This is a genomic window from Limisphaera sp. VF-2 (assembly GCF_049537125.1).
Classification (GTDB): Bacteria; Verrucomicrobiota; Verrucomicrobiia; order Limisphaerales; family Limisphaeraceae; genus Limisphaera.
This window is the reverse complement of sequence record NZ_JBMVQY010000003.1, coordinates 230,685-461,370: the sequence shown is the minus strand read 5'-3', so window position 1 is coordinate 461,370 and position 230,686 is coordinate 230,685. Positions and strand designations below refer to the sequence as shown.

Annotated in this window: 149 protein-coding genes, 3 tRNA genes and 3 pseudogenes (1 of these 155 running past the window's edge); 50 read left to right on the top strand and 105 right to left on the bottom strand. The window is 65.5% G+C overall.

The features are described 5' to 3' along the window. Window positions 1-237: 237 nt before the first annotated feature. From ACPDIT_RS11800 to ACPDIT_RS11790, 3 genes are all read left to right on the top strand, one after another. Window positions 238-1,176: an SCO family protein gene (locus ACPDIT_RS11800; protein ID WP_423443714.1), complete on the top strand. Its 939-nt coding sequence runs from the start codon at window positions 238-240 to the stop codon at window positions 1,174-1,176. Window positions 1,177-1,395: 219 nt separating this feature from the next. Beyond that, on the top strand, window positions 1,396-2,757 hold the full coding sequence (locus tag ACPDIT_RS11795) for a Gfo/Idh/MocA family protein (protein WP_423443712.1): 1,362 nt from the start codon (window positions 1,396-1,398) through the stop codon (window positions 2,755-2,757). A 5-nt stretch (window positions 2,758-2,762) separates the two neighbouring features. After that, entirely contained in the window at window positions 2,763-3,797 is a 1,035-nt protein-coding gene (locus tag ACPDIT_RS11790; protein WP_423443711.1) for a DUF6807 family protein, read from the top strand. Between the two features lie 40 nt (window positions 3,798-3,837). Here ACPDIT_RS11790 and ACPDIT_RS11785 read toward each other — a convergent pair whose 3' ends face one another. The 9 genes from ACPDIT_RS11785 to ACPDIT_RS11745 all read right to left on the bottom strand — a co-directional run bounded on the left by ACPDIT_RS11785 (window position 3,838) and on the right by ACPDIT_RS11745 (window position 9,968). After that, window positions 3,838-4,311: a metallophosphoesterase family protein gene (locus ACPDIT_RS11785; protein WP_423443709.1), complete on the bottom strand. Its 474-nt coding sequence runs from the start codon at window positions 4,309-4,311 to the stop codon at window positions 3,838-3,840. Window positions 4,312-4,375: 64 nt separating this feature from the next. After that, complete coding sequence (locus ACPDIT_RS11780; RefSeq protein ID WP_423443707.1) at window positions 4,376-5,020, bottom strand: DUF6580 family putative transport protein; 645 nt, start codon at window positions 5,018-5,020, stop codon at window positions 4,376-4,378. A gap of 95 nt (window positions 5,021-5,115) precedes the next feature. Next, window positions 5,116-5,868 (bottom strand): 3-keto-disaccharide hydrolase, encoded by a 753-nt coding sequence (locus ACPDIT_RS11775; protein ID WP_423443705.1) that lies wholly within the window; start codon window positions 5,866-5,868, stop codon window positions 5,116-5,118. A gap of 40 nt (window positions 5,869-5,908) precedes the next feature. Next, entirely contained in the window at window positions 5,909-6,772 is an 864-nt protein-coding gene (locus ACPDIT_RS11770) for a sugar phosphate isomerase/epimerase family protein (protein WP_423443704.1), read from the bottom strand. A 241-nt stretch (window positions 6,773-7,013) separates the two neighbouring features. Further along, the gene (locus tag ACPDIT_RS11765; RefSeq protein ID WP_423443702.1) at window positions 7,014-7,292 is read right to left on the bottom strand and encodes a hypothetical protein; all 279 of its coding nucleotides are present in this window, start codon (window positions 7,290-7,292) and stop codon (window positions 7,014-7,016) included. Between the two features lie 244 nt (window positions 7,293-7,536). Next, window positions 7,537-7,788: a hypothetical protein gene (locus ACPDIT_RS11760; protein WP_423443701.1), complete on the bottom strand. Its 252-nt coding sequence runs from the start codon at window positions 7,786-7,788 to the stop codon at window positions 7,537-7,539. 493 nt (window positions 7,789-8,281) lie between these two features. Next, window positions 8,282-8,551, bottom strand: coding sequence for a hypothetical protein (locus tag ACPDIT_RS11755; RefSeq protein ID WP_423443699.1), 270 nt, complete (start codon window positions 8,549-8,551; stop codon window positions 8,282-8,284). A gap of 152 nt (window positions 8,552-8,703) precedes the next feature. Further along, window positions 8,704-9,345 (bottom strand): hypothetical protein, encoded by a 642-nt coding sequence (locus tag ACPDIT_RS11750; RefSeq protein WP_423443697.1) that lies wholly within the window; start codon window positions 9,343-9,345, stop codon window positions 8,704-8,706. Next, complete coding sequence (locus tag ACPDIT_RS11745; RefSeq protein WP_423443695.1) at window positions 9,327-9,968, bottom strand: hypothetical protein; 642 nt, start codon at window positions 9,966-9,968, stop codon at window positions 9,327-9,329. The genes ACPDIT_RS11750 and ACPDIT_RS11745 overlap by 19 nt, the downstream gene beginning before the upstream one ends. Before the next feature lie 312 nt (window positions 9,969-10,280). Between ACPDIT_RS11745 and ACPDIT_RS11740 the strand changes: the two genes are divergently transcribed. After that, window positions 10,281-10,952, top strand: coding sequence for a PDZ domain-containing protein (locus tag ACPDIT_RS11740; RefSeq protein WP_423443694.1), 672 nt, complete (start codon window positions 10,281-10,283; stop codon window positions 10,950-10,952). A gap of 63 nt (window positions 10,953-11,015) precedes the next feature. Here the strand turns inward: ACPDIT_RS11740 and ACPDIT_RS11735 are convergent, their stop codons facing one another. The 16 genes from ACPDIT_RS11735 to ACPDIT_RS11660 all read right to left on the bottom strand — a co-directional run bounded on the left by ACPDIT_RS11735 (window position 11,016) and on the right by ACPDIT_RS11660 (window position 26,943). After that, window positions 11,016-11,435, bottom strand: a complete 420-nt coding sequence (locus ACPDIT_RS11735; protein WP_423443692.1) for an Hsp20/alpha crystallin family protein — start codon at window positions 11,433-11,435, stop codon at window positions 11,016-11,018. Between the two features lie 15 nt (window positions 11,436-11,450). Further along, window positions 11,451-11,903: an Hsp20/alpha crystallin family protein gene (locus ACPDIT_RS11730; protein WP_423443690.1), complete on the bottom strand. Its 453-nt coding sequence runs from the start codon at window positions 11,901-11,903 to the stop codon at window positions 11,451-11,453. Window positions 11,904-12,557: 654 nt separating this feature from the next. Further along, window positions 12,558-14,108, bottom strand: coding sequence for a two-component system sensor histidine kinase NtrB (locus tag ACPDIT_RS11725; RefSeq protein WP_423443688.1), 1,551 nt, complete (start codon window positions 14,106-14,108; stop codon window positions 12,558-12,560). Window positions 14,109-14,123: 15 nt separating this feature from the next. Further along, complete coding sequence (locus tag ACPDIT_RS11720) at window positions 14,124-15,266, bottom strand: type II secretion system protein GspD (protein WP_423443686.1); 1,143 nt, start codon at window positions 15,264-15,266, stop codon at window positions 14,124-14,126. A gap of 51 nt (window positions 15,267-15,317) precedes the next feature. Beyond that, the gene (locus ACPDIT_RS11715) at window positions 15,318-16,922 is read right to left on the bottom strand and encodes a secretin N-terminal domain-containing protein (RefSeq protein ID WP_423443684.1); all 1,605 of its coding nucleotides are present in this window, start codon (window positions 16,920-16,922) and stop codon (window positions 15,318-15,320) included. Further along, window positions 16,919-17,647 carry a hypothetical protein gene (locus ACPDIT_RS11710; RefSeq protein ID WP_423443682.1) on the bottom strand — a complete coding sequence of 243 codons (729 nt, stop codon included), beginning with the start codon at window positions 17,645-17,647 and terminating at the stop codon, window positions 16,919-16,921. The genes ACPDIT_RS11715 and ACPDIT_RS11710 overlap by 4 nt, the downstream gene beginning before the upstream one ends. Next, window positions 17,644-18,189, bottom strand: coding sequence for a GspMb/PilO family protein (locus ACPDIT_RS11705; protein WP_423443680.1), 546 nt, complete (start codon window positions 18,187-18,189; stop codon window positions 17,644-17,646). The genes ACPDIT_RS11710 and ACPDIT_RS11705 overlap by 4 nt, the downstream gene beginning before the upstream one ends. After that, window positions 18,186-19,682 carry a hypothetical protein gene (locus ACPDIT_RS11700; RefSeq protein ID WP_423443678.1) on the bottom strand — a complete coding sequence of 499 codons (1,497 nt, stop codon included), beginning with the start codon at window positions 19,680-19,682 and terminating at the stop codon, window positions 18,186-18,188. Before ACPDIT_RS11700 ends, ACPDIT_RS11705 begins: the two co-directional genes overlap by 4 nt. After that, the gene (locus ACPDIT_RS11695) at window positions 19,679-21,097 is read right to left on the bottom strand and encodes a hypothetical protein (RefSeq protein WP_423443676.1); all 1,419 of its coding nucleotides are present in this window, start codon (window positions 21,095-21,097) and stop codon (window positions 19,679-19,681) included. Before ACPDIT_RS11695 ends, ACPDIT_RS11700 begins: the two co-directional genes overlap by 4 nt. Next, window positions 21,094-21,864 carry a type II secretion system protein GspJ gene (locus ACPDIT_RS11690; RefSeq protein WP_423443674.1) on the bottom strand — a complete coding sequence of 257 codons (771 nt, stop codon included), beginning with the start codon at window positions 21,862-21,864 and terminating at the stop codon, window positions 21,094-21,096. The genes ACPDIT_RS11695 and ACPDIT_RS11690 overlap by 4 nt, the downstream gene beginning before the upstream one ends. After that, the gene (locus ACPDIT_RS11685; protein WP_423443672.1) at window positions 21,861-22,247 is read right to left on the bottom strand and encodes a type II secretion system protein; all 387 of its coding nucleotides are present in this window, start codon (window positions 22,245-22,247) and stop codon (window positions 21,861-21,863) included. The genes ACPDIT_RS11690 and ACPDIT_RS11685 overlap by 4 nt, the downstream gene beginning before the upstream one ends. Continuing rightward, window positions 22,222-22,878 carry a pilus assembly FimT family protein gene (locus ACPDIT_RS11680; protein WP_423443670.1) on the bottom strand — a complete coding sequence of 219 codons (657 nt, stop codon included), beginning with the start codon at window positions 22,876-22,878 and terminating at the stop codon, window positions 22,222-22,224. The genes ACPDIT_RS11685 and ACPDIT_RS11680 overlap by 26 nt, the downstream gene beginning before the upstream one ends. Beyond that, window positions 22,838-23,299 (bottom strand): type II secretion system major pseudopilin GspG, encoded by a 462-nt coding sequence (gene gspG / locus ACPDIT_RS11675; RefSeq protein WP_423443669.1) that lies wholly within the window; start codon window positions 23,297-23,299, stop codon window positions 22,838-22,840. The genes ACPDIT_RS11680 and gspG overlap by 41 nt, the downstream gene beginning before the upstream one ends. A 21-nt stretch (window positions 23,300-23,320) precedes the next feature. Further along, window positions 23,321-24,619 carry a type II secretion system F family protein gene (locus ACPDIT_RS11670; protein WP_423443667.1) on the bottom strand — a complete coding sequence of 433 codons (1,299 nt, stop codon included), beginning with the start codon at window positions 24,617-24,619 and terminating at the stop codon, window positions 23,321-23,323. Window positions 24,620-24,632: 13 nt separating this feature from the next. Continuing rightward, a complete protein-coding gene (locus tag ACPDIT_RS11665; RefSeq protein WP_423443665.1) occupies window positions 24,633-26,384 on the bottom strand; it encodes a GspE/PulE family protein in 1,752 nt (583 codons plus the stop codon). Between the two features lie 49 nt (window positions 26,385-26,433). Then, complete coding sequence (locus tag ACPDIT_RS11660) at window positions 26,434-26,943, bottom strand: hypothetical protein (RefSeq protein ID WP_423443663.1); 510 nt, start codon at window positions 26,941-26,943, stop codon at window positions 26,434-26,436. A gap of 811 nt (window positions 26,944-27,754) precedes the next feature. Here ACPDIT_RS11660 and ACPDIT_RS11655 point away from each other — a divergent pair. Beyond that, window positions 27,755-28,717 carry a class II fructose-bisphosphate aldolase gene (locus tag ACPDIT_RS11655; protein WP_423443661.1) on the top strand — a complete coding sequence of 321 codons (963 nt, stop codon included), beginning with the start codon at window positions 27,755-27,757 and terminating at the stop codon, window positions 28,715-28,717. Window positions 28,718-29,032: 315 nt separating this feature from the next. Here ACPDIT_RS11655 and ACPDIT_RS11650 read toward each other — a convergent pair whose 3' ends face one another. After that, a complete protein-coding gene (locus ACPDIT_RS11650) occupies window positions 29,033-30,121 on the bottom strand; it encodes a type IV pilus twitching motility protein PilT (RefSeq protein ID WP_423443659.1) in 1,089 nt (362 codons plus the stop codon). Window positions 30,122-30,569: 448 nt separating this feature from the next. Between ACPDIT_RS11650 and ACPDIT_RS11645 the strand changes: the two genes are divergently transcribed. After that, entirely contained in the window at window positions 30,570-31,406 is an 837-nt protein-coding gene (locus ACPDIT_RS11645; RefSeq protein ID WP_423443657.1) for a TIGR00282 family metallophosphoesterase, read from the top strand. Between the two features lie 12 nt (window positions 31,407-31,418). Here the strand turns inward: ACPDIT_RS11645 and ACPDIT_RS11640 are convergent, their stop codons facing one another. The 4 genes from ACPDIT_RS11640 to ACPDIT_RS11625 form a co-directional block, all read right to left on the bottom strand. Then, window positions 31,419-32,000 carry a GNAT family N-acetyltransferase gene (locus tag ACPDIT_RS11640; RefSeq protein ID WP_423443655.1) on the bottom strand — a complete coding sequence of 194 codons (582 nt, stop codon included), beginning with the start codon at window positions 31,998-32,000 and terminating at the stop codon, window positions 31,419-31,421. Window positions 32,001-32,374: 374 nt separating this feature from the next. Next, a complete protein-coding gene (locus ACPDIT_RS11635; RefSeq protein ID WP_423443653.1) occupies window positions 32,375-33,190 on the bottom strand; it encodes a TrmH family RNA methyltransferase in 816 nt (271 codons plus the stop codon). A 9-nt stretch (window positions 33,191-33,199) separates the two neighbouring features. Continuing rightward, complete coding sequence (locus ACPDIT_RS11630; RefSeq protein ID WP_423443651.1) at window positions 33,200-33,496, bottom strand: DUF2835 domain-containing protein; 297 nt, start codon at window positions 33,494-33,496, stop codon at window positions 33,200-33,202. Beyond that, complete coding sequence (locus tag ACPDIT_RS11625; RefSeq protein ID WP_423443650.1) at window positions 33,493-34,275, bottom strand: MBL fold metallo-hydrolase; 783 nt, start codon at window positions 34,273-34,275, stop codon at window positions 33,493-33,495. Before ACPDIT_RS11625 ends, ACPDIT_RS11630 begins: the two co-directional genes overlap by 4 nt. A 417-nt stretch (window positions 34,276-34,692) precedes the next feature. Between ACPDIT_RS11625 and ACPDIT_RS11620 the strand changes: the two genes are divergently transcribed. Further along, a complete protein-coding gene (locus ACPDIT_RS11620) occupies window positions 34,693-35,397 on the top strand; it encodes a FumA C-terminus/TtdB family hydratase beta subunit (RefSeq protein ID WP_423443649.1) in 705 nt (234 codons plus the stop codon). A gap of 132 nt (window positions 35,398-35,529) precedes the next feature. On the opposite strand, the gene ACPDIT_RS11615 is transcribed toward ACPDIT_RS11620, so the two are convergent. From ACPDIT_RS11615 to ACPDIT_RS11595, 5 genes and pseudogenes are all read right to left on the bottom strand, one after another. Beyond that, window positions 35,530-37,326, bottom strand: a complete 1,797-nt coding sequence (locus tag ACPDIT_RS11615) for a M2 family metallopeptidase (RefSeq protein WP_423443647.1) — start codon at window positions 37,324-37,326, stop codon at window positions 35,530-35,532. A 2,297-nt stretch (window positions 37,327-39,623) separates the two neighbouring features. Continuing rightward, complete coding sequence (locus ACPDIT_RS11610; protein ID WP_423443645.1) at window positions 39,624-40,145, bottom strand: phage virion morphogenesis protein; 522 nt, start codon at window positions 40,143-40,145, stop codon at window positions 39,624-39,626. 1 nt (window position 40,146) lies between these two features. Continuing rightward, window positions 40,147-40,386, bottom strand: coding sequence for a hypothetical protein (locus ACPDIT_RS11605; RefSeq protein ID WP_423443643.1), 240 nt, complete (start codon window positions 40,384-40,386; stop codon window positions 40,147-40,149). After that, window positions 40,383-40,997, bottom strand: a complete 615-nt coding sequence (locus ACPDIT_RS11600; protein WP_423443642.1) for a hypothetical protein — start codon at window positions 40,995-40,997, stop codon at window positions 40,383-40,385. The genes ACPDIT_RS11605 and ACPDIT_RS11600 overlap by 4 nt, the downstream gene beginning before the upstream one ends. Window positions 40,998-41,384: 387 nt before the next feature. After that, window positions 41,385-41,477, bottom strand: a pseudogene (locus ACPDIT_RS11595) (hypothetical protein); the annotation flags it as partial. A 490-nt stretch (window positions 41,478-41,967) separates the two neighbouring features. Here ACPDIT_RS11595 and ACPDIT_RS11590 point away from each other — a divergent pair. The 5 genes and pseudogenes from ACPDIT_RS11590 (at window position 41,968) to murJ (ending at window position 50,451) form a co-directional block, all read left to right on the top strand. Continuing rightward, window positions 41,968-43,575: a DUF4080 domain-containing protein gene (locus ACPDIT_RS11590; protein ID WP_423443640.1), complete on the top strand. Its 1,608-nt coding sequence runs from the start codon at window positions 41,968-41,970 to the stop codon at window positions 43,573-43,575. 305 nt (window positions 43,576-43,880) lie between these two features. Next, window positions 43,881-45,113 (top strand): annotated as a pseudogene (locus ACPDIT_RS11585) (dihydroxy-acid dehydratase); the annotation flags it as partial. A gap of 387 nt (window positions 45,114-45,500) precedes the next feature. Then, entirely contained in the window at window positions 45,501-46,145 is a 645-nt protein-coding gene (locus tag ACPDIT_RS11580) for a dihydroxy-acid dehydratase (protein WP_423443828.1), read from the top strand. A 931-nt stretch (window positions 46,146-47,076) separates the two neighbouring features. Then, window positions 47,077-48,432 carry a sugar isomerase gene (locus ACPDIT_RS11575; RefSeq protein ID WP_423443638.1) on the top strand — a complete coding sequence of 452 codons (1,356 nt, stop codon included), beginning with the start codon at window positions 47,077-47,079 and terminating at the stop codon, window positions 48,430-48,432. 435 nt (window positions 48,433-48,867) lie between these two features. Then, on the top strand, window positions 48,868-50,451 hold the full coding sequence (gene murJ / locus ACPDIT_RS11570; protein WP_423443637.1) for a murein biosynthesis integral membrane protein MurJ: 1,584 nt from the start codon (window positions 48,868-48,870) through the stop codon (window positions 50,449-50,451). A 131-nt stretch (window positions 50,452-50,582) separates the two neighbouring features. Here the strand turns inward: murJ and ispD are convergent, their stop codons facing one another. Continuing rightward, complete coding sequence (ispD, locus tag ACPDIT_RS11565) at window positions 50,583-51,281, bottom strand: 2-C-methyl-D-erythritol 4-phosphate cytidylyltransferase (protein ID WP_423443635.1); 699 nt, start codon at window positions 51,279-51,281, stop codon at window positions 50,583-50,585. A 113-nt stretch (window positions 51,282-51,394) separates the two neighbouring features. Here ispD and ACPDIT_RS11560 point away from each other — a divergent pair, with 113 nt between their 5' ends. Continuing rightward, window positions 51,395-53,761, top strand: coding sequence for a cation:proton antiporter (locus tag ACPDIT_RS11560; protein WP_423443633.1), 2,367 nt, complete (start codon window positions 51,395-51,397; stop codon window positions 53,759-53,761). A 38-nt stretch (window positions 53,762-53,799) separates the two neighbouring features. On the opposite strand, the gene recJ is transcribed toward ACPDIT_RS11560, so the two are convergent. The 5 genes from recJ to yajC are packed head-to-tail and all read right to left on the bottom strand — an operon-like array spanning window position 53,800 to window position 60,262. Continuing rightward, window positions 53,800-55,527 (bottom strand): single-stranded-DNA-specific exonuclease RecJ, encoded by a 1,728-nt coding sequence (recJ, locus tag ACPDIT_RS11555; RefSeq protein ID WP_423443631.1) that lies wholly within the window; start codon window positions 55,525-55,527, stop codon window positions 53,800-53,802. Then, window positions 55,524-56,192 carry an exopolysaccharide biosynthesis protein gene (locus tag ACPDIT_RS11550; RefSeq protein ID WP_423443629.1) on the bottom strand — a complete coding sequence of 223 codons (669 nt, stop codon included), beginning with the start codon at window positions 56,190-56,192 and terminating at the stop codon, window positions 55,524-55,526. The genes recJ and ACPDIT_RS11550 overlap by 4 nt, the downstream gene beginning before the upstream one ends. 52 nt (window positions 56,193-56,244) lie before the next feature. After that, on the bottom strand, window positions 56,245-57,276 hold the full coding sequence (locus ACPDIT_RS11545) for a TerC family protein (protein ID WP_423443627.1): 1,032 nt from the start codon (window positions 57,274-57,276) through the stop codon (window positions 56,245-56,247). A gap of 13 nt (window positions 57,277-57,289) precedes the next feature. After that, window positions 57,290-59,887, bottom strand: a complete 2,598-nt coding sequence (secD, locus tag ACPDIT_RS11540) for a protein translocase subunit SecD (protein WP_423443626.1) — start codon at window positions 59,885-59,887, stop codon at window positions 57,290-57,292. Window positions 59,888-59,932: 45 nt separating this feature from the next. After that, a complete protein-coding gene (gene yajC / locus ACPDIT_RS11535; protein WP_423443624.1) occupies window positions 59,933-60,262 on the bottom strand; it encodes a preprotein translocase subunit YajC in 330 nt (109 codons plus the stop codon). Window positions 60,263-61,403: 1,141 nt separating this feature from the next. Between yajC and ACPDIT_RS11530 the strand changes: the two genes are divergently transcribed. Beyond that, the gene (locus ACPDIT_RS11530) at window positions 61,404-62,840 is read left to right on the top strand and encodes an esterase/lipase family protein (protein ID WP_423443622.1); all 1,437 of its coding nucleotides are present in this window, start codon (window positions 61,404-61,406) and stop codon (window positions 62,838-62,840) included. An 89-nt stretch (window positions 62,841-62,929) separates the two neighbouring features. Here the strand turns inward: ACPDIT_RS11530 and ACPDIT_RS11525 are convergent, their stop codons facing one another. Then, a complete protein-coding gene (locus ACPDIT_RS11525; RefSeq protein WP_423443620.1) occupies window positions 62,930-64,471 on the bottom strand; it encodes a CocE/NonD family hydrolase in 1,542 nt (513 codons plus the stop codon). Between the two features lie 370 nt (window positions 64,472-64,841). Then, window positions 64,842-67,256 (bottom strand): glycoside hydrolase family 127 protein, encoded by a 2,415-nt coding sequence (locus ACPDIT_RS11520; protein ID WP_423443618.1) that lies wholly within the window; start codon window positions 67,254-67,256, stop codon window positions 64,842-64,844. Window positions 67,257-68,070: 814 nt separating this feature from the next. Here ACPDIT_RS11520 and ACPDIT_RS11515 point away from each other — a divergent pair. Continuing rightward, window positions 68,071-69,264 carry a glycoside hydrolase family 5 protein gene (locus tag ACPDIT_RS11515; RefSeq protein ID WP_423443616.1) on the top strand — a complete coding sequence of 398 codons (1,194 nt, stop codon included), beginning with the start codon at window positions 68,071-68,073 and terminating at the stop codon, window positions 69,262-69,264. Between the two features lie 48 nt (window positions 69,265-69,312). Here the strand turns inward: ACPDIT_RS11515 and ACPDIT_RS11510 are convergent, their stop codons facing one another. Next, on the bottom strand, window positions 69,313-72,363 hold the full coding sequence (locus tag ACPDIT_RS11510) for a DUF4091 domain-containing protein (protein ID WP_423443614.1): 3,051 nt from the start codon (window positions 72,361-72,363) through the stop codon (window positions 69,313-69,315). 696 nt (window positions 72,364-73,059) lie between these two features. Here ACPDIT_RS11510 and ACPDIT_RS11505 point away from each other — a divergent pair. After that, entirely contained in the window at window positions 73,060-74,052 is a 993-nt protein-coding gene (locus ACPDIT_RS11505; protein ID WP_423443826.1) for a malate dehydrogenase, read from the top strand. Between the two features lie 791 nt (window positions 74,053-74,843). On the opposite strand, the gene ACPDIT_RS11500 is transcribed toward ACPDIT_RS11505, so the two are convergent. The 20 genes from ACPDIT_RS11500 to ACPDIT_RS11405 all read right to left on the bottom strand — a co-directional run bounded on the left by ACPDIT_RS11500 (window position 74,844) and on the right by ACPDIT_RS11405 (window position 98,576). Next, the gene (locus tag ACPDIT_RS11500) at window positions 74,844-76,496 is read right to left on the bottom strand and encodes an aminotransferase class V-fold PLP-dependent enzyme (protein ID WP_423443612.1); all 1,653 of its coding nucleotides are present in this window, start codon (window positions 76,494-76,496) and stop codon (window positions 74,844-74,846) included. Window positions 76,497-76,505: 9 nt separating this feature from the next. Next, window positions 76,506-77,153 (bottom strand): glycerol-3-phosphate acyltransferase, encoded by a 648-nt coding sequence (locus ACPDIT_RS11495; RefSeq protein ID WP_423443610.1) that lies wholly within the window; start codon window positions 77,151-77,153, stop codon window positions 76,506-76,508. Between the two features lie 964 nt (window positions 77,154-78,117). After that, window positions 78,118-80,295, bottom strand: coding sequence for an elongation factor G (gene fusA, locus ACPDIT_RS11490; protein WP_423443608.1), 2,178 nt, complete (start codon window positions 80,293-80,295; stop codon window positions 78,118-78,120). 86 nt (window positions 80,296-80,381) lie between these two features. Beyond that, entirely contained in the window at window positions 80,382-80,855 is a 474-nt protein-coding gene (gene rpsG, locus ACPDIT_RS11485; RefSeq protein ID WP_423443606.1) for a 30S ribosomal protein S7, read from the bottom strand. Window positions 80,856-80,895: 40 nt separating this feature from the next. After that, window positions 80,896-81,297: a 30S ribosomal protein S12 gene (rpsL, locus tag ACPDIT_RS11480; RefSeq protein ID WP_423443605.1), complete on the bottom strand. Its 402-nt coding sequence runs from the start codon at window positions 81,295-81,297 to the stop codon at window positions 80,896-80,898. 92 nt (window positions 81,298-81,389) lie between these two features. Then, entirely contained in the window at window positions 81,390-85,601 is a 4,212-nt protein-coding gene (gene rpoC, locus ACPDIT_RS11475; protein ID WP_423443603.1) for a DNA-directed RNA polymerase subunit beta', read from the bottom strand. A gap of 55 nt (window positions 85,602-85,656) precedes the next feature. Further along, on the bottom strand, window positions 85,657-89,550 hold the full coding sequence (gene rpoB, locus ACPDIT_RS11470) for a DNA-directed RNA polymerase subunit beta (RefSeq protein ID WP_423443601.1): 3,894 nt from the start codon (window positions 89,548-89,550) through the stop codon (window positions 85,657-85,659). Between the two features lie 221 nt (window positions 89,551-89,771). Then, window positions 89,772-90,167 (bottom strand): 50S ribosomal protein L7/L12, encoded by a 396-nt coding sequence (gene rplL / locus ACPDIT_RS11465; protein WP_423443599.1) that lies wholly within the window; start codon window positions 90,165-90,167, stop codon window positions 89,772-89,774. Between the two features lie 139 nt (window positions 90,168-90,306). Next, entirely contained in the window at window positions 90,307-90,834 is a 528-nt protein-coding gene (gene rplJ / locus ACPDIT_RS11460; protein WP_423443597.1) for a 50S ribosomal protein L10, read from the bottom strand. A 42-nt stretch (window positions 90,835-90,876) separates the two neighbouring features. Then, a complete protein-coding gene (gene rplA / locus ACPDIT_RS11455; RefSeq protein WP_423443595.1) occupies window positions 90,877-91,584 on the bottom strand; it encodes a 50S ribosomal protein L1 in 708 nt (235 codons plus the stop codon). A gap of 55 nt (window positions 91,585-91,639) precedes the next feature. After that, window positions 91,640-92,065, bottom strand: a complete 426-nt coding sequence (rplK, locus tag ACPDIT_RS11450; protein WP_423443593.1) for a 50S ribosomal protein L11 — start codon at window positions 92,063-92,065, stop codon at window positions 91,640-91,642. 79 nt (window positions 92,066-92,144) lie between these two features. Beyond that, a complete protein-coding gene (nusG, locus tag ACPDIT_RS11445) occupies window positions 92,145-92,699 on the bottom strand; it encodes a transcription termination/antitermination protein NusG (RefSeq protein ID WP_423443591.1) in 555 nt (184 codons plus the stop codon). A gap of 13 nt (window positions 92,700-92,712) precedes the next feature. Further along, complete coding sequence (secE, locus tag ACPDIT_RS11440; protein WP_423443589.1) at window positions 92,713-92,973, bottom strand: preprotein translocase subunit SecE; 261 nt, start codon at window positions 92,971-92,973, stop codon at window positions 92,713-92,715. 10 nt (window positions 92,974-92,983) lie between these two features. Continuing rightward, a tRNA-Ser gene (locus tag ACPDIT_RS11435) sits at window positions 92,984-93,074 on the bottom strand. A gap of 11 nt (window positions 93,075-93,085) precedes the next feature. Next, window positions 93,086-93,161 (bottom strand) — tRNA-Trp (locus ACPDIT_RS11430). Between the two features lie 78 nt (window positions 93,162-93,239). Next, window positions 93,240-94,445 (bottom strand): elongation factor Tu, encoded by a 1,206-nt coding sequence (tuf, locus tag ACPDIT_RS11425; protein ID WP_423443587.1) that lies wholly within the window; start codon window positions 94,443-94,445, stop codon window positions 93,240-93,242. 48 nt (window positions 94,446-94,493) lie between these two features. Beyond that, a tRNA-Thr gene (locus ACPDIT_RS11420) sits at window positions 94,494-94,569 on the bottom strand. Window positions 94,570-95,393: 824 nt separating this feature from the next. Further along, the gene (locus tag ACPDIT_RS11415) at window positions 95,394-96,827 is read right to left on the bottom strand and encodes an ArnT family glycosyltransferase (protein WP_423443585.1); all 1,434 of its coding nucleotides are present in this window, start codon (window positions 96,825-96,827) and stop codon (window positions 95,394-95,396) included. 95 nt (window positions 96,828-96,922) lie between these two features. Continuing rightward, entirely contained in the window at window positions 96,923-97,372 is a 450-nt protein-coding gene (locus tag ACPDIT_RS11410; RefSeq protein ID WP_423443583.1) for a hypothetical protein, read from the bottom strand. Window positions 97,373-97,451: 79 nt separating this feature from the next. After that, complete coding sequence (locus tag ACPDIT_RS11405) at window positions 97,452-98,576, bottom strand: hypothetical protein (protein ID WP_423443581.1); 1,125 nt, start codon at window positions 98,574-98,576, stop codon at window positions 97,452-97,454. Window positions 98,577-99,917: 1,341 nt separating this feature from the next. Between ACPDIT_RS11405 and ACPDIT_RS11400 the strand changes: the two genes are divergently transcribed. From ACPDIT_RS11400 to ACPDIT_RS11390, 3 genes are all read left to right on the top strand, one after another. Then, window positions 99,918-100,760 carry an ion transporter gene (locus ACPDIT_RS11400; RefSeq protein WP_423443580.1) on the top strand — a complete coding sequence of 281 codons (843 nt, stop codon included), beginning with the start codon at window positions 99,918-99,920 and terminating at the stop codon, window positions 100,758-100,760. A gap of 396 nt (window positions 100,761-101,156) precedes the next feature. Continuing rightward, entirely contained in the window at window positions 101,157-102,266 is a 1,110-nt protein-coding gene (locus ACPDIT_RS11395) for a glycosyltransferase family 2 protein (RefSeq protein WP_423443578.1), read from the top strand. 61 nt (window positions 102,267-102,327) lie between these two features. After that, entirely contained in the window at window positions 102,328-104,916 is a 2,589-nt protein-coding gene (locus ACPDIT_RS11390; RefSeq protein ID WP_423443824.1) for a DUF3656 domain-containing U32 family peptidase, read from the top strand. Between the two features lie 172 nt (window positions 104,917-105,088). On the opposite strand, the gene ACPDIT_RS11385 is transcribed toward ACPDIT_RS11390, so the two are convergent. The 3 genes from ACPDIT_RS11385 to ACPDIT_RS11375 are packed head-to-tail and all read right to left on the bottom strand — an operon-like array spanning window position 105,089 to window position 107,604. Beyond that, the gene (locus ACPDIT_RS11385) at window positions 105,089-105,445 is read right to left on the bottom strand and encodes a PLDc N-terminal domain-containing protein (protein WP_423443577.1); all 357 of its coding nucleotides are present in this window, start codon (window positions 105,443-105,445) and stop codon (window positions 105,089-105,091) included. A 3-nt stretch (window positions 105,446-105,448) separates the two neighbouring features. Then, window positions 105,449-107,038, bottom strand: a complete 1,590-nt coding sequence (locus ACPDIT_RS11380; RefSeq protein ID WP_423443575.1) for a flotillin family protein — start codon at window positions 107,036-107,038, stop codon at window positions 105,449-105,451. Between the two features lie 11 nt (window positions 107,039-107,049). Beyond that, window positions 107,050-107,604, bottom strand: a complete 555-nt coding sequence (locus ACPDIT_RS11375; protein WP_423443573.1) for an NfeD family protein — start codon at window positions 107,602-107,604, stop codon at window positions 107,050-107,052. Between the two features lie 614 nt (window positions 107,605-108,218). Between ACPDIT_RS11375 and ACPDIT_RS11370 the strand changes: the two genes are divergently transcribed. Continuing rightward, window positions 108,219-109,577, top strand: a complete 1,359-nt coding sequence (locus ACPDIT_RS11370; protein ID WP_423443571.1) for a TolC family protein — start codon at window positions 108,219-108,221, stop codon at window positions 109,575-109,577. Between the two features lie 234 nt (window positions 109,578-109,811). On the opposite strand, the gene ACPDIT_RS11365 is transcribed toward ACPDIT_RS11370, so the two are convergent. The 9 genes from ACPDIT_RS11365 to ACPDIT_RS11325 form a co-directional block, all read right to left on the bottom strand. Next, window positions 109,812-115,220 (bottom strand): lamin tail domain-containing protein, encoded by a 5,409-nt coding sequence (locus ACPDIT_RS11365; RefSeq protein WP_423443569.1) that lies wholly within the window; start codon window positions 115,218-115,220, stop codon window positions 109,812-109,814. A gap of 63 nt (window positions 115,221-115,283) precedes the next feature. Then, window positions 115,284-116,183 carry an ornithine carbamoyltransferase gene (gene argF, locus ACPDIT_RS11360; protein WP_423443568.1) on the bottom strand — a complete coding sequence of 300 codons (900 nt, stop codon included), beginning with the start codon at window positions 116,181-116,183 and terminating at the stop codon, window positions 115,284-115,286. A 124-nt stretch (window positions 116,184-116,307) separates the two neighbouring features. Beyond that, window positions 116,308-117,354: a dipeptide epimerase gene (locus ACPDIT_RS11355; protein WP_423443566.1), complete on the bottom strand. Its 1,047-nt coding sequence runs from the start codon at window positions 117,352-117,354 to the stop codon at window positions 116,308-116,310. Between the two features lie 134 nt (window positions 117,355-117,488). Next, window positions 117,489-118,109, bottom strand: a complete 621-nt coding sequence (gene pncA / locus ACPDIT_RS11350; protein ID WP_423443564.1) for a bifunctional nicotinamidase/pyrazinamidase — start codon at window positions 118,107-118,109, stop codon at window positions 117,489-117,491. A 790-nt stretch (window positions 118,110-118,899) separates the two neighbouring features. Beyond that, window positions 118,900-120,369, bottom strand: a complete 1,470-nt coding sequence (locus ACPDIT_RS11345) for a nicotinate phosphoribosyltransferase (protein ID WP_423443562.1) — start codon at window positions 120,367-120,369, stop codon at window positions 118,900-118,902. A gap of 336 nt (window positions 120,370-120,705) precedes the next feature. Then, entirely contained in the window at window positions 120,706-121,446 is a 741-nt protein-coding gene (locus ACPDIT_RS11340) for a class I SAM-dependent methyltransferase (RefSeq protein ID WP_423443560.1), read from the bottom strand. Then, on the bottom strand, window positions 121,443-122,387 hold the full coding sequence (locus ACPDIT_RS11335) for an aspartate carbamoyltransferase catalytic subunit (protein ID WP_423443558.1): 945 nt from the start codon (window positions 122,385-122,387) through the stop codon (window positions 121,443-121,445). The genes ACPDIT_RS11340 and ACPDIT_RS11335 overlap by 4 nt, the downstream gene beginning before the upstream one ends. Then, complete coding sequence (pyrR, locus tag ACPDIT_RS11330; RefSeq protein ID WP_423443557.1) at window positions 122,384-122,917, bottom strand: bifunctional pyr operon transcriptional regulator/uracil phosphoribosyltransferase PyrR; 534 nt, start codon at window positions 122,915-122,917, stop codon at window positions 122,384-122,386. Before pyrR ends, ACPDIT_RS11335 begins: the two co-directional genes overlap by 4 nt. A 143-nt stretch (window positions 122,918-123,060) precedes the next feature. Then, the gene (locus ACPDIT_RS11325) at window positions 123,061-123,381 is read right to left on the bottom strand and encodes a hypothetical protein (protein ID WP_423443556.1); all 321 of its coding nucleotides are present in this window, start codon (window positions 123,379-123,381) and stop codon (window positions 123,061-123,063) included. A gap of 1,641 nt (window positions 123,382-125,022) precedes the next feature. Between ACPDIT_RS11325 and ACPDIT_RS11320 the strand changes: the two genes are divergently transcribed. The 12 genes from ACPDIT_RS11320 to ACPDIT_RS11265 all read left to right on the top strand — a co-directional run bounded on the left by ACPDIT_RS11320 (window position 125,023) and on the right by ACPDIT_RS11265 (window position 142,279). After that, window positions 125,023-125,277 (top strand): hypothetical protein, encoded by a 255-nt coding sequence (locus tag ACPDIT_RS11320; RefSeq protein WP_423443554.1) that lies wholly within the window; start codon window positions 125,023-125,025, stop codon window positions 125,275-125,277. A gap of 1,061 nt (window positions 125,278-126,338) precedes the next feature. Beyond that, window positions 126,339-127,172 (top strand): hypothetical protein, encoded by an 834-nt coding sequence (locus tag ACPDIT_RS11315; RefSeq protein WP_423443552.1) that lies wholly within the window; start codon window positions 126,339-126,341, stop codon window positions 127,170-127,172. A 380-nt stretch (window positions 127,173-127,552) separates the two neighbouring features. Next, window positions 127,553-128,101: a hypothetical protein gene (locus tag ACPDIT_RS11310; protein ID WP_423443550.1), complete on the top strand. Its 549-nt coding sequence runs from the start codon at window positions 127,553-127,555 to the stop codon at window positions 128,099-128,101. A 142-nt stretch (window positions 128,102-128,243) separates the two neighbouring features. After that, window positions 128,244-131,147: a glycosyltransferase family 2 protein gene (locus ACPDIT_RS11305; RefSeq protein WP_423443548.1), complete on the top strand. Its 2,904-nt coding sequence runs from the start codon at window positions 128,244-128,246 to the stop codon at window positions 131,145-131,147. Between the two features lie 516 nt (window positions 131,148-131,663). Next, entirely contained in the window at window positions 131,664-132,308 is a 645-nt protein-coding gene (locus tag ACPDIT_RS11300) for a phosphoribosylanthranilate isomerase (protein ID WP_423443546.1), read from the top strand. Between the two features lie 40 nt (window positions 132,309-132,348). Beyond that, window positions 132,349-133,374 carry a class I SAM-dependent methyltransferase gene (locus ACPDIT_RS11295; protein WP_423443544.1) on the top strand — a complete coding sequence of 342 codons (1,026 nt, stop codon included), beginning with the start codon at window positions 132,349-132,351 and terminating at the stop codon, window positions 133,372-133,374. Window positions 133,375-134,180: 806 nt separating this feature from the next. Continuing rightward, window positions 134,181-134,489, top strand: coding sequence for a 30S ribosomal protein S10 (gene rpsJ / locus ACPDIT_RS11290; protein WP_423443542.1), 309 nt, complete (start codon window positions 134,181-134,183; stop codon window positions 134,487-134,489). Between the two features lie 37 nt (window positions 134,490-134,526). Next, window positions 134,527-135,285, top strand: a complete 759-nt coding sequence (gene rplC, locus ACPDIT_RS11285; protein ID WP_423443540.1) for a 50S ribosomal protein L3 — start codon at window positions 134,527-134,529, stop codon at window positions 135,283-135,285. Window positions 135,286-135,294: 9 nt separating this feature from the next. Continuing rightward, window positions 135,295-135,921, top strand: a complete 627-nt coding sequence (gene rplD / locus ACPDIT_RS11280; RefSeq protein WP_423443539.1) for a 50S ribosomal protein L4 — start codon at window positions 135,295-135,297, stop codon at window positions 135,919-135,921. 40 nt (window positions 135,922-135,961) lie between these two features. Then, window positions 135,962-136,243: a 50S ribosomal protein L23 gene (rplW, locus tag ACPDIT_RS11275; RefSeq protein ID WP_423443537.1), complete on the top strand. Its 282-nt coding sequence runs from the start codon at window positions 135,962-135,964 to the stop codon at window positions 136,241-136,243. Between the two features lie 1,177 nt (window positions 136,244-137,420). After that, the gene (gene rsgA, locus ACPDIT_RS11270; RefSeq protein ID WP_423443535.1) at window positions 137,421-138,485 is read left to right on the top strand and encodes a ribosome small subunit-dependent GTPase A; all 1,065 of its coding nucleotides are present in this window, start codon (window positions 137,421-137,423) and stop codon (window positions 138,483-138,485) included. 1,034 nt (window positions 138,486-139,519) lie between these two features. Next, window positions 139,520-142,279 (top strand): family 78 glycoside hydrolase catalytic domain, encoded by a 2,760-nt coding sequence (locus ACPDIT_RS11265; protein ID WP_423443533.1) that lies wholly within the window; start codon window positions 139,520-139,522, stop codon window positions 142,277-142,279. Between the two features lie 185 nt (window positions 142,280-142,464). On the opposite strand, the gene ACPDIT_RS11260 is transcribed toward ACPDIT_RS11265, so the two are convergent. From ACPDIT_RS11260 to ACPDIT_RS11240, 5 genes and pseudogenes are all read right to left on the bottom strand, one after another. Further along, complete coding sequence (locus ACPDIT_RS11260; RefSeq protein ID WP_423443532.1) at window positions 142,465-144,027, bottom strand: hypothetical protein; 1,563 nt, start codon at window positions 144,025-144,027, stop codon at window positions 142,465-142,467. Window positions 144,028-144,164: 137 nt separating this feature from the next. Further along, entirely contained in the window at window positions 144,165-144,635 is a 471-nt protein-coding gene (locus ACPDIT_RS11255; RefSeq protein WP_423443530.1) for an NYN domain-containing protein, read from the bottom strand. 1,070 nt (window positions 144,636-145,705) lie between these two features. After that, window positions 145,706-149,809 (bottom strand): GEVED domain-containing protein, encoded by a 4,104-nt coding sequence (locus tag ACPDIT_RS11250; protein WP_423443528.1) that lies wholly within the window; start codon window positions 149,807-149,809, stop codon window positions 145,706-145,708. An 88-nt stretch (window positions 149,810-149,897) separates the two neighbouring features. Continuing rightward, window positions 149,898-167,885, bottom strand: coding sequence for a Calx-beta domain-containing protein (locus tag ACPDIT_RS11245; RefSeq protein ID WP_423443822.1), 17,988 nt, complete (start codon window positions 167,883-167,885; stop codon window positions 149,898-149,900). Between the two features lie 375 nt (window positions 167,886-168,260). Next, a pseudogene (locus ACPDIT_RS11240) lies at window positions 168,261-168,344 on the bottom strand (LEPR-XLL domain-containing protein); the annotation flags it as partial. Window positions 168,345-169,074: 730 nt separating this feature from the next. On the opposite strand from ACPDIT_RS11240, the gene ACPDIT_RS11235 reads away from it, so the two are divergent. Together ACPDIT_RS11235 and ACPDIT_RS11230 are read left to right on the top strand one after the other, a co-directional pair. Beyond that, window positions 169,075-171,297, top strand: coding sequence for a DUF6600 domain-containing protein (locus tag ACPDIT_RS11235; protein ID WP_423443527.1), 2,223 nt, complete (start codon window positions 169,075-169,077; stop codon window positions 171,295-171,297). A gap of 33 nt (window positions 171,298-171,330) precedes the next feature. Continuing rightward, window positions 171,331-172,386 carry a hypothetical protein gene (locus ACPDIT_RS11230; RefSeq protein WP_423443525.1) on the top strand — a complete coding sequence of 352 codons (1,056 nt, stop codon included), beginning with the start codon at window positions 171,331-171,333 and terminating at the stop codon, window positions 172,384-172,386. A gap of 1,154 nt (window positions 172,387-173,540) precedes the next feature. Here the strand turns inward: ACPDIT_RS11230 and ACPDIT_RS11225 are convergent. Next, the gene (locus tag ACPDIT_RS11225) at window positions 173,541-173,699 is read right to left on the bottom strand and encodes a hypothetical protein (RefSeq protein ID WP_423443524.1); all 159 of its coding nucleotides are present in this window, start codon (window positions 173,697-173,699) and stop codon (window positions 173,541-173,543) included. Between the two features lie 975 nt (window positions 173,700-174,674). After that, complete coding sequence (locus ACPDIT_RS11220; RefSeq protein WP_423443820.1) at window positions 174,675-174,998, bottom strand: RHS repeat-associated core domain-containing protein; 324 nt, start codon at window positions 174,996-174,998, stop codon at window positions 174,675-174,677. 1,850 nt (window positions 174,999-176,848) lie between these two features. Here ACPDIT_RS11220 and ACPDIT_RS11215 point away from each other — a divergent pair. From ACPDIT_RS11215 to secG, 3 genes are all read left to right on the top strand, one after another. Beyond that, a complete protein-coding gene (locus ACPDIT_RS11215) occupies window positions 176,849-178,129 on the top strand; it encodes a phosphoglycerate kinase (protein WP_423443522.1) in 1,281 nt (426 codons plus the stop codon). A gap of 80 nt (window positions 178,130-178,209) precedes the next feature. Beyond that, window positions 178,210-178,974, top strand: coding sequence for a triose-phosphate isomerase (tpiA, locus tag ACPDIT_RS11210; protein ID WP_423443520.1), 765 nt, complete (start codon window positions 178,210-178,212; stop codon window positions 178,972-178,974). 9 nt (window positions 178,975-178,983) lie between these two features. Next, the gene (gene secG, locus ACPDIT_RS11205) at window positions 178,984-179,433 is read left to right on the top strand and encodes a preprotein translocase subunit SecG (protein WP_423443518.1); all 450 of its coding nucleotides are present in this window, start codon (window positions 178,984-178,986) and stop codon (window positions 179,431-179,433) included. Window positions 179,434-179,972: 539 nt separating this feature from the next. Here the strand turns inward: secG and ACPDIT_RS11200 are convergent. The 3 genes from ACPDIT_RS11200 to ACPDIT_RS11190 form a co-directional block, all read right to left on the bottom strand. Then, window positions 179,973-180,236, bottom strand: coding sequence for a hypothetical protein (locus tag ACPDIT_RS11200; RefSeq protein WP_423443516.1), 264 nt, complete (start codon window positions 180,234-180,236; stop codon window positions 179,973-179,975). 113 nt (window positions 180,237-180,349) lie between these two features. Beyond that, the gene (locus ACPDIT_RS11195) at window positions 180,350-183,382 is read right to left on the bottom strand and encodes a LamG-like jellyroll fold domain-containing protein (protein WP_423443515.1); all 3,033 of its coding nucleotides are present in this window, start codon (window positions 183,380-183,382) and stop codon (window positions 180,350-180,352) included. A 971-nt stretch (window positions 183,383-184,353) separates the two neighbouring features. Continuing rightward, entirely contained in the window at window positions 184,354-184,974 is a 621-nt protein-coding gene (locus ACPDIT_RS11190; protein ID WP_423443513.1) for a riboflavin synthase, read from the bottom strand. A gap of 260 nt (window positions 184,975-185,234) precedes the next feature. Between ACPDIT_RS11190 and ACPDIT_RS11185 the strand changes: the two genes are divergently transcribed. From ACPDIT_RS11185 to ACPDIT_RS11175, 3 genes are all read left to right on the top strand, one after another. Next, entirely contained in the window at window positions 185,235-186,239 is a 1,005-nt protein-coding gene (locus tag ACPDIT_RS11185) for an AAA family ATPase (RefSeq protein ID WP_423443511.1), read from the top strand. 51 nt (window positions 186,240-186,290) lie between these two features. Next, the gene (locus tag ACPDIT_RS11180; RefSeq protein WP_423443509.1) at window positions 186,291-187,637 is read left to right on the top strand and encodes a DUF58 domain-containing protein; all 1,347 of its coding nucleotides are present in this window, start codon (window positions 186,291-186,293) and stop codon (window positions 187,635-187,637) included. Window positions 187,638-187,803: 166 nt separating this feature from the next. Continuing rightward, entirely contained in the window at window positions 187,804-189,954 is a 2,151-nt protein-coding gene (locus tag ACPDIT_RS11175; protein ID WP_423443507.1) for a DUF4129 domain-containing transglutaminase family protein, read from the top strand. 496 nt (window positions 189,955-190,450) lie between these two features. Here ACPDIT_RS11175 and ACPDIT_RS11170 read toward each other — a convergent pair whose 3' ends face one another. Then, window positions 190,451-192,778 (bottom strand): alpha-L-arabinofuranosidase C-terminal domain-containing protein, encoded by a 2,328-nt coding sequence (locus ACPDIT_RS11170; RefSeq protein WP_423443505.1) that lies wholly within the window; start codon window positions 192,776-192,778, stop codon window positions 190,451-190,453. Window positions 192,779-193,309: 531 nt separating this feature from the next. Beyond that, complete coding sequence (locus ACPDIT_RS11165; protein ID WP_423443503.1) at window positions 193,310-194,629, bottom strand: endo-1,4-beta-xylanase; 1,320 nt, start codon at window positions 194,627-194,629, stop codon at window positions 193,310-193,312. 217 nt (window positions 194,630-194,846) lie between these two features. On the opposite strand from ACPDIT_RS11165, the gene ACPDIT_RS11160 reads away from it, so the two are divergent. After that, entirely contained in the window at window positions 194,847-197,078 is a 2,232-nt protein-coding gene (locus tag ACPDIT_RS11160) for a PQQ-binding-like beta-propeller repeat protein (protein ID WP_423443501.1), read from the top strand. 298 nt (window positions 197,079-197,376) lie between these two features. Here the strand turns inward: ACPDIT_RS11160 and ACPDIT_RS11155 are convergent, their stop codons facing one another. The 8 genes from ACPDIT_RS11155 to ACPDIT_RS11120 form a co-directional block, all read right to left on the bottom strand. Next, entirely contained in the window at window positions 197,377-198,015 is a 639-nt protein-coding gene (locus ACPDIT_RS11155) for a response regulator (RefSeq protein WP_423443499.1), read from the bottom strand. Between the two features lie 69 nt (window positions 198,016-198,084). Continuing rightward, window positions 198,085-201,120 (bottom strand): sensor histidine kinase, encoded by a 3,036-nt coding sequence (locus ACPDIT_RS11150; protein WP_423443497.1) that lies wholly within the window; start codon window positions 201,118-201,120, stop codon window positions 198,085-198,087. Window positions 201,121-201,478: 358 nt separating this feature from the next. Further along, window positions 201,479-201,781, bottom strand: coding sequence for a metal-sulfur cluster assembly factor (locus tag ACPDIT_RS11145; protein WP_423443495.1), 303 nt, complete (start codon window positions 201,779-201,781; stop codon window positions 201,479-201,481). Further along, entirely contained in the window at window positions 201,778-203,223 is a 1,446-nt protein-coding gene (locus tag ACPDIT_RS11140; RefSeq protein WP_423443493.1) for a cbb3-type cytochrome c oxidase subunit I, read from the bottom strand. The genes ACPDIT_RS11145 and ACPDIT_RS11140 overlap by 4 nt, the downstream gene beginning before the upstream one ends. Window positions 203,224-203,236: 13 nt before the next feature. Continuing rightward, window positions 203,237-203,767, bottom strand: coding sequence for a DUF2249 domain-containing protein (locus ACPDIT_RS11135; RefSeq protein ID WP_423443492.1), 531 nt, complete (start codon window positions 203,765-203,767; stop codon window positions 203,237-203,239). Window positions 203,768-203,878: 111 nt separating this feature from the next. Continuing rightward, window positions 203,879-204,862 carry a tetratricopeptide repeat protein gene (locus ACPDIT_RS11130; RefSeq protein WP_423443491.1) on the bottom strand — a complete coding sequence of 328 codons (984 nt, stop codon included), beginning with the start codon at window positions 204,860-204,862 and terminating at the stop codon, window positions 203,879-203,881. Window positions 204,863-204,920: 58 nt separating this feature from the next. Continuing rightward, entirely contained in the window at window positions 204,921-205,493 is a 573-nt protein-coding gene (locus tag ACPDIT_RS11125; protein WP_423443489.1) for a gamma carbonic anhydrase family protein, read from the bottom strand. 92 nt (window positions 205,494-205,585) lie between these two features. Continuing rightward, the gene (locus tag ACPDIT_RS11120; protein WP_423443487.1) at window positions 205,586-205,954 is read right to left on the bottom strand and encodes a hypothetical protein; all 369 of its coding nucleotides are present in this window, start codon (window positions 205,952-205,954) and stop codon (window positions 205,586-205,588) included. 99 nt (window positions 205,955-206,053) lie between these two features. On the opposite strand from ACPDIT_RS11120, the gene ACPDIT_RS11115 reads away from it, so the two are divergent. From ACPDIT_RS11115 to tsf, 3 genes are all read left to right on the top strand, one after another. Then, window positions 206,054-206,989 carry an MBL fold metallo-hydrolase gene (locus ACPDIT_RS11115; protein ID WP_423443485.1) on the top strand — a complete coding sequence of 312 codons (936 nt, stop codon included), beginning with the start codon at window positions 206,054-206,056 and terminating at the stop codon, window positions 206,987-206,989. A gap of 507 nt (window positions 206,990-207,496) precedes the next feature. Further along, a complete protein-coding gene (gene rpsB / locus ACPDIT_RS11110) occupies window positions 207,497-208,381 on the top strand; it encodes a 30S ribosomal protein S2 (RefSeq protein ID WP_423443483.1) in 885 nt (294 codons plus the stop codon). Between the two features lie 56 nt (window positions 208,382-208,437). Next, window positions 208,438-209,277 carry a translation elongation factor Ts gene (gene tsf, locus ACPDIT_RS11105; protein WP_423443481.1) on the top strand — a complete coding sequence of 280 codons (840 nt, stop codon included), beginning with the start codon at window positions 208,438-208,440 and terminating at the stop codon, window positions 209,275-209,277. A 159-nt stretch (window positions 209,278-209,436) separates the two neighbouring features. On the opposite strand, the gene ACPDIT_RS11100 is transcribed toward tsf, so the two are convergent. From ACPDIT_RS11100 to bamD, 4 genes are all read right to left on the bottom strand, one after another. After that, window positions 209,437-210,183 carry an HAD family hydrolase gene (locus tag ACPDIT_RS11100; RefSeq protein ID WP_423443479.1) on the bottom strand — a complete coding sequence of 249 codons (747 nt, stop codon included), beginning with the start codon at window positions 210,181-210,183 and terminating at the stop codon, window positions 209,437-209,439. Further along, on the bottom strand, window positions 210,165-211,730 hold the full coding sequence (locus ACPDIT_RS11095) for a hypothetical protein (RefSeq protein WP_423443477.1): 1,566 nt from the start codon (window positions 211,728-211,730) through the stop codon (window positions 210,165-210,167). The genes ACPDIT_RS11100 and ACPDIT_RS11095 overlap by 19 nt, the downstream gene beginning before the upstream one ends. A 446-nt stretch (window positions 211,731-212,176) precedes the next feature. After that, window positions 212,177-212,698 carry an LPS assembly lipoprotein LptE gene (gene lptE / locus ACPDIT_RS11090; protein ID WP_423443475.1) on the bottom strand — a complete coding sequence of 174 codons (522 nt, stop codon included), beginning with the start codon at window positions 212,696-212,698 and terminating at the stop codon, window positions 212,177-212,179. After that, window positions 212,695-213,699, bottom strand: coding sequence for an outer membrane protein assembly factor BamD (gene bamD, locus ACPDIT_RS11085; RefSeq protein WP_423443473.1), 1,005 nt, complete (start codon window positions 213,697-213,699; stop codon window positions 212,695-212,697). Before bamD ends, lptE begins: the two co-directional genes overlap by 4 nt. 704 nt (window positions 213,700-214,403) lie before the next feature. Between bamD and ACPDIT_RS11080 the strand changes: the two genes are divergently transcribed. From ACPDIT_RS11080 to ACPDIT_RS11060, 5 genes are all read left to right on the top strand, one after another. Beyond that, window positions 214,404-215,837: a PKD domain-containing protein gene (locus ACPDIT_RS11080; protein WP_423443471.1), complete on the top strand. Its 1,434-nt coding sequence runs from the start codon at window positions 214,404-214,406 to the stop codon at window positions 215,835-215,837. Window positions 215,838-218,067: 2,230 nt separating this feature from the next. Then, window positions 218,068-220,185, top strand: coding sequence for a PQQ-binding-like beta-propeller repeat protein (locus ACPDIT_RS11075; protein ID WP_423443470.1), 2,118 nt, complete (start codon window positions 218,068-218,070; stop codon window positions 220,183-220,185). Window positions 220,186-220,400: 215 nt separating this feature from the next. Continuing rightward, a complete protein-coding gene (locus ACPDIT_RS11070) occupies window positions 220,401-220,700 on the top strand; it encodes an HPr family phosphocarrier protein (protein ID WP_423443468.1) in 300 nt (99 codons plus the stop codon). After that, entirely contained in the window at window positions 220,697-220,996 is a 300-nt protein-coding gene (gatC, locus tag ACPDIT_RS11065; protein ID WP_423443467.1) for an Asp-tRNA(Asn)/Glu-tRNA(Gln) amidotransferase subunit GatC, read from the top strand. The genes ACPDIT_RS11070 and gatC overlap by 4 nt, the downstream gene beginning before the upstream one ends. 379 nt (window positions 220,997-221,375) lie before the next feature. Then, window positions 221,376-223,586 (top strand): LPS-assembly protein LptD, encoded by a 2,211-nt coding sequence (locus ACPDIT_RS11060; protein WP_423443465.1) that lies wholly within the window; start codon window positions 221,376-221,378, stop codon window positions 223,584-223,586. A gap of 65 nt (window positions 223,587-223,651) precedes the next feature. On the opposite strand, the gene ACPDIT_RS11055 is transcribed toward ACPDIT_RS11060, so the two are convergent. The 5 genes from ACPDIT_RS11055 to ACPDIT_RS11035 form a co-directional block, all read right to left on the bottom strand. Continuing rightward, window positions 223,652-226,471 (bottom strand): PAS domain S-box protein, encoded by a 2,820-nt coding sequence (locus ACPDIT_RS11055; RefSeq protein ID WP_423443463.1) that lies wholly within the window; start codon window positions 226,469-226,471, stop codon window positions 223,652-223,654. After that, window positions 226,468-227,229 carry a substrate-binding periplasmic protein gene (locus ACPDIT_RS11050; protein ID WP_423443461.1) on the bottom strand — a complete coding sequence of 254 codons (762 nt, stop codon included), beginning with the start codon at window positions 227,227-227,229 and terminating at the stop codon, window positions 226,468-226,470. The genes ACPDIT_RS11055 and ACPDIT_RS11050 overlap by 4 nt, the downstream gene beginning before the upstream one ends. 359 nt (window positions 227,230-227,588) lie before the next feature. Next, complete coding sequence (ribD, locus tag ACPDIT_RS11045) at window positions 227,589-228,746, bottom strand: bifunctional diaminohydroxyphosphoribosylaminopyrimidine deaminase/5-amino-6-(5-phosphoribosylamino)uracil reductase RibD (protein WP_423443459.1); 1,158 nt, start codon at window positions 228,744-228,746, stop codon at window positions 227,589-227,591. Then, on the bottom strand, window positions 228,743-229,435 hold the full coding sequence (rdgB, locus tag ACPDIT_RS11040) for an RdgB/HAM1 family non-canonical purine NTP pyrophosphatase (RefSeq protein ID WP_423443457.1): 693 nt from the start codon (window positions 229,433-229,435) through the stop codon (window positions 228,743-228,745). Before rdgB ends, ribD begins: the two co-directional genes overlap by 4 nt. Before the next feature lie 115 nt (window positions 229,436-229,550). Continuing rightward, on the bottom strand, window positions 229,551-230,345 hold the full coding sequence (locus tag ACPDIT_RS11035) for a MazG family protein (RefSeq protein WP_423443455.1): 795 nt from the start codon (window positions 230,343-230,345) through the stop codon (window positions 229,551-229,553). A gap of 278 nt (window positions 230,346-230,623) precedes the next feature. Here ACPDIT_RS11035 and ACPDIT_RS11030 point away from each other — a divergent pair, with 278 nt between their 5' ends. Next, window positions 230,624-230,686: the 5' portion of a Calx-beta domain-containing protein gene (locus ACPDIT_RS11030; protein WP_423443451.1), read on the top strand. Its footprint extends 2,052 nt past the window's final position; the window shows 63 of its 2,115 coding nt (coding positions 1-63); it begins with the start codon at window positions 230,624-230,626; its stop codon lies beyond the right edge, outside the window.

The window sequence follows — 230,686 nt, the reverse complement described above, 5'->3', positions numbered from 1 at the left end:
TCGGCAGCGGCCCGCCGAGGAAAAGTGGGGCCGATCCTCCGCCTGTGCTGCGCCGCAGCCGCGCACCCGCGCATTCCCGAGCCGGTGGCGATCTCGAATCCGCGTCCCCTCGAAGGGAGCAGAAGCCGGAACGTTGCCCCTTCGCAGCCCCCAAAGGCAGCCGGCAACGGACGACCCCCTCCGGCAGAGCCTCAACCGGAGCTTGTGCGCGGTGGATTCCCGGCCCATGCTAAAAGCGTGAAGGGTTTTCTCCTCAGGGTGGTCACCGTGCTCCCGCTCCTGCTCTGGACCGGATGTTCGCGTCCCACCTCCTCGTCTGTCGACCGCACCGGCGGACCGTCCCGGGAATACGAGGTGCGGGGCGTGGTGCTGGAACTGAACCCGGCCCGCAGCAACCTGCTCGTCCGCCACGAAGAGATCCCCGGTTACATGCGGGCCATGACCATGCCATTTGCAGTTCGCGACACGAACCTGCTGACGGGCTTGTCCGTCGGCGACACCATCCGGTTTCGGCTCCGCGTCACCGACGACGACGGCTGGATCACGTCGCTGGAGAAGGTTGCTCCCGCCACGACCAACCGACTGCCCCTGACCGGGCCGTTTCGCGTCGTACGCGACGTGGACCCCCTGCAGCCCGGAGACCTTTTGCCTCCCTATCCGCTCACCAATCAATGGGGACAGGCCATCTCCACCACCAATTTCCAAGGCCGGGTCCTGGTCCTCTCTTTCTTGTACACGCGTTGTCCCTTTCCCACGTTCTGCCCGCGCACCATGCAGTTGCTGGTGCAGGCCCAACGCCGCCTGCGGAGCCTGGCGGATCCCTCGTTACGCTGGCACTTCCTGGTGGTGAGCTTTGACCCGGAGTTCGACACTCCCGAGGTGCTGCGGGCCTACGGCCAGACCCATGGGGCGGACACCAACCACTGCACGTTGGCCACCGGCGCGCTGATCGAGGTGACCGCTCTGGCGGAGCAGTTCGGGCTGACCTTCTGGCGCGAAGACGGTGGCTGGGCACACAACCTGCGGACCGCCGTGGTGGATCCAGAAGGCCGCATTCGACGCATTTTTCCAGGAAACGAATGGACGGCGGAGGAACTGGTCCAGGCCGTCCTCGAAGCCCACGATCCCCTCCGGCCAGCGGCGGATCCGGCGGCGCCCGGGCCCCCGACCCGCTGAACCCGCCGTCCCCAACGCCGTCGCCCGTGAAAGCGGCGAGGTTCCGGCAAAGTTTGTATTGGCAAGGCATGGAGCCTTGCCGCATTTTGACACTATCGAGACCGAGCTGGTGGGACGCTGATCGGCCCGCGCGCCCGGGACGTTTCCAGGTCGCGGTGCGAGCGAGTGTTGGATGTTGTCCCCCGCCCGGAAGCACCAAAGGTGTGCAAGAGGAAGGTCATGAAAGAACCGAACAGTGCATCGCCCGTCACACCGGATTCCCCGCCCCGAACTCTCTCGCGCCGCAGCTTCTTACGGCGCAGCGTGGCGTTGGCCGCCGCCTGTGCAGCACCGCAGATCCTGCCGCGCAGCGTCCTGGGCGCACCCGGCCGGCCGGGTGCCAATGAACGCATCGGCGTCGCCTTCATCGGCATGGGCCGCCAGGCGGGCAACCTGCTCCAGGGTCTGCTCCGGCTGCCGGAAGCGCAGCTGGTGGCCGTGGCCGACGTGAACCTGCCGCGTGCCCAGGCCGTCACCCAGAAGCACGGCGGCGAGGCCTATCAGGACTTTCGCCGGGTCCTGGACCGGTCCGACGTGGATGCGATCATCACCGCCACGCCGGAGCACTGGCGCGCCTACATCTGCATCAGTGCCTGTCAGGCCGGCAAGGACGTATACGCCGAAAAGCCGGTGTCGTTGACCATTCGGGACGGCCGCCTCATCGTCCAGGCCGCGCGCAAATACAATCGCGTCTTCCAAGTGGGCAGTCAGCAACGCTCCATGTGGGTGGACATCGAGGCCTGTCTGGCCCTGCGCCGCGGCGACTGGGGCAAAATCCAGAAGGTCTTGTACATGAACTACCCGACTCCCTGGGAATGCGCGTTGCCGGCCCAAAAAATCCCGGACGGACTCGACTGGGACATGTGGTGCGGCCCCACGCCGGTGGTACCCTACCACCAGGATCTCTACCTGCCCCGGGCCAATCCGGGTTGGTTGTCGTTCCGCCCCTACTCGGGCGGCGAGATGACCGGCTGGGGTTCGCATGGCTTCGACATGATCCAAATGGCGCTGGGGATGGACGAAAGCGGGCCGGTGGAGGTGTGGATCGAGGGCGAAAAACTGCAGCCGCCCGTGTACACCCAGCCGGAACCAAAGGACCGGGGCGACCGCATCTGCAGTGCGGCGCGCGTGTTCTTCAAGTACGCCAACGGCGTGGTGCTGGAACCCAGCGACAACCCCAAGCCGCCCGGCTTCGGCGCCATTTTCATCACCGACCGCGGTCAGTTCCGCGTGGATCGCGGCCGGGTCGAATCCGAACCGGAAGAGCTGGCCATCGAGCTGATGCGTCGTCGGCCGCGGGGCTTCAATGACGATCACCTGAAGAACTGGCTCGACTGCATCAAGACCCGGCAGCGTCCCAACGCGGACGTCGAGATCGGACATCGCTCCGCCACCGTCTGTCACCTGGGCAACATCGCCCGCTGGGTCGGTCGCCGCCTGCGCTGGGACCCGGTCCGGGAAATCTTCCCCGACGATCCGGAAGCCAACCAGTATCTCGAGCGCGAGCGCCGCAAGCCGTGGGTCCATCCGGAAAAGGTTTGAACCCCATGGAGAAGCCCCCGCCGGATCGCTTCGGGTCGCGCACTCGAAGCGTGTGGATCTCCGCCTGGACGGGCGCGGCGGCTCTCGGCGCATTTCTGCTCCTGGCGGCCTGCCGGCAAACCGCCCCCACCGACGCGGCGCCACCGGAGGTCCGTTTCCACGAAGAGCCGGCGCGCGGCCTTTTGCACGTGTGGATCGCCGGCCAACCCGCCCTCACCTACGTTTACGGACCGGAATGGGATCTGCCGCATTTCTACCCCATCTACAGCCCGGCCGGTCATTCCATGACCGTTCAGAAAACCGAGCCCTACCCGCATCATCGCTCCTTCTGGTTCGCGGACACGGTTCAACTGGCCGGCCACCGGAGCGCCTCTTTTTACAACGCCCTCTACTCCGGCCAGGGCGACCCCAAAAATCCGCAACCACCGTTCCGGGATCGCATCCGCCACAAATCCATCCAACTCCAGCAGCCGGGCCGCGGCCAGGGCCGATTGCACTGGGAGCTGGTCTGGGAAATGGACCATGGCCAAACCCCTGTGCTGGACGAATCGCGCCAGATGCGTGTGGTTGCCCTGGGAGCCGGAGAATACTTCCTCGACCTTGCCTTCGCCGTCACGGCGCGCTACGGAGCGGTGACCTTTCTCAGCGACGCCGCTCACTACGCCTGGCCCTATGTGCGCATGAACGACCGGTTCAACACCAACGGCATGGGCCGGCTGGTCAATTCCGAGGGAGGCATCGGACAGGCCGGGACCCACGAGCGCCCGGCCCGGTGGGTGGACTTCTCCCGCACCGGCGTGCCGGACGCAGAGGGCCTGGCGCTCTTCAGTCATCCCTCGAATCCGCAGCCCCACACCTGGCTGACGCGCGACTACGGCACCTTTGGTCCCCGCCGCGAAGCCGCTCGACACGGCAAACGCTTTACCCTGCCCCAGGGGGCCACGTTGCAGACGCGCGTCGGCGTGCTCGTTCACCGCGGCGATGTGACCCGCGGGCGCGTCGCAGAACGGTATCAGGCCTGGTGCGAAGGCCGGCTTTGAGCCTCCGCCAGCTCGCTCCTGGATCCTTCTGCGGCAACCGTCACCACGGATCCCCCAGACCGACGTGTTCCACCCGACAGCCCTCCGGGCCCACCGTCAGCAAGGCCACCGTGCGCGGCTGCCCGGCCCGAGGCCGGCCACAATAGCCCGGATTCAGAAACAACGCCCCGTGATGCCAGTTCCAATACGGCCGGTGCGTGTGCCCAAAGACCACGCCTTGAATCTCTCCCCGCGCGATCTCCTCCAGGAGCGCATCCCCGGGCCGTTGCGGATCCACGATGTGCCGCAGCAAAAACTTCATCTCCCCCGCCGCCACTCGTTCGGTCTCCCGCAACGGCATCCCCCAATCGTTGTTACCCAACACGGCCGTAACCGGCGCCAGCCGCTCCAGTTCTGCCAAAACACTCAACCGGCCCACATCGCCCGCATGCCAGATCGCATCCACTCCCGCGAACCACTCCAACACGCGCGGATCCAAAAACCCGTGGGTGTCTGACAGGATCCCGATGCGCATGAAACACACCCCGGAGGCGACCCGGCGCTTCGGTACCGGTGCGCCGCACTTCAACGGAGTTACCTCAGGCAGACTCTTTGGGCTCCAGCTCGGCCGGGGACTCCGACTCGGCCGGCGACGGCACCGGTTCCTTTTCCGCAGGCGATTCCGCCGGTGCCGTCAGCCTGGCCGCCACCGCAAACAACGCCGTGAACAATCCGCTGCTCAGGAGCGTGTTCCGGAAAAACTCCCACGTCGGCGGATAGCCATTGACGCCCAGGGTCAGTGCGCGCAGCCAGCCCTCGAGCGTCCGCGTATACTCCGGATTCCCGAAGGGATTGAACCACCACGAGGCCGTGTTGGTGATGAGGTAAAACAACACGGCCCCCAGGAGCCCGCCCCCCAGAAGCCACACCAGCGAACCCTGCGGCTGGAAGCAGCGCCCCAACAAAATCAGGGCGGCATAGGCAAGGTAATTCAACCCCAGCGCCGCGAAGGACGGGCCCGACAGCACCTCGTAACCCAATCCGAAATGGTAGTATGCCGTCAGGGCCAGGTCCGTCACCGCCAATGTGCCCAACGGGAGCCACCACGCCATGGCACCGGGGAAAAAGACGCCGGCACAAAACACAAAGGCGTACACCGCGCTGAAATTCGGCGGGAGCAGTCCCGGAACCCGCGTCAGCGCCAGGACCGCCGCAAACACCAAAGGCCAACCCAACTTGCGCATCCCGGCCGTCATCATATCCCCCGCCGCCGCCTTGACAAGCGGGCCGGCCCCGCGCGGGGTCCCCTCCCTCGAGGCCCCGCACCGGGCCCGCCGCTTCAACGCTTCTCCGCCGGCAGGACCTTCAGACGAATGTCCCGGAACTGTACCGTCATCGGCTCGCCCACGTGCAACTGGAATCCGAGCAACCCTTCGCGCGCCCCCCGCGGCGACTCATCGGTCACGTCCACGGTGAGATGCCCGTTGATGTAATGGCGAAGCCGGTTGCCCTCGGCAATGATCACGTACTCGTTCCAGTCGTTGCTGCGAATGGCCGCCTGAATCGCCGCCGCGTCTCCGATGCGCCCGGTGACCTCCTTGCGGTTCTCCGGAGTGAACCGTACCTGCTCGCCCCGCAGGGCCATGATGCCGCGCCCGCGTTCCTCGTACAGAATGCCGGAGTAGTTCGGGCCCGCGTCAATGTCGGCCTGATATCCCGCCAGCGCCACGTTCGTGCGGTCCACCAGCCGGCTTCGATACTGAATGCCCGAGTTGGCGAAGCCCTGGGGGTTGTTCGGCACGATGCGATAACGCAGGCGCAACTCGAAATCACGCACTCTTCCGCCGGTCCACATCAGAAACGTGTTGCCCGGGGCCGGTCGCTCCCGCGTGGTCCGACCCGTGATGGCCCCCTCTTCCACGCTCCAAAAACCCGGCAGGCCGTGCCAGCCGCTCAGGTCCCGCCCGTTGAACAGGGAGCGGAAGCCCGACTCGGGTTCCGCTCCGCTGACCGCGGCCCACCCAACGCCGATCATCCACAATCCCAGGCATCTCCACCAACAACGTGCCATCGCAAGTTCCAGGACTCTCATGACGCTCCGCACCGAGCCGAATCAAAAAAGCCGCATCTTCTCACGCCGAAGCCTTCCCGTTCCCCAGCACACGCCGCAAAAAGGCCAGGCCCTCCACCGCAATCTCGTCGCGGGTGGGCTCGATCTGACGCCAGATCGCCGCCGCCCGCGCCACCACTTCCACCTGTTGCGTGAAGGATTCGATCACCACGTCGCCGTCGTAACCGATGTCGCGCAGGGCCTGCGCAATCCCCACCCAGTCAATGTGGTCCTTGCCCGGCGTGCCGCGGTCACATCCGCAGGCGTGCAGATGGCCCAGCAAAGACCCCGCCTTCCGAATGGCCGCCGCCTGATTCTTCTCTTCGATGTTCATGTGAAACGTGTCGAGCATCACCTTCAGCGCGGGGCTGCCGACGTCGCGGACCATGGCCAGCGCCTGATCGCACGTGTTGATGAAGTCCGTCTCGAATCGGTTCAACGGCTCCAGACAGATCTGCACGCCCGCCTGCTCGGCGTGGCGGCACAACGTGCGCAGGTGCTTCACCACCGTGCGCCACTGCTGTCGGTACACCGACCGGGGCGTGGCCTCGGCCCGCCCCACCGCCGAATAGACCGGACCGATCACCGAACGCGCCCCCAACGTGACGGCCTGATCCACCAGCTTCATCAGGTACGTCAGGGCCGTCTTCTGCGCCTTCGGACTGCCCCGCAGGTCCCGATCCAACCCCAGACAAACACAAACGGACCCGCAGACCAACCCCTCCTCGTCCAAATGACGTCGGACATACGCCGGATCGATATGGGCCGGATCTTCCACGGGGATTTCAACCGTGTCGAAGCCCCACTTCTTGACCGTACGAAAGTGTCGTACGCTGCGGTTGGTGAACGGGGAGGTCAGAAGGAACGTGTTAATGCCGTATCGCATGGCGCCGGTCGGTTGCACTGGTTCGATTGGATCTTGCAAGGCCGGAGCCTACGGGGCAGGCCCCGGGCTGTCAAAGCCAATCCCCTCCCCCGAAATGCCGCCCGAATCTTTCGCGAGGAGTCCGCACGGTTTCTGAAGTGGGATTGGGAAGGCGGCCCAACGGAGTGCATCCCTCAAACGGCCGAAAGCGCCCGGTTCGGCGACGGGTCAGGCCAGCAATCATGGCTGGGCTATGCGCACGCTACTCATGACGATCCTGTCGAAGGACCGTGTCGATGCCCTTCTTGGCAGTGAAGCGGACGGGCTTGAAGGGGACGGCGGGGGCAGTGGCGCGCAGGGGTTCGCCGAAGGGGCCGCACTCGTAGCCAGCGGTCTCCGTGCCGGTGGACGCAGAGATCGGCCGCCCAATCTTCCCGTTGCGGTCGCAGGTCACAAAATGCGTTCCTGAAGCCGGAGCGCTCGCCAGCCGCACCCAGAGCAGACCATCCACGCCACCCGCACCATCCAGTGTTTTGCTCAAGTCCAATCCTCAAACGCAGGGGCGACGAAGCGCATTATTCGTTCCATTCAGATCCGCGATGGTCCGGCCAAACAGCATCGGGTTGCTCACCAACTTCCGGTCCTCCATAGCCCGCCAGACGTCGCTTTTCCAAAGGCGGGTGGTCTGCCGAATCCGACGACCCGGGCCGTCATACTGCCAGTCCACCCGCCGCCAGGATGCTGCCGGTGTGTCCCATCGGCTCTCGGCCTTCGCCAACCGACTCTCAGCGCCCCAAGTGGAGTTCCACCGCCCGTCGCTCGAGACGTTGCCAATCCGCAGCGTGGGTGAACGTTTCAGGCGTCCTGGACGCAAACACCTGGCCCCTGAGGTTGCTGAGCACGGATTGACCCGAACCGACCGGCGGCACCACCACGTCCGTGACGCCCGGCCAGACCGGATTGGCCGAATTGTTCACCGCCACTTCCGCCCGGAAGCAGCGCCCCTGGCGATGGCCCCGGATCGCATTAAGCGACACGCTGGCCGGGTTCGCCGCCTCGCCCGCCAGGATTACGAAGGCCGGTACAATACGATTGCAAGGTCGTCTGACAAAACACCTCGAGGCAGGCGACCTGTTCCGCTCACATCCAAGCCGGTTCCTTCCACTGCCTCCGCCACTCGGAGCGCTCGCCCCGCGCCAGCCCCTGGCGATAATCGGCTGCGCCTGCTGGCCATTGGAGGCCGGCAGCTGCTCTCCGGCACACCGTTTGCGTCGTTTACCCCTCACGACCAACGATGCGCCGCGCGGCAGTACACTCGCACCGGAAGACATCATCCGTCCCGGCCCCGTCAGGGAACGAACGACACCAGGGCCCGACTGCTTTTTTTCGGTAAGACCCGGGCCTGCGATGCCAAGAGCTCCGGGGCTTCCGTGTTTCCAACACCCCACCGACGCAGGGCTGCCGACCATGCCAGCGCTTTGCGTCGCCCGGGACTCCTTCCCACCCTTGCAACGGCACCGCCACAACAACTCACCCCCGGCCATCCCACAGCCCTCCTTCCAACTCGTTTACGTACTGGCGCACCTGGGTGGGCGTCCCCGTCCGCAACAGTGCCCGAAACTGCGAAATCCACTCCCGTGCTTCCGTCTCGCTCACATCGGCGAGTTCCAAAGCCCGCGCGAAGTGGTTCGCATCTGAAGCCACCCCGCCGTACCTGTAACAGAGGTAGCGAGTAGACAATCGACAAATCCCCAATTGCTTCTCAGCCGCCTTCTTCCCCTCCGCCGGTAACTCCTCCACACCGTACTTCTTGAGCAGTCGCGAGTAGTCTGTCTCCTCAATGGTCGTTTTGTACGTCCAACCGAAACTTTTCCACTCACGCTTGATGCAGGCGTTGGAGCTCTAAGAATACGTCAACTCGGGGGTCACCACCGGAAGGAACGCAACCGCGCTTACGATGAGTGCCGGGCACACGATACCCGGAGCAATCGCGACCATCCTCCATACGAGCCTGCTCGTGAGTCGGTTCGACTGCGTAGCTTGTCAGCCATTCTCTTGTCGCGTTTGAAAGGGCTCCAGTTCTCCGTGTCGAGGTGCATCAACGGTTCAAGGTCCCACGCGTTGTTATATCGACTCGGTACATTCTTGTCCTCTGCCCCCTGCCGATTCGTGAGTTCATGCAACATCGTGGAGTCTTGTTCATCGGCGCTCTGGTGGAACCACCTATTGCCCAAAGTGAGTGTATCGTCGTACCCCGGGACCGGCGAGTTCCAGGACTTTGCGCACTTCTCTCCCAAATCCCCGCGGTCGACTTCCAGATTCCAGCCCGGGTCTTCGGTCTCCCGGACCATGTCCTCCAGGATGCGCTCGACGTGTTCGAGATTCTTGATGCCCCGCCCGTACGCGGAGCTGGAACGCAGCGCTGACGGCTTGCGAATGTTGTCGTCCGTCTGCTTGATCCACGCCCAAGCCCTCTGCTTGACGCGCACGACGGAGTGCAAGATGGCCCGCTTCTCTGCGTGAGTGAAACTGCCTTCCCACTCGGATTCGTACTGCCCGAGCGGATCCAGGGCGCTCAGGGGATGGTTGCGCACGTCCCGGCAGCGATTCTTGCCCGCGCTCTGCACACCACCAGATCGCCGCCCCATAATTGCAAAGCCCTCCGCCTCGAGGGGATCGCGGCTGAGCCAGCGCCCCGGGTGGGCAAGTAAACGCGGTATTCGTACCGGACCAGACCCGTCGCGTGGTCCAACCGCTTGGTCGAGAACCGGAAGAGGTTTTCTTTGGCCACTGCACCCGTTACACGCATCGGTTCGCCAAACGGACCGTATTCGTAACGGGCAGTCTCACCGCCCTCAGGAGCCGATATCAGCGCTACGACGTTGCCATTGCCATCCTCACCGCGGAAATGCGCGCCAAGAGCATCGCCCGTGTGCTGCTTCACCCACAACAAGCTGCCCACGCCACCGGCGCCGTCCATCATCCCGCTCAAGTTCCGCCCCCAGACGCAGCTCCGCCACAGCGCGTGGTTCGTCGCGTTCAGCTCCGCCGTGTGCCGGCCGAACCACGCCGGATCGCTACCGAATCTCAGGTCCTCCGTCACCACCCAGACCCTGTTGCTCAACGCACAGCTCCTCTGCCGGATGCGCCCGCGGAGCGCATCGTACGCTCCGTCCACCCGACGCCAACTGGCCCGGTCCGCCGCTCGGGAGCTCATCACCCGCGCCCGCCGGTTGTCCTCGTCCCAACGCTGGATCCACCGCCCCTCGCCTTCAAGGTTGCCACCCCCGTCGCGAACGACAGAGGCGAATTTCCGTTTTTGAGCCCTGGATGCAGGCAGCCGCAACTACGGCTTCGCTGAGCCTTCGAAACCGGGGAGGTCCGAGGTCTCACCGAGCTTTCGGGGATGTCCGAAGCCTGTAATGCGCCCTTCGTTTTGAGGCGGGACGTCTGCCGGCTTGCCGGGTGGCCCCGCTGGCCTAGACTGGTCCGATGAAGGCAGAAAGAGGTGCCTTCGTCCGACCAAGAGATGCAGACCGGTTCAACAAGCCGATTGCCCTGGGTGCTCAGCGGCATCCTGGCCGTGGCGTTGTGCGCCCTCGGGGCATGGCACCTGCACCAGGTCGCTTTGGCCCGCAGCTGGAGGGCTCAACTCCGGGAGCAACACCAGCTGCTCGTCGAGCTGGAAACACTGCGACTCGAAAACGAGAGGCTTCGTGCGGCCACCGCGGCCGCCACGAATGAGTCATCCGCGGAAACGACCCGTGAATTGCTGCGTCTCCGGAGCGAGGTCACCCAGATGCGAAAGCAACTGGCCGAGCTCGAAACCTTGCGCGCCGCCAATGCGCGGCTGCTGCAGGCCCTCCAGAGCACGCCGCAGCTGTCGCCCACCCAGATGGCTCACGTGGTCGCGGCCCGCAAACAGGGGGCGATCCTCGGCGTGCTGATTCAACCCGCGCCGGCCGGACAAAGTGGCGTGCTCGTGGCCGGCTTCGATCCGCAGTCGCCCGCCGCCACCTCCGGCCTGCAGCCGGGGGACCTGATTTACGCGCTGGACGGCCGGCCCATTCCCAACGCCGGGGTGTTGCAAGCCGAAATGCTGACCCGCACTCCGGGCGAGACCGTGGTGGTGGATGTGCTCCGGAGCAACACCCCCATGCGATTCCACGTCCGCACCCGCGCCTTCCCCGCCACTCCGTGAGTGGCCGGGTTGGCCTGCGCGAGGTGGCGAGGCCCCCGGCGCAGGGAGCCGACCCCGCCTCGGTCAATCCGTCACGGGGATCCTGCGCGGCTGCAACTCCTGGGCCTTGGGCAAAGTGAGTCGGAGCAGACCCTGCTCGATCCGGGCGGTCACCCGACTGGTGTCCAGCATGGGATCCAGCTCGAACACCCGGCGGTATTCCAGCCCGGCATCCCGCTCTCGCAGGACAAACCGGCCGTCCACCGTCTCCGGCACGCGCCGACCATGAATGGTCAGTTCGTGCCCTTCCAGGGTGACTTCGAGCCCATCGCGATTCACCCCGGGCATTTCGGCCTCGATGACAAACTCCGTGGGTGTTTCGTAAATGTTGACGGCCGGCATTGCCCATTTCCGACGCGCGCCGGTCCGACTCACACGCCCCTCCGAAATCACCGTCCCTTTCATGGCATCCCCTCCGCTCTGAGCCGTTGGATTCAGTTCCATAGAGCCTCCCATGCCTCAGTCCGTTTGCACCTGGATCTGCTTTGGCCGGGCCTCTTCGGCCTTCGGCAACACAACCTCCAGCACCCCGTCTCGATAGCGAGCCGTGATCTGGTCGGCAGCCACCGGGACGGGCAGCGCGACCGTTCGCTGAAAGCGCCCGAACACTCGCTCGGCCCGATGCATTTGCGCCTGATTCAGCTTCTCGTCGGGTCGGACCTCCCCGGAGACCGTCAGGCATCCGTCGTGGAGGGTGACGTTGATGTCCTCTTTGCGCATTCCGGGCAGGTCCACCCGGACCAGGAGCCGGTCCGTCTCCTCTATGACATCCACGGGCGGTGCAAAGTCGCCCAACAGACTGGAGGTGTTCCCCACAGCGGCAAAGGCCGCGTCCAAGAGTCGGTCCATTTCCTCTTGCAGACTTTGCAGTTGCTCCCACAACGGCATCGTCCGCCGTTCCATTCGCTTCATCTGCAGGTTCATAGGCTGGTCAATGCAATGGTTCGTCACACGCCATTTCGCTCCATAGCCGGTTCGATGCCACAGGACACGCCACCGACCAACATCTTGATAATCAACATGATACGAGTTATTTCACAACGAAACCCGTGCGACGTCCTGTGCTATTTCGTCGCTTCATCCTATCCCTGAAGAGAACGCGAAGCGCCATTATGGCACAGTGGGTGCGGTTGGCCCTTCAGATTCGAAGGGCCAACGAAGGGAGGATTCGTCGTGCTGGCTGCTGAGCTTGCCCGACCAACAGCTAGAGTCGCAGCTCCCTGGATCATGCCCAAGGAGCCGGGGGTTCCTTGCGGGAAAAAGAGCCACGGGCTCTCAAAGCACCGGCACAAGTCGTTGATTGGGAAGGACGGTCCTTCCAAGCAAAAACCCACCTCCATCCGCGTGGGATGTGACCGCGGCAGGTCTTGCCTGGATGGTCATGGCTCGAGACCCGACTGTCTCGTCGTGCTTTCGGTCTCCACGAGGATGGGCCAGGGGTGCCCCCGGCGCGATTCCTTGAAATCGGCCCGCCGGCAGATCCTGTCGGTGCAGGACCGTTTCCCGGGGAAATGCCGCCAGCCCTGCGACGCATTGCGCGGCCGGCGACGAGTTCTCAGTGCCCGGTCAAGCACCGCCCACTGTCCGCACCGGCGCGATTCGGAAGATCGCACCCTGCGGCTGGTTGGGTACGTATTCAATGTCCCATCCATGGGCCAGGACAATCTGCCGAACCACCGCCAGGCCCAGGCCGGTCCCCTTGGGATGGGTGGTGAAGTAAGGTTTGAAAATCTCGGTGCGATGCTCGGGCGGCACGCCGGGGCCGTTGTCGCGAACCTCCAGGGCAATTTGCGAAGGGCCGATTCGCACCGCGGCGACTTCGATGCGTCCGCCGACCGGCACGGCCTGGATGGCGTTCAACAACAGATTGAACAACGCCTGACGGAGGAGCTGTTCGTCCGCTTCCACGGCCGGAAGACTGTCGTAATGCAGTTGCACCTGTTTGTCTTCCAAATCGTGACCGAGCGTGCGCCGCAGTTCTTCCAACACGCGTGACAGCGCCACGGTGGATCGCCGCACCTCCCGCGGCCGGGAGTAATTGATGAATTCGTTGAGTTGTGCGGTCACGCGGTCGGCCTCTTCGATGATTTGTCGTGCTTTTGCGCGGAAGGATTCCGGCAGGTCATGTTCCTGGGAGAGCAGTTGAGCGGTCGTGCGGATGATGTTGAGGGGGTTTTTGGTTTCGTGGGCCAGGCCGGCGGCCACGAGGTTCATTTCCTGTAACTGTCGGTTGATGGCGGCTGCACGGGCCAGACGCACTTCCAGATCGGCCGTTCGCAGCAGGTTTCGCCAGGCCAACCCGAAGGCCAGGCATGCCAGGGTGGCAAAGAAGGCGATGACACTTCGCTGCCAGAGGTCCTGGCGACAATGCTGCACCATGTTGGCGGTGGACAACATTAACACAAAGCTGTGCAGCCCCTGGCGACGGATGGCCTCCTGGTACTCCTCCTCGCTCATCCAGAAGGGGCGGCCGAAGGGCGGCCGGCGATCCCCCCGGGACCGGCGGTTGCGGGAGCGATCCTCATCGCGGTCGGCGGGGCCGGTTCCGTCGCGCGGCGGCGGGGGAGTCGGGACCACCGACGGCGGGGGCGGGCCCGGACGCGGCTGGGGTCTGCCCTCGGCCTCGGACGACGGGGGGCCCGGGCGATCCCGGCCGAAGGGAGGCAGTTCATCCCGGGGCAGCACCAGGGTGGGGTGAGGCGGCTCGGGCTCGGCCGTGAGATTGGTCCCCAGGTCCACCAGGTTCATGAGGGCCACGAAGTTTGGACCCCAGTGCTGGCCGGTGGGGACCAGTCCGCGGAGCTCGAAATCGATGGGAGTGCCGGCAGAGGCGACGACCTCGCCCGCGGCGTTCAGCATCGCCACTCCCATCAACTCATCCGGTTTGACCAGCTCCTGGAGAGTCGACTCGAGCCGATCCTTGGGGATGATTCCGAACCGGCGCTGGGACCGGAGCACCACGCCCAGCGTGGTGGAAATGTCCTGAGCCCGCCGAATGAGCGCCTGCCGCGCGTTGTGCCGGACCCGTTGATGCTCGGCCGCCTGCCAGGCCAGCAGGCCCAGCCAGGCCAGCAGGAGCAATCCGTACACCCATCGGCTTTGCCGGGTGGGATCCATGCGCAGGCCGCGACTTCAACGAACGCCGGATCCGGAAGACTTCACCGGCAGACTGTCCAGGAACCGGTTCAACTCCGGTTCGTTGAAGGCCCTGGGGAGGGTCTCGGAGCCGGTGCGCTCCCGATCGGAGACCATGATCAGCTCGGTCGGATCCTTGATGATGTAAGGGGTCAGGAAGATCAGAAGCTCGGTCTTGGCGTCGTTCTGCACCTTGCGTTTGAAGGCATGGCCCAACAGCGGAATGTCGCCCAGGATGGGCACCTTGCTTTCCGTGGCCATCTTGCTTTTCTGCATGAGCCCGCCAATGACCACCGTCTGGCCGTTGGGCGTGACGACCACCGTGTCCGCGGAGCGGATGTTGATGACCGGTGCCGCTGCGGCGGCGTTGGTGCCGGAGGCAATGGCCACGCTTTGCTCGGACAGGGCCGAGATCTCCGGGGAGATGATCATCTCCACCAGATCCTCCGAAGTGATGAAGGGCGTGACGCGCAGGATGATGCCCACGTTCTCATAAGTGATGGAGTTGATCTGGTTGCCGAAGTTGTCGTAGCGCGTCGCGGTGATGAGGGGCACTTGTTGGCCCACGACGATCACCGCTTGCTGATTGTTCCGCGCCAGGATGGTCGGGCGTGACAACACTTCCAGTTTCCCGCCCTCGGCGATGGCGCGCAGGGTGACTTCCCAATCGGCCCCGAGGAAGCCGAAGTTCAGGGCGCCACTGGTGGGCCCACCGGTCAACGCCCGGAATGCCTGGTCGACGGTCATGGTGGTGTTGCCTCCGATGTTCTTGGTGCGGCTGCCCTGAATGCCGAAATCGAAGCCATCCCGGTAGGTCGCCTCCAGGAAGGTCACCTTGATGAGGACCTGCGGTTTGGGTCGATCGAGATTGGAGATGACCTGGCTGACGGCCTCGGCGGTTTCCTCATCCGTGATGACGATCAGCCGTCGTGTCTCCGGGTCGCTGGTGACGATCGCCTCCCCCACGGCGGTGGGACTGGGGTATCCGCCCGTGCCCAGTCGGGCACCCCCGGTGGCGGCCCGAGCCGCAGTGGTCCGGGTTGTGGTCGTCGCGCGCTGCTGGGCTTGGCCCCAGAGGTCCGCCGCGCAGGCCAAAAGGAGGAAACCGCTGCACAAACGAAGAAGCGTGGAGGTGCGCATGGCCAATCGTCCCTTTCCCATCCCAACTGTGCGGTTCGAGTCCGGCCCGTGTCATCGGAGCCCCTGGCCCCGCACGCCGCCGCCGGTGGTGGTGCCGAATCCCTGGTTGAACGTCTGCTGATTCAGCATCTGCTCTTCACGGGCCTCCAGGGCACTGCGATTCTGCGTGGTGGAGGTCCGGCGGGTGTTCTGACCTTCGAAGAGTCCGCGCACAATTTCCTCCGCGCGGCCCGGCTCGGCGTTGCGGAGGTCGTACACGAAGACCTTCTGCTTGCGGGCCGGGTTGCTGTCGAGTTGCTCGATCATGTTGGCGATCTGCGGCATCAGCTGTCGCGAGGCCGTGACCACCACGGAGCTGGTGCGCAGGTCGGCCACGGCGATCACGCGGCTTTGTTTGCGGACCCGTTCGCTGGGCGTGTTCGCATTGGCCGCCTGATTGCCGGGGAAGCCGGGCGGGCCAAAGAAGCCGAACCGGCGCCCGCCGCCCGCGGTGTTCTGGGTGGTCTCGTCCGGGAACAGACTGGTAATCAAATCGGCCATTTCCTGAGGGTCCGAGTGTCGCAGCGTGAAGACCCGGATCTCGGTGAGGTCCTCGACGTCCACGTCCACGGCGGCCACCAGCTCCTCGATGGTCGGCATCAGATCCTCGGGTGCACTGACCACCAGGGAGTTGCTGCGCTCATCGGCCGTGGCCACCACGCGACTGGCCCCGGGTCGCCCTTCGGTGGCAGCCTGTCCCTCCCCGCCGCCTCCACCGCCCGGACCGCCGCCCCGCATGAAGGCGAAAAACCGCGCCCGCGGATCCAGACCGCGCATTGTGGAGGTGTCATTGGCAAACACCTCCCGCAACACGTTGGCCACGGTTTTGGCGTCCGCATAACGCAGGGCAAACACTCGCACCGCCGAGAGAGCCGATACGCTGGTGTCGAGGGCCTTGATGATCTCGGCCAGCCGCCGAACATTGGCCTGGGTATCAGTGATGATCAGGGCGTTGCCCCCTTCATTGGCAGCCAGGGTCGCCGTGCTGGGGATCAACGGGGCAAGGTCGCGGCTCAGTTGCACCGCATTGATGAACCGGACCGGAATGATCTGGGTCACGATCTGGTCGTTCTTCGGGATGGATTCTGGATCGGCGCCCCGGCGCACGGGAATGTCCCGTTTGCGCGCCTCCTCCCGGCTGACCACGGTCAGGGTGCGTCCCTCCCGCAACACGGCATACCCGTTGCGTGCCAGCGCCTGGTTGAGCACCTCGATGGCCTCATCCTTGGTCAGGGGCTGATTGCTCCAAACGTCCACCCGACCGCGGACGTCCACTTCCGGCACGATGATGAACCCGGCGGCTTCGCTGAGGTAATTCAGCACCAGCTCCAGTGGCGCATTGCGGAAGTTCAAGCGCAGGCCGCGCTCGCCATCCGCCACCACATGGGTCGGCGGTGGGGAGACCTCCATCGGCGGCGGCTGGCTTTCCCGGGCCGTCGGCGGGGCAGGCTGAGTTTCCGGTGCCGGAGCAGCTTGCGGCTCCGGCGGAGCCGGCGCCGCCGTCGGGGGTGCGGCGGAGGAGTTTCCGCCCGTAGCGGTGTTGGTCGCCTCTTGGGCCCGCAGCGCCCCTGCGAGGAGCGCGACGACCGTCACAAGGATGGGGATGAGCGTTTTCATTGTTCCTCTCGGGCTCGACGTTCCATCAATCTGCGCAAAACTTCCGCGGCTTCCGCGCTGACCGCCGGTGCGCTGGCGGCGGCGGACTCGCGTCCGCTGCCCGGCTCGACCGGGCCGGATGGCTCGGCGGCCGGCAAGCCCACCGCCTCGGCCAGGCGCCATTCGCCCTCGTCTTCCCGGCGCAGGGCCCGGCCCACGGGCAGTTCCCAGCGCTGTGTGTCCTGCACAACATACACCTTGTCGAAACGGATTTCCTCCACCGTCAGCCCCGCCACGCGGCCCCCCGGCCGCACCGCCTGCCGGAACTGCCGGTCCGATCCGTCGAAGAAGGCGATGCGATTGGTCCCCGCCTCCAGGGTGCCCACCAGGGCAAGCGTCTCGACCCGCGCCGGCCGGCGGGTTGCGCGGGCGGGATTGACCCGGCCCCCGGAACGCGAGGCATTGAAAATGTTTCGCTCCGCGATGATGCGAAAGGCGCTCAGATCCGGCACACCGCCGCTTCGGCTTCCCCCGCCCTCCCTCTCCGCGGGGTGCCCTTCGCCGGTCGACCCGTCGGCGGAGCGGGCCGTCGATCCCGCCTCGCCACCGAACCCGGGAGCAACCAGTAACAGGCCGAGGCTCACACCCAGCGAAGCCACCCAGTGCGGGATGCTCCGCTGGCGCCGCCGCGCCGAACCGCGCATGTCGGGCCCCGCACCCGGCAAGACTGGCAACCGGAAACTCATCGTCGGTTTGTGCGTGTCACTGCGTTGGAAACCAACCCGCTTACCTGCAGTCCCAGCGAAAGCTGGCTGCCCGTGTCGTCCCGCGTGCTCAACTCCAGGGCATCCACTTTGACCGCCAGCGGGTCACGCTCCAACTCGTAAAGAAAGCGCGCAAGCGCGGCGAGACTGCCCGCTGCCTCGACCCGGCATTCCAGGGTCTGCACGTTGCCCGCTCCCGGCCGCCATTGCGGGCGAACCGACGTAATGGTCACCTGAGCGGCCCCAGCCCATCGTTCGAACGCGCGCAGCACCTGGCTCTCCGCGGTCGAGGGCTCGGCCGCCAGCAGATTGGTCACCATCGATTGCCAGCGCGACCGCAGGGCCGCTTCCCGCTGCAGCAACAAGCGTCCCTGCTGCACGTCGCTTCGCAACCGGGCGATGCGCTCCGATCGGACCTTCCACGCGCGCGTCAGCGGCGTCACCACAAACCAGTCCAGCACCAGCAACCCCACCGCGGCCGCCGCCCCAAGCGCAAGCCATTGCTGTCGTCGGAGTCCGTTCATGATCCGGCCCGCTCCCTCCACTGCAGATTGAACGTAAACTGAATCGGCGCGTTCCCCCGCATCTGCTCCACCTGCACCTGCCCCACCTCGGGAAATGCCCGCAGCCGATCCAGCGTCCGCAGCAGCGCGGCCTGATCCCGCGCCGTGCCCGTGCACAGAACGCGTCCGTTGTCTCGCAATTCCACCGTCCTGGCCGAGACGGTTCCGTCCTCCGGAAACGCCTCGGTGAGCCGTTTCAAAACCGTCAGGCTCCGAAACGAGTCATCGAACCACGGGCGATACTCGCGGATCCTTGCCTGGACCCATTCCAACTCGGCCACCGGCTGTTGAATCCGCCGCCATTGATGCTCCCAATACCACAACTGGATCTGCTGCACTAAAAACGCACCTGCCACCAGGCCGTTCACACATCCGGCCACCAGTCCCGCCGTGGCGAGCCGACGCGAGGCATATCGGGAGCGCAACTGTTGCCAGACACTCACTCGAGGCGGCAGGAACTCGGCCAGCGGCGCCCGACCGGCCAGCGCCCGACCGGCCAGCGCCACCACCACCGAGGGCGCCAGACCCGCAGGAATCCGGCATCCCCACAACTCCTCGGGCAGCGAACGCGTTTGTTCCACCCGCAACCCCATCCCCGCCAGCGGCTCGACCAGCGCTTCCGCCACTTCCTGGGCCGCCTCCGACCGCCCCCAAACCCGCACCTTTTGCAGCTGCTCCTGAATCTCCGTCGGCAACTGCCCGATCGTGATCCGGAGTTCCCGCATGACGTCCTCCTGGGCGAACTGCCGAGCGGCTCCTTCCTGCACAAAGGCACCCTCGATGGTGCGAAGGGCGACCAGGGCGTTCCCCACGCTCACCTGGACATGCAACCGCTCCCCCGCCGGCCAAAGAGCAATCACCCCCGGCGCGTCGCCCGGCTCCAGCGCCGCCAACGCGCAGAGACCCGGGGACAAACTCAGCGGCCGCAGCTGTGCCGCCTGCAACGTCGCCTCCCAACGCGCCACATATTCGCGGCTCACCGCCAAAACCATCCCGAAGACGCCGCCGCTCGGCAGGGATCCCCGTGTCGTCGCCACCTGCAATTCCTCCAGCGGCAAGGGCAACGTGCGCTCCGCTTCCAACAGCAGAAAGCTGTCCTGATCCTCCGGGGGCACCTCCGGCAGCGGCATACCCATGGTCAGGACGTGCTCCAACGGCAGGTCCACCACACAGATGCGCGTTCGCACTCCGGCTGCCTCCAGGTGCTGGCGAAGCTCCCGCCCCACCAACTCGGGCTCCGCCGTCAACGGATCCAGCGCCAGAGACGCCTGGACCGTCTGCCGGATTTCCAGGCGATCGTGGACGCGTTCGACCACGGCCCCCTCCAACTGTCCGGCCTCCAGCGACAACCCCAACAGCCGGCGGGGCGTGCCCCGACGCGTTTCCCACCAGCCCTGCCATTCGGCAGGCCACTGCCGCACACGATTCAGCCACTCAGGGCGAGGAGCATTCATTGGTGTCTCCAGGGCAAATTCCCACTCTCCACCCGCGCACGGGCCTCGCGCATCGATTCCAAATCCCGCCAGATCCGGGCGCCCAGGGCCCAGCCCAGGTGCGTGAGATCCCGCCGATACCGCAGGACCGGCAGGCCTTCCGTGGCGTCGAATACCATGCGGACCCGCCGATACCCCCGATCCCGCCGGCCCAGCGCGACCACGTCAGCGCTGTACACCGAACTGCGCGCCGTCAGCCATGGGCCCGCCTGCAGGGCGCGCTCCCGACCCAACACGTCCACCACCCAGGCGAACGAGGCCCGTGGATTTGGATTGGCCATGCGATACGCCACCAGCGCCGCGGCTCCATCCGCTTCGATCCCCGGCACGCAGGCCAGCACCACCTCGCTGGCCGTGTTTACATTGATCAACCCCTCCACCACCCCGTTGGTCGTCGTCAGCCACGGATACACCAGATCGAACTCCTCCGGGGTCATCCCGCTGCGGACATAAAACTCCATCAAATTCGTAAAGACCGGCGCTCCCGCGCCGCCGCCCGGGCCGCCGGGTCCTCCTCCGCTCCCCGGCCCGCCTCCCACGCTGATGCGCAACAGAATCTGATTGGCCCGCTCGACACCGAATTGGGACTGCAACAGTGCCGCCAGCGACTCCCGCTCGTTGACGTTCGTGCGGCCCACGCCGGATTCGCGACTCCAGACCGTCACGTACTCCAAAAGCCCGGGCTGGAGCCGACCGTCCCGATTGTCCCACGGCAGGCTTGCGTCGCCGTCGTTCTCGTTCGGGTCCAGGATCCCGTTGAGATTCGCGTCCTCCCCATACAGCAGTGCCGGCGTCATTCCATGAACCAGCCGCAGCTCCTCCACGGACTCGAACGGCGCGTTCTTACAACGATAGGGCGGGTTCAAACGCAGGTAGATCTCGTCCTCGGCCCCGTTGGGTTCCGGCTCGCGATCGGCGTCCCGCCAATCTACGATGGCCGCCGCCAGCTCCGGGGTCATGTTGGTCAGGCGCTCCAGCATCTCGCGCGTGGCGGTGTTCAGATTCAGCCGGGAGGCTTCATCCACCAGCCCGAAGGCCGGCAAATCCCCGAGAAACACGCTGTCACTGCGGCCGAGCAGCCAGAATTTGGCCTCTCCCACGGGCACATCCTCGCACTGTTGCGGCAACAGGTCCGGGGCCAGACCCGGTTCTTCCACCGTGGCCAACAGGTTGCTCACATGCAGGAGGGCCCCCTGGATGGCCAGTTCGGCCTGCAGGCCGGCCACGCGATGTTCCGACGCCCGCAGCTCCAGCCCCATGGATGCCGCGAAATACAACGCCAGGGCCACCAACCCAAAGGCAATCCACAGCACGATGATCAGCACCGAGCCGTGCCGGCGCGGCCAGCCGCGGCAGCCTGACCGCTTCGTCATCATACGGCCCCTCCCGTCAGTACGTCGGCCCGGTTCGTCTGCGGCCGCACCCACACGGGGATGACCAGTTCGATCGGTGCGGGGGCCACGGACCGATCGCGTTCCGGCACCCGTGCAATCCGCACCCGAATGGCCAGGGGCAATCCCAACGGCTGCACCGTCGAGTCCCACACGGTCAGCCACTGGGCCCCGTCAAAAAACTCGAACTGGACGTCCTCCACACCGCTCAGCAGGTATTGCAGTTCCGGCGGCTCGGGATAGGGGGCCAGGAGGTTCCGCGTCACCGCACGCACCAGTTCCAACCCCTCGCTCTGATTGGTGGGCGGCACCAGCCCGTACGCCACCTTTTGCACCTCGGCCCACGGACGAAACTCATCCACGACGGCGCTGGCGGAATAGAAATCCGGACTCACCCGCCGCACTCCCAGGGCCACCAGGGGATCCGTGGCCGCGTTGGTCGTCTGCGGCACGCTTTGGAGAGGGCCGAAGAATGTCCCGCCGGGCGGCACCAGGTTCTGCAGGTCGCGCCGCAGCAGCGCCACCGTCTGCTCCAGGGGCACGGCTTCGTCCACGGCCCGGCTCGTGCGATTCCGCAATTGCACCGCCCCAAAGAACACGCTGTGCATGGCCAGCAGGACCACCGCAAAGATCGCCACGGCAATCAACAATTCCATCAGCGTGAATGCCGCCGACCCGACCCGTTCCCCGCCCTCGTCAGGACGCGGCCCCCCGGCCCCCCGGGCGCGCAGTTGGATGGTCCAGCGGTTCATTGGCTCACGTCCACCAGCGTGCTCAGCACCACGTCCGACTCCTGCTCCTGCACCGGGAAACGCACGCGGACGGTCAGGACGCGCAGGTTGCCCTCCCACCAGGAATCCAGGCGGCTTTCCCACTCGAACACCTGCCAGCCCTCCACCGCCTGGCCGCTTTGCACACCCCGGCGCCATTCGCCCGTCACCATCAATTCATTCAGCACGCGCTCGGCCACGCGCGCCGCGGCCGCGCGACGCATCCCCCACTGCCCGGCCAGACTGGCAATGCGCACCCCTTCCACCGCCACCGGAATCACGATCGCCATGAACACCAGGGCGGCCAAAACCTCGGCCAGGGTGAACCCGGCGCAACTTCTACCGTGCGGATGCCGGCACTTCATACGTCTCCATCTCATAGGCCAGCCGGTTGCGTGTGAGCCGCACCACCGCCACCGTTTCATCCGTGTCGGTCTCCTGCACGAACCGAATGCGCTCCGGACTTTCCAGCCCCGGGAAGCCCTCCGGTGTGAATCGGATCACCAGACGCCGGTCCGGGCGCCGAGCGGTGAGGATGCCGTCCAGCCCGAGACCCGTGGTCTGCGGCAGGTCCACTTCCAACCGAAGGCTTTGGTCCATCTCGTAAACGCGCGCCTGCGGGTCCGGCTCACCGAAGGTCACCTCCGCCTCCAGGCCATATCGTCGATTCTCCGGATCCATCCACAGGATCATCGGCATGCCCTCCGCCACCGCCCGGCTCTGTCCGTAACGGGTCAACGCCAGAAACCGACGGGCCTCTTCCTCCACTTTGCGACCGTGGAAGAACCGCGCCAGCGACGGGGCCGCCACCCCGAGCACAATCGCCAGCACCGCCAGCACGAGGATCAACTCGATCAACGTGAACCCCGCTGCGGGCCGGGCCCCGAGTCCCCGGAGGGGGAACGCCTTGAGGGGCCTTCGCGAACCCCGGGACGTTCCCAAGCAGGACCGCGCCTCAGCGACCGCCGCTGCTGGTTTGCCAGTTGGTGATGTCATCATCCGTATTCGGGCGCCCGTCCGGTCCCATCGACATCAGATCGTATCCATTGGGGTTGTTCCGGCCGGGGCATTCGTAAACGTACGGGTTCCCCCACGGGTCCAGCGGGATCTCCGTCGCCCGCAGATAGGGGCCTTTCCAATTGGGCGCGTCGCGGGGCTGGATGATGAGGTCTTTGAGTCCCTCGCTGCCCCTGGGGTAGTACCCGTTGTCCACCTCGAATGCGTCCAGCGCCGTGGCAAACGTCGCCAGCTGCGTCCGCGCGGCCGTGATGCGCGCCTGCTGGGTGCGCCCGGCGAATTTGGGCACGACGATCGCCGCCAGAACGCCCAGAATCACCAGTACCAGCAGCAGTTCCACCAGGGTGAAGCCGGCGCGTCCGCGGCGCCGCCGATCTGCGCTTGTGCTGTTCCATTCCATAGGGGTCTTCGTTGTCCGACGTTACCGGATGTAGTCTTGCAGGCTGAAAATCGGGATCACCATGCCGATGAAAATCGTGCCGATGAAGGCGGCGATGAAAAACAACATCAACGGTTCGGCCAGGGCCACCGCCGTCTTCAGTCGCCGGTCCAAATCCGCTTCGGTGGTGTCGGCAATCCGGATCAGCTCCTGATCCAGTTTCCCGCTTTCCTCCGCCACCGAGATCATTTCCAGCACCGAACCGGGAAACAACCGGGGGCAGTCCCGCAGGCTGGCTCCGAGCCCCTGACCCTCTTTGACCTTGTCAATCGTGCCCGCAACGGCATCCACGAGGATCTGATTGCCCAACGAGCGGCGCGCGACCTGCAGGCCCTGAATCAGGGGTACTCCGGCCGCCAGCAGCGTCCCGAGCATGCGACAGAACCGGGCCATTCCGTACTGCGCAATCAAACCGCCCAACACCGGCACCTGCAGGATGAATCCCTCCCAGGTGCGCCGGCCGGCCGGTGACACCAGCCACTGCCGAAACATCACCCCCAACGTCAGCCCGACCACCAACACCAACAGTCCATACGACCGGATGACTTCGCTGGTCGAGACGATCATCTGCGTCAACCACGGCAACCGCGCGCCAAACCCGGCAAACAACGCCTCGAACCTCGGGATGAAAAACACCAACAGGAACGCCAGCACGCCCAGCGCCAACGTCATCAAAATGCCCGGATACAACAGCGCCGCCAGCAATTTCGCCCGCATCTCTTTCTCCCGGGCCTGAAAATCCGCAATCTGCGCCAGCACCAGGTCCAGGAACCCGCCCGTTTCGCCCGCCTCCACCATGGCCACGTACACGCGCGGGAACACTTCCGGGGAACGGGCCATCGCATCGGCCAGCGACATGCCGTCCACGACCAGATCGTGGATTTCCTTCCATTTCTCCCGGGCCGCGGGATGGGCCGTCTCCTTCTGCAGAATGACCAGGGCCCGACTCAGGGGAACGCCCGCCGACAGCAAGCTGGCCAACAGGCGCGTGAAGTTTTCCAGCGCCCGCCCGGGGACCTTGCGGGACCGCCCCCGGGGCCACCACCCGGACCCCGGGGCCGATGGCGCCCCCGCGACCGCGGGCGCTCCCGAACCGTGTCCGTTGCCCTGCACCCGCGCCCGCGCCCGCCCGTTGACCGGGTGCGACCGTTCCACCAGCCGGATCGGACGCAGCCCGCGGCTCTCCATCTGCCGGAACGCCTCCTGCCGACCGCCGGCTTCCAGCTCTCCCTCGACCACCCGGCCGTCCGGTTGCAGCGCCTTGTACTGAAACGTCGCCATCCGATCTCAACCCTCACAAGGGGGCGGCGGCCAGGCTGTCGGCCACGGTCTCTTCCAGGCCGCTCAGGGACTGGTCCTTGGTCACCCGCAGTACCTCTTCCGGAGTTGTGATGCCCAGGCGAACCAGCCGCCAGCCGTCCTCGGCCAGCGTCCGCATGCCGGCCTTGCGCGCCGCCCCCCGAATCTCGTCAGCCGAGCACCGTTTCAGCACCATCGAGCGGATTTCCGGGGTCACGTCCATCCACTCGAAGATGGCGTGCCGACCGAAATACCCGGTCTGGCGGCACTCGCGGCAACCCACGGCACGGTAAATGGGCTGGTCCTCCGGCCATCCGAGCTGCGCCTTGAAGGCCCGCGCCGGGGCCGAGTCGTCCACCTGCTTGCAGTGTCGGCAAAGCACGCGCACCAGCCGCTGCGCCAGCACCGCTTCCAACGAGGAAGCCACAAGGTAGGGTTCCACCCCCATGTCCACCAGCCGGGTCACGGCCCCCGGAGCGTCGTTGGTATGAAGCGTCGAAAAAACCAGGTGTCCGGTCAGCGACGCCTGCACGGCAATCTGGGCCGTCTCCGTGTCCCGGATCTCCCCCACCAGAATCACATCGGGGTCGTGCCGCAGAATGGAGCGGAGCCCGCGGGCGAAGGTCAGACCGGCCTTCTCCGAAACCTGGATCTGGTTGACGCCCTTGAGCTGATACTCCACCGGATCCTCGATGGTGATGATCTTGCGCGAGGTATCGTTGATCTCCTGCAGCGCGGTGTACAACGTGGTCGTCTTGCCACTGCCCGTCGGGCCCGTCACCAGGATGATCCCGTGCGGCAATCCCAGCACCCGACGGAAACAACGCAGTTCGCGCTCGGCCATCCCGAGCTCTTCCATGCCGCGCAACGTGGCGTTCTGCCGCAACAAGCGCATCACCACGGCCTCCCCGTGCAACATGGGGATCACCGACACGCGGATGTCCACCTCGCCATTGTCCACGCGGATCTTGATGCGGCCATCCTGCGGCAGACGTTTCTCCGCAATGTTCAAATGACTGAGGATCTTGACCCGCGACACAATCGCGGGCTGGAACCGCTTCACCTGCGCCGGAACCGGGATTTCCTGCAGGACCCCGTCAATCCGATACCGGATGCGCAGCTCGTCCTCGAACGGCTCCAGATGCACATCCGAGGCCCGCAGTTCGATCGCGTCACGCAACACCTGATTGACGAACCGAATGATGGAGGCATCTTCGGCCGCCACATCCAGGTTGGTTTCCTCCTCCCCCTCTTCATCCACCACTTGGAAGGGCGTTTCCTCCTCGAGCGTGTCGATGGTGTCCGCGCCCACGCCCAGCCGCTTTTTCATCTCCCGCTGGATCGCCTCCGTGGGCGCCAGCACCGGGCGCAGCCGCAATCCCGTCATCACCCGCAACGTGTCGAAGGCCTGGGTGGCAAAAAGCCGGCTGGTGGCCACCTCCACCCACCCGTCCACGCGGCGCAGGGGCAACAGCTCCTCTCGTAACAACACCCGGGCCGGGAACAGCGACAGCACCTGCTTGTCCGGCTCCACCTCCTCCAGTGTGGTGTAGGTCAGCCCGTATTCCCGCGCCAACCACTGCAACACCTCCTCCTCAGACCGAATCGGCGGAACCTGTCCGGAGGCGATTTGCCGGGCCAGTTTCCGGGCCTCCGCCGGCGCAAGCTGGCGTCGCGCCACCATCCGGTCCAGCAATTCGTGGCCGGTCACCGTCGGAGCCGGAGTTTCTCCCGTCAGCTTCTCCATGGTTCCTGCCGATTCGGTCCGAAGTGTCCTTTCCTGCCGACTCGAACGATCAGTCCAGCCAGCCGTTGGCCACGGCAATGGCCTCCTGCCGCGCCGTCAAGACTTTGCGCAGATCCTCCTGCGCCTTCTGCAGGGCCTGTTCGCGGGCCTTGCGGGCCTCCCGATACTTGGCCAGCGCGGCCTTCAGCTCGGAGGCCGGGGCTTTCGATTCGATCGCCTTGTTCAACGCCTCCAGTTCCGGCATGGGCTGCCCAAAAGCCGGACCGCCGGGACCGCCGCCCGGGCCACCGGGACCGCCCCGGCCCCGACCAAAGAAGCCACGGCCCATCATCGCGTCCCGACGCGCCTCCATCACCCTGGTCAACAGCGGCTCGATCGCCTTCCATTCGCTGTCATCGGTGATCTCAAGCTGTTCCCGGGCCCTTTCCAACATCCGTTGCCGCATCTGCTCCGGATCGAAGTTGCGTGGGCCGCGGTCCTGCGCCACCGCCCCGCACGCACCCGCCAACAACCCGGCCACCAGGCCGGTCACTGCCATCAGTCGCGTCACTCTCTTCATGGTCCTCTCACCTTTCTCGCTGTGGTTCACTGCCGTTGCGTCTGGTTCTTGACCGGCAGGCGCACGCCGCCATGCCCGCCCGGGCCGCGGCCTGACCCGCCAGATCGTTGCAAATAGCCGATTCCATGCCAGCCATGCATGTGCCTGCAGATCAGCATGTTTCAACCAGTTCACGCGCAAAGCTTGCGCAGTCTCCCCCGCCGAACTGCGCAGTTCTTGCGCACGCTCGCCAAGGGATCGCCCTTGCGCACAGGCAGGTAAACCCCCGCTTCCGCCCGGCTGTCGCCGGCCAGGAAGTGTTCTGAGCGAATCCGCAGCTTGGACGAGATGCACCTGGAGTATGGCCAACCTTTGTTGACCGGCCCCGGCAAGTAACCCAACCCCGGAGCCCGAATTCAACAGCCGAAGAGCTTTTGCGCTCTCGTACATGACGCACCGCCGCGCCGGTCATTTCGGCCAGCAGCCCGCGCCAGACCCACGCCGGTCCAAACGCTTGCGGTTTGGGCCCATCACCACCTCCCCCGGGTCACGACGCCTGGCGCTGGAGCTGCGTTCGCGCGCGGTCAAGACTGGCGCGGCATCGACCGTGACCTCGACCCCTGACCCTGAACATGTTGCGCAGGAATCGGTTAGGGGGGCCCGACCACGGCCGGGCCGGGGGTTCAGCGGCCGGAAAGGCAAAACCACGCCGCCCAACCCGGGGCCTGTTTTTTATTCCCAAACCGCGCGCTTCTGACATATGCTGGGCCGGAATTCGGTCCCGGAGTGGCTTTTTCAGGGCCGGGCCCGAGATGAGAAGAGAAGGGAAATTATGCCACTGACAACAACACGAGAACTGTTTGCCAAGGCTTTGAAGGGCAAGTACGCCATTGGCGCTTTCAACGTCAACAACATGGAGCTGGTGCAGGCCATCGTGGAGGCCTGCGAGGAGGAAAAGGCGCCGTTGATCCTCCAGATCTCCAAGGGCGCCCGTCAGTACGCCAACCCGGTGTACCTGAAGAAGCTGATCGAGGCCGCGGTCAGCCTTTCCAACATCCCCATCGCCGTTCACCTCGATCACGGCGACTCCTTCGAGCTGTGCAAGCAATGCATCGACGAAGGATTCACCAGCGTGATGATCGACGCCTCCTACGAGCCGTTCGACAAAAACGTGGAGATCACGCGTCGCGTGGTCGAATACGCGCACAAACACAATTGTGTCGTCGAGGCCGAGCTGGGCCACCTGGTGGGGGTGCAGTTCGATGAGGGCGAGGAAGGCGGCGGCTTCTCCAAGAGCGGGCACTACACCGACCCGGACGAGGCCGTCAAATTTGTCAAGCTGACCGGTTGCGATTCGCTGGCGGTGGCCATCGGCAACAGTCACGGGGCCTACAAGTTCAAGGGCGATCAGCGCCTGGACCTCGAACGGCTCAAGGCCATCAAGAAGGCCCTCATGGACGCCGGCCTGGGCGATTACCCGCTCGTCCTCCACGGCGCCTCCAGCGTCCCGCAATACCTCGTGGACGAAATCAACAAGTACGGCGGCAAAATCGTGGACGCCCGCGGCGTACCCGAGGCCGACATCGAGGTGGCCCGTCGCCTCGGCTGCACCAAGGTCAACATCGACACCGACCTGCGTCTGGCACTGACCGCGGGCATCCGCAAGGTGTTGTGGGAAAAACCCTCGGAAATCGATCCGCGCAAGTACCTGGGCCCGGCCCGCGCCATGGTCAAGGAGCTCGTCCGACACAAGGTCCGGAACGTGCTCTGCTGCGCCGGGCACGCGTTCGATTGATCGGAATCCTGCGGGCTGGCCCCCGCGTCCATCTACCCACGCCCGGGCGAGGAACACCTCGCCCGGGCTTTTTGTCCGTGAAGCCCGAGAAGCCGGCCCTCGGGCAGTCCGCCCACGAGCCCGGAGGCAGCCGACCCGACTTCCCGAGTCTGCAGCCTGTCCGCCAGGGCCGCGCCCCACGGCGGGGGGAGACCGTGGAAGCACGGCACAGCGTCACGCCTCGGCCCGTTCGGCGGCGTCTTCGACCCCGGGGATCGTGGCCCGCCTCTGTTGCGACAGACAGACGGTGCGGGCGGGTTCCCGCCCCGCCGATCCTCAACCCAGGATCCGCCGACCTTCGTCCAAGAAAATGCCCTTGAAATTCATCTCCAGGGCCTGCGGGTTGCTGGCTTTGGACAGCGCCTCCTTTTCGGTAATGATGCCGTTGCGCACCAGCTGGAACAGCGACTGATTGAAGTTCAGCATCCCGTCGTCGGTGCCGGTTTCGATGGCCGCCGGCAGCTTGTCCAGCCGGTTTTCCTCGATCAGCTTCCGCACCGTGGGTGTATTGATCAGGATTTCGAAGGCCGGTACCAACCCGCCCTGGATCGTGTTGCACATCCGCTGGCAGATCACGGCCTGAAGCGTTCCCGCCAGTTGCCGCCGGATCTGCTCCCGCTCGTCAGCCTTGAAAAAGTCCAGAATCCGGTTGATCGACTGCGCCGCATTGGTGGTGTGCAGTGTGGACAACACCAGGTGCCCCGTATCGGCCGCGCTCATGGCCGCCGTGAAACTGACCGCATCCCGCATCTCCCCGATCATGATGATGTCGGGGTCCTGTCGCAGCACGTGCTTGAGGGCATGATGGAACGACAGCGTGTCGAGGCCCACCTCCCGCTGTTCGATCACGCACTGATTGTCCTCGAAGACGTACTCGATCGGGTCCTCCAGCGTGATGATGTGCTTGCGAAAGTTGGCGTTGATATGTTCGATCATCGCCGCCAGCGTCGTGGACTTGCCGCATCCGGTCGATCCGGCCACCAGCACAATGCCGCGCGGGGACTCCGCGATGCGCTTGATCTGCGGCAGCAGCCCGAGCTCCTCGAAGCTCGGCACCTGCGTTTTCACATACCGCATCGCCAGACACCACTGGCCCCGCTGCTGGAACAGATTCGTCCGAAACCGGCCGATGCCCGGGACGAAGTACGAAAAATCGATCTCCCGCTCGTGTTCCAGGCGCTGCTTCAGATGCGGCGGCGTGATGTTGCGCACCACCTCTTCCATCCACGCCTGATCCGGCACCGGCGCATCCACCGTGATCAATTGACGGTTGATGCGAAACACCACGGGCGCATCGATCTTGATGTGCACATCCGAGGCGCCCGCCTCCACCGCGGCTTTCAGGATCTTGTGAAACAGTTCCATGCATTCACCATACTGCAGCCCCCGGGAGCCTGACCAGTGGGGAAACCAGGAGGCCGCCACCGTCCCAAAGCGGCCCCTTTCGATCGACCTCCACGGAAGCGGGCCAACAGCGACGGCCGGTATCCGCCCAGCAGCCGGTCCCCCGCCGCCGAGTGGTCTCACGCAGACTGCACAGCATCGGAGCACCATGAGGCGCGAGTGACGGGATGAATGCCGCCCCCCGGGCCCCGAAGGTGATGGGGTCCCGGACGCCACGGTCGCTGGTCGTCTCCACGCCCCCAAAACCGCCCGACGAAGTGGAGTGCCCGTGGCGCCGGAGCGGCCCACCCGGGGCCCGGGACGCCGGCCCGGAAGCCCGGACCCACCGCCTCCCCGGGTGCGCTCCAAGGGCCGATGCAACCGTCATCCCGGGCTTTGCCGCCGTTCGTCCTGCCGCTAGGCTGGACGCGTGCGAGTTCTGTTCATCGGAGATGTTGTGGGCCGGCCGGGTCGCCAGGTCGTGCAGGCCGTGCTTCCCCGCCTGCGGGCTGAACTGGCGCTGGCCTACGTGGTCGCCAACGGGGAAAACAGTGCCGGCGGCGCCGGGATCACCGCCAAAACCGCAGCCGAACTCTTCGAGGCCGGTGTGGACGTCATCACCACCGGGGACCACGTCTGGGATCAAAAGGAAACCGACAAACTGCTCGAGGAGAACCCGCGAGTGCTGCGTCCCCTCAACTATCCCCCCGGCGTGCCGGGCCGGGGCAGCTGCCTCGTCCACAAAGAGGGTTGCGCCCCGTTGGCCGTGGTCAATGCCCAGGGTCGCACCTTCATGCCCGCCCTGGAAAACCCCTTCCTCGTGGTGCCCCCGGAGGTGGACCGGCTTCGTCGGGAAACCCCCGTGATCCTCGTGGACTTCCACGCAGAGGCCACCTCGGAGAAAATCGCCTTCGCCCGAATGCTGGACGGCCGCGTCAGCGCCGTCATCGGGACCCACACCCACGTGCCCACCGCCGACGAGCAGATCTTCCCCGGGGGCACCGCCTATTTGACCGATGCCGGATTCACCGGACCGCAGGCCAGCGTGCTGGGCCGCGAGATCGCCCCGGTCATCCGCCGTTTCTTGACCCAGTGCCCGCAGCGCTTCGAAGTGGCCCGTGATCGCATCATGCTCCTGGGCGTCTGGATCGACATCGATCCGGCCTCGGGCCGGGCCCTGGCCATCCAGCGCGTCGCCGTGCCCATGCCCGAGACACCGGCGGCCCCCGCTTCGCCGCCCGACTCGCTTCCAACCGCCGGCGAATAAAAGGCGCGGCGCTCAGCCCAGGGCCGCGGCATATTCCTCGTCGGTGACCAGCCGGACGCCCAACAGCACATAGTCATGCGGCCGGAACCGCATGTCGCGCAGATAGCCCGGTATGCGCGCCAGTTGCTCGAAGCCCAGCTGCATCAACGCCCGAATGGCCACCGTCCGCTCCCCGTTCAGCTCCGCTTCCAGTCGCTCCAGACCGCAGTGCGGAGCGATCTCCAGCAGCTCCTTGACCAGCAATTTGGCCACGTCCAGCCCGCGATACTGCGGATGGGTGAGAACGGTCACCTTTCCGATGTGCCGTTTCCACCCGCCCGGCCGCTGGTGCAGCGTGGCCTCCCCGATGATGCGGTCCTCATGCACCATGACCAGGGTGAGATTCTCCTCCGGTCTGGACTGCCGACACCACTGTCGGACAAGCCGACTGGTGACCCGCGGTTTGATGAACAGCCGTTCCTCTTCCGGCACCGCCAGGAGGAACTCGTGAAGACGCGCGGCATCCCCGGGCTCCAACAAACGAACCGTGCATTCCTTGCCGTCGCGGAGACGCAGCGTCACGGGATACTTGGCCACAGCGAATTCCAGGCACATATCTATCATTCGACTAGCTCAACATTGTATATATGTCAAACAGGTTTGTTCATCAATGATCCGGGTGCCTTTTGCCAGGTTTCCTGCGCTCGCGCCCGGTCGAGGCCCAGCGCGGAGGCAGCCCGGCCGGCGGATGCGTCGCCCCGATCGACATCGCCGCTTCGCCACCCCTGACCGCAGAAACGCGGCCCATCCATGCAGCACCCCGAAAGCGTCTCCGCCGAAGAACGAAACCGCGGGATCCAAAAAATAGGGCCGCGCCTCGGGCGTTCGACGCCGCGCAGGGGACCACGCGGTCACCCCGGTGCCCCGGAATTGCCGGCTTGCCCGCCCGGGTCACCAGCCCCGGCGCCGACCGGCACGCCGACCCGGTTTCAGACCCGGCCCCGCTGACGGCAGGCCTCGTAGAGGAACACGGCCGTGGCGCTGCCCACGTTGAGGGAATCGACATCGCCGGCCATCGGGATCGCCACCGCCTCGTCGCACACCGCCACGACCGCCTCGGACAATCCGCTGCCCTCGCTCCCGAAGACCAGACAACAGTCGCCGCGCAAGTCCGCCTGCGAAAGTCGCCTGGCTTCCGGGCGCGGATGCGCCGCCACGCAGCGGATCCCGTGGGCCTGCAGTTCCCGGAGGGTGTGCGTCAGGCGTACCGACTCCACCACGGGCATGCGAAAGATCGTGCCCATGGAGGTTCGCACCGCGCGTCGCAACCAAGGGCTGCTGCAGGTTTCGCCCACCACGATTGCCTGCACGCCGAACGCCGCACTGTTGCGGACCGCCACCCCCACATTCTCCGCATTGGACAATCCCTCCAGGGCCACCCACAAGCGCGGCCGGGCGCTGGCCGCCACCAGTTCCTCCAGCGGTTTGGGGGGCGGGATGCGTGCCACCGCCAGCAATCCCTGATACATGGTGAATCCGGTGAGGGTCTCCAGGAGCGGCTTTTCCGCGACAAACACGCGAATCGTTTCCGGGCGGGCTTCAAGTTTGGGTGCAAGCACCTTGAGCCATTTCGGCGGCATGAGCATGGAAAGGATCTCGAAGTCGGTCTCCAGGAGACGGCGTACGACCTTCTCTCCCTCGGCCACGAAAAGGTTGAGTGCCCGGTGCGTGGCGTCCCAGCGCAGCGTCCGATACGGTCGCAGCTCGGGCCGTTCGAAGTCCGTGATGGGTTCCACGGTGTACATGGGTTTGCTTCAACCAGAGGGTCCGGGCGCGCGCGCCTCCGGCCCCGGCGGTACCCGCTCCATTCGGGGATGCCGGAATTGTTCGTCGCAGGTGAGGACGAAGCGGCCGCGGATGCCCTCCGGGGTCAGGAAGCGCTGCAACAGGGCGGCGGGGAACTCCACCACCAATCCGTTGGTGGCCCGCGCCCGAACCGTTCGGACATGACCCCGGTAATATTCCAGGAACTGTTCCGGCGTCAGCTCCAGATCGAACTCGAATCGCGGCATGTCGGCCCGGAAACTGCAGGGGTCCCTCAGCCGGTTCACAACCTCAAGGGAGGCGAGGGTTCATCCTGCGAGGTGACCACCACCTGCACATGCCTTGCCCCCACGCGGTCAATGCGTTCCTGCAGCGCGGCCAGCGCCAGTTCGGGTCGGTTGCAGTCCCGGCTCAGGTGCGCCAGATACAAATGCTGCAAGTCCTCGGTCACCACCTGTTCGAAACCCTCCGCCGCCGCTTCATTCGACAGATGTCCGTGCCGACTCAGGATCCGTTGTTTCAAGCTCCAGGGCCGGTGCGGGCATTCCTGCAACAGTCGCACGTCGTGATTGGTCTCCAGCACCAGCACCCGCGACCGCCGCACCCGCTCCGCCACCAGACGCGTGAAATGGCCCAGGTCCGTCGCAAACGCAATCCGCCCGGCGGGCGTGTGCAGCACGAACCCCACCGGATCCTGCGCGTCGTGGGGAAGACTGAACGTCTCCACCACCACGTCTCCGATCTCGAAGGTTGCCCCTGTGGTGAACAATCGGCAGTCGAACGCCATCTGGTGATACCGCTGCACCTCCTCCGCCGTGGCCCGGTTGCAGTAGACCGGCAGACCCAACTTTCCGGCCAGTCCGGCCAAACCGGCGATATGATCGGTGTGTTCGTGGGTCAGCAGGATCCCATGCACGTTTTCCGGCACGCGCCCAATCCGCGCCAGTCGCAGCCGGATCTGGCGCGGGCTGAATCCCGCATCGATCAACAGCCGCGTTTGGTCTGTCTCCACGTAGGCGCAGTTGCCACCCGAACCACTCCCCAGAATCGTCAGCTGTACAGCCACGCCTTCGACGGTAGGGGCCGGGTTCGTCCGAGGGCAACCCGTTTTTGTGTAGGCAGGATCGGCCGAGCCTGGCTTGCTCCGCCTCGGGAGCTTCACGCCAGGAATAACGGCCCACCCGGTATCGCGGAAACCAGAATCCCCGGGTGGGAACGCGATGGTTACCGGACTTGGCCGGGTCAACGCGGCCCCCCCGGGGCCGCTCGGCGAACCGGCAGATCGCCTCCGAAGCCATTCGAGATTCGTCCCTCGGGCTCCCCACCAGCGCCGGGTTGGCTGCGTTGGATCCTTTCCCTCTGACCCCAGGGGCGAGGCTGTATCAGGACCGTCGCGCTGGGAGCAGGCCCACGTGCGCGGGCGGATCCCCGCAAGGGCCCGGTACGTTTCCAGCCTTTACGCGGAGCCGCAGGGGTCGTAACCATGGACCTCGACCGGTATGCCCCGGCGGAGAGACGACGCTCCGCAAGTGTCGGGTGCGGGGGCTTGCGCGAATCGGAAACCCGGGCGAAACGTTGCCGACACCAGCCGTGCAAAAAAGGCAAACCAGCGATGATCGCACTGCACACACCGTTGACCGAGGCACAAATTCGGAGCCTGCACGTGGGCGACGAAGTGAGCCTCAGTGGCATCGTGTTTACCGGACGCGACGCCGTCCACAAATACCTCCATGAAGGGGGCGCCCTGCCGCCGGGCGTCCAACTGCGGGATGGCGTTCTTTACCATTGCGGCCCGGTGATGCTGCGGGAACCGGACGGGTCCTGGCGGTGTGCCGCGGCCGGACCCACCACCTCGGCCCGGGAAGAGCCCTACCAGGCGGAGATCATCCGCAAGTACGGAATCCGTGCCGTCATCGGCAAGGGCGGCATGGGCGCCCGCACGCTGGCCGCCTGCAAGGAATGCGGCGCGGTGTATCTCCATGCGGTGGGCGGGGCCGCGCAAGTGCTGGCGGAACGCGTCAAACGGGTGCGCAACGTCTATTTCCTCGAAGAGTTCGGTGCCCCGGAAGCCATCTGGGAGCTGGAGGTCGAAGATTTCCCTGCGGTGGTGACCATGGACGCCCATGGCAAGTCACTGCACGAGGAGATCTTCGAGCGGAGCCGGGCCGAGCTGCTCAAACGGCTGTAAGCGCCGAACCGGGGCAGCGATCGGCCCCACCGGGACCAGCACCGACTTCGGTCGGCGCCTTCGAGGGTCGGCAGCCCCGGGGCCGGCATGCCGCAGCCGGAGCGTCCTTCGAGGAAGCATGATGGCCGGGGCTCACCAGCCCACCGGCTGCCCCTCGTTTTCCCGCCGCAAGTACTCGAACAGCGGGGCGTAATATTCGAGCATGGGCCGCGCGCTCAGATCCTCGCCCGTGGCGTCGCGGATTAATGACCGCCAGTCCCGTGTCGCCCCCGCCTGCATGATGCGCATCAGAAAGGCGCCGACCTCGCGTCTGCCGTAAAAGTCGCTCTGTCGAGGGTCCTGTCCCAGCTGCCGGGCCAGGTACAGGTGAAACTGGTACTTCGTCAAAAAGGCCAGGGCGTATTTGTAATACTCGGCCGGGTCATCGTTGATGTGCGTCTTGGTGGCCGGGTCGCAGAATTCCTCCCCGCGGGGTTCCGGCGGGGCGATGCCCTGATAACGCTCCACGTACATCCACCAGCGCCGATTCAGTTCGTCGGCGGGAAGATTCTCCTCGTAAAAATCGTGTTCCCACGAGGCCATAACCCCTGCAGCCCACGGAATGAACACCACTTGGTCCAGCGCCGCGTTCAGCAACCAGCGCAGGTCGTCGGCCGCGACCCCGTCCGGCCAGAGGCCCAAACGCTTCAGGTAGGGCGGCTGCACCGTGGGCGTGGCCAGCGTCTCGGCCATGGCCTCGTGCATGGCGGGACTGGCGCCCCGTCGCAGCACATACGGCACCTCCGGTCGGTGATAAGCCAGGAAATAGAACACATGCCCCATCTCATGATGGGCCGTGGCAAACCACCCGAAACTCGGTTTCACGTTCATGAGCGACCGGACGTCGCCGTTCAAATCCATGTCCCATGCGGACGCGTGGGTGTTCTTCTTGCGCGGGCTTTCCGGGGGCAGATCGTACAGATCCGATCGCGTCCAAAACGTGTCCGGCACCCGTGGGAGGCCCAGGGATTCTCCGTAGGCCACCGCCTGCCGCACGATCCACTCGGCGGATCGATCCCGAAACATCGGGTCCAGATCGAGACCTTCCACCAATCCGGGCCATTCCTGACCCCACCGGTTGGGCAGCCAGTGCGCGGGGATCAACCGGGGGACCGGCTGGCCGTAGCGCTGCGCCAGTCGACGCCGCGCCCAGGCGTGCAACTGCTCGTACAGGGGCCGGGTCTCCGCCACCAACCGTTCGAGGAGGGCGCGTAATTCCGGAACTGTCAGTCCAAAATGGGCCGCCCGCAGGGCATAGTACGAACTGTATCCCATCTCGCGGGCCAGCCGGTTGCGCAGGTCCCGCAACTGCAACAGGCCCTCTTTCAAAGCCACGCCGGACTGCTTGGACGCTTCCCAGACCGCCCGGCGCTCGGCCAGGTTGGTACTCGTCAACAGAAGGTCGTCGATCTGATTGGCTGTCAATCGTTGCGGGGACGTGCTCCCGGGCGGAGTCCAGCGAAACTCGAACCCGTCCAGGATGGCGCTCTGGCGGGCTTCGGCCGCCACGCGTTCCCGCACAAGGTCGGGCTGCGTGCCGGGAACCTCGGCCGCCATCAAGGCGATCACCCGGAGTTGCCGCCGGGTCAGTTCATCCTGCGCACCCGATGCCGACTCGAGCGCGCGGCATTGCTCGATCACCCAGGGACTGCCTACAAAGGCCGCCAGGGCTGCATCGGCTCCGATGCGCCGCCCCGTATGCTCGGGCCGCACATCGGTGGCGGCCAGCCATTGCGCCTCTTGAGCCACCTGGTACAAACGCTGATAGGTCGCGTTGTAGAACGCCAGGAACGACTGCGCTCGTGCCGCCGGGCTCTCTTCCGCCATCCCGTGTCCGACCATTGCGATACCCCACACCCAAACTCCGGTCCACCAGACCGTCGCTTTCATGGGCCCTCAGCCTAGGCCCAACTGCGGCCCGGGACAAATTTGAAATGGCTTCCCGCGCCGCCCGGGCGCCTTTCAGGGTTTGGACACTTCGAGAGCCCGGCGCCATTTCGGGTGTCCTCGCCCCCGGGGAAGCCGAGGGAACGCAGCTTTGCCCTGGGACTCTTGAATCCGGGGGCCTCAAAACGGAAATGCACCCCGCCACGGCAAGCGACCCGGGGCCTACGGACACCGACGCCCCCGGCGCCGCAGGCTGCCCGATTTATTGCCTCCCAGTTGAACCTCGCGATTCGGCCCTGCGCACTGCGCGTTGGACCGCACCAACCCATTGCACCGCCAGCCCCCGCCTCCCGCCACAGCGTCCCGCCGCCCCAGCCCATGCCCAGTGCCGATGGCTTTGAGATTTGCCCAAGCACGACGTGATCCAGAAACCCGGTGTGCGTCTTCCCAATGGCCGCGCCCCGGCCTACCAAATTAAGCGACAACCGAATTCCATCTCCTCCGTTCCAACCCGGCAGCGTGTGAAACGCCATCCGGAACGATCGCCATGCAAGGGCCAACGGTTGGAACACCTGGTCGGCAAAGAACGCAAGTGATCCATCGCTGTTCTCCGCGTCAAAGCCAAGGCTCACCCCTTCAAAGCCCGGAGACCCGTTTCTTGCATCGAACGTTACAATGCACGTCAGCCCGTTGGCAGGCGCTGCGGGAATGTCCGGAAACATGTCCGACCGGAGAACCGGGCCGGTGCCTGCCATGCTGCCAGGTGCGACAAACCATCCCTCGTGGCCAGGAAGACCCGTCCTGAAAGGCTCATGGTGGTCAGCCTCGCTCGCCCAGGGTGATAGGCTTCCATCTTCGAAGCTTCCATTCCGAGTCCGGGGCCCCAGCAGAGAGAGCGACCCTTGGGCCGAAGGCGGCGGATGCCGAACGCCCCAACACCGCCAGCGCAGCCGCGTACCCGCGCACGAACGGCCGCAAAGGGTGATCGATGGGTGTTTTCATGCGCGAGTTATTGCGGTTCAGGTTCGAGGCGGAATGCAAACTCGTAGCACGCGCCGTCGTCACTCGAAGCGTTGGCGAGCGAGCCGGCACGGTTCCTGATGGCGGTTTGGAAAGGCGGCCCAACGAAGTGCCTCTCGTAAAAGGGCCCCCAAGGCCGCGGTTCGAGAGCGGATCAGGCTCAAAAACCGAGCGCGGAAAACTCTCCGGCCAGACTTTCGCCATACACAACCACGCCATCCCGAGACTCGGACACCAGGCCCGAGCTTCCAGACCGTTCCGCAGCCGGTCAGCCCCCGCCCGATCCGCAGCTACTCGACCTTCCCAGCACCGGCCGCAACCGGGACTTGAGCTGCCAGCCCGGACCGTCCTCGGGCAGGAGGTATACCCTCGGCACAACCAACACACAGGACGCCGCCGCCGCGACTGCATCGAACCCCCGGGCACGCGGGCCGGCGGAAAGAGGGATGATGCAGGTCCGATCGCGCGACCCTTTGCCCACCGGGATCGGACCGCCGAACGCGGACACGCGCGCGCGCCGGTTTCCCGGCCCGCGGCTCTTCATGGAGCCGTGGGGCATCAGGCGGCGAAGCGCCGCCCGAACTGAAACTCCGACAGGGTGTTGAGAAAGCAGTGTTCCAGGAGAATGGCCCTCCATTGTTCGCGGAACTTCGCGTGGTTTTTTGTGGGCAAACGGAATTCTGCCGCACCCTGGGAAAGCCGTTGCGCCATCGGCAACGCGGCGGTGCGGCATCATGCGTCGGCATGGAGCCAGCCCGGGAATCTGCCGATCGTTCTCTCCCACAACCCAAACGGCTGACACAGCGTCTCCACTACGGGCTCACAGCGATGGGTGCCGTGAGAGCCGTTGGCGACAAGCTCCGGCCTCGGTGAGCTGTTTTAGATTTTGGAAGAGGCTGGAGGAGGGGTGAAGATGTTGAACATCAAGGACTGAAGGGTGTTCAGAGAATCAAAAACAACTAAACACTTGTCGTTGATTCTCTGATCACCTGCGGCTGATTCAGGCCGGCTAATAGCCTTTGGCCTGGTAGAATGCGGGATGGGCGGTTGGGGTTTGGTGCCCTGGATGAAGGCGTGTGTGGCATGTGACATGATGTCTGCTAGCCACTCGGTGTAAGTGGGCTGGATGTGCAAAGGCCGCCGACACTTTGGCGGGTTCGGTTTGATGGTGGAGCGGTGTGGGGGTGTTGTGGTGGAGCAGCGGCGGTGCAGTGGCGGCGCATTGGCGGCGGGGCGGCGGTTCGGTCGAACCCGAGTCCGGGGGCGGGGTTGGGCTTCACTCAAGTGCCCAGCAGTGTGCGGAGGGCGGTTTCGATGTGTTGGAGGACGATGGGGCGGGCGACCGGGGTCAGGGTCCATCCGGTGCCGGAGGGCTGGATGGGGAGGAATGGGCGCGCGGGGATGGTTGCGCCGGGGTGGTGGTAGGAGCGGCGGTGGACGGTGGTGCCGCGGCGGGTGAGGTAGGTGGTAGCGGGAACGGTGTGGGGTGGGACGGTGCCTCCGGTTTGGTGGATGGCGGCGTAGGGGGCATCGGTGGTGATGGCTGCGCCGCCCATCCAGGCATCGACGCGGTAGCTATGAGCCATGCGGCCGGTGCGGATGAGGAGAGAGGGGGAGCCGTCGCGTTTGGGGGGCCAGGGTCTAGGGCGGAACCGTGCGCCGATGGAGGGGTTGTGGGTGGCCTGGGTGAGGCTGAGAATGGCGTTGGCGGCGGCGTGGGCTGCGGCGTTGGCGGCCAGCGTGAGGTTCTGGCCGGACAAGGTGCGGAGGAGGGCGTGGCTGACGGCGAGTTGCAGTTCCATGTCAGGGGATCACGCCTTCCCAATCGTAGAAGTCGTCGCCGAGCGTTTTTTGGACCATTTGGCGGATTTGCTCGGGAGTAGGTTTGGCGCCGGCATCGAGGAGGCGGTCGAGCTCCTGCCAGAACGGCAGGAGTTTCTCGTTTGTCAGGTTAGGAGGGTTGACGGCGACGTCCAGGTCGATGCCTGCATTCCAGGCTTTTTGGTCGATTTTTAGGATGTAGTCCCAGGTTTCCTGGTTCATGGCGTGAGGCCGGTGCGTTGATAAAACCATTCTGCCACAGCGCTGCTGATCTGCAACCACCAGGTGTCGCCTGACACATAGGCTTCAGTGGCGTGGGCGATCGCTTCGTGCTCGGGGAAAGTCGGGTTGGCCCAATAGGATTTGGGATGACCCGCGCCATAGCGGCCGCGGGTTATGGCGGCGATGTAGTCGAGGATGCGGCTGACGCGTTTTCTGGCGGGCATGGGGAGCGCGTGGAAGCTGGTTTGGTAGATGTGCTGTGCGAAGGCCTCATGGAGATTGGATCGCCCAATATTGCGCCATCCCGGGATGAGGCGATCGAGCCACGATTGCCAGCGGGCCCAGTCCTGCTTCATCGCTTCACGAATTTCGCGCCAGGCATCGGGGTTTGGGGAGGCGTATTGGTCGAGCCAGGCATGGCCGAGTTCGTGGGCGATGGTTTGTCGGGCCCCGTACCAGTCGTTCGGATTCTTCGCGATGTGGACGGACTTCGTGGCTGATTGGTAGAAGGCCCGGTTTTTGGATGTGCGGACCATGGGGGCGACGCCGAGGGTGGCGGCAGTTTCGGCGTAATTGGTGATGCGTTTGTCAGCGAAGCCGAGGCGGCGCATGGAGGCGGCGACTGTGTCGATGGCGGCGCCAGCGCGGCGGGTGTGCCAGGGGAGAACAGGCTCTTCGAGCCATTTCTCGAGGGTTTTGGCTCCAACCGCGATGGAGCGGGTGAAGTTGCGCCAGGCGGGCAGGTCTTCCGGCGGGATGCGGGCTTCGATGTCCTGGGCGGTGATGCGCAGGTCTGCCGGGGACCAGGCGAAGTCATCGATGGGGCGGCCGGGGGCTTTGGCGATGGTCCAAGTGCGTCCATCGCGTTCGAGGTGACCGGTGCGGAGGCGCTGGAGGCGTGGGCCTTCGATGGTGCTTTGGTTCTCGGGGGGCAGGTTGGCTTCGCGGACGCGGATGATTTCGGCTTCGGTGTCGGTAACGGGGCGGACGCGGCAGCGGCAGCCCCATTCCCAAGGGGGGTAATGGTCGCGCCAGAAGGGGTCGGTTTTGGGGAGGATGAGGCCGTTGAGGGCGCGGTGGGTGTCACGGACGCGGTCGTCCCTCGATTCGGGGGGCGCTTGCTGGTCACCGGCCTGCCCCGCCCTGCCCCTGGTCCCGCAAAAGAACCCGCGCCAAAAACTTCACCCATCTGTCCGCCGTTTCCCCGGCTCGCGACGGATTCGGGGGGGTCTGGAGTCCGAGGGGAAGCAGCTTGCGATTCGGAGCTGTCGGGTTTAAAGATGAGCAGCATGACCTTGTGGCGTTGCGGTTAAGACCTCGAGAGCCGTGTCGTTTCGGAACGCCTTCGTCGCCGACGATGCAACCTCGCTGGAAACAATGCAGCAAAGATCGGTGGCCCGGGGTGCGACGGCGTCTCGGCGCTCCATTCTGGCGTTTGGTTCTTTGTTGCGGATGCGGACGGGTGGCCGGTGCGGTGAAGCGCCGTACAGTCAGATCCTGGACGGTTCCCTGGAGCAGGCGGTTGAAAAAGTCATTTCTTCAAGGAACAAGCCCCGCCACGTTGGGCTAAGTTGGCACCCCATGGCAGACATCGTTCTGGCCACGCTCAATGCCAAGTACATCCATAGCGCGTTCGGTTTGCGCTATCTGATGGCCAACCTGGGCGACCTGCAGCCGCACGCCCGGCTCATGGAGTTCGACCTGAACCGTCGCCCCGTGGACGTGGTGGAGGCCATTTTGCAAGCCGGCCCGCGCGTGGTGGGCCTGGGTGTGTATATTTGGAACGCGGGTCCCACGGCCGAAGTGGTACGGCTGTTGAAGTGCCTGCGCCCGGAGATCAAAGTGGTGCTGGGCGGGCCCGAGGTCAGTTACGAAACCGAGCAACAGCCGATCGCCCACCTGGCCGACTGCGTCATTTGCGGCGAAGCCGACCTGGCGTTTCCCCAGATTGCGCGTCAACTGCTCCAGGGGCGCATGCCGGTCCACCGCATCGTCCAAGCGCCGCTGCCGGACCTCCGTCAAGTGGACCTCCCTTACGACTGGTACACGGATGAGGACATCGCCCACCGGGTGCTGTATGTGGAGGCCTCCCGCGGCTGTCCGTTCTCGTGCGAGTTCTGCCTTTCGTCGCTCGACATCCCGGTCCGCACTTTCCCCCTCGAACCGTTTCTGGCCGCTCTGCAACGCCTGCTGGATCGCGGCGCGCGCCATTTCAAATTCGTGGACCGGACGTTCAATCTCCACATCGCCACCGCCCGGGCCATTCTCGAATTCCTTTTGCGCCGCCATCGCGAGGGCCAGTTTTATCATTTTGAGATGGTCCCCGACCGGCTGCCGCGGGAACTGCGCGAGGTCATCCAGCAGTTTCCCCCCGGCAGCCTCCAATTCGAAGTCGGGATCCAGACCTTCAACCCCGAAGTGGCGGCCCGCATCTCGCGCCGGCAGAATTACGCGCGGTTGGAAGAGAACCTCGCCTGGCTGCGCCAGCAGACCGGCGTGCACATCCACGCCGATCTCATTGCCGGTCTACCCGGCGAATCCCTCGAAAGTTTTGCGGCCGGGTTCGATCGTCTGGTGGCCCTGCAGCCCCATGAAATCCAGTTCGGCATCCTCAAGCGCCTACGCGGCACGCCCATCAGCCGGCACGACGCCGAGTGGGGCATGGTGTACAATCCCCATCCGCCCTACGAAATCCTGGAGAACCGCCTCATCGACTTCGCCACGATGCAACGGCTGCGCCGTTTTGCGCGCTACTGGGATCTGGTGGCCAACAGCGGTCATTTCACCGAAACCGCGCCCCGTCTCTGGCACCCGGGCAGATCCCCGTTCTACAGTTTCCTGGCCTGGAGCGACTGGCTCTATCAAAGGGCCGGCCGTACCGACGCCATCGCTCTGCCCCGGCTGACCAGTTGGTTGTTCGAATACCTCACGACCGTGCTCGGCCAGCCGCCCGAAGAGGTCGCCGCCTGCCTGGCGCGGGACTATGCACGCGCCGGACACCGGGACCTGCCCGGACACATTCGACGCCTGCTTCCCTCCACGCACCCGACCCACCCCGGCGCTGCTTCCGCCTCGGCGCTCCTGCGTCGCCAGGCTCGACACCGCGCCCAAGCTGCCCCCGCCGAACAGAGACCCGCCGGGCCGGACCCGCTCCCGGACCCCGCCCCCGCAGCTGAGGCAGGAAACTGAACGCATCGGCGGTGCAACCGGCCGGATTGCTCTGCCCGGCGTCCGCCCCGTTTCATCTCGGGCAAGGTGTATCCCCCACCCCGCGCGTTTGCCCCGTTGGCCGATCCCGCCCTGGTCTCCATGCCGGATTGCTTCCGGCAAAGTCATGCGCTGTCTGACCCCGTGCACTTCACGGAGCGCCGGCTGCCCGAAACGCGCGAGGCAGGTTCGCCCCACGCGTGACAACCCGATCGAATCCCCGTAGCTTGGACCGCACAGGTTGCGTTTCGAAAAGCACAGACGGAAGCGCCGCAATCCACCGGACCATGCGATCGGACATCATCAAACGCGGACTGGAACGGGCCCCGCACCGCGCGCTGTTGCGCGCCACCGGGACCATCGAATCGGAGGAGGACTTCGACAAGCCCTTCATCGCGATCTGCAATTCCTACACCGACTGCATCCCCGGGCACGCCCATCTGAACGAGATCGGTCAACTCATGAAACGACTGGTCCGGGCTGCCGGGGGCGTCCCCTTCGTTTTCAACACCATCGGCGTGGATGACGGAATCGCCATGGGGCACGGCGGGATGAAATACTCCCTGCCCTCTCGCGAACTGATCGCCGATTGCGTGGAGTCCATGGTCCGGGCCCATTGCTTTGACGGGATGATCTGCATTCCGAACTGCGACAAGATCGTGCCCGGCATGCTCATGGCGGCCATGCGCCTCAACATCCCCACGATTTTCGTCAGTGGAGGTCCCATGGCCGCGGGCATTGCACAGCCCGTTTCCGACAGCGAATTGCCCGCCCACCTCCGCCCGGCCGCTGCCAAGGCCGATCTGATCTCGGTCTTCAAGGGGGTCGGGCAGTTTCAAACCGGCCAACTCTCGGAAGAGCAACTGCGACAACTGGAACAGAGCGCCTGCCCCACCTGCGGATCCTGCTCCGGGATGTTCACCGCCAACTCGATGAACTGCCTGTGCGAGGCCCTGGGCATGGCTCTTCCCGGCAACGGGACCATTCTCGCCGTCTCCAAGGAACGCGAGGCCCTCTACGAACGCGCCGCCCGCCAGATCCTCAAACTCATCGAGTGGGACCTCAAACCGCGGGACATTGCGACCCTCGAAGCCTTCGACAACGCCATCACGCTCGACGTGGCCATGGGCGGCTCCACCAACACCATCCTCCACACCCTGGCCATCGCCCGCGAAGCCGGCATCGCTTACGACCTGCGGCGCATCGACGACATCTCGCGGCGCGTGCCCTGCCTGTGCAAGGTCTCGCCCTCCTCCGATTACCACATCCAGGATGTCCACCGGGCCGGGGGCATCCACACCATTCTCGGGGAACTCAAACGGGCCGGCCTGCTGCACCTCCACTGCAAGACCGTCACCGGCAAGACCCTGGGCGAAAACATCGACGAATGGGACGTGCGCGCGCCCACGTGCAGCCCATGGGCCAGGGCCGCCCGGGTCTCCGGTGCCGCCGTCCCGGTGGTGGATCCCCGCGACAAACTCGGCCACGCGGCGCGCACTCCTTCCGGAAACCTCGCTCCCAAACCCTTGCTGTCGTTTCCAGCCGACCCGCGGGCCATCACGTTGTGGCGGTGGGCCGCCGCCTGGAACGCGGGCGACGTGGAAACGCTGCTGCTCCTGTTCGACGCGAAGGCCACGGTGCTGTGGCCCGATGGCCAGACCCTCCACGGCTCCGCCGAACTCCGGCCCCGACTGGAACAACAACTCCGCGAGGCCCGCGGCTGGGTGCGCGCGGAACTGGCCAGTCTGCGCCATCAACCCGTTCTCCTCTTTTGGCGCTACGAGAAAAACGGCGAACGGGTCCGATCCACGCTCCTGCGCCTCCGCCGCTTCCGCAACTGGACCGTGGTGCGCGCCGAGTTCAGCACGGATGCCGCGATCCTCGCCAGGGTGCGGCCCACCGGTTTGATGCCCCACGACCCGGTCCTCCGCTTCGACCCTGCCGACTGCATTCGTACCCCGGCCACCGCCTATTCGCCCGACGGCGGCCTGGCCATCCTCTACGGCCAATTGGCCCCGGAAGGCAGTGTCGTCAAAACCGCGGGCATCAGCGATGCCTTCAAAGCCCGATGCGGCCCGGACTTCGTCTTCGAAGGCCCTTGCGTCATCTTCGAAAGCCAGGAAGAGGCTTGCGAGGGCATCCTCGGCGGCAAAGTCCGGCCCGGGGACGTGGTCATCATTCGCAACGAGGGGCCCCGCGGCGGTCCGGGTATGCAGGAGATGCTCGCCCCCACCAGTTACATCATGGGGATGGGCCTGGGCGATTCCGTGGCCCTCATCACCGACGGCCGCTTCAGTGGCGGCACGTCCGGCGCCTGCATCGGTCACGTTTCCCCCGAGGCCGCCGAAGGCGGTCCCATTGCCCTCTTGCGCAACGGCGATCGGGTCCGCATCGATTTCCGCAACCGGCGGATGGACATCCTCGTGCCCGAAACGGAACTGGCCGAGCGACGCAAGGTCTGGACCCCGCTGCAACGCCCGCTGACCGGCTGGCTGGCCCGTTACCAGCGATTCGTCACCAACGCCAGTCAGGGAGCCGTTCTGCAGCTTTGACTCCGTCCCGCCTCTCCCGCGGGCATCGGATCGAAGCCGGTTAAAGCGCTCGCCCATGAGCTCCGAGGGCTCGCCCCGGCTGGGGGCACCGTTTCGCCTGTACGCCGGCGCACCTTGGGGCCGAGACCGCGGGGCCCTTCATCCCTCATGAAACGGGACGAGTGAGGGTGGGCACAGCCTCCGCAGGGGCGGGCAACTGCGATTGGGCCCACCGCTCGGGTCCCGTCCTTCAAGCATCCCCGTGGAGGGATCCACTGCGGCAGCTGGTGCTGCGGGAGGATCCTGCTCGAAGGGCCGAGCCGACGGATTCTGACGGCCCGGTTCCGGCTCGGGGCGGGTCAGCGTCCCGGGGACGTCCCGCGGCATTTCCGGTTTTGAGAACAACCCCGCGGACCAGGACCGGCCGCTTCCACCATTTGGCGGGTCATGCGTTGAAGGCTGCGCGCTGCTCCCCCAAACGAACCGGCCTCCCCGATCCGCAGCCAGCCGGCTGCGGGATTGCTCGCATGCGGCCGCGCCCGGAACGATTCGGTTGACTTTCCATCGAGACCGAACGAAAAAGACGATGTGATGAACGAGGATGTCGCGTCGCGAAGGGTTGTTCCGCCCTCGGTGCGACGGCTCGATCCCTGAAGTCGCAATCTCTGGCCAAATCATGAACGCCCAAAACTCCTCCCTTGGTGGCTGTCCCTGCTGCGTTTCGGTCCCCAAAGTTCGGGAAACGGCTCGCCCGGGCGGGTCTGTTGAGGATGCGGGGGATTCTCTGGCGCCGGCTTCCTGGCCGCTGACGCGGAGGCAGTTCGTGCGCGGTCTGGGGTTGGCCGCAGCCTCCGGCCTCGTGCTCCGCGGACTGCCCTCCGCCGCGGCACCACCCGCCCCGCTCTCCGGCTCCCGTGTGCCTCTCCAACGCAAACCTCTCCGCGTCCAACCTGTGCTGACGTACGAGACTCCCCAGCGGCGGGAAGCCACCAGTTGGCGCAACTGGGGAGGCATTCACACAGACGAGGCTGCGCAACAGGAACAGGCCCGAATCAGCCGCGAATTGCAACGCATGGCCGCCCGGGCGGAGTTTCCTCTGCACCTCCTGCCCGTTCAGGCCGTGAAAACCGCCGAGGCCGCTGCCCAAGTGGCCCGGGCCGATTCCGACGTCATGCTGATCTACGGGGCCGGAGGCTGGCTGAATATTTTGGAAGCCCTCGTGCGACCGGACCGGTTCAATCTCATGTTCCTGCGGCACGACCCCGGCCCTGCCTATCTGTGGTACGAGATTGTCCACTCCCGATTCCTTCGAAAGACCGTGGACGAGTTCGGTCAGCCGGGCATGGACGTTCACGATTTGGTCGTGGACCGCTATGACGAGCTCCTGTGGCGACTGCGCGCGCTGTACGGCCTGCGCAACACGTATCGCAAGAAGGTGGTCTGCATCGGGGGGCCCGGGGGCTGGGGCGAGGGCGGGCGCCAGGCCCCCCGCCTGGCTCGCGAAGTGTGGAAGCTGGAGCTCATCGACTGTTCCTATCCGGACCTGGAAGCCCGCTTGAAGTCCTCGTTCCGTGACGCGGCGCGAATGAGCGCCTGCGAGCGGGCCGCGCGCACCTATCTGAGCGGCGCCGGCGTGAAACTGGAAACCGACCCCGCGTTTGTTTCCCGGGCGTTCGTCCTGAAGGAGGTGTTTCTCGACCTGATGGCCGAGCATGAGACCGATGCCCTCACCGTCCATCACTGCATGGGACCCATCATGGGTATCGCCCAAACCACGGCCTGCCTGACGCTCACGCTGCTCAACGATGAGGGCTACCTGCTCTTTTGCGAGTCCGACTTCGTCGTCATTCCCGCCGGGATTTTGCTGCATTACCTCTCGGGCAAACCCGCCTTTCTTCACAACCCCACCACGCCCCACGACGGCCTCCTTACGTTGGCGCACTGCACCGCGCCACGTCGCATGGACGGCAAACGCCTCGAGCCCGCTCGGATCCTGACGCATTTCGAGTCCGATTACGGCGCGGCCCCCAAGGTGGAGATGAAACGGGGCCAGACCACCACCCATCTCGGCCCGGACTTCAATGCCCGACGCTGGCTGGGCTTCCGCGGTACGATCCTGGCCAATCCCTTCTTCGAGATCTGTCGCACCCAGATCGACGTCCGCATCCAGGGCGACTGGCGGAAGTTGCTGGAAGAGATGCGGGGATTTCACTGGATGCTTTGCTATGGCGATTTCCTGCGGGAATCCGGGTACGCGCTGCGCAAAGCGGGACTGCAGTTTCTCGATTTGAGCGCCTCGTCCGCCTGAATTTCCCGGGAAGTCCTGGCACAACTCGCGGGGACCAAGAGATGTCCACCCACCAGCCGCCGCGGGGAGGCCGGTCGCCCTGGCCGGGGGGCCCGCGAAGGTCGTGGCCGTTCGCGAACGCGGGGCGGTCGCCGCTCCCTCCGAAGGGGTATCCCAAGTGAGGCCATGCTGCCAACCAACCCGGCCCGCGCCTCTGGAGCATCCGAAGACCGCCCGCCGCGTGCGGATGTTTTGTGCACCGGCGGACGTCAGTTTCTGAGCCCCGGATTCCCGAAGCCCGGGGAATTGTCGCTCTCCCACTGTTCTCGTGCCGGGGATGCCCGGAACTGCGCCGAGCGTTCGGGGCTGTCAGGGACCTGAAATGCGCGGCTCTTGGGGCATCCGACGAGTTTCCACTTTGGCCCCCGGGGTTTGCCTGCCTAGACTGCTCGGCCAATGTCGCAACTGCTGAAATCCTCCGGGGCCATGGCATTGGCCACGCTGACCAGCCGGATCCTCGGCATGGTTCGCGAGATGGTCTATGCCCGGTTCATGGGCGACGGATGGGTGGCGGGCGCCTTTCAAGTGGCCTTCACCATGCCGAACCTGTTCCGAAGGCTCCTCGGCGAGGGCGCCCTGACAGCGGCGTTCATCCCCATTTTCAAGCAGAAGGAACGACGGGGGGACACGGCGGGCATGTGGCGGGCCGCCAACGCCGTGATTTCCGGCCTGATCGTGGCCGCCGCGGTGATCATCGGCCTGGTGGTACTGGGTGTGACCGCCGTGCTCGAATGGGGCCCCTGGGAGGGCCGCGTTCGCCTCATGCTGTCGCTGCTGCGAATCATGTTTCCCTACATGCTGCCGGTCTGCCTGACGGCGGTGTTCATGGGCATGCTCAATGCACGCGGCTATTTCTTCATTCCGGCCATGGGTGCCGCCATGTTGAACGTGGTGATGATCGTCTCGGTGCTGGCCGTGGCCCCGTTCTGGGGGCGCGAGTTGCACGAGCAGATCTACGCACTGGCTTACGGGGTCCTGGCGGCCGGACTGGCCCAGGCCGCGTTCCAATGGCCCTCCCTGCGCCGGGAGGGTTTTCGGTATGAATGGGTGGCGCCGTGGCGGGATGAAACCGTGCGCGAAGTGGTGCGGCGGATGATCCCGGGGACCATCGGCGTGGCGGCCTTTCACCTGAACGTGGTGATGGTGCAGTTGCTGGGTTTGTGGGTGGACAGCCCGCAGGCGCCCGTGATTGCACCCTATAACTACGCAGTGCGGCTGATGGAACTGCCGCAGGGCGTGTTTGGAATCTCGGTAGCCACCTATCTGTTGCCCACGTTGTCCGGATTGGCCGCCTCCAGGGACTACGGCGAGTTTCGCCAAACGCTGCGGCACGGCGTGGGACACCTGTTGACCGTGAATTTGTGGGCGGCCGTGATGCTGGTGGTGCTGGCCGAGCCGATTGTGCGTTTGTTGTTCGAGGGACGGCGGTTCGGTCCGGACGCCACCCTGCGCACGGCCTGGGCGCTGCAGTTTCTGGCGCCCAGTTTGGTGGCCTATTCGCTGGTGAACGTCCTGGCGCGCGCGTTCTACGCGCTGGACGACACACGCACGCCCATGTGGATCAGCGTGGTCTGTCTGGGGATCAACCTGGCGTTGTCGGCCTGGCTGGTGCATCCGCTGCGCCAGGCGGGGTTCGGCCTGGCCAACACCATCACCTCCGCCCTGAACTGTGCCCTGCTGGCGTATGCGTTGCGAAGGAAACTGCGTCGGCTCGAGTGGGCATCGTTGCGCCCGCTGGGTGGGCGGCTGTTGCTGATGGCGGCGATCACCATCGTCGTGACGGCGGCTGCGGGGCATGCATGGCGGGTGAAATGGGGCCACGACACCGTGGGGTTGCGAATGGCGGCGGTGTTTGTACCGGGCGCGGCCGGGACGTTGGTGTACGCTCTGCTGGCGTGGCTGCTGCGGATTCCGGTGGCCACGGAGTTGTGGGAGCTGGTTCGGTCGAGGTGGCCGGGACGGAAGCGCCGGGTCACCTGACCCGCTGCAGAGCATGCAGCAGAGAGGGCCATGGAGCCCTGCGAATCCGGAGGGAACAACCCGCGGACCATGCAGAATCGGATGTCCGGAAGTTCGAGACGCTCTGCCGGGGTGGCTTTTTGCGCGAAGCGTCAGGGATTGGGGGCCACACCAGTCTGACGCAGGAGCCATTCCAGGAAGGGGAGATCTTCCGGTCGGGTCAGTTTGGGGTTGGGAGCGGGGTGGACGACGAGTTCCACGGGTTGACCGATGAGCTCGCAGGCGGCGGTGTCGTCGGTGATTTCCAGTCCACGGCGCTGCGCCTCGTGCAGGGCGCGGCGGAGGATGGAGGTTTGGAAGGCCTGCGGGGTTTGGACGGCCCAGAGTCGGGCGCGGTCGAGGGTGCGGGTGACGAAGCGTCCGTCGAGGGATTCTTTGATGGTATCGGTGACGGGCTGGGCGGCGACGGCGGCGCCGGTGCGGCGGGCGGCTTCGTAGCAGGCGCGGATGAGATCGGGAGGGGTGCACGGGCGGGCGGCGTCCTGGACGGCCACAAGGTCCGCCTCGGGGGCCACGGCTTGGAGCCCGTTCCACACGGAGTCCTGTCGGCGCGGGCCCCCCGGGGCGAATCGGAAAGGCTTGGTGGTGCGGATTTCTTGAGCCAGTTGGAGGAATCGGGGTTGGGTTTCCGGGCGTGTGACCAGGACGATTTCGTCCACGAGGGGACAGCGGTCGAAGCGTTCCCAGACGTGGGCGATGACCGGGCGCCCGGCCAGGGACAGCCAGAGCTTGTCCCCCTGCCCCCCCATGCGGGTGCTCCGTCCGGCGGCCACCAAAATGACGCTGTTCATGGGGGCAGTGTAAGAGGTGGTCCGGGTTGGCCAAGGGGCAAAGCGCCCGGGATGGCGCTCCCAAGGTGTGGGCCGGTGTATGCGCACCTTGGCGCGGCGGGCATGGATTGGCCGTGCGTCGGAGACGCGGGAACGGGCAGAATGGCGGCGTGACGGGTGTGGAATTGATTCGCGACCTGGCGGTGGTGTGGCTGGTAGCCGGGGCGGCGGCCTGGGTGTGCGTGCGGCTGCGGCTCTCGGCGGTGGTGGGATATTTGGTGGCGGGCATGGTGATCGGGCCGCACACGCCGCCGTTTGCGCTGGTGCGGGATCAGGCACGGGTGGAGCTGCTGGCCGAGTTGGGGCTGGTGTTCCTGGTGTTTTCCATCGGACTGAACCTGAGTTTGCGTCGCTTCCAAGCGTTGGGCCTTTCGGTGGCGGTGGCCGCGGCAGGGGCGGCACTGCTGGTGTTGCAGGTGTGCCGGCTGTTGGGCTGGGCGTTGGGATGGTCGCCGGTGCAGTCGTTGTTTCTGGCGGGGACGTTGATGGTCTCGAGCTCGGCGATCATCAGCCGAGTACTGGAGGAGACGCAACAGACGCACGAGCGGCCCGGACAGCTGGCATTGGGGATGACGTTGCTGGAGGACCTGATCGCCGTGGTGATGCTGACGGTGCTGACTTCGATGGTGCATCTGGGCGGGCCGGCGCCGGTGGTGGGAGAGATTGTGGGCGGGTTGGTGGCGTTTGTGGTGTTGGTGGTGTTGTTGACGTTGCTGGTGGTGCCGCGGCTGCTGGGGTGGTTGACGCGGGAGACGTTGCCGGAAGTGCGGACGCTGGTGGTGGGCGGGTTGTTGCTGGGCCTGGCCTGGGCGGCGGTACGGGCGGGCTACTCGCTGGCCCTGGGGGCGTTTGTGTTCGGGATGATTGTGGGTGGAACAAGGTATCGGGGGGATTTGGAGCGGGTGTTTGCGGGCTTGCAGCAGATTTTCGGGGCGGTGTTTTTCGTGGCGATCGGGATGCAGGTGAACGTGCGCGAAGCGGGGGCGGTGTGGCCATGGACGTTGGGGCTGGCGTGCCTGGCGTGGGTGTTGCGACCGGCGGCGTGTGCCGTGGCGTTGATGGTCACGGGGGTTCGGGTGCGCGAAGCACTGCAGGCGGGACTGACTTTGACACCCCTGGGCGAGTTCTCGTTTGTGTTGGCGCAGGTGGGGGTGACGGCCGGGATCATGCCGTCGGAGTTCTACGCAGCGGTGGTGGGGGCGGCGTTGTTGACGAGCCTGGCGGCGCCGTGGTTGGGACGGAGGGCGGAGCGGTGGAGTCGACTCGGGGCGGAGCGGTCACCGGAGCCGGCACGGGAGTGGTTGTTGTTTTATGCGGGCTGGCTGGACCGATTGCGGAGTTCCCCACAGGGGCGGTTGCTGTGGGGCCTGGTGCGGCGTCCGTTGGGACAAGTGGGATTGTGGACGGTGGTGTTGTCGGCCCTGGTGGTGACAGCGCCGCGCGTGTGGCGCTGGTTGCGAGCGGAGGGGATTGCCGGTGGAGAAGGGGGCGTGTGGTTGTGGGGATTCGGTCTGGGGGTGGGCCTCCTGGCCCTGCCGCTGGCGCTGGCGTGGTGGCGGAGTTTGGGGGTGGTGGTGATGGTATTGGCGGAAGCGGCCACGCGAGGCTCACCGCGACAGAAGCGATTGCAACCGTTGCTGGAGGGTGCGCTGCGAGTGGTGGCCACGGCGGCGGGTCTGGAGTGGCTGGCGTTGTTGTTGCCGCCCGGAGTCTCGCTGGCGGGTAGTGCGGGCGTGCTGGTGACGGGCCTGTTGGTGGCGGCGGTGGTGCTTCGGAAGCGCCTGATTCGATGGCAATCGCGTCTGGAATGGGAACTGCGGCAGCAATGGCCCGGCGGGCGCACCGGCACCACGGCGGGCTCGGCGCTCGGGTTGTCAGGCACGGACGAATGGGATTTGGATGTGGTGGAGGTGGAACTGCCGGGTGACAGTGCGCACGCGGGTCGGAGTTTGGCCGAGCTGAAGCTGCGGGAACGTTTCGGATGTACCATCGTGGGCATCGAGAGGCAGGGATGGCCCATCACGAATCCGGGGGGAGAGGCCTGCCTGTATCCACACGACAAACTGCTGGTCCTGGGGGCGCCGCAAGCGCTGGAGGGGGCCATCAATTATTTGCGGCTGGCTGGTGCGGGTGCGGGTCCGGCCGCGTTCCCCGACCTCGCATTGGAAACAGTGGTGGTCCCGGAGGGAAGTCCGGCGGCGGGACGGACGTTGCGGGAGCTGGATTGGATTCGGCGGTTTGGGATTCAGGTGGCGGCGATTGGGAGGGCCGGGATGCAAAAAGTGGCACCGACGGGTTGGGACCGCATCGAGTCGGGGGACGAACTGTTGGTGCTGGGGACGCATGAACAGATCAAGCGGTTTACCGCCTCCTTGAGCCGTTCGGAAGAAGCCGACACGGCTGGACGGGCTGGCGGAGAAGATCGAGGCGTCCCCGGGTGAATGCGAAACGGGTCCGACGGTATGTGGTTTGGGGCACCTCAGGCGGCGGGGCGCCAGTCCAACAGGCGGAGTTGCACGGTACGCTGGCCGTCGCGGCTGCGCCATTGGGGGACAAAGGCCAGGTCGAACCGGCCCACGGGCAGGGGTTGATCGCCGCCGTTCCACCAGACCGTCTCGAGGACGGCGGTGCCGTCGGTGACCCAGAGGCGGACGTGCTGACGGTCCGGCCCGAACCGTTGCAGGGGCCGGTGATGCGTGAGCGCGCGGGCGGCCAGTTGGACGGTGGGATTGCCCAGACCGAAGGGTCGAAGCCGGTCCAACTCGCACAAGAGGGATGTGGTGAGCTGGTGGAGGGCGACTTCCGCGTCGATGCGCAGGACCGGTTGCAGTGCCTCGGGGGCGAGGGCCTGCCGGGCCAGCTCGTTCAGCCGGACGCGTAACGCATCGAGATGCCGGGGGAGGACGCTGACGCCGGCGGCCATGGCGTGGCCGCCGTGGCGGAGGAGGAGATCGCTGCATCGGCGCAGGGCTGCGGCCAGGTCGAACCCCGGAATGCTGCGGCCGGATCCCCGCCAGGTCTCCCCGTCTCCGCCCAGGATGAGGGTGGGACGATAGAATTCCTGGACGATGCGAGCGGCGACGATGCCGACGACGCCCAGGTGCCAGTCGGGGTGTCCTTCCACGATCACGTAATCGGTCTCGGGGTTGAAGCGGTCCCGCAGTCGTTGGAGGACCTGCTCGAGGATGCGGCGTTCGAGGGCCTGGCGGTCGCGGTTCCAACGGTTCAGTTGGTCGGCCAGAGGCCCGGCTTCCATCGGGGAACGAGCTCGAAGGAGATGAAAGGCGGCCTCGGCCGTTTCGAGGCGTCCGGCGGCGTTGAGGCGCGGGGCGAGTTGAAAGCCCACCTCGTAGGTGTCGAGGGGTTCCGGGCAACGGGCAACCTGGCAAAGGGCTTGAAGGCCGGGGCGTCGGGTGGCATTGAGTCGTGCCAGCCCGGCTTTGACGAGGATGCGGTTTTCCCCGCTGAGGGGAACGACGTCGGCAATGGTTCCGAGGGCGACGAGATCGAGCAGGGGACGGAGGTCGAAGGCGGCGGCCTCGGGGCGACCTTGTTGTCGGCCGCGTTTGACGAGGGCGTGAGCGAGTTTGAAGGCGAGGCCCACGGAGCAAAGTTCGCCAAACGGCACTGGTTGGGCGTCAGGGCCGGTTCGCACGCGCGGGTTGACCAGAGCGCAAGCGGGCGGGGCGGGTTGGCTGACCTGATGATGGTCCACGACGAGGACATCCACGCCGCGGTCCTGGAGTTGCCGTATCACCTCAAAGGAGGTGGAACCGCAATCGACGGCCAGAAGGAGTCGGGTGGGGAAGCGGGCAAGGCAGTTGGCCACGGCTTCCGGACTCAGTCCGTACCCTTCCTCGAGGCGGTGGGGCAGATACACCGCGGTGGACCAGCCCAGGCCTTCCAGCACTTCCTGCAGAAGGGCCGTGGCGGTCACGCCGTCCACGTCGTAATCGCCGAAGAGGACGACCCGCTCGCCACGAAGGCGTGCCTGTTCGAGGCGGTCCACGGCCTCGACCATGCCCGGCAGGGCGAAGGGATCCTGGAGTCGGGCCAGTTTCGGCTCCAGGTACGCGCGGCAGCAGCCGGTTTCGGTCAGCCCGCGGTTAATCAGGCATTGGGCCAGCAACGGCGAGATGCGCAGGGCCCGGGCGAGGCTGTCGGCCAGCAGGGGTTGGGGCGGGGTCAGTTGCCAGCGGAAGTTCATCCGGCCCATTGCAAGAGCCGCAACAACTGTTGGGTCCACTCGGCCAGGTGCCACAAGACCAGGCCGCCCAAAACGAGGAAATAACCCACGGCAATCAGGCTCATGAGGTAACCGGCCCAAATCATCACACCGTCCTCCTCCATGATGCTGAAGGCCAGCAGGATGATGGCGTAACTGGGCAGGGTGTTGGACCCGAAGAAGGGGGGCGACGGCAGCGGCAGTGCCATCAACACCGCCAAAAGGACGATCAACGCCGCGTGAAAGCGACGGACCAGCGGCCACCGCAACCAGCGGGTGCGTCGCGGCCGCACCACCTTTTCAATCCACCGACAAACCTTAAGCCCTCCGGTGAGAATCGCCTGTCTCGTTTTTGCCGTGAGAGGGCGGTCGCCCCACCGGGCCGGCAGGCGCGGCACGCGGCCCTGGCCCATGCGCCAGGCCAGAAAGGCGATCATCGGCCCGGCCAGCGTGCTCAATCCGGGCACGGAAACCCAGGCCACAAACGGCAGAGCCAACAACACCATGACCAAACATGCGCTGCGTCCGCCGGTGGCGGCCAGCAGCTGGTTGACCGTGAACGGAGCGGCGGCCCCACCCTGGTTCAGCAGCCGTTCCAACTGCTTGGACAACGGCTCGTGCGGCAGTTGGGAAGGGGGCGCAGTCATGGCCGGTGAGCAGCTTGAGGAGGGCCGGCGCGGAGTCCCGCCGGCCGGCGCGCTAACCCGACGGGAAAGCGGGGGGCTCCGAGGCGGACCCGGCAGGCTCGGGCATCTTGCCCCCGCGGCGGCGTTCCCACCAGGTGTGGAGCAGGGACGCGGTAATCGACAGGGTGATAATCCCGGCGACCACACACAGCGCCACGGTGGTGGGCATTTCGAACTGCCACCAGTGGCGCGGATGACCATGAGGATCCAGCAACATCTTCACCCCGATGAACACCAGCACGACCGACAATCCCGTTTTCAGGTACCGGAAACATGCAATCAGGTTGGCCAACACGAAGTAGAGCGATCGCAACCCGAGGATGGCAAACACGTTCGACGTGAACACGATGAACGGTTTGGTGGTGATGCCGAAGATGGCGGGGATGGAATCCACCGCGAAGATGAGGTCGGTGGTCTCGACCATGAGCAGGACCAGCATCAGCGGCGTGATGGCGCGACGTCCCTGGTGGTGCGTGAAGAAGCGCTGGCCATCAAAATAGGGCGCCACGGGAAAGAGGCGTTGCGCCGCCCGAATCACGGGATTGCGTTCCGGATGCACGCCTTCCTCGCGGGAAAACAGCATCTTGATCCCGGTGACCACGAGGAACGCCCCAAAGACGTAGAGCGTCCAGAGAAACCGCTGCACCAGTGCAGTGCCGGCGGCGATCATGAGGCCGCGCATGATCAGCGCCCCCAGAATCCCCCAGAACAACACCCGGTGCTGGTACTGGGGCGGCACCCGGAAATAGGCGAAGATCATGGCGATGACGAAGACGTTGTCCATGGAGAGGGACAACTCCACCAGATAACCGGTCAGATACTCGATGGTTTCCTTGTGCGTCCATCCCTCCACCATGCGCGGGGCGATGAAGAAACCGAACGCCAGCGACAGCGTGACCCACACGCTGGTCCAGGCCAGGGCTTCCCGGAACCCCACGACGTGCGCGCGGCGATGGAACACGCCCAGGTCCAGGGCCAGAAAGAACAGGATGCAGCCGATGAAGACGGCCCACTGCCAGGGCGGAACTCCGACCCACGCGAACATGGCGGCTGTCCTCCTAGGCCCTGGCAGGCCCCACGGCGGTGGCGGCAGGTTGGCTGGGCAGCGGCTCGCCAATGGCCGGCCGTTGTCCCTTGTGCCACCACAGGACCAGGGCACCGGCGATGTAGATGCTGGAGTAGGTGCCGGTCAGAATCCCGATGAGGAAGGCGAAGGCGAAGTCGTTGATCACCGGGCCGCCCAGGAGGTAGAGGGCCAGGGTGGCCAGGAACGTGGTGCCGGAGGTGATGATGGTGCGGCTCAAGGTCTGGTTCAGCGCGTGGTTCATGATCTCGCGGAAGGTCCCTCGAATGCCCAGCTTCAGGTCCTCGCGCACGCGATCGAAAATCACCACGGTGTCATTGATGGAGAAGCCGATGATGGTCAGCAGGGCGGCGACCGTGGTGGCGTTGAGCTGATGTTGGGCCAGGAAATACCAGCCGAGGGTCATGAGGAGGTCGTGCACGACGGCCACGACCGCGCCCACGGCAAAGGAGAATTCGTAACGGAAGGCCAGGTAGATCAGGATCCCGAACATGGCCAGGACCGCCGCCACGACGGCGCTGCGCTGGATTTCCCGCCCGATGACGGGCCCGATGGTGTCCACGCCCAGGACCCTGAACTTGGCCTCCGGGAAGCGTTGGCGCAGTTCCTCCACCACGCGGTTGGCCAGTCCCTGGGCGGCGTCTTCAGGCGCGTTCCGCGGCACGCGCACGGTGATGCGCAGGTTGTCCGTTCCGGTGGCCACGTCCCGCTGGTAGCCGATGAGTACATCGCTCCCGCTGGCCCGGGTGGCCGCGGCACGGAGTTGATCCACCTCCACGCGGTGGGCCGGATCGAACGCGAGCGTGAGGTCGGCACCCCCGGTGAACTCGACTCCCAGCACGTCCTGGCCGCGCACGAAGATCCCGTAGCCGTTGCCCACCAGAATGAGCAGCCAGGAGGCAATGAACGCGGGTTTCGCCCACCGGAGAAAGTCGACGTTGGGGCTGCGAATCAAATGCAGCATCTTGAGCGATCGCAGCCAACCGCGGTCGAGAAGCCAGTCGAAGATCAACCGGGTTACGAACAGCGCGGTGAACATGCTGACGCACAGACCGATGGTGAGGGTCACGCCGAATCCCTTCACGGGGCCGGTGCCCATGTAGATCAGGATCACGGAGGCGATCAGCGTCGTGAGATTGGCGTCCAGGATGGTGCCGAAGGCTTTCTCGTAGCCGGCGGCGACGGCGCCCCGGAGGGATTTGCCCGCGGCCAGTTCCTCCCGGATGCGCTCAAAGATGAGCACGTTGGCGTCCACGGCCATGCCGATGGTCAGGACAATGCCCGCAATGCCGGGGAGGGTCAACGTGGTGCCGATCGAGCACATCACGCCCAGGAGCATGAGGACATTGAGCAGCAGGGCCACGTTGGCGACCGCGCCCGCGAACAGGTAGTAAACCAGCATGAACACACAGACGGCCGCGGCACCGGCCACGGCGGCCCGCATGCCGCTGCGGATGGAGTCGGCGCCGAGCGTGGGGTCGACGTCGCGCGACTCGATCACCCGCAACGGGGCGCGCAACGGGTTCTCCAGCACATTGGCCAGTTCGATGGCCTCGCGGAGGTCGAAATTCCCGGTGATCTCGCCGCTGCCCGTGAGGATCGGTTCCTTGATGCGGGGCGCCGAATACAGGACGCCGTCCAACACGATGGCGAGTTGGCGCCCGATGTTTTCGCGCGTGATTTGACCGAAGAGTTCCGCCCCTTCCGGAGTCAGTTGGAAAACAATGCGGGGTTCTCCGAGGTTGCCGCGAACGACCATGGCGCTTCTGACATAGGCGCCGGTCATGCCGCGCTCGGGCCGCTTTTTGACCAGGTACCGTTGGAGCGTCTTGGTGCCGTCGGGGTTGCGGCGTTCCTCGGTGAGCACTTCGTAGCCGGGCTCGATGAGGCCCTCGCGCAGGAGCTCCTCGCTGCGTTCGTGCACGAGGCGAAACTCCAGGAACGCTGCGCGCTGCAACTGGCGCTGGGCGCTTTCGCGGTCCGCTTCGGACAGTCCCGGCAGTTGGACCAGGATGCGGTTCCGGCCGGCCGGCGCAATGATGGGCTCGGCCACGCCGAACTTGTCCACGCGCCGGCGCAACACCTCGACGGCCTGAGACAGGGCGCTTTCCAATTCCTCCGGGTCCACAGAGTTGGTGCGGGTGATGATTTGGCCGGCCTGGTTGGTGATTACCTCCACGCTGGCCAACCGGTTGGTGTCCATCTCCAGGAGGAAGGACGTGCCGCCGCGCAGGTCCAGGCCGAGCCGGATTTTGCCCGCCGCCTCCCGCTGCAGGCGGTTCAGGATGGCGAGGGTGGGATTGGGCTCGTTTTCCAGGCCCTTGTAGAAGGGGAAATAGCGGCGGATGTCGTTGGTGCCGATGGCGTCGAGCAAATTGCCGTAAGCCCGGTCGGGCCGCTGCTGCTGCAACTGCACCACCTGGTACCAGATGTTGGAAAACGTGGTGTCCTTGTTGACGGCCCGTTCCCGGAACACCTGCACCAGGTCGCGGCCGGTGGGCGGATACAGGTTGTAAAGGGACCAGGCAATGGCCAGGACGACCACCCCCCATTTCCAAGTGTTCCGACGCATGGCTGGCTGGACGCGAACGTTTGCGGGTTCAGGATCGCCGAAAGCTCAGGAGGAACCGGATGACTGCCGGATTTGCACGACGGCGGACTTGAGCATCTCCAGCTTGGCATCTTCGGAGCGGAGGATGACCCGGTCCTCCTTGACGGAAGTGACCCTGCCGATGATGCCGCTGCTGGTGACGACCTCGTCGCCGGGTTTGAGCCGCTTGAGCAATTCGGCATGTTCCTTCTCCCGGCGGCGTTGCGGGCGGATGAGAAGGACGTAGAAAATCACCGCAAACAGCAGGATGGGCACCAGGGTCGTCCACAGCGGCGGTGTTGGACCTTGCTGCGCCTGGGCGAACAAGGCGACGAGCCCGAGAGTGTTCTGGATCATGATCGCTTCCACAAGTGCCGGCCAAGGTAACCCCGCTGCGCCTTTTGGCAAGCGTTATGCGCGGGAAGGGATGGATGGACGGCGCGTTTCCGCCTTTGAACATCCCGAAGGCCCGGGGGCATTCCGGGCCTGCCCGGTGGGGGAAAGACGACGAACAGCAAACCTTTGGTCGGGATTGTCGCATCTGGAGTTCAACAACAGAAACGCGCCCTCCGCCGTCCATGGCTCGCACAAGCCCATCCTCGCGACGCAAGTGCAATTCAACGAGCCCGGGGCCGTGGCCCGGGAAGTCGATCCCCCGAGCCCGTCGCGCCCCGAAAGGGCGCAACTTGGGCCCCCGATGCGAGGGCCGGTCAGGTCCATACCGAATCCACGGGGCGGCACGCAGCGCCCCGAAAACGGGGTTCGCAAGGCAATAGTCGAGTGGATCCGGAACGAATGCCGCCCCTTCAGGGCGCGATCGATTTGGGGCGTTCCGCTACCCAGGGCGTTGCCCCGGGGCTGGTGACCTGCCGCCCCGGTCGGGGCGGACACGCCACGCGCCGGAGGCGTAACCGTTCATCCGTTCTCGGAGCAATCCCGTTGGTCCGGGTGGGCCTTCGAGTGGCGGATTTCGAGCTTTCGTGGAGTGCACGTACGTGCGCGCCGAAAGCGCATTCGATCCAACAGCCCGGGACAACGCCCCGGGAGCCCGGTCCCCCCACCCGCGCGCGCCCTGAAAGGGCGCAACCCGTTGATCCCATCGCGAGGGCCGGGCGAGCCCCACTGGATCCCGCTCCTTTAGATCGGGGTGAATCTCGGTTGGCTGCCCGCCCCGCACGCCGCGCCGGGCTGTTGCCTCCGTGCCCCGGTGGGGCAAACACACGGCAGGCCGACGGCGCGAAACTTTCCCAATCCTGGTGGGTGCGGCGGAAATGAATTCGCAGCCCGCGACAGGGAAACTCCACCTCGACGGCGGTTGGTCAACGTCACGCAAGAGGCGCCACCGGCCTTTTGTCCGACCTTCGACGGTTGACGCCATGGGGTTGCCCATCCAAGCTGCGGCCATGTCCACAAGCACCGTCTCCTTCCGTGTGCGACGTGCGGTTTTCAGCGCGGTTTCCGTGCGCGCGCCCGGGAGCCGGTCCGTTCCGAGCCGACCATGAAAGAAATCACCGTCCTGCTCCATGGCTGGAGCGACTGCTCCGTCTCGTTCCGCAAAATGAAACAGTTTCTCGTCGCCTCCGGCGTGGGAACCGTCAAAACGATTTACTACGCCGATTACGAGTCGCGCGAAGACAACCTCACGTTCGCCGACGTGGCGGACGGGTTGAACGACCGGTTTCGCGAGGAGGGCTTTGTGGATGCCCACGGACGGAAGCAGTGTCTGCTGAACCTGATCGTGCATTCCACCGGCGGGCTGGTGATCCGGCACTGGATCTGGCGTTATTACTTGAAGGACCGTCGGCCGTTGAGCGACTGCCCCGTCCGGCGCCTCATCATGCTCGCACCGGCACATTTCGGCTCGCCGCTGGCGCACCGGGGCAAATCCTTTCTGGGCGCCCTGTTCAAGGGCCGATGGAAGATCGGGGACTTCCTCGAGGTGGGCCGGCAATTGCTGGAGGGACTCGAGCTGGCCAGCCCCTACCAATGGGAACTGGCGCATCGGGACCTGCTGCGACCGGATCCGCCCTATCGCGCCGACGCCATCCAGACCACCGTGCTGGTGGGAATTCAGGACTACACCGGCCTTCGGGGCTGGGTCAACAAGCCCGGCACGGACGGCACCGTGGTCATCGCCGGCACCAACCTCAACTGCGCCAAGTTGGAGCTGGATTGTTCCGCACCCGCCGCTCCGTCGGAGGCACCCGAAGCCCCCGTCCGTTGGGCCCGTACGGATCCGCCCGATGACTTTGCCTGGGGCGTGCTGGAGGGCGTGGACCACGGCACCCTCGTGGATGCGGTCGCGCCCGGCCGGGACAACGTCGTGACGCGTCTGCTCCTCAGGGCCCTGGGCATCCGGGATGCGCAGGAGTTCCGAGACTTTCAACAAGAAGTGGCAGAGCGCACCCAACAGACCTATCGAACCACCGGGAAGCCCCGCCATCAGCAGTTCCTGTTGCACGCGGTGGACGACCAGGACACACCCGTCCGCGATTTTACCGTGGAATTCTTCGTCTTCCGGCGGCCCCGCGGCGCGGCGCCCCGGGTGATCCGGCGGGAGACGCTGCGCCCGGCCGAACTGGACGCGAGCCTCCGCCTGAGCCGACTCCTCACCGCCGAGTTCCACACGCACAGCGTCGATCCGAGTTATCGGCGCATGCTGGTGGACGTTGACGCGGTGCTGAGGGAACTGGATCAAATCGCCCGGGACTGGGGCGAGCCACCCGTGCTCAGTGCGCGCGTGCACGTGCCCCGCGTGGACCGCGGCATCGCCTATCGCCTGGACTCGCTCCAAAACCTGGTCCTGTACGATCCTCTGGACCCGCGACCGGATGGCTTGACGTTCTTCTATCCCAACACCACCACCCTCGTGGAACTGCGCGTGGATCGCGAAACTCGATACGTGCGGCTGGGGACCGAGCCGTTACGACACTGAACGTTCGCTCGGGCGGCGCGCCGGGGGCTTCCTGAACCGCTGCAGGTGCACCTCAGCAGGCCGGGCTCGAGGGGCATCCCACCCGACCCTCAAAAGCGGTCCCCACATACCGGAAGCAAAAGATGGGAGGGACACTCCCGGTTGAGCAAAACTGCGTTGCGCGCCTTCCGGGCCGGGATGGCGGATCGGAACGGACCGCCGTGATTGGGATTCGGATCGTAGCCGGGTCCACTGCTGGACGTCACGTGTACCCGCAACCGATGGCCGCGGTTGATCACCACGCTGATCGGGCCCAGCTCGACCGACACGGGTTCCACCTGGTTGGGGACCAAAAAGACTTCGCGATCGAACCCGTGGCGGAACCGCGCACGCAGCGCCCCTTCCACCAGGTTGAACGACCGGCCGTCGGGATAAACATCACACAAGCGCACAAAAACGTCCGTATCGGGCGCGTCGCTGCGGATCCAGAGACGGGCCCGGACATCTCCCGTCAGCTCCAACGGCCGCGCCAGCGGGGCACTGGTGAAGACCAACACATCCGAGCGCTCTTCGACAGGGCGCTGCTCGACCGGTCCCGCTGGCAGGGTCAATTGCGGACCGCCCCGCGTGGGCACCGGCGCGTCCGGATCATAGATGTACTCCCGTTCGCCGTGAGCCGACATGGGCCGATCCGGAGCAAAGGTGGCATTCGCATGCAGGTACCACGGCATCAGACGGCTTTCGGGCGGGGGCCATTCCCGGGTCGTCCGCCACTCCAGCCCGGGAGCACCCGGCTCAGCCACGTCACCCAGCACGTAGTAAGTGACCGGGGGCAAACGCGTAAGGCGCGGTTCTCGTCCCTGAAGCTGTTCGTCGAACCATGCCCACGGGTCCAGCAGGTCCGAGGGCGGCCGCCGGGCCCCATCCGGCAGGGTCCAGTCCCCGACCCGGGTCTGTCCCACCGCATGCGCCCACGGGCCCATGACGAGTTTTTGTCGTCCCCGCGCCCCGGGTCCACCCTCGTTCTGATAACCCAGGAAGGCGCGCACCGTGCCGCGGGCGAAGATGTCGTACCAGCCTCCCACATGGACCGCCGCGGCTGTGACGCGCGCGAAACGCCGCGTGGCATCCCGTGCCGCCCAGTAGGCATCGTAGCGCGGCCGCGTTACCCAATGGGCCAGGGCCGTGTCCGCGAACCTCGACATGCGCAACCAGTCCTCCACCATGGCCTTCTTGAACACTCCGCCCGGATAGATGCCGGCGTAAAGATTCGGCTCGCCCACGACCAGGTACTGGGCGCGCGGTTGCGGTGCGTCGTGCCCGGCGAGCTGAAACTGGGTGATGGCCAGTGCGGAGCCACCCCAGGTTCCGACCCGACCGTTGCACCACGGCTGACGCAGCAACCACTCCAGGGTGTCGGGACCGTCCACCGCGTCGTGTTCAAACGGCAGGTTGTCGCCCTCGGAGGCAAATCGGCCGCGGCAATCCTGGATGACCATCGCGTAACCGCGCTGCATTCCTTCGGTGCCCACATTGGCCAGGGTCGCCTTGTTGTACGGAGTCCGAACGAGGATCGCCGGCCAGGGCCCGGTGCCGTCCGGCAAATAAACATCGGTCGCCAGCCGCGTCCCATCCCGCATGGGCAGCAGCATGGTTTGGACCTCGCCACCCTGCGCGGGCCACCCAATCAGGAGAAGCAGGCAAAGTCGGAGCACGCGCGTCATCCCCGGGGCCAGGGAGCGAATTGCGTGCGAAGCCCTTGGAGCAGCTCCGGGTCTCGAGCCCGGCTGAACGTGAGCCGCCACACGGACGCGCCGGGACGCGCTTGTTGAATCCGCCTGGAAAATCCCCCGGGCCGTCATGGAAACCAAATCTTCCAACCTTTGTCAGGTCTCCGGTTTTGGCGTTCCCTCTGGCAAAAGGGTCTGCTTCCCGGGCAGCAGGGGCACGGCGGGAGAGACCGTCGGGCCTTGGCCGGGCCAGCAGGGGCGTACGAGTCGGACTCCCGCATCTCGACGGGTCTCACTCGACCTCCCACTCGTAGAGACCGGCGCTGAAGCCCTTGGGCAACCGGACTTCCAGCCGCAGGGCGGCGGTGCGCACGGGGTCGAATCGGACCCGCACCGGCTCCCCCTTGCGCACGGCGTACTCGTCCCGGGCCCGCACAGGCTGCCACTCTCCCCGCTCATCCCGGTACAGCAGCCGCCACGATTCCGGCAGACGGCACTCGCCCGTGCCCGTGTCGTCAAACCAACAGACGATGACGCTTTGGAACTGCGCGGGCTCCGGAAACTCGTACTGCACCCATTCCTGCGTGCCCTTGTGCGGCCAGAAATCGAATTGAGGCGCCCGACCATCGGGATAATCGGCCGGATACAGTTGGTCCCGGATCGGTTCGAGGGACATGCCCGACCGCGCAAACGAGGCGGTCAACCGCGCCTGCCGGGCCGGCGTGGGCCGGGGCGCCGGACGGGCCAGGCTGACTTCCCGCGCCACCCAAACGGTCATGGGACTGAGCTCGCGATTGGCCCAGGTCGCGTACGGAATCGCCGTCAATCGCGCCGGCACCGAGGTCCGTTGGCCCGACGCACTCCGCACTGCCCGTTGGGCATCCCGGATCTCCAGTACGGTCACACCGCCCAACAAATCCGGACGAAACCGGGCCTCGATGCGGGCCGTCTGCGGCAGCACGATGTCGAAGACCCGGCCCTCGTTGTCCAAACCTTCGAACGCGTAGACGATGGGCCCGCGTTCCAGGGCCACCTGGCCCCGCGTGGCGGCGATGTTCGGGTGCCCCGCCAATCGCCGCACCACCATGGGGAGCTCCAGAACCACCTCATCACCGGGTCGCCATGTCCGGCGCAACCGAACATACCCCTGTTCCAAGGGCGCCGATTGAACCCCTCCGTTGACGCGGACCCGCCAGGGCGCCGGCGTGGGATCGTCGTAGCGGTAAAGGTCCGAAGGGAGTGGCTGTCCGCGCACCCAGCCGGGAATGCGCAGGCACAACGTGAAGGTCGTCTCGCGCTCCGGCTGCAAGCGAATCCGCACCGTGCCCTCCCACGGATAGTCCGTGCTCTGCTCGAGCTTGAGCGGGGTGCCGGCCAGTGTCGTCTGCATGCGACCGGCCCCGTAGAGGTTCACGAAAAGTTCGTCCCCGCGCACCGCATAGAAATACCCGCCCAGCGAGGCCAGAAGCCGAAAGATGTTGGGCGGACAACACGCGCAACCAAACCATGGCGACCGGCCGTAGGTCCCGTCGGATTCCAACGGGTTGGGATAGAAGAAACGGTTGCCGGACAGGGAGACGCCGCTGAGCGCGCCATTGTAGAGCGTGCGCTCGAAGGCATCCATGTAACGGCCTTCGCCGGTCATCAGGAACATCCGGTGACTCCAGAACAGGAACGCCACGGCAGCGCAGGTCTCGTTGTAACACCGATGCGGCAGTTCGTAGGGGTCCCCGTAGGCCTCGCCGGAGGCCCGGGCTCCGCACCCGCCGGTCACGTGCAACTTGGTCCCCACCACATCGTCCCAAATGCGCGTGACGGCCTGCCAGTAGGCAGGTTCCGAGCCCAGGGCCGCCACGTCGGCCATGCCGCTGTACAGGTAATTGGCACGCACGGCATGGCCCACGGCGCGGGTCTGTCGGATCACCGGTTCGTGGTCCTGACTGTAAGTGCTTCCTCCCCGGCCCCGGCAGTCGAGGAAGAACCGCGCCAGCGTCAGCCACCGGCGATCGCCGGTGACACGGTAGAGCTTGGCCAGCCCCATTTCGATCACTTGGTGCCCCGGCGCAATCCGGGGCTCGCCATCGCCAAAGTCCCGCCACAAGAGCTCGGCACTCTTGAGACACACGTCGAGCAGCGAGCGCGATCCGGTGGCCTGGTAATGCGCCACGCCCGCCTCGAACAGATGTCCCAGATTGTAAAGTTCGTGGCTCAACTCCGGGTCCTTGACCCAGCGCTCCCGGCCGATCCACTGGTGCGCCGGTTGATCCGGGTGCATCGTCCGCCACGTGTAGAGATACCCGTCAGGTTCCTGAGCGGCCGCGATGCGTCGAATCATCCCCTCCAATCGTTCCGCCAGAGCCGGGTCCGGATGCAGCGTCAAACAGTACGACGCCCCTTCGATCGCCTTGTACACGTCCGAGTCGTCAAACGGAAACTCGGTGGGCGGCCGGATCTGGAAGTTGGTTTCCCCGGCCGCTCGTCGTCGCATCACTTCCGCCGCCAAATCGAAGTTCTTCAGTCGTCCGGAGGTCTCCAACTGCTCCAGGGCAAAGGGCAACGTGACCAGCCGGTTGGTGGCCTGTCGGGCCGCCAACAATCCACCCGTCAGTTCGACCTGGGGAAAGGCCACCGGCTGGACCGGATAATCCGCCCGGCTGCAGATCGGGATCAGGCAGGCACCGATGAGAATCGCATGACACCCTCGCATCGATCGGCAAACTGGGCCCGGCCCCCGGACCTGTCAACGCGGAAACCCCGGCAGGCGCCCTGGGCCGTTGCATTTCGGGTTTTTCGACCCCCGGGGAAAGTCGGGAGCATTTCGGGCTTCCCCCGGCACGGGAAAGCCGAAGGAAAGCAAACATTTCGTCGGGCCTCATGAATCTGGAGCTCAAGAAGGGAAACGCGCCCTCCGCTGTCCCCGGCTCGCATGGGCCCATTCTCGCGCCGCAGGTGCACTTCGATGAGCCCGGGGCACCGCCCTGCGAACTCGATTGCCCCATGCCCATCGTGCCCCGAAAGGACGCAACCCGAAGCCCCCACTGCGAGGGCCGGGCAGGCCCAAACCGAATCCGCGCGGCGGCACGCACGGCCCCGGGAAATGGGGTTCGCATGGTAATGGTCGAGTGGATCCGGATCGATTGCCGCCCCTTCAGGGCGCGATCGATTTGAAGCGTTTCGCTGCCCGGCGCGTTGCCCGGGGCTGGTGACTTGCCGCCCCGATCGGGGCAAACACCCGACGCGCCGAGGGCGCAACCGTTCATCCGTTTTCGGGGCAATTCGGTTGCTCCGGGCAGGCCCTCAGTGGGGCATGCTCAACCTCCTTGGGGTTCACTTACGTCCGCGCCGTAGGCGCATACAATTCCATAGCCCCGGGGCAACACCTTGGAAACTCGGCCTAAACACCCGTCTGAACATGGCCCCTTTTTGCGTCGTGGGGCCAACCGCACCGGCCCGGGTTAAGCTTGTCTCGCTTGAGGCCGGGAATGTTCGATTGCCCGAGGTTGCGCGATCTGCGCGGGCAGATGAATGAGGAGGAGGGGTTGAGCGTCGAAGCGGGCATGGATCACGAACGGTCACGGGGCGGAGTTTCGCGGCGGAGGTTTCTGGGCTGGGCGGTCGCGGCGGCCAGCTTGATGAGCCTGCGTTCTTCGGCCCAGACCGGGGACAAGGGCGTGCCGCCGCGTCGGCTGGAACGCCTGGCGCCCGGGGCCAATGTCTGTCGGTGGTTTCGGTTTCCCCGGCAAACGACCGCAGAGCACTTTGCCGATTACATCCGTGAATCCGAGGCGGAGTGCATGGCCCGGGTGGGACTGCGCCATGTTCGCCTGTGTGTGGCGCCGGCGGTGATTCTGGACGTGCGCGAGGGTCGGCCACGGCCTGAAATCCTGCCTCACTTGGAACAGGCGATTCGCCGGTTTCATCGAGTCGGTCTGGCGGTGGTGGTGGATCTGCACAACGAGGATCGACAGGCCGAACTGGATCCGGCCTGGCAGGACGCCTTCGTGCGCTTTTGGGGGGAACTGGCCCGGCGCCTGAACGCATTCGATCCGGACCTGACGTTCCTCGAATTCATCAACGAACCGGTCTTCCAGGGCCGAGAGGAGGAGTGGAATCAGCTCAATGCGCGCCTGGCCACTGCCATTCGCCGGAATGCCCCGGGGCATACGTTCATCACTTCCGGCCCCAACTGGGGCGGCATCCGCGGTCTGCGCCGCCTCAAGCTGCTGGAGGACCGGAACGTGGTGTACTCGTTCCACTTTTACGAACCGTTTCCGTTCACGCATCAAGGGGCGACGTGGTCGAGCGAAGAGGTCAAACCGTTGCGGCAGGTGCCCTACCCATCGAGTCCGGAGGCAGTGGCGCCCCTGCTGGAGGGGCTGAAGGATCATCCCGGGGCACGAGCCATGCTCGAGCGGTACGGGGAGCAACGATGGAACGCCGAGCGCCTCGCCGCGGAGTTTCAGCAGGCCGTGAGCTGGGGACAATCGCATGGAGTGCCCCTGTATTGCGGAGAGTTTGGGGTGTTCCCGCGGCATGCCCGGCCGGAACACCGGGCCCAGTGGTTCCGGGATGTCGGCCAGATCCTGGCCCGGCACAAGGTGGGTTGGGCGGTGTGGGGGTGGGACGAGGGCTTTGGACTGGCGCGACAATGGGTCAACGGGCGGCCGGTGGTGGACGAGACCGTGGCCCGGGCGCTGGGGCTGCAACCGTGTTAAGGATCAGGGCACCAGAGTCCCCTGTCGGCGCGCCTTCGGGCCAAGGGTTCACCGCCGCCGCTGCAGCCGTTCGATGGCGCGTGCCACCGCGCCGCGGTGTTGCAGCAGCAAACGGGGATCCGTGGTGAAGCGGGTTTGGTCGCGCGAAATGCTTTCCGGGATTTCCAGCAGCCGGCGCGCGGTGCGTGCTGCCGCACGAGCACGGGCATCCCCCAGTTGTTCCACCCGCTGGATTTCCTGCTGCAGCAGCCAGAAATAATCATAATCCTCGATGCCATCCCGCAGGTTCTCCCATCGCAGGGAAGGGATGGGGCCCTGGATGACCGGTGGGCCGGGTTGATTGGGGTCGCGCCGCGGCGGGTAAAGGAACCGCCCATCCCCGTTGCCCCAAGGGATGCGCGTTCCGGGAGGATGCCCGTACCCGCTGAGGTAGCTCATGGGGTCATCCCAAGGGTTCTGAAGGCGGTCCGGGAACGCCGTGGGGCTGGTCCAGTAGGTGGTCTCCCAGACGAGGATGCCCTGCACGCCGAATTGCCAGCTTTGCCAGGCCCACAGTCGAAGAGCCGTGCCGGGATGATCGATGAACAACCCCAAGTAGGGCGCGCGGGGTGCCGTGCAGAGATACCACCACACCTCCTCCCCGGCGGCGCGCCGCTCGGCCACTCTGGCGGGCGTCCACTCGGGTGTCAGGGCGCACCAGATGTCCACGTGACCGAGCAGTTCGGGCTCCGGCGGTTCGGTCAGCATGCGCCGCAGGCCCGGGGCGGCCGCCCGGATGCGTCGCATGCCCTGCACGACAAACTCATAGTCCTTGGGCTCCGGTTCGTCGAACCAGTAGGTGTAGGCACGATCCAGCCAGCCGCGCTCGCGCAGGTGCCGCTCGACCTGTGCCACGTAATCCCGGAACAGCCGTTCATGCTCGGGGGTGCCTTCGAGGTGCCCGTCCAGTCGACCCGGATGACGGCTGTGGAAGGTCCCGCCGCCCATGCCCTCCAGCGGCAGCAAAAAGGAGTTGAATGCGCCCGAATCCAGCCAGCGCTGCGCCGCTCGATCGAAGGCCTGGAAGTCGAGCACGGGCCGCCGGTCTGCCGGTGGCCCCTCGAATCGCAGGGCGATTTCCGAGCCGTGAAAGAAGGAATAGGGACTGACGCGGTGTTCGGCAAAGTCCTGCAGGTACAGCTCGTACACCTGCGCCCGGTCGGCTGCGTTGGTCAAACCGTGGTACCGTGCAATGCGGTGCGGGTTGAGTCCAAAAGCGCTGCGCAACCTGGCGGGCCGCGGCAGGGCGAAGTCGTACACACGAACCTCCAAGGGCACCTCCACGGCGCCATGGTCGAAGACCAGGGAAAGCGCACCGCGCCACAAGCCGGCCGGGGTGCCTGCCGGGGCGTAAAACGTGAGCCAGAGCGGCTGGTTCCGACCCGCCTCCAGAGCCAGCGGCAGGCTCAGGGGCGGCAACGGATCCGGATACTCGCCCGCCTGACTGGCGGCGTCGGTGGGCCGGTGAACCTTCACATACGCGACCTCGTGAATCCGGTGAAGCAATTGCTCCAGCGCACCGCTTTCAGATGAGCGCATGGGTGCAACGAGGACGCGTTGCAACACCATGGACTGCCGGGGCCGCAGCACCAGTTGCACCGGCTCATACTCCCCGCGCGCCAGAGCAACCTGCACGGGTCGCACCGGCCCCGTGGGCGGGAGCCGGTCCCGACCGATCTTCCAGCCGCTTTCGCACCACCAGAGATCCAAGGGCCCTGTGGCGGCCAGAGGGACACCCGGCCGGGGATCCTCCAGCCACCCCAACGTCCATTCCACATCCGCCCGAGCCTGCAACTCCCCCTGCGGATCTTCCACCTGCAACGGCAGCAAATGTTGACCCGGTTCCATGACCACTGTCGCAACCGTGCAAGTCACGGTGTGGCCCGGAGGGATCGTCATCCAATCCGTCCCGGTGACGGCCGAGCCGGACCCGAATCGCGCGCGGACGGACCCCGCGGCCGGCCCGGGATTCTGCACGGCGACACTTGCGCGGATTTCCCCGGCCGAGGTCCCCGCACCCAACGAAACCAGGGACACATGGACGGGCCAGGCCGCCTCGTCCAGCAGGATCCAATGCGTCCGGCCTGTGCGGGGCTTCCCCACGGGCGGATCCAACGCCGCTTGGTACCCGAATCGGTGGACCTGGAGAAAGGCATCCGAAGCCAGCGTGCGCAACCGAATGCGCACAGTGGTAGCGGGAAACATCGCAGTGGGCAGGGCGAACGTGTCGCTGCGCCGGTCACGATCCAGATGGCCAACGGGGGTCCACGTCTGGACTTCTGTCGCCGCCTCGATCACCAGCCGGCCCTCCTGATGATAGTTGATTTCGACCGAAACCCGACCTGCCGTCTGGCGCTGACCCGGCGGTGCGTCGAACCGATAGACCACTTCGCCGGGGCCCGAAAACACCCAGCGATCGGTGTTGAATGCGGCACTGCAGAATTCCAGGGGCCGGTGGTAATTGGCCCCCACCTGGTCATAGGCCGGTTCGAAATGGTAGCCGGTCGCGTCCACCCATTCCCCCTGTCCCAACCAGGTCGGCTCGTGGAGCACTTGCAATCGGCGCAGCTGCGGCTGCTCGAAAAACACGCGGCCCGTGGTTTCCCACACGCCCAGGCGAAGCGGTCCGGCCGCGGGCCCATCCGGAACCCGGAAACGGAACCGGTACGATTCCCATTCCGGAGAAACCTGGAAATCGCGGTTTACGCTCCGGGGACCGGCTACCACGCACCCTCCATGAGTGCCGGCATCGCGACGCGCGCGGAATTGAAACTGGTAGAGGCCACCGGGCTGAAGCCCCTCGAGCGCACGCGTCCATATCACGAACCCGCCCCCCTCTCCTTTTCCTTCCACCATGAGGACCGGTCGGCCAACCACGGGATCCTCGACGTGTGCGCCCGACCCGCCTTCCAAACGCCAGCTCGAGAGATCCGCCAACGGCCGCGGGCCAAAAGACGAGCGAACATCGCCGGCCTGCGCGTACGCGTTGATCCATGCAGCCGGGATCATCAGCACCACAGCGGGCAGCGCGAACAGGGATGAAATCGCGCGCAGGTTCATGGGCAGGGAGCAAAATGCCGGGCAGGCGGCACGCAGGCAACCGACAAGACAGCGAACCTCCGCTGTCAGAACGGTCCCAGGGACCGCGCGGACCCTGCAAATGGGCCGCGCAGGTTCTTCGAGCAAAGCTTCAAGACAACGCGCTTTGCCGCAGCAGGAACATCGCCGGCGATGTCGCACTGGGTACGCAGAACAACCAGCGGATTTCGCCAAACGGGAACCTCGAGGCGAAACGTCTTCCCGCGGACCCCCACGCGCGCGCGGGCTCGAATCGCACACGCAGCAGCTCGTATCGGACAGGGCGATCCCGGCCGCTCAACTTTGCAGACGGTGCCAGGGGCACGGCGCCTTCGGGAAGGGAAAGAACGTCCCCCGCCATTCCCCCGCAGGGTTTGGTTGCGGCTCCGGCACCGGAGCGGTTTCGTCTCGCATGCTCCTGGCTTCTCCCATGAAGCAACTGTCCGGGGCGAGGCTTCCCGTTGGTTGCTGTGCCTCACGCGCACAAGATCTTTGACCCGCCCGGGCTCTGCTCGCGTCGATTCCCAAAGTCCTGCGCGGGTCGGCTTCATTTCGACACGGGCGACCTCGGCACGGTCGGGAGCCGGAGGAACCCCGGGCATGCCGATGTTTCCGGGAGAAGCGCTTGCCCGAACGGATCGCCCCCCTATACTGCCGCCCCGGGAACTGATGCCTATGATGAAATCGCCCTTGCGTGTTGCCGTCACCGGCGCGGCCGGCCAAATCGGGTATGCCCTGGTCTTCCGCATCGCCGCTGGAGAAATGTTCGGGCCGGACCAACCGGTCATTTTGCATCTCATCGAGATCGAGCCGGCGTTGCCCGCCCTTCAGGGTGTGGTCATGGAGTTGGAGGACTGCGCCTTCCCACTCTTGAAAGGGGTGGTGCCCACGGCCAGCCTGGACGAGGGTTTCCGCGATGTGAACTGGGCCCTCCTGGTGGGCAGTGTGCCCCGCAAGGCCGGCATGGAACGCAAGGATTTGCTGGGCATCAACGGCAAGATCTTCGTGGGCCAGGGCCAGGCCATCGCACGTCGAGCGGCGGCCGACGTCCGCGTGCTGGTGGTCGGCAACCCCTGCAACACCAACTGCCTGATCTGCATGCATCATGCCGCAGGGGTGCCGCGGGACCGTTTCTTTGCGATGACACGCCTGGATGAAAACCGCGCCAAGGCCCAACTGGCGCGCAAGGCGGGTGAGGAGGTCAGCGCCGTGACGCACATGGCCGTCTGGGGCAACCACAGCCCCACCATGTTCCCGGACTTTTTCAATGCCCGGATTCACGGGCGGCCCGTGCCCGAGGTCATCAGTCATCGGGAATGGTTGGAAAAGGACTTTCTGACCACGGTCCAGCAACGCGGGGCTGCCGTCATCAAGGCCCGCGGGGCCTCCAGCGCTGCCAGCGCCGCCAACGCGGTGCTGGACACGGTGCGATCCCTCATCCGTCCCACCCCGGGCGATGACTGGCACAGCGTGGCCGTTTGCAGCGATGGCAGCTACGGAATCGAGCCCGGTCTGATCTGTTCCTTCCCCGTCCGTTCGGATGGCCGGTCCTGGCACATCGTGCCCGACCTCAAGCTCAACGATTTCAGCCGCGCCAAGATCGAGGCCAGCGTGAATGAACTGAAGGAAGAGCGGGCCATGGTCAGCGAGCTGCTGACCCGGTCCGCGTGAATGCGGGGCCGTTCGAAGGCTCCGCTGCGAAACAGAAGCTTTGATCTCGGGGCCTCATCGGAGCTGCGAGATCTCGAAGTCTCCGGCTCTCTCGATGGTACCGGAGCACCGGTCGCGCGAGAGTCCCGGGATCGATCATCAAACCCTGCAGGCCACCGCGGGGGCAGGAGCGGGCTCCGAACGTCTTCTGCTGTCCACGAATCGCACGGGACCGTCCACGCCGACGGCGCGTCCCGTCCGTCAGCCCGGAGCAACGCCGCGGGAACTTGGTCCCCCAGACCCCACCGCGCCCTGAGAAGGCGCAACCCAAGGCCCCTCATCCGGGGGCCGGACGTCCTCCCACCGAGTTCCGCCCCTCCGGGCGGGATGGATCGGGGTTTTCCGCTGCTTGGGACGTTGTCCTGGGCTGGCGAGGTCTCGCCCCGACGTGGCAACATGGGGCGCGCCGGAAACGCCACCATTCATCCAGCAGCGAGACCGTCCGGTTGCCCGAGACGCTGCCCCGCTGGTACCTTCCGCGCCCCGTGGAGGCAAAACCCACGGCAGGGCAAAAGGCGCGCACCGCCCGGACCATTGGGCCAGCGGTCCAAACTGCCAGGGTCGGGAAGGCATCTTGCCGCAGCCGATCCCAACCCCGGGCGCCGTCGCTCGACACAACCTGAAACCCTGCGACAAGGCGCCGCTGCACCAACCGTCGGAACCGCCGAGCCGACAGTTTCCAGGGGCGCGGTGGAAACCAGCAGCTGTTTGTTCCGCAGGCGAACGCTGCGCGGGCCCCGCGCTGCCGGGGGCTAAACCGTCGCGGCCGTGGCCTCGGCCCGGACCGGTTGGCGGCCGGCGACCCGCTTCAACACGTTGACGAGAGCAAGCATCTTCTCCCGCGTGCACTCGCCCATCAGAGCGATCTGGATCCAGTTTCGTTTGCGCAGGTACTCGCTGTTGTAGCTGAGGAGGAATCCGTTTTCCTCCATGCGCTGCCCCAGTTCCACGGAGGACTGTTCGGGCGGCAGCACCACCGTCACCACCGCGGGCGCGGCGACGTTTTCCGCAGCCAGGACGCGGAACCCGGCTTCGCGCAACCGCTGGCGCAATTCGGCGCCCAACTCGGCCACAGTGGCAAACCGTCGATCCCAATCCACGTGCCGGATGGCCGCGTGCAGGGCATGCAACAGGTTGGAAGAGAAGGTAAACGGCACGCCGTGCTGACTCGCGTAGTAGCCGAGGTCGAGGTAGCGCGGCAATCGGTCCGGGGCCGGCGCCAGTTCGTGATGATGGAACACCATGCAGAGGCCCGGATAACCGCGCAGTCCCTTGCCGCTGGCGCCCGTGGCCAGGTAAACCCCCTGAAGGTTCACCGGCACGGTGCCCAACGAGCTGATGCAGTCCAGGCACAGCTTGAGACCGAACTCCGCCGCCAGGGCTTTCAGCGCTTCCAGATCGTTCAGCACGCCCGTGGAGGTCTCGCAATGCACCGCCCAGAGCCACTGGAAGCCCGGCGCCCGTTCGAGTCGCCGACGAACCTCCGCCAGATCCAGGGCCGCACCCCATTCAAACTCGCAGGATTCAAAGGCCAGCCCCCAACGACGCGCGTGATCCACGAGACGCGTCCCGAATTCGCCATTGCTGAGCACCAGCCCCCGGCCGCCCTCCAGGCTCAATTGCGCGGCAACTGCGTCATTGGCCAGGGTCCCCGACCCGACCATCAACTGGCAGTGGGCCGCCCCGGTCAGCTCGCACAGACACCGGCGCGCTGCCTGAAAATCCATCATGAACACCGGACTGCGATGCGATTCCGGTGCCTGTTCAAACGCCCGCCGGACCTCGCGTCGGACCGCCACCGGGCCGGGCAGGAAGTTGGCGGCCGAGGGATGGAACGACCGCGCAGGTGCGTTCCGCAAAAACTCCCGGGCGCGCACTTCGAAGGTCTCCAGCGTGATGTACATGGGCTGGAACTGGGCCTCGCCAGAGCCCACCAGGGGTCCGAAGGGCACAAAGCCCAGGTGTTGATAGAGTTTCCGCTGCCGGGTGGTGCCGGAAATGATGGCCAGGTCGTAACCCTTTTCGATCCCGTGCTGCCAGAGCAACGCCAGCATACCCGCCAGGATCTGACCGCCCCGAGTGCCCCGGAACTTTTTGTCGATGGCCAGCAAACGCACCTCGCAGATCCGGCGGCCGGGCGGCAGGTAGCTGTCCAAGTTGGGCAGCTTCTGATCCAGGGAGAACGGGCGGTTCCCCCGCACAGCCAGCATCCCGGCCAACTGCCGTCCGCACAAGCAAATCAGATAGGTGTTTTCGTGATGGAACTTGTCCACCAGCCGCTGGGATGGGGAGCGTTCGTGCTGCGGGATCTCCTCCACGAACGTCTGATAGTTCAGCCGGTGGATGGCCTCAAATTCCCAATCCTCGGAAGCGAATTTAAAGACCAGGGGTTGATGCTCGGTCATAGGTACGCCTCACGATTTGTCGGGTTCCGGAGCCGGACGGGGTCGCCACCCCAGCGCGGTCCATTCCTCGACCAGGTTCCGGCGATGGGCAAACAAGACCAGGGCCGACACCACCGCGACCACGGCCACCTTGACGGGACCGTGATCCAAAAACCAACCGGCCCCCGGCAGCAACGCGTACGCAATCATGCCGGGCAGAATCGTCCGCCGCAACAGGGCCCAAGGGGGCAAAAAGAGCAACCCCAACGCCAACAACAATTGCGCATCGTAAAACAACAGTCCGCCCAGCGATGTGGCCACGCCCTTGCCGCCGCGGAAGCCGAGCTGTGCGGGCCACAGGTGTCCGGCCACCACGGCCACCCAGGCCAGCGCCTCCATTCTGGAATCGCCGGTCAGCCGCCCGGCCGCCCACACCGCCAGGGCGCCCTTCGCCACGTCCCACACCAAGGTGGCCACGAACCCCTTGGCGCCCAACACAGTACTGACATTGCGGGCGCCCACGCTGCCGCTCCCCACCCGGCGCATGTCCAGACCGGTCGTCCACCGAACCAAGTAATACCCGCCGGCCACACAGCCGAGGGCATAGGCGCCCAGGGCAACACAGAGCCCCCACCACCATGGACCGGCCAGTTCCAGTGCCGACTCCAGCCAATTCATAGACACGCAGCCGCAGCGGCGGCGAACCCACCGCGTCCCGCGACGGCACCGTCACTGTAGCCGGCCGACCGGCCCACTGTGAATCGAAAAATGGACACCCGCCCCGGCAGGAACGGTCCGGAGAGCCTTCCGTTCGTTGGACTTGCCGGGCCTTCCATACACGCTGAACAGTACAGACGGCACGTCGTCCTGCGGCTTGGTTCAGAAAGACTCGTCGCGGCGTGGAACGTTCGCGCCTGGCGTGGAGGTCCAGTGCCCGGAAAAGCAGGGAGCCGGTTGCGCGTTTCTTGGATCCCGGGTTTCGTGCGCTTTCGTTGCCGCGCAGGTCTCTGCTCTGCCGGTGCGCGACACCTCCCGGTCTGGGAGCGCCCGGGAAAGCATGTGGAACCACCACGGTGCAGAGGTTACGGACGCCGCGGGGACCCTGAATCTGGCCGCCGTTCGAGATCGAGGATCCGACCAGGGACCCGTGATGGCCGCAGGCTGGAAGCCCGCGCCATGGCGGTTTGGGAAAGCTGCGCCCCGGCACGTTTGGCAGCCGCCGCCGACAGACGGCGAACCGGAGATTCCGAACCCGCACCTGCGTCCCCGAATCCGGGAACCGCAGCCCGGCGGCGATTTGTGGGCTGGTGCCCTCGACTTTCGTCGGTAAATACCAACTCGGGTTTCGCCCATCTCTGTCGGCGGCTACTGGACAGGTTCTGAGTGTTTTGTGTGATCTGCGGGCTTTTTCCCTGCAGCTACTTCGGGCTGGAAGCCCGCAAAGGGGCAGCCGGGGAGATTTGTGCCACGCCTCAGCCCGCGGTCCGGGCGTGCTCTCCAGATCGCCGGGAAGGCCCCAGCGTGCCACAAAGCAGCCCGAACCACGCGCAGCAGCAAGCCGCGGCGGCCCGGTAAAGCCACCGGTCGAGGATGTCTGGAGAGCAGGCCCCCCGAAAACCAGGTGCCGGGCGCGCTCGCAGGCTCAGGTGCGGGCCGCCGGGCGGTCCTTGGTCATGTCCAGGATCTTCTCCAAGATGCTGCTCGGAACCGGTTCGAACCGGAGCGGCTCCATGGAGTAGGAAGCCCGGCCCTTCGACAGCGAACGGATCGCCGTGGCGTAGCCAAACATCTCGGCCAGCGGAACCTCCGCGGAGATCACCATGGCGGTGTCCTTGGCTTCGATGCCCGTAATGCGACCACGACGGCGGTTGAGGTCGCCCATGATGTCGCCCTGATACTCGTCGGGGGTGGTGACCTCCACCTTCATGACAGGTTCGAGGATGATGACATTGGCCTTTTTGCAGGCGTCTTTCAGGGCAAAGATGCCGGCCATCTTGAAGGCCAGCTCGCTGGAGTCCACTTCGTGGAAGGAGCCATCCACGATGGCAATCTTCAGGTCCACCAGCGGATAGCCGGCCAGCACACCGCCCTGGATGCCTTCATGCAAACCGTCAATGACCGCGGGGATGTACTCCTTGGGAATGACACCGCCCACGATTTTGTTCTCGATTTCGATGCCCTTGCCGCGCTCGTTGGGCGCGATTTCGATGATGACGTGACCGTACTGGCCGCGGCCGCCGGTTTGCCGGATGAATTTGCCCTCGCCACTGGCCGGCGTGGTAATGGTCTCCCGGTAGGCAATCTGGGGCGCACCTGCCGTGGCCTCGACCTTGAACTCGCGGAACAACCGGTCGCGAATGATCTCCAGGTGCAACTCGCCCATGCCGGCGATGATGAGCTGGCCGGTTTCCTCGTTGGTGAAGACGCGGAAGGTGGGGTCTTCTTCGGCCAGACGTTGCAGACCTTCGCTGAGGCGGTCGCGATCGCCCTTGGTTTTGGGCTCGATGGCCATGCTGATGACGGGTTCAGGGAAGGTGGGCGGCTCCAGGATCACCTCGAACTTCTCATCGCAAAGGGTATCGCCGGTGGTGATGTTGCGCAGGCCCACCAGGGCGGCAATGTCCCCGGCAAACACGCGCTCAACGTCGATGCGTTTGTCCGCCTGGACCATCATGACGCGGCTGACGCGCTCGCGCTTGCCGGTGCGCGGGTTGTAGATGATGTCGCCCTTCTTGAGCTGGCCGCTGTAGACGCGGAAGAACACCAGTTTGCCCACATAGGGGTCGCTCCAGAGCTTGAAGGCCAGGGAACAGAACGGGCCGAAATCGGACGCCGGCACTTCGACGCGTTCTTCCGTGCCGGGTTTCCAGCCCACCGCAGGCGGAATGTCCAGAGGCGACGGCAGGTAATCCACCACCGCTTCGATCAGTGGCTGAACGCCGCGTTTGCGGAAGGCCGAACCGGCCAGCACCGGGACCATCTCCAGTGCGCAGGTCAGGCGACGGATGGCCGCCTTCAGCACGTCGGGAGGGACCGGTTTGTCTTCGATGACCAGCTCGGCGATCCGGTCGTCCTTGTTGGCCACGGCGTCGATCAGTTCCGCCAGCGCCTGCCGGGCACGATCCCGTTCCTCCGGGGGAATGTCAGTGATCTCGAAACGCAGGCCGTTCTCGTCTTCCGGGTCGTAGATCAGGGCCTTTTGATTGATGACGTCGATGACGCCGCGCAACTGATCTTCGCGGCCCAGGGGCAGCACCACCGGCCAGGCGTAGGCCCCCAGTTTGCGGCGCATTTCATCCACGGCCTTTTCGAAGTTGGCCCCCACCCGGTCCATTTTGTTGACGAAGGCGATGCGCGGCACACGGTACTTGGTGGCCTGGCGCCAGACGGTTTCGGACTGGGGCTGGACTCCGGCCACCCCGCAGAAGACGGCGATGGCGCCGTCAAGCACGCGCATGGACCGCTCCACCTCGGCGGTGAAGTCCACGTGACCGGGAGTGTCGATGATGTTGATGCGGTGGGGGATGCCGGTAAAGAGCTTGACCAGTCCGTCCTGCTTGGGCGTCCAGTAACAGGTGGTGGCGGCGGAGGTGATGGTGATGCCGCGCTCGCGTTCCTGCTCCATCCAGTCGGTGACGGTGTTGCCGTCGTCCACGTCACCCATCCGGTGGATGAGCCCGGTGTAAAACAGGATCCGTTCGGTGGTGGTGGTTTTGCCGGCGTCAATGTGCGCGGCAATGCCGATGTTGCGCGTCCGTTCCATGGGATACGGACGGTCCGGCGAATTGACGGGCAGTCTGGATTGATCAGGCTTCTCCATGGCGACAGTCGGTTGCATGGGCACAAAGGGACAATAAAAACGCCCCGGTCAGCCGGGCAGCCGTCGGGGCGTGGAATTCCGGTTTCTTACCAGCGGAAGTGTGCGAAGGCCCGGTTGGCCTGAGCCATCTTGTGGACCTCGTCACGTTTGCGGATGGCGCTGCCCTGGCCCTGGTAGGCGTCCAGGATTTCGGCCGCCAGGGCGTCCTTCATGGGGATGCCCTTTCGGGCATCGGCGAAGCCCACGATCCAGCGCAGCGCCAGGGAAAGCTGACGGTCCGGCGGCACTTCCATGGGCACCTGATAGGTGGCGCCGCCCACCCGACGGGCCTTGGTTTCAATGCGAGGTTTGGCGTTTTCCACCGCCCGCTGCAGCACGTCCAGGGGATTGGTGTTGCCGGTTTTCTCGGCGATTTTTTCCAGCGCGCTGTACACGATGCGCATGGCGAGGCTCTTCTTGCCCCGGCGCATCACCGTGTTGACCAGGCGCATGACCAGCGTGCTGTTGTACCGGGGATCCGGAGGGATCGGACGTTTGATGGCTCGTCGACGTCGGGACATGAGTGAAACGACAGGTTAAACGTGCGACACGGCCGCAGGATCAAGAGGCTGCCGCGGCGGGTTTGGCGCCCGCTTTCGGGCGTTTGACCCCGTATTTGGAGCGGCTGACACGACGTTTCTCCACACCGGCGGCGTCCAAGACGCCCCGAACGATGTGATAACGCACGCCGGGCAGGTCCTTGACGCGGCCCCCGCGCACCAAAACGATCGAGTGTTCCTGCAGATTGTGGCCCTCGTCCGGAATGTAGGCGATGACCTCGTACCCGTTGGTCAGCCGCACCTTGGCCACCTTGCGCATGGCCGAATTGGGCTTCTTGGGGGTGCGGGTCATGACCTGAATGCAGACGCCGCGACGAAAGGGCGCTCCCTGCAAGGCCGGGGCCTTGCTCTTGGCCTTCAGTTTTCTGCGGCCCTTGCGGACCAGCTGATTGATCGTCGGCATGTTTGCGTTCCCAATCGGATGGACCCGACCGGCGAAGCCGGCGGCCCGAAGGAGCGCGCAAGATAGGGCAGCGCGCCCCGGTTTGACAACTCCTAAGTGCTGCTGCTGCCGGCCGGGGCCGAGGCGGTCTCGCCCGCCGTCTCGGGCGTGGCCGTCGAATTGGCATTCTCGTCGGACAGCAGCGCCTCCTCCAGTGCGTTGGGCGCCGCGGGCGCCGGCTCCTCGGCCACCTCCACCAGCGGCTTGACCCGGACCTTGCGGTAGCGCTCGAAGCCGGTGCCGGCCGGGATGATGTGGCCCATGATGACGTTTTCCTTGAACCCGCGCAGGTAATCGACCTTGGAGCGGGTGGCGGCATCGGTCAGGACCCGGGTGGTGTCCTGGAACGAGGCCGCACTGAGGAAGCTCTCCGTCTCCAGCGACGCCTTGGTGATGCCCAGCAGCACCGGTTGCGCCTCCGCCGGTTTGCCGCCCATCTTCTCGACCCGGGCGTTCTCCTCTTCGAACTCGATCTTGTCCACCTGTTCGCCCCAGAGGAACTGGGTGTCGCCCGGTTCGGTGATGCGCACCTTGCGGAGCATCTGCCGCACGATGATCTCGATGTGCTTGTCGTTGATGGTCACGCCCTGGAGCCGGTAGACCTCCTGGACCTCGTTGACGAGGTGCTCCTGCAGCTCCTGGGGCCCGCACACCTCGAGAATCTCGTGCGGGTCCAGCGGACCCTCGGTCAGCTGCTGGCCCTTCTTCACCATGTCGCCCTTGAAAACGATGATGTGCTTGCCAATGGGAATCAGGTGTTCCTCGGTCAACCCGGTCTTGGGATCCCGGATGATGATGGAACGTTTGCCCCGGACGCTGGGACCGAACTCCACGATCCCGTCAATCTTGGAGATCTCGGCGGCGTCCTTGGGCCGACGAGCCTCGAACAGCTCGGCCACCCGCGGCAGACCGCCGGTGATGTCCTTGGTCTTGGCCTGTTTCCGGGGCGTCTTGGCCAGCAGCGACCCGGCCACGATTTCGTCGCCCTCCTCCACCACGATGTGGGCGTCGGCGGGAATCCCGTAACTGGCCACCGGTTCCCCGCGCTCGTCGAGCACGAGGATCTGGGGATGCAGGTCCTCCTTGTGCTCGATGATGACCATGGCCTCCTGACCGGTGGTTTCGTCCACCTCGTACTTCATGGTCACGCCCTCGATGATGTCGTGGAACTTCACGCGCCCGGCCTTCTCCGAGAGGATGGGCACGTTGTGCGGGTCCCACTGGGCGAGGGTCTGGCCCTTGCGGACGCGTCCGCCGGGCGGGACCATGATGACGGCGCCAATGACGATGGAATGGGTCTCGAGTTCCCGACCCGTCTCGTCCACCACCACCAGGGAGCCGTTCTTGTTCAGGACGATGTTGTTGCCGTCCTGCAGCGTCACGTACCGGATGTCCTGGTACTGCACGATGCCGTCGGACTTGGCCTTGATGATCGGCTGTTTGAAGGTGCCGGCGGCCACACCCCCGATGTGGAAGGTGCGCATGGTCAGCTGCGTACCCGGCTCGCCGATGGACTGGGCGGCGATGATGCCGACGGCCTCGCCCAGGCCCACCATTTTGCCCGTGGCCAGATTCCGGCCGTAGCAGAGCTGGCAAAGCCCGCGCTTGGTCTCGCAGGTCAGGGGCGAGCGAATCTTCACCCGTTCAATGCCGGCCTGTTCGATGGCCAGGGCCTTGTCCTCGTCGATCTCCTCGTTGGCCCGGACCAGGAACTCCTTGGGATTCGACGGGTTGGGGATGTCCTCGCAGGCCACCCGGCCCACGATGCGCTCCGTCAACCGCACGACCTCGTCCTCGCCCTCGTAAATGGCCTGCACCCAGATGCCGTTGGTGGTGCCGCAGTCGTGTTCGCGGATGATCACGTCCTGGGCCACATCCACCAGCTTGCGGGTCAGATAGCCGGAGTCGGCGGTCTTGAGCGCGGTGTCGGCCAACCCCTTGCGGGCCCCGTGGGTGGAGATGAAGTACTCCAGCACGGTGAGACCCTCGCGGAAGTTGGAGAGAATGGGCTTTTCGATGATGTCGCCGCTCGGCTTGGCCATGAGGCCGCGGAGGCCGGCCAGCTGACGGACCTGCTGACGGTTGCCACGGGCCCCGGAGTCCATCATCAGCCAGATCGGGTTGTACTCGCGCTTGCCCTGGTTGGCCTCGAGCGTCTTCATCAGGGCCGCGGAAATCTGGTCCGTGGCATGGGTCCAGATGTCCACGATCTTGTTGTAACGCTCGCCCGAGGTGATGATGCCGCGACGGTGTTGTTTTTCCACCTCGCGGATCTGGCGCAGCGCCTCCTCGATCTGCTGGTGCTTCTCCTTCGGCACGATCATGTCGTCGATGCCGATGGAGACGCCGGCCTTGGTGGCCTCGCGGAAGCCCAGCTCCTTGAGCTTGTCGAGGGCAAGGATCGTCTTCTCGTGGCCGCAGACCTTGTAGCAGTTCCAGATGAGGTCCCCGAGTTCGTTCTTGCCGGCGACCTTGTTGAAGAAGCCGAGCTCCTCCGGCCAGACCTCGCTGAAAATGACGCGGCCCACGGTGGTCTCGATGATCTTCTTGTCGGGCACGCCGTACACCGTCTGGCGGCCGTAGTCCGGGTTGGCCAGGCGGATGCGGTCGTGCGTGCGCACGTCGCCCTCGGCATGGGCGAACAGGACCTCTTCCTTGGACCCGAACAGCAGCAGCCGTTCGTTGGGCTTGCGCGGCGTGCGCGGTTCGGCCGTCAGGTAGTAGCAGCCCAGGGTGATGTCCTGGGTGGGGGTGATGATCGGTTTGCCGCTGGAGGGCCCGAAGATGTTCAGCGGCGACATCATCAGGAGCCGGGCCTCCAGCTGGGCCTCAATGGACAGCGGCACGTGCACCGCCATCTGGTCCCCGTCGAAGTCGGCGTTGTAGGCGGTGCAGACCAGCGGATGGATGCGGATGGCCTCGCCCTCGATGAGAACCGGTTCGAACGCCTGGATCGAAAGGCGGTGCAGGGTGGGCGCCCGGTTCAACAGGACCGGATGCCCCTTGGTGACCTCCTCCAGGATGTCCCAGACCTCCTTGGTCTGGCGCTCGATGAGCTTCTTGGCGGAGCGAACCGTGTGCACATAGCCCAGTTCCTTGAGCCGGCGGATGATGAACGGCTCGAAGAGGACCAGGGCCATCTTCTTGGGCAGACCGCACTGGTGCAGTTTCAACTCGGGCCCGATGACGATGACCGAGCGGCCCGAATAGTCCACGCGCTTGCCCAGGAGGTTCTGACGGAACCGGCCGCTCTTGCCCTTGAGCATGTCGGAGAGGGATTTGAGGGGCCGGTTGCCGGCGCCCGTGACCGGACGGCCGTGTCGGCCGTTGTCGAACAGGGCGTCCACCGCCTCCTGCAGCATCCGCTTTTCGTTGCGAATGATGACCTCGGGCGTCTTGAGCTGCAGCAGGTTCTTGAGGCGGTTGTTGCGGTTGATGACCCGCCGATACAGATCGTTGAGGTCGGAGGTGGCGAACCGGCCACCCTCCAGGGGCACCAACGGCCGCAGATCCGGCGGCAACACCGGCAGCACGGTCAGGACCATCCACTCCGGCTTGACCTTGGCCTGAACGAAGGCCTGCAGGAGCTTGATCCGTTTGGCGAGTTTCTTGCGGATCTGCTTGCTGCGGGTTTCGTTCATGTTCTGCTGCAGCTCCTCGATGAGCTTGGGCAGGTCCACCCGGGCCAGCGCATCGCGAATGGCCTCGGCACCCATCTTGGCCACGAAGGCGTCGGCCCCGTAGGTCTCGCGCGCTTCGCGCAGTTCCTGTTCGGTAAGCAACTGGTTGGGTTTGAGGGGCGTCTGGCCGGGGTCCACCACCAGGTAGTCCTCGTAGTAGATGACCCGTTCCAGGTCCCGGGCGGTCATGTCGAGGACCAGCCCGATGCGCGAGGGCATGCACTTGAAGAACCAGATGTGGCAGACGGGCACGGCCAGTTCGATGTGCCCCATGCGTTCGCGCCGGACGCGCGCCAGCGTCACCTCCACCCCGCAGCGGTCGCAAACGACGCCGCGGTGTTTGATGCGCTTGTACTTGCCGCACGAGCATTCCCAGTCCTTGACCGGACCGAAAATGCGTTCGCAGAACAGGCCGCCCTTTTCGGGTTTGAAGGTGCGGTAGTTGATGGTCTCCGGGTTTTTCACCTCGCCCTTGGACCACGAACGAATGGTCTCGGGCGAAGCGATGGAGATGGCCACGTATTCGACCTGGTTGACCTTGTCCAGGCCGAGGAGTTCACGGGCGCTTTCTTTGGAGCTGATCATAGGTTGCAGCGTCGAATCGCAGGCATGCGGCAAAAGGGTTCGCGAAACCGGACTTCTACAGGGTGCTCAGAAGCCGGGCCGGTTCGGGCGGGGCCTCGATCGGTCGGGCGATGCCCACCCGGACGTCGAGACCCAGGGCCTGCATCTCCTTCACCAGCACGTTGAAGGATTCGGGGATGCCGGCCTCCAGTACGTTGTCGCCCTTGACAATGCTTTCGTAAACGCGGGTACGCCCCTGCACGTCGTCAGACTTGACGGTGAGCAGTTCCTGCAGCGAGTAGGCCGCCCCGTAGGCTTCCATGGCCCAGACTTCCATTTCGCCGAACCGCTGGCCGCCGTACTGGGCCTTGCCCCCCAGCGGTTGCTGGGTGACCAGGGAGTACGGCCCCACGGCCCGGGCATGGATCTTGTCCGCCACCAAGTGGCCGAGCTTCATCATGTAGATGTAGCCGACGACGACCTCCTGGTCGAACGGCTCGCCCGTGCGGCCGTCGTACAGGATGGCCTTGCCGGCCTCGTTGACCAGAACCGGTTCGCCCGCGGCCTTTTGTTTTTCGCCGGCCTGGCGGAGGTATTCGCGGATTTCCTTTTCCTTGATGCCGTCGAAGACCGGGGTGGCGAATTTGAGGCCGAGTACCTTTGCGGCCCAGCCGAGGTGGGTCTCCAGGAGCTGCCCCACGTTCATGCGCGACGGGACGCCCAGGGGATTCAGCACGATGTCCACCGGGGTGCCGTCGGCCAGGAAGGGCATGTCTTCCTCGGGAACGATCTTGGCCACCACGCCCTTGTTGCCGTGACGGCCGGCCATTTTGTCGCCCACGGAGAGCTTCCGCTTGGAGGCGATGTACACTTTGACGGACTTGATGATGCCGGTGTCGAGGCCCTCGCCGGACTCGAGCCGCTCGAGTTCCTCGTCGTACTGCATCTGCAGGTCGTCGAACTTCTTTTTGTAGGCGCCGATGATCTCGTTGATCTTGTTGCGGATGGGCGAGGGATCGATCTCGATGCGATCATACACCTGCGCCAGTTTCCGCAACAGGGTCTTGGTGATCTTGCGGTTGGCCGGGATGATGATTTCGCCGGTCTCGCTGTTGACGACATCCAAGGGGATTTTCTCGCCCAGGAGGATGTTGCTCAGCGCCTCGGTAAGCTGCTCTTTCAGCTCCTCGTGCTTTTGCTTGTACTCCTCCTCGATCTGCTTGGCCTGTTTGCGGCTGTCCTCCACGGGGGTCTCCTTCTCCGGATCCTTCTTGGAGGAGACCTTCACGTCCATCACAATCCCGTAGGTCCCGGAGGGAACCCGCAGCGAGGTGTCTTTGACGTCGGCCGCCTTTTCCCCAAAGATGGCCCGGAGCAGACGCTCCTCCGGCGCCAGTTCCGTCTCGGATTTGGGCGTGATCTTGCCCACCAGGATGTCACCCGGCCGCACTTCGGCGCCGATGCGGATCACGCCATCCGGCCCCAGGTTCTTGAGGGCGTCCTCGCCGACGTTGGGAATGTCGCGCGTGATCTCTTCCGGACCCAGCTTGGTGTCGCGGGCGCTCACCTCGAATTCCTCGATGTGAATGGAGGTGAAGATGTCCTCCTTCACAATCCGGGAGCTGATGAGGATGGCGTCCTCAAAGTTGTAGCCGTTCCAGGGCATGAAGGCAACCAGCACGTTGCGCCCCAGCGCCAGTTCGCCGTTGCACGTGCACGGACCGTCGGCCAGCACCTGCCCCTTCTTCACCGGGTCGCCCACCCGAACCAGGATCTTCTGGTTGATGCAGGTGGCGGCATTGGACCGCATGAACTTGCGGATGGGATAGATCCAGATGCCCTTCTCGGGATCGTGACGGAGTTTGCGCTTGCCCTCCGGCAGGGTGCCGTCCCGGGTGACGATGATCTGATTGCCGGAAACGGCGGCAACCCGGCCGGATTCCTGGGCGACGACCACGGCATGGGAGTCGCGGGCAACGCGCTCCTCCATGCCGGTGGCCACCAGCGGGGCCTCGGTCACGATCAGCGGCACCGCCTGGCGCTGCATGTTCGAGCCCATCAGGGCGCGGTTGGCGTCGTCGTGCTCCAGGAACGGAATCAGACTGGCCGCCACCGAGACCAGCTGCTTGGGCGACACGTCCATGTAATCGACCCGCTCGGGCTCCACGTCCACGAACTCGCCGCGGGCGCGGCACAGGACGCGTTCCTGCAGGAAGCGGCCCTTCTCGTCGATCGGCGTGTTGGCCTGCGCAATGAGGAACTGCTCCTCACGATCGGCCGTGAGATACTCGATCTTGTCGGTGACGCGGCCCTTCTCGACCTTCCGATAGGGGGTTTCGAGGAAGCCGAACTCGTTGACGCGGGCAAAGGTGGCCAGCGAGGCGATGAGCCCGATGTTGGGGCCTTCCGGCGTTTCGATGGGGCAAATCCGGCCGTAGTGCGACGGGTGCACGTCCCGCACCTCGAAGCCGGCGCGATCCCGGGACAGTCCGCCCGGGCCCAGCGCCGAAAGACGCCGCTTGTGCGTCAGCTCGGCCAGCGGATTGATCTGGTCCATGAACTGACTGAGCTGGCTGCGGCCGAAGAAATCGCGGATCACCGCCGAGAGCGCCTTGGGGTTGATCAGCTTCTGGGGCGTCATGGGTTCGACCGTCTGGTCGAACAAGGTCATGCGCTCCTTGACCAGCCGCTCGGTCCGCGAGAGCCCCACCCGGCACTGGTTGGCCAGCAACTCGCCCACCGTGCGCACCCGGCGACTCCCCAGGTGATCAATGTCGTCCAGGGTGCCGTCGCCCTTGCGCAGCCGGAGCAGGTACTTGGTGGCAGCCACCAGGTCTTCCTTGGTGAGGATGCGCACGTCGCCGGTCTTGAGGCCGAGCTTCTGGTTGATCTTGTAGCGACCCACGCGGCCCAGATCGTAGCGCTTGGGATCGAAGAACAGGCGCTTGATCAGGGCGCGGGCGTTCGCCGGAGTGGGCGGGTCCCCGGGCCGCAGCCGCCGGTAGATATCCTTGAGCGCCTCCTCCTCGTTTCGTGCCGGGTCCTTCTTGAGGCATTTGATGATAATGGCGTCGTCCACGGAGGTGTCGACCACCCGGATGCGCTGGACTCCCAGCTCGGCAATTTGCTTCAGGACGGCCTTGGACAGCGGTTCGAAGGCGCGGGCCACGATGAGATTGTTGGCCGGATCGACCACGTCGTTGACCAGGACCAGGTTGGCCAGGTCGTCGCGTTTCTCGGCCTCTTTGACGCTCAGTTCCTGGATGGTGTAAAACAGGCGCAGGATCTCCTCGTCGGTGCCCCGCGTTTTCTCGGCCCCGTCCCTGCCCTTGGCGGGCTCGGCATCCAGAAAGCTGATGGCACGGAAGAAGGTGGTGATGAGGAACTTGCGACGCCGCTTCTTGCGGTCGAGGTACACGTAGAGCAGATCGTTGGTGTCGAACTGGGCCTCGTACCAGGAGCCGCGGTCCGGAATGATGCGGTAGGAGTGCAGGGTCTTGCCGTTGGGATGTTGCGTGGCCTCGAAAGCCAGCCCCGGGGACCGGTGCAACTGGCTGACCACGACCCGTTCGGCGCCATTGATGACAAAGGAGCCCTGGGGCGTCATGAGCGGGATTTCGCCCATGAAGACCTTTTCTTCCTTGACGCTCTTGTTCTCCTCGCGCAGGCGGAAGGTCACGTAGAGCGGAGCCCCGTAGGTGAGGCCCTCCCGCAGGGCCTCCAGCCAGTCCATCTTGGGTTCGCCGATCTCGTACGATTCAAAGTCCAGGACGAACTTGCCGTCGTAGCTTTCGATGGGGAAGATCTCCTTGAACACGGCCTGCAATCCCACCGGCTTGCGCTTGTGGGGCGGCACGTCCTTCTGCAGGAACTCCTCGTAGGAGGTGATCTGCAGTTCAATGAGATTGGGCGGCGCGATCACTTCCCGGATCTTGCCGCAGTAAATACGTTCAGTCGCTCGTGATGGCATGATCGATCTTCCGCATGCTCCCGGTCCGGCACCCTGGAGACCGGGGTCCCACACCCGCACTACAAGTCGATTCCGACCGCGGGACCCTGACCGCCCGCGGCAAAACCGCTCCTCCCGCGCCCCTGCTCGAGGGCAGGGGACGGGGCGTCGGGCCCGGCAACCGTTGCCGGGCCAGGGCGGCGGCCCCGCGGGCCACCGCCCGCCCTTGGAATGCCGAAAGGTTACTTGAGTTCGACCTTGGCACCCGCTTCTTCCAGTTTCTTTTTGGCCGCCTCGGCCTCTTCCTTGGAGACGCCCTCCAGCACGGGCTTCGGGGCACCTTCCACCAGGGCCTTGGCGTCGGCCAGGCCCAGTCCGGCCTTGATCTCCCGGACGGCCTTGATGACCGGGATTTTCTTGTCCGCCGGCAGGGAGACCAGGACCACGTCGAAGGTGGTTTTGGCTTCCGCCGCCGGGGCCGCTGCAGCACCCGCGGCCGCCGCGGCCGGCGCTGCGGCCACCGCCACCGGCGCCGCTGCGCTCACCCCCCACTTCTCCTCCAGTTTTTTGACCAGCTCGGCGGCCTCAAGGACCGTCAGTTTGCTCAGTTCTTCAACCAGGTTTGCGATGTCAGCCATGGTTCCTCTCTCCTCGTCGCCACCCGTGGCCACAGGTGATTTCAGTTCACGGCCTGTGAACCGACGAGCGATGATGGTTCATACTTGCGTTTTGTTTCGAGCCCGGGCGGTTGTTCCCGCCCGGGAAATCCGCTCATCCTCATGAAGCGGAGGCGCCGCCTTCCTTGTCGATGCGGGCTTGCAGGACCCGCGCCAGCTGGGCGGCCGGCGTCTGGAGCAGGCGCGCCAAACGGGCCGCGGGAGCCTGTAACACGCCCAGCAATTGGGCCCGCAGGACCTCCAGCGGAGGCAACTCGGCCAGCTGCTCGATTTGAGCGGCCTCCAGCGCTTGATTGCCCAGATATCCGAAGCGAAGCTTCGGTTTGTCGAACTCGGCGGCGAAGGTCTTCAGCACCTTGGCCGCGGCGCAAATGTCCTGGCGACCGGTCACCACCGCCAATTGCCCCGTGAGTCGCGGCCCCAAATCGCCCAAACCGGCCTCGCGGGCGGCAATGCGGAAGATGGTGTTTTTGACGACGTGCAGCTCGGCCTGGGCCTTCGCCAGCCTCCGGCGCAATTCGGTCATCGCCGCCACATTCAGGCCGGTGTAATTGACCACGATGAAGTACGGGGAACCCTGCAACCGCTGCAGGTATTCCTGGGTGAGAGCTTGTTTTTCCGGGCGCATAGGGATGAGGTGCGTTGGGAGTTTTGGGCCTGGCGTTTCCTCCTAGACAGCGATGCCCAGTTCCTTGAGATCCAGCCGCACGGAGGGGCTCATGGTCGTGCTCAGCGCGCAACTGTGGAGGTACCGGCCGCGCAGACTGGCCGGCCGCGCCTTGACCACCGCGTCGATGACGGCCCTGGCGTTCTCCTCGATCTGTTCCGGCGTGAAACTGATTTTGCCGATGGCCACATGCAGGTTGCCCGTCTTGTCCACCTTGAACTCCACGCGGCCGGCTTTGACCTCGCGCACCGCCCGGGCGGTGTCATCGGTGACGGTGCCGGTTTTGGGATTGGGCATCAAACCGCGCGGGCCCAGCACCTTGCCCAGTTTGCGGACCTCGGTCATCGCCTCCGGAGTGGCAATGGCAACGTCGAACTCCGTCCAGCCCTCCTGACACTTCTTGATCAGGTCCTCGAACCCCACGTAGTCGGCGCCGGCCGCCCGGGCGGCATCGGCCGCCGGACCCGGCTTGGCAAAGACCAGCACGCGGATCTTCTTGCCCGTGCCGTGCGGCAGTGGGACGGTACCGCGCACCATCTGGTCCGATTGCTTGGGATCCACGCCCAGGCGGAAAGCCATCTCCACGGTCTCATCGAACCGTGCCCGCGGAAAGCGTTTCAACAGGTCAATGGCCGCCTTCAGCGGGTAGGTCTTCTTCGGATCCACCAGTTCCAGCGCCTTCAGATAACGTTTGCTCGGTTTCCGTGCCATGGTCATGGGATGCGGTCATGACGGACGCAGAGCGTCCTGCCGCACAGTTCAGGGTTCAGCCGACAATTTCGATGCCCATGCTGCGGGCCGTGCCGGCAATCATCCGGAACGCCGCCTCTTCCGAGTTGGCGTTCAAATCCTTGGCCTTGAGTTTGACGATTTCCATGATCTGTTGCCGGGTCACCTTGCCCACGTTTTCCTTGTTCGGGGCCTTGGAGCCGACGGCAATGCCGGCCGCCTTCTTCAACAGGGCCGAGGCCGGGGGCGATTTGGTGATGAACTTGAACGATTTGTCCTGGAAGACCGTGATGATGACCGGGATGATCATGCCGGCCTGGTCCTTGGTGGCGGCGTTGAACTCCTTGCAAAAGGCCATGATGTTCACGCCGTGCTGACCCAGGGCCGGTCCGACCGGCGGGGCGGGATTGGCCTGCCCGGCCGGAATCTGCAATTTGATGACTGCGGTGACCTTCTTTGCCATGCGTGTGCTCCCAATCTTGCGCCGACCTCTGTCCGGATGGACCTGCTCGGGCGCATCCGCCCCGGGGTCGGCCCGATTCTCAGGCCTTCTCGACCTGCCAGTACTCCAGTTCCACCGGCGTATTGCGGCCGAAGATGTTGACCACCACCTTCAGCTTGCCGCGCTCCGGCTCGATCTCCTGGATGACGCCGCTAAAGTTCAGGAACGGACCGTTGTTGATCTTGACGGTTTCGCCCACCTCGAAGTTGACCTTGGGACGCTCGGTTTCTTCCGAGGCGGAAATCTGGGCCTTGATCTGCTCGACCTCTTCGTCCGGGGTGGCCTCGGGCCGGTCCCCGCTTTCGCTGGCGAATCCCAGGACTCCCTGGGTCTCTTTGATGAAGTAGTAGGGCCGCGGCAACAGCTGGTCCTGATCATCGAACAGGACCATCCGGACGAAGACGTAGCCGGGCCAGAGTTTGCGCATCGAAACGGTTTTCTTCTGGTTGCGGACCTCGACCACCCGTTCCATGGGGACCAGCACCTCATGGATGTAGTCGGTCAATTCCTCGGTCTTGGCCCGCTTTTCGATGCTTTCCTTGACCTTCTGTTCCTGGCCGGCCAGCGTGTGCAGGATGTACCACCGGGGTCGCATGGAGTCCTCGGGCTCAGCCCATGATGTGACGGGCGAACAACGCAAACACAAAATCCACGGCCGCGGTAAACAGCCCCAGCAACAACGTGGCCACGGCCACCACCAAGGTCGAGCCCTTCAGCTCGTCCCACGTGGGCCAGGTGCACTTGCGCAGCTCTTCCCGCGTCTCGCGAATGTACGTGGCCAGTCGGGCGATGTAGCCGAGGTACCACAGCACCCCGAACACCGCCCCCAGGACGGCCAACCAGATCAAGGTTTTGGTCAATTCACTCACGTCTCAGCCCTGGCGGAGAGGGAGGGATTCGAACCCCCGTCGGGCTTGCGGCCCGAAGCGGTTTTCAAGACCGCCGCATTCAACCACTCTGCCACCTCTCCGGGAAATCGGTTGGCAGGGCGGGAGGGACTCGAACCCCCAACCAACGGTTTTGGAGACCGCTACTCTACCAATTGAGCTACCGCCCTGCACTCCGGCGCGGTGACGGCCCACCGGAAGCGTTCCCCACCGGGAACCGGCCGGGGGACGCCCGTGACCCGACCGCTTCATTCGATGATCTCGGTCACGCGGCCGGCGCCGATGGTGCGGCCCCCTTCCCGAATGGCAAAGCGCTGGCCGCGCTCCATGGCAATCGGCGCAATGACCTTGACCTCCAAATTCACATTATCGCCGGGCATCACCATTTCAACCTTCTCGCCCGTCAGCGAACGGATGTCCCGCACGTCGCCGGTCACGTCGGTCGTCCGGAAGTAAAACTGCGGCCGATAGTTCACGAAGAACGGCGTGTGCCGACCGCCCTCCTCCTTCGACAAGACGTAGACCTCGGCCCGGAAGTGCGTGTGGGGCGTGATGGAACCGGGCTTGGCCAGGACCATGCCGCGCTCGACCTCGTCCTTCTTGATGCCCCGCAGCAGCACGCCGACGTTGTCGCCGGCCTGGGCGCGGTCCAGAATCTTCCGGAACATCTCGATGTCGGTGGCCACCGTCTTGCGGGTCTCGCGCAAGCCGACGATCTCCACCTCGTTCATGCGCTCCAACACCCCGCGCTCCACACGGCCGGTCACCACGGTCCCGCGACCTTCGATGTTGAACACGTCCTCAATGCTCATCAGGAACGGCTTGTCCACCTCGCGGGTCGGCAGCGGGATGAACTCGTCAATGGCGTTGAGCAGTTCCTGAATGGACTTCTCGCCCTCCGGATCCCCGGCCAGGGCCTTCTTCGCACTGCCGCGGATGATCGGGGTCTTGTCGCCCGGGAAGCCGTACTTGGTCAGCAGATCCCGCAGCTCCATCTCCACCAGATCGAGCAGCTCGGGGTCGTCCACCAAATCCACCTTGTTCAGGTACACCACGATGGACGGCACACCGACCTGACGGGCCAGCAGAATGTGCTCCCGGGTCTGCGGCATCGGACCCTCGGCCGCGTCCACCACCAGAATCGCCCCGTCCATCTGCGCCGCACCGGTGATCATGTTCTTGATGTAGTCGGCATGCCCCGGGCAGTCCACGTGCGCGTAGTGCCGCTTGTCGCTCTCGTATTCCACGTGCGAAACCGCGATCGTCACCGTCTTGGTCTCGTCACGCACGGTGCCGCCCTTGGTGATTTCCGCATAGGTCTTCACCTGGGCCAGGCCCTTGCGCGCCTGCACGGCCACGATCGCAGCCGTCAGAGTGGACTTGCCATGGTCAATGTGACCGATCGTGCCGACGTTCACGTGCGGCTTGGTTCGCTGAAATTGCTCTTTAGCCATTGCGCTTGTTCCGTTGATTTGAGTCGTTGCCGTTGTTTCGACGAAAGCTGGAGCCCATGACCAGGATTGAACTGGTGACCTCGTCCTTACCAAGGACGCGCTCTACCGACTGAGCTACATGGGCTTCCGACCCAAGGTCTTCGCCGATGCCGGTCCGGGCTGCAAAAAACGACAATAACCCGCCGCCCCCGACCCGTCCCTGCACGGGCCCAAAGGGGCTGGCAAGCAGCTTCAGTCTTTTGCGGCCCTTTGACCAAGGCGGGAAACTACAAAGACCCCGCCCCCATGTCAACTGGCTTTTTGCAGGGCTTTCCCGCTGAAGCACCGCAGCGGGAACAACCCAAAATGCACCTTGAGTATTGCGCTTCGAGTATATTGGCGGCCGTCGAGAATGCAAGCCCCCTCCGGTCAAGCCGCGCGCCTCCCACAAGGCGGCCGAACACGCCCCGCCGCCCGCTCCCAAGATCGAGGTCTCGTTTCGAACTTCCAGCGGGCGGTCCAAGCCACAAGCAATCCCGTCTCCAGCGTCCCCGTACCGTGGTCCGTGGTGCCTTGCCCGGATCCACCGCTTCCCAAGATCTGGCGAACCCTCGCGGCGCCTGCGCGGCCTCGCATCCCTTTTTACGGCGCCTTTCTGGCAACCAACGCCTTTATGCGCCCGCACTCCAAGACAACCTTTTCCCGGCAAAGCGAGCCCGGCTTCGTGCCTACCTGCAACCTCTGGGCAATTGACCACACTGATGCAATCAGTTGACCGGTACGGCAATTTTTCCGACGGCTTGCACGCCATTCCCCCACCCCCGCAGCGCCGGCCCCGCTTCATTCCCCTGCAAAGGGCGGTCGATTCAGCCGCGCCTCAAGGGAGTGCGTCCATGCTCCCGCCCCGGGCAAGTCGCTTGGCACGGCGCCCCACACTCCCGGGCAGGTCGTCCAAAGGAGAGAAAGAATTCAGGTGGCCGGCGGGAGGGCACCTCCGCGATTCCCAGGGCCAGGCTGAAGCCGCCGCCACAGCTGCGAGACACCTCGCCGAGTCACCATCTCGTAGCGGTTCGTCAACCAGCTCACGAACACCGGTTCCACCAGCTCCACATTCTCTTCCAGGATCAGCCATTCGACCTCGTAAGCGTCCAGGTACTCTGTGATTTGCGACCAGGTGATCTGTCCGCTCCAGAACCGCTTGCGTGGCACGATCAAAAGCTCCGGCGGCGGCAGCATCCGGCAGTGCGCCAGCTCCGGATAATGATGGGGCGCAGCATAACACCAACGGCCTTTCTGCGGAGCCTCCTGCAAGTGCCGCAAAAGCACTGGATCCAGGCGACTTTCCGGCAAGCCCCTCGAGCCCCACAGGGTGTACGGCACCGCGGCGCCGAAACCAACCCAAAGGGCCCCCAATGACGAAAGGACCAGGATCGACCAACCGACCCCGAAGCTGCGCAGTCGACCCAAACCCATGCCCGGCGACGCGCTTCCGGCGGGTTGGGGCGGTTCAGTCCACCAATCCCGCAGAACGCGGGCGGCCTGGGCGGCCGCCAATGCCCCCAGCACGGTCAAGGGGACCGCGAAGTGGTGTTCGTAATACGGCCACCAGGGATACGCCACCGCCTTGAACACGAACGCGCCAAGCCACGCGCCCACTGCAAACATGCCCACCGGCGGCCAGCCCAGGCGCATTACCGTCCACAATCCAAAAACCCCCGAGGCCAACATGACCGGATGCGAAGTTCCCAAGAGCGGGACCGGATACCTTTCGAAGGTTGGATCGGTCATGGCACCGGCCCGCGCCGCCCAGTGCGATCCCAGCAACCACTCCCAACGAAAGGACGGCGAAATCCACGCCAGCGCCGCGAAGGCTGCGCCCCAGCCGAGGAGCCAGGGCCCCAACAACTGCAGCGACTTCCGCCACCCGTAAAGCCGCAGAACCAGCAGGGCCAAACCCGGCGCCACCACCGCCGCGGTGAATTTGATGTGCAGGGCTGCTGCCATGACGGCGCCCGAGATCACCGCCCGGCCCCAACCCGGGGGACCGTTCGCACGGGCCAGCAATCCTGCGGAGACCACCGCCCACGCCAATGCGGGCGGCTCCAACACGGCGCTCACGCTCATGGGCAAGGTCCAATAACTGCCTGCCCAGAGCAGCGCCCCGAACGCCAAACCCGCAAAGCCCAGGTGACTTCTCCCCATCCAGGCCACCGCCGCCCACATGGCCCCTACTGACAACACCGTAAACAACCGAGGGATCCACGGTCCTTCCCCGAACCACCGACACAACGCCGCGTTGAGGAGAGTGTGCAACCAGGGTTGATCGTTCCAAACGCGATGGAGCAAATCCGGGTGCTGCAGGGCGTAGTGGATCTTCCCCAGCTCCCACCCGTCGTCAACCACAACCCTCCAAGAGTTCCAGCAGGCCGCGTACGCGGCCCCGAGGACCGCAAGGATTACCAAGGGCCCCCCTCTTACGGCGCCCTGTCCGTTCCCGCTCATTCACCCGTCCGAGCCGAACGCCAGCTCAACACCCCCACCAGGAAAAACCACGTCGCCAAAGCCGTCCGCCACTCCTCCTCCTGCTCCCGCAACCAACTGATCCACGAGCGCAGGCCGGCCAGGCACGGACAGGGAACGCCGCCGGGTGTTTCCAGGAACTGCCAGGCCAGAAAGCCTGCGCCCACGGCGCTCAGCACCAGGCTTCCGGCCGGGTTCGGCAGGACCAGCACCAGAGCGCCCGCGACGAGTTCCCCCGCCCCCTGCCACCGCGCCCAGCGCTCCCACTGGGCCACGGAATCCGACGACAGCTGCAATTGCTCCCCCTCACCCCGTCCCACCCCCACCAGTTTGGCGGCGCCCAACAACAGCAAAACCAGCGCAGCCAGTACGAGCACCGGTCGCACCGCCCTGCCACCCGATTGCGCAACTTTTGCCGCTTCGTCCATGAAACCAACTTGTCGTCAGGCTTGCGCCGAAGGGGCCGCCCTCTTTTGCCTGCGCGGTCCCCTGGCGATTCCCGCCGCCTCAGGTGCCGTGCTTCCGGGCCCACCAACGTTTTCCGGTGCCCCAGAACACCATGGCCACCCCCACTCCCAAGACTCCCACCAGGATCCAACGCCGCCAATTCTGCCATGGCATCAGGTCCGGCAGGGGCTCCTCGGGCCCGAAGTCCCCGCCCGGCCCAAAGCCGCGAGCGATGATTTGATGCGTGACTCCGTTGGAAGTAATCGAGAACCGATCCAAGGGCTCGGTCCGTTTTCGAAACATCTCCGGGAAATACCCATCCGGCGCCGACGGATCCAACCCGAATTCAATCTTGTCCAGATAGTTCGTATGTCGCAGGAGCCCTTCTCGGAAGTCCACCTCTTCCACCACGTACTGCCATGGGAGAAACGATCGCTCCGAAAGATACGTATACGTGACGCGAAACACGTTCGAGGATCCCTCCCGCCATCGCACGGCCTCGCAGACCAGTTCCAGTGGCCGCCCTCGCTCATCCCAGCGAGTGATTCGTCCCTTGCCCCCGGGATGCGCGAGAACCCCCTCCACGGGTTCCACCTCGAATTCGACTTCGTTCCGCCATCGCAGCGGTCCCCAGCCCAGCGGATCCAACCCCAACCGCAAGTCACCCAGCAACTTGGCGTCCATGAAAGCTCTCATTACGTGATATTCTCCCTGCCCCCCAGCCGTGTTCGTGCGGAATGACACGTGCAGGGCTTTGTGATCCTCGAACAAGGCCCAGTAATAGTCACGATTGCGGCCTTCGATCAGTTCCAGTCCGGGGAGCACGGGCTTGAACCCCACCTTGCCACCCCGGAGGAGCACGATGTGCCCCTTCTCGGTCCCGAACCACCGGCAGTACCAACCCTCCGGTTGCCAGGCGGCCTCGAAGCGTTCCAACAAGAAAATTCGGGGCAGGTAGATGGCCGGCTTGTCCAGCGTGTCAGAAACCGCGTGCCGAATCCACGACCGGGATCGCCGGTAGCTCACGTACTTCACCCATGGGGTCTGGGCCAAATAGTTCCGGAAGGCGGTCCCGGGATCCGTTTCCGAAAAAGGGTGCCCGTCCGTCTCTGCAGCAAACAGCCAGCACGCCTCGAGTCCGGTCACCGCGACCAACATCCAGCAAACTCCCTGCGTCCGTTTCATGGCCGCCATGCCTCCGTTTTGGTCCGACGTCCTGTCACCCGCCCCTAAAAAGCATAGAGCGGCTCGGCGCTGCGGGTCGAGCCAGACCACCCCGCCATCCGCTGCCGCTCGCGCAACCCTCGGGCGGTCATTTGGTGAGGCCGGCTCCGCGCGACCCCACCGGCCAGGCCCCGGAGCTCTTTAGCTCCACTCCCGGCAACCCTCTCTGCCCGAATACCTGCTTGACCGCGTGGACCCCTGGCGTCCCTCCCCCAGCTCGCACTCTCTGGACCGGTACAGCAAACGCCCGCCACCCTGCCCGTCGGGGCGGCAATACCCAACCCCTGGCCGACCCGCCCTCATCAGCCCTTGGGCGGCTGCCATTCCGCCCGCCGCCCTGCCGGCCGGGCGTTCCCGACCTGGGCAGTGCTGCAAGGCGCCGCTCCGCCAGCGAATCGTTGTCAAGTGGCTCCTGTTATGGATTCTGGCATCTGTCACCGGTCACGTATGCCACTGTGTACGCACCGCGATAGTCCTGCACGCTCGGGCACCAGTACGCGCAGCCCAGCGCCCCCGTGGTGAAAAAGGATGTCCACCCCCAACTTCCTGGTGGCGCGGTGCGGACGAACGGGTAGTTAGGCGTGTGTTCGGCCAGGGTGCATGTCTCACCTCCGAAAATGGCCGTGGGTGGGCAGTCTCTCAAGTACGGCATGTAGCAAGCGACCGCTGTAGCTGCGCCGAACACCCAGGCGGCAAGTACAGCCGCCGGGGTGTGAATGAATCGAGCCAGGCTCCATGGGCTTGTGCGAACTCTCATGGGCGTTTTCATGCCCCTACTAAAGCCAAAAAAAAAAAAAAAAGTTGTCAAGAGCCCATGAAGGTGCCGGCGCCCCTTCGGCCTGCGGCAGGGCAGAACGGAACGAGGTCGACCCGAGTTGCAGGGCGCTCGAAGAACCGTCCCCAACGGGCCGCAGGCAAACGTTTCGCGTTGTTATGCCGAGACCGATCCCTCCCTGTGAAGCAGGCACATCGAGGACGACACCAAGAACCTCCCAACGCCACCACCAAACGACGCCCTTCTCCCGAGAAACAGCGAAAGCCCCGTCCAAACCAATGGATCTCCTGTCAGGGTCTTCAGGGTCGGCGGCTCCCACCGCGGGAGAAACCCCGGGCAATGGCACGGAAATACTTGCGTACCGTGGCAAGGGCCCCATGTTAGCGCCGCGCTCCGGCCAAACCGCGGGCAACCCTTGCTGCGGTTCGGAGAAACGGCCGATGCAGACAGTTTCGCAGCAGGGCAGGCATGACCGGGCAAAAGCCCCGGAACGCGGAGGAAAACCGGAGGGGAAAGGTGGTGAAGACATGAGCGACCTGGATTTGCAACGACTCGAGCGGCGTCCCGGCGTGGCGCCCTGGCGCCTTGCGCTGGCGCAGAAAGTGGAATCGGCTCCGGCCCAGTGGACGATCACGGCGCTGATCGTGATCAATGCCGTGGTGCTGGGTTTGGAAACCAGCGCCCGCGTGCGTGAACTTTGGGGACCGTGGCTGGTCGCGGTGGACCGCGCCTGCCTGACGGCGTTTGTGATCGAGTTGACGCTCAAATTGGCGGTGTATCGCGGGCTTTTCTGGCGCAATCCGTGGAACTGGTTCGACGCACTCGTTGTGGGCATTGCTCTGGTTCCCCAGGCCGGGGCCTGGTCGGTGCTCCGGTCGCTCCGTGTCCTGCGGGTGCTGCGGCTGTTGACCGTGGTACCGCAGTTGCGAAAGGTGGTGGCGGCCTTCCTGCATGCCATTCCGGGGCTGTTGGGGGTGATCGCCGTCATGGCGATTTTCTTCTATACCGCCGGCGTGCTGGCCACCACGCTCTTCGGCGGCACGCATCCCCAATGGTTCGGCACGCTGGGCAAGAGCCTCTACACGTTGTTCCAGATCATGACGCTGGAGAGCTGGTCCATGGGGATCGTGCGGCCCGTCATGGAGAGCCACCCCTGGGCCTGGGCGTTTTTTGTGCCGTTCATCGTGGTGGCCACCTTTACCATCCTGAACCTGTTCATCGGGATCATCGTCTCGACCATGCAGGAGCTGGCCACGCTGCCGGATCCGTCCCAGCCCACGGAGGAGATCAAGGCGATTCTGGCGCGGGTGGAAGCGGATCTGAAAACCGTGCGACGGGAAGTGGAGCGCTGGCAACTGACACCGGAGTGACCCGACCGCCGCGGCACGGGAGCCCTGCGGAACGGGCGGAGGGAAGGGGTTTCCGAGGGGGATCCGCAACTGCCGGCGCCGGCTGCCGACGGTACCTGATTCGGGCCTGCGGTGGCGATCCGGAAGCACCGGGCGGTCGCGTTCTACACACGCGTTCCGACTTTTTGACCTTGAGTCCCTTGTTTGGCTTCGGAAAGAACCGATGTTCGCATTCCGATGACCCGGGTCGGTCGGTCCCCTGCGCCGCGGCACGGGACCGGCCATAGCAGGCGACCGGTGGCGGCGGCACGGGGCCAGGGCTCACGGAGTTTTGAGAAAAGGAATCGCGCTCGGGCGGGCCGGGAGGCACAGTAAGGCAGCCGTCCATCGGGACAGTCCGGGAGAAGGTCGACCGTTGTGGAGCGGGTGTCCGTGATCATGCCGGTGCGGAACGAGGCCGCCTCGATCGAGTCGGCCGTGACATCGGTTTTACAGCAGGACTGGCCGCCCGAGGCGCTGGAGATTTGCGTGGTGGATGGAAGGTCCACGGACGGCACGCGGGAAAAAATCATGGCCCTGGCGCGCCGCGACGCCCGGGTCCGACTGCTGGACAATCCCCGCTGCATCATTCCCGCGGCGTTGAATCTGGGCCTGCGCGCGGCCCGGGGGCCCTGGATCGCACGGCTGGACGGACACGGTTCGTGGCCCCCGAATTATTTGCGCGAATGCACGGGCTGGTTGGAGCGAACATCCGGCCTGGCGGTGGCGGGCGGGGCCTGGGATTGCGTCGGCCATGGCTGGCTGGGCTCGGCGATTGCGCGTGTCGTCAGTTCACCGCTGGGCATCGGCAATGCCCGGTACCGCACCGTGCCCTCCCAGGAACCGGCCCGGGCCGTGGACAGTGTCCCGTTTTGGGTGGCGCGCCGCGAGGTCTTCGAGCACGTCGGTCTGTTCCGCGAAGATTTCCCGTGCCACGAGGACTACGAATTCAACTACCGACTGCGACGGGCCGGGGGACAGGTATGGCTTTTGCCCTGGGTGCGTGCCCGTTACCGGGTCCGGCCCACGCTGGGCCGGCTGGCGCGGCAATACCTCCGCTACGGCCATTGGAAGGGGCGGTTTCTGGCCACGGCACCGGGGTCGGTGCAGCCGCGCCATGTCATCCCGCCACTATGGGTGGCGATTAGCCTGGTTCTGGCCGGGGCCGCCGCGGCCGGGCCTGGTGGCCGTCCGATGGCGGCGGGGTGGGCGGCGCTCTACGGCGCCTACGTGGCAGCCGCCTCGGTTCGGCTGACGTGCGGCCGAAAGCCGGCGGACTGGGACCTTCGCAGTGTGGCGGTGTTGCCGGTGGTGCTGTTGCTGGTTCATGCCTGTTGGGGGCTGGGCGTCTGGAGCGGTTTGTTGCGGGGCCCGGTGCGGGGGGCGCCCCCGGGATGGCCGGGCTCGAGCACGGAGCCGGCCCGACTGGAAACGGGCTCCGGGGCGACCGCCGACTCCAGCAGCGGTGACCGGGCGACTTGCCACTGACAGCGGCCCGGCGCAGTCTTTTTCGATGGTCGCGACCATGATGTCCGCATTGTCCCCGGTCATGAAAGCCGCAGGGTCCGGGCGACACCCCGGGCGGCGTCCGCCGTGGCTGCCCGAGTTGCTGGCGCCGGCGGGCGATTGGGATTGCGTGCGCGCCGCGGTGGAGAACGGCGCGGACGCCGTCTATTTCGGCCTGCAACGTTTCAACGCGCGGATGCGGGCGCGAAACTTCCGGGTCGAGGAACTGCCGGCACTGATGGAGTGGTTGCACCTGCGCGGGGTTCGGGGCTACGTCACCTTCAACACCCTCGTGTTCGAGGAGGAACTGCCCGAAGCGGAGGTGCAGCTGCGGGCGATGATGGCCGCCGGGGTGGACGCGGTAATTGTGCAGGACGTGGGCGTGGCCCGGCTGGTGCGCATGCTTTCAACGGATTTTCCGATGCACGCGTCCACGCAAATGACGGTGACGAGTGCGGCCGGGGTGCGACTGGCTCGCGAGCTGGGCTGTCAACTGGTGGTGCTGGCGCGGGAGTGTTCGGTGGCGGACATCGAGCGGATCCAGGCGGAGTTACGGGCCCACGGAGGCGCCGGCGGGGTGCCGCTGGAGGTGTTTGTGCACGGGGCGTTGTGTGTGGCCTATTCGGGGCAATGTTTGACCAGCGAGTCGCTCGGCCAACGCTCGGCCAACCGGGGCGAGTGCGCCCAGGCCTGTCGGTTGCCCTACCAACTGCTGGCCGACGGTCAGCCGGTGGACCTGGGGGATCGGCAGTATCTCTTGAGCCCGCAGGATCTCATGGGGCTGGAGCTGCTCCCCCAACTGGTGCGGGCCGGCGTGGCGTCATTGAAAATCGAAGGGCGCCTGAAGTCGGCAGAATACGTGGCCAATGTCACGGGCGCCTATCGCGAGGCTCTGGATCGACTGGCCGAACTGGCGGAGCAGCCGGAGGCGTTGCCCGACACGTGGCCCGTTTCGCCCGAGACACGCTATCAGCTCGAGATGGCCTTCTCGCGAGGGCTCTACACGGGCTGGCTGCGCGGCATCGACAACCAGGCGCTCGTCCATGGGCGGTTCGGAAAAAAACGCGGGGTGTACCTGGGTGAGGTCGTGCGTGTGGAACGGGAGGCGGTCATCCTCCGCCAATCGGGCCCGATTCGACCGGGCGACGGCGTGGTCTTCGACGCCGGGCAACCCGAGCTGCGCGAAGAGGGGGGCCGCGTGTATGCCATCGAGCCGGTCAAGGCAGCAGACCCGCAGCTCGGTCTGATCCGGCTTCGGTTCGGGCCGGGAACCATTCGCTGGCAACGGGTGCGCGCGGGGCAAAAGGTTTGGAAGACCGACGATCCGGCCCTGGACCGGTTCTGGCGCGAGACCTACGCAGGGCCCGCGCCCCGATACCTCCGACCCTTGCGCATGCAGGTGGCGGGCCGGGCAGGCGAGCCGCTGCGCCTGCGCGTCGAAGACGAACTCGGACATCGCGTTGAATTGGCGTCGGCGATCCCGCTCGTGCTGGCCCGGCAGCATCCCCTGACCGTGGAGCGGCTTCAGGAACAATTGGGTCGCCTGGGCGGTACGCCGTTTTACCTGGCAGAGTTGGAAAGCACGCTGGAGGGGGATCTTTTGCTGCCCTGGAGCGAGCTGAACCGGTTGCGGCGGCAGGCCGTCGAGGAGCTGGAACGGCGCCGTCGTCAGCCGCCCCGGTGGACCGTGCGAGCCGAACCCGTGGTGGCCCCGGCCAGTCAACGGCCGGCTCCGGAGGTTGATCGTGCCCGATCGGTCAACCGGCCGCCGGAGGACGCGGCGACGTTGCTCGTTTTGGTGCGGTCGCTGGCCCAGCTCGAGGCCGCCCTGGCCCGGGGCGTTGGCACGATCTACTGCGAGCTGGAGAACCCCAAACAGTATCGGATCGCCGTCGAAGCAGTGCGAAACCACAACGCCTCGCACGCTTGTTCCGCAACCCTCTGGGTGGCCGGGCCACGAATCACGAAGCCGGGAGAGGAATGGATTCTGCGTCAGGTGGCCTCCTGCGGGGCCGACGGTTTTCTGGTGCGCAACCCGGATCAATTGGCGTGGTTCGCCGGACAATGCTGCGTGGGAGATTACACGCTCAACGTGGCCAACCACCTGGCCGCGGAATATTTCCTTGAAAAATTCGGATTGGAACGGCTGACGGCCAGCTACGACCTGGACGCCCGCCAGTTGGCGGCCCTGGCCCGCGTGTTGCCCCCCGGACGCCTGGAAGTCACGATTCACCAACACATGCCCATGTTTCACATGGAGCACTGCGTGTTCTGCGCGTTCCTCTCCACCGGCCGGGATTACCGGGATTGCGGACGGCCGTGCGAGCGTCATGAGGTCCGATTGCGGGACCGAGTGGGCATGGCGCATCCGGTGAAGGCCGATGCGGGATGTCGCAACACGGTGTTCAACGCGCGCGCCCAAACCGGTGCCGAATTCGTCGATCTGTTGAAGGAGGTCGGCGTGCGCCATTTCCGGGTGGAGTTCCTCGATGAGGGACCGGAGGAGGTGCACCGCACCCTCACGCGATACCAGCAACTATTGCGCGGGGAGATTCGCGGAGAAGAGCTCTGGCGGGAACTGCGGCTGGTCCATCAGCTCGGTGTGACTCGCGGAACCTTGCTGCGGCACTGACCTCAAAAAGCCCTTCTGCGCTCCGTGCCTTCACCTCAGGCGGTCGGGTACTCCATCGCCGCGTGCAGCGGGAGGCTTGGAACGTGCCGGCCACGCCCCCCTCAGCATGCTCGTCCGCCGGGCTGTCCGGCTCCCGACGCACCGGAACGGCGAGTCTGCCGGGCGGCCGTGTTCAAGCGGAGGCTGACCCGGTCACGGCCGGCGGGACCGAAGCCGACGAGGGCGGGGATGCTCCCGGAGGCGGTGCAGGCACAGTTGGAGGCGGACTTCCGGCTGGCGGGACAGCTTTGGCCTTGGGCCGGCCCAGGAAGAAATACAGCAGCGCTCCCAGGGCGTGGGTGAGACAAACCACCACCACCCAGGCGATGCGTTCGCCATCGGTCAGTCCCTTGTTTCGCAGGGCGTGGATCAACATCCACAGCCAAAAGGCGAACAACAACACTCCCAGCAGCAGGAAGAAACCCCACGCCAGGAACAGGACAAGCTCGGCTGCTCCGAGCGCGATTTGGGCGAGGAACATGGGATTCATAGGTTACGAGCCAGGTTGTGCAGGGGTGGCCTGCGGTTGATTGGTTGACGTCGATCCGGTGGTCGGCCCGGCCGGGGACGGCGCGGAGGCTTCCCGCAGGACCGGGACCTGTTGGAGCAGTTTCTCCAGCTTGATGCCGGTGAGGCTTTCGACGACGGGCGGCAGCTGGCTGAGGATCTGGGTGACGTCGCTGGTCAGCTTGCTGGCGCCGCCGCCGGGGCCGGGCCCGGCATTGATGATCACGATTTTCTCGGTCTTGCTGAGCGGCTCGCTGATCTTCGCCGCCAGCTCGGGCAGGCCTTTCATGATCAGGTCGATCACGGCGGCCTGGTTGTATTGGCGGAAGGCTTCGGCCTTCAGACGCATGGCCTCGGCCTGGGCGCGGCCCTGGGCCTCGATGACCTCGGCTTCGGCCAGACCGCGGGCCTTGTTGGCCTCGGCCTCCGCTCGACCAGTGGCCTGAATGACCTCGGCCTGGGCCAGACCCGTGGCCTTGGTGGCGGCGGCCTGACCCGCAGCCTCGGTTTCCAACTGATACTTGCGCGCATTGGCCAGGGTTTCGACACGGTACCGTTCCGCGTCGGCCGGCCGCTGCACCGTGGCTTCCAGTTCGCGTTGTTTGCGTTTGATCTCCTGTTCTTGCAGCTCGATCTGCTTTTGTTTCTCGACGATCTGGACCTGAACCTCCTCGGCCTTGACCAACTGACCGGTTTTGAACTTCTGCAGGTCGTAGGCCAGGTCCGCCTCCGCCCGCTTGCGGTTGACGTCCGCCTGGAACTCGGCCACGCGCATCTGATAATCGCGCTGGGCCTCGGCGATTTTGGTTTCGGCGGCGAACTTGGCCTCCTGGCCGGCCTGCTGGGCCTGCGCACTGCGGATCATGGCGTCGCGATCCGCCTCGGCCTGGGCAATGACGGCGTCGCGTTTGACCTGGGCAATGCGCGGTTTGCCCAGAGCGTCCAGATAGCCCTGGTTGTCGCGAATGTCGCGGATGGTGAAGCTGACGATGCCCAGGCCCATGTTGGCCATGTCGCCGGCGGCCACTTCCTGCACCTTGGCCGCAAAGGCGTCGCGGTTCTGGTAGATGTCTTCCACCGTCATCGTGCCCAGGATGGCACGCAGATGTCCTTCGAGCGTTTGGGTGGCGATGTTCTTGATCTCGTCGACGCCCTTGCTGAGGAACTGTTCGGCAGCCGTGGCGATGGAGATGTCGTCGCCCTTGACCTTGATTTGGGCCACGCCGTCCACTTTGACGGGGACGCCCTTGACCGTGTAAACCTCCGGCGTGACCACGTCGATGGTCATGAGTTCGAGCTTCAGAACATCGACTTTTTCCAGCACGGGCCACACGAAGACGCCGCCGCCCTTGACGATGCGATAGCCCACTTCGCGCACCGTGCCGTCCGGATCCACCACCTTGCGTTTGCGGCCGGATATGATCAGCACTTCGTTGGGTCCCACCTTGGTGTAACGGCGGGCCCAAATGGCCAGGAACAGGAAGAAGACCACCAGGACGGCGCCCACGCCGATGATCACGGTGGACCATCGAGCGTCCACAGCCATCCACAGTCCGGGCAGGGGCAACGATTCCATGCGAGGATTCCTCAGGAGATGGGCTCGACGTAAAACAGGGTACCGACCATGCGGGTGATCCGCACCGGCCGACCGGCGGGGATGGGCACACCGCCCTCGGATCGAGCCGGGGCAGAATAGCGCGTGTTGGCGATGACATAGGCAATCTCGCCCACGCCATCCGCCGGAATGGGGGTGATCACCGAAGCGGTCGAACCGATGACCTGCGCGACGCGCGCCTCGCTGGAGGCCTGCGTCCTGCGGAACATCGCATTGAAAAACCAGAAGGTTAACCCGGCAATCACCCCGCCCGAGGCGGCCGCCAGCGGCGCGCTCACCCACACGCTGCTGGTGGCGTCAATCCGCGAAAAGATCAGTCCCGCCGCGCCAAAGGCCGTCACAAAACTCGCCAGCACGGTCGGGCTGAAAAAGGACACCCCGGGCAGGCCACTGTCGGAAAACCCCGCCTCGGCATGCCCGCCCGTGCCCACTTCCCCGTCCCCGCCGAAGATGTGACCGAAGATCGCGCTGAGGATCGAGAACATCAGCCCCAGGACCAGGCAGGCGCCGTAGATCCATGTGTCCATACGATCGGCTGTGCTCCGCAGTTCAAGGGGCAGTTAACGCCGACCCCTTCACTCTGGCAAGTGCGAAAGGGCCTGGCCATGAAGAATGGGGCATTCCCTTTCGACAGCTCCGGATTCAGGGATCCCAATGAAAATGTCCCTCTTCTCCCGGCTTTCCCGTCTCGGGGACGCCCGACATTTCGCCCGGCATTCAGGCTGCCCAGAACCAAAGCGCGCCTGGGCGGAACCTCTTGCGGCCTTCGCAGCGAGCCCCCAAGGGCGTGGCTCAGTCGGGTTGACCAGCCCGGCGCACCGGCCGCAACGAACGGAACTCGATCGGCCCGTGCGGCGCAGGTCCCACTGGCCGCGCCCATCGGCGCCGGCCCGTCTGGGCCCGACTTCGCCGTTTCCTCCAAACCCGCCTCATGGACCTGGCGTCCGCGTCGTCCGGGGGCTGCTCCCCGCGTTTTGCCCTCCGCGCGTTCGCCGCGGCTGATCCCGGCCGGGCGGTGCATCACCACACAGTCCGGCATTGGACCTTGCCCCGGAGGAGCACCCGGGCCCAACCTGCCTCGCAAAACGTAACCGCTTGCCGCGTCGCGGCTCAGCGTAGCTGTCAGAAAACAGGGACTCGTATGAAAGCACTTTGCAGGTTGTTGGGTGCGGTCGGGTGGCTTGTGACGGTTGCCGGATACACCGCGCCGGGAGATCCGGGGCAATGGCCCACACAACCGTTGACCCTGGCGGATGCGTTGAATCTTGCCTTGGAGCAAAATGCCGAGGTGCGCAAGGCGCGCCAGGACCTGGAAGCGGCCACCGGGGTGGCCATCCAAACACGGGCCGTGGTCATCCCCAAGCTTCAGGCCACGGCCCAATACACGGCACGCGACGCCGGGGGTGTGGAACAGTTTCCCGTGGTCGGCCTGCCCATTCAAATCCCCAACGAGGCCTGGTCGGCCGGTGTGCGCCTGGTGCAGAGCGTTTATGAGGGCGGTCGACTCCGCTCGGCGTGGCGCTCTGCCCGGCTCACCGAGCAACAAGCCCGGGCCGCCTATGATACCGCAGTGGCCGACACGGTACTGGCGGTGCGCACCGCGTACGCTGATGTGTTGCTGGCAGCGGAGATGGTCCGGGTCCATCAAGCCTCCGTGGAGTTGCTGGAGGAGGAACTGCGACAGACCCGGCAACGATTCGAGGCCGGCACCGTGCCGCGGTTCAATGTGCTGCGGGCGGAAGTGGAACTCGCGAATGCCCGGCCCCGACTGAGCCGGGCCCGAAACAGCCTGCGCATTGCCAAACAAAACCTGGCGCACCTGCTGGGCTTCGACGTCCCCGCCGGATTCTCCGAAGATCTGCCGTTGGAACTGGCGGATCGCCTGGAGCCTCCCCCCGGCCTGCCGGAGCTGAACGCAGCCCTCCGACAGGCCCTGGAACATCGCAGCGAGCTGGCCGTGTTGCGTCATGCCGAGGCACTGCAGGCCGAATCGGTCCGCCAGGCCCGGGCCGCCTTCAAGCCCGCGCTGGAACTGTTCGCCGGCTATGATGCCCACAGCCCCAACTTCCGGGACGAGCTCGATCGGGTCATCGATGGATGGGTCGTGGGGGCGCAAATGCGATGGAACCTGTTCGACGGGGGGCTTTCCCGCGGCAAACTTGTCGAGGCCCGCGCCCGCCAGGCGCGCGCGCAAGTCGAGATCGAAGACGCGCAGCGTCGCATCGAACTGGAGGTTCGCACCGCCTATTCGCGGCTGGTGGAGGCTCGCGAAGTCCTGCAGTCCACCCTCAAGGTCCAGGAACAAGCCGAGGAAGCCCTGCGCCTGGCCCAAGCACGGGCCTCTGCGGGAACGGGCACCCAACTCGATGTGCTGAGTGCACAGACCGCCCTGACCGAAGCCCGATCCATTCACGCCCAGGCCCTTCGCGACTTCGTGGTGGCCCAGGCCCGGTTCGAACGCGCCATCGGACAGCCCCGTGACGTGGAAACAAACCCATGAAACCGCGGCTCGCCGCAGGGCCGAGATCCCTGCCCGCGGCCTCCACGCACGCGGGACATGGCGTTCGAGTTCGCCCCCTTCGAGATCTCGAGACCCGGCAAGCTCGCGTGGGCTCGACCTCCGGGCTCGATGGCGCCGAACCTGTGGGCAACGGTTCGCGCCCCCGAGTCTGTCTCATGCTGTGCCGGATCTTTGCCCGTCGGTGGGAGGCGAAGGTCCTGGTGCGGTTGTTTTTCAAGGTCCGAAGCGCACTCTCAGTCGGTAGTACCGCTGCGACGCCTCGCCGGCCTCGTCTTCAATGCGCAAAGTCTGCCGGTCCGGTTGCGGCCCCAGTACGCGGAGAACCTGCCAGGGACCTTCGATCCGATCCGCCCCCCACAACTCATACACACGGCCGGGCTGGGCTTCGAACTCAAGCAGGATGAAGTCACCCGATCGTCCCAGGCCTTCCAGACGCAGGAGCGATGTCGAATCCCGCGGATGCGTCCCCGCCACATACTCTTGCGCGTTGGTCATGCCATCGCCATCCGGGTCTCCCGCGGCTCCATCCTCGCCAACGGCCCGGCCCGGATCGAGCCCATGCGCCGTTTCCCAGGCATCAGGCAACCCGTCTTCGTCTGCGTCGTTCTGCGCCGCGGAGTAATTCGGAGCCCCGGGCGTCGGAGGAGCCGTTTCCCAATGAGCCGGATCATTCCCGAACGCGTGCCCGACCCGGCGTTGCAATGACAGGCCCGTCCCGGCGGCGCCCGACGGCCAGGGCGGGCCCGGCAGATACTCCACCTCGTCCACCAACACGTAGGGCACGTAACCGATGAACGGGTTGGGCAGGGTCTGGGGTGGATCCGGACGGAGTAGCTGGAGGCGCTCGCCCTCATTGGCGAGTTTGCCGGGCATGGGGCCGACCAGCATCACGGAATCGGCCAGGTTGTAGCGTTGACGAAACATAGCCCGTGCGCCCGGATCGCGCTGGGGATCGAAGCTCACCACCAACAAATAGCCCTGGGGCGCCAGGACCACACCGGTCGGGAACACGTATCCCACCCCCTCCAACCGCCAGGTGTTGGTCGGGTACACGGGATCGTACAAGGGGATCGGCTGATCCGTCAGATTGCGCAGCTCCACATACTCATGCAGCGTGTCGGCGTAACCGAGAGACGGCGGTGGTTCGAACATGATCTCGTGGATTACCACCGGCCCCACCCGGGGTCCCGCGTTGGGCGCTCCCAGGCTGTTGGCCGCCTGAGCCACGAAATGCTCGCGGCCCAGACTGTCCAGGTGCCGACCGAAGCTGATCCCATTGGCCGCGGCGCCAAATCGGAAGCCGTGGGCATGGCCGGTCAGGTGGGTGCCGTCCCCGGAGAAAAGCCAAACCTCGTCGCCCAACGAGCTGAGTTCGAACCCGCTGGCGCCCGCGCCAAACTGCGAGGCATCCACCACCAGGAAGCCGAAGGGCGGGAGGAGACTGCGTGGCGGGAACACGTACTTTCGCGGAACCGACCGGTCATCCGTCAAAAACCAGCCGCCGACGTCCACCGTGGCCGCCGTGGGATTGTAGAGCTCGATGGCATCCACCAGGGGAGGATCGGTGTGGGTCAACACCTCGTGGATTCGCACCGGCGGAATGTCCGGCGGATCGGGATCCGGTCGGCCCGGCGAGCCGCCCGGCGACGCGCTCGGCCGCCAGGCTGCAGCGCTGCTGATCACCGTCCCCTCCGCCCGGGGCACCAGCGAGAACCCTGCACCGTCGCTCGTCCGGTGCCACGCGTCGGAGTAAGTGAACTCCCAAACGGCTTCCCCCAGGGGGCCCTCCAGCCGAATCCGCTCGCCCTCATTCGCCAAGGCCCCGGTGTAAGGGCCTGCCAGGTTGGTGATGCCCGGATACCGCGCCTGAAATGCAGCGCGATTCCGCACCAGCACGAGATACTCACCGGGCGCCAGGACCGGCGGACTGTTGGTGGGATCGAAGACAAAGCCGATACCCGCCGTAAACTGAAAGCCCGCCAAACTCAGGGGACGGGTTCCCTGATTCTTCAGCTCCAGGAACTCGTACTCTTCAGCATCGTAGCTGCCTCCCTCGGCGGGATGATACATGAGCTCGGTTAACAGCAACGGCGGCGTTTCCACGACATACGTGGCGGTCACGGGGCCGGACCAGGGGCTGGAGATCGGAGGGTTGCGCAGCCCGGTGAGGTTGCGATGCTGGGGGTTGTAATTCCGGGCCACCACGCGAACATTCGACGTGATCGTCAGGGAGATCTCCCCCGCTCCGCTCCGGGCGCCAGATGCAATGGCCCCGCCCGGCGCCCGCGGGTCGGAGCCGTCCAGGGTGTAATACGTAACCGTGCCAGGTGGCACGGGGCCCGAGTACAGCCGCACCACAGTTCCCGTGGCCACCGCGCCGGCCGGCCAATCCAGCTGCGGAGGAGCCAGGAAGTTGGTGTCGATGAAATGCACGCGGTCGGCCAGCCAGCGTTTCAAAAACGCGATCTCGCCCGCATAAGTGCCGGGGAACCAGTGCGAGTACCCCGCGGAACTGACGGTGCCGGAGCGCGGAGCGGACCCGGACCATCGCTGGGTCTGCCGGGTGTGCACGGCCGCGATCTGATTGGTCATCTCATCGACCAGCGCAAACAGCGCATTGGTGTGGAGCGGGCCCGGCCGCAGTTCCTGCCACCGATCGATCCATGCCTGCCAGAAATCGGGATCGCGGAACAGGCGCCGATACCAGCCGTTGGGAAAGACATTCGCCGCATTGAAAAAGTCCGTGCCGTAATCACTGCCGCCGCCCAGGCCCACCGAGCCCATCCAGGAGCGCGGATTGAACGCCCGCAGGTCGCCGCCCCCCGAGGTCCCCATGGCCCGGTCGAAATCCCACAACGGTCCCATCTCGAGTTTGCGTTCTCGCTCCTTGAAAAAGTAGGCACTCAACCGCAGGGCATCGACGTTCAGCGCCAACACATTCAGCAGGTGGTGATCGATCCAGGAAGGCACGTCGATCCACGCATGGTAGCCGGTGACGGGATTGGTCCACTCCGCGCTGGTGAGGGCGGCCCCAAAGTTCAGGAGATAGTTCTGGATGTACTGGGCCTGGGCGGAGCGCGCCGGCGTCATCATGTCCGGCCCGGGGGGATCCACATACACGATGCTGGTTTCCAGGTAAGGATCGTAAAACGTGCGTTCATCGGCATCGGCGCGATCGACCTTGAGCAGGTAACCCCCGGTCAATGCCGGAAGGTTCGTCACCCCCGCCTCCAGCCGGGCGATGTTGACCCGCTGATCGTTGCGCTTGATCTTTTCCAGCACGGTGTAGAGGCCGTGGTAGTCGCCTCCGGCGGGGGCATTGAACTGCACCTGACCGCCCGTGGTGTTCACGAACACCTCGGCAAAGCGCGTCCGCGGCGAGTATCGGCCGATGGCCCGACTCCACGCGTGAGCCAGCGGATTGTGCAGAAAGGAGGGGTCGAAGAGGTTTTGGCCGTACAACACCCAGTCCGATTCCGCCGGCATCTCCAGAAGCTCCACATCGCGGTCGTCGTTGAACTCGTCCCAGGTTTCCACTGCGTAACTTTTCTGAGGCAGGCCTGCAGTGCTGCTGCCGCGGACATTGACCCCGGCCCGCGTCACCAAGGCGGGCGGGTTGGTCAGGGAGGCAATCCCGCCGATGGGATGGAACACCATGAGAATGCTTTCCCGGTCCAGTCGGGGCTGGGTGCTGGGGAAGGCCCCGCCGCCCAGGTTATGAATGAGCAGAATGGGCAGGGGGGAGGTAAACGCTGCCGCCGCCGCACCGAGCCGCACATACAGGAAACTCGCGGGCGGTCCGGGAAAGAATCCGGGCTGTTTGGGAAAGGCGCGGGCGCGCACGATCACCGTGTTGGTGATGCTGATGGGCCCGGTGTAGAGGGGGGACGTGGTGGTGGGCACGTTGGTGGGCGCCGGGCTGGAGGCGGGCACGTTGGTGGTGATCAGCAGATAGCGGATTTCCCACGCATTGGGGTCGGGCACGGTCAGGCTCAGGGTGAAGGGATCGAGAAAGGTCCCCGAAACGCGCGAGGCCCGGACCTCGGGGCCGAATCCGGCACCTCGAGTGGCGTTGGGCGCGCCGGGCGTGGGCTGGGTGAAATAGCCCAACAACTGGGGCTCCAGTCGGTCGCGACCGTAGGAAACGTCGGTGTATTGCTGGGGGTAACTTGGACTGAACACGGAGACCGGCTCGCCATTGGGCGTGAACAGCCCCAAATAACCCGGGCTGGCTGAGAGACGAAAATTGGTGTGCAGACGGCCCTGCACATTGGTGTCGCGTCCCGAGGCCAGGACGAGCATGTAGCTGCGCGGCCCGACCAGCGTGCCGGCGGGGAAGCGCCACTTGGCCGGCTGCGCGGCGTTGTCGGTCAGGGACCATCCGCCCAGATCCAACCACGAGTCGCCGGCGTTGAAGAGTTCGATCCAGTCCGGGCTGTTGCCGAGTTCGTCGCGCACCGCATCGGGCAACCGGCCGCTGTTGGAGGCGAGGAACTCGTTGATCCAGACGCTGCGGACCGCGGCGGAAGGATCGATCGTGTAGGACCACCCGCGAGCGTCCAGCGGCCAACCCACCGGATCGGTGATCCCATGGCCCGTGGACCATTCCACTGCCACGGGCCCGGGAGGCGGCGGCGGAAACTCGAACACGTACTGGTCCGGGCCGACGAGCACGAGGTTCGTGGCCGGAACGCCGTTGACCCGCAGGTCCGCCGCATCCACTCCGGTCACCGGTTCGGAAAACCCCACTTCGATGCGACGGAGCTCTTGCAGTCGGCTGTCGGGGGGCGGCCAGATCAGGGTGAGCAACGGCGGGCTATCGTCGAATTCGGCCTCCAAATCCACGTGGATGACAAAGTCCGAGGAGTTCCCGAGGCTGGAATTGAACGCTTGCACGGCCAGGACGTTCGTCCCGGGGCGCAACAGCACGTTCGGAGGTCCCAGTTCGTAACTCTCACCGATCAACGGCTCCGGCAACGCCGGCAACGAGGTGCCGTTGTAGGGCACAAAGCCGTCGGGCATGTTGAACCGGGCCACCTCGACCCCGTTGAGCCAGGCGATGAACCCGTCGTCGCTCAATGCGTACAGGCGGAGCCCCACCACCGCCGAGGGATTTGCCACAACGAAACTTCGTCGGAGGAAGATGCAGGTGTAGTTGTACCGCATGGTGGTTAACTCCGTGCCCGGGTCCGGTTGGCGGTCCCCATACCAAAAGGGCATGGGCGCTTCGGGCCATGCGGAGTCGTTGAACTCGGGCAGACGCCAGGCGGCGGGATCGGGTCGTGACGCTTCGTTGGTGCCGGGAAGCCAGCGCCAGACGCTGGCCGGGGGGATGAGCGGAACGGTTTGGGCCGTGAGCGTGATCAGGCTCAGGGCCCACAACAGGTACACCATCCGGGTCACGGCACGCCGGACCGATCCGGCAAGGCAGCCGCGCAAGGTGGGGGTTTTCGAACCCATGCCATCGACCCACGAGCCGGGCTCGATCCACCGCGAACCGAATATGCGCTTCCCCGGCATCCCTGCTTCCGCACGCCAGCCTTTGGAGATCGGGTTGGGACTGCCCATGGCAAACTCAATCTCCAAGACCTCGCGGTCGATGGCAAGGACACCCCACGGCATCCGGACCAGCAAGCGGCCGGTCCCGCACCTCGATTCGCAGGACAGGCAGCCCACGCGCGCGGACTAGCGCACCACCCAGGCCAGGATGGCCTTTTGCACGTGGAGACGGTTCTCCGCTTGATCGAAAATGGTCTGCGCGTGGGCCTCGAAGGTGCCGGCGTCGATTTCCTTGCCCCGGTAAGCCGGCAGGCAGTGCATCACGAGGGCACCGGGTTTGGCCCTGGCCACCAGGGCGTCGTTGATCTGGTAACCGGCCAACTGTCGCAATCGCTCGGCGGCCTCGGCCTCTTTGCCCATGGAAACCCACACGTCGGTGTACAACACGTCCGCGCCGGTGGCCGCTGCCCGGGGGTCCTCGACGCATCGGACCCGCCCGCCGGCCCGTTGCAGCAGTGCCGGGGTGGGTTGAAACGCGGGCGGCGCGGCCACTCGCAGTTCAAAACCCAATCGGCCCGCGGCGAAAATCCACGAGTTGGCCACGTTGCACTGCCCGTCGCCCACGAAGGTGATCACTTTCTGCGACCATGGGCCGGGCTGTTTCTCCTGAATCGTAAAGAGGTCCGCCAGAATCTGGCAGGGATGTTCCTCGTCGGTCAGCGCGTTGATGGTGGGGATGCCGGCGTAGCGGGCGAATTCCTCGACATCCGCCTGGGCAAAGGTCCGAAACACGGTCCCGTGCACCATGCGGCCCAGGACGCGCGCCGTGTCGCAAATCGGCTCGCCCCGCCCCAACTGAATGTCGCTGGCATTGAGGAAAATGACCTGCCCGCCCAGTTCCCGAATGCCCACCTCGAACGACACGCGCGTGCGCGTGGAGGATTTGGAGAAGATCATCGCCCACGTCTGGCCCCGCAGTGGTTCTGCAGCGTGGCGGCCCCGCTCGCGCTTCATGACCTTCGCCTCGGCCAGCAACTGCTCAATGTCCGAAGCGTTCAGCGATTCAATGCTCAACAGGTGTTTCACGGTTTTGTTCGGATCCGATGCTATCCATCGGACGTTTCCTCCACAACTCAAGCGCGGGGCCGCGTTGATTTCCCAATCGCGTGTCTTCCGCCCCCGGACGCCGCCACGTCTTCACTGCGCCGGCTCAGGCGGATTCGGGCGGCCATGCCACCCCGGGACGCAACGCCACCCGCAAGCCCCATGGCTCCGGGGCATGGGCAAAGGTGAGGTGCCCCTGTTCGTTGCCCACCCCGAGAAACGGGTCGTTGCCGATCAAGACATTGCCGTCCAGATCCAAAAAGTCGCACAGAGCCGCCAGATGCGCGGCGGCGCTGATGCCCACGCTGCTCTCGATCATGCAGCCGAGCATGGTCCGCAACCCGCACGAACGCGCCCGCTCCAGCGCGGCCCGCGCGCCCGTCAGACCGCCCGTTTTGACCAGCTTCACATTCACCCCGTGAAACCCTTCGGCACAGCGCGGCACATCCGCCTCTGTGCGACAGGACTCATCCGCGATCAGGGGCAACGGAGACCGCTCTTTCAACCAGATCCAGTCCTCGAGCGGCCGATCGGCCGGCATCGGCTGTTCCACGAACTCGATCGCAGGATCCTGCGCCAACCATTCCAACCGACGCAGCGCCTCCTCCCGGGTCGGCCAGCCCTCGTTGGCGTCCACCCGCAATCGCACGGCCGGAGCCGCTGCGCGCACCGCACGCAGGATCTCCGCGTCGCGCGGCGTACCCAGTTTGATCTTCAGGACGGGGTATCCGGTGGCTGCCCGCACCTTTGCCTGCACCATTTCCGGCGTGTCCAGACCGATGGTAAAGGAACTCACGTGCCGACCCTCCTCGAAGCCCAGGCCCAGAAAGTCATGCAAAGGCTGGCAGGCCCTGCGGGCCGCTCCGTCCCACAACGCAACGTCGAGGGCACAGCGCGCGGCAGCCGGCCCGGGTTCCAAACTCTCCAGATACCGTCGGCTGCCCACCAAATCCTCGAAACGGAGCCGCTGCGGGTCGACGCGGGCGAGGAACCGCTCCACGGCGGCCACATCCTCGCCGTACCGCAGCGAGGGGGCCGCCTCGCCCCAGCCCACGAGCCCGGTCGCATCGCGCAGTTGCACGATCACCACCGGTTGATGGCGGGTGGGCGGTGCACTGGCGATCTGCCAGGCATGCACCAGCTTGAGATTCACGCGATGCCAGCTCAGTTGCACCCGGCCAAAAGAGCGAAGCGCGCATCCGAACGCAATGCTGTTGTGCGCGCCGGACTTTTGTGCGGCCCACCCGATGCGGCGCAGGAGAAGGCCCGGACAACCGTGCCCCCGCCTCAGGGCCCGACCAGCTCGCTGCTGCGCAAAAGGCGCACACCCGCTCGGGCCATCTCTTCCAGGGCACGGTCCACGTCGCCCGGCTTCAGATTCACGCCGCGACAGGCATCGGTGATCAGATAGGTGGGAAACCCCAGCTGCACCGCGTCCAGCGCCGTGGCCCGCACGCAGTAGTCGGTGGCCAGGCCCGCCACGTAAAGTTCCCGGACCTGTTGCTGGCGCAGGAAATCCGCCAGGCCCGTGGAACGGCGATGGCCATTGTCGAAAAAGCCGCTGTAACTGTCGATTCGCGGATCCGTCCCTTTGCGCACCACGTGGACGATGCGCCGCGTGTCCAGACCGGGCGCCAGTTCGGCCCCGGGGGTGAATTGCACACAGTGCACCGGCCAGAGCACCTGGGGCAGTCCGTCCAGCTCGATCACCTCACCGACGCGCCGACCGGGATGATTGGCTGCAAAACTCAGGTGATCGGGCGGATGCCAATCCTGCGTGGCGACGATCAAATCGAATTGAGGCTGTATCCGGTTGATCACCGGCAAAACCGCATCGCCCTCCGGAACCGGCAGGGCGCCCCCGGGCAGGAAGTCGTTTTGCAGATCCACCAACAACAGGCAGCGCATACGCGCTCAACTTGAGCCCGTTTGCGGCCGGCCGCAACCCGGACTGCGCCCCGCCGTGAAAAAAGGCCCGGGTGGGACACACAAGTCGGGGCATGCCCGCCACGGCGGCGGAACGACCACCTGGGGGTCGGCTTGACCCCGGCCAATCATTCCAAGGCCCGAAGCGGGCCCTCGGGGGTGCAACCCCTCGGTCCCCGGCCTCGAAAAACCGGGCTGACCAATGGATCTGCCTTCGATGTGTGGATTCGCCTCGCGCGATCGACGCGAGGCGCATCACAATCTTGGCCACCTTTGGAAACGCACCGGAGGGCGGGGCGATGCCTGCTTCCTCCCCAGCAAGTGGCAATCCTCGAAACCAACGCCATCCAAATCTGATTCCCGCTGACCGCGCCAGATCCGGATATGTTTTGCACCTTCCGCGTGTCGCATGTCCGCCCCAACGGGGCGGGGATTCTTCAGCCCAAAGCAACGCCCTAGGCCGCCGGAACGTCCAGTGCAATCGGGCCCTGAAGGAGCGGAACTCGGTCTGAACACCTGCCCGCCCCTCGTGAGGGGAACATGAAGTTGCGCCCTTTCACGGCACGGCGGATTTCGCGGGCCGAGTCCCCGGGGCGTTACGCCGGGCTGACGAATAGAGGCGCCTTCGGCCCGCACCGCATCGAGCCGCCCCACGTGACGCGGATTCAGCAAGCCATGGAACGCACCATGGGCAACTTTCACACCGACAAAACCATCAAACACGAGCCAGTCCCACCCCGAACCAACTCTACCGCGCCGGGCATGGTCTCCCTCACCCGGTCAGGCCGCGGGCGGCCAGAATCAACTGAAGCTTTCGCTCGTGCAGGCCCAGCTCCAGTCCCGCAGGATAGGAGTACGGCTCGGTCAGCCGGAGCACACCGCGATCCAGCCGCCGCAACTGGTCCTGCGCCCGCAGCCGGATGGCCTCCAACTCCGGCAGCTCCATGACGCGCCGCCCGCGGCGGAACACCGGCACCAGGAGATCCGTCCCCGGCAACCCGTCAGGGATGCGCTTCCGCCGCGTCGCATCCGCTGGATCCACGATCGTCCAATGCTCGGGCTCCGGCTGATCCAGGTCGTAGATGGCGTCGGCCACGAACTGTTCGCCCTGCTGGAACCGGCGGACCTGCAACCGGCCGGGGGTCGTGGTTTTGGCGGCGGACTCGGACACCTTGATGCGCGGCTGCCATGAACCATCGGCCTTGCGCACCGCCGCCAGTTTGTACACCCCGCCCAGGGCCGGCTGTTCCCAGCCGGTGACCAGTCGGGTGCCCACTCCCCAGGCATCGATGCACGCCCCCTCGTGCCGGAGTCGGGCAATTTGGTATTCGTCCAGGTCATTGCTCGCGATGATGCGGGTCTGCGAGAATCCCGCTTCATCCAGCAGCCGGCGCGCCTGACGGCTCAGCCAGGTCAAATCGCCGGAGTCCAAACGAATGCCCAACAACTCGAAACCGCGTTCCCGCAGTCGTCGCCCCACCTCGATGGCATGCTGAACGCCGGTCAGCGTGTCGTAGGTGTCCACGAGGAGAACGCAGTTATGCGGCATGGCCTCGGCGTAGGCGAGGAACGCGTCCAACTCCGACTCGAAGGCCATGACCCAGCTGTGCGCATGCGTGCCGCGCACGGGCAACCCCCAGTGCCGACCGGCGTACACGTTGGAAGTCCCAGCACAGCCGCCCACATACGCGGCCCGCGCCGCCGCCAGCGCCCCCTCTCCGCCCTGCGCCCGACGCAAACCAAACTCGAACACCGGTGTCCCCTCGGCCGCCAGGCATACTCGAGCGGCCTTGGTGGCAATCAAGGTTTGGAAATTGATCCAGTAAAGCAGGGCGGTTTCGATCAACTGCGCCTGCAGAATCGGTCCCTGCACCCGCACCAACGGCTCGTGGGGAAACACCACCGTGCCCTCGGGGATGGCATCCACGTCGCATTCAAATCGCAGATTGCGGAGGAACTCGAGAAAGGCCGGATCGAACAGCGCCCGACCATCCGGGCCGGCCAGACTTGCAAGCCAGGCCAGGTCCTCCTCCTGAAACCGCCAGGCTTCCAGGTATCGCACCGCGTCCTCCAGCCCACAGGCCAGCGCAAATCCACCTCCGAACGGGTTCTCGCGGAAAAAGAGGTGGAACACCGCCTCGAGCGAGGCCCGGCCCGACTTCCAAAACCCCTGGGCCATCGTCAACTGATACAAGTCCGTCAGCAAGGGACAGCCCGTCGCCGCCACACCGGTCGATTTCATGGCCATCAAACTCCCCTCGGCCGGGCACCTCTGACAAGCCCGGTTCGCGGTCCGCCGATGCCTGTGGGACGTGCGGTGCTTTGCGACCGCGACCCACGGCCCGTGATTCGTGCGTCGGTGGCGAGGATTCGTGCCCGGCGCAAAAAACGAAGCCCGTCTGTTGGCCCGCAAAGTCCCGGAAGCACGAAAGGGCTCGACGGGCGAGCTCGTTGCTTGCCGCACCCGCTCGGGCAGGAATCACGCGTCGGGAACCCTGGGGGCCCGAACTGCGCAACGCCGGGCGCCGGTGGAACCCACGGCGGGACCCGCAACCTGCCGGAGCGCCACGGCGGGCTTTCAACTCCGAGGCCGAGCGTGTGCGTTCTCTCCGGCCCTCTCGTAAAGCACCACGCGGGCCGGCGGGATATTGCGCCAGACGACCACGGACTGTCGGAGATGAAAGCCTTCCCAATGCAACGCGGGCTCGTGGCGAAGCCGGTATCGAAACTGGATCCAGCGCCCGCCCGGCGGGAGCAGCGCGCGGATGCCCTGCACCACCCGGGCCCGATCTTCCGGCGTAAACGCGCGGAGGGGGAGACTGGACACGACGGCCGCCACGGGAGCGTTGGGCCCGAGGGCTCCATGGATCAGCTCGGTCAACTTTCGCGCGTCGCCCTGCAACAGCCGTACTTCCGGAAACCTCCGACGCAACACTTCCACCAGCCGGGGCACCGTCTCGATCGCCACCAGCTGCTGCGGCGGGACGCCGCGGGCCAGCAACGCTTCGGTGACCGCGCCCGTGCCGGCACCCAACTCGATCACCCAGCCTTTCGGGGGAATCTCCACCCAGCGCGCCATGGCCCGGGCCAGCCACCCGGAACTGGGGGCCACCGCGCCGATGCGGCGGGGATTCGACACGTAATGCCACAGGATCAACGGGGTGTCCGAAATTTTGCGCAGCAGCCCCCGCAACACCCGCCCGGGACGCTCGCCCTCGTCAGGAGCCGGTGCCGGACCGGCCGGGCGCAGGACCGGGGTCGGCCGGCCCTGCCAGGAATTGCCGGAAGATTCCGGGGGAATCGATCGGGACCGGTTCATGCAGCCGCGACTTCCTGGGGCCCACGACCGCCGTTGACCAGAAAAAGCACGGCCATGCGCACCGCCAGGCCGTTGGTCACCTGCTCCAGGATCACCGAACGCTCGCCATCGGCGGTTTCACTGTCAATCTCCACGCCCCGGTTGATCGGCCCGGGGTGCATGATCAACACATCCGGTTTGGTGTGGGCCATCCGGGCCGGAGTCAGCCCGAACAACTGGGTGTACTCGTGGATCCCGGGAAACATGGTCCGCCGTTGCCGTTCGTGCTGGATGCGCAACAGATTGATCACATCGGCGTCTCGAATCGCCTCCTCGAGGTTGTGGGTGATCCGGCAGCCGAGTTGCTCGAACTCCCGCGGCACTAGCGTGGTGGGTCCGCACAACGTCACCCGCGCCCCCAGTTTGGTCAGGCCCCAGATGTCCGAGCGGGCCACGCGACTGTACAGGATGTCCCCGATGATGGTGACGTTCAGCCCTTCGATGCGCCCCTTTTTTTCGCGAATGGTGAAAAGGTCCAGCAACGCCTGGGTCGGATGCTCATGCGCACCGTCGCCGGCGTTGATGACATGCGCCTGCAACACCCGCGCCAGAAAATGGGGCGCGCCCGCCGCCGTGTGCCGAATCACGATGAAATCGACGTTGAGGGCCTCCAGATTGCGGGCGGTGTCCTTGAGGGTCTCGCCCTTGCGCAACGAGGAAGCCTCCGCGGTGAAGTTGATGATGTCGGCCGAAAGACGCTGTTCTGAAATCTCGAAGCTCGTCCGGGTGCGGGTAGAAGGTTCCACGAACAGATTGATCACCGTCTTGCCGCGCAGGGCGGGCACTTTCTTGATCGTGCGTTCGCCCACGGCCTTGAAGGCGCGCGCCGTGTCCAGCACGGTGAGGATTTCCTCGGCCGTCAGCGATTCGATGTCCAGCAGGTGGCGGCGCGTCCAACTCATGGCCGTTCCAAATAGACGGCGTCCTCGTTTCCCGTCTCGGACAGAACCACCTCGATCCGCTCGTTCAAGGCCGTGGGCACGTTTTTGCCCACGAAGTCCGCCTTGATGGGCAACTCCCGGTGGCCGCGGTCGATCAGGGTGGCCAGTTGAATGCGGCGGGGTCGGCCGAAATCGTTGAGGGCATCCATGGCCGCTCGAATCGTGCGCCCGCTGAACAACACATCGTCCACCAGCACCACCGTCCGGTCCGTCACATCGAAGGGAATCAGGGTGGGTTGCATGTCCGGCGCCATGCGCTGGTCCAGATCGTCGCGGTGCATGGTCACATCCAGGGCGCCCACGGGGACCGGATGTTTCCAAAGCTGTTCCAACAAGCGGGCCAGTCGGTGGGCCAGTTGCACCCCTCCGCGCTGAATGCCCACCAATGCGACCCGACCGGAGTCCTCATTCGCCTCGGCGATTTCGTGGGCCATCCGCGCCAGCGTCCGCTGCAACACCGGCCCGCTCAGGATCAAGATCCGCTCCGCCATCGCCGTTCCCTCCACGCAGTTCAAGAACCCCGCACCGCCGGGCCGGGACCACCAGTCCCCCACCCCTCACGGTCCGGCGGCTTGCCCGCCGCCGCTGGCCGCACCGGTTGCAGGCCGGTCTGACGGGTGGTCATGGCCGCCACTTACGGAGACGGCTGCGCCTCGGACTCCGACGCCCCCGGGCCTGGAGATCCCTGGGAGCCGGGCGCCCCGGCCGGGGACTCGGCGCCCGCCCCCTGCCCCTGGGCCGCACGGGCCAACGATTGGCGATACGCCCGCCACTTTGACCGGTGCTTCAGGATCCAATCGGTCAGGGCCCGTTCGAACCCGATGTCGTAGCCGGCCTTCTCCGATTCGATCCACTTGTGCTTGAGAATCTCCTCCCGCTCAGCCTGGAATTCGCGGTAAAGCGACGAATTCCTGAGCAAATGCTCCCCGTCCAACTGTTTGACGTCGTCGGCCATAAAGCGAAGCGAACCACGCGACACAGCACACTAAGCCCTCGCCGCCCCGATGACAAATCAAAAGCCAAAGCGCCCCCGACTCTTGGGGCCATGCAGCCTGGAGGCCGTAGAAGCGACGGGTGGGGCTGAGGCCGAGCACCGAAATCCCCGGCCATCGTGTTGCCACCCAAGGGGTTGTTGGCGCACCGCCCCGGTCCCGGCGCAGATCCACCGTCCAAGGATGGCAACAAATCAGCAGGCGAGGCTGGCGCGGGCGCCACGGCCCGGGCGAAGGCGCTTCAATGCGTCAGCCCGGGCAACACCTCGGGCATTCGACCCCTGAGGTCCACCGCAGCGCCAGAAGGTAAAACCCGTTGACCCACCATCGCGACCGCGCCTGCTGCCCAACCGAATCCAGCCTCTTCGCCGCGGGATCAAGTGGCAGGGATGACGCCGGCAAGTGGCACCGTGGTGCCCCGGCTCCGACCAGCTTCAGCGAGGGCGATGATGGGCAAAAGCTCCCAGAGTTCTCAAGGTCTCCATGGACGTCCTGCTTCGGTTCGCTGGCCGGCAAAATCCAAGCATGGCGCGGCCGACTGTGCTCGATGACCGGTGGGACTCCGGGGAACGGTGGCCCTGGCGGAACGGTTTTTGCAGCAACAGAAATGCGGCCTCTGAGTGCTCGCCCGCGGTATGGCCGGCCTGCGGATGTGGCTTTTCTTCTCGGCCTCCGACGCCTCTCACAGGCCGCGGCTGCGACCGATCCCTTCAGCACCGGGTATTGCGGCCACTCAGCCATCATCGGCAAGCGAGCAGACCTTGGAACGCAACCAACCCCGATCGGCGCACGGATGACTGGCCGGATGCCGCGACGGAAACGCCAGGCTTCCATTTCGTGGGTGCACGCATTCACGGGGGCCAAGGCGAAGGTGGCGGACTTGATCACTGCACCAATCAGGAGCAGCGACATGATGTGCTACCGACGCGACCGTCCCAATGCCCACCTGTCGAGTATTGGCACCCAATCGGGCCGATCTCCTCTTGCAGCTCAAACAACTGCTGGCCCAACCGCTGTAGTGCAGCCGCTGGTGGCAATCCCCACCCCAATTCACCCCCAAATCCAAACCGCCTTAAATCCCCCCAACTGACAATTGACGAACACTACCTCATCCAGCCAGTCCACCAAAAAAAAGTACTTGACAAAGCAGAGAGAGAGAGTCGGGCTTGAGAAAAAATGAATCCCTGTATTGCATTGCCTGATGCGCGCCACAGTCCCGGCGAGGGGTGGGCATTTGCGTTTTCTTCGACTCGACTGCGTGGCGACGCCGGGCGCCAGCCACTTCATCGATTGGCGCCGAACGGAGCCCGCGTTCCCCACTACGCTCCAGGTCCGGGAACGACATCGCCCGGCCGCCCGAGCTCACTTCGCGTTGCCGACGGTACACATGACCCGAGGTGTGGGACTCGCTTCTGGATTCCCCGCCCACGCGTCTCGAGGTTCGCCCCCGAGGCACCATGCCCGGACCGGTGCCTGCAAACTCAGCGGGCAGTTGCGGTAGATCCAAGGTTTCTAATGACACCGGCTTTGTCTCCTCCGAAGGCGTCCTCGGGCCGCTGACGGGGAGAGCAACCCTGAACCAAACACGAAACCATGATGCACCCATGAAAACTCGAACCCAAACCCAGAGCTCAGGAAGGCGCGCGGCTGCCCTGGCCGTGCTTGTCCTGTACGGCGTGGCCGTGGCCAGTTATGTGGCGTGGGCCGAATGCAATGGAAAGGTTTGCGGCCACAGTCCCACTGTTTGGGAGAATAGGCAAACCTGCACGCGCTACGTCCGGCACGATCAGGACTGCCGGCACCCCCGCACGTCCCGGATCCCAACGCGCATTGCGATCGAATCGTACGTTACGGCGTGAGGACAGACGTTTACGAAGGCGAGCGAGTCACTGTCCGGTTTGACATTAACTTGGGAATCTGCAGCTTTCAAATCGACCTTGGCTGCCTTTTTTGCACTTATCCGGAGAAACATTCCTCCTATTTCAGCGGTTATGGATACGGCTGCTCAACCCGTTGCTGATCTTCGAGAGTGAAATCTGAAGGCGCAAGGAGGGCACTGGAGCAAGGACTGCCGCCGGTTCCTGCAGGTTTTGGGTCTCGGTGAGGCGGGTCCCCAGTGTTCGCGCGACTGGTCACCAGCAAAGGATTACACTGCAGCCTGCAGCTCAATGATGACAAAGATACTAGGGCTTACGTGGGCGGCACGGGCCCGTGGATTCGAAGCAGCCACTTGTACACCCCAACACCCACGCCAAGTCGCGAGCTTTTTGACCGCTCCAGGAGAGCAGCAGTGGCGTCGTTTCCCGCGACTTGACGCCGCGGACCGAGCCAGTGTTCCCAGCCACGGTGTGTTGTAAATGGACAGGGATGGTGCGCCGTGATGACCCGAGCGGGCTGCGAAGCGCCGGGCCGAGGCTGTCCGCGTTCCATCCCCTGAATCAAGGGAGGTGACCCCATGCTGTACCGATGCCCATGGAACTGCACGCCTGCTGAGTCAAAACGGGGCGGTCCGACCCCGGATGTCGAGCTCCCGCCTTGGAGTGCCGCCAGGGCGAGAGCAGGGCGGCCCGATTCCGCTGGCCGCAAAGCTTCCTTTTTCTTAACAGCCCGGAGACGGGGCTCCAGCTTCCCGGGCGTGATCAGGGCATTGTGGATGATCCTCCTCCTGGGGAGCCCGTGTTGCTTCGCCGCTTCTTCCGGCCCCTTTCTGGTCGTCCGAGGTACCGGGGTGGAATACGGCCCGCGGGCGCCGGTTGTCCCCAACGAAAAGGGCGAGCTGTCGATGGAACCGGAGTTTCATCTGGCATGTGAGGGAGTGTTTCAGGGAGACCGTTACGTGCTTTGGGCACGGACACAAACCGACCCCTCCGTCCCCCGACTAGCTCATCTACCCCCTGGGATCAAACTCGGAACCGTCTCCGTGCAAGACATTTACGGCGATCCAACCAACACCTTTGTGGTCGAGGAGGGGTTGACCATGACCGGAGAGCCCGTCCATACCCAGGTCCTGGCATATGCGGGGCCGTATCCCTCGCGCGTTGCGGACTGGGTCGGACTGGTCTGGCTGATCTGCACCCATCAGACCCGTCCGCTTTCCGAGCTGCCGAAGCTTCTGAGCGTCCATCGGGCCCTCTCCACTCACATCGAACCGGACTTTTCCACCAACACATGGTTCGAATGGGCGCCTGCGCCCAACGCCACGCAGGCCGCCAACATTCGGTGGTATCGCCCCGGGTATCTGATCGACGCCCGGGGCCGGCGCCACGATCAGGGACCCACGTACGCCAAGGGCGTCCTCACCGCGGGCCTGTTCCTGCGAGACCAACAGGGATCCCCCGATGGGGTCATTACGCAGAGATGGGACTTCGAAACCTATATTGAAACGCGGAAAATTGCCCACCGCGACGACGTGGCCGCGCTCACCCGAACCACGTTGCAACTGGTTCTGGAACGCAAGGCGGATCCGTCACTCGAGGCGCGGATCGTCCCGCCCGGGCTCCCCGGAGTCGTTCAGGTCTTGGACTACCGGTACGAGGATATCACCAAGGAGGCCTTCATTTACCAGGTCACCAACCAGTGGCTTCCGCGCGATCATCCCAAGGTGCAATCCCTAGCGCGGGCAATGGCCAGTGCGCAGGGCCAACTGCCGCCGCAGCAATCGCGCACCGCGCTATTGGGCCGGCTCCTGTTGGTGGCCGTGGCGCTGTCTCTGCCGGCGGTCCTGTTGTACCGCCGCATCACCCGACGCACATGAGCAGCGGGGTCTCCCGCATCCAGAACGATTTCGAAGGAGGCGTGCCCACCTTCGCGGACCGGATGCCTTCAGGGTCAGCCGGGCGAACACTTTGCGCCGGAGCTTCGATGGCAGCGGCGCCCGTGTGCGCACCCGAACCCATGATACTTCGGGCCACCAGGGCAACCTCCACCGGGGCATGGAAGCTTAAGGACAACGCGCAGGTCATGAAGAGGCCCCATTGGGGAGATGTCCCGCGGGGAATGAGAGCTCGGCCGACCTGGCCTGCGCCCCGCTGCAGGAAAATGCTGCAAGTCCGGGAGACTCGACACAGAGGCGACCCCTTGTGAAAGGTCGGAGGGCGGGCCGGGCCCGTCCGAGTTTCGAGACAGGTACAAGGCATGAAAGTTCGAGCAGAGCAAAACAGCACTGGACCGGGCGAAACGGAAGCCACAGCCTCCACAGCCGGTCCGAAGTGGGCCCGGGTACACCTGACGCTGGTACGGCTCCTTCTGATCCTCACCAGCACGGCGAAGCTGGTCAGTGTGGCAGGGGAGCAACGGTTCCTGGCCGTGCAAGATCCTGTGTTGTATCTAACCAACCGGGCCGTGTTGCTCATTGCCGCACTGATGGAGCTGGGGGTGGCCGCGTATCTGACCTGGGGGCGGGATATGCGCTTGAAACATGGCTGCGTGGTATGGCTGGCCTCGACGTTCCTGGTCTATCGCCTGGCGTTGTGGGTAACCTCGCCCGGCAGCCGTTGCCTTTGCCTGGGCTGGGTCGGCGACCTCCTGTTGATACCGCCGCACCTGCTGGACTACGCTCTGGTCACGGCGCTGGTGCTCATGCTGGTGGGCAGTGCATGGCGGTTACGGGCCATGCGTTCGGCAGCCGAAGTCCCTTCCGCACCCTCCGGCTCTGTTTCTCACACCGACTCCGGGCAAGGATGACGAAAAACAGGTCCGACGCGCGAAAGCCAGTGCAGGGCTACCCGTGTCAGGGCGCGGGCCCCGGGACGGCTCACCTCCACACGAGCGAAAGGAAACGTCGCACTCAAGAATGATGGCGCATGTCTGGCCTGGTGGGGCGGAGATGAACCCGGGTAGCCATGCCTGCCTGGCCGTAATTGTGCCGTGTTACAACGAGGCGGGCACCATCGAGGAGATTTTGCGACGCATCCTGGCACGACCCGAGGTGGCCGAGGTCGTCGTGGTGGATGACGGCTCCACCGACGATTCCTGGCAGCGCCTCCAGACCTGGTCCGGACGCGATCCCCGCCTGCGCCTGCTGCGGCACCCGCACAACCGCGGCAAGGGCGCCGCCATCCAAACCGCCCTGCCCCACCTCCGGGCCCCCTTCGTCCTCATCCAGGACGCCGACCTGGAGTACGATCCGGCCGACTACCCCCGGCTGTTGCAGCCCCTGCTGGAGGGCCGCGCCGACGCCGTGTACGGCACCCGCTTCGGCCCCGGCGCCCGGGCCCGCACCCCGCTCTGGCATCGCGGGGGCAACTGGCTGCTGACGCGCATTGCCCGCGGGTTGACCGGCCTTCCTTTGACCGACGAGGCCACCGGCTACAAGGTGTTCCGACGCGAGCTGCTCCAGAGCCTGACTCTGCAGGAGCGCGGTTTCGGTTTCTGCCCGGAGGTGACGGCCAAACTGGCCCGCCTGGGGGCCCGGGTGGTGGAGGTGCCCATCCACTACCAGGGCCGCAGCCGGGCGGAGGGCAAAAAGATCCGCTGGCGCGATGGGCTGGAGGCGGTGCGTTGTCTGTGGCGCTACAGTCGTCCGCCCCGGTTGCCAGGATCGTCGCAGACGCCACCATCGCTGCCGCATGCCCCGGCCGAGGAAACCGTCTCTGCGGCAGAACCGAGGCGGCTGCCCGGCTGGGTGTGGGTGTTGCCGGCCCTGGTGTATGGGTGGGGATTGGTCTGGGCGACGGGGCTGGTGCCGGAGTGGGGCCGGTGGTATTCGGCGAGTCCTTACTATCGACAGCAGGTGGCGGCGATGTTGCGCGGGGATCTGGCCTTGAGTCGGGATCCGGCAGATCTCTCTCACGATCTTTGTTGGTCAGAGGGCGGGGTCCATCAGGTCTGGGGCTTGGGCGTGGCGTTGTGGCGGTTGCCGTTCGAACTGCTGGCCCGGGCGTTCGGGCTCCCGCCTTTTCCCGACATGCTGGCCCTGGCGGCGGCGCTGGCTCTAACCGCGTGGGCGGTGTTATCGGCTCTGTGGGAGTTCGTACAGCTTTGGGAACAGAACGCCGGCAGAGTTGTCCCACCCGGGACAGCGCTGCACGAGCCTCATGCCTCGCAGGCACCCAGTCGGGCCGTTGCTGCAGCAAGCGCGAACCGGACGTCGCAAGATCGGACACGAGCCAACCGTTCCGGGTCTGCGTGCCTGTTCCTCGGTGGCATCGCAGCCATCCTTCTCCTTTTCTTCCCGCCGTTCTTGAACCAGTTGACCACCCGTTTCCTGGTCTGGGAAGAAGCCGTAACCTATGAGTATCTCGTGGGGGCCGGGCTCATCGCCGGTCTGATCCGAGTGGCTGTTCGTCCCACCATGAGACGCTATGGCGCGCTCTGCGCTCTCGCGGGCTTCGGCATGTTCGTGCGCCCGACCCTGGTCTTTCACGGAGCGGCGGCTGTCCTGGCAGGGGCCTTTGCGCTCTGGATCGCACCGATGCCAGCGGCGCGGCAGCAGTCGGACGAGAGACCGCCGGGCGGAGGAGCGAAACGGCATTGGTTTCTGCAAGTGCTGGGAGGCCTGAGCATTTTCGTACTCGGCGGGGCCCTGTTGTATTGGACCAACCAGCTGCGATTCGGCCACGGGTTCGAATTCGGGCACAAATTGAATCTGCAGGTGATGATGGGCTCGGTGTACGCCACGCGTTTCGATCACCCCTACAGCTCCGTGCCGGCTTCCGAGGCGGCCGCCGAACTGTTCGGGCTGCTGTTTCGCCACAAGACCTTCAACGGCTGGTCGTGGTATGCGACGAACCTGTTCGCCGGTCAGTCGGCGACCCCCCGGTGGCGGGAAGTCGCCAGTACAACGTACGATTTCGCTTACCTGGTCCTGTTGCTGCTCGGCTGGACCGCTGGTGCGCTGGCCTTTCGCTCCGTTCTGCGCCGATGGAGAAAAGAGGCATCCCCCGGGAAATCCTCATATCCGGCCACAGGGACACCAACCGATCCGTCGAATGCAACGGACACCGAAGTGCCAGGGATACTCCAGGCCCGCAGGGGTGTCGTGCTTTCGCTGCTGATGGTTTTCTCCGTAACAACCTTTGTGGCCCACACCGCCTTTTATTTGAAGAACTGCGTGATCGCCACGCGCTACATGCTGGATTACATGCCGGCGTTCGCAGCCGGGATCCTGGCTGCCTGGCTCGGCTGGGGCACCCTGCATCAGCAGCAGGGCTGGAGGGCCCGTTGGCTGGCGGTATCCGGCGCAGCGGTGCTCCTCTGGTTGGCATGGGACTTTCATTGCTCCGGGCACTCTTACGGTGACCCGCAAGTGCTGACCTGGTCGGAGTGCCAGCACGCCTCCGCGCAGCGCCGCAGTCGCGGGGTGTCGCTGCCTGCCGAGGGGCTTTATCGGTCCTGCAAGGCCCCGGGTCAAACCGGGCTGCCTCTGAACGGGGCCGGCTGGAATCCCCTCGACGGGACGGTGATGCCGTCCGTGATCCTGTTCGTGGATTCACCGCAGTTTCTGGAGCTCGACCTCGCTGAAGTCGCAGGAACGGTTGCTCCGGCCGATCCCCGCCAGATTCGCGCCAAGGTGGGACTTGAGTTCCTGGAACTCGAGGAAGTCCGCCCCATTTCCGAAGGTTGGCGAGTGCGCTTCGCCGGTCCCGGGCAGGCACGTTATCAACGGGGCATTCAGCCGGTCTTCCTCGCCACGGTGCCACGCGAGTATCTGGCATGGGATCGCGACCTGCCGTGGCGTCTGCTGTGCGTGCGGTGGCGCGAACCGGCTCCCTGGTCGTCCGGGCGCTGAGGCCGGAGCGTTCCGAACTCCGGAGGGCGCCATCGGGACGCGTGCCGTTTTGCACAGCAGATCTCCAGACCACGGCAGCCGCGAAGGCGACTCCGGCCCGTCCCGGGCCGAACCGCTTCGCATGGCTGCGATGGAGGTCTCCGACGGAACCCATGCCGGTTACCCAAATGCCGATCCCCCCAAATGGGAAGGCAAGCGGGACCCGGGAGCGAGGAGAAGCATCGCTGCTTTCCGCGGGTCAAGGGCCCGGGGTTCAACGCCTTTCAGCCAGCGGGGGGTGGATTGCCCCTTTTGCCGGGGCCGGCTAAGGGCGTCAACCCGCCCGCCGAATCCCGCATTTTTTTTTCGAGGAGTTCGGGCCGCGTGACAGAGTGCAAGCCCGTTGATGGAATCCGCTGCATTCCGAGGCTGGCCGCAAAGCCGGGGAAACGCATCCGCCTTGCCGCGGAAAATGGCCCACCTCGGACCGGCTCTTGTGCTATGGTGGGTCCGGTCCGAAACGTCATATCGAGAGTCATGAGTGTCCGAGTCAAAATCTGCGGGATCACCACGCCCGAGGACGCACTGGCCGCTGCGGAGGCCGGCGCCGACATGGTGGGGTTGATGTTTTGCCAGGCCAGCCCGCGGTACCTGCCGCTGCCGGCGGCCGCGGCCGTGGCGCGTGTGTTGCCGCCCTACGTCCTGCGGGTTGGTGTGTTCGTGAACCCGGACGAGGGGACCGTCTGGGAAGCGATCGCTGCCTGCGGTCTGGGCATGCTGCAATTCCACGGCGAAGAACCCCCGGCGTTTTGCCGCCAGTTCGGCCTGATGACCGTGAAGGCCTTCCGCATTCGCGATGAGTCGTCGTTGGCCGGTCTCACCGCGTATGACACGGACGCCTGGCTGCTGGACGCGTGGGTCCCGGACAAACACGGGGGGACGGGACACTCGTTCAACTGGGCGTTGGCCCGGCAGGCCCGTGGGTTGGGGCGCCCCATCATTCTGGCCGGCGGTCTGACCCCGGAAAATGTGGGTCAGGCGATCCGGGAGGTGCAACCCTTCGCCGTAGACGTCTCGAGCGGCGTCGAAATCGCGCCGGGGCGGAAGTCGCCGGAACGCATGCGCGCGTTTGTGCAGGCTGTGCGACAGGCCGCCGCGGAGTTGGCCACCGGTCCATCCTGAGCCCAATCTCCCTCCGCACGAGCGCCCGTCCGCATCCACGATGGATCCGTCCCTGCAGGCTGAAACCGAGGCGCTGCGTGCGGCCTGGATGCGACACGAGGCCGCCTGGCTTCGCGACTACCTGGTGGCCGACGTCGAAGATCCACGGCGCAACGTGCAGAGCATCCTCACCCGCCATTTTCTGCTGACCGCGCTGGGCGGCGACCGTTGGCAGGGTCTGTTCCAAGCCGAGCTGGAGTTTGCCGCGGCATTGAACTGGCTGCTGGAACCCCGTCACGGCGTCCGCTGCGCGGAGGACCGCGCCGCCGTCCGGTATGCCCTCCAGACCGGCGCTTCCAACGTCGAGGGCATTGAGGTCCCGCCCTTTTTGCACCGGATCCACCGGCAACTACCCCGGGCTTGCGACAGTCAGATCATCCCCAACTACGTGGAGGCGTTCCTCGATCTGCCCGATCCCCTCCTGCCGGAGGGGCCTGAAGGCCGGGCGGTGCTCGACACGTTCCAGCGCCTTTGGGCCGCGGTGCTGTCCGATCTGGCCCTCCCACGCCCGACCGTCCTCGAACCCGCCTGTGGTTCGGCCAACGACTATCGCTTCCTCGTGCAATACGGGCTGGCGCGGCACCTGGTTTACACCGGGTTCGACCTGTGCGAGACCAACGTTCACAATGCCCGCCAGATGTTTCCCTCGGCCGACTTCCGTGTGGCCAACATTTTCCAAATCCCCGCTCCGGATCGCGCCTTCGAGTGGGCGTTCGTGCACGATCTGTTCGAACACCTCTCTCCCGCAGCCCTCCCCGTCGCGGTGCGAGAACTCTGCCGGGTCACGGCCCGCGGCCTCTGCGTGCATTTCTTCCAGATGGACGAGATCCCGGCAACCGTCGTCCGCCCCGTCGGGCACTATCACTGGAACCTGCTGAGCCTCGAGCAGACCTGGTCTCTCTTCGCTCGGGAAGGGTTTGACGGGCAGGCAGTCCACATCGGCACGTTTCTTCAGCACCGGACCGGGTGTGCCTGGACACATAATCCGAACGCCTACACCTTTTTCCTGTTTCGCGCGCGCCCGTGAGGGCCGGCCAGGCAGCCGTGGGTCCGCCGCATCGGGGTGGACATTCACCGCCCAGGGCAACGCCCCGGGCCACCGGAACGCCCCTGAGCCTGCTGTCCTAGACGGGCCGAATGGGGTGTGGGGCCACCCCGGGCCACCGACAGGCCTCAATCTAGCCCGGCTTGAACGGGCCGCATGCGGTGCGGACCCACCCGGCCACCGCGCGGGGGAATCATCGGGTTACGTCCTTTCAGCGCATGTCGAGCTTTGCGGGCCGAAATCCCGGGCCGTTGCCCCGGGCGGACCATGGAGGCGCCTTCGGCGCGTCGCGTGTCCGCCCCAACGGGGCGGAGATTCACCAGCCCAGGGCAACGCCCTGGGTAGACATGCAAAGATGGTTCCCCCGCCCTGAAGGGGCGGGACTCGGTGTGGGCATGCCCGCCCGTCGCAATGGCGTCATGAGGTTGTGCCCTTTCCGGGCACGAGAGTGGGGGAGAGCGGGTTTCTGGGCCGCTTGCCCGGGGCTGGCGACTCGGTGCGCCTTCGGTGCAGCATGTGCTTGCCCGGACGTGAGGATTCCGCTGGTGGTGGTGAAAACGCGGCCATGCCGCATGCGGGGCCGCCAAATCCCATTGGCCCAACCTGCCATTTCCACATTTCCCCGCCGGAGAGCCCGGCCCCGTGGGTGCCCGGACCAGGCCCGAGAGGTCGGGGAAGATTCCCCTCAAAAAGGTATTGCGCAGCCGCGCGCACCTGCTAAATTGTCCGTCCGCTTTCGGAACGGAGCGGGAGTACAACTTGGGCGAATTTGCACGACACTGTTCTTTATGGCTGCACAACGGATTCGGATTCGGTTGAAGGCCTATGACCACCGGGTCATAGACCATTCGGCGCGGGAGATTGCCGAGACGGTAAAACGGACCGGCGCCCGCGTGGCAGGGCCCATTCCGCTGCCCACCAAGATTGAGCGCTGGACCGTCCATCGCTCTCCTCACGCGGACAAGAAGTCCATGGAAACCTTCGAGCAGCGCACCCACAAGCGGCTCATCGACATCATCGAACCCACCGCCCGCACCGTGGACGAGCTCAAGAAGCTGAACCTGCCGGCCGGCGTGGACATCACCATCAAGATCTGATCCTGCAGCCCAACCCTCCGCAGTTTCCGGCTTTGTTATGATCGGTCTCATCGGCAAAAAACTCGGCCAGACCCGAATCTACGATGCCAACGGTGTCGCCCAACAGGTGACCATCGTTCTGGCCGGCCCCAACCGCGTGCTTCAGTGCAAGACGAAGGAAACCGACGGCTACGATGCCGTCCAACTGGCCTTCGGCGATCAAAAAGATCATCGCCTCACCAAACCCATTCTGGGGCATTTGCAGAAGTGGGGGGTGGAGATCAAACGCACGGATGAGAAGACTCCGGTCCTGTTGACCGCCGTCCGGCGCATCCGCGAGTTCCGCAACTTTTCCTTGCCGGTCAAGCCCGGCGACCTGATCGGGCCGGGCATTTTCGCCCCGGGCGATTTCGTGGACGCCATCGGCATCACCAAGGGACGCGGCTTCGAGGGCGTGGTGAAACGGCATGGCTTCCGCGGCGGGGATGCGTCGCACGGGGCCAAAGGTTGGCACCGCCGTCCCGGCGCCATCGGACAGCGCCTCTTCCCGGGCACCGTTCGGCGCGGCATGCGCATGCCCGGCCACATGGGCCAGGTGCGACGCACGGTGCAGAACCTCGAAATCCTGCAGGTCCGTGAACAGGAGAACCTCCTGCTCATCAAAGGCTCCATCCCGGGGGCCAATGGGGACTACGTCATCATTCGCGAGGCCAAGAAGCGGCCCAAGGGCAGTACCCGGACCAAGACGGCCGCCCAGGTGGCCAAGGCCAAAGCAGAGGCCAAGCCCAAGACCGCGGCCAAAACCGCCAAAAAGTAACGCTGCACCATGAAACTCGTCGTCAAGGACACCCTCGGCAAACCGCAGGGCGAACTGGAAGTCGGTTTCCCCCTCGTGGAAGGAGAGCGCGGCGCCCACGCCGTGCACGAAGTCGTGGTGGCCCACCTGGCCAACTGCCGGCGCGGCACCGCCTGCACCAAAACGAAGGGCGAAGTTGCCGGCACCGGCAAGAAGCCGTGGCGCCAGAAAGGCACCGGACGGGCGCGGGCCGGCTCCTTCCAATCGCCCCTGTGGCGCGGCGGCGGTGTGGTGTTCGGGCCCAAACCCCGGGACTTTTCCCTCAAGGTCAACGCCCAAACCAAACGCCTGGCTCTGCGCAAGGCGCTCACAGAACGCCTCAAGGCCGGCGATGTCATCGTCGTGGATGAACTTTCGCTGCCCAACCACAAGACCCGCACGTTCCTGAACGTGCTCCAGGCCCTCGAGGTCAAGGGTACCGTGCTCGTGGTGGCCAGCCCGCCGGATCGCAACCTCCTGCTGGCCTCGCGGAACGTGCCCCACGTGGAGGTCACGACAGGCGAGAATCTGCACGCCTACGACGTGTTGCGGCCCGACACGCTCGTGTTCACCCGGGCTGCCTTTCAGGTTGTCGAAAACCGCTTGCGCGAGGAATAACCCGGCCGGAAACCCGACCGGCCACCCACTGGCCCAGCCCATGAACAGCTTTGAAATCATCAAAACGGTCCGTCTGACGGAGAAAGGCACGCGCCAGAGCGAGAAATACAACCAGTACACCCTCGTGGTGGACCGGCGCGCCAACAAGCATCAGATCAAACAGGCCGTGCAGGAGCTCTTCAAAGTCAAGGTCCTGCGCGTGAATACCATGAACGTGCGCGGCAAACTCCGTCGCCAGCGCACCCATCAGGCCGGCAAGTCCCCGGACTGGAAAAAGGCGATCGTCACCCTCAAGGAGGGCGACAAGATCGTTCTCACCTGACCCCGGCGGGGCCTTTTCGCGCCACTTTCTCCGCAACGCGGTGGTTCCCGGGGTTTCTTGAGCCCACGGGCCGCGGGTGTACCGGCCTTTTCAACTTCCACGGCCTGCGGGATCTGCCGCTCCATCAACCTTCGAACCGATTGCGAATGTCCGCAAAGGAGCCCGGGCAAAGCCCGCGCCCTCCCTTCGCGGCTTGTGGGTTTTCCCGAGCGCGGCGACTCCCGCGCCCTCGCGCCGGTCCCCCTGTGCAATCGCCGACCCAACGCCCTGGCGCGGCATCCTTGCCTCCTTGAATCCGGGTCGACCTCGCTGCCGGAGCCGTCTTTTGCCGCAGCCTCCCGGGTCACCGTGCCTCCCCAAGGAAATCCCAATGGAGACTTATTCCGCGCACCCGCGCCCGGAAATCCTTGCGGAAACGCTGTGGCTTTTGCGTGCCGGGGACATCCGAGAATTGTGTCGAGGATTCACCGGTATCCCAAACCCGAAATGCGCCGGAAAGCGAATCTTTGGCGGCGGACGCTCGCCTGCCCCGACGCTACAGGCGAGAATCCGCCCCGGCAGCCCCTCCGAGTTCAGTCCCACCGAGCCCCATCGAGGATCGGAAAGATCTCGCGCCTTTGGCACGCCGTGGGTCCACGGGAGTGCAGACGCCCCAGCCCAGGGCAGCGCCCAGGTCCAAGGTGGCCTGGACCCCGGAAGAATAGTTGCACTTCCAGCGCGCTTCAGGGCTGCCCCATCGGCACAAGAACGCACCAGCCCGGGGCAACGCCCCGAACCGGGTCCCGGAAGGCACCCCTGCCCTGAAAGGCCGAAACGCGGTGTGAGCATGCCCCCTCTCACGGTTGGGATGATGGACTTGTGCCCTTTCAGGGCGCGGCAGATTTCGGGGGTGCCGAATCCCCGGGGCGTTGCCCCAAGCAGTTGAGTTGAATGCGTCTTTGGCGCGTGAATAGGCCCGTGGGATCCGTGGACAGGCAACGGCGCATTTCCGTTGGCGAGCCCCGGGTTCAAGAATCCCGCTGAGCCGGCGTTTGCCCTCCGGATTCCCCCCGCGGGCACGTCCGAAATTCCGCCGGGGTTTCCGGAGGTTCCAAAGCCGGAAATGCGCCGGCACAAGCAGCGGAACGCTTCGGCCCGTTGCCAAGGCCGTGCGGTTGTGATTAGCTGGGTTCCTCGCATGGCTGACCGGGAGATCTCGTTGGCCACTCTGGGGTGGGACCCGGAGTGGGAACAATCGTTTGCGCCGCATCGGGCGGCCGGGCTGGTGCCCGCGCGCGTGGTCACGCAGGAAAAGCACCGTTACCTCGTGTGCGCAGACACGGGCGTGCAGGAGGCCCAGGTGCTCGGCCGGTGGCTGCGCCGGGCACAGAGCGACGCCGAGCTGCCCAAGGTGGGTGACTGGGTGGCGTGTCGAGTGCCCGGGGGGGCGGGTCAGCCCGCCATCATCGAGGCCGTTTTGCCGCGCCGCACCCGTCTGGCCCGCAAAGTGCCCGGACGCGAGACCGAAGAGCAGGTGCTGGTGACGAACGTGGACACGGCGTTTGTGGTGCAGGCGCTGGACCAGACCTTCAATCCCCGTCTGTTGGAGCGCATGCTGCTCATGTGTCTGGAAGGGGGTGTCCAACCGGTCGTGGTGCTCAACAAGGCCGACCTTTGCACCGACCCGGCTGCCGCGGTCGCGGAAGCACGTCGGCGCGCCGGGGAAGCGGCGGTCATCCTCACCAGTGCCCGGTCCGGGGAGGGAATCGATCAGCTGCGACCCTGGGTGACTCCCGGGAAAACCGGCGTGTTCATGGGCCCGTCGGGCGTCGGAAAATCGAGCCTGATCAACCAGCTCTACGGTGAAGAAATCCAACCCACGGCCGAGGTGCGGGAACGCGACCACAAGGGCCGTCATACCACCACGTGGCGCGAGCTGATCGTGCTGCCGGGCGGAGGGCTCGTGATCGACACGCCCGGCATGCGCGAGTTTCATCTCTGGATGGCGGGCGAAGGACTTCACGAAGCCTTCCCGGACATCGAACTGGTGGCCTTGCGATGCCGGTTCCGAGACTGTCGCCACGAAAGCGAGCCGGGCTGTGCCGTGCGCGAGGCCGTGGCGGCCGGCCAGATTGATCCGGACCGACTGGCCAGTTACAAAAAGCTCCGCCAGGAACTGGAGTACCTGCATCGGCTCCGACACTGGCAACGGCCGCCACACCGAAGGCCGCGATCCCCGCGTCCCCGGTCCGAAGAGGAATGAACCCGCCCGCGAGTTCGTCACGCGGCAGGACCGGTTCTTTCAACCGCTGAATCCCGGACGAAAGTTCCGCGGAGCTCGCCGAAAGGCCGCTTTCACAGGGGATGGATCAAGGGCCACCGACCTCCGGCGGAAAGGTTGGGAAAACTCGTGTTCTTCGGGTACCGGAAGTGTCCGAGCGTGTGGACCTCCGCACCGGGCTCCGTGATCGCCGGAAGCCTGCTGGACGGCCCGCTGGTGCGGTGCTGAAACGCGCACCACGGCAACTGCGCGGTCGAGCAACGGTTGCCCTTGTTCGGCAGCGACGGCATCTTGCGGCGCAAGTAGCTTGTCCCGACTGTGCACCACTGCAGAAACCAACGCCCTTGGACCACCTCTGCAGCCCTCTCCGTGACATGAAGAGCGTGTTTGTATAATTCGCACCGCCGGGTTCCGCAGTGCCTCCCGTGCGCGCACCCAAAGGCAGGCTTCCCAAGAGTTCGGAGTCGAGGGGGATACCCTTCATCCGCAGACTGCCCGGCTTGGGAGCACTCGGGCGGAACAATTCGCCGCTGTGCCACGGCAGGGCCCTAACGCCGCGGAACAGGACGCATAAAGATTCTGAGTCCCCCGGTATGGCTGCGGCGGCCTGGTCCCCTGCGGTTCCAGTCGCACTGCCGGGCGTCACGCGGGGTGCTTCGGTACACTCCGGCTCGGAAAGACGTGGTCGCTGCGGGTGTTCTCGCGGTTGTGCGAGGCGGGAAAGCTTGTCCTGTTTGGGCCTGTCCTCAATTTGTCCCGTCAGAAGCCCTGAGTGCACGCGAGCGGTTGCGAGGAGATCCGTTCCGGCTCCCTGGGCGCGACTTTTGACCCGGAGGTCCCGGACGGTTCCGGTGCCGAGGCCGGAAGGAAAACCCCGCGCAGCCGGGGATCGGGCCCTTCGACTTCAGGAGGGGCGGGCCCGGAGTTGTCGGCTGTGGTTTGGCTGCCCCACAGAGCTTCCGCTCGCACTGGCGCCGGCGACGGCCTGTCGTACCATGGGCCACGTGAAGGTGGCGATGAGACGTTGGGCGGGAGGTTGCCTCGGGCCAGCGTGCCTGCTGGCGGGTTTGGGCCTGGCCGCATCGGACCTGGGGGGAGCATCAGGGGAGCCTCTTGCGCCGCTGGTGCCAGTGGATTTGCGGTGCGAATACGACGCGTGGGCGCGAAGTGTCGAAGTGACGAATCCACGGCTTTTCTGGAAGCTGGTCGGGGACGGTCGAGGCCGGCGGCAAACGGGGTATCAGATTCTGGTGGCCTCCTCCGAGGCACACCTGGCGCGAGACGAGGGGGATCTCTGGGACAGTGGACGCGTGGCCTCGGACGAGACGATCCATGTTCGTTACGGCGGCCGGCCGTTGGCGTCCTCGCAGCAGGCGTATTGGAAGGTGCGCGTGTGGGACGAGGCCGGACGCGTCTCGGCCTGGAGCACCAATGGCACATGGATCATGGGGATTCTCCGACCCGAAGAATGGCGGGGGCAATGGATTTGCGCACCCGCGGAGACGGAAGCGTTGCTCTTGCGCAAGGAGTTCGACGTGCGTCCGGGCCTGGTCCGTGCCGTGGCGCACGTGTGCGGCCTGGGACATTACGAGATGTTCTTGAACGGAGCGCGCGTGGGAGAGGATTTGTTCACGCCCGGTTGGACCGACTACCGCAAGACGACGTTGTACGACACCTACGATGTGACGTCGCATTTGCGTGCCGGCCGAAACGCCCTGGGTCTGACGCTGGGTAACGGGATGTACCACGTGGTGCGCCGGCACCGGTTCGCCAAATTCACCGGTTCGTTCGGTCCGCTGCGCGCGATCCTGCATTTGCGACTCGAGTACGCGGATGGAACCACCGAGTTCCTCGGGACCGACCCGTCCTGGAAGGTTCACCCGGGAGCGATCACTTACAACAGCATCTACGGCGGTGAGGATTTCGATGCCCGACGCGAGCCGGTGGGATGGAAACTGCCCGGGTTCGACGATCGCGACTGGGAAACCGCCGTGCCGGTGGTCCGTCCGGCTCCGACCCTGCGCGGGCACCACGCAGCGGCGCTTCCGATTCGCGCCATGGAAACCCGTGCGCCGGTGGCCGTGCGCCAGTTGGCGCCGGATTTGTGGGTGTACGACCTGGGACAGAATGCCTCGTGGATGCCGCGGCTGCGCGTGCAAGGACCGCGGGGAAGTTCGGTACGGCTGACGCCCGCCGAGGTTCTGTTCGAGGATGGCACGATCGACCGCCGCACCATGGGCAGCACGAACCGGGGCATTTCCTGGTGGCAGTACACGCTGAAGGGGGACTCGTCCGGACCGGAGAGCTGGTTTCCCCAGTTTTACTACGTGGGGTGCCGGTATCTTGAGGCGCGGTTACTCCCCGCCGAACCCGGGGGGCCGTTGCCCCGGATCGAATCCCTGGAAGGTGTGTTGGTGCATGCGGCCGTGCAACCGGTGGGAGAATTCGAGTGTTCCAATCCCCTCCTGAATCGGATCCGGGACCTGATCCGCTGGGCGCAACGGGCGAATCTGGTCTCGGTGCTGACCGATTGTCCGCATCGGGAGAAACTGGGCTGGTTGGAACAGTACCACCTGAACGGACCGTCCCTGCGATACGAGTTCGACCTGGGGCGCCATTTCACCAAGGCCATGCACGACATGGCGGATGCCCAGTTGCCGGAGGGCCTGGTGCCCAACATCGCACCGGAATACACCGTTTTCGAGGGACCCTTTCGAGCCGCGGCAGAATGGGGCAGCGCCTTCGTCCAGGTACCCTGGCAACAGTACCTGTTTTATGCCGATCTGGATTTGATCGAGCGTTTTTACGACCGGATGAAGCGTTACTTTGCCCACTTGGAGAGCCGGGCCCGGGACGGCGTACTGGCCGACGGCCTGGGTGACTGGTGCGATTGGGGGCCGCAGCGCTCGAATCGAGCCGAGTTGACGCCCCCGGAGGTCACGGCCAGCGCGTTTTACTACTGGAATGCAATCACGCTGGCGCGGATGGCGCGGTTGGTGGGACGGCCGGACGACGCAACGCAGTTCGATCAGCAAGCCGCAAGGATCCGCCAAGGGCTTCAGCAGCGGTTCTGGGATCCGGAGCGGGGCATTTGGGGCACGGGGTCGCAGGCGTCGCACGGCCTGGCCCTGGAGATGGACTTGGTGGAGGAGCGGGCCCGCCCACGGGTCTTGGCCGAATTGGTCCGGGACGTCGCGGTGCGCGGTTATGCCATGACCGCCGGCGACGTGGGATTTCGGTATCTGGTGCAGGCGCTGGCTCGAGCGGGTCACTCAGACGTGGTGTACCGAATGATCAACCGGCGCGACCCGCCCGGGTACGGATACCAAATCGAGCAGGGCGCCACCGCGTTGACCGAATTCTGGGATGCCCGCCGCACCGGATCCCACAACCATTTCATGCTCGGGCACATCCTGGAGTGGTTTTACAAGGATCTCGCCGGGATCGATTGTGATCCGGAAGCGCCGGGCTTCAAAAGGGTCGTGATCCGCCCCACACCGGTCGGAGACCTCACCTGGGTGCGCGCGAGCTACGACTCGATCCGTGGACAGATCACCACCGAATGGCATCGGGATGCGGACCGGTTCCGCCTGAAGGTCAGAATCCCGCCGAACACGACCGCCACGGTGTACGTCCCGGCACTGGCTTCGGACGCCGTGCGAGAGGGCGACAGGCCGGCTCGGTCAAGCCCCGGCGTCCGTTTCCTCCGAACGGAATCCGGATGCGCCGTGTTTTCGGTGGAGTCGGGCACCTACGAATTCGAATCGCAGTTCTGACCCGCCGATCCGGCTTCATCCACACGGAGAGGATCTCCGCCGGGCATGGACAGGCATGGGCAGATGTCCGGAAGGACAGTGGCCTCGGCTCGCGGACGAGCTTCCTGGGTCAGCCCTGGCAAGGTGCCGAGGGTTCCGGCGTCACGGAGCTTCAGAAGCCCTGCAGGCGTGTGGGGTGACCCGGATCAGGCGTTCGGGCTGGACGGAGGCGGTTGACGGTCCAAGGAGTGCGTGATGAGGCTACCGTGGCCGGAAGCGGTGCGGCTCCGCTGGACGAGCCAGAGCGTCCCCAGCATGGCCCCCAGCAAACACGCCAGCCCCGCAGCCAGCAATGCAGTGCGGCGGGGTACAGGCGGGGGCGTCGCCGTGCCCAAGGTCCCGGCGGCCTTGTTCGTGGCCGGCGTTTGGCCGGGGGTGTCCGTCGAGGAAAGCGGCCGGGTCGGTGTCTTCGTCTCAGCAGGCTCGATTCTTGCGGCGGGCCGGTCCGCAGGGGCGACGCCCGATGTCGCCTCGCCCACCGGAAGTGTGCCAATGTGCTGCCGTACGACTGCAGTGTCCGGGGAGGGCGAAATCGCGGTCTCCGGCGAGCCGGGAGAAGCGGTTCCTCGCGTCGGACGCGGGCTCGGCAAGGCGTCTGGCCGGAGATCTGCGGATGCCGCGATCCCCTCGGCCCGGCCTGGTTCTGGAGCTCTGACAATGGGAGATTGTTCGGCGGTGGGAGGGCGGGACTGTTGAGACGCAGCCGTCGGTGGGGCGGGCGTGGTGCTCGCCAGTGCTGGCATGGGTTGTCCGGCCGTGCTCGGGTCGGAGCGATTTGTATCTGGGGTTGCGTCAGCCGAAGTTTTCTGCGGCCTGCCCGCGGCAGCCTCCGACGGGGCGCTCTGCAGTGGCACATCAGACTGGCCGGGTGAACCGGACGAGGTCGGGCCCGGCAACAAGGTTTCGACCGGTTGTTCGGGGCCCCGGGTGTTTGGTTCGAGCTGTGCAGGGCGGTCCCGGGTCGGCGTGGGACCAGTTTCGGCCGCGCTGAACAAGTGGGATTGGGTTTCCGCCGGAGGAGGCGTGGCTGCGTTTGCGGAGAGGACGGGAGCCGGAGCGGGACCGGCATGGGACGGAGGTGCGGGTACCGGCATGGGGCCGGGGCCGAACGTGGTTTCCAATTCTTGCTGGCGTTCGATGGAAGTCGCCGGGATACGCACCGGCCAGGGTGGTTGGCCCACGGCGTAATCCACCCACCGACCCTGTTCGGCGCGCAGCACGATGATGACGGGCTGACGGATTCGGCGCTGGGCGCTGCGCATGTCCCGCACCGCTTCGTAAATCGGGCGGTCGAACGGCGTACCGGCGATGCTTTCCCCGCCGGTGCAGAAGAGGATCAGGGTGAAGCTTGCCGACCGGTTGGCGATTTGTTCCGCCATGGAAAGCAGCGTGGCGACCTGACCGACATTTTGAAACGTGCGGGTGTCGAGAAACGAGTGCAGCTGGCGGACGATGGCCTCCCCCCGCTCCGGGGCCCAGGTCTGGAGCGGGAACTGTCCGGTGTACACCTCACGATCGAACGTCCACACCCCGATGCTGTCGCCGGGTCGCAGTCGGCCGTCGAATCCGGATTGAAAGAGCTGCCGAAGGGCCTCGTACAGGCCGGCTTTGCGGGCCGCCATGCTTCTGGAGGTTTCGATGGCCAGCAACCAGCGTCGTTCCTGGGGTGGAGAGGCCTGGGCCCATCCCTCCGGGCAGATGGATCGCAACCATGCGACACAGACGACAAGAACGACCCATTGCGGAACGCGTCCGCGTCGTTGAAACGGGGCCTGAGCCGCTCGGTGATCCGGAGGAGCGGCCGGATGCTCGGGACCGGGAACGGAGTCGGGGCGCATGCGATCGATCAGCGGCGGTTGCGAAAGCGAAGGTGGTCTTGACGGTTGCGACGATCCAGTTCGCTGCGTTGTTCACGCAGCGTGCTTTGGACCTGTTGGATGAACTCGCGGCACGACCAGGTCCAGGCCCCGAGGGCCTGCACCGTCTCGCGCTCTGCGCGGTCTTCGGTCACGACCAGCACCTCGCCCCAGGCCGCGAACCGCGCAGCAGCGCGTTCGATCAGTGCATCGGCCGTCTGACCGGGTCGCGAGTAGAGCACCTCGATGGCCGATTGGGTCTCGGGCGGAGCTGCCGGTCCCCGCCGATACCGGGCATCGAAGAATACCGTCACGGGCACGCCGGTGAGGTCTTGGTAATGGGTGAGGATCTGGATCAGTGCTTCGCGGGCCTGGACCGAATGCCGGGGCTGCCCTGCTGCCAGTTCGGGCCACTGGTGCAGCAGGCTGTAGCCGTCGATCAAAATGCGGACCAGAGCCACACGACAACCATACCCCAGCCTGTCAACGCTGAGAATGCGAAAAACCACAGGGACTCCCACTGACGGCTCACTTCGCATTATGGCCCACCCAAGGCAGAGGGGAAGGTCGCGCATCCTCGGCATGGGTAAACCGCGAGAAAACGGGCATTTCCTTCGGATTCCTGAATCCGGAACTCGATCACGGAAATGCCCCCTCCGTCGTCCACGGATCGCCCGGGCGAGCCAAAGCGCCGAGAGCGCATCCCGACTCATCAGCCCGGGGCAGCGCCCCGGCGGTTCGGCCCGGAAAAACTCACCGAGCTTGAAAGGGCGCAACCCGAGGCCCCCCAATTCCGAGTGCCGGGCAAGCCCCACCGAACTCCGCTCTTTCTGGCCGGGGCGAATCTCGGTTGGTTGCCGGCCCAAGCCATTGAGCGGGGTTGCCAAATCCTTGCTCCGACGGGGTACTCATATGCCCCGCTGAAGGCGCAACGATGCATCCGGAACAAATCGCGCCAGAGGAGCGGTTCCCTGTCTGGCGTGAAAAAGCGTTTCGGGCGACTGAGCAATCTGTCCGGCCTGCGCCTTCTGTGCCGCCCCGCTGGCATCGACAGTGCGAGCCCGGTGTCTCAAGCTGGTAGCCGCGGAAAGGCGGCGGCCCCGGAATCCGAACGCAGATCCAAGCTCCAGGCGGTGGCCACTAGGGGCACAGGGGGGTCGGCCGATCCGTCCACCGACGATCGTGGGCGGCTGCGGATTTGAAGACTCGTAGCCGCCGTATGGCGGCCGACCTGGAGTCCAGATCGAAAGCCGCGTCATGGAAGACGGCCCACGACAATCACGCAGCATAGGCTGCATCGGCCCGCCGACTGCGGTTGGCAGCCATGGATTGGGGATGAGAAGCCGCCGCCGCAAGGCCTCGGAAAGCAAACCCTGGCCCTGTTGCACAGCCACCGCAGCCTCGAGGTAAATCGCGGGTGGATCCGCCGACGGACATCGGCGGCTCCTTTCCATCTCCCGATTCCGGCGAGCTGGCATTGCACAGCGGCGCAGGAGGGTTCCCCACTCACGCGCCTCTGTCCCGTCGCAGGTTAGTAGCGCACCCGGTAGAAAAGGCGTTGATGCGTGATGCGCACCGTGTAGGGGCTGGTGGCGTTCGGAACCGGTTGCCAGGGGCCCGTGACCGAGGGAGCCTGTTCGAGAACGCCCCCGGCCGGCCAGCTCAGCACCAGGCCCTCCTGCGTGCGCTGGACGGTCACCCGACGCTCACACACCACCGTGACTTTAAAGGTGCACGTGGCCGTGTTGCCGGCCAGGCTCGTGGCGACATTCGTAACGATGGTGGTGCCCACCGGGAACAAACTGCCGGAAGGCGGAGTGGAAACCACGGCGACGTTCGTCTCGTAAGTGGTGAATGCCCTGACCGTGAACTCTACCACCGCACCATTGGTCGTGGTACACGGGACCACGATGTCCCGGGGACAGACGATGGTCACCGGAGAGGGATCCACCACGGTGAACAGGACCTCGGCCTCCCCCGTGTTGCCGTTATTGTCCGTGGTGGAGATTCTCAGTGTATGTTGTCCGACGGGCAGCAGACTCGCGGGCTTGGGATCTTGTGACGGAGACGGAAGTTCCGGCTGGCAGTTATCAGACGCTTGCGTGGCCGCAGCCAGGTTGGGCGCCGGGACCAGTCCCGGCGTGTTGGGATAGTCATTCACATTGGCTGTGAGACGCGTCACGGGGGGCGTGACGCGGGGCGGTGCGACGTCGCCAAAGTAAAAGCAGCCCGGATGTCCGTACGAGTCGTACAATGCCCACCCGTACGTCGCGATGCCGAAGGGCGCCGCAGCCACGAGGATGTGATGTCCCACACCGATCGGCACGTTGGCCACGGCATAGCCGCTGCCGGGCACGGTCTGGAAAAGGGCCGGATTCACTGCAACACCATCCAAAAGGAGGTTGTTCGTAACCGACGTGGGGGCGACGATCTGAACATAGTTGGTCGGGAAATCGTTCGTTGGTGTGCAAAGGATGTAGGCGCGCGAGAAATGACGCGTCGCCTGGAGCAGCAGCATGAAGGGATCGGCGTTTATGTTGCCGTCCCGATCCGAGCTGGTTGCATACTGGGCCACCAGCACCGGCCGACTCGCGCTCAACCCGAAGCGGGTCGTTACGAACCCCTGCAATACCTGGCCCCGGTTCAGATTCGTGACGGCGACGCCGTTGACGGAGACCGTGGTATTGTCATGAGCGGCCAGGACACGAATCACGTCGCCGCCCGAACGAGTCGCGAGCGGGGCCACGTAGAATTCACTGCCCCAAGTGTTCACGGGAAGGAGTTGTTCGACGACCGTGTCGCAGAACCACTGATTCGAGGTCGGGATCGTGGCACAGGCATGGCCGGCGAAAACCGCGACGGGCTTGTCGGAGCGGATGATGGTGCCGGTGAGATCCGCCGGTGCGTCGTTGGTGTCGCGCAACTGGTACACATCGCCCGGCTGAAGCACCACGGCATAAGTCACGCCCGGAGGCCGTATGGCCGAGGTGGCCGACGGAGTAATCAAGACCACGGTATTGGATTCGGTGCCCACGATGGCGAACTGAGAGCCGTTAAGCGGCGGCACGCCGGTCTGCAGATTGGGCCACGCCAGGACCACATACCCCGTGCCCAGGGTGCTGGTGTGCAAAGCCTGGTAACTGTCCGTGGTCTGGCGGGCATGGTTGAAGGCGGTGACGCGAACGTCGGCGGAGGCCACGACGCGCACGGCACGGCCCGGGGCCACGGTGTCATTAAGATCGCCCAGGTCCGCGTGCCGCGGCAGCAAAACCCAGGCGGTAAAGTTCGTGGGAATGACGAAGTTCGTCACGTATCCGAGGGCGGCAATGGACACCGTGCCGACGGTGCCCGCGGGGCCCTGGATGCACAGCATGGGCTGCGGCGGGTTGGTCGGATCCGGCGCGTAATTTCCCGGGAAGGTCAACCAGAATTCGCGTCCTTCGCAGCCCAGGTCGCAGCGTTCGCGATCGGGGATGATGGACAGGAGATGATCCTCCACCTCGCCGTCGGGCGCGGCTCCGGTGAAGCTCAAATCCGGTCCCTGCACGGTGAACCGCCAACGGGAGTAGGTGCGTCCGGTCAGCGCCTGGGCGGGCACCGGGAATGTGAGCGTGTTGGCACCCGTCGTGAGGGACACCCCATTGAACACGCGGTCCTCCGGATCAGCCCACGACCCGTTCCGGTTAAAGTCGATCCAAGCATACAGCCGCCCCGGCCGGGAGGCGGTCACCTGCACCGAGGCCGTTCGGCCCGGGACCAGGGGGCTCAACATGGTGACGCCGTCCTCATCATTCGGCCCCTGGAGAGGATTCAGGTCGTCTCCGTCCGAGCCACCGCTGGGCTGGCCGTCGGACTCGACATCGACCCGTGCTCCCAGAAACGTGTCGCGGAACGTGCTGTGACGGGCCCCGTTTTGCGCCAATCGCGTGGGATACGGCTCGGGCGCATCACCGAAGTCCAGCTGCGATTCGATGGAGATTTTGTAGTCCTCGACTTCCCCATCAGCCGCCGGACCGCCCACGCCCAGGCCACCCTCCCGGTTCAGTCGAAACCGCGCGAAGGTAACGCCGGGCACGGCCGACGCAGGCACCGCGAAGCTCAGGTCGTTGGTGCCCGGGACGCCAATGCCCGCCGTCAGCACCACATTGGTGAAGATTTGCTCCCCCGGATCGGCCCAGCTCTCGTTTCCGTTGAAATCCACCCAGGCATTCAGTCGGCCGGTGCCGGGACCCCCGGTGATGCTCTGGGGAGCCGTCAGAATTACGCGCACCCGCGCGGTCTGGCCCGGCACCACCGGCGTGAGAAAGATCACCCCGTCTTCGTCGTCAGGCGCGGTGGTAGGATTGAGGTCGTCACCCAGCGCATCGGCCGTGGGTTGCCCATCCGACTCCGCATCCACGCGGGTGCCCAAGAAGAAGCCGGGGCTGACCTGGTGCCGGGCCCCATTGCTCGCCAGGAGGGTCGGATACTTCCCGGGTGCGTCGCCGAAATCCAATTGTGCCTCGACGGTGATGTTGTAGTCCTCGACTTCCCCATCAGCCGCCGGACCGCCCACGCCCAGGCCACCCTCCCGGTTCAGTCGAAACCGCGCGAAGCCAACGCCGGGCACGGCCGACGCAGGCACCACGAAGCTCAGGTCGTTGGTGCCCGGGACGCCAATGCCCGCCGTCAGCACCACATTGGTGAAGATTTGCTCCCCCGGATCGGCCCAGCTCTCGTTTCCGTTGAAATCCACCCAGGCATTCAGTCGGCCGGTGCCGGGACCTCCATTGGGGTTCTGCGGCGCCGTCAAGATTACGCGCACTCGCGCGGTCTGGCCCGGCACCACCGGCGTGAGAAAGATCACCCCGTCTTCGTCGTCAGGCGCAGCGGTAGGATTGAGGTCGTCACCGAGCGCATCGGCCGTGGGTTGCCCATCCGACTCCGCATCCACGCGGGTGCCCAGGAAGAAGCCGGGACTGACCTGGTGCCGGGCCCCATTGCTGGCCAGGAGGGTCGGATATTTGCCGGGTGCGTCGCCGAAATCTGTCGTGGCACCCAAATACACCTGGTGGTCTTCCACTTCGCCGTTGGGCGCCTGGCCCGTGGGCACGCTGGAGCCCCGGGTACTGACGCGGAAGCGTGCGAACGAGGGGCCTTCCTTGGCTTCGCGGGGTACGATGAATTCCCGAACGTGGGTGCCGACGGGCAAACTGAGCCCCGAAAAGATGCGATCGATCGGCTCGGCCCAACTGCCATCGAGTTGAAAATCGATCCATGCGTCCACCACCGCAGTGCTGAATCCAGAGCCTCCGATGACGATTTGAACGGTGGCAACCTGGCCGGGCACCAACGGTGTCAGGAACGTGATGCCGTCTTCGTCGTCCAGTTTTCCGGCAGGTTGCGAATCGTCTCCCAGAGCGTTGGGGTCGGGCTGGCCGTCCCCTTCCTCGTCCACCGTGATGCCAAAGTAAGGCCCGCCGATCGGATGCCAGGGGCCGTTCTGCTGAAGGAAAGTCGGGTAAGGACTTGGTGCGTCTCCGAAGTCCTGCGCCCGGCTTGGGAAGAAACCCGGAGTCGAGAGCACCGTGACCAAGGCCAACCATGGCCCCAAGGTGCGCCCTCGAGATCCTGTAAAAAGCAGCGTCGGTTTCATAGGCGGCGTGGTCAGGTTCAGGTGGTGTCCCCCGCCGGGGTGGCCACCTGTCTCTTCCGGTTGGGAAAACTGTCGGTCATGGGTCGCTTCAGAAGGAGTATTCGACCGTGGAGGCCGTGTTCAGGATCAAAACCAGGTTCAGGAAGCTTTGCGGGCTGGTGGTGTGGAGGTTCACCACCAAACCGCTCAGCCCGATGCCGAGGAGGGTGTCGGCATAACCCTCGCCAGGGGCTTCGTAGACGGTGTCGGTGCCCTGGTTGAAGCTCAGATCGAAGATGTAAACATCGTTGTCGCGGCCGCCGTGCAGTTCGTCGTTGCCGCCGTTGCCGCGCAAGGTGTCGTCACCGTCCCCGCCGCTGAGCATGTCGTTGCCGCTGCCGCCGTAGAGAGTGTCGTTGCCACCCTGACCCAACAGCCAGGCCCGACCAGTGAAGGCGGTGACGTCGAGCACGTTGGCGCTGTCGCCACCCACCAAGATGGCCCAAAGGATGCCGCTCAGCGTGTCGGTCTCCGACCCGATCGTCAGCGTTGTATCGGTCAAGACCATGTCGGCGTCGCGGACTTCATAAATGGCATCATTGGCACCGCCACCGCCCTGGATCAGGTCGTTGCCCGGTCCGCCCACAAAAATGTTGTCCAGGCTGTTGCCGATCAGCACGTCCGCCCGCGCGGTTCCCCAAAGGTACTCGATGGCCGCGCCATGCATCAGAGTCAGGCTGAGATGGGTGGCGTGGACCACCTGCAGGGAGGTCAGCGACAGGTTGACGGTGATTCCCACGGTGGTGGTCTCCGCAAAGTCGAGCATGTCGGTGCCGCCGCCGGGCAGTTCGTCGACAGTATCGCTGCCCAGAGCCCCGTCCACGTCAAAGCGGTAAGTGTCATCGCCGGCGCCGCCCCGCAGCAGGTCATTGCCACGGCCGCCCACGAGGATGTCCGCACCCGCACCGCCGATCAGGGTGTCGTCCCCGTCGCCGCCCAACAGGGTCGCAGAACCTGTGAAGGCCGAGGCATTGAGTGTGTTGTTGCCCGGGCCACCCGTGAGCAGGGCTTTCTCGATGGAAAGGAGCATGTCGGTGTGCCCTCCCACCGACAGGGACGCATTGGTGAGAACGAAGTTGGCATCCGCCGTCTCCGCCACCGTGTCCGTGCCACCAGCGCCATCGAGGGAATCGTTCCCGGGGCCACCGGTCAGCAGGTTGTCCAGGCTGTTGCCCGTCAGGGTGTCGGGCCCACTGCCGCCGACCACGTTCTCCAGGTCTTCGCTGAGGAAGTAGAGTTGGAGCTCCCCGGACACGACGGTTTGAGCCACATTCAGCGAACCGAGGTTGACGGTGACGCCCACGGTGAAGGCGGAGAAGTCGAGCGTGTCCGTTCCGTCGCCGCCGATGACCACGTTGAAGTCGGTCCCGACCTGTCCGTTCGGCACGAACAGGAACCGGTCGTTGCCGGCGCCGCCTTCGAGCCAATTCGGTCCGGGTCCATCCCGCAGCACATCATCCCCCCCTCGGGCATAAATCCAGGCAGTGCCCGGGAAGGCCGACACGTCGAAGACCTCGTCGCGATCCGTGCCGGTGAGGATGGCCTGCTCGATGGAGTTCAGGGCAATCGTGCCCAGGCCCCCGGAGAAGGTCACGCCCGTGGCGGTGAGGGTCACGGTCGCGCCAGCGGGCGCCGGCAGGGGCGGCTCGGGAACCTGGAGGCGGACGGTGTCATTGCCGCCACCTCCCTGGATCTGCAACGCACCGGCCGTCCAGCCGCTGACATCGAACCCGTCGTCTTGCGGACTGCCGATCAGAACCAGGCTCTGGATGCCCAGCAAGCGGTCCACTTCGAAGATGGATTCGTCGGGCGGGGCCGCCACGGGATCCCGTTGCGTGATGAAGAGCAGGTGATTCTGTGCGACGAACTCCACGGGCCAGGTGGCCGCGGAAAGATCTTCAAGAACCTGATTGTTGCCGGTACCGCCGTCGAGCAAATCGTTCCCGCGGCCGCCGCTCAAGATGTCATGGCCCGGCCCGCCGTAGAGGAGATCAGCACCTGCGCCGCCGCGGAGGATGTCGCTGCCCAGGCCGCCGCTCAGGATGGCGCGGCCCGAGAAGGCGGAAGCATCGAGCAAATTGGGCCCTTCGCCGCCGGTGAGCCGGGCCTGTTCGATGGAGCCGAGCATCATGGGTCCCGAGGCCAGGGACATGCTGATGCTCGTATCGCTGAGCAGGAAGTCCGCATCGGCCGCCCACACCAGGGTGTCGATCCCGCCCTCTCCGTGGAGACTGCCCTGGCCGGTCCATCCGGTCAGGGTGAAGAGGTTGTTCGAGGAGCCGCCGGTGAGGTGTGCGATTTCAATGCTGTCAAGGCGATCCTCTTCGCCGGTGCCGCGCATGAGCCGGGTGTTGGTCAGGGTAAAGTCGGTATCGCCGGTTTCGTCGATCCGGTCCAGGCCCTCCCCGCCCAACAAAACGTCGTTGCCGGGCCCACCGTCGAGCTGATCATTGCCTCCCTTGCCGTCCAGCAGGTCGTCGCCCGGCCCACCGCGGAGGACATTATGATTGCCGTTACCGCGGAGGACATCATCCAACGCACCGCCCCGGACCTCTTCGATCCCCTCACCAACGATGCGGAGGGTGAGATGCGTGTTCACGGCCTGGAACGTGCCCAGGATCCCGAGGTTCACATGAATCGGCAGCGTGGAGGTCCCCGAGAAGTCGAGGAGGTCGTGGCCGGGATCGCTGATCGACTCCACGATGGTCTCGTTGCCCCAGGGATCGTCGGTGTCGAAAGCGTAGGTCTCGCTGCCGGCGCGGCCCTCCAGCCGGTCGTCGCCCGGGCCGCCCAACAACAGGTTGTCCAGTGCATTGCCGTAGAGGAAGTCGTTGCCGCTGCCGCCGATGGCGCCTTCCAGTTCGTCTTTCAGCACCACCATGAGGTTGGCATTGATGGCCTGGGCTGTGTTCAGAATCGCCAGATCCACGGTGACCGCGAGGGCGGTATCCGCAAAGCTCAACGTGTCATGTCCGCCATGGCCCGTCACGGTAACGGTGCCCAGGGGCGCGTCGGCGTCGAAGGAGAAGGTGTCGTCGCCACTGCCGCCCAGGTAAGTATCGTTGCCCGGCGTGGCCACGATGGTGACAGGCCGCGAGTAGGCCGAAGCGTTGATCACGTTGGCCCCGGGACCACCCCGCAGGGTCACGCTTTCCAGAGAAGCGAGGTGATAGGTGGCCCCGTTGGGCAGGCTGAGGGCGGCGTCTTTCGGGAATCCTGCCCACAGCAACCAGAACAGTCGCTCCATCCAGGTGGCATCCTTGAGCACCATGTCGGTGTCGTTGGTCACAAGCAGGGTATCCTGCCCGCCGGCGCCATCGACAAATGCTGTTCGCGTCCAGCCGTTGAGGTCGAAACGGTTGGCCTGCGCATCGCCGGTGAGCCGGGCCGTTTCGAACTGATCCTGCAGCTTGTGCTCGTTCAGCGTCACGTAGGTGCCGAGCTGAAGCTGCTGATGGATGAGTCGGTTCGGCATCAGCACGATACCTGGCACCGGTCGGACGGAAATGATCGTATCCTGACCGTGGTCGCCGCGGACGTCATCATCGCCCTGCCCCACGGTAATCTGGTCGTCACCCAAGCTGCCCAGCACGATGTCCACGCCGTCGCCTCCGGCCAGGAGGTCATCGCCGAGCTGGCCATCGATGAAATCGGCGCCCAGGCCGGCATCCACGGCATCCCGACCAGGCCCACCAAAGCGCAGGAGATTGCCCAGTTTTTGCGGCAGGTTCATGTCGGCCCAAGTGGCCGTGACCGCATAGCCGGGGATGTGACCGGAGTCGCCCAGGATGATGTCCCAATCGACTCCACCCAGGATGGAGTCGTCGTCGGTGATGGTGGGATTGCCCTGACCCACGATGTACACGGTGGCGGTGTCGTAGGGACGGCCGGTGGCATCGTGCAGCGTCACGGTGAAGTACCGAAATTCGGTAAAGCCCAGGTTCCGGTTGTGCACCGGGATGCGGACGACCTTGACGGTCTCACCGATCTCGAAGGTGAGCACGGCGGTGGTGGCGGTGTAATTGCGGGTGGCCGGCGGGGCGGAGACGGCTCCATTGGGCCCGGTACCGTCGAACGTCTTCACCACGACCACCGCGGGGTACGTGGCCACACCCCGAAGGATCACCACCTCCACGTAGCCCGGCTGGACCTCGGAGACGCTGTAGGTGCCGCGGCTGAACTGGAAGTTGCCGGGATTGGCGTATTGTCCGGCAGGCACCACGCCCGCGTGCACGGTGGTCTTCGTCGGCGCCGCGGCCGTGAGGGTGATGACGCGCGTGCGGTTGACGAACTCCGCGTCGCTGTCCGTGGTCGAGCCGTCGGCGGCCGGATTGCCATCCCCCACGTTGGGATCCACAAAGGTGAATCCATCCGGTAACTCGAACTGGACCACGTACTGGCTGGGCTGGGCCGGATCAATGTAGAGATTGGTAAAGGCATAGGTGCCGGTGGTGGTGAACACCGCGTTGACCGGGTTGCCCGCTGCATCCAGCAGGGTCACCAAAACGCCCTCCGTAAAGAGCGGGTCGGTGCCGTTCTGAACATGATTCAAGTTCAGGTCTCGCCAGATTTCCCCGCGGATCTGACCCGGGAAAGAGGGCGGTGTGACGGCAAAGACCGGGCCGTCATCGTAAATGGGATGCAGCGTGCTTCCGGGAGGCAGTCCATAGACGGCGCTCAGGTCGGTGCTGGACGTGACCACGACGACCACCGCGTCGTAAACCAGTTTGTTCACCGGCATGTTGGCGTCGGTGGCCGTCTGCCAGTGGCCGCCCACCACGTGATCGTCGCCTCCGCCTGCGTCGAGGCGGTCATTGCCCGGACCGCCAAAGATCGTGTCATCGGTCCCGCCACGGCCCGCTTCTCTGGTCGTGTCAGCGGGCACATGGAGACTGAAGCTGTTCTTGTAACCCACGGGCGTGAACGGCGAGATCCCGACCACGCCGTCGAAGGTTTCCGCCTGCGTCTCGTTCTGGGTGGTGTTGGTCCAGCTCCCGGACCATTTCATCAACAGGTAGGGGCCAAAGCCCTGTTGCCAGGCCGACTTGACCGTGGTGCCGTCCACGGTGATGGAGACCGGGCCGAGAGTCACCGGCCGGGTGTATTTGCCGGAGGCGTCGGTCCACACGTCGGCGGTTTGCGGCGCGCCGTTTTGCATCCAGGTGACCGTCACCTTCACATGGGCAATGCCGGCCTCGCCGAGGTCGAGGAATCCGTTCCCGTTGACATCGTGGAAGACCAGGCCCTCCACGGGGACCAGATCATCATCGTAAATCGTGCCGGTGCCCACGGCGCCCTGGGAAGCGAGCGTGGCCCGAATCGGGTTGCTGAGCCGCACCCCGAACCGCTCGGTCAGCTCGGGTTGACCATCCCGGACGATCTGCACGGACACGACCGTGGACGTGGCACTGGCCGGGATGAATGCGGTGCCCGAGGCGGCCACGAAGTCCAGTCCGGCCCGTGCGGTGCCGTTGACGGTGGTCCAGTCCACAAACACGCCGCCGGGCGGAGCCGGCTTGCTGAGCTGGATGGTGAAGCTGGCCGTGGTCGTGCCGGCCCCGGTGCCTTCCGTCACGAATGCGGGATGGACGGAGGCCACCGGCAGATCCGCATCGCGGATGATCAACGTGGCAGCGTCGGGACTGCCCTTGACGGGGCCGCCCGTGGGATTGCGCAGGAACAACAACACGGTTTCGTCGCCTTCCGAGAGCCCGTCGGCGAAGATGGGCACGCGGATGGTCTTGGTGGTCTCGTTCCCCTGGAAGTACACCACCTGTCGGAAGATGGCCCCGTAATCGCTGCCCGCCGCGGCGGTGCCGTTGGCGGTGAAGAACACGGCCACGGGCTGCGAGCTCCCCGGCGCGCGATGCAGCGTGATGAGGGCGTACGTCGTGCCCGAGGCGGGCTCCTGGACCGTGAACGTGGTGCTCCCGAAGTACACATTCCAGGGACCGGCATCCACGGCCACCGGCCCGTCATTGTCCCGGATCATCACAGTGAAATGATTGCTTTGGGTGAGCGGATCGGCGGCGATCACCGCGTGTTCAGCGCTCAGCAGGTTGACGAAGAAGACCTCGTCAGGCTCATCCCGCAGATCACCGAACACCTTGACGTAGATCGTTTTGGTCGTTTCCCCGGGCTGGAAAACCAGGACCTGATCGGCGACGGGCATGTTGTCGTTTGGATTGGCCTCGTAATCCGGCCCGTTGTGGAGGTCGCCGGAGTAAACAGCCTCGACCGCCGTACCGGGACTCGTGGCATAGGTCACGGTCACTTTCTGGCCACTGACAGCCGAAAGGCTGATCTGCACGGGCACCAGGGCGAAACCGGCATCGGGCTCGAACAGGCTGGTGAAGAACGTGCCGGGAACCCCGAGGGCGTGGATGGAGACGCTGACCGGACCGTCGTCATCCGGGATAATCCCGTAGCCGCGATGGTCGCCGATGCGCGCGTACGCGGGGTTGAACAACTCCACGTAAAGGCTTTCATCGGGCTCATCCAAACTGTCCTGACGGAACGACACGGTGATCTTCTTGGCGGTTTCTCCCGGATTGAAGGTCAACGTGCCCGGGGCCGGTTGCACATAGTCGCCGTCCGCATACAGCGGATACGGTTTCGCCGGGTTCGGATCGCACCCGCAATCATACGCGGAATCCACGAGATACTGTACCGTGATCGCATACTCGCTGGGATTGGACAGCGAGATCACGAACTCCGCCGTGGTGTTCTCCGGCACGGTGTAGATGCGGGTGCCGTCGGGTTGCAGGGTCGAGGGCGGCACGTAGTCACCGATGCTGATCACCGGAACGGGATCCTCGTTCAGGATGGTGACCAGCACCTGCGCGGAGGAGGCGGGCAGCTGGATGCCGGCGCTGGGGTTGGAGAAAAGGACCCGGAACTGCTGATGCTCTTCATAGGTGAGGTCGCCCAGCACCACCAGGCTGATGGTCTTGGAAGTCTCGCCGGGGCCGAAGGTGAGCGTACCTGAAGCCGGCAGGTAATCGCCCGAAGCCGCGGTGGCGTTGCGCATCGGGTTGCCGTCGTTGCCGTCCGCGGTGGTGTAATCGAGGGTCACCGGCGTCCGTTGCGGGCCGGAGAGGGTGACGGTCAGGGTCACGCGGGTCTCACCGGCGTTGCCTTCGAGCACGGAGACGGAGTGGACCGACACCACCGGATCTCCCTCATAACCCGCGGCGATGTTGCGTTCGGTCTCGTCGAAGGTGAGCTGGAAGTCGGGCGTGCGGCCCTGCAGAGGCCCGCTGGGGTGGACATCGCTGTCATTGGCCGCTTCCTCGGCCTGCGAGGCGCCGCCGCCGAACTGCGGGATGAAGGTCAAACCCGCCGGCAAGCTGAAGGTCAGGTAATACCGATCCGGATCCAGGCCGGTGAATTTGAAGGAGCCGTCCACCTCGGTCCGGGTGGAACCGATCAGCAACCCGTCGTTCCGATACAGGGTGACGGTCACTCCGCCGAACCCGGTTTCATCGGCATCGCGCACCCCGTTCTTGTTCAGATCGAAGAAGATCGCGGATTCGATCGCGATGCCGGTGTCCCGTTCGCCGGTGCGGCCCATGGCGTCGTCGCCAAAGATCGTGTCATCCCCCGGCCCTCCGTCGAAGAAGTCGTTGTGATCCTCCTCCACCACGGAAGAGTCGCCGTGGTTCATGAAATTGCCGCCATACAACAGATCGCTGCCCGGGCCGCCGAAGAGGACATCCACATTGCCGCCACCGATCAGGAGGTCGTTGCCCGTGAAGGTGCTGGCCCCGCCCGGAATGTTCCGGACGGTGATCCCGGCGCCGGGAATGGCGGCAAGGGCGGCACGGATCGCGGCCAGGTTGGCCTGATGGATGGCCAGGCCGTTGATGGTGATTGGCAGGTCCGGGTCCTCGTCGCCGATCAGCAGGTCGATACCACCGTGGCCGTTGGCCCAGTCACTGCCCGCACCGGCCACCAGCAAGTCGTTTCCGGCACTGCCATAGAGTTTATCGTCGCCGGCATCGCCTGCGAGGACATCGTCCCCCGGGCCACCGTACAGGACGTCGTTGCCACCGTCGCCGCGGATCCAATCGTGCCCCTCTTCGCCATACACGATGTCATTGCCCGCGCCGGCACGAATCAGATCATCACCCGCCCGGCCGTAAATCGTGTCGTTCCCATCGGCCGCGTTGCCGGACCCGTCGTCCCCGTATAGCTCGTCGGCCTCCGAACTGCCGAAGATGGTGTCGTGGCCGGGCCCGCCGTAGATTCTCAGGGCACTGGCGCCGGCAGTGAGGGTGTCGTTGCCCGACCCGCCATACAGGACGACACCGGCGACTCCACCGTTGGTGCTGGCGTAGATTGCGTCCTTCCCGTCGTCGCCCCAGGCCTTGGAGTTGGGACCGTCGCCCAAATAAATGGTGTCGTTGCCCGCGCCGCCGCGAACCTCCACGGTGGAGAGCACGCCCCGGAAGTCGAGGTAGTCGTCTCCCTGCCCTGCGTCCTGCACGATCACACGTCCGACGTTTTCGAAGGTCTGCTTCCAGTTGCCCCACTGCACTTCGACGGTCTCGCTCCCGGCCGTGCCGCTGACGTGGCGGACGATGAAGGTTTCGCTGCCGTCGGTGGTGTCGATCTCCAGGCGGTTCGCCGCCCGCGACCCCACGTTCAAAAGCAGATCGGAGCCGGAGAACTCCGCCAGCACGGGCTCGGGACAGGTGATCTCGAAGCTGAAGAGCGTGATCTCGGCAAAGCGCCACGTCTTGTCGATGCTGAAGAAGAACAGGTCGATCTTCAGGAACGCTTCCAGGAACAGGTAAATCCGACCCTCGATGTCGAAGATACAGCGCGGATCCTGCTGGGCGTTGGCGATGATTTCGCTGACGCGCACCCGGCCGTCGTCGTTGATGTCGTTGAGGTCGAACGTGACCTCGAACCCAAGGCCGCCCTGGACGCCGGCCTTGACAATAACCAGGTTGACCTCGGCCCCGGCGAACAGTTCGCCATACAGCCGCACCTCGGGCTGTTCGTTGCCGCTGGCGTCAAAGTCCAGCACATAGAAGCCGTCGAGGATGTCCAGCGCATTCTTGTCGGCGGAACTGATGAACTTCTGAATCCCGTAAGTGTCGTACCCGAAGCCGATGTTGATGTCGGCGCCGATGGTCCCGCCGAACTTCGCGAACAACGGGCCCCAGATGGGGATGGACTGGGTATAGGTGAACCGGAACCGGAAAGTGGGCATGCGCCACTCGACCAGTCGGACCGGCTCGCCGATGAAGAGATTGAACAGCTCGCTCGGGTTCTCGAAGACAGGAATCTTGAAGTTGCTGAGACTTCCGACGTCGCTGGCAAAGCCGGCCACGGCGGCTTTGTAGGAACTGCTGGCGCCGGGGCCGGTGGCCGCCTGCGCCGCCGCGGCGATGTCGGCCATGGTCCGGCTGGCGACCGCCTCCAAGGCCTGGATGCTGCTCCGACGTCCGTCCGGACCTTCCAGCAAGCGGAACGACCCGAACGGAATCAGGATGGTCCCCTCGCCCAACCCCTCCAGGTCGCTGATCAAGTTGACCACCTGAATGACACCCTCGATGAAGTCCACCGTGGAGGGCTCGAGCAGACCGAAGGTGGCGGCCAGGTCCAACAGGGTGATCGTCTCTCCGGCCAGATCCGACAAGACCGGCAGGCGCATGGTCACGATGTCCAGCAGGGGCTGGATCGGTTCGGTGACCTTGCGGATTTCCTTCAGGATCGGGCCGAGGAAGTCGCTGATGAACGTGCCCAGATCGAGCTGGATGTTGGTGAAGTCGATCTGCGGAGGGGTGACCCCTTGGTCGGTGTTCGCCACCCAGCGCAATTTGAAGTCGGCCAGGACGCGCGGGAAGGCGGTGTTACCGCCGAAGCTGGCGATGAGCTTCAGGTTGACGTTGGCCTCGGCCCCCAGAACGGCATGCAAAATATCGTCGAACTGCGTCCCGCTGGAGAACAGCTCGGCCACGGTCAACTTGCCGTCGTGGTTTGGATCCTTCAGATCCACGCGGAAGGCGCCCTCGAAGAAGCTGGGTGCCTCCGGATCGTCCATCACGTCCAGTTGCAGGAAGAACAGTTGCCCGGACGCATGCAGCCCCGGGATTTCCGCTCGGAAGAAGATGGTGAGCTCGGGCGCCGATGCGGGTGCGGCGGTGTTGAAGTAGAACCCGTGGGTCAGGTCCACGCCAAAGCCGAATTTCCAGTCGAAGCCCAGCGACAGGACGACATTGCCATCGACCTGCAGACCGAAGCCGGGAACGCCGATCTGGAAATCGATTGGGTTTTGCGTGGTGTCGAGCAGAGCCAGCGTGCGGGCCAGGCGGAGGTTCACCGTCAGGCCCGTTTCGCAATCCAACACCACATCGAGCTGGCTGAATCCGGCCGCGGGGTCCAAGGGTTCGCCGGTTTCGTAATCCACCAGCAGGTCCAGGCCGCCGGGGCCCAGCGAGTTCCAGAGGGCCTTTTTGATGGCGTTTTCGACCGCCGTCAGACCGTTGCCCCCGGCGGCTTCCACCTCCTCCCGCAGCTCGCGCAACAGCCCGTTCCGGAAGTCCGCGATGAAATTGGCCGCGCCCCGGAGGCCGTTGCCCACGAGCGGCAACTGCGTGTTGTACACGATGCTGTTGAGGCCATCCTCCACCCAGCCCAGGAAGCGATCCAGACCGGCCAGGATGTCGTCGATGCTGTTGGCGATGACATCGCACAGCTCCAGACCCTGGAACAGCCGGCTGAAGTCCGGCGCGATGAGCAGAACATTTTCGAGCCTGCCGTTGCCGTTGTTGGACGCCGTGACGGGATCGCCGTCGTCGTCGCCGGTCAATGCGCTCGGACTGAAGGCGCCGCCGGCACCGGTGGCGTTTCGGATGGCCGTCAGGGCCACGTTGGCGGTCGTGGTCCCCAGATCCACCTGGACCGTGAGCGTATTTGTGGTGGGGTTGTAGGCGGCACTTGCCGTGTTCCCGCTCAGGGTGTCCAGGAAAACGATGCGATAATTCGTGATGGAGCCGCTGGATTGAATGTTCAGGTCGTTGTGCAGGCCGGCGAAGCGGATGACGCGGGACGTGCCCGTGGCCACGGTGGACACGGCCTCGTCGAGGAACAGCCGCACCAGGTCGGGGATCTCCACCACCAGATGGTGGTCCGGGTAGCCGTCGCCGTTTTGATCGGCCGAACCGCCCAGGGGGGTGCTTTCCAGCGGCGCAAACACCGGCAGCCGGGCACTCACCCCGCCCTCCAGCCGCAGATCGATGCTGTCCGAGCTCAGCCAGTTCTCGTCGAAATACAGCCGTCCATCCCCGTTCGTGTCCCGAAGCCCAAGCCGGAAGATCGCGCCGCGGTCGCTTTGCGTCGGACCCGTGTCCGGATCGCCGTCCTGATCCAGGGTTACCGTGCCGTTCCTGACGAAGATCCCGAAGACCGCACCCAGCGAGGCTTCCAGGTTGAGATCGGTGCCCGCGACGCGGGCCAGCAGCGTGACACCCGTCGTGTCATAGAAGAAGGCGCGGAGGTTGGTCGGGTTGGTAACATCCAGGCCAAAGTCGAGTCGCAAACTGGCACTGGCACTGACGGTGAGCCGGCCGTCGCCGCGGATTTGCACCAGCGTGGTGGCGAACTGAAGGAACGACCGAAGGGTGGGATTGTCGCCGGCGACCCGGCCGAGGAGTTGCTGCAGGTCCAGTTGGAAGGGCAGGACGTTCGCGTAAGCGGTCGTGAAATTGAGCGAGAACTTGAGCGCGGTCGTGGTGATGGTGCCGGCCCCGGTGTTGCCGGAGGCAGGATTGTCCGGAGGCGCCAGCGCGGCGTTCCACGGCGAGCTCAGGGCGTTGATGGCCGACACGATGGCCGAGGCGGTGGTGCGGCCCGGGTTAATGCGGATCGTCAGCAGTTTGACCGCAGGATCCCAAGTGGCGCGGGCGGAGGTGTCCGTGATGCTGCTGTCGCCCACAATCCGCACCACGGAGCCGTTCAGATGCGCGCCGTTGGCGTTGGCCGTGATGCGGAAGGCGTTGTTGTCGCCGTTGAAGTTGATCAGCAGGGTGCTGGGCGTGGAAGCGCTTCCCCCGGAGGTGACGAGGCTTGCGGCCGAGACTCCGTTCTCATCCAGCGAAATGGTCAGAACGTTCGGATCCAAGTGGAACAGTTGGTCGATCTGGCGCTTCATTTCGGCCAGCGTGTTCTGCAGGGTCTGCTGCGATCCCGCGCCGCTCAGGCCGTCGAGCCACTCCGCAAACCGGCCGGCATAATCGAGCATGTCGTGGACGCTGAGGTTCACGAACGGCAGCGGTTCATCCAGGAACGAGAACGCGCTGAGCCGGCTGAGGCTGTCCGCGAGAGTGCGCAGCGCCCGCACGATCTGCACAAAGTTCAGACTCGAAAAGTTTTCCAGGCTGCCCAGGCTCGGATAGCTCAGGAAAATCCCCTTGTTGTTGGTCGCCGGATCGTAGGGATTCGGATTGTAGTGCAGCTGGGTGAGGTCCGGGATCCACACGGACACTTGCGGATTGGTCAGCGGGAGAGAGAAGCCCAGCCCACCCACGGTGATGTTGTCCAGCCGGGCCAGAAGGCTGCCCGTGAAACTGAATGCAGGCGCCAGGTTGGCGATGTGGTTGGAGGAGGTGTTGTTGAACAACTCGGTGATGTAAAACCGGCGCTCGCCCGTGCTTTGATTCTCCAGGGCGACCGTGGCGGCAATGGGCGCCGGGGTGACCCCGTCGTACGCCAGGGTCCCGAAGACCCCGCCGCTTGTGTTCACCTCCACGAATCCGAACCGGAGCGTCCCGCTGATCCCCGGCGGAGCGGTCACCACACTGAGACTGCCGCTGAGCTGGGCGTTTTCGATGAACAGCCCTTTCATGGGGCTGGTGGCCATGCTGAGGGCCACCTGGTCGGTGGTCGTGGCGGGATTGTTGTCCAGGTCCAGACGCTGATGGCCGAAGCCCAGTTCGGTGACGAATGGATCCTGCGGCGGCGCGATGATCACGATGCGGTTGATGATCCCCAACTGGGAGGGCTTCGCCGAGACCACCAGGTTGCCACCCGCGGCCTGGGCCACCAGGACGTCACCCAGTGTCCCGGAGCCATGCGGCGTGGCGGCGAACAGGGCGTTCAGGTCCGCTGCCAGGTCCTGTATGCTGTTGTTGGTGGCCGTACTGGCGGCCGTCAGCGTCAGCGGGAACAACTGGCTGAAGGTACCCAGCGGGTTCGGCTCGGCCTCGTTGAGGTAGATGCCGAAGTGCGCGTCGGCGCTGATCCGGCCGTTGGCCGGCACCGGCACGGTGCCGGTGGTGAACACCCGCGGCACGTCCGCCGCGCCGAGGTCGAACCCGAGGGTGAACTGGAACCCGACGGTCGCACTGAATTGCAGGGCGCCCTGGAGGCTCGCCCCTGCGATGGGTCCGAGCGCCAGGTTGAAGTTGAACGGCAACGTGGGGGAGCCGAACAGCTGCTGGGTGTTGTAGGTCCACGACTTGTTGACCGGGTAGGTGTACACGCGGCGTGCCGGGTCGTAAGTGACCCCGCCATCCCCGTCCAACAGCCCGTCGTTCAAGAAATCCGCCAGCGCCGGGAAGAACTCCTCCGTGGTAAACCGCTCGGTCAGGACGCCGATTTGATCGTTGGTGGTGGGATCCCCGTCGCCCGGCCCGAACCCGAGCCCGGAGGCGGCGCCGTCCGCATCCACCAGGTTCAAGGTCGTGCCCTTGGCAATCTCGTCTTCCCGCAGGGCGATGACCACCTGCTTGTCCTTGTTGATGCGCGCCACCAGTTGCGCGGCCAGACCCGCCGCGTTGATGGCGTTGTTCAGCAATTGCACCAGCTCCGTGCCACTGCGGCTGTTGGGATTGCCGATCGTGTCGGTCACCGTCAGCGTCTGCACGGGACCCTCGCCGAGCCGGATCTTGAGCTGTGCCCCCGCCAGCGGTCCGGTGTGCACCGTGGTTTCGAACACCGCGCGCGACTGGAGCTCCACGCTGACCATGTACTTGTAAATCGTGTCCACGAAAAGCTGGGACCAGTCGAACGCGTCGCCGAGGGTCACACCCCCCGTGAAGGGAATCTCCACGTCGAACAGGCTGGATTGTGCGAAGGCATCGAACCAGTCCCCCAGCTGGCGCAGGAACTGCACCCACTCAAAGGGACTCGCTTTGGCGAAGTCGAAATTCACCAGGGATTGCAGGGGCGGTCCCAGGGTGAGGTTCCCCGCTGCGTCGATGGAAACCAGCAGCTCGCTGTCACTGAGCCGACGAAACTCCACCGTCCCGCCACTGACCCGCACAAGCAACTGGAACGGCAGGGCCAGGGATCCCAGGTGCAGATGCCCGTCGACATGTACCTCGAGGTAATTGCCCGCCGGCAGGTTCAACGTGCGCGAACCCGTCGGCAGCGTCAGGGTGGCGTTGAGCAAAGCACCCGTGGTGTTCAGTTTCAGGACCAACGATCCGCTCAACCCCACCACACCCGCCTCGAACTGCAGATCCGCCTCGCCCGCCAACCCGGCCCCGCTCAACACAAAGGCGCCGCTGCCGCGGTCAAAGGAGACCACCGTGAAACTGCCGGCTTTCAACGCGAAGTGCAGATGGGTCGCGCCCAGTTTGAAAACCGGCTGGCCCGCCAGCACGGCCCGCTCGATCACAAAGCTGCCGCCCAGCACCACGGCATTGGCCAGACCCGTGATCTGAGCCGTCCCCGTAACCGCCAGGAACTGGTGATAATACAAACCGCTGAACTGGATACTGACATCGTCCGCCGGGTTGTCGTTGATGGGCACCACCACCGGGTCGGGCACGCCGACGTCCCCTCCGGTGTTGTTGATCCGCAGTTCCAGGTTTTGGGCCGTGATCCCGAGCACACCGGCGCCGCTCAGGTTGGCACTACTGACGCGGAGCTGGCCGGCAATGCCCGTGCTGTAGATCACAAATGCGCCCGACCCCCCGGCCACGCTCAATCCCACCGGACCCGCTCCGATCGTGGCATTCACGTCCGAAGCGGCCACGGTCAAATAGGGGGGCGTACCCGGCACCAGAGCGATGATGAACCGGCCCTCCAGGCTCTGCGTGTACGAGCCCACCGGGATCTGGATCGTCACCGGCACCGGCCCGGAGTCCAGTTTGTGGAACGGCCCGGCCGGAAGGTTCAAGGAAGTGGGATTGCCCACGACTTCCTGGAACGCCGCGGGCATGGTGTTGAAGCTCCACTGGAAGGTGTGCGAGAACCCCGTGCCGAAAGCGTTCACAGCCACGGTGATCTGCCCCTCCCCGGCAATCCCGGCGTCCGTGATCACAAACACGCCGGACCCGTTGCTGGCAGATAACAGGCTGGTGCCAAAAGAGAAGCCCACGTTGGCCGCACTGACCTTGATGACCCTGCGCCCCGCCTGCGTCGTCTTCTGCTCGAAGGCAAAATCCCCCGTCAGGCCGGCCCCCAGGAAGCTCAAGGTCACCCCGCTGCCGGTCACCTGCAGGTAAGGCCCGGCCGGCAGATTGATCGTGACGGGCGAGCCGCCGACGGTCACCGTTTCGTTGACCGCCGCGGCCGTGTCGTTGATTCGCACCGTGAAACTGCCCGAGACGGTCAGCCCGGTCGCATTCAGGCCCACCGTGGCCGTGGCCGTGCCCGCCACTCCTCCCGAGGTCAGGAGGAACAACCCGCTTCCATTGGTGACCGTCAGGACATTCGCGGTCGTCGCCCCAAAGTTGAACGACACGCCACTGGCGGCCACCGTCACCACCCACTCGCCCCCCGTAAGGGTCTGGCGCCGCTCGAACTCGAAGTTCCCCGTCAGCCCAATGCCCTGCACGGTCAGCGTAACCCCGGTACCACTGACCCGCAGGAATGGGCCGGCCGGGACGTTGACCGTGACCGACATCCCGTTGACGTTGATCGTCTGATTGTAAGCCGTGGCCGTGTTGTTCAGGGCCACGGCGAAGCCGCCGCTCAGAGAGACGCCGGTCACGGCGATGGTGGCGTTCGCCGAAACACTCCCCACCACGCCGCTGCTCCGGAAGACCAGCGCGCCCGTACCATCGCTGACATTCAACAGCGGTTGCGAACCGTCCGTGAAACTGAAGCCCAGTCCGGCCACGCCCACCGCCACTTCTTCATAACCGTTGCCCGGATTCCCATCCGCATCGCGCGGTTCGAACACGAAACTGCCGTTCAAGCTGGCCTGGGGATTGGTCAGCCCCAGCGTGGCTGTCCCGGCCACTCGGAAGTAAGGGCCGGCCGGCAGGTTCACCGCCACTCCGTCGATCGTGGGCACCGCCCCCGCGGAGGTGTTCAATGCGAGGGTCAAGCCGCTGGCGGACAAACTGAGACCGGGAATCGCCGGGCCCAGGGCAAAGTCCAACGTCAGCGTCCCTGCCAACCCGTCGCCCAACAGGACAAAAGTTCCAGTTCCGTTCTGCACGCTCAGCACCCGGTTGCCGGCCGCCCCCAACTGGAACAGGACGTTTGACGCGCGCAGGACGGTTTCCGTGCCCGTGTTCTCGAACGTGAAGCTCCCCGTCAGCGTCTGCCCCATCACCGTCAGGGTGCTGTTCACCTCCAGACTCAGCTTCGGCGCTTGCGCAAACAGGTCCGGCGACTGCACACGCACCACGTAGCTTCCGGTCAGGGTGAACCCCAGGAAGGTCAGGCTGCCCGTCAGCGGGAAGGCAGCGTCCAGGGTGCCGGCCTTGGTGAGATTGAAGGCGTTGCCCACCGGCATCGAGCCATTGGCCAACTGGGTGAGCGTGCCGGACGCTATCCAACCGCCGGAAACGATGCTCGCATCCGGAACCGCCGTTACACCAGCGGTCAACGTCACCGTGCCTCCACCGCCGTTGAGAGTGACGGAACCTGTGGGGAGGCTGAAGTTAAACGCATAACCGCCCAACCCGGAGGCGTTGACCCGGGCCCTGGCTCCCACTCCATCCAGCCCCACCAAGGCGCCGCTCGTCTGGCGCCCGATGCGAAGGTCGAGGACCGCTGCACTCTGCACCGTCACCGTGGGGGCTGCCCCGCTGAACACCGCCCCGAACACCCCTCCCAACACGTTTTGCAGGGCCTGGTTGATGGCGGTGGGTTCCAACTCCAGGCTCATCTCCCACCACATCGGATCGGAACTGGTGGCACCGAACTGTGCCAAAACGCCCCGCACCCGGAAGGTGAACCCGTTAAAGGTGGTGTTGTTCCAGCTTTCGATGGTCCGCGTAACCGTGGCGGCACTGGGCAGGCTGCTCAGAACACCCTGCAGCCGCTGCTTCAGCCCGTTGACAATCGCAGTGCCCGCGTCGGCCAGACTACCCAGACTCGACCCTATAAACGGCAGGCTCTGCGCAAAGCTGCCAAAACTGTCCAAAAAGTTGCCCACGGCCCCCAGCTGATCCAGGGCGTTTGCAATAACAGTGTCCGCTCCTGGAGCGAGGGAGGGAGTTTGGACGATTTGAAGCTGGAGACCTGTAGCGGTGTAAACGGGTTTCAGCGCCCAGTTTGGCTGACCGGGGATGGAGGCGGTGCCCAACCAGTTGGCAAACTCTCCAGTTCGCCCGCCACTCGGCCAGGTGATCACTGTAAATGTGTCACCCAGGGCCGGGACGTATCCGCCTTGGGGATTGAAAATGATTCGAAGCGTGCCGTCGAGGATCGCCGACCCGGTAACCTCGATCCAATCGTAGCTGACACCTTGGGCCAGCCCTTCGATCTCGATCTCCGTTACGCTCTCCGGGCCGGGATTGAAAGTCCCCACCACCAAGTGCCCCGGCGAGTTGCCGGGACGAACCACACCACCGCCTGCGATGCCCCCGAGAACGGTGCCACTCCCCGTGAGCACCTGCCCATCGCACAACCACAGCACCCCACCGCCCAAGTCCAACGGAACATCGGGAGTGAGACGGATCTCGCCCGCGTCAAAGTCCGGTGGCCCGTTGGCAGCCCGTAAGGTCGCCACCAGCTCGGCCACTCGGGGGCTCAAATCTGGCTGACTGGAAGGCTCCTGCGAAACCACATCCCGGGAAGCAAGTTCGGCCGACGACTCCGGAGTGGCGTCGGTCTCCGCCACAGTCGTCCGAGAAGCCTCGACTGCCGAAGTGTCCGAAGTGCCGGACGGTTGGTCCGGGAGCGTTCCACTCCCTCCGGCCACAGCCACCATCAACAACTCCCCCGGGGCCCCAAAACCATCTGAAGGCTCGAGGTCCACGGGCAAAGTATCAGCCTTTGCCAAACCGACCTCGTCACCCGCGCCGTCGGCAGTAGCCCCAGAAGAGTCCGGAATCGACGCAGAAAAAGACTGAACTTGGCGCTCGACCTGCCCACTCCATTCCTCCGCCGGACCGGCAACCGCCACCGAATCAACCGCGGCAGTCACTCCGGACGGATCCCCGGCTGACGACAAGGGATCGTGTGGGCGGCCCCCTGCAACCCATCCGAAGCCCGCCGCCTCCAGCAAGTCCGCAGAGAGCAGCAGCCTTGGCTCCAGGGCTTCCAGTTCGAACTCTCTACTCTGTCCGTGCAGTGCCACGGGAGATTACCAGTTCGTCCGAGCCGTTTCGAATGCGGCCCGCAGCCGGCGGGGTCAACCTTGCAGGTAGCCAACGACTGGCGCAGGTCTGCATCGCGCTGTGACTCTAAACGCCAACTGGAGATCGTCAAGCAGGAAAATAAAGGAGATTTTTTCCTCTAAACCTCGCAACCCGGGTATTTCCACGCGGACGACCCTGTGCCCTGCGCTGTCCCGCTTGGCGCAGCATGCCCCCTGCCGCCTGCCCTGCCCCACGAAAAGAGTCTCCAAGGGCAAATCACACCTCACACCAGATCGAAGCCGTTTACAAGATCACCTGACCAGCCAGGCCCACGAGCCGCATCCACAAGCGCCATTTTGGCCCATGCAGGAACTCACGGGCCGTCCCTTTTGGTCGGGATTCGTGTCGGTTCTCGATTCCATTGTCCACGGCGCCCCGGGAGACGCCGGCCCGAGGGGGCCCGTGAATACCGTGCAGCACCCGAGGGTCAAACCTGATGGAGCGCACAAACGCTGGAAAGCGGTTGAACCAGGACTAGATTAGGGATGGCTTATGAGAATCCGTATCCAAACAGCAGGCCTTTGGGCTGTCGGCCTGCTGCTCGTCTCCATGGCTCCGGGGTGCACCCACGCCTCTGAAAGCGGAGCAAAGTCTGAGCCGTCCCCTGCGTCTGCCTCGGCCACGAACCAACCCGTCCAAGCAGGGCCCGCCCAGGCCGAAGACGCAGCCATGGCCAGGGAGGAGGAAGGTGCGGCCGTGCATCCCCCGGAAAAGCCCGAGCCCGCACCGGCCAGTGCCGTAAAGCCCGTCCCGCCGGATCTCAAGTTCTCCCCCGCCACCCGTGAGCTGGTGAAACTGGCTCAAGCCGGGGTTTCCGAGTCTGTCATGCTCGCGTTCGTCACCAACAGCACCAGCACATTCAACCTCGGTGCCGACCAGATTGTCTTCCTCAACGACCTAGGGGTTTCCAGCGAGGTCATTCGCGCCATGATCGAGCAGGATCGGCGTCTGCGGGAATTGGCGGGACAACTCCCGCCTCTGCACGGTCAAAACACCTCAGCTGCCCCCCTGGGTGACTCCGCCCAGGGCCCGATCGTCCCTGCCGCGGCTGCACCGCAACCCCTACCCGAACCGACCAACGCCCCCTCGGCACAAGTGCCGGAGGCGGCCGCGTCCGGGCAGGCTCCCACCACAAACATCACCTACCAATACTTTTACGATTCGCTCGCGCCCTACGGCACATGGGTTTACGTGGACGGCTACGGGTACTGCTGGCAACCCAGCATCGTGGTTTTGCAACCCGGCTGGAGACCTTATTGTCACGGGGGCCGCTGGGTTTACACAGACCTGGGTTGGTATTGGCACTCCGACTACACCTGGGGGTGGGCTGCTTTCCACTACGGTCGCTGGTTCGCTCACCCGCGTTGGGGTTGGCTCTGGTGGCCGGACACGGTTTGGGGCCCGGCTTGGGTCACTTGGCGATACCATCCGGCCTACTGCGGCTGGGCACCGCTGCCCCCTTACGCACGCATCAGCGGAGTCGGATTCGCGTACACCTCCTACGGCTACGGCGTGAGTTGGAGTTGGTTCACGTTTGTTTCGTGGACCCATTTCCATGACCGGCACCCACATCGTCACCGTGTGCGTGACACGGATTGTCGCCGATTGGCCCGGGAATCCACCGAGGTCAACAACATCATCGTGGGCGACAACAACACCATCATCAATGCCGGGATCAGCCCCGACCGTGTACGCGAGCACACGGGTCAGGAGGTCCGACCGATCCGGGTCCGTCCCGAGGTGGTGGGCCGCTCCAGTGGGCGGACCCTGGAAAACCTTCGAGAGCGGTTGGACCCGGTGCGGGGCGAGTTGATCGCCCGCCGCCTTCCGTTGGAGGCGCCCTTGGCTCCCGGCCCAGAGCGGCCCCAAATCCCGCCAGACCGGGCGCCCGGTTCGCGACCCGGCCCGGCGCCGTCCCCGAGCAGTCCCCCGGAGCTGGCCGCAGCCGCCACACCCACTCCGGACGCCTTGGCAGTTCCAACGCCGGGCAGACTCGTGGACCGACCGAATCGGGTCGGGGACTCCGAACTTCGCGGAGCTGGCGGGCGGTCGGCCACTTCCCCGCTGCGCGCCCCGGCAGACGCGGCCCGGAACCCGGAGCAGCGGCCCGTGCTCCGCGCCCCGGAGTCAGCGCCCGACGCGGGCCGCCCCATCGCCTCGGCTCCCGCACCGGCTCGACCCTCCGCCGCACCCCGGGCACCGGCCACGGTGCAGGCTCCTTCGGTACCCGCGCCCGCCACCATCGCCCCGCCCAGCCCGCTCCCGCGCGCTTCGGACAGCCCACGGAGTACCGTAACCGTCATCGGAAGGGCCAATCCGCGGACGGCGGACGGAGCAACGAGCCCCGGAAGGAGCCCCGGCCCCGCTGCTCAGTCAGCCCCGCGCCCAGGGCCGACCGCGACCTGGACACGTCCCACACAGCCACCCGCCGGCGCACCCGAAGGTTCAGCACTGGAGCGTTCGCCCATCATCCGGCCGTCTCCACAGCCACAGCGACTTCCGCCGGCTCCCGCCGCGGCGGCACCGTCCCGGAACTCATCTCCCAACGTTGTGGTCCTTCGTCCCACCGCGCCCCCGGGGTTCCGAGCCCCGGCACCGCATCCTTCTCCGCGGATCATGTCGGACCCGCAAATCACCCCTGTCCCCTCGCGGCCGAGCCCCTTGGCGCCCGGGCCCGCACCGACCACGCCGGCGTTCCGCCCCTCGCCAGCTCCCATACCCGCCCCGGCGCCGGCAGCACCTTCCATGAGCAGGCCCGGGCCGACACCCCCGGCGGCCGCCCCGGCCCCAAGCTTGCGAGCGCCCGCGGCACCGGTACCCGCCCCGAGCCCGCCTCCGGCTGCGTCCCCTCGGGCAGCCCAAGCGCCGGGTCGAGCTCGTACTGCAAACTGAGCCCTGTCGCTCGCTTCGTCTGCATCCACACGCATGCGTTGCCCGCTTTGCTGTAAAGCCGAGACGTGGGAGCCTCGGACCGGGAGAGGCTCTCCCCTGCCAACAAATCGAGCTTCCGGGCGCCTCCGCCGAATCTTCGCCAGGCACTGGCTCATCCTGGCCGCCCTGGGAACCCTCCTCGAGCCCGCAACCGCTGGCGCATTCACGAATCTTTATTTCACACGGTTCGAAGCCAGCGAGGGTTACGACACCGCCTACACGCTGGTCGGTCAGGCCGGATGGCTGGGCGAAGGCACCGGCGGGAACGGCCTGGTCAACGGCTTCTTCCCGGGGGAGGGCCAGCAAGCCTACCTCGGCTACTGGCCACCCCTGGAGACCAACGAAAGCCAGACGGCCGTCTGGCAGCCGCTGCGTTTCGACCCCGTCCGGAGCGGATTGCCGCTCGTGCAGTTTTCGGTGCTCATGAGCATCGAAGACTCGTCGGCCACGAATGCCCAGTACGACAATTTCCAGTGGCAGGTTTACAATTTGCGAACCAACCGGCTGTTGACCATCGACTTCGACAATTACTTCCAGGACATTTCCTACCGTTTGGACGGGACCAGCGCCTGGGTCACCACCTCCGTAAAGTTCACGAATGGGGTGCCGGAACTCTTGGTGCTGAACATGGACTTCGCCGCCAACCGGTGGAGCGCCACCTTCGGAGGTCGCCTGATCGCCACCAACCAGCCCCTCACCACCACCGGCGCCGAGCTGACCCTGGGCGAAATCGACGCCGTCTGGGTTTATTACGACCCGGCCAAGCCCGGCGACAATTACATGCTCTTCGACAACTATCGTGTGGCGGCCGCCCCACCGGCCGTGGCGCCACGCCTGCTGCTCCTGGAACGCACACCACGGGGTCACGTCTGGCTCCGGGTGCAGGGCCAGCCCTCGGCCCGCTACGTGATCGAAGCCGCCCCTGCGCTGCCGGCAGCCACTTGGACGCCCCTGCGCACGAACAGCTCGCCCGACGGACTGTTCGATTGGGTGGACACCACGGCTTCCAACGCCCCCGCCCGTTTCTACCGGGCCCGCCTCCTGCCCTGACGCCGGCGTTCCGCTGCCTTCGGAGCCACGCCGATCCAGATCTCCGGTTCTGCTACCGCCGCGTTGCCCATCGTCCGGCACAGCCGGGGACGTGAAGGATTCGGGCAATCCTGAAGCGCAGGAGCCGACGAGCCATACCGTTGGTCGCCTCGAAATCACCGGGCAATGGTGTGCTCCGAGCCTCTCCTCCTGCCTTTCAAGCCCCCAGCCTGCAGCATGGACAAGAGCCACGTCCTGAGCTGCGCGCACACGCCCTGTCGCATCACAAGCGGGGGACACTGGATCCCGCCTCTCTGAAGAAGAATTCTCAGCAAGATGAAATACAACGTTTCGCCGGGCGCCCTCAGACGCTGCCAAGAAATAAACAGCTCGGTCGTTGGCCGGAGCAACTTGTCAGCGAGCTCCGAGGGCCCACGCCCTGCGGTGGAGCCTCGCCACCTGGCCGGTTCCCGTCGCCTTCTGCCGATACTTAAACCGCGGCCCCGCCACCGGGGTCCGTCGGCCCAGGATTTCTTGCCCGAAATGACCTGGTCCAGTCGGCCACGTTCATACAGCCAGACGCTGCCGTCGCCAAGCCTGCCGCCCACGCGCTGGCTGACGGCGTTGGAGGCGCACGCGAAGGACTGGGCCCGGGTGCACCCAACGCTACCGCTCACCGTAGGCGGGACCTTGCGAGCCGCGCCGCGCCACGACCGTGAAGCGTCGGGGCAAAGCAGCGACTGCCGGCGACAGGTCTCCGCGCTGCCAAGTTGTATCCAAGGCCGCGGCGCTCCCGCTTGCCGCACCATCTGCCTGTGCCCGCTCGCACCCAGACAGCTCACTCCGCTCCCTGGGAACCACCCGCAAAACGCGGTCAGCGCCCGCAAATTCCTTCACACCCTCCCCCCGACCACCGCTCCCTACCGGCGTTCGATGTCAGCACAGGTGCTCGCGTATGTAAGCATCAAGCGCGTCCCAACGCTTCGAGCGTCCAAGCTCTTCGCTTTGCCCGAACTTCCAACACGTCAGGAACGTCTCCGCAAAGCATCGGTTGCCATTCCGCACTATGGGCTTCGACCATCGGAAAGTAGTGCTCGAAGTGATACTCGAGGATGTGCTCCAAAACACATGTGGCGATAGCAGCGCGAACCTCTGCATTGTCGCTTGACCCATGTTTAACCACCAAAGGCCAGATCATTTCGGGGTTTGCCTCCGCATAATTCTCCCAGCGATTCTCCCAGCGCTTCCGCTGCCTTCCAAACGCTCGCTTCATCGCCCTGGGTCAATGCAAGGTCGATTTCCTGCAACGTGGGTTTTCGGGTCTTACCAGACATATCTCAATTCCAGAAGACTGGCAGTGCAACTTCGCGCGCAAAGCCCCTCGGGCTGCGCGTCCACGTGCCACCGGCGGCAGATGCAGTAGCCAGCAGAGAGCACTCTGACCTGTCTGTTGGGACAAAGGGAACCCCGGAACCATTCCTCTGTAGAGCAACTGTCCATTCGGCCTCTTTCCAAGGCGCCGTGCAATCTGACCACACCCTGTGGCGCTGTGACCCACGCTACCAATCGTGACCGTCATTGACATCCCACCCAAGACCAGGAGCTATTCTTGGTTCGGCTCGTCCAAAGGAGCTTCTGTTAATACGCCCAGCACTCCAAATGGGATCAGGGCCAGCCCCCAGGCCGCAGATTCGAGCATCAAACCCCCGGTCTCTTCACAATACGTCTCCATCGCCTCTGCAGATCCTGGTAATATTACTTTTTTGACCCGCGCAGGGTGTCCGTCAAGGTAGCATTCGTCGCCCTCCCGGACTTGCCTACCTGTGTCCGCATAATGTGAAGTAACACGACAATCGTCTGGGATCCTATCCATGGCCATCGATACCGTCGTCGTCAAGGAGCCAATCCCTAACCTTCAGGGTTACACGCTCCGGACCGTAAATCCCAAGCCGGAGGATCCATGTCCAGCTCATACGAGCAGGACTTGCAAGGTTCCCCCTTCGCATATGCCGAGCGCTGCAACATTACATGCACGTGCACGTGAGGCGTCGGAATTCCTCGAGGCGGACGCGATGGCGGACGATCGACACGACAGGCGATCGGGCCAGCGGGCGGCTGGCAAGGCAAACCGCGCCTATTTCTACGCATACACCGTTCGCATCTCTTGGCGGCTTCGGCGATTCCTTTTGCAATAGCGTCAGCCACAGAGTCCGCACTCATCGCAATCTCGTGGATCGTCCGCTGACCCTGGGGGATTGCAAGCGCTCCCACGCAAGCACGCAGGTTGCGGTAGCCACGAGCGCTTCACTTCATAAGCCTGCGGGAATGGCAATTGCAGCTCCCGGCCTCCGATCGTCCACCTCCACCCTGTCCAAGCAACCGTTGCATACGAAGAGGTACAGGTTGCTTCCACCCATCTCGTGGATGGGATCCCTGCTGAGCCATCGGCCGGTGACGGGGTCATAGAGGCGGTAGTCGCAAAGCGCCGAGGCCGTTGGGTTGTCCGTCCGCTTGGTCGAAAACCGGAACGGGTTCTCCTTGGCCGTCGGGCCGGTCGGGCGGAGAGGCTCGGCGAAGGGGCCGTATCGTACCGCGCCGTCTCCGTGCCGCTGGAAGCAGAGATCAACTGCCAGACATTGCCGTTGCCGTCGTAGGTCGCAAAATGCGTTTCCGAGGCCGGACTGCTGGCCAGCCGCACCCAGAGCAGGCCACCCACCTCACCGGCACCATCCAGCGTCTCGCTGAGGCCAAGGCCCCACACGTAGCTGCGCAGCAGCCCGTGGTTCGTCGCGTTCAGCTCGACCACGTGGCGGCCGAAAAGCACCGGATCGCTGACGGATTTCAGGTCTTCCCTCACCACCCAGACCCCGTTCCTCATCACGTAGCTCGTCTGCCGGATGCGCCGCCCCAACGCATCGTACGCCCAGTCCACCCGACGCCAACCGGTCCGGTCGCTCGTCCCGTAGCTCATCCCCCGCACCAGCCGGTTGTCCGCGTCCCACGGTGCGTCCACCGCCCCACCCGAACAAGTTTTCCCGTCCCCGCCGTGGAGCAAAGGCGGCCCATTTCAGGTTTTTGGAACCTCCGGAAAGCGCGGCGGAATGCCGGGCGTCATCGGCACGGGAAGGCTGAGGGAAAGCGGCGTTTCCTCCGGCACACGGATCCCGGGTTCGATTGAAACGCGGCCAGCTCACGGGTCCAGGACTCTGCGCCATGAAGTCCGACCGCACCTTCGATTGTACCCGGTCCGGATTGCCCCGCATCGCCCCCCCCACCTCAGCCCCACCCACACCTTGTCGGCTCGCTCCCAAGCTTTGCCGGTGGCTGCCCAGCCGCGCCCCGGCGAGGCGCGGGTTTCCGGGCCTCGACCAGGCTCCAGACCGCAGAACACGCAAATCCCGGTTTGGGCCGGCGAGAGTATGCAGGTTTTTCAAGCCCACGGAGCACACAGAACACAGTGAAGCGGTCCTCGCCAAGTCACACGAAAGCCAGCAAATCCCCAACTCATCCTGTAAAGCGTCCCGAAGCCGGAGCGCCCGGCTTCCGGCTCATCATGGGTTTTCTGAGTAACCTGTGTGTTTTATGAGCTGCCGCGAAAGAGGGTCTGTGGACTCAAGTTGCGAGGACGCTGTGGACCGCGCCTGCCATGTCGAGCAGCGCCTCCCGGTGCCTCAGCGCCGGGTCCCTGGACTGGGGTTCGACTTCAGGACCAGCGGCCTCCTGAGAGGACTTTCCTCACGTGCCACAGAATCCCCAAAATCCGCACAAATCATACTGCGGGGTCCGCATGCCCCCGAGGCACTGTGGGACGCGCATTGGCCCCGCTCCCAGATCGGAACGCAACTCCTGCCCTATCGATCTCGGGATCCGCCGGCTCCTCGGGCTCCGCGTGTGCGGCGTCTTCTTACCGGGTGTTCTTCGTGTTCTGTGGGCTTTTTCCTGTGACGGTTCTGCGGGCTCGGAGGCCCGCGATCCACCAGATTGGAATCTGCGGCCCGAGACCGCGCCGTCCGCGCCCCGCACGTCGCGCCGCGATTCGATTTGCGTCCGCGGCTTGCTTTTCGCCGGCCGGCTTGGAGTTCTCTTCCTGGTCCGCGAGCCTGGGGCTCTGGGTCTTTTGAGTGCTCCGAGGGCTGTTCCTCCGCAGCGCGGGCCGATACCCTCTCCGAGTGCGGTCCATGCGGCGTTGGATGGTGCGCAAGCGATGCTCCACCGGTTCCGGGCATCGAACCCCCGTGTGAGGCTCGGTCGCACTTTGCCCGAACGCGGGAGGCTCAACTACCGCACCTTGGAAGCCAGCGGCCCCCGGTTGTGGTCGGCCCGGAGCCCGGCTCTTGCCACCTGCCGGGAGGCCGCCGGTCCCCGCCATGGCAGCAGGGCCAACGTTGCTCCCGGGGCTGCCTTGGAGCGACGGAAAACCTTTTGACTCCGGTTGGTTGTCAGTTATGCTGGCCGCTCTGGATTTAGAAGCGAGGGAAGTCTTATGGCCAAACTGACGGTTCGCGATCTGAATGTCCGCGGCAAACGCGTGTTTGTCCGGGTGGATTACAATGTCCCGCTGGAGGAGCGGGACGGGCAAATGGTCATTACGGACGACACGCGCATCCGTGAGACGCTGCCGACATTGCGCTTGCTGGTGGAGCAGGGGGGGCGTTTGATCCTGGCCTCGCATCTGGGTCGACCCAAGGGCAAACGCGAACCGTCGATGTCGCTGCGGCCGGTGGCGGCGCGGTTGGCCGATTTGCTCGGTCGGCCGGTGGCTTTTGTGGATGATTGCATCGGGCCCAAGGTGGAACAAACCGCGGCAGCTCTGAAGGATGGGGACATCCTGCTGCTCGAGAACGTCCGATTCTATCCAGAGGAGGAGCAGAACGACCCCGCGTTTGCCGAAAAGCTGGCGGCTCTGGCCGAGGTGTACGTCAACGACGCTTTCGGATCGGCCCATCGCGCTCACGCCTCCACCGAAGGGGTGGCCCGGGTCATCGCTCGGCGCGGCGGCCCTTGCGCCGCGGGTTTGCTCATGGAACGCGAGCTCAAGTTTTTGGGCGAGGAACTCGAGAACCCGGCCCGCCCCTTCGTGGTGATCCTCGGGGGCGCCAAAGTGTCCGACAAAATCAAGGTGATCGACCGCTTGCTGGAGAAGGCCGATACCCTCCTCATCGGCGGTGCGATGGCGTACACCTTCCGGTTGGCGCAGGGCTACCAAACCGGCAAATCGCTGGTGGAACCGGACAAGGTGGACGTGGCGCGGGCCGCCCTGGACAAGGCTGCGGCGCGGAAGGTCCAGTTCCTGCTCCCGGTGGATGATGTGGTGGCCACGCCCGTCGAAACCGGTCAGGTGGACAAGAAGGGTCGGCCGGTCATTGCCTACCAAAACCCGAGGGTGAACACCGACCCCAACTGTCCGCCGGACGCCGCCGGACTCGACATCGGGCCCGCCACTGTCAAGGCTTACAGCGACGTCATCGCCCGGGCCCGCACCATTCTTTGGAACGGGCCCATGGGCTTGTTCGAGAATCCGCAGTTTGCCGCCGGCACCAACGCCATCGCCCACGCCGTGGCCCAGGCCACGCAAACCCGGGGTGCGCTCAGCATCATTGGCGGGGGCGACAGCGTCAAAGCCGTCAACAAGGCCGGTCTGGCCTCCCAGGTCACCTTCATGAGCACGGGCGGCGGCGCCAGCCTGGAGTTCCTCGAAGGCCGTGAACTGCCCGGCGTGGCCGCCCTGAGCGACAAGCCCTCCAGCGGCGGCTCGGGCTCGTAATCCGCAGCGGCAACGCAGGTTCACCCGCATCGAGCGGCATCCTGAAACGCCACGAGAGGGACAGGCAGGGGCAAACCGTCATGGAAAAGGAACGCAAGCTCATCATCGCCGGCAACTGGAAGATGAACAAGACCGTGGCCGAGGCCCTGGACCTCGTCCGCGGCCTGAAGCTCGAACTGGCGAATGTGAAGGAGGTGGACCTCGTGGTCTGCCCACCGTTCACCGCCCTGTGCGAGGTTTCCAAGGTGATTCTGGATTCCAACCTCCGGCTCGGTGCCCAAAACATGAACGAGCATCCCGGCGGCGCCTACACCGGGGAAATTGCTGCGTTCATGCTCAAGGAGTTTTCCGTGCGTTACGTGATTCTGGGACACTCCGAGCGGCGCACCTACTACGGCGAAACCGACGCCCTGGTGGCGCGCAAGGCCCAGGCCGCCCATGCCGCGGCCATCAAACCCATCATCTGCGTCGGCGAAACCCTGGAGGAACGCGAACAAGGGCGAACCGAGGCGGTGTTGGAACGCCAGGTGCGCGGCAGCCTGGCGGGCCTGACGAAGGAGCAAATGCTGGAAACCATCATCGCGTACGAACCGGTCTGGGCCATCGGCACCGGCCGCAATGCCACCCCGGAACAAGCCCAGGAGGCTCACGCATTCATCCGACGGCTGCTGGCAGAGCTCTACGACGAAGGGGTGGCGCGCCGGGTGCGCATCCAGTATGGTGGAAGCGTGAAACCGTCCAATGCACGCGAGCTGATGAGTTTGCCGGATGTGGACGGCGCACTGGTGGGAGGTGCATCGCTGGAAGTGCGCAGTTTCTCCGACATTGTCAAAAACTCCATCTGACGGATTGTTATGGGCTTCTTGATTGGCTTGCTGACCTTCATTCTGGTGCTCGACTGCCTGTTCCTGATCCTGTTGGTGCTCATCCAGCTGCCCAAGAAAGAGGCGGGAGCCGGCGTGGCCTTTGGCGGTGCCGCCACGGATGCCTTGTTCGGCGCGGGCACCGGCACCGTGTTGACCCGCATCACCAAGTATGCCGCCGCCACGTTTTTCGGGCTGGCGATTGTGTTGGGCCTGTTGCAGAGCGCCCATCATCGTCGGACGACCCGCGAGTTCGAGCGGCAGCTCCAGACCCAATCGCAACAGGCTCTCCCGGGTACGCCCAGCCTGCCGCCCGCTGGAACGCCGGCCGGGGTTCCCAGCGCAACGGTCCCCGGCGGGTCTCCCGGAGCGCCCGTAACGTCCGGCGCCTCCACTGCCCCATCGCCGAGCACCACAGGGACCAACGTCACCCAACCCTGAGGCGCGCCCCGTCCGCCGAAGCAGGCGCCGGGCCGTGCAGCCAAGTGGATACGGTGCCATCTGGTCCGGGGATCCCGACCCAAAACCATCGAGTTTTCGACTCTGACCGGCGATTCGCTGTGCGGCCGAGGGGCCGGGTTTGTCCTTCTCGGGCCCAAGCGCGGCGGAGAACAGTTCCCCGATTCTCCCGAGTGCGGGGGCTTTCCGGGCGTCTGTCGATGTTCCAGTGTTGCCGGCTGCGTCAGTGGCCGGGGCAAACGTCCGAGTGCGGGTGACCGCTTGAGCCGTGGCACCCGTCGCACGGTTGGCCGCCTCCTGGCTGCTTAAACGATCCGCGCAGCACCAGCGCTCAAGAAGTGCGCTGCATGCGTTGTGCGGTCCGGCCTGTCGGCGTGAGCCACCGGCTAAGGAGGTAGAGCAGGATGGGAAGGCAACGACCGCACCCGATCCGCAAGCTCAGGTGGCGTTCCCGGAATCAGTCGGCGCACCCGTACCGCGAGGGTCTGCCGCAATCCATCCTCTCCCCACCCGCGGCCCGTTCAATTGGACTCGGGGGCAATCCGCTTCAACCCCACTTCGTGCGCGATGTCCTCGAACTCTTCGCGACTGACGGTGTCGAGGGTTTTGCCCTTCGCGGCCAGTTTCTCGTTGATCTTGATGACCTTCTCGGTCATCGCCTCGTGGGTTTCCTGCGAACCGCCCGCCAGCACAAAGTTGGGACCGGTCGTCAGGCGGCGGTGACCGTCGTCATCCAGGCCCACCCCTAACAGGAGTGCCTTGTGTGGCTTTTTCGGCTTCGCCATGCCTCAGCTTCGATCGAAATTGCGGTTTTCGCAATCCTCAAAAAGCGGGCCGGAGCTTCGGGCGGGCGCTCCGGCCCGCGTGGAGGGTCTCAAGGCGCCGCGTCGCTCCCACCCTATTGGCGCGTCCGGTAGAACCGGCTGCTCTCGGCGGGGGTGACCAGCCACGGCGAGGTGGGGTTGCCCGGCACGTCGGTCCACGGACCGGTCACTGCCGGCGCGTGTTGCAGAGTGCCGCGCGTCCAGCGGAGCTCGATTTGATTGCCAACCTTCTGGACCGACAGGATGGCCGGTTCGGCCGGGGCAAACTGATAGGGTTTGGGAACCGTCGCATTGTAGCCATCGCGGCTCAGGTAGAAGTCGTCGAAGATGGCGCTGAAGCTGGCGCTGTTGCCCAACACCACCAGCTTGTCCATCACCGGCAGCATGCCGCCGAGCACCGGATCCACGTAGTAGGGATCCCGATCGCTCATGTAATCCTGGAACAGAAGCGTTCGCTCCGAGGCACCTTCCTTCTGGATGTACACGCTGAAGGTGTCGAAGTAACCATCGGCCTCCACGGCGTTGGTGACGTTGATCCACACGTTGTACACCACGCCCGGCTCCAACGGTTGCTGGGCAAAATCGGGGGGCGGACTGGCGTTCCCGCCGATCCATCCGTTGCGGGCGCCAATGTACCAGGCATTGGTGAAGAACCCCATGACGTCATTGGTGAAGGCCGTCAGATAGACCGCGGGCCCGAGATTAAAGAAGGCGTCGCCGTAATTGCGCATGCTCTTGTCGGTCAGCGCCACCACATTGGTGATCCCGGTCGCATTGGGCTCACCGGCAATGACGCGGAAGAAGAGCGTCCGGGCCTGCCCCGGCTGAACCGAAAGGTTCCGCAGATTCAGGAAACCGACGCTGTTGCCACTCGGGGTCCGCAGGGCCATGTGACCGTTGGTGGCAATGACCTGGCCGGAGTTGCCGGTGGCATCGTTCCAGTAGCCCTGCGGTCCCAGCGGGCCGGGCGCATACTGATCGAACGTATCCAAAACGTCCCAGCCACTGGCGACGTTCTCAACCACGGCGACCGAGGTCGTGGCGGAGAGGCTGTCGTTGCCCCGGCGGACGGTCAGCACAAGGGTCATCGGTTCGGTCAAGGTCAGTGATCGAGTGCCCGAGCCGGCGGTCGTCTCGGCAGTGACGTCCCCCAAGGGCGCGATCTCGATTTGCGTGGCATCCTTGCTGACTTCCCAGCGCAGGGTGGTCGTGCCCCCGCGAACCACGGCGGGCAAATCGGTGCGGAACCGCGTAATGACCAGCGGCAACAGGCGGGTTGGTGGATTCGTGATGTAGGTTTGTTGCAGAATCTGAATCTCCTCCGGGGTCAGGGCCCGATTCCATACGGCCACCTCGTCGATCATGCCGGCGAAGAATGCAGACGCCGAAGCGCGGCGGATCATGCCGATGGAAGTGGCCATCGCGGTCAGGGGCCGCACCGGTGTGATCTCGACCGGATCCAACACGCCGTCCACGTACAGTTGGGCTCGCATGATCCCGGGGGCGACCTGCCGCTGGACGTAGGCGATGTGGTGCCAGTTCCCGTCGAAAGCCCAGGCCACCGAGTGCCGGTGATCGCCGACGGTGCCGCCTCCGTCGCTGCGGATGTAGATGTCCACCGTGCCATCCGCGCCGGCGTTGTGCGTGCCGATGTTGAAGAGCGGGTTGTTGTTGGTGAGCGAGCCCTCGGAGAACACACGCCGATCCGTCTGAGGAAGCCCACTCACCCAAAGGGACACCGTGAAATTGGGATGGTTGTAGATCGGCAGGTCGTCGCCCGGGTTGTGGATGCGTTCCAAGCCCGTCGATGTGCCGTTGAACAAGAAGGCGTTGCCCCAACGACCGCCCACCACGTTGGTGGCGACCATGTTCACGGCCGTCATGTCGTAGCCGCTGACCAGGTCGGGAGTCTTGGTGCCCAACAACGTATCGAGCGGCCAGTAGGCAATGAGGGAGTTGGTGATGTTCGGCGGGGGCAGAACCGCCAGTTCCAATCGGGCCACGGCACTGGTGGCGCTGCCGGCCGGGTTGGAGGCCACGACCTGGTAGTCACCGGCGTCCTCTGCAGTGAGGGCGGCGAACACCAGGGCCGGCTGGTTCTGTCCCTGCAACAGTTGACCGTTCTTGTACCACTGAAAGGTGATGGGATCGCTGCCTGTTGCTTGCGCGGTGAACGTCCAGGGCTCTCCCACGTAAAGGTTGGTTCCGAAGGGCGGGTTGACGCTCACGATAGGGGGCGCACCTGCCAGTAGATAATTGACGGCATTGAGAAAGAGGCGTTCTCCCTCGGGCAGCAGGTCATAGATGCCCGCACCATTCGCCGGCACTCCGCCGGCTTCGCGGCTGCCGGTCAGGAACACCAACCGTTTGGCTCCCAGAACCTCGGACCGGCCGTTCCCCGAGGTCAGACCCTGGGCAAATTCCGCGATGATCGTGCCATTGTTGGCAGGGTCGCCCGTGGTCCCGACCACGGCGATTTGGGCGCCCCCGGCAATGAGAGGGTTGTTGTTCACGGAAATGCCGTTCTGAAGGGCGGTGGCACCGGAGGTGGCGTTCGTGTGCGTCATTCGACGGGCATAGGGGTTCACCATGACACCGTTGGGATCCAACGCGATCCCCTGGAAGATCGGGTGGGAAGGAATCACGGCGCGCAAATAGACGTTGGAACTGGTGGTATCCACCATGGTCTCGCCCGTGGTCAGGCCCAGTCGCGACCCTCCGCCGGTGCCGCCGCGGATGATGTAACCGCCGAGGATCATCACCGGCTTGGTCAGACCGTTCCAAAAGGCCGTTTCGTTGGCCTGCTGGTAGTGGCCACTGGGAACGGAGCGGCTGATGATGATTAAATCGTTCGTCTCGAGGGCCGCGATGAAATCCGGATTCGCATCCGCACTGTCGATGGTAACCAAGCGGGTGACATTATGTCCGTTGGCCCGGAGCAACCGGGTGTAGCCGGCATCCGGGGCGTTGGTGAAACCTGCGTTCGCGGCACTGCCATCTGGTTGATCGTCAGCGGGGTGGAAACTCACGAAAGCAATGTTGGCCGCGGAGAGGGTCAGCGCAGGGCAGGCCACCAGCCAGGCAAGGTGCCGAATCGGGATTTTCATAGGTCGTCGGGATGTGTCTCGGGTTGTCGAACAAACCGGGTCCAACTACGCCCAAAGCCCCCAGATTGTCAAGGCGAAGGCGCGGGTCCGCGAAAGCGCAAGACCCTTCGCGGCAGCGGGACCCGTGCCCCGGCGCGGTAGAGGAGCGCGCGCGAGTTCCGAGCCCGGGTGGTCGCCACCGGGGATAATGAACGGGATATCTCGGCCGTGCTTTCCGGAGCCGGGGCTCTGCTCCGCTTCCGCGGCTTCGCCCCTGGCCGGCGCCTTCCCGAGCCCGGCCCAAGCCCTCGAAGGTGCCTTCCCAAGCCGATCCGGGGTCGTCTTGCAAGTCGAGACCGCTTGTCCGTCGAGGGGAGCCGACCCGAGAGCCCCGGGGCGATTCGTTCTTTCAAGGTGGCTCGAGAGGATGACTCGCGCATGGATGGGGCCCATGCGCTCGGAGCTCTTGCATCCACTGTTGACAGTTCGCGCACTCGGAAACCGCGGCCCGCAACGGCACAGGCGACGTGAGATGTGCAGCTCACCCTTGCCCCGTCCTTCGGAGGCGGGCCCGACCGGAGCGGGGACGCCTCCAACGGGAACGTTTCCGAAAGGCAGCCTCCGGCGATGGCGCTGCTGCGCAAAGCGAGACTTCGTCCATGGAATCGACCGCCGAGCGGCTGCGCATCACAGCCCGGCCCGGGTGCGGGAGCGAGCGGTCATCCTTCGAGGTCCAGTCGATTCCTCCTCGCTTCCACCGAGACAAAGCCGCGCGGAGGCGCTCGCAGGATCCGCTGGCCCGGCCCATGGTGGCCCGTGAAGGGTGGGCCGGTACTGGTGAATACGGGTCTCTTCCCTCGGGTCGGCTCCAGCTGAGTTGCTTCGTCGGGGTGAACGACCATGCGACAGGGCGTTGCGCCGGGATCATCACGTCGGTAGGTGGGAAAGCGCGTTCCGCGCGGCTCGGGTGCGGGACTTCCCGCCCGGCCGATTCAACGGCTCCGGCGGGGTTGTCGAGCTTCGAGGAATTTCTCCACGTACTTCCCGAGCAGGTCGGCTTCCAGATTGACGGCATCGCCCACGCGGCGCTGGCGCAGATTGGTCACTTCGTAAGTGTGCGGGATGATCCAGATCCGGAAACCGTCCCGTTCCACGCCTGCCACCGTCAAACTGATGCCGTCCACGGCGACCGAGCCTTTGAAGACGATGTAACGCATCACTTCCGGGGGCGCTGCGATGTCGAGGACGTGATCGTGGCCGGCCCGTTCCCACCGGGTGATGCGGCCAAGGCCGTCGATATGACCGGTGACAAAGTGTCCTCCGAACTCGCCGCCTGCACGGAGAGGCCGCTCCAGATTGACCAGCGTGCCGGGCCGGGCGAACTGAAGGTTGGTGCGTTGCCACGTTTCCTGCAACAGGTCGAATTGGATGAGCGTGCTGCGGCCGGTACGGCGCACGCGAACGGCAGTCAGGCAACACCCGTTCACGGCCAGGCTCCCTCCCACCTTGAGGCCCCGCCCGGTTTTCTGCGCCCGTATGGTAAGCTGAATTGCCTCGGGCGTGGGTTGAATCCTCACAACCTGCCCCGCCTCCTCCACAATGCCCGTAAACATGTGGGCATCGTGGAATGCACGAGTGTGCGGTGGCAAGCCCTGGAACGCGTCCCCGCGCGTCGCCTCGTGGGACCGGGCCCACGGTTGCGGATCTGGGTCGCTTCCCCGGGCTCTCGGGACGCTCCAGGTTTACCAGAGCAGGCGCCCGCTCCCGCCGGCCCGGGGACCCCAGCACGGCTGGGCCAGCGACTGCCCGCGCCACGCCGCGGAAAGCTTTTGATTCGCCGAGGGCGGGACGGGTGATTAGAGTGGCCGCGACCATGGCACTCGAAGCTTCCATTTCATCCGGATCCCGAGCGCGCGAGATCCCGCCGCTGACCCCGGGAGAGCTGGCCGCGGCCCGAGAGGTGGTGGAACGGATTTCGGCCAACATTGCCCGGGTGATGCAGGGACAAGCCGCAGCCACGCGGAAGCTCCTGGCCGCGTTTGCCAGTGGAGGGCACGTGTTGCTCGAGGATTTCCCGGGCACGGGCAAAACCACGCTGGCCAAAGCCCTGGCGCGATCCATCGACGCCACATTCAAACGGATTCAGTTCACGCCCGATCTTCTGCCGTCCGACATTCTGGGCGTGTCGGTCTTCAGCCAGTTGGATCAGCGATTCCATTTCCACGAAGGCCCCATCTTCACGCACATCCTGTTGGCGGACGAGATCAACCGCGCCTCACCCCGGACGCAGTCGGCCCTTCTGGAGGCCATGGGCGAGGGCCAGGTGAGTGTGGAGGGGGAGCGCCGGCATTTGCCGGACGTGTTTTTTGTGATTGCCACGCAGAATCCGGTGGAGTTTCGGGGCACCTATCCTCTGCCGGAGGCGCAAATGGACCGGTTTGCCATGCAGTTCACGCTGGGTTATGTCCAACCGGAGGAGGAGGTGGCCATTCTGACCGCGCAACAACACAATCACCCTTTGGACGAGTTGCGTCCCTGTGCCACGCTGGAGGAGGTGCGGGCGCTTCGGGCGGCAGTGGAACGGGTCCGGATCAGTGACGAATTGAAACGCTACATTGTGGAGCTGGTGCGGGCCACGCGCAGTGCGGAGGGCGTGCAGTTGGGAGCCAGTCCGCGGGCCTCCATTGCGCTGATGAAGGCGGCACAGGCGTTGGCCCTGTTCGACGGTCTGGATTTCGTCACCCCGGACCAGGTGCAGGAGCTGGCCGTGCCGGTGATGGCACACCGGCTGGTGATGCATCCGCAGGCCCGGTTTTCGGGCCGGACCGCGGTCGCCGTGGTGCAAGAGGTCCTGCAACGAGTGCCGGTGCCGGCCTGAGACAGGCCCGCTTTGCGAGCCGGCCGGGTGCCTTGGAACGTTCGGAGACCCATGGGGTGGAGAACACGCAGGCTACAGGGCGGGCAAAGCGGCCCGCACCGGTTCCGTCGCTGGTTGCGATTGCGGTTTACGCCGACCGGTCTGGCGTTGCTGGTGGCCATGCTTTTGAGCGGCACGCTGGGGTTCGATCCGGACAACTCTGTCGCCTACCAGGCCTTTACCCTGTTGTTCGGCGTTTTGCTGGCCTCGGCGACCGCGGCGGGTTGGATGCGGGGTCGGTTCGAAGTGGAACGCGTGTTGCCCCGTTTCGTCACCGCCGGCGTGCCTTTCCGCTACCGTGTGCGTGTGAGGAACCGCACCCGCCGTACCCAGCAGGGGCTGACCGTGCTGGAAGAGCTGGTGGGGCCGGTTCCCGGCGCGCAAGAACGAGGCGGCAGACTGCGGCAGTGGTGGGGCCGGTTGCGCCGGACACTCCGGACGAAGCGGCCCCTCCGCACGCCGGCGCTCATGCCCCTGCTTTGTCAGGCGCCGTTGCCGGTGCTGGCGCCGAACCAGATCGGAGAGGCCACACTGGAGGCGGTGGTTTGGCGACGAGGGTTACTGGAGCTGCGCGAAGTCCTGGTGGCCCGCACGGACCCGTTCGGGCTGGTGCGGGTGTTCCGTCGGGTGCCGGCGCCGCAAAAACTGGTGGTGTTACCCCGGCGTTATTTCGTGCCCCCGCTGGCGTTGCCCGGTCTGCCCCGGTACCAACTGGGCGGGGTGGCCCTGGCGAGTCAGGTGGGGCAAAGCGACGAATTCATCAGCTTGCGCGATTACCGCCGGGGCGATCCCATTCGCCACATCCACTGGCGCAGCTGGGCCAAGGTGGGGCGGCCCATTGTGCGGGAATTCGAGGACGAGTTTTTCGTGCGGCATGCGCTGGTGCTGGACACGTTCATGCCGTGGGAGCATCACGAAGCGTTCGAGGCCGCGGTTTCGGTCGCCGCTTCTCTGGCCTGTTCACTGCCGCTGCAGGAATCGCTCCTGGACCTGTTGTTCGTGGGCCCGGACGCCTATTGCGTCACGGCCGGTCGCGGCGTGGGGCATGTGGATCAGATCCTCGAAATCCTGGCGGCGGTACGCCCATGTCATCACCGCCCCTTCCATGCCCTGGAGCAGGTGGTCCTGGAGCATGCGCCCCTGGTCAGTGGATGCCTGTGCATTTTGCTGGGATGGGATGGCGTCCGCCGGAGATTCATCGAGCGGCTCGTTCAGCGGGACATCCCGACGCGGGTGTTCGTGGTGCCGTTGGAGCCGCCGGCAGGACCGTTGGATCCGGGGCCCCTGCGAGCACACCCGGAATGGTTGTGCGTGCTGGATCCGCGGCAATTGGAAGTTCAGCTGGCCCGGTTGACGTGAGACCGGGTTCGGCCCGAGATTGGGCTGTGCGAACCGGGGAATGGGCATCGGAGCCCCGCAGCGTCGCGGGGCATTGAGCGACAGCCCGGGGACGGAGGCACCGTCCAAACGGGCGTTGGAGGCTGGAATCGACCGGGAAAACGCCGAGTGACCGTTTGAGCGCCTGGTGAATCGACTCTACAAACCACCGCCGTTCCTGTTGGGGGCAGCCCTGCTGTTCTGGGGCTGGCAGGTGGGCTTTCTGTGGGTGGCGGTGGGACTGGCGATCATTCTGGAGGCGGCTCGATGGATCCCGCTGCGCTGGGAGTTGTCGGACGAGGATTTTCGGCGCATCTGGGCGCTGTGTTCGGTCCTGTTGTTGGGCGCACTGGCGTATGCGTTCACGTCGCATGAAGGACCGGCCACTTTCGGAGAACTGCTGGAGGCCCCCACCTTGACGCAGCAACGGCGGGCCAGCCAGGTGACCACGGAGACGGCCACGTCCGTGTTCCGCTGGTTGCCGTTGCTGATGTTTCCGCTGGCCGCGGCCCAGGCGTACAGCACGCGAGCGCTGTTGTCGCTGGGCACCCTCTCCCTGCTGGTGCGCCGGCGGCGGCAACGGTTGCAGCGAGCCGGTCTGCCGGTGCCGCCGGATGTGCAGTTTCATCCGGGCTACGTGTACTTCGCCGGTTGCCTGGCAGGGGCCTGCATGCGGCCGGCCGGCGACTTCACCTTTTACTGGGGCATGGCCGCGTTGCTGGCCTGGGCATTGTGGCCGATACGGTCGCAGCGTTATCCGGGCTGGGTCTGGGGATTGGCCCTGCTGGGCGCGCTGGGGTTCGGATTCGTTGGTCAGTACGGCGTGTGGCGACTGCAACAATACGCAGGCAGCTCGACCCGGTTGGGGTCGTGGCTGGCGAGCTTTCGCCGTCCGGGTCTCGGTTCCGATCCCACCGCGGCCAGGGTTTCCTGGCAGGGGTTGGGACCGCGGAAGCTTTCCCCGCGGATTGTCGTGCGCCTGCAGGTTTTGAACGGGCCGCCCCCGCAGTATCTCCGGGAGGCCAGCTACCGACTGTTGCGCGGCGATGAGTGGTTGGCCGGAACCTCGTCCGAGGACTTCGTGCCCGTGCCGGAGACCCCGCCCGACAGCGGTTACTGGCCCCTGGTGCAAAACCCCACCGGTCAGGCCACCGTGCGCATTGCCGTGCGACTGCGCTGGCGCAAAGACGAGGCGCGGGCCGGTCTTCTGCCGTTGCCGCCGCGCACCGATCAACTGCGACGGCTTCCGGCGTTCAGTGTGGAACGAAACAGCGCAGGTGCCGTGATGGTCACCGGTCCGGGGTTGTTGGTTTTCGAAGCCGGACATCACACGGGCACCGGTTGGGAAGCGCCGCCGGACCGGGAGCAGGACCTCGCGGTGCCTGCTCGGGAGCGACCCGCATTGGAAAGGGTGGTGCAGGAGCTGGGATTGAACGGCCGATCCTGGGCCGAGGTTCGTCCCGTGCTGGAAAGATTCTTTGCTGAAAAGTTCACCTACCAACTGTGGCAACCGATGACTTCCTGGATGCGGCGGTCGAGCGATCCCTTGGCGCGATTCCTTCTGGAGACGCGCGCGGGACATTGCGAGTACTTTGCCACGGCCACGGTGCTGCTGTTGCGACATCTGGGCATCCCGGCGCGGTACGCGGTGGGCTACGCGGTCCACGAAGGCTCCGGGAGCCGCTATGTGGTGCGGGAACGCGACGCGCATGCATGGTGCCAGGTTTGGAACGAGGCGACCCAGCAGTGGGAAGACTTCGACACCACGCCCTCGAACTGGGTCGTGTGGGAGCGCTCCCGGGAAAGCGACTGGCTGTGGCTGCAGGATGCCTGGAGTTGGATCCGACATCAGTGGGCCCTGGTTTGGTGGGGCTACACGCCGCTGCGTCGCATCCTCCTCTGGAGCCTGGTGCCCGCCCTGATGGTCCTGCTGTATCAGATCTTGTTTCGGCGCGGCCGGTTGCGGAGCAGGAATCCTGCGCAGAGCGGGAGCCGTTCCGATTGGCCGGGCAGGGATTCGGAGTTCTACGAGCTGGAGCGGTGGCTGGTGACCCGCGGCTGGGCGCGCCCGCCGGCCGAACCCTGTGGCGCCTGGCTCAGGCGCATCGCCAGTCAGGCTGCCTGGGCCGGGTGGGGCCCCGCCCTGCAGGAAATCCTCCGACTCCACTATCGCTATCGGTTCGATCCCCGGGGCTTGTCGGAGGCGGAGCGCGAGCGCTTGCGGACGCTGGTGCGTGAGTGTCTCCAGGGCATGAAATCGCGACGACGCTCCGTCGCTCTGCCGGCCCGGCAGGGCTAAGTGGCGTCACCGACCCGGCCGCTCTGCGCCGGCGCGTGGTCCCGCACCCTCCGGGGTCCGGACTCTTGGAAAGGACCCTGCGACGGACGCCGCGGGCACGATTCCACCCCCCAAGTCGATTCTTCGGCCATGGGCCCGTGAAACGCCGGGCAACCCGGGTTGGCGGTGTCTCAACCGGAAGACCGGGGCCTTCCCACGAACTCCTTCGGCACAACCCGTGACGGAGTCCGGGGTTGGCAGCCGATCGTCAGTTTGGCCCCGGCCCCCGCAAAGCACCCCCTCCAGCCCGCACCTCGGCCTCTGTTCTACGGGGAACCAAGGGCGGCCGCCGACACCCGAGAACAACCGGGCGTTGCGACAACGAGCCAAATCTGCTCGGGGCGGGCGCCTCCGGACTCGGCGCAGTGACGCAGGCACCTTGGAGCTCCCACGGGGCGTCGCCAGCGAGAGGCCGGAGAGAGCACCGCCCCAATGATCGCGGTCGCGATCCCCGGGCTCACTCCGCATCCAACACCAGGAGCGTCACGCTGCAGGGAGGCACGGTCACGCGATCCAACGCTCCGTCCCAGGGCACCTGCTCGACACGGACGCGGGGCGGTTCATCCGGGTCGTTGTAGGCCTGGGGATCCGTGCCGGCGATCTGCCAGCGGGTTCCGGTTCCTTTGAGTCTGGCGCCCTGGATTTGCAAGGGAATCGTGCGGGCTTCGAGCGTGGGATTCACGATGCCGAGCGTGAGTTTCCTGCGGTCCAGCGTCCAGGCGGCCTGTGCGTCGAGCAGTCCTTCCGTCTGGGTTTTGACCGGCAACTCGCCGAAGTGATGTCGATAGAGGGCCAGCACCAGGCCCGTGGTTTCGAAGGCTGCGTTGCGGCGGCTGGTCTTGATGGCGCCGATGACGTTGACGGTCTGTGCGTAGAACGCCGAATGGATCAAGTCGCTCTGGCGCGCGTACTCGTGCAGGCCGGCGGCGATCCCGAGCGCGTCCTTCAGGAAGTAGCGCGTGCCCAGCTCGCCAAACACATGGGGTCCGTACCAGTAGTTCCACTCGGTCATGGCGATGCGGATGTCCTTGCCTTTGAGGTTCGGCAGTTCTGCCCGCATGCGCCGGTGGAATTCCGCCTTGCTGCGGATGTTGTCCGGAATCTGCCGCACGTGCGCCGCCAGCCCGGGCCGTTCCTGGCAATAGAAGTGTTCCGCAATGGCCTCCATGTGATCCGAACACCGTTCCAACAAGCCCCGACTCCACGGCCCCGCGTTCCCCGAGGCGATGCAGAAGATGGTCGGATCCACTTCACGCATCTTGTCCACCACCCAGTTCTGCTTGAGGACGTAGTGGTCCAGCGACATGTAGCCCAGTTGCCACGGGCCCCACATCTCGTTTCCGACGCACCAGTAACGGATGCCGAACGGCCGCGGCGATCCGTTCCGGGCCCGCTTGGCCCCCCAGTACGTGTTCGCGGCCCCGTTGCAGTACTCGACCAGGGCCGCGGCCGAATGGGCGTCGCCGAAGCCGGTGTTGACGGTCACCAAGGGCTCAGCCCCCACCAGCCGACAGAACGTGATGAATTCATGGAGGCCAAAGTCATTGTGCTCCACCCCGGTCCAGGCCGGATTGGTGCGGGGCGGCCGGCGATCGCGATCGCCAATGCCGTCGCGCCAGTCATAGCCGCTGACGAAGTTTCCGCCGGGCCAGCGATAGATGGGCGCCGCCAGTTGTCGCAACAGGGCCAGCGTGTCGGCTCGCATTCCCTGGACGTTGTCCGCCGGCATCAACGAGATGGTTCCCACGTAGAGGTCACCCTGCTCGGCCCGGAGCTCCAGGGATGCCCGATCGGTCGTCCCGCCGGCCCGGAAGCGGAAGGGGAACCGCTTGTACTGGCGACCGATGCCCTTGATTTCGACGGAGGCAGCCTCGTCGGAACTGGCCCCCCAGCGCAACGTAACCCGGGCACGGGCCGAGCGGCTTTCCGGCGCCTTCAGCCACACGTAGCCCACGTACTCCCTGCCCGCGGTGACACCCAGGTCGTGCTGTCGAATCCCGACCCCTTCCTGCAACCGCGGCGTATGACGTCCAACAAACGGCGCGTTGGTCGTCATGACCACCCCGTCGGGCCGCCCCACAATCTCCCAGGGCGAAGCGCCCACGACCGGGTAGCGCGTGTTCCGCAACGAGGTGTAGGGCGCGTAGTTGGAGGTGATCGGGTAGTAAAACTTGCGGTCTTCGAGCATCTCCGCCCAGATGCCTCCGTAAATGCACCGACCCAGGTGCTCGATAAACTGGCCGTACACCAGCGGCGACAAGGGTGCGCCCACCTCCGCGGCATTCACCTGGATGCGCGGCGCCGGAGGCTCGCGCTGGGCGATCTTCTCCAGGGCCACGTCATCGAACCACGCACGCCCCCGGGCCTGACCCCAGCCGCCAAACAGGCAGTTGACCTGGACCGAGGTCTGGTCGTCGGTGTCGAATTCGGTCTCCACCAGCGTCCAGTCCGTGGTCCCCGTCACGGCGCGGGTGGCCACCCCGGCCATGCCGTGGATGTTGAGCAGGGCACCGCGCCCGCCCTGGCGCGGTTCCACATTCTCGGTCTTGATCCAACCCGAGAGCCGATACCGGGCAAACGGATCCACCGCCACCGTGGCCGTCCACGCCACGTCGGCTCCGTTCTCTGAAGCGATTTCCACGCTGCGGTTGCCCGTCCGCCCCACTTGCGCATGACGAAAAGTGGCCTGACCGGCCCACGTTTCGGCACGCCACCCGCGGGGACGGTTCCCCTGCGCGTCTTCAAAGGAGGGATTGGGCAGAACGTTTTGCCCCCACGCGGACAAGGAAAGCGTTGCTGCCAATCCAAGGACCGCGCCCGCAAGCCGGCGCCCGGAACACAGCCCAACGACGCGAGTGACGGGATGGAATCGATGCCAACCTCCGCCCCGAGCCATTGTTGCGGCAGCAGAGCCGGCCTTGGCGCAGGGCCCGGCCGTTTGCCCGGGTACCCTGGCGACAAGGCAAGAAGACTTCCATTGAATCACATGGGCGTCAGACGTGGTCCGTGAATGCATGGTCCTGATTCTTCTGGTCCTTGGGTTCCTGCGCGGCGCTTGTCACCGGAGGGCGGGACAGCGACCCGACCACGGTGCAACCGACCGGGCGTCCCAAGGATGGCTCCGGCTCGATTCGCGCACAACGCCGTTTTGCGTCTTTTTCTCGCCAATTTGCGACCCCCGGCCCGTGGCGATCGGCCTTCGAAAAGCCCCGGCGCGAGAGCCACCCGAAATCTCCGGGTGGCACCCACGTGAGGGCCGCGCAGGACCGCGCGCGAACCGCGAGTTTCGATCCCTGGGTACGGGGGCCGGACCTTCTCAAACGGTCAGCACGGTTCGGTCCGGCGCAGCGCTGCGCCAGTCCACCTCCCGCACCACGGGGGCCGAACCCTCCCTCTCGATTGTGACCCGGTAGATCCCGTGGAAAGCCTCCCAACGGCACAGCCCGGATTCGTCCGTGCGCTGTTCGCCGCGGGTCCACCAACGCCGGCGGATCAGCTCCTGGAGCCGCTCATAGGCGGGTTTGGGGGACATGTCCCGGCGCAGCAGCCCCGCCGGTGCTCGTTGCCAGGCACCGCGATCGGACAAATCCCACCAGGTCAGCGCCTGAGTGGCCGGGTGTGCAAACACCATCGTGTAAAACCTCACCACGTAATCGGCCTGCTGGAGTTCGCCTTCGGCGGTGGTAGTGCCCCAGTTCTCGCCCGGCCCGAGCCGCGGCCCGCTGAGCACCGTCGTCTCCGTGAAGTGCAGGGGCCGGCCCAGTTTGGCGTAGCGGTCGCAAACCTCCCAGACGCGACGCAGCGGCCAAACGCCCCCGTGCATGTGGCTTTGCAAGCCCACGGCATCAAACAGCGGGCGGCCGTCGGCGTCGCGCAGCGCGTCCAGGAGATCGTAATAACGGGGGTCGAGGCGGTAATCATTCACCAGGAGCGTCGCAGCCGGATGAGCTTCCCGGGCAACTTCCAAGGGTCGACGAGTGTACGGCACCGGGCCGAGGGCCAGCCCCCAGCGGGCCATGCGAGTTTGATTGACGCGGTCCGGCAGGTGCGTCGCCTCATTGACCACGTCCCACATCTCGATCCGGCCGCGAAACCGGCTGACGATCTCCCGCACGCGCGCTTCACACAAGCGGGCCAGTTCCACGTCGTCCTCGGGCAACCAGCGCGGCGAGCCGGCCGGATGATCCCACACCAAAGGGTGCCCTTTGCACACAATGCCCTGCGCCCGCGTCCACTCCAGCACGCGCTCCGTGTCGGCATACCGCGGTTCCCCCCGGCGCGGCTCGTAAAAAGCCCAGTAGAATCCGAGCGTGGCAAAGTTGAACAATTCGGCAAACCGCCGGCGATAGGCGTCTTCGAGGTCGGAATCCGCACCGCGGCCGAACTGGAACAAATTGCAGCCAAAGAGGAATTCATGCCGCACCTGCTCCACGCGGACCCGAACGCCGGCGAGGGGACGGCCCGACGCATCCTGCAAGGCGAGGGTCCGGCCGCGCCGTCGATGTCGTCGGATCCGTTCCTCGGCTTCCTCCAGCAGGCGTGCCTCGGGGGAGTCCGGGGAGTTTGGCCCAGCGAAGAGGCGGGGTGCCGAGGCCGCGGCCACCATCGTGGTTTTCAGAAAGGTCCTCCGTGTCATCGCGGCATTGAGCCGGCGCGGAGGGCCCGCGGTCAAGTGCATCCGAACCTGTCCCCGATGCCACACCTCGCCAGCCGCGACTCCACGGGCCCGCCGCAGGAGGTCCGCGTCCGCTTCCCACCTTTCTCCAACGGGCACGGCCTCGACAACGGCACGAGGTTCGGCTACCGATTCGACGCGTTCCTTGACCGCACCGACGGTACAATCGCCCCGTTATATGACAACAGCAGCCCATCTGGCCCGCCCCCACCCGGCCCGCGCCGGCAGGGGGCGTCCCGTCGGTGTCGTGGCACTGCACGGCGTGGCCCTGCTGCTGGTGGGCCTCAGCGTGAACCCGTCTTCGGCACCGGCTGCGGCCGGTCGGAATTGGGACACCTACCTGGGCGATCCGGAGGGCACGCAATACTCGGAGCTGCGGCAAATCAACCGGCGAAATGTTCACCGGCTCCAGGTGGCTTGGATCTACCGCAGCGGGGACGCCCGAGCGGACGATCTTTCGCAGATCCAGTGCAACCCGCTGATTGTGGACGGGGTACTGTACGGTACTTCGCCCCGGTTGAAGTTGTTTGCGCTGGATGCGGCCACCGGGCGTGAATTGTGGCGGTTCGATCCCGTGGCCGCCGGGTTGTTGGAAAGCGGCGCGGGCATCAACCGCGGCGTGGTGTATTGGCGGGAGGGCTCACACGCCCGTGTCTTGTACGTGGTCGGTCCGTACCTGGTCGCTGTGGACGCCCACACGGGCCGACTCATCTCGGCATTCGGCCGGAACGGCCGGGTGGACATCCGGGAGGATCTCGGACGGGACGTACGGGGCATGTACGTGGTGGGCACCAGCCCGCCCGCGGTGTTCGAGGATCTGTTGATTCTGCCCATGCGCGTGGGGGAGGGGCCGGAGCCGGCGGCGCCGGGACACATCCGCGCCTACGACATTCGGACGGGCCGGCTGGTCTGGCGATTTCACACCATTCCCCATCCAGGAGAACCCGGCTACGAGACCTGGCCGCCGGAAGCCCGGCGCTATGCCGGCGGGGCGAACTGTTGGGCGGGCATGGCGGTGGATCGCCAGCGGGGCATCGTTTATGTGCCGACCGGCTCGGCCACGTACGATTTTTGGGGCGGCGACCGGCTCGGCCAAAACCTTTATGCCAACTGTCTGCTGGCGTTGGACGCCCGCACCGGCCGTCGGCTCTGGCATTTCCAGTTCGTCCACCACGACCTGTGGGATCGTGACCTGCCGGCCCCGCCGGATTTGGTGACCCTCACGCGCAACGGCCGTCGAGTGGACGCAGTGGCCCAGGTCACCAAATCGGGACACGTGTTTGTGTTCGATCGGCAGACCGGCGAACCCTTGTTCCCCGTCGAGGAACGGCCCGTGCCCCCCAGCGACCTGCCCGGGGAATCGGCCTGGCCCACCCAACCGGTGCCCCTTCGACCCGCGCCGTTTGCCCGACAACTCTTCACTTATGCCGAAATCACCGACCGCACACCGGCGGCGCATCGAGCGGTTCTGGACCGGTTTGCGCGGCTGCGCCCCCACACACCGTTTCAGCCGCCCAGCCGCGAGGGCACCATCATCTTTCCCGGCTTTGACGGCGGAGCCGAGTGGGGTGGCGCAGCCGTGGATCCCGAAGGCGTGCTGTACGTCAACGCCAATGAAATGCCGTGGGTCCTGACCATGGTCGAAGCCCCCGTGGCGCTGCCCGGCGCAGAGTTGACCGACGGGCGGAGTCTGTACCTGCAAATCTGCGCCGCCTGTCACGGTTTGGACCGACAGGGCCAAACGGCCCACGGCCAAAATGTCCCCTCCCTGGTGGGAGTGGGACAAAAACTGAATCGGGACGCCATCTTGCGACTGCTGGAAACCGGTCGGGGCGGCATGCCCGCTTTCGGCTTCCTCAGCGCCGATCAGAAGGCCGCTCTGACGGATTACCTGCTGGACCCGCAGGGCACATCGCCAAAAACCGAAGGCGCCGGTGCCCATCGACCCGCCACCGTGGCGCATGCCCTGGGTCGTGTTCCCTTCGTGTCCACCGGTTACCACCGCTGGCTCGACCCTGACGGCTACCCGGCGGTCAAGCCGCCCTGGGGTACGCTGAATGCCATTGACCTGAACACCGGCGAGTACCGGTGGCGGGTTGTGCTGGGCGAACTGCCCGAACTGACCGCCCGCGGGTTGCCGCCCACGGGTACCGAAAACTACGGCGGCCCGCTGGTCACCGCCGGCGATTTGGTCTTCATCGCCGCCACCAAGGACGAGTGTTTTCGGGCCTTTGACCGGAGGGACGGCCGTCTGCTGTGGCAGTTCAAACTGCCCGCGGGCGGCTACGCGACGCCGGCCACCTACGAGGTCAATGGCCGACAATTCGTGGTCATCGCCTGCGGCGGCGGCAAAATGGGCACCCGGTCCGGCGATGCGTACGTCGCGTTCGCGCTTCCTCCTTCCCACTGACCGGCCGTTGAAAAGAACCCACAATTGCGGCATTCGCCGACGCCAGTCCCCGGGCGTGCAAGCTGTTTTTTGAGGACCAACGCTGGTCGACGGGCTTGCTCGGAGGCTGTGGAAAAAAACCGGGGAGCAAGACCCGACCCCGTCGGGAATGGAATCACCGGAGCGGAGCTCTGGAGCCCCTCTTTGGAAAGCGCCGGCGCGAAGACGCCAGCTATCTGTCCGTCGCCGGCCCCGGCTTCCGTCGCGTCCTTCCGACCGCCGCGCCGCCCCGCGCAACGCAGCACCGGCCGCAGGTGCTTCAACTCTTTCGCTCGGCGCCCAGATACTTCACGACCGCCTCGGTCCGCGACTGTACGTGCAGCTTTTCGTAGATCGTGTGCAGATGTGTGCGCACGGTGCTCAGGCTGATGCCCAGCAAATCGGCAATCTCCTTGTACAGGTAACCCCGTGCCAGCAGTGCAAGGATCTCCTGCTCCCGCCGGGTCAGCTGTTCCATCTCCGAGCGGGGCTGGCTGATCTGTTGGAAGTACGCGACCACCTTTCGGGCGATGCGCATGGACATGGGCGCCCCGCCGGCATGCACCTGTTCGATCGCCTGCACCAACTCCGCCGCCGGCTGGTTCTTCAGCAGGTACCCACTGGCCCCGGCCCGGAGCGATTCGAAGATCAACTCGCTGTCCTCGTAGATCGTCAGCATCAGGACCTGGGTGGCCGGCCGACGCACTTTCATCCGCACCACGCACTCGATCCCGCTCATGCCCGGCAGGTGAATGTCCATCAACACGACGTCCGGCGCTTCCGCCTCGAAGTGCCGCAGCGCCTCCTCGCCGGTGGCATGCACCCCCACGCAAGTCAGTTGCGGCGCCCGCGAGACCAGCTCGCGCAGGCTGTCCCGCATCCCGGCATTGTCTTCCACGATGGTGACCCGGATTGGCATGCTCCCAAATGTCGCGCCCTTCACCCTGACCGAGGGGCCGTCCATCTGCAACCCGACAAACGTCGGAGGTCAAACCCCGTTGCGCTGCCAGGGCACGAACAACCGCACGCGCGTCCCCGACCCCGGGTGACTCTCGATCACACACTTGCCTCCCACGTCCGCCATCCGCTGGCGCATGTTGCGCAATCCGTCGGCGCCGGGAACCCTGGCGGCCGCGTCAAAACCGGTCCCGTTGTCCTCGATCTCCATGCGCAGCCCCCCGTCCTCCACCCGCGCCCGCAACCACACCTCCGTGGCCCCGGCATGCTTCACGATGTTGTGCAGCGCCTCTTTCACCACCAAAAAACAGTTGTGACGCACATCGGAGGGCATCGGCTGATCCGGCGTGGGCTCCGGCAGGTCCAGCCGACACCGAATCCCGGCCAGTCGAAGGTAATCCAGCGCAAACTGCCCCGCGTAATCGATCATCTGCGCCAGCGTGTCGTTGCGCGGGTTCACCGCCCAGACGATTTCGTCCAGCGACTTGACGGCCTGCCGCGCCGTGGCGGCGATCTTCTCCCAGGGCCCCGGAGCTGCCGAGCAGGCCCCGGTACCCTGCTGGGCCAGATCGCACAGCAGCGCAATCTGCGTGAGACAGGCCCCCACATCGTCGTGGATGTCCTTGGCAATCCGGGCCCGCTCTCGTTGCAGGGCCGCCTGCTGCTCCAGAAGCCGCAGTCGGTGTCGCAACCGGCGAAAGGACACCCAACGCACCACCGCAACCACCCCCAGCGTGAAGGCCGCGCCCGCACTCAACCGGAACCACCACGTCTGCCAGAGGAACGGCTGCACCGCAAAACTCACACCGGCGCCGGCCTCGTTCCACACACCGGCGGCCGTTCCGGCCATGACGCGAAACCGGTACCGGCCCGGCGGCAATCGAGGATAACTGGCCACGCGGCGTGCCCCGGCCTCCACCCATGCCTCGTCGAAACCATCCAGCCGGTAGCGAAAGTGCACGTTCTCCGGCGCCGCATAGGTCAAGGCGGTGAATTCGAATTCCACCTTGCGATGGCCCGGCGGCAGGCGACCTTCCCACCGACCGTCCCGGAGGTCCGGAGGAACCGGCCCCGGATGATTCCAGAGCGGAAACCGACTGTCGTACAGGGCCACGGTCTGGTCGTCCACCGCCACCCGTTCGACCACCACCGGCGGCGGGCCCGCCTCGGAGGCCAATGCTCCCGGATGAATCACGGCCAGCCCCAGCCGCGTGGGAATGACCAGCCGGCCGTCGCCACGGCGGACCGCCCCCGGGGCGCTGTCATAGGTGGCCGGCAGCGCCGGCAGGCCCTCGCCTCGACCGTACGAAATCGAGTGCACATACCCCGTGCCATGTGCCGCCGCGTTGAGATCTGCCAGCGTGGCTTGAAAGACGCCGCGGTTGCCTCCAAACCAAAGCCGTCCCTCCCCGTCGGCCACAATCTGGGAAATGTAATCCTCGCCCAGTCCCTGGGCCGAAGTCAGCCGCATCCAGCGCCCGGACCACCATCGGCCCAGCCCGTAGCCCGCGTATCCCACCCACACCGCCCCGTCCGGCGTGGCATGCAAGGCGCGAATGGACGGCGTTCGCCCGTCCACCAGCACGGTCTCGTTGCGCAACGTATCCCCCGTCACGCGCAGCAACAACCCATCCGCGGTGCCCACCCACACGTCCCCGGCGGCATCCACCGTCATGGCCCGGATCGATCGCGTGCCCGCCGGCAACTCGAAGGTCAGGCATTTCCCCTCTTTCCAGCGCTGGATCACCGGTCGCGTGGCCGCCGCAATCCAAACCTCCTCGGGTCCCACCACGCAGAGGGAGCGAATGGACAGATCCGCCAGGCCCTCGCGGCGACCCAGGAGCCGGATCCAGGACCCGTTCCAGCGGTACAACCCCCGTTCGCGAGTGCCCACCCAGACTCCCCCGGAGGGATCGGCTGCCACACACACCGCCGCCCCACCGGGCCAGTCCGCCCGCGCCGTCCAATCCTCCCAACCCGTCGAGCCCTCGCGGGCCAGTTGCCCGTTCATCGTCGTGATCCACAGCCGACCGTTCGTGTCTTCGCACACCGTGCGCACCGATTCAAACGGCAGTCCCTGTGCGGTGCTCCACAGCTCGATGCGGCGCGGCCGCAGCCGGTTCAATCCGCCTCCCCCGGTGCCCGCCCACAGGTTGCCCTCCCGATCCTCCGCCAGACACAGAATCTCGCGATGACTCGTCGGGACCCACCCAAACCGACCGCCTTCAAACCGTCCCAACCCGTGCGCCGCCGTCCCCACCCACACGCCGCCCGTCTGATCTTCCCACAACAGGCGCGGCTGCACCGGACGGGACGAGTCCGGCCAGCGCAGCACTTCACGCACCGTGTTCGTTCCGTCGGACCACAACAGGCGCGTGGCCGTGGCCAGCCACAACCCCCCGGCACGCGCCGCTGCCAGACACGCAATCGGTTCGTCCCCCTCGTGCCTCACTTCAAACCGGCCGTCGCGCACCAAGCCCCACTGCCGGCCCCTCGCAAACCACAGCCGCCCCTCCCGGTCGCTGCTCAAACCGACCCGACCGCCCGGCGTCCCCGCAGCCGTGGGATATCTCCGGATCTGCGGCCCGCGGATCCGCGCCAACTCTCCGTTGGCATAGAGGATCCAGACCGTCCCGTCCGATTCTTCCGCGAAACCTTCGATGCGCAGATCCGGCAGACCTTCCTGTGCGCCGTACACCCGGACCGTCCCGCCCTCGACGCACACCACCGGTCCGCGATCCATGCCCAGCCACAAGCGGCCACCCCGGTCCAGATAAAGCGCGCGCACCACCCGATTGGGAACGCCACTCAAATGCGTGAGCGAGAACTCTTGGAACCGCACCCCGTCGAATCGCGCCAGACCGCCGTGCGTCGCGACCCACAAGTACCCGTCGGCACTCTGGCCCAGCCCGTACACCGTGTTGTCCGGCAAACCTTCGTCGGTCTGCCAGACCCGCGCCGCCCAATCCGGTCCGTGCGACTCCGGCGGGACGAGCTCCCGGCCTGCGTCGGCCCGCAAGGTGGCCACCCAGAGCAACAGGGCGCCCATGGTTCCGGCTGCGCGCACGATTTCATCCTACCCCGTGCCCCACCGGGGGCAAGCCGGGCTGCGGTTCCGCCTCGTCCCCCACTCACCTGCCCCGTGGTCGGCATCGCATGGCGGGTTCGAACGCGAAACCGACGGCCGCCGGGGTGCTTCGGCGCCGATCGTGCCACGTTGCCGACCCCACCTTCACTGCACGAGCAAAGAAGACACTGGAAAGCGCCACTCCGGAAAGGCCAAACCATCGGTTCGCGCCTCTCTCCCGCGGGTGCCGAACCCTGCGGAACCCGGCCGCCGAGCAGTGGCGCCGCCCTGACCCTCCGCCCTTCGCGCCGGACGGAAACTTCCTCTTGCGAGACCGCAGAAAGCCGGCCCCCGGGGTCTATCCCATCTGACGCAGCCGCTCGTAGGCCTCCCGCCGCATCAAACCCGGATGCCACGGCGGGTCCAGCACCACCTCCACGGAAACGTCCGCCACCCCCGGAACGTCCCGCAACGCCTGTTGCACTCCCGCCACCAGCATCTCCTGCAACGGACACCCCGGACTCGTCACCGTCATCTGGACATGCACGCGACCGTCCCGGACTTCGAGCCCGTACACCAGGCCCAGGTCCACGATGTTGCAGTCCAGCTCGGGATCCACCACCCGCCGCAGAGCCTCCCAGATCTGGCCCTCCTCGATCATGACGGCATCGAAGACAACGACGTGCCGGCCGGAACCGCCGCCGGCACCGGCCGCCGGAGATGCCCCAGCATTCGTCCGGCGTTGATCAGGTGACAGGCCACCGCGGCAGCCAGCAACACCGCACCGTATCGCACGGAAGCCGCATGCCCCAAAAGCGTCGCCGCACTCAGCCCCAGCAGCGCCAGCCCGTGCAATCCAAAGCCAGCCCGCAGCAGGCCGCTCGCATAGAGCTCGTGAAGGGCCGGAACGGGTTGACGCCCGATCCAGGGGCCATAACGGCGATACCACACCAGAAACGGCAGAATCTTGTAGAGCATCCCCAGAAGACAGAACGAAAGCGCCCCCAGCAGACCCCAAAGACCGTAAAGATTCTCCAACTGTCCCACCCGCGGCGTCAGTGCCAGGCCGGGCCACGAGAGATACAACGCCAGCCCGCATGCCCCTCCCAACCACGCGAGGCCGGTGAGGAAATAGCGCAGGGGAAGGTCCAGCACAGGGCGGCGTCGCCGGCGCAACAACCGGATCAATTCCCATCCGTACAAGGCGACCCCCGCCACGCCGAGCACGGTGAAGAACAGCTTCGCATCGCTGCGGTGCAGAATCGTGAAGAAACTGCCGGGAACCGCAAGGTTCAGCAGCACGAGCGATCCCCATGCGCGACCGGCATGCGGGGTCGGACTCAGCGCAAACATCGGCACCAGTTTGTAGGAAACACCGATCAACAGCACCACATACGCGCCCACCACCCCGAGGTGCGCGTGCGCGTGCATCAGCCCGATCTGGTCGAACCGTTTCAAGTACGTGGCCGTCGCTTCCAACGCGTGCACCAGCGCACCCAGGGGCGAAGCGGGACTGAGCCGCGCCGCCGATTCATAGGTGCATTTGGCCGCGGCGATTCCCAGCCCCACCGTGAGGGTCGCCGCCAGCCAGAACAACGCGCTGGCCACCGTGAAGGTGATCCATGACCGCCGCGGCGCCCGGGCCAGCGTACGCACCAGGTTGTAGATGCCCAGGCCCGCCCCCAACGCCAGCACCGACCCGAAATGCCCCACCTGTTTCAGGTTCCACTCCCAGAACATCCACACCATGCCGGCAAATCCGATCAGGTGGCAGAGGAAATGCCAGCGGGCCAGGCGCTCGCTGTAGAGTCGCGTTTCCAGGACAACCGGCACCAGCTGATACAAAGCGCCGAACACCACCGAACCCACCCAACCCAGCACCACCAGATGCGTGGCAGCAATGACGTACTGGTTGTAATGGTAGGTGGCCAGAATCTCGGGCCGCATCCACAACAGCACCGGCAGCGCGGCCAGGGCCAGCAAACCCGTCCCCAAGAACCGTAGCGGCAGGCCCACGGCAGGCGCGCCCTGGAGCGCCGGGACCGTGGCGGTGCCTTCCTGAGCCGCGGTGGCCGTCTGCGGTGCTGGGGAAGCCGCATGCATCGCGAAAAAACGTTCAATGTCGCACGATCCGGGTTTCAAACGAGCCATCAGGCAGGGCCCGGGTCTGCGCCTTGCACCCTCGTTGCTCCAGCAACGGATAGAGATGCATCGGCCGCCGGTCCGTGCGTGCCACCAGGGTTTGGCCCGAATGAAGCCGTTCGACCGCCTCGAGGATCCGCGTCATCGGCTGCGGCGGCTCCAGGCCGCGCGCATCCAGCTCGATGACCGCCGCAGCGCTGCCACAGCCGCACTCCGACGCTTCCCCACGCGCGGCAGGAGCCGACGGCCTTGGCGAGGCCGATCCCGCCCCCGCGCCGCCCGGTCGGAAGATCACTTCGAACGTCCCATCGGACAGCATCTGCGTCTCGTGCACAAATCCCCGCTGGCCGAGCACCGCATACAACGGCACGGGCTCGAAGGGCACCAGCAGACGCAGCGCCTGTTGCGGTTGGAGGCTCTCGACCGCGGCCATGATCCGCCCGCACGGCTGCCGGCCCGCCCGGATGTCCTCGCGTACATCCACCGTCACGACCAGGTTTTTCATCCAGCCCAGCTTATCCACGGACCGGGCTCCCCGCCTTGATGCAGGTCAAAACAGGCGTGTTCTCCGCGCCCCCCCGGGTGCAGAGCGGGGCCTGCCGACGAGCTTCCCGGGTCAAGGCCCGGACGCGCCGGACGATCCGGTCGCAGGCGAGGAGGTCTTCTGCGCCGCGGCTTCGCGCTGCTCCAGGTTGCGCAGGACCCGCGACTTCAACTCCGCCAGGGCAGGTTCCGTCACCCGCTCGAGCAACTTGCGCGCGGCGTCGAATCGGCCCGCCATGATGTTGACCCGTGCGATGTGAATGAGCACGCCCTGCCGTTCCACCTCGTCCCGGGCCAGGCCCAGTGTGTACGTCCATGCCAGCAGCGCCTCGTTGGTGCGCAAGGGGCGAATGCCGTAATACGTTTGGGCAATGTCGTGGGCCAGGAAAAAGTTCGTGGGGTCGAGCTGCAGCGCACGCGCGTACAGATCGAGGGCCTTGTCGAACACCTGTTGCTCGTTGATGCCGAAGAACTGCATGGCGTCCTGGCGGAACAGGTACACGGTGGTGCCGAAGTTGTGGTAGTACACCGGCTCGTGCGGGTCGAGTTCCAGGGCGCGTTGATAGTACCGGAACGCATTCGTGACCGGCCCGCGATGTCCGTAGTAGTTCGCCAGGTTGTTCCAGGCAGCCGGATTCTCGGGTTCCAACTGCCGCGCCTGCTCCCACTGTTGGACTGCGCCCTCTTCGTCCTTGAGATCGTTGAGGAAACTGCCGTAGGCGAGGCGGGCCCGCGCGTGCTTGGGATGCCGTCGCAAAAAGTCCTCGTAGGCCTTCCGCACGACGCCCAGCCGTTCTTCCACCTGTTGGCGCAGCACCTCGCGCGCCTTGTCGGTCGGCTCGGTGCTCTGCGGGAATTCCCGGATGAGCCGGTCCACTTCCTCCCGGGATTGATCATCCAGTTCGAGCAGTTTTTGGTATTCCCGCTCCACGGGATCGTCCGGAGCGGGCCGGACGACATTGGTGCGAGCCGCGGGCGCCGCCGGCAGCGCCATTTCCGCAGGGGGCGCATTGGAGGTCAGCAGCGCCGTCAGCAACACCATCAACAGATTGCTCATGGGCCCAAGGTAGGGACGGCGGCGGACTTGTCGAGGACAACCGCCGTAGAAACCGCGCTCAGGCCACAGAAGGAAGTGGCACCGGGGGCGGATTCCAGAGCTGCAGGTACCCCCGGGCAGCATGGGCCCGGGCGAGCTCGATGTACTCGAGGGCCCGAGCCCGCAGGCCGGCCCGCTCCGTTTCAGTCAGACTGCGCACCACGCGGGCCGGAACCCCCACCACCAAGGAGCCCGGCGGCACCTGGAAGCCCTCCTTGACCACCGCCCCGGCTCCCACGATGGACTGCGAACCGATCACCGCTCCGTCCAGCACCGTGGCACGCATGCCGATGAGACACTCGTCCTCGACCCGACACGCGTGGAGGATGGCCCCGTGTCCCACCGTGACGTGCGATCCCACTTCGCACGGCCGGTCCTCCGACAAATGCAACACGCAGCAGTCCTGCAGGTTGGTGCCCCGCCCCACCACGATGCGGTTCAGGTCCGCCCGCAGCACGGTGTGCGGCCAGAGACTGACCTCTTCGCCCAGGATCACCTCCCCCAACACCACGGCGCTGGGCGCCACATACACCGGCCCCAGCCACCGGGGTGTGCGCGACAACGACTCCAACCGACCGGGCATCTCAGTCATGCGCGTTCCCTAGCAGGGCCCGGCAGCCCCGGGCAATCAAAAACCCGCCCGGGCCGTCCGGCCCCGGGCGGGTCGTCGCTTCTCCCACAGCCTTACCGGCAGTGTCGGTGTGGACCACGGGAAAATCGGGCATGAACATGAACCGCCACCACCGGCACCGGACGCACCACCACCGGGGCCGGATACACCACCGTCACCGGCGGCGGACAAACGCGCGGTGGCGGGGCCACCACCACGGGCGCCGGCACCACCACCACGGGCGGCGGCGCCGGTGCGCAGACCACCGGGGCCGGTGCTGCCACCACGGGCGGCGGTTGCAACGCATGCACCAAAGCCGCCCCGGCAATCACGCCGGTGAGAATCTTGCCGGCCGTGGCCCATTCGCGGTCGCCCGCCTCCACACGCGGCGTACCCGCCAGCGTCCATCCGAGCACCGTCAGCAGCACCAATGTCCGTTTCATCGTCCACCTCGCAGCTCCTTCCTGAAGCTCTCTGCTCGATTGGACGAGCGCCCTTGCCTTTTATTCGGTCGAAGGCTAGTGATGAACGGTGAACCGGCCATGACGCCCGGACCGCGCAGCAAGCCACCCGTGTACCGGCGGGAACGCCGGCTGCCCCGTCGCTTGCGCGAATTGACGCCCACCCGGGCCTTCAATCCGCGCACGTTCTTTCGCGAAATGGTCTGGAAGGCTCTCCTGACCCCGCGCACCGGTACGCCCAAACGCCCGAGCTTTCCGCGACTTCACCACGGACAGGTGGCGTTGACCTGGATCGGCCACGCCTCGTTCCTGATTCAGTTCACCGATCTCAACGCGCTGATCGACCCGAACTTCGCCAACTGGCTGTTTTTCCTGAAGCGCATCCGGCGTTCCGGCCTGAAAGTCGAGGACCTGCCGCCCATCGACCTGGTCCTGTTGACGCACGCGCACTTCGATCATTTCCACAAGCCCAGCCTCCGCAAGCTTCCCCATCCCAAGATCGCCGTCATGCCCTGGGGCATGGGCGATCTGGCCCACGACCTCGGCTTCGAACGCATCGTCGAACTGGAATGGTGGGATCGGTTCTCGCACAATGGTTGGACGGTCACCCTGACCCCCTGCCGGCATTGGGGGGCGCGGGTGCTGCGCGACGACCACCGGGGGTACGGCGGTTTCATCCTCGAATACCAGGGCCGGCGCATCTTCCACGCAGGCGACAGCGCCTATTTCGAAGGTTTCAAAGAGATTGGCCAGCATTGCCCGCCGGACATCGCGTTGCTCCCCATTGGCGCCTACAAGCCCGACTCGTTCCGGAATGTGCACATGGGCCCGGACGAGGCGCTGCAGGTGTTCAAGGACGTGCGCGCCCAGTGGATGGTGCCCATGCACTACGGCACCTTCAAACTCTCGTTCGAAGACCCGGACGAACCGCCGCGCTGGTTGCGCGAACTGGCCCGGCAACAGGGCCTGCTCTCCAGCATCCGCTTCCTCGAAGAAGGAGTTCCGGAACTGTTCTGACGTCGCCGCGTCGGCACGCTGAAGGCATCCCCCGCGGAAGCCCGGCATGCCCCAGACCGTTCGACCCGATCGCCCGGCCGATTCACAAAAGGGCCGATGCCCCGCAGGCAGGTCCGGGCGCAAGGCTCGGTCCACCCACGCCCGCCGCTCCTGCGGGATGGGGCACCCCGCGGCCGGAGCGCCGGCCGGCCATGGCGAGCTCGGAGGGCTTGTCCCTCGCCGACCGATTCGTCACCCGTCTCCTGCCGGTTTACCCCGCAAAAGAGGGGTCGAAGACAGGCGGGCGCGCCCAAGTCCGGGGTTGCCACCGGACACCTCTTTGATAGATTGACTGTCCCTTGTGCCGGCCAAACCGCCGCAACGGAATTGCCGCACGGGGTCCGAACGGTCTTAAAAAACCTGCGCCGGCGGAGGCGCAGGGGGCCACAACAACATCGGTCACAATCCCGCGCCCCGCGGGATGGTCCACCGTGTTGCGGATCGGTGGGCTGTCGGGAAAGGAACATTGTGTTAAGCATTGGGATCAAGGAATTGTTGGATGCGGGGGTCCATTTCGGTCATCAGACGCGCCGATGGAACCCGAAGATGAAGCCGTTCATTTTCGACGCGCGCAACGGCATTCACATCATCGACCTGAGCAAATCGCTGGCCCAACTGGAAGCGGCCTGCCAGTTCCTCCGCGAAGTGGTCCTGCGCGGGGACCGCATCATCTTCGTGGGCACCAAGAAGCAGGCGCAGCAGGTGATTCGGGACACCGCCAAAGAGTGCGGCCAGTTCTGGGTCACCGAGCGATGGCTGGGCGGCACGCTGACGAATTTCGTCACCATCCGACGTTCCATGGGTCGGCTGGACGAACTGGAAAAAATGGAGGCCAGTGGCGCCATCAACAATTACGTCAAACAGGAACAGGCGCGGCTGCGCCGCGAGGCCGCCCGGTTGCGGAAGTATTTCGAGGGAATTCGCGGGATGGACCGCCTGCCCGGCGCCCTCTTCGTGGTGGACATCAAACGGGAACACAACGCCGTGGCCGAGGCCCGCAAATTGAAAATCCCCGTGGCCGCCATTGTGGACACCAACTGCGACCCGGACGAGGTGGACTACCCCATCCCCGGCAACGACGATGCCATCCGGTCCATCCGACTCATCCTGAGTGTCGTTGCCCAGACGGTGATGCAGGCCCGGGCGGAGTACGAGGCCAAACAGGCCCGCCGGGGCGGCGAGGCCGCGAGCCCCGCAACGGCCGAATCCCCCGCAACCACGGCCACAACGTCCGCCCGAACCGCCGAGCCGACTCCGGCCCCGGCTACAACGGAGGCCTCCACGGTCCCCGTCCCCGCGGCCCCTCAGGGCTCTGCCGAGGCGCCGTCCGTGCCACAGGCTGCCACCAGCTGAGCGGCGGAGCGAAACGCCGGTTTGTTGAAGCCACAGTCACGCACAAGGATTGAGCCATGGCTGAAGTCACTGCTGCCCAGGTTGTGAAACTCCGCGAGATGACCAACGCGGGCATGATGGATTGCAAACGAGCCCTGGTGGAAGCCGGGGGCGACATGGAAAAGGCCGTCGAGATCCTGCGCAAGAAAGGCGCCGCTACGGCCGCGCACAAGGCCGCTCGCGAAGCCCGCGAAGGAGTGATCGTGGCCCATGTCCTGCCCGGCGCCCGCGCCGGTGTGCTGGTGGAGGTCAACTGCGAAACCGACTTCGTGGCCCGCAACGATCTGTTCCGTGCCTTTGCCCAGGAAGTCGCCGCCCGGCTGGCGGCCGATCCCCAGGCAGACCTTGAACCGTTGCGCCAGGACGCCGTCAGCCGAATCCGCGAGAACCTGCAGATCGCGCGGCACGCCCGTCTGGAGGTTGAGGGGCACGGCTTGATCGCCGCCTACATTCACACCGGCGCACAGATCGGCGTGCTGGTGGAAGTGGGGGCCACCCGACCCGAGACGGTGGCCACCGAGGCCTTCAAACAGTTGGTGCGCGACATCACGCTGCAGATTGCCGCCTCCTCGCCCATGGCCGTCTCCCGCGAACAACTGCCCGAGACCGTCATCGCCAAGGAACGCGAAATCGCAGCGGAACAGGTCAAGGGCAAACCCCCGGCCGTGGTCCAGAGAATCGTCGAGGGCAAGCTGGAGAAATTCTATCAGACCGTCTGCCTGCTCGAACAGGGGTACGTCAAACAGAACTCCGAGATCAGCGTGCGCGAATACATCGACCGCGTGGGCCGCGAACTGGGCGACTCCATCACGGTCCGTCGCTTCCTCCGCTATCAGGTCGGCGAACTGGCCACCTGAACCGCCGCGGCCGCAGCCGCTCCAGTCCGTGGCCACGGCCGGCTCTGCGCGCCCGAACCGGAGTGCCGGTGGCTGCGCCGGCCGCACGCGACGGCAAGGATTCGGCGACACCGGGCCACACCCGGCCCCGCGGATCGGGCCTGTGAATCCACGTCCGCCTCACCTGTCCCGAGCGCGGAACAGGTGTCGGTTCAACTGTTCCCAATTGCCCGCATGAGTCCCGTCGCTGGGCTGCGGCGTCAGGTGCCAGGTCTGCCACCCAAAAGCGCGAGCGGGAACGATGTCATTGTCCAGGCGATCCCCCACCATGAGGGTTTCCTCCGGGCGAATCCCCAACGCCTCCAATCGCGTGGTCAAGCACTGGAACACATGGGGGTCCGGCTTGGAAAAGCCGTGTTCGAACGAATAGAAGCACAGTCCCGGATGAAACAGGTCCAGGCCGAGGCCGACCCCGCCGAGCCAAATCCGCAATTCTTCCCGCGTGTACGCCTGGGAATTGGAGACCAGGCCCAGGACCCAGGGGCCGTCGCGCAGCTTTCGCAACGTCTCGGCGGCGCCCCCATACAGTTCGATGTGCCGGCCCAGCTGCATCTGCCGGTAAATGAACCGGTCCTGCGCCGGCCCCGGCAACTGGCGCAGGATCGGCAGGACCTCCAGCACCACGGCCGACCAGTTCACCTCGGGATGCGTCACTCCGCGCGCGCGGGCCCATTCGTGTCGCCGCGCCACGGCCCGACTGCACGCCGCTGCAAAGGCCAGCCGGTTCATGGGCGGATCCGTTTGCAGCTCTTCGCGAAACAACTGAACCCACTGCTGGTCGGCATCCGCCGAAGGCAAGCCCACCCGGAAGATTGTCCCGTACACGTCGAACAAAATGGCCCGCACCGTCATGACCTCGGCGCCCAAAGAAGCGGATGGCGCAAAGCACTCGCAAGGGTTTTTTCCAACAGCGCCTGCTGCGCCCGCAGTGGGTCTCCGGGCGAGTGCCCCGCCCTGGAGCTTCGCACCAGTCGCCACCAGCGTCGGGCATACCCCGCCGGCCCCAGCCAGCGATCCGCTTTCGCCGGCCAGGCCGTAATCTGCAATCCTCCTCCCGCAAGGCGTCGCCGCCACTCGACCAACCGGGGATTCCAAGCGGCACAGGCGGCCCAGCTCTGCTCCGGCGGCTGCGCGAGCACTTCCAACTGGCCCGTCAGCGTGAGGCTGCTGAAAGCGACCACCCTCGGTGCGCGAGGGTCTTCCCAGGGCAATCGGAGGCCCCTCGCTCGCCCCAGTCCCGCCGGCAACTGACGCCGCCACTTCTCGAACAGCCGACGCTGGCGCCGCGCCTCGGCCGCCCAGTCGAACGATGCCGTGGGAATCCAAATCTCCCGGTAAAGCTGCGGAAATTCAAACCCCAGCAGCCGCAGGTCCGGCACCACATGTGCCACTGCACGGGCAATCAAAGGACGCTCCACCACGGCCGCTTCCAAATACGGCAGACCAAATCCTTCCAAGATCGAAGTCAGCAGTACCACTTCGGCCGCTCGCATCAGGGCATAGACCCCGGGCGCCCCGGCCCCAGCTTCTTCCAGAGCCCCCAGCCACACCGGCCAGCGATGTCGGTGGACTGCGTCCCGCAGCTTTCGTGCGTAACCGGTCTCCTCCCTGGAACTCACGCCGCCCGTCGTCAGCAAGCACGCCTCCGGCCGCAGCCAGCGTGTCAACAGAATGGCCTCCGCCAGGTTCTTGCGACGCAACAACCGGCAGGGCACGATCCAGACCGGTCGTCCCTGCGTCGGCGCCTGCCGCTCCAACCAACGCCGAGCGGCGTCCACCTCGGTCGCGGACACCGGAGCCGGCGGCGGCATGGGATTCGGCAGCCAGGCCACCTGCCTACCAAGTGCCGTCCGCAACGCGCGCGCGTCGCGACGATTGATCACCGCATGACACACCTCGGGATGTGCCGCCAATACGGTCTCCGCCAGGGCGCGAAAGGATCCCACCCCCGTCCGGCGCAATTCCGCCCAGCGATGCCAGCGATGTTCGAACCACCAGTCGTGATGATGCGACACCAGCCGAATGCCGCGCCGGTGGCATGCCCGAACCAGCTCGCGCGCCAGCAGGATGTTTCTCCCCAAGCCCAGGTTGTGAGCCCAGACCACCGCCGGTGCCCCCGACAGATCGTTGAATAGCCCTGCCCAAAACCGGCGCAGCCGCTCTCGCAATCGAGAGACGGGAACCCGCGTCTCGGCCATATAAGCCAGCGCGCGCTCCACGCACATCTGCACCGGCACCGGCGCCAATTGCGCCCGCAGATGCTCCAACCACGCCACTGCGGGGGCTTCACCCCCGGCGAGAACCACGGACTGCCAACGCACGGGCAAGTGGCGTACGACCGCGCACGCCCCCAGCTCCACCACGCGGCGCACGCCTCCGGGCCGGTAATGGTAGTGCACAACAACCAAATGCATGTTGCCGCAGCCTAGTCGGACCGGATCTCCATCGCAAACCACCGGGTTTCGGCACGACAACCCAGTCCTTCCCGGCATCACCACGGAGGGACGGTTCTTCGTCTTGTCCTTGGTTTATGCAAGTCCCGGGCCTTCCGCCGCCCGGTCACATGGTGACCCGATCCGTGCTTACGGACAGATGCGGAGCCCGCGCCAGATTTGCGCCGTCCGGCATGGGCCCAGGGCAGGGAACCACTACGTGGCGGCCCTGGAGGAGAACCCCGCGACCTGGGTGAGACGGACCCTGCCATGGGGACAACGAGCTCCTCCCCGGGGTCGACGGGGAAAACCGCGAGCCGCACGAACCCTTTCAATCCGTCGCACTCGCACGAGCGTGCAAAACTCGTCGTGCCTGGTCGGAGGCGGCAACGGCGCATGACCGCGCCGGGCGCCGGGCCTCATCCGACTCACCATTCCCCCTCCGCCAGGGCCAGCACCACCTGCCGCGCCAGGTCATCGGCCAGCAGCGGAAGAACCTGACGCTCGGCGCTCGTCAAATCGGGTCCAATTCGCATCAACGCGCGCCCTTCAAAGCTCCGGTCCAACAACATATGGCCGGAGCCCCGCTGCACCGCGCGTACGTGGGCTCGCAACGTGACTTGAAAATCCTGCGGCCGCACCACGTCCTGCGGATGAAAGCTCACGCCGATCCGATGCAGCTCCAGCACCGTACTGGTCAGCACGATGTCCGCCTCCCCAGCACGGGCGAGTTGGAAGGTGCCCTCCCGCTGGAACTGGCGACGCAACGCCGACGTGAGCGCCTCCGCCAACCGGGGTTCCATGGTCTGATTCAGCACCGGTTGCACGAACACGCTCCGTCCCGCAGCCATGGCCGGATTCACCGGACCCAAGCGGTATCCGGCACAGCTCATGCCCAACCAGGCCGCCAGGCACAAACCCAACAGGGGTAACGTCGTCTTCCCGTTCATGGACGCGCCTGCGCCGTGGCCTCCGGAGGGCGCACCCGCGGCTTCAGTTGCTCGATGCGGCGACGCGCTTCATCCGCATAGGAAGAGGTCGGATCCAACAACAACACTTCGTTGTAGTAAATGAGCGCGGCGGCCCAATGGCGGTTCTTCTCGTAAAACCGGGCAATTTCGAAATGCCCCCGGGCCTGCTCGCGTTTCAGGCTGGCAATGTGCTGCTGCACCTCGGCCGCCCGTGGATCCCCCGGGTAGAGCGCCAGGAAATCGGTAAACGTGGCGATCGCCCTGCCGGCGGCGCTCTGGTCGTACTCCGCCGTGCGCGCCTGTTTCAACCACGCCATCCCGGCCCGGTACAGTGCGTCGGCGGCCACACCGGGCCGGTCGAAGTAGCGGTCCGCCGCGGCTTCGTAGGCCTTGACCGCCAGGTCGTAGTCCCGGGCCTTCTCGTAGGCCGCTCCCATGTTCAGTTGCGCCTCCGACGCCACGGGGCTGAACGGACCGTTCCGCACGATCTTGTCGAACATCTCCGCCGTCTTGGTCATCGAGGGAAAGAACGGAATGTAACCCCACAATTTGAACCATTGACCGCCCAGGAACCGCAGCGCGATCGCATGCTGCCGTTGCAGCGCCTCCTCGAACTTGTCCGCCTTCGGATACTGCTCGATGAACTTCTGGTATTCCTTGAAAGCCCGTTCGTCCTGACGCCGCGCCTCGTAACAGCGACCGATGAGGAACTGGGCCTCCGGGGCGTAATCCGAGAGCGGCCATTGCCGCACCACCCGGCGCGCCGCTTTCAGGGCCAAGCCGTAATCGCCGCGCTCGAAGGCCTGCTGGGCAACCTCCAGTTGATCCTTGGCCCGGGCCCGGCGCCACCGTCCCTCGGCGCCCACGGGTTCATAACTCCATCCTTCTCCCGGCGTGTAAATGAGCGGGGCCGGAGCGGGCATGGGCCCCAGCAGACAAAAGACCAACGCACACCAAATCCACCGCCAACCTCGTTTCACGCAGCCCACGCTATCGGTCCGCCCGCGCCGAAGTCAAGGAACCGACACCCATCGTGTGCCAGGCTGCTCTCGCCCGGCGGTGGTGGAAATGGATGCGGCAACCAGGACACAAAGCAGGCTCCCACGGCGGGGATGGGAGCTGCTGCATGGAACGGGCCGGCCGCGCTCCGCACTCGCACCGGATCTCCCCGCCTCGGCAGTCCCACCGTTCGCCGGGCAGGCCCAGCCGCCGCAAACCGGAGCGGGTCTCGGCCGCGGGTCAAACGCGCGCATGGCCCGCAGCCGGGACGCCGGTTCCTCGGAATAAATCAGCCCGGGGTCCTCGGCGCGACCGCCTCGAAGGACTTGCGTCCCGACCCGGGGCCATGAAGGCCGGCCGGGGATCCCCCCGGGCGCAATTACAGCATCGACTCGATCCCGCTGACGTCGTTTTCACATCTTCTGCTCCTCGGTTCTCGAGCGTGAAGGGCCCCAGGGCACCGCCTTGGTGCAGCCTGTCAAGGGGCATGAATCCGGCGTTCCCAGGGCCCGGCCCCGCCTCTGCCGGGCACCGTCTGCGCTCACGATCCCAAGCGGGCTGTGGCACACGGGTGGTTCTTGGGACACACTTGGGGCAAGTGGATCATCGACGAAAACGGCATCGCATGTGCGCGGACGCCCTGTTTCGCAGGGGATGCCTCGCGCGGCCCGGAACCGTCCGGACCGTGGTTGAGGTTACGCTGGGTCGAGGGACCATCCTTCTGTGGACTGCGGTGGCAGTGCTCGGCATCGTTTCCGGCGCACGAGCGAATCTGCTGAACAATCCGGGCTTCGAAACGGGTTCCTTTTCCGGTTGGACCGTCGTCAGCGGCGGTGCCTCGGTCATTCCGGACGACTCCCGGAGCGGCGCGTGGGCGGCCCGGCTGGTCAATGGTGAAGTGCGACAGGGCTGGGTGAACCTTCATGGCGGCCGCCCCTACAAGGCCTTCGCCTGGGTACGCATCGCCTCGGAGACCGGTAGCGATTGGGGCGGATTTCGCATCGAGGTGGTGGACGCCAACTGGCAGTCGCTGGCGCATTCGGGTGCGTTGCTCGCCGAGACGCACGGCACGAACTGGTTCAAGGTGGCACTATCGTTCACCGCCACGACGCCACGCGTGTTGTTCCTGGCCGGGTACTTTGGCGGAGGCGGCCGCACGCAGGTCGTACATTTCGACGATTGCGCGCTGGTCGAGGATGCGCCCGGGAACTTGCCCCCAGCAGTGAACATCACGCTCGATCCCGTCCATGTCTCCGCCCCCGCCCCCCAATCCTACCGGCTCAGCGGCGACGATCCCGACGGGACGATCAGGCAAATCGTTTGGGAATTCGGCGACGGCACACGGGCGTTTGGATGGCACGGGAGCCGGCGCGTGGGGTTGCCCGGCGACTTCACCGCACGGGTCTTGGTGGCCGATGACGAGGGCCTGGTGGTCACGCAACAGCTGGCCTGGTCCGCCCGTCGGGCCGACCTCCCCGGCGTACTCATCACCAACCCGGTCTCCCTCGAGTTGACCACGAATGCCCCGGTGGTGTTGGTCAGCGGGACCGCGACAGGGCTGGCCACCGTCGCCGTCAGCACCGATCGCGGTTTTTATGGCCTTGCGACCGGATCGAACGCCTGGAGCATCTCCGTCACGCTCCAGCCGGGTTGGAATCGCATTCACGCCCACCACGCCGAACGACGCATTCGCTACGTGCCGCCGGGGCCGCTGGCTGTCCTCGGCCTCTCCGAAAGCACCAACACCGTCGAGCGCTGGGAACCCTTGGAGATCACCTTTCAGATCACCAACTCCGCTGCCACGCATCCGCACTTGCCGTTCGAGGCCCATCCCCCGCCCGGCCTGGCGTGGGTGGACGGCATAACCGTGGACGGACTCTTTACCCCGGACAACTGGCAAACCATCTACCGGCGGCCGGCGTTTCTCTGGCAACCGTATGCGCGCGCGAGAAAGGGTGGCGCAGAGTGGATGTATCCGACCAATGAGCCGCGATGGTGTGTGCGGTTTGCCCCCCGCAGACGGGCCTGTGGCAGTATCGCATCGAAGTACGCGAGGCCCGCGGTTCAGGGATCTCGGGCACGCGGAGCTTCACCGTCGTGCCGCCCACCCACCCGCTGAATCACGGCCCGATTCGCGTTTCGCCCACAGACCCCCGTTACTTCGAGTTTGCCGATGGCACTCCGTTTCTCGGCAGCGGTCACGGGCTGGGGTTCTCGGAGGAAACGTATTCGTTCGATGCCGAGCAGAAGTTCGAGACCATCGGCGTCGGAAACCAAAACTTCTTCCGCTGGTGGATTGCGGGACACCTTTGGGGTTCGGCCTGGCAACCCTGGGCATCGCGAACGCTGCCTTACGAGGGAACCGTGCCGCCCACGGGCTTGTCATTGGAATCGGCGTTCGGCGAGGGCCTGGCCGCCTGGAAACTGGACGCCCGCAATCCGATTCTGTTCCAGGGCTTCCAGAGCGGTCACGCCGGGTTGATTCCCGGCCGCACGTATCGCGTGCGCGTGCGCTGGCGCACCGAGAACATCACCGGCCCGGCCAACCCGGCATACCCCTTCGGCGTCTGCGTGAAGTTTGTCGGCTGGCCCGAGCCGGGACAGACACTTGCCCTGCCGGCCCTGGTCCCGCATGTGAACGGCGACACGCCCTGGCACGTCTCCGCGGCCACGTTCACCGCCACCGGTGATTTCCTGCCGAACCTGGCGATGATTCTGGAGAATGCAACCGGCGGAAGCGCCTTCGTGGATGAGATCGTCGTGGAGGAATCCCTGGGCGGCGGCACGTATGGACCCAATCTCCTGCGGTCGCCCCGGGCAAACCAGCACACCACGTTCGACCCGCGCCGCGGGGCAGGGATGGAGCACATCCTCCGCGTGGCGCAGGAACGCGGCCTGTATTTCAAACTGGTCATCAGCGAAAAACAGGAGTTCCTGCTCAACAAACTCTCTCCGCTCGGCCTGCCGGACCCGCACGGCAACCATTTCAATCGCGGGGCCGGCTCGCCCACCCGGTGGTTGCATGAAGCCTATTGGCGGCATCTCTCCGCCCGTTATGGCGCCTTCCGCTCGGTGCACTCCTGGGAGCTGGTGAACGAGGAGGCACCCGGTCCCGGCGAACACTTCGAACTGACCGCCGCCGCGGCACAACAGGCCGACCGGGACGGCAATCCGCACCTGGTGAGCACCTCCACCTGGGCCGGTCTGGCCACGAACGCCTGGAAACACCCCGCCAGCTCGCCGATTCACTACGCCGACTTCCATTGTTACGTCCGCGCCACCGGCTGGATCGAACCCAGGGAGGCGCTGGCCCACGATTCGGCCCGGTTCTTTCAGGAGTACGACCGCGCTGCCCGCGCGGCAGATTTTGGCAAGCCGGTTGTATGGGGAGAGATGGGCATCGACGGCACCGGCGCGGGCAGCGACGACGAGGAACCGCTGCTCGCCAACGACACCGCGGGCATCTGGCTCCACAAGATCCTCTGGGCACGCTGCGGGCCCGGTGGTACATACCCGCTTTACTGGTGGACGGACAACATTTTCGAAAAGAATCTGCACCGCCTTTACGGGAACTGGCATCGCTTCATGGCCGGCATTCCATTGTCGAACGGCCGTTACGCCGACGCCGCCGCCGTCAGTTCCAATCCGCACATCCGCGTCCTGGGACAAAAAGACATCGTGGCCGGGCGCGCCCATCTTTGGTTGGACAACACCAATCACACCTGGCGCGCCGTTGTGGAGGGCCGGACGTGGTCGGCGCAAACCGCGACCATCGCCGTGGCCATGGGCGCCCCCAACGCCACCTATCGGCTCACCTGGGTGGATACGTCCACCGGCCTGGCCGTCAGCCATGAAACCCGGGTGGCCGACACGGCCGGCGTGGTTTCCTTCCCGGTGGCAAACCTGCGGACCGACATCGGGGCGAAGCTCCAGCGGATCCTGACCCCGCGCGAGCAGTGGCGGCTGGATCGGTTCGGTACGCCGGAAAACCAGGGTACAGCCGCCGATTTCGCTGATCCCGATGGTGATGGAGTCCCGAACCTTTGGGAATATGCGCTCGGGGGCAACCCGCGGGCGCCGGACGGGGAAGCGCTCCGAGTGGCCGGGGCGGTAACGGCGGCCGGCCCGGCCTGCTATCTGGCCCTCGTGTATCGACAAAACAAGGCCGCCACCGATTTGCGCTTCGAACCGGAAGCAGCCGGATTGCTCCACCCGGGCCATTGGTCCACCAACGGGGTGGTCGAAATCGGCCGCGAAGACGCCGGGGACTGGTGGCACGTGACCGCACGCGACGGCGTGCCCCTGCGGGAGGCCGGGCAGCGATTCATGCGATTAAAACTCAGGGAACCATGAAAAGTCACCTCGTGTGGATCGGGATACTCAGCGGGGGAACCGCCGTGGCGCTGGCCTTCCGCATCCAAACCATCGAACGGCTGGGGACCAACCGTGTGCGCCTGACCTGGAACAGCACGACCGGCGTTGTCTACGGCGTTGAACGAACCTTGAACCTGACGCAATCGTTCGCCCCTGTCGTCTCCAACCTGCCGGCCACACCGCCGCTGAATGTTTTGACGGACGCCCTTCCGGCTAAGGCCCCTGCCGCCTTCTACAGGGTCAAAGCGACCATTCCGGAGTCCCACGGGTGGCAGCACGCCCACGACGCGCAACGCACCGGCTATGTCCCCGCCGCTCCACCGCACCCGTGGCGCTGGGCCTGGCAGTGGAACGGGTCGGACGCCAGCGGCCGCCCCGTGCCGGGCAAGGTGCTGTTGCCCCGGAACGTCCAACCCATCGTGGCCGAGGGACGCGTGTACATCGCGGCCGGCACGAACGGCATCTATGGGCTGAATGAAACCAACGGCGCGGTGCTGTGGCAGGTACAACCGGGGGGTGCCATCAATTCCACGCCGGCCTACGACCCCGGGACACGCGCCCTGTTCGCCGTGTCCAGTAACGGCCGGCTTTACAAGCTGGACCCCTCGACCGGCTCGACGATCGCCTCGTGCGTCCTGGGTGCGCCCAGCCCGTTACCCCTGCCCGTTGCGGTCAGCCACGGACGCCTCTGGGCCTCCATGGGGCAGCAGGCTCTCGCACTGGACCCGGTCAGCCTGACCACAAACTGGGTCTATCACGCCGGCAGCCCCGTGCACACGCCTCCGGCCTGGTCCGCCACCCGGGACATCGTCGTCGTTGCCACCGCCGACCTGCACGTCCACGGGATTCGCAACCGCGACGGCACACGACGGTGGCGCGTCAAGCCCGGCATCCATGCACCCGACGAACACCACACCTTCGCCCACGGCTGGCCGGTCATTGCCGAACAGCACGGTCTGGTGCTGCTGCGGCAACGAATCCATTGGGATGCTCTCTGGCTGAGTCCCAATCCGTTCGGAGTTCCGGACAATGCAACAATCCGCGCTCGTCTGGCCGCACAGCCGGGGGCCCGATGTCATTATGCCCTCCGGCTGGAGGACGGCAGTGTCGCGTTCGACATCAACAACGGTTGCGGCGGATTTGGCGACGGAGGTTACCTGCCGATCGGTTCCATGCCGGTGGTCCGGGTGTTCCCCGACGGCAAGGAAGTGGCGCTGAACATCATTCGGGGCGATGCCCGTTACGACGCACGGTGGGACTCCCATTTCGGCGAAATCGTACTCGATGACAACACCGTCCCCGGTCTGCGAGCCGGAGACGTGCGCTGGATCCGCCACGGGAACAGCCCGACCGACGACGCCTTTCTGCTGACAGACGAGCAGCCGTTTGTTTCAGCCGCCGGCGACTACCTGTTCGGCAGCCACTGGCTGGTAACCTACGCCCTCCGCCCCCTCGACCGCGGTCCCGCGCGCGGCTCTTGGGCAAACAAAATCGACACGACCAACCTGTCGTGGTTCATCGTTTCCCAGGGCCCCTGCGGACCCTGTGCCTTCTCGCCCACGCATTATTGCGCCGGAGCCCTGGTCGAAGACCCCGGCTGTGGGCGGCGGTACGCCGGCGGGTTCTATGTCTGTCACAACGCGGGGCCCGTCCACGACATGTTTTGGACCGAGTACGGTTGCGTGGTGGGTCTGCCGGACAAACTGATCGTACGCGACACGACCGGAGCGATCTTCTGCCTCGTAAGTGGAGATCCAACCGCCCTGGGTCCCACCGCGGCCCTTCCCGATCCCGCACCTCCACCCTCCCCCGACCCGCGGGCCGGAGAACCCGTTTCCGTCGAGGGGGAGTTGCGTTACGTCTTCAACAACGGCAAGGCGATTCTGCTGAGCTTCGACCACCCGCACCGGGGCCGGTTCAAGGCCCTGATTCCCCGCGACGCATGGCCGCGCTTTCCCGGGCTCGACCCCCAGATGGGGCGCAACCGCGCCGGATGTTACCGGGAGGGTCAGCGCGTTCGGATCACCGGGCAGCTCACCTTTTACCAGGGCGACCCCGCCGTTTATGTCACGAGCCCGGACCAATGTAGGTAAACGGGAAGCCAGGTGCGCCCGCCCGGGAAACGCGTTGTCGGGTCCCGCCGGAAGGTTGTCCCTCGGCGAACTCGAGCGGCCTGCCGCCGCCTCGGGGCAGGGCCGGAGGTCGCACCAGCAGGCTGTCACCCAGAGAGACTGCTCCGGATGTCTGCATGTCCTGCGAATTTGGAGTGGCCAACGGTGCAGGCTTGCGCTACTAATCCCACGGTGCCATGAGCGGCCACGCAGCCAACGACAAGGTGCCGGCTCTCAAGAAGAGCCTGGTGATCACCAACAAGCTGGGTTTGCACGCCCGGCCGGCAGCCCTTTTTGTCAAGACCGCCAACCGTTTCAACTCCGAAGTCCTGGTGGAGAAGGACGGAGAAACCATCAACGGCAAAAGCATCATGGGCCTGATGATGCTGGCGGCAGGGCCGGGCAGCCGGCTCACTCTGCATGTCCGGGGTCACGACGCCGCCCAGGCCCTGGCAGAGCTGGAAGCCCTGGTCCAGAACAAGTTCAACGAGGAATGAACGCCGCGGCTCCCCGGCCCGGGATGGACGTCCGATACGTGGCTCGACTGGCCCGGTTGCAACTGACCGAGGCGGAGGCAGAGCTCTTCGGTCGGCAGCTCGATCAGATCCTCGCCTACGTCGATCAACTGAAGGAGCTGGATGTGACAGGGATCGAGCCCACCGCTCACGCGGTACCGCGCGTCAATGTCATGCGTCCGGACGAACCGCGTCCCGGACTCACCCAGGCAGAAGCGCTCGAGAACGCCCCGGCCCACGCCAACGGGTTGTTCCTCGTGCCCAAGATCGTCGAGTAAGCCCGTTGGGCGGACTTCCACTCGTTCGGGCCCCGTGTTCAAGGTCCCCACATTGGGCAGGGACCGGGGCTTTCAAAACCGTTTTCGCGCTGCGCCCCTCCCGGCCCTGAGCCGTTCCCGTGAGGCCGGGATTCAAGCGCCACGGGGATCGAACCCCGGCCCGCGGCTGCCGCCCGGGGTGTTCGTGCCCAAAGCGCCACGTCCAGATCAAACCCGTCGTGCCGAAGAAACGCGTGCGAACCCCATCGGCAGCACTGCCCCGGCCGTCCCCAGTGGAACCCGAGCGGCGCCGGGGAAAGTGCCAATCCGGCGTTTGGCCCGGGTGGACCGGATCTCGCTTGGCAGCGTGCATCGCGTCTGCTTTGCTGACCGCGCCCTGATGACTGCGCGCGTGTTCAGTTGTTGGCTGGGTATCCTGTTGCTCGCATTGGGAAGCGTTGCGCCCCACGCTGCGGAGCCCGCTCCGGCCGAGGGATGGGAGTTGGAATCGCTGACAGACCAGAGCCGGTTCGAGTACCGGCTCGGAGAGGGTCTCCTGCTGGGAACCAACGGGGTGGCCATTCGGTATGGGGACGCGTCGCTGACGGCGGACGTGGTGTGGTTGAATCAGCAGACGGGCGAGGCGGTCGCCGAGGGCCGGGTCCGCATCCTCCGCGCCGACCAGGTCTGGGTGGGTGAGCGGATCCGATACAACTTTCGCACCCGCCAGATGGAGGCGGAACAGTTCCGCACCGGACGCCCCCCGGTGTTCGCCGCGGCCGAAGGGTTGCGAGCCGACCTTGCCCGCGGCGTGTACACCGCCACCAACGCCTGGATCACCACCGACGATGTCGCCGAGCCCTTCGATCGCATCGTCGCGCGGCACATCACCATCGTGCCCGGCCAGTATCTCGAACTGCGCCACGCCACGCTTTACCTGGGCGACATCCCCGTCTTTTACTTCCCCTACTACCGCCGCTCGCTCCGAGAGACCGGCCCCCGCTGGGACCTGATCCCCGGCTATCGCAGTCGCCACGGCGCCTATCTCCTGGGGACGTATTCTTGGAATCTGAGCCCGGCGCTCGACGGCACCCTTCATCTGGACTACCGAACCCAGCGCGGCCCGGCCGCCGGCCTGGACCTCACCGGTCACGCCGGCCTGTGGGGCAATCCGGAACTCCAATACTACTACGCCCATGACGAGGACCCCGGACCCGATCCGATGGGAGGCTCCCTCGATTCCAGTCGCCATCGTTTGGCGGTTTCCTGGCTGGCCGGTCCCACCACCAACCTCCAGCTTCGCGCTCAGGTCCGCTATCTCAGCGACGCCCTGATCGAGCACGACTTTTTTGAATCCGAGTTCCGGCGCAACCCCCAGCCCCGGACCTTCTTCGAGGCCACGAGGTTTTGGGACCATTTTGCCCTCGAGCTGCTCGCGGAGCCCCGAATCAACGACTTCTTCCACACCGTCGAACGGCTTCCCGAAATCCGGCTGACCGGGTGGCGCCAGCCCGTGGGCGCCACCCCGCTGTTTTACGAGAGTCAAAGCAGCGCCGGGTTCTACCGTCTCCGCTTTCCGCAAACCAACGGAGTGGCCGAACCACGGGTGGAAGCCGTGCGAGCCGACACCCTCCATCAGCTCCTGTGGCCCTGGACCTTTGCCGACTGGCTCCACGTCACGCCGCGAGTCGGCGGACGCCTGACCGCCTACGGCGAAGCCCACGGGCCCGGCGCCCGGACCACCGATCACACCCGGGCGCTTTTCTTCACCGGACTGGACATGTCGTTCAAAGCCTCACGCACCTGGAACGACACCGCCAGCTCGCTCCTGGACATCGACGGCTTGCGTCATGTCGTCGAACCGTTCGCGCAGTATTGGTTCGTTCCGCGACCGCATCCACGCCCCACGGCGCTGCCGCAGTTCGACGGGCTGCAACCCAGTCTCTGGTTGCTGCCGCTCGATTTTCCCGCCTACAACCCGGTGGACGCACTCGACCGCATGCATCTGGTCCGTCTGGGGGTCCACCAGCGTCTGCAAACCAAACGGGCCGGAAGAGTGGAGGCCCTCGTCGATTGGTCGGTTTTCGCCGATTGGCATTTGGAGCGCGAAGCCCATCAGGACACCTTCGGCGACCTCGTCTCGGAGCTGACGTTGCGGCCGCGTTCCCGGGCGCGCGTCGATTCGACGCTCCGGTACGCCCCGGAGGCCGGACAAGTCCGGTTGGCCTTCCACAGTTTGACCCTGGAACCAGCCGATCGCTGGAGCTGGACCGTGGGCCACTATTATCTGCGCGACCATTTTGGCGCCGAACCCACCGCCTGGGGCCCCGGCCACAACCTGCTCTTTCACAGCCTGCTCTGGCGTTGGGACGACAACTGGGCCTTCCGGGTCAGCCATCATGTCGAGATCGACGCCGGCCAGTTGCAGGAGCAGTTCTACACCGTGTACCGGGACTTTCGCAGTTGGACGGGCGCCCTCACGTTCCGTGTGCGCAATCCGCAGCAGGGGCCCACCGATTACGCCGTGGGGTTCGCCTTCTCACTAAAGGCCGCGCCCAAATACCGGCCCGGCGAGGACAGTCTCAGGCCTTACGGACTCCTGGGCCGCTGAGCGAGCGATTCCCGTGCACTCCGGGAATCGCAGTGCGGTCCCGGCCCCGCAACTGCCCCTTTGCACTACCGGTCCAGGCAGGCCCGAACCATCTCTGCCAGTTGCCGGGGTCGGTAGGGTTTGGGCAGGAAATTCTCGCCCTCGACCAGGTGCCGTGCCTCCTCGACCCGCGCTTCGAAATAGCCGCTGGTGTACAAGACCTTCAATTGGGGTTTCTCGCGCAGACACTGGCGGGCCAGGTCGATGCCCGAAACGCCCCCGGGCATCACCACGTCCGTGACCAGCAAATCGATTTCGTGAGCGTGGTCCTGCCAAACCTCTCGAGCGGCAGCGGCATCGGTCGCTGTCCACACCCGGTACCCGCAGCGCTGCAGCAGATGCTCGATCAGCCCACACAAGGAAGGATCGTCCTCCACAACCAGGATCCCCTCCCGACCCCGGGGAAGGTCCTGGAGCTCTCGCTCGGTGGGAGACGCCGGCCCCACCACCGCGCGCACCGGAAGGAAGATGTGAAAGCTCGTACCCCGGCCCGGCTCGCTCTCCACTTCGATCCACCCGTGATGCTGTTTGACGATGCCGTACACGGACGCCAGGCCCAACCCGGTCCCCTTGCCGACGTCCTTGGTGGTGAAGAAGGGTTCGAAGATGTGGGGCAGGTGCTCAGGGGCGATCCCGGTGCCGGTGTCGCGCACCGTGAGACAGAGACAGGGCCCCGCGGTCGCGTCCGGGCGGCGTTGCAGGTCCTGCTCCGTGATTTCGCAGGACCGGGTCTCCACGAAGAGATCCCCTCCGTGGGGCATGGCGTCGCGGGCGTTGATGGCCAGGTTGACCAACAACTGCTCCAACAGCCCGGCATCGGCGCGAACCTGGGGGAGGCCCGGTTGCAGTTGCACGTGGATGGTGACCTGCTCCCCCAGCACGCGCTCCAGCATGCTGACCGTGTGCCGTACCACCTCGTTCAGATCCACCGCCCCCATGTGCATCGGCTGTTTGCGGCTGTAGAGCAGGAGCTGACGCGTCACCTGGGCGGCCCGCTGCGTGGCGTGGACGATTTGATCCACGCAATAGGCGTCCTCGGCCGACAACGCGTCCCGGTTCATCAACAACGCGTTCCCCTGAATGATGGTCAACAGGTTGTTGAACTCGTGCGCCACGCCGGCGGCCAGTTGTCCAATGGCCTCCAGCTTTTGGGCCTGTTGCAGCCGTTGTTCCAACGCCACTCGTTGCGTGATGTCCCGGCAGACGGCGACAAAATTGACGATGCGCCCGCCGGCGTCGCGCACGGGGGACACGGTCAGCTCGGCCTCATACAGCTGGCCGTCTCTGCGCCGGTTGGTCACGCGTCCCTTCCAGGTCACCCCTCGGCGAATGGTCTCCCAGAGTTGTCGATAAAAGCCTTCCGTATGCCGGCCGCTCTTGAAAAGGCGCGGCGTATGACCGAGCAGTTCGTCCCGGCTGTAGCCGGTCACTCGTTCCACCGCCGGATTGGCATACAGAATGACCCCTTCCGGATCGGTGACAAAGACCATCTCGTCGGCCTGCTCCACGGCGGTGACCAGGCGGGCGTGCTCCTCGGCCAGGCGACGTCGCTCCGTGACGTCCTGCAGAATCCCCAACACGCCTGTCACACGCCCCTGCGCATCCCGCATCGGCACGGCTGAGTCTGCAATCCATCGAACCTCACCCGAGCGCGTTCGGATCCGATGATCCGCCCGCCATTGACGCAGGCGCCCGTCGGCGAGCTGCTCTCGTGCCTCCGTCCAGCTCAGCCCCCGGCCCGCGCCCAGGAATTCGGTCGCCTGGACCACCTGCCGCCACACCGCAGGGGTGAACTCGGCCGGCCGGTATCCGGTAAGGGCCTCGACGCCCTCGCCCACAAACGCAAATTCATCCGAGCCAAAATCCCACTGATAAGGCACCGCATCCGCGGCACTGATGGCCTGTCGATAGCGCTCGTGATTTCGCGCCAGCTCCTCCCGCGCCCGTTTCTCCTCGGTCACATCATGCCCCAGGGCCTGGTATTCCAAAAAGCGTCCCCGGTCGTCGCGAATCGCATTCACCGTCCAACGCAGCCACCGAATCGAGCCGTCTGCCGCGAAAACGCGATTCTCGCAACTCCACGGTTCCATCTCCGGTCGAACGTTCTCCCGCACCATGCGTTCCACGTCCGGTCGATCCTCCTCGTAGACCCAGCTCAGGAACGAGCGGTCCAACAGCTCTTCAGCAGGCCGCCCCAACAATCGACAATACGCGGGGTTCACATAACTCAGCGTGCTGTCCTGGCGAAAACGCGCGCACGGATGAGGGGCCTGTTCGATTGCACTCCGGTACCGAGCCTCGCTGGCCGCCAACGCCGCATTGGCTTCGGCGAGTTCGCGGGTGCGTTCCGCCACCCGAATCTGCAATTCATTGCGCCCCTGGAGGACCCGCAAATGCCGCTCCAACAGGACCCAGCCCACGACCAGAACCAGCAGGCCGCCGAGCTGGCCATGAATGGTGCGGCAGTACCATTCGGCACGGAGCCGGCCGATCGGTGTCTCGCCCCACAGCAGGGGCGCTTCCAATTCAATCAGGGGCAGGAGCCCGGCACGGAACAACCACCGATCCATGCCGCGCAACGGGTCCGCCGTGTGCACGGAAAACAATGCCCCGGTTTCGTCCCAGACCTCCAGGCGGGCATACCCATGCGTCCGGGTCGCCAGCTCGAGATAGTCCCGGCAGACGCCGGGGTCCAGGTGCCACAGAGCCGGCGCCACCACGGCGGCGTGCTGGTCCAACTGACTTCGCGCCACGGCCCGGGCAAGGTGTTCCCATCTCACCGCCCAAACCAGATAACCCACAAAACTTGTCAGTACGACGGTCCATAACACGTTCCGTGTTTTCATGGGTTGGCCTCATGCACAGACCTGAAGGTGGTCAACCATCCTTCCGGGGAAGGTGCAGCCACGGCGACCGTGATTTCCCGAAGCGCTTCATCCAACCGCGCAATCCACGCGTCGGGGACACCGGCGCCAAAGAGGACATGTCGAGTCGGCCCGGGCGGTGCGTCCCGAAGAAGGACCGTGCGCAACTCCGCCAACAACGGGTCGCTCCCCGCCAGCAGCGCCTCCGCTTCCTCCCGGGCCATGAAAAGATAATCCGCCCTCCCGTGGACGATCATGCGCAGGAGGACCGGAACGTCGCCCGCGCTGACCATCCGGGGTGGGGCATGGCGCTCGAGTAACGGGTCCAGCCAGGGGCCGTAGGCATACCCGGCCTTGGTGAGCAACAACAGGTCATGCCGACTCAAGAGGGCCACCGCCGTGGTCTCCGGCGGAATGCGCGCGTCGCCCTGCCGCACGATCGCCACCGTCGGCCCGTCCCGATGTATGGGAATCGAGAAACGTCCCCAGGTCTCGCGTTCCGGGGTGCGAAACCAACCCACCGCCGCGTGGGCTTCCCGCGTCCGCGTCCGAAGCCACAGCAACTGCCGCCGCGGCGGCGTCAACCTCCATCGATGCGGCAGACCCGATCGCTCCAACGCCCGTCGCACGGGTTCTGCGCAAAGCCCGGTTACGCCGGTGGGCGAGGTGATGTAGTACGGGACCCGCTCATGGTAGTGAATCCAGAGTGTGTCGCGGGAAATCAAGGAAGGGGTTGGCACCCGCGAAGCCCCCAGATGTGTCCCAAACCACCACGGCCGCCCCCAAGAAAACCCGCCAACAACGCCGCCATCGAGGCAACTCCTGCAGTCGCTGACCGACTCCACGTCATGCTCGATGGCTCTTGTGCGCCCTCGTCCGGGCCGGTGACGCAGCTTCTCCCCGTGGTACCAGAGAAGGCGCCATCGGGCTTCTCGGACGACCCGCGCGCCGCCACCGTGCCAAAAAAGATCCGGTTTGTCACGCGCTTGTCACAAACCGATCTCCTGTGGGCCGACCGCCATCAGCGGACGCCAGCCCGGGTCGACCGAAGCAGGCACGGGATCCAGAGCGCGGACACGGGCCCCCACCTCCGGCCGCTCTACTGACCGTGAACGCCGGACTTCACGACCGTTCCCGGAGCTTCCACCACCGCCTCCAAAAGCAGGTCCCCCCCAACCCGTCGCCACCGCACATTCCGCAACCGGAGAATCTCAGCCCATGACCGCGCACCCTCGCCGGCCACGGCCCGGCGCGCGGCCGCTCCTCCCAAAACCCTCGGCGCATAAAAAAAGGCGATGCGATGCGCCAAACCGGCCATCAAGAAGGACGCCTGCACTTCCCCGCCTCCCTCGACCAGGACATGCGTCACCTCTGCCGCTCCGAGCCGGTGCAGCACCCATTCGACGTCCAACCGGGGTGCGCCCCCGGGGCTTCGCCCGCGCCGCGCCCGAGGCGCCCGCCAGACCTCCACCCGCGCCTCCAGCGCGCGAATTCGATCGGGCGGAGCCTCCGGGCCCACCACCACGATGGTCTGCCGGGCCCAGGCGTCCGCCGTCACCTGCGCTTCCAGCGGCGTGCGCGCCCGCGCATCCAGGATCACCCGACGTTGTCGCCACGGCCCTCGACCCCGCGGCAGCAGGCTCGGATTGTCCGCCAGCACCGTTTCAATGCCCACCAGCACTGCATCGCAACCCCGCCGCAAGCGCCATCCGAACGCGCGCGCGGCCGGGCCGGTGATCCATTTCGACTCGCCGGCGGCCGTGGCAATCTTCCCATCCAGCGTCATGGCAGCTTTTACCGTCACCAGCGGCCGCCGATGTACGATCCAGTGATTGAACGCGGCGTTCAGCTCTGCGCATTCTTCCGCCAGCACCCCGGCGGTTACCCGCACCCCCGCCGCACGGAGCAGGCTCAAGCCCCGACCCGCGTGACGGGGATTCGGATCGATTGCACCCACGATGACCTCACGAATACCCGCCTGCACGATGGCCTCGGTGCAGGGAGGGGTGCGCCCCCACGTCGAACACGGCTCGAGCGTGACCACCAACGTCGCCCCGTCCAATCGGTGGCCCCGGCGGCGGGCGTCGTTCATGGCCTCGATTTCGGCATGAGGCAACCCGGCGGCCCGATGCCAGCCACGCCCCAGCACGCGGTCATCCCGCAGGACCAGAGCGCCCACCATCGGATTGGGCGAGGTCCGTCCATACCCGCGCCGCGCCAGCCGCAGGGCTTCTCGCATCCAGCGCTCTTCGTTCATGAGCGGACCCCCGCTTCTCCGGCGCCGTGCGTGGAGCGCCACCACTCGGCCAGCGCCGCCAGCGCCCGCGCGCGATGACTGATCCGGTTCTTCACCTCCTCCCCCAGCTCGGCAAAGGTCCGGTCAAATCCCTCCGGGTAAAACAACGGATCATAGCCGAACCCGCCCGATCCCCGGGGCTGCCAGCCAATGCGGCCTTCGCAAACCCCTTCGAAACAGTGCAGTGGCTCGGCCTCGCTCTGCCGTGGCCACCGGCCCAGGGCCAGCACGCACCGAAACCGCGCCCCACGTTGCCCTTCGGGCACGCCCGCCATCAACCGCAGAAGTTTGGCATTGTTCTCCGAATCCGAACTGTTACCCGGTGCGCCCGTGTCCAGGGCCGCAAAGCGTGCCGACTCCACGCCCGGGGCCCCGCCCAGGGCATCCACCTCCAAGCCCGAATCATCTGCCAGCACCCACAAACCTTCTGGCAGCTCTGCCCGCGCAACCCCGGCGGCCTTCGTGTCCAACCAGTGGAGGACCTGTATCACCTTTTGCCGCGCGTTTTCGGCAAAGGTCCGACCGGTCTCGCTCAGATGGGGCGCGTCCGGCCAATCCGTCAAAACCCGGTAACGAATCGTTTCGCCCAGAATCCCGCGGATTTCTCCCACTTTGTGTCGGTTGCGCGTGGCCAACAGGAGCGTTTCCACGGCGCGCAGCATACCCGGTCGGGCGTGGTCCGGCAAAGCCGGCCCTCTTGGAAACGACGCGGGCAGCGCGTTCTGCGCGGACCGCTGCGGAGCCTGCAGGGTCCGTTGGGAAAGATCAGGCCCCGCGGCGGGACGCCCTTTTTGGACGCCGGTACCCGGCGACCGGCGGCTTCGGCGGGGCAGCTTTGGGGGAGTCGGTCGGCCCGGCGCCAGCCGATGCGCTCGCGCAGCGCCGTTCCAGCTGACGCCACGCCTTCTCCCGGCGTTTCGATTCCTCCCGCAAAAGTGCTTCGGCCGACCATCCCCTGACCTGCGCCATCTCCACCAACCCCCACAACGCCCGGGCCAACCGTCGCTCCGTCCATCGGCCCGACCCGGCCCCGAGCCCCAAAGACTTCGGGTCCGAAATCTCGCCGTTCCACAGGCCGGCCTTGCGCGCCTTTTTCAGCAGTTCGGTCGCCCGCATCAACGCGGGCAAATGCCGCGGGATCCCGTCGAAGGCCGAGCCCCGCTCGTGCCGGGTGCCCTGTTTCTCTTTCCGCTTCAACTCGTCCCACTGGGCCAGCACCTGCTCGGCAGTGGAGACGTTTGCATCTCCGAACACATGCGGATGGCGGTGGATCAACTTCTCGGCGATGCGTCGGGCCACCGCGTCAAAATCGAAGGCACTCCGTTCTTGCGCCAGTTGCGCGTGAAAGACCACCTGCAAGAGCAAATCGCCCAGCTCCTCCAGCAACGCCGCATCATCGCCGGACTCGATGGCGTCCAGCAGCTCGTACACCTCTTCCACCGCGTAGAACCGCAGGCTGTGATGGGTCTGTTTTCGGTCCCAGGGACAGCCTCCCGGGCCGCGCAACCGGGCCATGATCTCGAGCAACCGCTCGATCGCGGTGGGTTGTTTCTTGCGCATGATCCGGCTCAACTACAGGCCGGGCCGCGGGCGGTCAAGGTTTCTGTCCCGTGACCGACTCCGGCCCTCGGGCTTTCCGCGCACAGGACGAACTGCCAATGCCCCGGGTGGAGGGCTCCTTCAGACGCATCACACCGATCCGGTACCAGGCCTCGCGGACCCCGTGAGGAACCTTGCCGGGCGCTTGAAGCTCAGCCGGTCGCTTGCCAAATCCAGAGTTTGTGCGATCCTCAGTATGGCGACAAACCAGGAACCAAGACCAAGCCCGCGGAGGTGATATGAAGGGGAAGAAACTTGTCGCGGCGGCGTGCCTGTCCGGGTTGACCTTGCTGGCAGCCGGC

Excerpts from the sequence above, each read along its gene's own strand:
- ACPDIT_RS11650 (WP_423443659.1), bottom strand. The coding sequence starts at position 30,121 with ATGGAACTGTTTCACAAGATCCTGAAAGCCGCGGTGGAGGCGGGCGCC.
- ACPDIT_RS11685 (WP_423443672.1), bottom strand. The coding sequence starts at position 22,247 with ATGAAGTGCCGGCATCCGCACGGTAGAAGTTGCGCCGGGTTCACCCTG.
- ACPDIT_RS11120 (WP_423443487.1), bottom strand. The coding sequence starts at position 205,954 with ATGAAACGGACATTGGTGCTGCTGACGGTGCTCGGATGGACGCTGGCG.
- gatC (WP_423443467.1), top strand. The coding sequence starts at position 220,697 with ATGAACGCCGCGGCTCCCCGGCCCGGGATGGACGTCCGATACGTGGCT.
- ACPDIT_RS11320 (WP_423443554.1), top strand. The coding sequence starts at position 125,023 with ATGAAAACTCGAACCCAAACCCAGAGCTCAGGAAGGCGCGCGGCTGCC.
- secD (WP_423443626.1), bottom strand. The coding sequence starts at position 59,887 with ATGCGTCGGAACACTTGGAAATGGGGGGTGGTCGTCCTGGCCATTGCC.
- ACPDIT_RS11525 (WP_423443620.1), bottom strand. The coding sequence starts at position 64,471 with ATGCTGCTGCCCATGCGGGATGGGACGCGGCTGGCGACCGATGTTTAT.
- ACPDIT_RS11600 (WP_423443642.1), bottom strand. The coding sequence starts at position 40,997 with ATGCGCCGCCTCGGCTTCGCTGACAAACGCATCACCAATTACGCCGAA.
- ACPDIT_RS11530 (WP_423443622.1), top strand. The coding sequence starts at position 61,404 with ATGAAAGAAATCACCGTCCTGCTCCATGGCTGGAGCGACTGCTCCGTC.
- ACPDIT_RS11375 (WP_423443573.1), bottom strand. The coding sequence starts at position 107,604 with ATGGACACATGGATCTACGGCGCCTGCCTGGTCCTGGGGCTGATGTTC.
- ACPDIT_RS11130 (WP_423443491.1), bottom strand. The coding sequence starts at position 204,862 with ATGAGCAATCTGTTGATGGTGTTGCTGACGGCGCTGCTGACCTCCAAT.
- gspG (WP_423443669.1), bottom strand. The coding sequence starts at position 23,299 with ATGGAATGGAACAGCACAAGCGCAGATCGGCGGCGCCGCGGACGCGCC.
- fusA (WP_423443608.1), bottom strand. The coding sequence starts at position 80,295 with ATGGAGAAGCCTGATCAATCCAGACTGCCCGTCAATTCGCCGGACCGT.
- ACPDIT_RS11700 (WP_423443678.1), bottom strand. The coding sequence starts at position 19,682 with ATGAATGCTCCTCGCCCTGAGTGGCTGAATCGTGTGCGGCAGTGGCCT.
- ACPDIT_RS11795 (WP_423443712.1), top strand. The coding sequence starts at position 1,396 with ATGAAAGAACCGAACAGTGCATCGCCCGTCACACCGGATTCCCCGCCC.
- ACPDIT_RS11515 (WP_423443616.1), top strand. The coding sequence starts at position 68,071 with ATGAATGAGGAGGAGGGGTTGAGCGTCGAAGCGGGCATGGATCACGAA.
- ACPDIT_RS11125 (WP_423443489.1), bottom strand. The coding sequence starts at position 205,493 with ATGACTGAGATGCCCGGTCGGTTGGAGTCGTTGTCGCGCACACCCCGG.
- ACPDIT_RS11730 (WP_423443690.1), bottom strand. The coding sequence starts at position 11,903 with ATGAAGCGAATGGAACGGCGGACGATGCCGTTGTGGGAGCAACTGCAA.
- ACPDIT_RS11405 (WP_423443581.1), bottom strand. The coding sequence starts at position 98,576 with ATGAAACGGACGCAGGGAGTTTGCTGGATGTTGGTCGCGGTGACCGGA.
- rpsJ (WP_423443542.1), top strand. The coding sequence starts at position 134,181 with ATGGCTGCACAACGGATTCGGATTCGGTTGAAGGCCTATGACCACCGG.
- ACPDIT_RS11725 (WP_423443688.1), bottom strand. The coding sequence starts at position 14,108 with ATGGATCCCACCCGGCAAAGCCGATGGGTGTACGGATTGCTCCTGCTG.
- rpsL (WP_423443605.1), bottom strand. The coding sequence starts at position 81,297 with ATGCCGACGATCAATCAGCTGGTCCGCAAGGGCCGCAGAAAACTGAAG.
- ACPDIT_RS11615 (WP_423443647.1), bottom strand. The coding sequence starts at position 37,326 with ATGAAAGCGACGGTCTGGTGGACCGGAGTTTGGGTGTGGGGTATCGCA.
- ACPDIT_RS11710 (WP_423443682.1), bottom strand. The coding sequence starts at position 17,647 with ATGAGTTTCCGGTTGCCAGTCTTGCCGGGTGCGGGGCCCGACATGCGC.
- ACPDIT_RS11035 (WP_423443455.1), bottom strand. The coding sequence starts at position 230,345 with ATGCGCAAGAAACAACCCACCGCGATCGAGCGGTTGCTCGAGATCATG.
- ACPDIT_RS11400 (WP_423443580.1), top strand. The coding sequence starts at position 99,918 with ATGAGCGACCTGGATTTGCAACGACTCGAGCGGCGTCCCGGCGTGGCG.
- ACPDIT_RS11680 (WP_423443670.1), bottom strand. The coding sequence starts at position 22,878 with ATGACATCACCAACTGGCAAACCAGCAGCGGCGGTCGCTGAGGCGCGG.
- ACPDIT_RS11390 (WP_423443824.1), top strand. The coding sequence starts at position 102,328 with ATGAAAGCCGCAGGGTCCGGGCGACACCCCGGGCGGCGTCCGCCGTGG.
- ACPDIT_RS11745 (WP_423443695.1), bottom strand. The coding sequence starts at position 9,968 with ATGAGCTCCCGAGCGGCGGACCGGGCCAGTTGGCGTCGGGTGGACGGA.
- ACPDIT_RS11215 (WP_423443522.1), top strand. The coding sequence starts at position 176,849 with ATGGCCAAACTGACGGTTCGCGATCTGAATGTCCGCGGCAAACGCGTG.
- ACPDIT_RS11060 (WP_423443465.1), top strand. The coding sequence starts at position 221,376 with ATGACTGCGCGCGTGTTCAGTTGTTGGCTGGGTATCCTGTTGCTCGCA.
- ACPDIT_RS11545 (WP_423443627.1), bottom strand. The coding sequence starts at position 57,276 with ATGTTCGCGTGGGTCGGAGTTCCGCCCTGGCAGTGGGCCGTCTTCATC.
- ACPDIT_RS11095 (WP_423443477.1), bottom strand. The coding sequence starts at position 211,730 with ATGCATTTGGTTGTTGTGCACTACCATTACCGGCCCGGAGGCGTGCGC.
- ACPDIT_RS11295 (WP_423443544.1), top strand. The coding sequence starts at position 132,349 with ATGGATCCGTCCCTGCAGGCTGAAACCGAGGCGCTGCGTGCGGCCTGG.
- ispD (WP_423443635.1), bottom strand. The coding sequence starts at position 51,281 with ATGAACAGCGTCATTTTGGTGGCCGCCGGACGGAGCACCCGCATGGGG.
- ACPDIT_RS11155 (WP_423443499.1), bottom strand. The coding sequence starts at position 198,015 with ATGCCAATCCGGGTCACCATCGTGGAAGACAATGCCGGGATGCGGGAC.
- ACPDIT_RS11305 (WP_423443548.1), top strand. The coding sequence starts at position 128,244 with ATGAACCCGGGTAGCCATGCCTGCCTGGCCGTAATTGTGCCGTGTTAC.
- ACPDIT_RS11665 (WP_423443665.1), bottom strand. The coding sequence starts at position 26,384 with ATGGAGAAGCTGACGGGAGAAACTCCGGCTCCGACGGTGACCGGCCAC.
- secG (WP_423443518.1), top strand. The coding sequence starts at position 178,984 with ATGGGCTTCTTGATTGGCTTGCTGACCTTCATTCTGGTGCTCGACTGC.
- ACPDIT_RS11495 (WP_423443610.1), bottom strand. The coding sequence starts at position 77,153 with ATGAATTGGCTGGAGTCGGCACTGGAACTGGCCGGTCCATGGTGGTGG.
- ACPDIT_RS11055 (WP_423443463.1), bottom strand. The coding sequence starts at position 226,471 with ATGAAAACACGGAACGTGTTATGGACCGTCGTACTGACAAGTTTTGTG.
- rplD (WP_423443539.1), top strand. The coding sequence starts at position 135,295 with ATGAAACTCGTCGTCAAGGACACCCTCGGCAAACCGCAGGGCGAACTG.
- ACPDIT_RS11325 (WP_423443556.1), bottom strand. The coding sequence starts at position 123,381 with ATGGCCGACGACGTCAAACAGTTGGACGGGGAGCATTTGCTCAGGAAT.
- ACPDIT_RS11345 (WP_423443562.1), bottom strand. The coding sequence starts at position 120,369 with ATGAAATCGACCGGTGTGGCGGCGACGGGCTGTCCCTTGCTGACGGAC.
- ACPDIT_RS11660 (WP_423443663.1), bottom strand. The coding sequence starts at position 26,943 with ATGAAGAGAGTGACGCGACTGATGGCAGTGACCGGCCTGGTGGCCGGG.
- ACPDIT_RS11695 (WP_423443676.1), bottom strand. The coding sequence starts at position 21,097 with ATGATGACGAAGCGGTCAGGCTGCCGCGGCTGGCCGCGCCGGCACGGC.
- ACPDIT_RS11230 (WP_423443525.1), top strand. The coding sequence starts at position 171,331 with ATGCGTTGCCCGCTTTGCTGTAAAGCCGAGACGTGGGAGCCTCGGACC.
- ACPDIT_RS11580 (WP_423443828.1), top strand. The coding sequence starts at position 45,501 with ATGCCCCACGACCCGGTCCTCCGCTTCGACCCTGCCGACTGCATTCGT.
- ACPDIT_RS11070 (WP_423443468.1), top strand. The coding sequence starts at position 220,401 with ATGAGCGGCCACGCAGCCAACGACAAGGTGCCGGCTCTCAAGAAGAGC.
- ACPDIT_RS11735 (WP_423443692.1), bottom strand. The coding sequence starts at position 11,435 with ATGGAACTGAATCCAACGGCTCAGAGCGGAGGGGATGCCATGAAAGGG.
- ACPDIT_RS11380 (WP_423443575.1), bottom strand. The coding sequence starts at position 107,038 with ATGGAATCGTTGCCCCTGCCCGGACTGTGGATGGCTGTGGACGCTCGA.
- ACPDIT_RS11520 (WP_423443618.1), bottom strand. The coding sequence starts at position 67,256 with ATGCGAGGGTGTCATGCGATTCTCATCGGTGCCTGCCTGATCCCGATC.
- ACPDIT_RS11250 (WP_423443528.1), bottom strand. The coding sequence starts at position 149,809 with ATGAAACCGACGCTGCTTTTTACAGGATCTCGAGGGCGCACCTTGGGG.
- ACPDIT_RS11740 (WP_423443694.1), top strand. The coding sequence starts at position 10,281 with ATGCAGACCGGTTCAACAAGCCGATTGCCCTGGGTGCTCAGCGGCATC.
- ACPDIT_RS11620 (WP_423443649.1), top strand. The coding sequence starts at position 34,693 with ATGGACCTCGACCGGTATGCCCCGGCGGAGAGACGACGCTCCGCAAGT.
- yajC (WP_423443624.1), bottom strand. The coding sequence starts at position 60,262 with ATGATCCAGAACACTCTCGGGCTCGTCGCCTTGTTCGCCCAGGCGCAG.
- ACPDIT_RS11225 (WP_423443524.1), bottom strand. The coding sequence starts at position 173,699 with ATGTCTGGTAAGACCCGAAAACCCACGTTGCAGGAAATCGACCTTGCA.
- ACPDIT_RS11135 (WP_423443492.1), bottom strand. The coding sequence starts at position 203,767 with ATGAAAAACCTGGTCGTGACGGTGGATGTACGCGAGGACATCCGGGCG.
- murJ (WP_423443637.1), top strand. The coding sequence starts at position 48,868 with ATGTCGCAACTGCTGAAATCCTCCGGGGCCATGGCATTGGCCACGCTG.
- rplC (WP_423443540.1), top strand. The coding sequence starts at position 134,527 with ATGATCGGTCTCATCGGCAAAAAACTCGGCCAGACCCGAATCTACGAT.
- rpoB (WP_423443601.1), bottom strand. The coding sequence starts at position 89,550 with ATGCCATCACGAGCGACTGAACGTATTTACTGCGGCAAGATCCGGGAA.
- rpoC (WP_423443603.1), bottom strand. The coding sequence starts at position 85,601 with ATGATCAGCTCCAAAGAAAGCGCCCGTGAACTCCTCGGCCTGGACAAG.
- ACPDIT_RS11715 (WP_423443684.1), bottom strand. The coding sequence starts at position 16,922 with ATGAAAACGCTCATCCCCATCCTTGTGACGGTCGTCGCGCTCCTCGCA.
- ACPDIT_RS11410 (WP_423443583.1), bottom strand. The coding sequence starts at position 97,372 with ATGGACGAAGCGGCAAAAGTTGCGCAATCGGGTGGCAGGGCGGTGCGA.
- ACPDIT_RS11265 (WP_423443533.1), top strand. The coding sequence starts at position 139,520 with ATGAGACGTTGGGCGGGAGGTTGCCTCGGGCCAGCGTGCCTGCTGGCG.
- ACPDIT_RS11690 (WP_423443674.1), bottom strand. The coding sequence starts at position 21,864 with ATGAACCGCTGGACCATCCAACTGCGCGCCCGGGGGGCCGGGGGGCCG.
- pncA (WP_423443564.1), bottom strand. The coding sequence starts at position 118,109 with ATGCGCTGCCTGTTGTTGGTGGATCTGCAAAACGACTTCCTGCCCGGG.
- ACPDIT_RS11300 (WP_423443546.1), top strand. The coding sequence starts at position 131,664 with ATGAGTGTCCGAGTCAAAATCTGCGGGATCACCACGCCCGAGGACGCA.
- nusG (WP_423443591.1), bottom strand. The coding sequence starts at position 92,699 with ATGCGACCCCGGTGGTACATCCTGCACACGCTGGCCGGCCAGGAACAG.
- rplL (WP_423443599.1), bottom strand. The coding sequence starts at position 90,167 with ATGGCTGACATCGCAAACCTGGTTGAAGAACTGAGCAAACTGACGGTC.
- ACPDIT_RS11310 (WP_423443550.1), top strand. The coding sequence starts at position 127,553 with ATGAAAGTTCGAGCAGAGCAAAACAGCACTGGACCGGGCGAAACGGAA.
- ACPDIT_RS11235 (WP_423443527.1), top strand. The coding sequence starts at position 169,075 with ATGGCCAGGGAGGAGGAAGGTGCGGCCGTGCATCCCCCGGAAAAGCCC.
- ACPDIT_RS11550 (WP_423443629.1), bottom strand. The coding sequence starts at position 56,192 with ATGACTGCGCCCCCTTCCCAACTGCCGCACGAGCCGTTGTCCAAGCAG.
- ACPDIT_RS11635 (WP_423443653.1), bottom strand. The coding sequence starts at position 33,190 with ATGTACACCGTGGAACCCATCACGGACTTCGAACGGCCCGAGCTGCGA.
- ACPDIT_RS11140 (WP_423443493.1), bottom strand. The coding sequence starts at position 203,223 with ATGCATGCGGCTTCCCCAGCACCGCAGACGGCCACCGCGGCTCAGGAA.
- ACPDIT_RS11785 (WP_423443709.1), bottom strand. The coding sequence starts at position 4,311 with ATGCGCATCGGGATCCTGTCAGACACCCACGGGTTTTTGGATCCGCGC.
- rplJ (WP_423443597.1), bottom strand. The coding sequence starts at position 90,834 with ATGCGCCCGGAAAAACAAGCTCTCACCCAGGAATACCTGCAGCGGTTG.
- tsf (WP_423443481.1), top strand. The coding sequence starts at position 208,438 with ATGGCTGAAGTCACTGCTGCCCAGGTTGTGAAACTCCGCGAGATGACC.
- ACPDIT_RS11655 (WP_423443661.1), top strand. The coding sequence starts at position 27,755 with ATGCCACTGACAACAACACGAGAACTGTTTGCCAAGGCTTTGAAGGGC.
- ACPDIT_RS11775 (WP_423443705.1), bottom strand. The coding sequence starts at position 5,868 with ATGAGAGTCCTGGAACTTGCGATGGCACGTTGTTGGTGGAGATGCCTG.
- ACPDIT_RS11510 (WP_423443614.1), bottom strand. The coding sequence starts at position 72,363 with ATGAACCTGCGCGCGATTTCATCCCTGTTCGCGCTGCCCGCTGTGGTG.
- ACPDIT_RS11770 (WP_423443704.1), bottom strand. The coding sequence starts at position 6,772 with ATGCGATACGGCATTAACACGTTCCTTCTGACCTCCCCGTTCACCAAC.
- rsgA (WP_423443535.1), top strand. The coding sequence starts at position 137,421 with ATGGCTGACCGGGAGATCTCGTTGGCCACTCTGGGGTGGGACCCGGAG.
- ACPDIT_RS11590 (WP_423443640.1), top strand. The coding sequence starts at position 41,968 with ATGGCAGACATCGTTCTGGCCACGCTCAATGCCAAGTACATCCATAGC.
- ACPDIT_RS11385 (WP_423443577.1), bottom strand. The coding sequence starts at position 105,445 with ATGAATCCCATGTTCCTCGCCCAAATCGCGCTCGGAGCAGCCGAGCTT.
- ACPDIT_RS11610 (WP_423443645.1), bottom strand. The coding sequence starts at position 40,145 with ATGGAACTGCAACTCGCCGTCAGCCACGCCCTCCTCCGCACCTTGTCC.
- ACPDIT_RS11075 (WP_423443470.1), top strand. The coding sequence starts at position 218,068 with ATGAAAAGTCACCTCGTGTGGATCGGGATACTCAGCGGGGGAACCGCC.
- ACPDIT_RS11705 (WP_423443680.1), bottom strand. The coding sequence starts at position 18,189 with ATGAACGGACTCCGACGACAGCAATGGCTTGCGCTTGGGGCGGCGGCC.
- ACPDIT_RS11605 (WP_423443643.1), bottom strand. The coding sequence starts at position 40,386 with ATGAACCAGGAAACCTGGGACTACATCCTAAAAATCGACCAAAAAGCC.
- ACPDIT_RS11180 (WP_423443509.1), top strand. The coding sequence starts at position 186,291 with ATGGGGTGGAGAACACGCAGGCTACAGGGCGGGCAAAGCGGCCCGCAC.
- ACPDIT_RS11165 (WP_423443503.1), bottom strand. The coding sequence starts at position 194,629 with ATGACACGGAGGACCTTTCTGAAAACCACGATGGTGGCCGCGGCCTCG.
- ACPDIT_RS11195 (WP_423443515.1), bottom strand. The coding sequence starts at position 183,382 with ATGAAAATCCCGATTCGGCACCTTGCCTGGCTGGTGGCCTGCCCTGCG.
- ACPDIT_RS11365 (WP_423443569.1), bottom strand. The coding sequence starts at position 115,220 with ATGCCGTGGGGTGTCCTTGCCATCGACCGCGAGGTCTTGGAGATTGAG.
- recJ (WP_423443631.1), bottom strand. The coding sequence starts at position 55,527 with ATGAACTTCCGCTGGCAACTGACCCCGCCCCAACCCCTGCTGGCCGAC.
- ACPDIT_RS11115 (WP_423443485.1), top strand. The coding sequence starts at position 206,054 with ATGACGCCCGGACCGCGCAGCAAGCCACCCGTGTACCGGCGGGAACGC.
- ACPDIT_RS11670 (WP_423443667.1), bottom strand. The coding sequence starts at position 24,619 with ATGGCGACGTTTCAGTACAAGGCGCTGCAACCGGACGGCCGGGTGGTC.
- ACPDIT_RS11190 (WP_423443513.1), bottom strand. The coding sequence starts at position 184,974 with ATGTTTACGGGCATTGTGGAGGAGGCGGGGCAGGTTGTGAGGATTCAA.
- rplW (WP_423443537.1), top strand. The coding sequence starts at position 135,962 with ATGAACAGCTTTGAAATCATCAAAACGGTCCGTCTGACGGAGAAAGGC.
- ACPDIT_RS11790 (WP_423443711.1), top strand. The coding sequence starts at position 2,763 with ATGGAGAAGCCCCCGCCGGATCGCTTCGGGTCGCGCACTCGAAGCGTG.
- ACPDIT_RS11640 (WP_423443655.1), bottom strand. The coding sequence starts at position 32,000 with ATGTGCCTGGAATTCGCTGTGGCCAAGTATCCCGTGACGCTGCGTCTC.
- ACPDIT_RS11200 (WP_423443516.1), bottom strand. The coding sequence starts at position 180,236 with ATGGCGAAGCCGAAAAAGCCACACAAGGCACTCCTGTTAGGGGTGGGC.
- ACPDIT_RS11500 (WP_423443612.1), bottom strand. The coding sequence starts at position 76,496 with ATGACCGAGCATCAACCCCTGGTCTTTAAATTCGCTTCCGAGGATTGG.
- rplK (WP_423443593.1), bottom strand. The coding sequence starts at position 92,065 with ATGGCAAAGAAGGTCACCGCAGTCATCAAATTGCAGATTCCGGCCGGG.
- ACPDIT_RS11505 (WP_423443826.1), top strand. The coding sequence starts at position 73,060 with ATGAAATCGCCCTTGCGTGTTGCCGTCACCGGCGCGGCCGGCCAAATC.
- ACPDIT_RS11340 (WP_423443560.1), bottom strand. The coding sequence starts at position 121,446 with ATGAACCGGTCCCGATCGATTCCCCCGGAATCTTCCGGCAATTCCTGG.
- ribD (WP_423443459.1), bottom strand. The coding sequence starts at position 228,746 with ATGAACGAAGAGCGCTGGATGCGAGAAGCCCTGCGGCTGGCGCGGCGC.
- lptE (WP_423443475.1), bottom strand. The coding sequence starts at position 212,698 with ATGAACGGGAAGACGACGTTACCCCTGTTGGGTTTGTGCCTGGCGGCC.
- ACPDIT_RS11780 (WP_423443707.1), bottom strand. The coding sequence starts at position 5,020 with ATGCGCAAGTTGGGTTGGCCTTTGGTGTTTGCGGCGGTCCTGGCGCTG.
- ACPDIT_RS11160 (WP_423443501.1), top strand. The coding sequence starts at position 194,847 with ATGACAACAGCAGCCCATCTGGCCCGCCCCCACCCGGCCCGCGCCGGC.
- rpsG (WP_423443606.1), bottom strand. The coding sequence starts at position 80,855 with ATGTCCCGACGTCGACGAGCCATCAAACGTCCGATCCCTCCGGATCCC.
- ACPDIT_RS11720 (WP_423443686.1), bottom strand. The coding sequence starts at position 15,266 with ATGCGCACCTCCACGCTTCTTCGTTTGTGCAGCGGTTTCCTCCTTTTG.
- pyrR (WP_423443557.1), bottom strand. The coding sequence starts at position 122,917 with ATGGCGGAGCGGATCTTGATCCTGAGCGGGCCGGTGTTGCAGCGGACG.
- ACPDIT_RS11145 (WP_423443495.1), bottom strand. The coding sequence starts at position 201,781 with ATGATCGAGGAGGGCCAGATCTGGGAGGCTCTGCGGCGGGTGGTGGAT.
- ACPDIT_RS11335 (WP_423443558.1), bottom strand. The coding sequence starts at position 122,387 with ATGAGTTGGACGCGCCGCCACCTGCTGGACATCGAATCGCTGACGGCC.
- rplA (WP_423443595.1), bottom strand. The coding sequence starts at position 91,584 with ATGGCACGGAAACCGAGCAAACGTTATCTGAAGGCGCTGGAACTGGTG.
- ACPDIT_RS11370 (WP_423443571.1), top strand. The coding sequence starts at position 108,219 with ATGAAAGCACTTTGCAGGTTGTTGGGTGCGGTCGGGTGGCTTGTGACG.
- ACPDIT_RS11185 (WP_423443511.1), top strand. The coding sequence starts at position 185,235 with ATGGCACTCGAAGCTTCCATTTCATCCGGATCCCGAGCGCGCGAGATC.
- tuf (WP_423443587.1), bottom strand. The coding sequence starts at position 94,445 with ATGGCTAAAGAGCAATTTCAGCGAACCAAGCCGCACGTGAACGTCGGC.
- tpiA (WP_423443520.1), top strand. The coding sequence starts at position 178,210 with ATGGAAAAGGAACGCAAGCTCATCATCGCCGGCAACTGGAAGATGAAC.